The organism is Terrimonas ginsenosidimutans (genome assembly GCF_022012415.1).
GTDB classification, from domain to species: Bacteria; Bacteroidota; Bacteroidia; order Chitinophagales; family Chitinophagaceae; genus Terrimonas_A; species Terrimonas_A ginsenosidimutans.
On record NZ_JAKLTR010000014.1, the window covers coordinates 1 to 230686 of the forward strand.

Genomic DNA, 230686 nt, shown 5'->3' on the forward strand with positions numbered 1-230686 from the left:
TTCGCCGCGCACGTCGCGTATCGCCGCGTCCGCCGCGTTCCCCTACGCCATCAAGCTATCAAGAAATTATTCGGTGGCGGAGTGCCAAGTCTCCCCTGAAGGGGAGATTTGAGGGGGCTCCACGCTCAATTTATCTCAACAACTCCATCCTTAAACGTATAGCTCACCTCCATCCCACTCGACAGTCTGTTAAGAAAATCAGTAACAGACTTGTTCTTATCGATCATTCCCGTAAAACGTTTTTGCCTCACTCCTTTATCCTTTATCACAACCGTATAGCCATAACATCTTTCCAGGATCCTGCCTATTTCCGATACCTGAGCATTATAAAAATTATACTGCCCATCCATCCAGGAAAGCACTTCGGCCTTATCAAAAATACTTACTGCAGGTGAGCTTCCATTCGTCACCATCCCCTGCTGACCAGGTTTAAGATCTACTTTTCCCGCAACAGAACTAAGATTTACTTTTCCCTCCACCAATGCCACTTTCACCTGTCCGCTATCATAGCTGTTCAGATTGAATTGTGTTCCCAACACCTCTATGTCTGCACCCGGCATGCGAACGATGAAAGGATGGGCTGCATCGGCAGAAACCTTCAGGTAAGCTTCACCATTCAATTCTATTTCTCTTGTATCTCCTGAAAAATTCATGGGAAACCGCACTGTCGTGGCTGAATTGATCCAAAGCTCTGACTTATCAGATAATTGTATTTTATAGTCTTTGCCAGCAGGTACAGCGATCCGTGCCCATTTATTGCTGCCTGCATCATACCTAAGCGATTTGCCATCGGTGGTGAGCGTGGTTCCTCCCTCAGCGGCAATCGTCTGTTGCACTGAATCGCTCAGGCCAATAGGCTCACCGCCTTCTACCTGGAAAATTATCCTGGATTCTTCTTTGCCTGATTTACCGGCAAGATGTTGTCCCTGTCCGGTTGGTGATGACATGGGGCGAAGCAGCAACACGCCCGCTATGACCGACGCGGCAATGGCGGCGGGAAGAAGCAATCGCAAGACTTTTGCCTTTTTTGCAGGCTTGCCGATCCTTTCTTCAACAAGTTTCCATTCCGCTTTGGTATCGACGGATGATAAAAACTTTTTCGCCTCCTCTTTCTTATAGAACGAGTTCACTTCATTCCACAGCTCCTGTGCGGGTCCGGGTTTGCTGATCAGCGATTGCAGCACCTGATCATCATCCGGATGAATAGTGCTGCTTAATTTTTCAAAGATGAGGTTCTTTATATATTCCTGGCTATGGTCCATGGTTGTATTTAGACAGTGATTCGGCGAAACGGGTGACAGCTATTTCAATTTTGACCGTAAAACTTTTAATCCCCTTAGCAATACGGTCTTTACCGTGTTTACACTGATCCCCAATTCACCGGCGATCACACTTCGCTTCTTTTTTTCGAGATAATAAAGCCGGAAGATCTCTGCGGTTTTCTGCGGGAGATTATCAATAGCTATATGGATCTGATCGATCTTGTCATCCTGGTGAACCTCTATATTATTATAGGATGATTCATCAGCGGTCTCCCGCACGCTTGCAAGATATTTGTAAGCTTCCTGCCGCTTTTCAGCGGTTTTGGCGGACTGCAGATGATTAAGACACCGGTTCCGGACAGCTGTACCAAGATAAGCGCTCAGCGAGTGAATATTTTTCCAATGCTGTTTTTTCCAGAATTCAATGAAGATCTCCTGGACGATATCTTTTGCCTGCTGCTCATCCTGTAAAATGAAAAATGCCTCCATCAGTAAGCGTTGGTGGTAGTGGGAGAAGATCTCGCCAAATGCAGATTCATCTCCTTGCTGCATCCGGTGTAGAAGCGTTTGGTCGTCGGTTGGCATAGTAAGAACAGCGATCGTTAGATCCCAAACCTACAATTTTATTTAAAAAGTAACCCAAAAATGTCACCCGTTCTTGCATCTGCCTTGTCTAAAGACAAAACGAATCGACCAAACGATTGCTTATGTCTATTTCATTACAGAATTTCCTTCGGTCTTTCCTGTTGGTTTTTGCTTGCGCCGTCGTCCATTCGGCGACAGCACAGATGCCTACCGACAAGTATCCCGCACAATTTAAGCAGGCCCCGCTATCGGAAGTGTTCAGGTATATCCGCTCCAAAACAGGGTTCTCCTTTTTTTACAGTAACCAGCAGTTGAACGATCAGCAGAAAGTCACGCTTCAGTTCAGCAGCGCCACCACCGACCAGGTATTAAAAGTGGTGTTGGGTGATCAGTATAGCTGGACAGGAAAGGATAAGACGATTACGATCACGAAAAATCAGTCAGGGCTTTCATCTGCATCTGCTAAAGACACATTGCCCGCGCCAGCAAATGGCGTGTTGATCCATGGGCAGATCATTGGTGAAGATGCGGCACCGCTTGCCGGTGCTTCGATCAACATTAAAGGCACTTCTTCAACAGGAACTATCTCCGATGATAAAGGAAATTTCCAGATCATGGATGCCACAGGAGGAAAAGCCATCCTGGAGATAAGCTATGTTGGATATCAGAAAACGGAACTGCAATTACCACAGAAAATGCCGCTGAAGATCACCCTGAAGAATGGAGAAACAAGCATGGGTGATGTGGTGGTGATCGGCTATGGTTCGGTGAATCGCAAAGACCTGACCGGTTCAGTTGCCCAGGTAAATATGGAAGATGTGAGCAAGGCGCCGGTTGCATCTTTTACCGAAGCGCTGGCAGGTCGCATTGCCGGTGTGCAGGTGAGCTCGAATGATGGACAGCCCGGTGTAACGCAGGAGATCGTTATTCGTGGCGCGAATTCGCTGACACAATCAAACGCTCCCCTGTATGTGATCGATGGTTTTCCTGTAGAAGATCTGCAGGCTGCCGCGGTAAATAATGAAGACATCGAATCGATCAACATCCTGAAAGATGCTTCCGCAACGGCGATCTATGGAGCCCGCGCGGCAAATGGCGTTGTGGTGATCACCACCAAAAAAGGAAAAGCCGGGAAGATGACGATCAACTTCAGCACCTCTCAGGGTTTTCAGTCTATCCGGAAAAAGATGGATATGATGACGCCATATGACTTCGTTCAGTATAATCTTGAGCTGAAACCGCAGGTCACGCAGGATCGTTATCTGCAGGCCTATGGCAAAACACTTGATGATTATAGAGGGCAGGCGGGTGTTGACTGGCAGGATGCCATACTGTCGAACACACCTATTACCAGCATGTATAATCTGAGTCTCCGCGGTGGCAATGCGCAGACAAAATATAATATCTCCGGCTCTGTATTCGACCAGGATGGGATCCTGCGAAATTCAGGATTCAAACGTTACCAGGGAAGAATTGGTATCGATCAAACAGTCAGCACCAAATTAAAAGCTGGCGTCAGTATCAATTATAGCAGAACTGCTACCAATGGACAGCCTGTATCAAGTCCGGAATCAGAAACCAATCAATCCACCGCATTGTTATACCGGGTATGGGGTTATCGCCCTGTTGCTGCTTCCGCCATCAACCTGCTGGAAGAAGAATCAGACCCGGAGAACCTGACCAATAATGAGATCAGGCTGAATCCTGTCATTACAAACGATAACGAGTTCCGGCGGGGTAAGATCACGGATATCATCGCCAATGCTTACCTCGAATATAAGATAGCGCGGGATCTGACCTTCCGTGCAACCGGTGCGCTGAATAACCGCACGCAACGGAATGACGCGTTCTATAATTCAAAAACAACACAGGGTTCTCCGTTAAATCCGCTGAATACAAGAGGACAATGGGGTTCCGTGACTTATGCTGAACGCAATATCTGGATCAATGAGAACACGCTGAACTACAATAAGAGCCTTCCAAACAATCATAAGCTGAACCTGCTGGCAGGTTTTTCCATGCAGAATACTTCTGTCAGCACAAACGGATACGCCGCGACGCTGGTGCCCAATGAAGAACTCGGCATCGATGGTCTGGATGAAGGAACTCCTTACAGCATCAGGTCTTCCTCCAGCCGCTCAACACTGGTCTCCGTTTTCGGCAGAGCAAATTACAGTATCGACTCACGTTTTCTCTTTACCGCAACGCTCCGTGGTGATGGCTCTTCCAAGTTTGCGCCCGGCTACCGCTGGGGATACTTTCCTTCAGGCGCCTTTGCCTGGAATCTCGCCGAAGAAAAATTTCTGAAGAACAATCGTATCATATCAGCAGCAAAAATCCGTACAAGCTATGGTGTAACGGGAAATAACCGTGTTGCCGATTTTGCTTACCTGCCAAGCCTGATGATGCCGATCCGGTATTCTTATTCTTTCAATAATGGTACGCCGACCAATGGGGTGATCCCAAACGACCTTGGCAATGCTGAATTAAAATGGGAAAGCACCGCACAAATAGACGCAGGGTTTGATCTTGGTTTTTTGGATGACAAGATCAATCTTACGGTTGATGTATACCGCAAGAACACAAGCGATCTGCTCTTCTTCGCAGATGTACCTTTTACATCCGGTTATGAAAAAGCTTACCGGAATATCGGTAAGATCCGGAATGAAGGGATCGAGTTCAGCCTGAACACGGTCAACATCGATAAAAAGAATTTTCGCTGGGAATCTAACTTCAATATCAGTTTTAACCGGAATAAGATCCTGGCGCTCTCCGGCGACCAGCAGAACCTTTTCAATTTCGTGAGTGTATTCACGCAATACAATAACTCCCCTCTTTATCTATCTCAGGTTGGCCAGCCGGCAGGAATGTTCTATGGTTACATTTTCGACGGTGTGTATCAGTATGAAGATTTCAACAACAATAATAACACGTACACACTCAGGCAGGATGTGCCCACGAACGGAAACGAGCGCAGCACGATCCAGCCCGGTGATATCAAATACAGGGATCTGAACGGCGATGGCGTGGTGGATGCCTATGACCAGGCGATCATTGGAAATGGCATGCCGAAGCATATCGGCGGTTTCACCAATAATTTCCGCTACAAGAATTTCCAGCTGAATATTTTCTTTCAATGGTCTTATGGAAATAATATCTATAATGCCAACCGGCTGTTCTTCGAAGGAAATACCTTGCTCATTACCGACCTGAATCAATACAAATCCTATGTTGATCGCTGGTCGCCGGAGAACCAGACCAATGCAAATTTCAGAGCCGGTGGTCAGGGTCCTGCGGGACGTCATTCTTCCCGTGTCCTGGAAGATGGATCATACCTGCGGTTAAAAACATTTTCATTTGGTTATGATGTTCCGGCGAAATACCTGCGGCGCGTATTCATGAAATCACTGAACATAAACCTGTCTGCACAAAACCTGCTGACCTGGACGAACTACTCCGGTATGGATCCCGAAGTATCTGTCCGGAATAGTGTGCTCACGCCGGGATTTGACTATTCTGCTTACCCGCACGCTCGCACGATCGTATTCGGTGTACGCGCCGGTTTTTAATTAACGACTGACTTCACAACACAAGTTCATCAGACCACTATAAACAAATACACGATGAAACGCCTTGCCTGCATAATGCTGTTAACAACCGGAACATTGCTGACAGCATGCAATAAAGTTCTAGACACGAAGCCAACAGACTTCCTCTCCCCTGTCACCTATTACAAAACAGAAAAGCAATTGAATTTTGCACTCGCCGCGGTGTATGATGTAATGGGCGACGCTGGTTTTTACAAACAGATCTATACCGCGCGGCTGGGCAACGAAGCTGATGAGGGCTTCTATGCCCGCAATACGGTGATCGCCGGCGTGCAGGTATATAACTTCTCTCCGACCGATACCGATGTGCAGAACCTCTGGAAGTCGTTATACGATGGTATCAACCGCGCGAATGTACTATTAGCGAATATCCCACTGGCCACAGAAGTAGCGGACGATGTCAAAAACATCATTAAAGGCGAAGCACTGTTCCTGCGTGGCTATTATTACTTCTTACTGGTGCAGCATTGGGGTGGAGTTCCATTGATCACTCAACCTACTGCTTCCGCCAATGAAACAGCTGTGTCACGCGCGACCATTGCACAGGTGTATGCGCAGATTCTGCTTGATATGGAAGAATCAGAGACGCTGGTATTGCCGGCAAGCACGGCCGGCCACGGTGGCCGGATCAATCGATCAGCGGTGAGAGGATTGCTGGCAAGAGTCTGCCTGACAATGGCAGGCAAACCACTCGGTGATGTGAGCAAATACCAGGCAGCAAGAGACTGGGCAAAAAAGATCATTGATGATGCAGGCTCGGCTCATGCACTGAACCCTGACTATTCGCAGGTCTTTATCAACTACGCCCAGGATAAATATGATATCAAAGAAAGCATCTGGGAAGTGGAATTCTGGGGAAACAATACCAATGCCTATAATGAAACCGGGTGTGTTGGCGCCTGGAATGGTATTCAATCGACTGATCAGACAATTGGCGTGGCATATGGATTTATCAATGCAACATCCAAATTATACAACTCTTATGCACCTGGAGATCTTCGTCGCGACTGGGCCATTGCCCCCTTCTCCTATTCCGGTACAACGAAAGTGATGAAGGCAAGTACACCCGCCAGTGCTTTATGGACACGCAATATCGGCAAGTTCAGAAGAGAGTACGAGTTGCTTACACCTAAATCAAATAACGCAACTCCCCAAAACATGCCATTGCTGCGCTATTCGGATGTGTTGCTCATGTTTGCTGAAGCAGACAATGAAGTGAACCAGGGGCCAACACAGGACGCATACAATGCCATCAATCTTGTCAGGAAACGCGCCTTTGGGAAATTATTACCGAATGCTGTAAACCCTGATGAGTACAATCTCTCCGGAATGGATCATGAATCATTTTTCCAGGAGATCATTAAGGAACGTTCAAGAGAACTGTGTTTTGAATTACACCGCAAACATGACCTGATCCGTTGGGGAATATTTGTTCCAACCATGAAAGCGGTTGAGAACCTGATCGGGCTTGAAGCCTCCGGTCAGTATTACGCGCTTACGTTCAGAAACGTTTCAGACAAACACGTGATCTTCCCGATTCCAGCAAGGGAACTGGCACTAAACAAAAATCTGCAGCAAAATGATAAATGGTAAAACGATGGCGATGCAAAAAAATACTACCACAAATATATTGACCGGTATCAGCCTGATGATGCTGATATTCATCCAAACTTCCTGCACGAAAGACCTCGAGGTGAATGGCGGTGTGCCTGATCTGAAAGTAAGTTTACCGGCTGCAACATTCAAAGTTGGTGAACCTGTCTTGTTTCAATTTGAAGGCGATGCAGGATTGATCAGTTTCTTTTCCGGTGAAGTGTTTCATGACTATGAATACAGATCCGGGCGAACGCTGGAACAAGGTACATTGAACATGTCGTTCAACACGAATGTGCAGTATGGAACGCAGGCCAATCAATTCTCCGTGCAGGCTTCTTCAGACTTCAATGGCAACTACACTTCGTTTGACAACGTACGCCAGGCAACCTGGACGGATATCACTAACCGGTTTACGATCGCAACCGCAACAACCTATGTTCCTTCGGGCGCAAAAGATATCACCGACCTCATCCAGGAAGGAAAACCACTCTACCTCGCCTTCAAATACATTTACCGGCCTTCAGCACAAAACGGATTACGCCGTACATGGAGAGTGCAGAACTTCAATCTCAGCTCTACCACCGCATCACTCGGCACACAGGTGATCGGGAATATGACGACTTCAGGATTCACCACCGTTGATCAGAATCCGCAAACAGAACCAACAGCTACTACGATCTCTGCAACGACCATTTCACTTGTCGGAACAGCGGTTACACCGTCAACCCTGACCAGCGAAACCTGGGTGATCACAAAAGGATTCAGCACCGGCAAGGTTGATCTTGGCCCTGACAGACCTGTGGCGATCAAAGGTATTGCGGATGCGAAACTTACCGGCTATGCGCATGTTTATGAAAAGCCGGGAACGTATAAGGCTTATTTCATTTCGGCTAACGCCAATATTGATGCAAAGAAAGAAACGATCCAGAGTGTAGATGTAATCATACAACCATAATCATTCATGAGCTTATATAAAAAGATATCTCACGGATTTTGTAAGAAGGTGCTGATGATCGCATTAATGATCAGTCCCTGCATACTGATCGCGCAGGTTCAGTTGCCTTCGCTTTTCGCAGACAATATGATCCTGCAGCGAAAGTCGACACCGCCGATCTGGGGCAAGAGTGTCAGGAACGCGAAGATCAGTATAAAGACATCCTGGAATAATAAAACATATACGGCGACTGCTTCCGACAAAGGTACCTGGAAAGTAAATGTCGAAACAGCTGAAGCCGGTGGGCCGTATACGATCACTATCAAAAGCGGATCTGAAACACGAACGCTCTCGAATGTTCTACTGGGAGAAGTCTGGCTTTGTTCCGGGCAATCCAATATGGAAATGCCGGTAAGAGGCGCAATGAATCAGCCTGTGCTGAATGCAAATGAGATCTATCTGGAAGCTGACAACCCGCTGATCAGGATCTATAAAATGGAGCGCATTGCTGCGGGTACACCGCAGGATAGTTGCACAGGCGTGTGGCGTGAAAGTTCCGCTGAAGTGGTGAAATATTTCAGTACGATTGGTTATCTCTATGCACAACTGCTACAGAAAAAGCTGAACGTACCGGTTGGTATAATAGGTTCTTACTGGGGCGGTTCCGCCATACAGCCATGGATGACGCCGGAGAGCCTTGCAGATTTCGGTATTAAAGTTCCTGCTGACCTCAGTAAGATGACTGTGCCGAGAAGGGCTGCTGCTTCGCTTTACCATGGGATGATCGCGCCACTGGAAGGATATGGCATTCGTGGCTTTTTGTGGTACCAGGGCGAATCAAATGTGGAAGAACCGGCATTATACAAACGTCTCCTCCCCGCTTTGGTGAAATCATGGAGGTCCAAATGGAACAACCCTGAATTGCCGTTCTATTATGTGCAGATCGCTCCGTACGAATACAATGGCGCTGATTCTCTTCGTTCTGCATTTCTTCGCGAAGCGCAGTTGAAAGCGCTGGACTCAATTTCCAACAGCGGTATGGCCATTGCGTTGGATGCGGGTGAGAAGACATGTATTCATCCGGCAGATAAAGCCATTGTTGCACGGCGTCTTGCCTATATCGCACTGAACAAAACGTACAACTTTAAAGGCATCGCTTACAATGGCCCGGTGTATCAATCTCACACTGTTACGGATGGCAAAGTAAACATTCAGTTCAGGAATGCGGAGAATGGTATCACTGCGTATTATAAGCCGGTAACGTTGTTTGAAATCGCCGGCAGTGATAAAGTGTTTTATCCGGCGGAAGCCCTGATCACAAAAGAAAAAGGTATCACTGTATGGAGCGATAAAGTGAAAGTACCGGTAGCGATCCGCTATGCTTTCAGGAATTGGGTGAAAGGTGAAATTTATAATAACGAAGGCATTCCGATGTCCTCTTTCCGTACCGATGACTGGTAAAACAAATAGCATATACAGTCCCGCAGGCAATGGCCTGAAAGCGTTTCTCATGGCCTGCCTGCTCTTTGTGGCAATTGCGGGGCAGGCACAGCAACCGGACGCAGATACGATCATCAATCGGCTGGCCCGGCATCTTATCCAGCGCAGTTCATTGCCTGGAATCGAAAAATTCGCCTTCAACCTGAACAGTGCGAATCAGTGGGAAGATATTGACTACAGTGATCTGGCCAAATCCAAATGGAAAACGGCCATTCATCTTGACCGCGTAAAAGAGCTGGCGATAGCCTGGGCTACGCCATCTTCAAAATATTATAAAGACGCACGCGTTTGGAATACATTATCCAAAGCGCTGGATGTATGGTTAGGAAAGAAATTCCAGAATCCAAACTGGTGGCACAATGAGATCGGGATCCCGCAGATCATGCGAAGCATTCTTGCAGTTGCCGGCAACCAACTGACCGGAACACAGCGGCAGGGTGGGCTTCAGGTGCTGGCACAATATCGGGTCAGGGGAACAGGAGCAAACCTGATCTGGAGCGCTGATCTCGCAATGCATTACGGGGCTTTTATAAAGAATGATTCGATCATTAAAAACAGTCGCCGGTTGATCGTAGCGGAGATAAGAAATGATACAGCCGAAGGAATACAACCTGATTACAGTTTTTACCAGCATGGGGCAAGACTCCAATCTTTTCATTACGGAATAGATTACCTGAATGATCTCTTGCGCATCGGCTGGCAATTGCAGGGGACGGTTTGGGCCTATCCTGCTGACAAAGCCGCGCTGCTGACGAACTATGTGATGCATGGCTGGCAATGGATGAGCAGGAATAACTACACCACGCCGGCAACTGTTGATCGTGCAGTGAGTCGAAAAGGGCAGTTGAAAGGAATATCGATGCAGTACGTAGCAGGTTTTCTGTCAGGTCTGGATCCTTCCCGTGCAGCATCGATCGATCGCATGGAGCAAGAATACAGGCTGAACACACGCAAACCTGCTTTTCATGATTTCCCGTACAGCGACTTTGCAACCTACCATCAGCCAGGGTTTAGCGTATTCATCAAAACTATTTCAACCCGTACCCTTCCAACAGAATCTATCAATTCAGAAAACAAAAAAGGCCAGTTGCTGCATGCCGGTAATGTTTACCTCGTTAAAGACGGGAAAGAATATTTTGATGTGATGCCGTTGTGGGATTGGCAATACCTTCCGGGCATCACGAGTTTTGATCCCCAGGCAAAGATCGAAAGAATGGATTTTGCGGGGACCGTTACCGATGGAGAAAGCGGGCTTACCGCGATGCATTACGCGTTACGTAAAGACAGCAGTTTGCTGACGGCGCGTAAAGCATGGATCATGCGGGGTGATCAAATGATCGCACTGATCGCAGGTCTTACACGCAGAAACATCAGCACCCCTGTGTATACAGTACTAGATCAATCACGCTGGCGCGAACCGGTGCTGGCTGGAAACAGAAAGATCAGTAAACCGGGCGTTCATCCATTTTCAGCAAAAGAGCATCTATATCATAACGGATTCTCGTTCTCTCTTTTAACAACTGGTGACGGCAAACTAATCTTAAGAGACACAACCGGCAGCTGGAGATCCATCAACGAAGGAGAGCAACCCACCGAAGTAAAAGGAAAAATCTTTCAGCCCATGATTGAACACAAGAACGATGATGCGGCCGCATACCTGGTAAGCTTTTACTCCTCTCCCGGGGAAATCAAGGCCGCAGGTTCTCAACAATGGAATATCATCCGTAATGATACAGCTTGTCAGGCTATTCTTTTCGACGATGGAATGGTGATGGCTGTTTTTCATAAAGCAGGCAGTTTGAAGGTCACAGAAGAAACGACCATACAGGTTGACCGTCCCTGTCTGCTGCAGTATCATTCAAACAAATTAACCCTGAGCGATCCCTTACAACTTGGCGGAACACTTAAGCTGAGTATCGGAGCAAGGCAACTAAGTGCAGATCTGAAAAAAGACGGCTCCAGTTTAAGCATAAACCTCTAAACTTCTATACAATGAAACTTTGCCTGGGACTGCTGCTTTTTGTTGCGGTGCAAGCCTCCGCACAATCAAAAAAAACATCTACGGCTACTGGTGGAAACTGGCAGGATGTCACCACCTGGGTTGGCGGTGTGATACCTGCATCAAACGATACGGTTGAAGTGGTAAGCGGCGCCGTTGTAACAGTGAATAAAACAACGGGCAATACTTCAGCAGGGAGAATTGAATTATCCGGCACGATAGAGTTCTCTGCTTCAGCATATCCATTGGAGATAAATGGTCATCTGGTGATCAATAGTTCCGGTATCCTGAAAGCGGTGAAAGCGAATACAACTTTCAGCAAAGCAGTGATCATACATGGAAGCATTACCAATAACGGCATCCTCTATGCCCCTTATGCGATCGAAGGCACCACGCCTTCCACCACCGGCGGCATTACGATGGCGCAGGCTGGTGCTGTCACCGGCATCAGCGGCACCGGAACATTCAGTGTTTTCCGCCAGCTTACCATTGATAACTCTTATGGAGTAAATCTTAACGTGGTTCTCAGTGTGTCGTCTAAACTGATCCTGTTGAACGGCATCTTTAATAACCGGACTAATCTCACGATGGATAATACGGTTGTTGGTACCGGCCCTAACGGCAATGCAACCAGCTCCGGCAATTTGCGTACAGAACGTTCTCAGGCAGGCGTGCTCGAAGATCCGTTTACATTCGGCGGCAGTGCTTCCTTATTCCTTACCTATTTTACCAATACAGCAGCTGCCAACCCTTCAACAACGATCACCGAGGGATATGAAGTTCCATCTGGAAGATCGATACATGGATTAACAGTTGATCACGCAGGTGGCATCATTATAAAAAATGATCTGACCTTGCGGTCCGGTTCTGTACCACTGGTGCTTAACAATGGCATTGTTCATGTGAATAAAGGAAAAACCCTGATCTGTAATAGCGCTTCCTTTGGTGGTTCAGGTGGTTTGACCAATAGCTTTGTACAGGGTGGATTGGCGCTGGCAGTCGGGACGACGGCTGCATCACGGACTTTCCCTGTAGGATTTGCCGGCATCAGAAAGTATATCGTTCTCAGTGGTGTTAAAGCCGCCACAGGCACTGCGATGATTCGCTTCGAGATAACGGATACTACCGGAGGAACTGCTGGCGCAGGCATTACCATCGAGCCTTCGATAAAAAGAAGGGCAAGCGTGGTTAGTGGAACCTTACACAGCTTCACAGGGCTCAGCTTTATGCTTGGACGAGATGAAGAAAAGTATGCGATCGGAACAATAGCGTCTTCTTCTACCTGGAATGGCGTATATACAAATATTGGAACAAGTGTGCGCACGCTCACGAGTATCAGCCTTAACACAGGTACTTATACGAGCCTGCAAAGCTATGCACTGGCATTGCCTGTTACACCCTCCGCGGGCAACTTCGATTCGCTCCGGCATAAATGGGCCAGCTTCCTGACAGGTGGCAACTATTCACTGGCTGATCCGGAAGTCAGTTCACGTGTTCAGGCGATCAATAACAGCGGCAATTCTACCTGGCGGACAAATTTTATACAGGACACCACTTCAAGAACACAGCTTTGGACAGATCTTAATTATTCTACCTCTGATCAAATCACAACCAGCTATTCCCGGCTGAAAACAATGGCGCTTGCGTATCGCACACAGGGAGCTGCACTGTTTGGTAATGATACTTTGCGCAATGATATTATCAACGCACTTGACTGGCTGTATCGGAATCAATATAACGAAACCGTAACGGTGCCGGTATCAGGTTCCGGCAGCACAGGCAACTGGTGGGATTACCGTATCGGTTCGCCACTTCGTCTCAATGACATTGCGGTATTGATGTATGATGACCTTAGCAGTACCCAACGCCAGAACTACACCAATTCGGTTAGGCATTGCATGCCCAATACGGGAGAGTACACCGGAGCCAACCTTGTTTGGGCAAGTACGGTCATGGCTATCCGCAGTCTTGTGGCAGATGATTCAGTGTCCCTTTTCTACGCAAGAGACCAGTTGAGTCCGGTCTTCCAATATGTAAATACAGGCGACGGATTTTATGAAGACGGATCATTCATTCAGCATACAAAACATGCTTACAATGGTGCTTATGGTCTTGCGCTGTTCACGACCCTGACAGACATTCTTTATTTATTTTCAGATACCTCTTGCGACATTACCGATCCTGCAAAAGCCAATGTGGTGAAATGGGTGTACGACGCCTTCGAGCCGCTTATGTTCAAAGGAGGAATGATGAGTATGGTAAGAGGAAGGGAGATCGCGCGCAGAACTTCTTCTGAACATGGCCAGGGCAGATCACTGGTAGAAGCATTGCTACTGATAAAGGAAATGGCCGGTCCGGCAGACGCTGCCAGGATCAGTTCCATGGTAAAGCACTGGCTGATCAGTGACAGTACCTTCGCCACACCTTATACAGGTCTCAACTCGTTACTCTCCGTTACACTTGCAAAAGACCTGCTGGCAGATAATGCCATTCCTGCAAGATCTTCTTATCATACCTATCGCCAGTTTTCCGGAATGGACAGGGCCGTTCATCAAACACCGGGTTATGCATTCGGCATCAGCATGCATTCTTCCAGGATCTACAACTACGAACTGATCAATGGCGAGAATCTCAAAGGCTGGCATACTTCTGATGGCATGACCTATCTCAACAACAACGACCTGCTGCAATACGATAATTTCTTCTGGCCAACCGTGAATGCATACAGATTGCCCGGCACCACTGTTGAGGACAGCGTAACGGCTACGCAAAACCGCAACAGCAATAATGCATGGGTGGGCGGCAGTTCATTGCTGGGAAAATATGGAACAACAGGAATGTTCCTCACTCCTTATGGAACAACACTGAATGCAAAGAAATCATGGTTCCTGTTTGACGGAAAGATCGTCGCACTGGGCTCATCAATCTATAACAATGATAATAAAACAGTTTCTACCTATATCGACCAACGGAAGATCAGCAGTAATAATTCAAATACATTCCAGATAAATGGAGTAGCACAGGCGTCTGGCTTTGGCACCGAAAGCGCCCCAGCTACGTTTACGAATGTCAATTGGGCGCATTTGTCAGGCAATGTAACCGGTGCTGATATCGGCTATTATTTCCCGGGCTCTCCTACCCTACGTGGCTTGCGCAAAGCGCAATCCGGCCGCTGGAGCGATGTTACAACAGGCGAAAGCACCGTGCTGCGTACGCAACAATATATCACACTTTGGAAAGAACATGGCAATCATACGGCAGATAACGACAGCAACTACAATACTTATGCTTATGTGTTGCTGCCGGGGTTCACGGCTACGCAAACACAGGCTTATGCCACAAATCCCGGAATCAACATCCTGAGAAATGATCAGAACGTGCAGGCAGTGCATGACACTTTAAACGGTCTGCTGGGTGCCAATTTCTGGAATAGCGGGACTCACTATGTTCCATTCAATGGCGAGACGAATTATTTGTACAGCGATAAGAAATCATCGGTGATGCTGATGGTGAACGCAGACACCATTGCTTTTGGCGTGTCTGATCCGACAATGCTGAATACAGGAAACATCACCATACGACTGAAGAAGAGCGCATCGGATATTTTATATATCGACCCGGCCGTTACGGTCAATCGGCTGACACCTGATATTGAGTTTACAGTGAATGCTTCCGGTTTGAACGGTGGAACAAGCCAGCTTATACTGAGTGCGGCACCAGCGCAACGAGGAGCGTCAACCAGCCTTCCTGCTCTAATACACGAAATAGAAACTCCTGCGGAAGAATTTTCATTTATCGTCAATTCTTCATCCGATCCTTTATCGCTGGAATACACGATCCGTTCCGACAAAATGGGTAAGGGACAACTGGCCATCTATACGATGAATGGCAGTCTCGCTGGAAAATACGAGGTGTCTTATCATGCAGGCATCAATAAAAAAATATTACCGGTTGCACATCATGCAAAAGGGATCTACCTGGCTGTATTGACAACCGATGGAAAAGTATATACGCAGAAATATTATAAATAAGAAACTATGAAAAAGAATTTGAAGAAGCGCCTACGGATGAGTTTTATGCCGGCAATGGCTTCGATGTTGATGACCGGGGTGAGTGCACAGGATCAGGCGGTAGAGATAACGGCGGTAACGAGTAAGGTGGAATCGCATCTGGCTTCAATGGTCGCTAGTCATAAAGATGTATCTCGCTTTCCACGTTCGATAAAGGAAGATGGTTCATTGCATACAGTGAAGTCATCTGACTGGACGAGTGGATTCTTTCCTGGCACACTTTGGTATACGTATGAGTTAACAAAGGATAATAAATGGAAAGAGCTGGCCGCAGAGTGGTCAAAGACGCTGGAAAAGGAAAAGCTGAATAAGACTACGCATGATCTTGGTTTTATGTTGTATTGTCCGTTTGGGAATGGATACCGGCTGACGAATGATCCTGCTTACAAAGAGACCCTGTTACAGGGTGCGGCATCATTGAGCAGTCGTTATCATGCGAAAACAAAAACGATCCGTTCATGGGACAAACCCGGCTACCAGTTCCCGGTGATCATCGATAATATGATGAACCTGGAATTGCTGTTCTGGGCTACGCAGGTGTCGGGCGATTCTTCTTATTATAAAATTGCTGTGGCGCATGCTGATCAGACGATGAAGAATCATTTCCGCAAGGATAACAGCAGTTATCACGTGGTGGACTATGACACGATCACCGGGCAGCCGGTCAGGAAGATCACCCACCAGGGTTATAGCGATGAATCTGCCTGGGCAAGAGGTCAGGCCTGGGGATTGTACGGTTATACCGTCGCGTATCGCTTTACGCATGCAAAACGATACCTGCATATGGCAGAGAAGATCGCATCGTTCTATCTGAATCATCCGAAGTTACCAAAGGACAAAGTTCCTTACTGGGATTTCAATGCACCCGTTACAAGTAATACACCTCGCGATGCTTCTGCGGCGGCGATCGTATCTGCTGCATTGCTGGAGCTGGCTGATTATTCTGCAGCCAATAAAAAGCGATACCAGGAAGCGGCTGGAATGATGTTGAAGAGTTTGTCCTCCCCTGCTTATCTCGCTGAGCTGGGAACCAATCAGCATTTTATACTGAAACATTCTACGGGGCACTTGCCGCATAAGTCGGAGATAGATGTGCCGATCAATTATGCGGATTATTATTTTGTGGAAGCACTTTTACGATACAAGAATGCAAACGCTAATGAGCGCGAATTGCCGCGAATGAACGCGAATACAGCTATAAAGGATGGGAAGATGAATAAGGTTGAGGGAAGAGAGGCGGATGTGATTGTATACACGGCTAATCCGGGTGGGATCATGGCGGCGATTGGGGCTGCAAGAGAGGGTGCTTCGGTGTTGCTGATTGAGCCGACGGCACATGTTGGTGGGATTGTTGCGCAGGGAGGCCTGGTCGTGACGGATATTGGGAACCATACGACGATAGGTGGGCTTAGCAAGGAATTTATGAAGCGGGCTGCTGATTATTACAGGGAGAAGTATGGAGAGAATTCAGCGCAGTTTAAAGCGAGTATTATTGATGGATTGCCCGGCGCTTCATTTGAGCCGAAAGTGGCGGAAGAGATCTTTGAAAAGATGATCGCGGAATATCCTTCTATCAAAATTGTGCGCAATACGGAGTTGGTGAATGTAAATAAAAATGGAAAGGAGATCAAAAGCATTGTGTGCCGTGATATATCGGGTAATAGCAGGGTTTCGCTTGAAGGAAAAGTGTTTATTGATGCAAGCTATACAGGAGATCTTGTTGCAAAGGCAGGTGTTGATTTCCTATTGGGAACGGATGGAAAGAATGTATTCAATGAACCATCTGTGCCACAGAGATCATCAGCGGCGATACAAGCGTTCAACTATCGTGTTACGATGACGAATGATCCCGCTAACCGGGTGATGGTGGAAAAGCCCGTAGGATATGATCCGGCGGATTATTCGATTCGTTTGGCGGGATTGCTGAAAGACAGTACATCAAGAGTTTTCAAATCATACTGGAAGGTGCCGAATAAAAAGATCGATGCAAATATTGCGGACATGCCGGGTGTTAACTGGAGTTATCCTTCGGCGGATTATAGCGACCGGAAGAAAACGGAACAAATGCACCGGAAAAATTCATTAGGATATATTTATTTCCTGCAGAATGATCCGCAGGTGCCGCTTCGTATCCGGACGGAAGCAAATGAATGGGGCTTGGCGAAAGATGAGTTTACTGATAATGGAAACTTCCCGCGTCATATCTACATACGTGAAGGCAGAAGATTGAATGGTGCTTATGTGATGCGTCAGCAGGATCTGCAGGTGGATAGAAAAAAGGATGATGCGATTGCATTGGGCAGTTATTCGATGGACAGCCATGCCACAATGGTGACGAAAAAATCAGATGGCACAATGGCGTATACCGGCGGTGGATTGTGGGAGCCGGTGAAAGCGTATGAGATCCCGTATCGTGCGCTGGTGCCAAAGGCATCGCAAAGCGTAAACCTATTGGTACCGGTTTGTTTATCGGCCAGTCACCTGGCATGGACGTCGCTGCGGATGGAGCCGGTGTTCATGATGACGGGTGAAGCGGCGGGGATTGCTGCGGCAATGGCTTCTTCCAATAAAATTGCGGCGCAAAATGTACAGGCTTCTACCCTGCGCGAGAAATTGCAAAAGGCAGGTGCGATCATCAATCTCCTGCCGGAAACGGTGGCGGATTTCGACTGGTCGCCCAAACAGCCACGCGTGGGAGAAACAGTAACGTTCACCTTCAAACAAACGCCGGGTAATCAGAAAGCGGTGAAGTATTACTGGGATTTCGATGGTGATGGTGTGGTGGATGCAGGCAATGCAATAGAGAAGAGAGTGATGAAGATGGAGAAGGCGCATCTCGTGAGCCTAGTGGTGGAAGATTCAGCAGGAAAGAAATCACAGCCTATCGCGAAGACGATACCCGTGGGAACGGCTTTGGCAGGTGATATCCAGATCGATTCTGAAGATGATAAACACGTAACGGTGAAGCTGGTGAAGAAGTCGATTGCGCAGACGCCGTTCTGGGGAACCTATTTTCATACAGATGGGAATCTGATGAAGGGATCATCGTATGCGTCTTATGATGCGCCAATCAAAAAGAGCGGGAAGTATGCGGTGTATGTTTCGTCGATTCCTGGTAATGGAAGAAGCGCGAATACGCTGGTGGAAGTGAAGCATGCAAAGGGAACAGAGAAGATCTATATTGATCAGCGGAAAGCGGGGCCTTTGTTTGGATTGATACCTTTGGGAGTGTTTGAGTTTGAAGCAGGCGGTGTGGCGAATGTAACAATTTTTAATAATGATCCGGATAAGTACATACTGTATGATGTGGCGAGGTGGGTGTTGGAATAGAGGACGTGTTTCGGGGGGCGTTGCTGTTCATTGAGGTAAGCCCCCTCCAAATCTCCCCCTTCAGGCTAGCGTGTACCCATAAGTATTTGAATGGCGTAAAGGAACGCGGCGTCCGCCGCGTTCCTTTACGCCATCAAGCTATCAAGAAATTATTCGGTCATATAAAAGGAAAAATGTGGGTACACGGCAATCCTTCAGGGGAGATTTAGAGGGGACCCCTACTCCAACAATAAAGCGGATGGAATATAGCTTGCAAGTACATTGAGCGTGGAGAAATCTTACATAAACAGTGAATATACATCTCGTTAAGGTCAGGATAACATCAGGTTAACTTCAGGGGAACTTCAGGAAAATATCAGCGAAACATCAGGGAGACATCAGGGACAGATCATGAAAGCATTTTGTCAAAATATGACCTGGTTTTGATAACATTACTGTGTGTCCGATTCCGGATATGATTTTTGCAAATTGAATAAAAACTTATTCAAATTTACAAAATTCATCGTTGATGGCGAAGTCAAAATCTACTTTCCGATTAAGCGCAAAACCGGGAGACCTGATTCATTCGATTGGCAGCTCACAGATTATCGTTCGGGAAAGAAATGCGGTTTCCTGGACATTGACTTCACCGTATGAAAAGAAAATGCTAAGCCACAGACCAATTATACCGAGCTACAATCAGAATGAAGTTGCGAATCGTTAGAGGGTTGTGCGGATGTCTCCGACTACGCATAACGCTTGATAATTGTTGAGTTCATTACAGGTATCGAAGACTACGAACAAACGGGTATCGCAGAGCACGCAAAGTAATCGCCAAGATCGCTAAGATTTACTTTGCGCGCTTTGCGGTTACTTTGCGCGCTTTGCGATACTCCCGCGCCATTCTGACAACGATAGACAGGAGGAAACATCGATTCACACATCCCTCCGGCTTGATCAAAAAAGATATTCTGTTGCATTTTAATCTCCCTCTTAACATTCGCACACCTTTCTAACGTGGGCAACTACTAATGGCACACCAATTGTAACACTTCATCTCATCCTATTAATTATAGACCTTAAAACCCGTCCCGACATATGAAACTTGTTTTATCAGTAATCCTCATCTCCCTCACCCTGTGTTCCGCTTGCGATAAAAGCAAATCAAAAGGCAGCACAGATAGCTTCCCTTCCGATCTATCGGGAACGATCTATTACAAATGGGCGACCGAAGGAATCATCAAAGTCTCTTTCCCTTCAGCGACCGGAGGAACATTCATACAGGATGACACCAAACTCAACAGTTTCGATATTTCCAGGGATGGGCAATACCGGCTGACTGCAGTTAATGCCGCTACACTCGGGAATGACAATGTCAAGTTTACGCTGAGCAACAATTCCAGTGGAGCGATCATTAACGAGTTTGTTTATCAAAGCCGGGCGGGAAACCGCTATTGTAAGGGATATTTATCGCCTGATAATAAATTGATCATGGTAGAGTCGAATGACAGAGATGACGGCATCGTGATTCTAAAAGTTACGGGCGAAGAATTGCTGACCATTGATGGGCTGAGTGACGTTCCCTTCGATATTCACGATATGAAAATGTGGCTGCCAAACAATGAGATATTGCTTACTCATGCTAAAAAGATCATCCGGTTAGTACCTCCCTATAATTCCGCTTCATTGGTAAAGCAAATGGATTATGCTGATTGGGGACATTTGGTAGTAAATCAGCAAGGCTCTCAACTGGCCATGCATATTGCCAATCATATCTATACCATGGATATCGATGGAAATAATCTGAAACAGGTAACGATCAGCGAACATAAAGAAGCACGACCTGTATTTTCCCCGGACGGAAAACACCTGATGATCGGCAGCAACTATCGCCAGAGCTCGATCATGGGACATTCCTGGGATATGAAGATCATCCCTAACGATGGCAAGCAATATAATGTGGACCCATTCGCGGAGAATTCATCGGGTGTTATTTCGGTTGTACTGGATGGGAAAGACAAGATTGTCAGCGGCAGTGGCCAGGTGATATGGAAATAGCTTTTTCATTAAAGAGAAATATAGCTGAATGCCGGGCGTAGCCCACGCGTAGCCGGCGTCTACCCATAACAAGCGGGTTCGTTCTAAATTACGGCTTTGCACAGGGGAATTACAAACAGAGGCTCCTGCCTGCTTATACTCTTATCGAACTGTTACTAAATAACAAAAGGCCTATACAGGCCTTCGATAGAAACAATTACTTGATGGTATCACCATCACAATAAAATCGGCATTTCATAATTCACGGGATTATTGTTGATTTAATGATATGATTTGCTACATTCTGCTTAACACCCTCATGCCATGCTTCAGCCAAATTAGTAAAATTGATCCATATATCTTCATTATTCTTAGCAATCCTGAGACTATTTATGTAGAATAAATAATCGGTGTAATAAACTTTGAAAATACTCTTATAAAACTTTCGAATAAAGTCTATGTCTATTTGCCCGTTATATGTCCCGATAGCAACACACTCGAAATGATTTAGAATCCCTTTTAAGGACTCTTTGAACAAAAGGTTATCCGGATCATTAATAAATTCTTCGAAATCTGTTGCAGTTCTTATTTCTTTAGACTCAATAAATCTTTTTTCAAAACGTATACTTTCTTTTTGATAATCATTCAATGGGCTTTTATGCCACTCATTAGCCGTATTGAAAGTCGTTAATTCACGGATGGACTGATGATCCTGTTTTGATTTAGATGTAGCGAACTCATAATTTAGCATTGCAAAAAACAACGTCATTAACAATGAAAAACCGGTGCATACCTGGGCAGCATCCTTAAAACGCCACTGTTTATAAAAGCATAGAAAAACGCCAAAAAATAAAATAGCGGTCACGAAAAGAATACAAAGCAGATATCGAAAAGTAAATATAAAACGAACCAGTTGAGCAGGCCATTTATCCTGTTTATTCATATACTCTTCGCTTTTATTGTTAAGTAAATTCATCATCTCCCACAATTACAAGTCGAAAAGCTATCTTTTTGACTAAATATACCCAGGTTTTTTTTCACGGAATTTGATGTTTTTTCAACCGGCTGCCTCTTTCAACTCAACCACCCTTCTCACGAATAGAAGTGTAAACCGTCGTGAATTCACCGAATACAGTGAAAAAAAATCTATGAACGCGACCTCGCAATGACCTCAAACAAAAGAAAAGAACCTTCGTCTCATTCTCCTCAAATACTTTACTGTAGTGATTTTCAACAGAATTGATCAATCAGAATATATGCTTCCACTTCGCTCCTTTCTTTGGACGGTATGCCATTTGATCTACAGCTAGATCGTTTCACGTGTACATGTCATGCCGTCAAAGGCGATCATTTAAAAACTCACAATTATGAAAAGATTTATTCTCAGCATCACTCTACTTGCCATTTTTACATTCAATTCAAAAGCTCAACATCAAACGCATGCCGATGAGAACGTAACCACTTATCCGCCGAAAATCCTTTTCAACAAACAACTACCCGCCAGTCTTCAGAAAGATCAGGTTGAAGTGATATTTATCCGATATGCTCCGGGAGAAATATCCAAACCGCACAGGCATCCGATGGCCACTGTTGGATACGTACTGGACGGTGAGATCGAACATACCTTTGAAGGGGTAAAGACGATCTATAAGAAGGGAGACGTTTTCTGGGAAGAGCCAGCGGGACTTCATGATCAGACAAGAAATATCAGCAAGACCAAAGAAGCGACATTGGTGGTTTTCTTCGTGGGGGCTAAGGGAAGTCCGATCCTTGTTCCGGAAAAAGCTAAGAAGTAGGACTATTTTCCTGCCTGCGTAAGAGTATCGCAAAGCACGCAAAGTAATCGCCAGGAGCGCTAAGATTCACTTTGCGTCCTCTGCGATTACTTTGCGTTCTCTGCGATACTCCGACGCTAAACCCGAAAACCTCACTTGAACTTTCCCACCGCCCACTCTGCGAAATCAAAATACTTCATCAACTGATCTTCATACTTATCACTCCTGATCGTTTTGATCATCGGTTCCATCTTCGCCAGTAAAGATCTGTTCCTGGCACTCGTGTTATTATAAGGCTTCGCCTGGATCGTCTTCAACACCAATTTCTCACATTTCGTCAATGCACCCTGCTGTTTAAAATACCGCTGATACGAACGCATCTGGTATTGCAGGTATTCAAAATCCCTGATCTCATAATACAAGATCATGTTCAGCAGATTTGCCGCCTTGCCGATCATCTCCGACGCATTGCCCCTGTTATCAATAATGGCAGATTGAATGAACCGGTGTGCCTTCTTATACTGCTTCTTTCCAAAATGCGCCAGCGCACAATAAAAAAACAACTCCGTTTGTTTTTCGATATTCACGAGGTGATATGACTTCAACACGAGCGGATCGATCTTCTCCACATAATCGATCGCTGCTGTAAAATCGCCTTTTCCTGTCAATACAGACAACTCATAGATCGCAATGGTTTTCTGCACCAAATAACGAAAGTATTCAGGTGAAGAGCCCGTATTGATGCGTTGCAATTTGTCTATATAAAACGGTACCTGATCATACTTACGAACCATTCTTAACACATCCAGGATCCCATCCAATGCAGAATAATAATCCGTCGGCGGATGATCATGCAGATCCGGGTTTTGTTCAAACAACCGATTCAGTTCGTTGAAACTTTGCAATGCGGAACGATGATCTGCGATATCCGTAAAGTAAAATGACTGAAACAACAGGTGCAGCTTTCTCGATTCAAAACTGTTCTTCACTTTGCCCGTCACCAGACTGATCTCACTCAGCAAGAGATCATTCAGTTTTCTCTTGTCAGCGTCAGACACAACCTTCCCCATATGTATCAACCGATACTTCAGCAACTCATAAAGTGAATAGTGGCCTTCGATATTATGCACCATCCGCAGGATCTCCTTCGCCTTCATCTGCGTTTCCACCAGGTAATCATCCGTGATACCGGGAAAACGCTGATCTGAAAGCTGATTCAATTCAAGCCTGAAGGTGAGATACTGCATCAGGTGATGCTGCAGGGCAACAGATCGATCGCGCAGTTTCTTCAGCTCCTTATTCGCTGCTGCAGGCAATGAACGTTCCTGCAGGATCTTCACGCGCAGCAATCGGCGATAAAGATTGAACTCATTATCCTTTTCTGTTTTTGATTCGATCAAGCAATCCGTCACCACTTTGATCAGGTATTTCGACGTCGCTTCTATCGATGCATTGGGTTGCTTTTTCGCAAAAGCTGCCACCACCTGCTGCGTATCCGACTCACCGGAGTGGCTCTTTTCGATGATGTCGTACAGTGATAAATAGTCTTTGGAACCGGCCTGTTTCTGGGTGGTCATTCTGAAATGCCGTTTCTCAGACGGAGAAAGGGAATTCACCAGGCGGATGATCGTGGCACAATTGGTCATGGCAACCGGGAGTTAGGAAATTACGCAATCGTTCTGTTTATAAAAATCTGAACAACAAACATTTATCTACTCACATTTTCCACAACCACCCGTTCAGGATTCTATCTTTTTCTAAAAATAGGCTCTTTTCCGGTCAACACGGCCTTTATTTTTGGTTTGTCAGGGTAAGATTAGATGATCGGATAAGATTATCAATCGGCTGAGGTAAGGTTCCCGCAGATAACGCTGATCAAGGCATAGATACGCAGATCACCTCAAAATAGCAGACAGATATCTGCGGATCTGCGCATCCATCTGCGCAATCTGCGAGAACCTACGCCAATCAGAACCTGGCAGACACTAACGATTCGAAAACAAACTAACGCGCCAAAACGCTTGCATATGAAAACAAGGAAAATCATTGTCGTTGGCAGTACCAACATGGACATGGTTGTAAAGACCAGCCACATTCCCGCTCACGGAGAAACCGTTCTCGGCGGATCTTTCTTTATGAACCCCGGCGGTAAAGGCGCTAACCAGGCCGTTGCCGTGGCACGACTCGGCGGTGAAGTGATCTTTATTTCAAAAATGGGAAACGATGTTTTCGGTAAACAATCATTTCAATTGTTTGACGAAGAAGGCATCGATACACGTTACATTCTTTCTGATGATGAACTTCCTTCCGGTGTAGCGCTCATCACGGTCGACCAGGAAGGCGAGAACAGCATTGTGGTCGCACCCGGAGCAAACGCCTCCCTCCTGCCACCAGACATGGAAGCTGCATTGTCAGACATCAATTCATCCAGCATCATCCTGATGCAACTGGAGATTCCTTTGGAAACCGTTCTCTTCCTCGTTAAATACGCGAGTGAAAAAGACATCAAAGTCATCCTTAACCCTGCTCCCGCAACGGCATTACCAAGCGAACTGCTTACCCATGTAGACATCATCACGCCCAACCGTACGGAAGCATCCATGCTGTCCGGCATAGACGTAACAGATCTTGAGTCTGCCAAAGAAGCAGCGAGACTGATCCACGAAATGGGTGTAAAGAATGTGGTGATCACTATGGGCTCACTGGGCGCGGTGGTATTTGATGGGGAACAACATCACCTGATCCCCGCACACGCCGTGAAAACGGTAGACACCACCGCCGCAGGTGATTGCTTCAATGGAGCACTGGCTGTCTCTCTTTCCGAAGGAAAGGATCTGCTGGATGCAGTCCGATTTGCCTGCGAAGCTGCTGCTGTATGTGTAACACGTTTGGGGGCACAATCATCCATTCCGTATCGCAACGAATTGATCGCACGGAAACTGATCACTGAATAACGCTATCATCCTTCATCCAAAACCGCTTGCCATGTTTATCGTACAGGATTATTCATTAGCTATCGTCTGCTGCTTCATCACCATGTTATGCTGGGGCAGCTGGGCCAATACCCAAAAATTAGTGACGGGTAAATGGCGCTTCGAATTATTTTACTGGGATTATGTGATCGGCATTCTTGTTTTCTCCATCGTTGCCGCACTTACTTTAGGAAGCTGGGGAAGTTCAGGCCGTTCTTTCCTGGATGATCTTGCACAGGCAAGTTCATCTAACATTGGGAGCGCCTTCCTCGGCGGCATCATCTTCAATCTTGCAAACATCCTTCTTACCGCCGCTATTGCCATTGCAGGAATGTCGGTCGCATTCCCAGTTGGCATCGGTATTGCGCTGGTGCTTGGTGTGATCATCAATTACCTTGGTGTAGCGAAAGGTGATCCCGCATTATTGTTTGGCGGAGTGGGACTGGTTATGCTCGCCATTATACTTAATGCTGTTGCTTACAAGAAAGCAGCAGGCAGCACGTCAAAAGCAACGACCAAAGGAATTCTGTTATCGATCACTGCAGGTGTGCTGATGTCATTCTTCTATCGCTTTATCGCGGTCGCAATGGACCTGAACAACTTCGTCAACCCGGAGCCGCTTAAGATGACGCCCTATACTGCGTTCGTGGTGTTTGCAGTCGGCATCTTCGCCAGCAACTTCATCTTCAATACAGTGATGATGAAGAAACCGCTGGAAGGCTCACCCGTCTCCTATAAAGATTACTTCAGCGGAAAGTTTCCCCTTCACCTCGTCGGTATTCTTGGTGGCGCGATCTGGGGCACCGGCAACCTGCTTAATCTGCTTGCCGCAGGAAAAGCTGGTCCGGCAGTGTCATACGGTCTCGGCCAGGGTGCCACGCTGGTTGCCGCCATCTGGGGCGTTCTTGTCTGGAAAGAATTCCGTCACGCCAAAGGGAAAGTGACGGGCCTGCTTCTCGGCATGTTCGCCTGCTTTATTGTTGGCCTTATCCTCATCATCGTATCCGGTGCCTGATCGCATCGCGATGCCATTCATCCTGCATTAAATTCTTCATCATTTTAAAACGATTGCTTATGACCCCTCCAATGACAAGACTGCTCTCCGCGTTGCGGGTGACAGTTCTTTTCGCCAGCCTGCTGCTGATCATGCCATTGTTCAGCCATGCACAAACCGCTGGAACGGCTTCCGGCGTGGTCACCAATGAAAAAGGTGAACCACTGACCGATGTAACAGTGAAAAATAAAGAAACAGGTTTGGCTACGAGCACTGACGCGAAAGGCCATTACAAACTTGCCGCCAAAACCGGCGAGACGATCGTATTCACCGCTGTTGGCTTCGAAGCAAAAGAATCAGCTTTCACGGGGCAAGCCAGCCTTGATATCCAAATGATCCTTTCTTTCAGCAAGCTGGAAGAAGTAGTCGTGGTTGGTTATGGTACTGCCACGAAGAAAGAAGTAACAAGCGCCATCACCACATTAAAGCCTGCCGATTTCAACAAAGGAAATATCGGCAACCCTGTTGGTTTATTACAGGGACGTGTGGCAGGCCTGAACATCTCCCGCCCTGCCGGTGGTGATGTGAACGGCGGTTTTGATATACAACTCCGCGGTCTGACAACTTTATCCGGCGGACAGGGGCCACTGTTCGTGATCGATGGTATTCTTGGAGGAGACCTGAACAGTGTGAACGTGGATGAGATTGAATCGATCGATGTATTAAAAGACGGTTCTGCTGCTGCGATCTATGGAACACGCGGCACCAATGGCGTGATCATCATTACCACGAAAAGAGGTAAAGCGGGTCAGCATGGCATCGAATTCTCTTCTTATGTATCTGTACAAAAAGTAGCGAAGAAACTCCGCAACCTTAACGCTGAGGAATTCCGCGGAGCCATCGAGCAGGTTTATCCCGGCCGTTTAAGCGAGTTTGATTTCAAAGCAAATACGGATTGGTTTGAAGAGATCACGCAGACGCCGATCGATCATTATTATGATCTCGCGATGACCGGCGGCACAGAACATTTCAACTATCGAGCAGCAGTGAACTATCGCGGTGCACAAGGTATCGTGAAAGACAATGCCAACAAGCGCCTGCAGGGGAAAGTAACGATGACGCAGAAAGAATTCAACAACAAACTAACCATCAATTATAACCTGATGTATGCAGAAACTGATCGTGACTTTACCGACCAGGAGATCATGCAACAGGCATTCCGTCGTAATCCGACAGAACCGGTATACGATCCAACGAATACACTGGCGGGTGGATATTATCGGAACACAGGGCCATTCCAGTATTATAACCCGGTAGCGATGCTGGCGGAAGAAGTGGATCACGGTAAACAGAAAACATTTACCGGAAGCGCGAAACTCACGTATGCGCTGATCAAAGGATGGAATGTATCAGCATTCGGATCATTGATCAGGGATCAGTTCAAGAATACAAAATACCAATCGCGCTACTACCCGATCGGGATTGGTAATAATGGTACAGCGATCATCAACACCGGAGAAAACGATAACAAACTGCTTGAAATAAGCACCGATTACCGCAAACGTTTCGGCAAACATGATATCCAGGCGATCGCCGGTTATTCATACCAGCATGGCGAGAACGAAACCTTTGGCGCAACCAACAGCAACTACGACGTGGATCTTTACCAGTTCAACAATATCGGAGCCGGCGGCGCATTGCCACTGGGCCAGGCGTTGATGTCGAGCTATAAAGAATCCAACACACTGATCGCCTTCTTCGGAAGGGTTATTTACAACCTGAATGATAAATATCTTGCACAGGTTTCCCTGCGTCATGAAGGATCTTCCAGGTTTGGTGCAAATCACAAATGGGGTAATTTCCCTGCGGTGAGCCTTGGCTGGAGAATGAGCAATGAAGCATTCCTGCAAAATGTACCCTGGCTTTCGGATCTGAAACTGCGTGCGGGCTTTGGTGTAACGGGTAACCAGGATATCGGTAACTATCGCGCCCTGCAACTGCTTGCGGTTGGTGGACGTGTATTATACAATGGAAACTGGATCAATACCTACCCTCCTGCAAGCAACCCCAACCCTGACCTGCGTTGGGAAAAGAAAGAAGAGCTGAACCTGGGTACTGACTTCGGCTTGTTCAACGGAAGAGTCTCCGGTAGCATCGATTACTATATCCGAAATACAAAAGATCTGCTGTGGACATACGCCGTACCTGTTCCGCCAAATTTGTACAATTCCCTTTATACAAACGTAGGAACGATCCGCAACAGTGGTATCGAGGTTACGCTGAGCGCTACACCTATTAAAACAGCCAACCTGACCTGGAACTCCACGTTCCTGTTCAGCCGTAACAGGAACAAAGTTGTATCGTTCTCTAATAACGATGCAGGATTTAAACTCACTGATCTGAAACAGGGTTATATCGGTGCAGACGTGCAAACATGGACACACCAGGTACTCGAGGGACAACCTGTCGGCAACTTCACTACGCTGATCTTCGAAGGTATCGATGCAAACGGATTCCCGATCTATACTGACACAGATAAGAATGGTGTGATCAATGAAAACGATCGCCAGGTGGCCGGCAATGCTTACCCTAAATTCCAGCTTTCATTTGCCAACAATATTTTCTATAAGAAATTCGATCTCTCCTTTAACCTGAGAGGGTCTTTCGGAAATGATGTGCTGAATATCCACCGCCTTTACTATGAGAACTTCGGTTATCTCGGCGGCAAGAACATCTTGTTAAGTGCACTGGATTATCCGGGTTATAAAGGAAAAGCAGAATACTCTTCCCGCTTTATCGAAGATGGTTCTTATGTAAAACTCGATAATATCTCAATCGGATACACTACCTCGTTCAGCGAAGGTGTCGTGAAAAAACTGAGAGTGTACGCTACTGCTCAGCAGTTGTTCACCATCACCAAATACAAAGGTGTTGATCCTGAACTGAGCCTCGCCGGTCTGTCACCGGGTATCGATGCTTACAACTATTATCCAAGAACACGCACGTTCACACTAGGCCTGAATGTATCATTCTGAAACTAACAATGAAAAAGCTTCTATATGAAAAAAATAATTATCAAATTCAGCTTGCTTCTGGCATTTGCCGCCGGCACCGCATCCTGTACAAAGTTGGATGAAGAAGTATTCTCTTCAATTCCTGCTGATGGCTTCTTCCGCAACGAAGCGGAAGTAATGACAAACGTGGGAAGGATCTATGCACAATTGAGAAAGATCACTAACCGATTCGGAGCAGGTAGTCTTGACCTCGTGGGCACAGACGAATGCATCATCCCGTTCCGAGAAACAAATCTCTGGTATGATAATGGTCTCTGGATCGCTCTTCACAAGCATGAATACAATCCAAACCTCCAGGTGATGAATGGTGGTTACAGTTTCTGCTTTGATGGTATCTCCATGGCCAACCAGATCCTGTTCCAATTGGCGGAATCTCCTGTTGATTTCCCAAGCAAACCTAAGATCATTGCGGAAGTGAAGATCGCGAGGGCATTCTTTTATTACCGCGCGCTTGACTGGTTTGGGAATGTGCCTATCTCTACAGATTTCAAAGACGTCACTATTCCAAAACAAAGCACACGTACAGAAGTCTGGGATTTTGTGGTGAAAGAGATCACGGACAATATCCAATTCCTGGATGATGCTCCAACAACGGCGAATTATGGCCGTACCTGTACAAAGGCAATGGCCAACATGATGCTCGCTAAACTGTACCTGAATGCGCCGAAATGGAAAGGAACTACCAAACTGGATGAGGCGATCGCAGCAACAGACGCCGTGATCAATACAAATGGGTACTCTCTTTCTTCAGATTACTTTTCCAATTTCACCGCAAACAATGGCGGTTCGAAAGAAAACATCTTTGTGGTTCCGTATGACAAGACCAAAACCCCGGGCAATATCCTGCAGATCCATTGCTGGACATTGCACACGTTGAGCCAGCAAACATTCGGACTGATCGCCTTCACCTGGGATGGTTATGCGACGCTGGAAGATTTCTACAGATCCTATGACGCAAACGATAAACGTATCAAGACCTGGATGGAAGGTCCGCAGTACAGTGCGTCCGGCGCTCCATTGATGTTGTCTGCCACCCGCCAGCTTAATTATCGCCCGCAGATCAAAGCGCTCTATAATACAACCAATCCCGCTTTGCTGGATGACGGTGTCCGTTTCAAAAAGTATGAATACGAAGCAGGCTTAAGAGATAATGAAAGCATGAGCAATGACTGGGTGGTATTCCGTTATGCAGATGCATTGATGATGAAAGCAGAAGCGATCATGCGTAAGAATGGAAACGTAGCCAACCAGGCAGCAGTGGACCTGGTGAACCAGGTTCGTTTCCGTGCATTCGGTGATCATGCGCATGATTTCACCACTGCAACACTTACTATGGATGCATTGCTGGCAGAACGGGGAAGAGAGTTTGCCTGGGAGTATCATCGCCGCCAGGACCTGATCCGTTTCAATAAATGGAATGAAGCATGGTTTGAAAAACCAGCGGGAAATGTGAACCATGAATTGTATCCGCTGCCGACACAGGCACTGAACGTTAATCCAAATCTGAAACAAAATACAGGTTACTAAATTTCATTAATTGATATCCAGGGGAGGAACGCAGCGGACGCAGCGATACGCGGCGAGCGCAACGAAATAGAATGTATTCCGGGCTTTATCGCCGCGTCCGCTGCGTTCCTCTTACGCCATCTCATACATCGGGCTACTTCATTAATTCATAAATCAATATCATGATCAAACATATTCTTTCAGCAGCATGCATCAGTCTCGTTATATCCGCCTGCGCTCAAAAATCAGGATCAAATTCAGGGTCCGGCAATCTTCGCTTAAGCAAAGATGCCCTGCAGGATAAGATCCGCGGTGGCTGGGCCGGGCAAACCATCGGCGTGACATTCGGCGGGCCCTATGAATTCAGGTACAACGGCACGTTCATCCAGGAGAACCAGCCACTGGTCTGGTATGACGGATACCTGAAGAAAACAATGACGGACATTCCCGGCCTGTATGATGACATCTATATGGACCTGACATTTGTTGACATCCTGGAACGTGTAGGCTTCGACGCCCCTATTGATTCCTTTGCCAATTCATTCGCCCGCGCCGGGTACGATCTCTGGTTTGCCAACCAGGCTGCGCGGTACAACATCCTGCAAGGGATCAAAGCACCGGCATCCGGTGAACCCAAACATAACTTGCAGGCAGATGCGATCGATTACCAGATCGAAGCGGATTATTCCGGACTGATGAATCCCGGCATGCCCAACTCAGCGTCTACCATAAATGATAAGATCGGCCATATCATGAACTATGGCGACGGATGGTATGGTGGTGTCTACGTTGGAGCCATGTACAGCATTGCCTTCACCTCAAATGATGTTGCATTTGTAGTAAAGGAAGCATTGAAAACGATCCCTGCACAAAGTGAATTCCATCAGTGCATCAGCGATGTGATCAAATGGCATAAGCAATATCCCGACTGGCACTCTACTTGGTTTGAATTGCAGAAGAAATGGGCGAATGATATGATCACTCCGCAAGGTGTTTTCGTTCCGTTCAATATAGACGCAAAGATCAACGCTGCCTATGTTGTAATGGGTTTGCTGTACGGCAATGGTGATTTCTCCAAAACACTGGACATTTCTACAAGAGCAGGCCAGGACGCTGATTGCAACCCATCCACAGCAGGCGGTGTACTCGGAACCATTCTCGGATACAACAAGATCCCGGCATACTGGAAGCAGGGACTGAAAGAGATTGAAGACATCAATTTCAGTTATACGACGATCTCGCTCAATAAAGTGTATGAGCTAAGCTTCAAACATGCGTTGGAGATGATCAAACGAAACGGTGGAACGGTAGAAGAGAATTCAGTGGTGATCAAAACACAGGCACCGGCGGCGGTTCGTTATGAAAAGAGCTTCCCTGAGGTGTATCCTCAATCAAAAGTTTCCGTTCGCAATACAGAACTGAATGGCTTTTCATTTGAATTTGAAGGAACGGGGTTTGCATTGCTGGGCCGCGTCAGTAAAAAACAGAAAGACGGAAAGGACACGGAGTTCACAGGTGAACTTTATATAGATGGGCAGAAAGTGGAAACTGCGCAATTACCAACGGCTTTTCATTCGCGCAGGCATGAATTGTTCTGGAACCTTGGGCTGTCTTCTGGAAAGCATACGGTGAAAGTGGTGATCACGAATCCTGATGCGGCTTATGATCTTAAGGCAGATGAGTACGTGATCTACGGTAATAAACCGGCGGTTGTAAAACTACCATAAGAAATACATTTACCACGTCTGGCGTTGAAGTATCGCAAAGGGCGCAAAGGACCGCAACGGGCGCAAAGAAAACCTTAGCGTGCTTAGCGGCCCTCTGCGCCCTTTGCGATACTTACTTCCCTATTTAAAATCTCTCCCAATCATGAAAAAATCTCTCCTCCTGCTGATAGCCGCCCTACAGGTAAGCACTATCAGCTTTTCCCAAATGGGCCCACGCAAGCCCAACCCTCAGTTAGCCTCTCAACCCACTCAGGGCCAGCTAAGAGAACTCTTCGCCGGACCTGCAGGCAACCATCAATCATGGCTCGACAGCATGAAAAGCTGGCGTACGAAACTCCGTGACACACTTCAATTCAATACAAACGAGTACACAAGAAAAGAACTGGCCTGGACAAGAGATATCTACACCTATGCACAGGTAATGGCCCATGACCGTTATCTCTATGATCCTTCAACAAGAAAGTATACCGTTGATCGTTTTCTCAATGATGTCAACAAACGTTATGGCGGGTTGGATGCCGTATTGATCTGGCCCACCTATCCGAACATCGGGATCGATCACCGCAATCAGATGGACTATCTCGCCGATATGCCTGGCGGATACAAAGGCGTCAAACAATTGATCGATGCCTTTCACAAAAAGAATGTCCGTGTATTTTTCCCTATCATGATCTGGGATCATGGCACAAGAAAACTCGCCTACTCTATGGCAGTGGAACTCACCAAAGCCATGAAACAACTCGGTGCAGATGGTTTAAATGGTGACACCATGCCCGGTGTAACGGAAGATTACAAAACCGTATACGATAGTCTTGGTTACGCGCTCGCATTGCAACCGGAACTCAGCCTTCAAACATTGAAGATGGCCGAATGGAACACCATGAGCTGGGGTTATTTCTGGAACTACGAACAGAAGCCCGGCGTCAGTGTTTACAAATGGCTGGAACCAATGCACCAGGTCCATATCACCAACCGCTGGGCGACAGACAAAACAGATGATCTGCAATACGCGTTCTTCAATGGGGTTGGTTATAATGCCTGGGAAAACATCTGGGGTATCTGGAACCAGGTTTCACCAAGACATGGAGAAATGATCAGACGGATCAGAACGATCTATCAGCAATTCCCCGGACAATGGAGTAGCGCCGGCTGGACGCCTCATGTTCCCTTATCATATAAGCACGTGTATGCATCCCTGTTCCCCGGAGAAAAACAATCTGTGTACACTTTTGTAAACCGTGATACCGTCAATGATTTCAGCGGGGAGATCCTGAAGCTGCCTGTGGAAGCAAACACGGCTTATTACGATATCTGGAATGGGAAACAACTTTTACCAAAACACAAAGATGGCTCCGTGATCATAGAACTGTCGATCGAGCAGAGAGGATTTGGTGCAGTTGTCGTGATCAGATCCGGACAGGAAACGGCCTCTTTCAAAAAGTTTCTTCAAACCATGAAGAAACTTTCTGCCCAACCATTGAAAGCGTACTCCGCAGTATGGAAAGCAATTCCGCAACATCAGTTTACTCTTCAGCCCACAAAGCGGGCAAGCTCCACTCCTGCCGGCATGATCGAGATCCCTGCTATGAAAGATTATACATTTGAATCAATCGGTGTAATGATAGAAGGAAAAGAACTGCCCACCGGCTTGGGGATCCAGCATCCGTGGGAGCAGCATGCTTCACATACGCAAAAACATGTGATGAATATCCCTTCTTTCTATATAGATAAATATCCTGTTACCAATGAGGAGTTCAAACAATTCATCGATGTCACGAAATATCATCCTGCGGATGATCATAATTTTTTAAAGTACTGGCAGAATGGGACCTATGCACCGGGAACCGGCAAACAACCTGTCACCTGGGTTTCCATTGAAGATGCCCGTGCTTATGCAAAATGGGCGGGCAAACGTTTGCCACATGAATGGGAATGGCAATATGCAGCGCAGGGTACTGATGGAAGGTTATATCCATGGGGAGCAGCGGACAGTACCAAACGTCCGGCAGTAGATAGCAGCAGGGATATCCGTATGCCTACAGATGTCGACGCATTTCCTGTTGGTGCAAGTCCGTTCGGAGTAATGGATCTTACTGGAAATGTCTGGCAATGGACAGATGAGTATGCGGATGAACATACACGCGCTGCAGTATTAAAAGGGGGAAGTTATTACCAGGCGAAAACATCAAGGTGGTATTTTCCGCAGGCATATGAACTCAATAAGTATGGGAAATATTTATTGTTGTCGCCGGGAATCGACAGAGCTGCAACAATCGGGTTTAGATGTGTGGCCGATAAATGACCAACCTGAACAGCAATATTTAATAATACAGCAAACCTGTAAAACGCAATCATCGATCTGCTACGTTGAGATTTACAGGTTTGCTGCATTAATTAACTTTACGTATTGTACCCACCTTACTTTACTGTATCCTTCGGATACTTCTGCAATATCCCTTCCTCTTTCATTAGTTTCTCTATCCCTTCAATATCCATCGGAATATAATCTGTAATGATCTCAGCACCTTTCTCTGTGACGATGATCATATCTTCCAAACGGATGTAGATCTTTTCTTCGGGTACGCGCAGTGCAGGTTCGATGGTAAAAACCATTCCGGCAACCAGCGGGCCGCCATCATATCCACCCACATCATGGGTTGCCATGCCAACCCAATGTCCGAGCATGCCCCGCGCACTTTCAGAAGACCGGACATAACTCTGCACGAATGATCTTGCCGCATTCTCATAGATCGGTTTGGAAAATTTGCTGCGTTTCAATAGTTGCTCCATTTCCGCTGCTGCAAGTTTTTTGATCTGTTGTGCTGTCAAACCGGCTTTGATGTTATAAAGTATAGCCTTATAACATCCGAGGTAAAAACCATACAACTCTCTTTGCCAGCTGTTGAATTTTCCATTCACGGGCATCATCCGCGTAACGTCGCTCATATAATAGCCGTAATCCGGCGCGTAATCCATCAGCAGGAAATCTCCGTCTTTCATCACTCTTTTACCTTCATGGTAGTGCGGATAAAAAGCATTCTCCGCACTTGCTATCAAAGAATAGTAAGCATCTCCCTGTGCGCCATTGCGATGATAGATATATTTTGCCATGCCGTCCAGCTCATATTCTGAAATACCTGGCACTGTAGAGCGCATTGCTTCCATCAGAGCAAGCGAAGATAGGCGCGTAGCTTTTTTGATCAGGGTAATTTCATCAGGGCTTTTGATCAGCCGCATCTTATCGATCGTTGGGCTGAGGTTCTTTATGTGCAAGGCCGGGAAACGGCTTTTGATCAGTTGGATGAACCTGCTCTCCCTCGAAGCCGTCAGATCCCATTGATCCGCCAGTGCATCTGCCGTAACGCGGATACCAAGATCACGACTTACGGCCAACCCTTCCGCCGGAGCAAACAGTGTATATGCTGTATCCTGGCTGCCGTTGGAGAAACGACCCAGCTGTTCCGCCAAAAGATCCGATGCATATACATTATCGATTCCACTCAACTTTTTGACCAGGTCAGCATCTTCGGCCGACAACATCTTTCCTTCACCTCTCTCCCTTCCTTCATTACGATGAGGAAGGTAAACAGATGCCGTACGGCTCGCACCATTCAACACCAGGTAGGCATGCGGCACTTCAATCCCGCACAGGTAATAAAATTCATTGGTCTGGCGAAACTTAACGTAGCCGGTCGGACTTGGAGCTCCCTGTATAACCGCAAACGCATTTCTTCCGATGGCATCATAGATCTTTGAGCGCCGCGCAGCAAATTCTTCAGGCGTGAAGTCACTGGTAAAAAGAGGAACATCCTGGGCAAAGACCCGGGTGGCCAGTAGCAAAGATGTTAGCACAATTGAACAACGGAAAATTCTCATGTTAGTATTGATTTTAAAGCATGAAGCTGATAAACGGAAGATAAGGATTATCTTTTTTTCTAACGTACCAATTCATTGTGCCGGACATAACACCTCCATACAAACATGCTTACAATGGTATCCGGGTTTACCCGTATGTAAAATACATTCAAAGAAACTGTTGCCGCTATTTTTTTAAGTGATTGACAATTATCAAGAAAAACTTTCTCATCTGCTATTGGCTATATCATTCATCTGATCTATTCTTGCGCCGCCGCAAGGTCAGTGTCATTCGAATACGCTATGATGCATGACATATGCGTTTAATTCAATATAACTATGAGAACCGAATCTGCATTGCAGGCATACCGCCTGCCTCGCCTTCTGTGCAACCTGCTCACAGGGGTGATTTTATTTTCCACCAGTCATACCGCATTCGCTCAGCTTGCCGCCTACCGCAGTGTCTTTGCCGGGACAGGAGTAAGTGGGTATTATGCCGGGGATAACAATGATGCCGCAACGGCGCAATTTTCTCAACCGAAGGCTGCAGCATTTGATGCTTCAGGCAACCTTCTTATTACGGACATTGGCAACAACGTGATCCGTAAGATCTCACCTGACAGAAAAGTCAGCGTGATCGCCGGCATTCCGCGGACCGTTGGAAGCATGACCCCATGGCCCTCAGGCGTTGCTACGAACGTCGCCATACCCACTGCAGGCGCCCATATCACTGTGGCAGGCAATGGCGCGATCTATTTTATGTCCAATGGATTTATGGTCGGCACAATATTTAACGGAAATATCTCTTATTTCACACCCGAGCACATGAACGCTGGCGCCGGATATTCCCTGTCACGCCATAATTGTATGAAAGCCCGTGGCAACTTTTTATATATGGGTCACCAGGGAACGATCTCTGTTATCGATCTCACTACCCGGAAACAGGTCCGGACGATCTCTGTAACTCCCGGGATAGAAACCATGTCGCTTGCCCTCGATGCAAACGGCAATATCTTTTGCCTTAACGCATACGGACAATTATCGCGGATCGATGGAACTACATTTGCCCAAACCACTATAAAAGCACAGAATTCAGACTCTGAATTATGGACGACCACCGGGGCGGATATGGCCATTGATGGTCAGGGTAACCTCTACCTCGCCACTGATTTCAGTTACATCATCACCTACACTGCCGGAACCTATGTTAAAGGAAAGATCCAGGGAGATGGCAAATACGCAGGTGTGGCAATTGATGCTAACGGAACTGTGTACATGCCTGATCGTAGCCTGAACAAGATCACACGTGTACAGTATCTCGATGAGAATACCCGGCTGTCAGGACTTGGTATCAGCGCAGGAACGCTGTTTCCATCATTCAGTATTTACAGCACCAATTACACCGTATCGGTACCAAACAATGTTGATAAGATCAACATTACGCCAACCATTGAAGCCAGTACCACCACTGCGCAGGTCAGGGTCAACGGCGGTGCTTATACAGCTTTGGCCAGCGGCGCAACTTCTGCTGACATGAATCTGAACGTTGGCTCGAATACCATCAATATATTATTGCAACCGCAGCACCCTACCAATACCAGAACAATGACGATCACGGTTACCCGACTGGGGGTACCACCGTCAACGCCGGACAATTTCGTTGTTACTCCTGCTACAAACAGCGTGAGGCTTAGCTGGGATGCTGCACCCGGCGCCACCAGGTATAACGTGTATCGATCCACCAGCCCAACAGGCTTTTTCTCGCTACTGACCGGCACACCGATCACCACACTTACCTATAGCAATACTATCGCGGTAGGAACTCCTTTCTATTACTATGTTGTGGCGCTGGAATCCACCGGCGCGGAAAGCCCGAGAACAGCCGTTACGGAAGGAAGAGCAAACACCCCTCCTGTCGTTACCGGCCTGGCTACATCCGGCAATGCCTGGGAAGGTGCTACGCTTTCCGCAGACTATACATATACAGATGTTGATGGCGGCACGAACAGCAGTACTTATCTCTGGTACCGCTACCCACAGGCAACGGGCACCACCGGAAGAATCATTATCCCGGGAGCAACAGCCCGGACGTACACACTTGCCGCCGCGGACGTGGGGAAATATGTATCTGTCAGGATCGTACCCAATGATGGAATCACCACGAGCACAGCTATCGAAAGCGCAAGAGTTCTGGTGTCTGCCGGTACGCTTCCCGTCAAACTCGTATCCTTCCAGTCTAAAGTGGTGAACAAAGCCGTTCAGCTGGACTGGAAAACAGCGACTGAGATCAATAGCCACTACTTCGCTATTGAACGCAGCAACGATACCCGCAGCTGGGAAACCATCGGACGTGTCAATGCCGCCGGAGACAGCTACACACCACTTAGCTATTCTTTTACTGATAGAACGCCGTTGAACGGTCACAGTTTCTACCGGCTGAAAACAGTTGACCGTGATGCTACTTTTGAAACAAGCGCAACACTACAGGTAGATCTCTCCGCTTCTGTGTCTGCCATCAGCGTATATCCTATCCCTGCCATCAACACCATCACGGTGAAAGGCGGCGACCGCACACGTGAGCAGGCATTCAGTATCACAGACGCTGAAGGAAAAATAGTTCGCAGAGGATTGCTGACACAGTCTGTTCAGGATATCGATATCCAGGAATTAAAGAAGGGAATCTACTTTCTGAAAATAGAGCAGCAGAATGCAGTCAGGTTCATTAAACAATAAAAGTCCCCTTTATAAATAATATGGCAATGCGGATCCGGAAGGGTCCGCATTGTTGTTTGTGACCGGGTGAGGCAACGGATCAAATTCAAGACTCGATACCGTTCATCCGGGAGCCACCGGTTTGCCCGGCATCGTCTCCGGCAAAAAAAATCTGCCATCGCCGATGACCTTTTCCTTTTCCGACCGATAACAGTTCATACAAACAATCAACCAGTATGAAAAAGATACTTTTTCTCGCACTTCCCGCCGCTCTTTTATTCTCCTGCAGCAAAAGTGGTGGTGATGACGGACCAAATCCCCCGGAACCTAACCCAGGGAAACAGCAGGATATTGCCGCTGTCGATTCAAAACTGACAGGCTTTCTAACAACCCACAATGTTCCCGGAGCAACGCTGGCGATCAGCAAGAACGGCAAGCTCGTGTATGTACAGGGTTATGGTTTTGCAGACCAGGCGACAAATACAAAGGTCACCACACAATCCAGGTTCCGCATTGCCAGCGTGTCAAAAACCTATACGGCCGTGGCCGTGTTGAAACTGGCGCAGGAAGGAAAGTTTTCCCTGGATGATAAAGTTTTCGGAGAAGGGAAGTTACTGGGAACAACTTACGGCACCGCTCCTTACAATACCAACCTTGGCAATATCACCGTACGTCAACTATTGAATAATACCAGTGGAGCCTGGGGTGCCGCTACGGGCGGAGATGTTATTGATCAAAATCCCGCGTATACCAATACCCAGCTGTTCAACTGGATCCTGAACACAAGGCCCAATCCGCAGACTCCCGGAGCTTTGTATGACTATTCCAACATCAACTTCTGGATCGCGGGCCGTATCATTGAAAAGTTCTCCGGCAAATCCTATGTCAATTATATCAGGGAAGATCTGATGGCACCACTCGGCATTACACAAACAGATATGGCAGGCAAAACAGCCGCTGACCGGAAAACCAATGAGGTGACCTATTACGGACAGGGCAATGACGCCCCGTATGTTTATAATATTGCATTCCCGCGGAGAGATGCTGACGGTGGACTGATCACTACAGCAACAGATCTTTTGAAATTCATATTGGCGATCGATGGGTTTACTACCAGGCCGGATATGATCAACGCAACTTCTGTTACAGCTTTGAGCACCGGCTCTCCGGTCTATGCCTCCTACGGTTTAGGCCTTGGGCTATGGTCTGCTCAAAATCTTTGGTACAACTACGGTAGCCTCCCGGGTACGCGTGCCGGCTTTATGCGCCACAACAATGGGATGGCGATTGCGCTGATCTTTAACTCGCGCGCTAACCCATCTGCGGAAACAGCATTTGTTCAGGGAATGCAGAACCTGATGCTGGATCTCATAAAAAATACTGACTATTCATGGCAGGATATTGATCAATTTTGAATTCGAATTGATGGGCGAGGATCGATGGCCGATGACCGATGGCCGATAGCCGATGGGACCATCCACCATCGGCCATCGGTCATCGGCCATCTGCCTGGTGGACAGTGGGATCATGGCATGAAAAATGAGCTGTTTTCGATAAACCTGTAACAATGCGAAAACTGATCGCCGCCATGAATATGACCCTCGACGGGTTCTGTGATCACACTGCCGGAATCGCCGACAAGGCAATACATCAGCATTATGCCGACCTGATCCAAAGTGCGGACACGATCATCTATGGAAGGATCACTTACCTGTTAATGGAAAATTACTGGCCCGACATCGTGAACAATCCTACGGGCGATCAGTCGACCGACAACTTTGCCAACGCCATGGATAAGATCAATAAACTGGTATTCTCACACACCCTGAAAAAGCTGCGATGGGATAATGCAAGAATAGCCACAAGAAGTATCAAAGAAGAAATTGAAGACCTGAAAAGCCAAACAGGTGGAGATATCCTAGTCGGCAGCCCGGGATTAATTGTCGGTGCAATGAATCTGCACCTGGTTGACGAACTCCAGCTCTCCATACACCCAACGATCGAAGGAAAAGGATTATCGCTATTCAAGAAAATAAAAGAGCAGATCAGCCTGAAGTTGTTAAGGACAAAAACCTTTGACAGCGGCATTGTAACTTTTTATTATCGGCCGGAGTACCCTGGTGTGAAGTAATGAGGGACGATGGCGGAGGGACGATGGCTGAGGGACGATGGCTGAGGGACGATGGCCGATGATCGATGGCCGATGGCCGATGATGGCCGATGGCCGATGATGGCCGATGGCCGATGATCGATGGCTGATGGCTGATGATCGATGGCTGATGATCGATGGCCGAAAATACAACGACCTGTTAGCCGCAGTAAACTATACCTGGTAGCAGCAAGTGCTTCACTCCCATGCTCCATCGGCCATCGGCCATCGATCATCGGCCATCGGCTATCGGCCATCGATCAATTCGATCACCATCGCCGAAGCACCGCCACCGCCGTTGCAGATGCCGGCGGCTCCGAGTTTCGCGTTTTTTGTTTTCAATACATTGATCAATGTTACAATGATCCTTGCTCCACTTGCACCTAATGGATGTCCAATTGCAACGGCACCTCCATGCACATTCACTTTAGCAGGATCAAGTTTCATGCGTCTTGTATTTTCAATTCCCACAACACTGAATGCTTCATTCAATTCAAAATATTCTATCTGTTCCATTTTCAAACCCGCTTTTTCCACAGCTTTTGGTACAGCCAGTGAAGGCGTGGTGGTGAACCATTCCGGAGCCTGCTCTGCGTCTGCATAGGACAGCACACGGGCGATAGGTTTCAAACCAAGTTCTTTTGCCTTTTCCCCGCTCATCAGTACCAATGCAGCTGCGCCATCATTCATAGTGGAAGCATTCGCGGCGGTAACGGTTCCGTCTTTTATAAATGCCGGGCTTAATGTTGGGATCTTGTCAAACTTTACATTATAAGGCTCCTCGTCTTTTTCGAACACTACAGGATCTCCCTTACGCTGTGGAATTTCAACGGGGATCACTTCGTTGGCAAACCAGCCATTCTCCCAGGCCGCCTGGCTGCGTTTATAGCTTTCGACCGCAAACGCGTCCTGTTCTTCGCGGCTGACACCACAGGTTGACGCGCACAACTCTGCCGCATTGCCCATTGCTTTGCCATCGTATACATCGGTCAGGCCATCTTTTGCAAGACCATCAAGCATTGAAACGTCTCCATACTTATTTCCCCAACGCATGGCTGGTGCATAGAATGGGACATTGCTCATGCTTTCCATTCCGCCGGCAACAACGATCTCTGCATCACCCAGCAAAATGCTTTGGGCAGCCAGCGCGATCGATTTCATTCCGCTTGCACAAACTTTATTAACGGTTGTACAGTTGACCAGATCAGGAAGACCTGCAAACTTAGCGGCCTGTCGCGCAGGAGCCTGACCAAGATTGGCCTGTAAAACCGAACCCATCAGAACGTCCTGAACCTGATCAGCCTGGATACCTGCCTTTGCAATCGCACCTTTGATCGCCGCAGCACCCAGCTGGGTAGCAGATAAAGCTTTCAATGAGCCGCCGAAACTGCCGATTGGCGTACGGACAGCCGAAACAATAACAACTTCCTTCATATGGTTATTTTCAATTGAGGGAGTAAAGATAACGATTGTTAGTGGAAAGGGAGGGGTGGGAAGGCTTGGGAGGTTTCAGAAGTTCCAGAGGTTTCGGAGGAGTATCGCCATCCTGCGTTTATAAGTTAAAGAGGTTTAGTACGGAATGGTTTTCCCCCTGTCCTTACGAAACTTCCTTCATTTTAATAAATAGCTGAATACGGTTTTCATCATCAGTAAACCTATGGAACCTTTGCAACCTATGAAACCTATGGAACTTCCCAAACCTTCCAAACCTTCCACCGCTCCTCTCAATAACCAAACGCCTCAAATCCCTGATTCAGTTCCACTTTCTTCCTCACCGCAAACTCATCCACCGCTTTCACGAATGAAAAGTCTTTGATCATTCCTGCCACGCGGTTGATATCATCCGCGAAGATCCGGTCCTCCTCTGCAAAGCTCACGTTATTACGCACAAGATCGTGGGCATATTCCAGGAGCGAAGAGCTTTTCATCGGTCTTCTGAACTCGATCGCCTGGCAGGCACTGAGCAGTTCGATTGCGAGTATGAATTCAAGATTATCCAGTACTTTGTTGGCCTTGCGTCCGCTGATACTTCCCATGCTCACATGATCTTCCTGTCCGAGTGAGGTCGGGATGCTGTCAGCACTCGCGGGAAAACACAGTGTTTTGTTTTCTGTGACCAATGCGGCGGTAGTGTATTGAGGGATCATGAACCCGCTGTTCAAACCCACATTGTTCATCAGCAACATCGGCAGCCCCCATTTGCCTTCCAGCAGAAGGTAGCAACGGCGGTCTGAAATGTTTCCTATTTCCGCACCGGCTATACAGGCATAATCGAGTGGCAATGCCATCGGTTGTCCATGAAAATTACCGCCACTGATCGTATCGTCTGCACCAAGGATGATCGGGTTATCGGTAACAGCATTCAATTCGATCTCTGTTAATTCTTTCAGGTGCAGCCATGCATTGCGGCTGGCACCGTGAACCTGCGGCATGCAGCGAAGCGAATAGGGATCCTGTACACGTCCGCAATCGATATGGCTTTGCATGATCTCTGAACCGTCGAGTAGCACACGCAGGCGTTGGGCGACCAGTTTGTTTCCCTGGTAACTGCGCAGTTCATGCAGGCGTTCGTCAAATGGCGCTTTGGTACCGGTCAGCGCTTCAAGGCTCATCGCGCCAATGATATCAGCGGCCTCCAGGCAATTATGCAAACGTTGGACAGCTTTCACTGCGAATGCCAGGATGAATTGCGTGCCGTTGATCAGGGCAAGACCTTCTTTTGGGCCAAGTGTGATCGATGAAATATTTTCCTGCTTGAATACGTCTGCTGTGGCAACTTTTTTTCCTTTGTAGAAACATTCGCCCAAACCGATCAGCGGTAAGAACAAATGCGAAAGCGGGGCCAGATCTCCTGAGGCACCAACACTGCCTTTCTCGGGAACAACAGGGATCACGTCGTTGTCGATATGCCAGATGATCCGTTCAAGTGTAGACAGTTGCACGCCACTATATCCCTGCGACAGCGATTGCACTTTTGTGATCAGCATGATCTTCGCTACTTCAACCGGGATCGGGTCCCCTACCCCGACACTATGACTTTGCAGGATCTTATATTGAAGCGTCGCTGTATCTTCTTCTGAAATGGGTGTATTGGCAAGGATACCGAACCCGGTATTTACCCCATAAACGGTTTTATTCGCCGCTACGATCTGTTTTACATGATCGTGGCTGGTGTTGATCTTTTGAATAGCTGTTTCATTCAGCCGCCCCTGAAGCTGGCCATTGGCAATGGCAATCGTTTTGGATACAGTGAGTTGATCTGTTCCGTAATTAAAAACTGAGTTCATAGGTGCAAAGCTAAGTTAAACGGGAAATGTTACGGCAATTGATGTCTATTTATAGACCGGCCTGGGCTTCTTTAATTTGACGGGCGCAGCAGTAACGCAATGAACGCAAAGAACCGCGAAGGGCGCAACGGATCCATCCAAATGGATTGATGCCGTTGCGCTCTCCGCGGTTCTTTGCGTCCACTGCGTTGCGAATACGCCTGTCGGTTCAAGTGATTACTCCTCGTCCGGTGCAGCTGCCCCAGCTCTCTTCTCGCCGCCCAGTTCCAGTTCACGATCCATCTCTTCGATGTTCACTGAATTTGGAACAGCGCCAAGCAGATGCTGCGCGAAGAAATCACACTGGCGCCAGAAGAAGTATTCTGTCATAGTGCCGTATCCGTGACGCTGACCCGGCAATAATACCAGCTCAAAGCGTTTGTTCGCCTTGATCAGAGCATTCACCATACGGATAGAGTTGGCAGGGTGCACGTTGTTATCGATATCACCGTGACTAAGCATCAGGTGTCCTTTCAGGTTCTTAGCCAGTTCAGGATTTCTTTCCACCGCATAAACGAAAGACGTGTCGCCTTTGTCGCTTACCTGCTCTCTTACACCGTGGTGTTTCTCACTCCACCAGCGATTATAGATATTGTTCTCGTGGTTACCCGCGCTGCTCACGGCCACTTTAAAGAAGTCTGGATAAACCAGCATTGCCGCAGTGCTCATAAAACCACCACCGCTATGTCCCTGGATCCCTACTTTTTCAACATCGATATACTTGTAGCGATAGCTAAGCTGCTCAATTGCTGCTTTTTTATCAGCCAGGCCATAATCCCGGAGGTTACCATAGCCAAAGTTATGATACCATTTGCTGCGGCTTGGGTGGCCACCGCGGTTACCGACAGTGATCACGATAAAGCCCATTTGTGCGAGACGGTCGATACGATCCATGCCTTTACCAAATGCTTTGTTTACGGCTTCGGTTTGAGGGCCGGGGTACACATACTCGATGATCGGGTATTTCTTTGTGCTGTCGAAATCAAATGGCTTGTACATCACACCATACAGGTCGGTATAACCATCTGCTGCTTTTACTTTGAAAGGTTCAGGGAATTTGTAACCTGCTTCAAACAGACCGCTCATGTCGGTTGTTTCCAGGGTCATCATTACTTTTCCCGTTACATCCTGCAATACGGAAACAGGTGCGGTATTAACGCGGGAAGAAGTATTTACGAAATAACGGTTGTTATCATCCACGTTGCCGGTGTTATCAAAGTTACCCGGGTTCAGCAGTTTCAGACCGGTACCGTCAAAGTTCACCCTGTACAGGTGAAGGTAGTAAGGATCTTCATTAGGTTCCCGGCCGTTTGCGGTAAAATAAAGCACCCGGTTCTTCTCATCGATGCCTTCAATGTCTTCGCAGTGGAATGCACCGCTGGTGATCTGATTTTTCAGCTTTCCATTTTCATCATAAAGATAAAAGTGAGCCCATCCATCAGCCTCGCTCCATTGGATAAGTTCTTTTCCTCCGTTGATCAGACCCACACGACGGCTTTCAACATATGTATTCAGTCTTTCTGCTACAATTGCACGGGCGGAATCACTGTTGATATCCACCACACAGAGATCGATCCTTTTCAGATCGCGGCTTGTACGGCTCAGGTAAAATTTATCATTTGTTCCCTGCCAAAAAGATGCGCGTCTTTCATCATCTCTTTCTTTCTGCAATGGCGGCGCACTCCATACAGCCATTTCCTGGTCTTTAAATGCAGCGATCTTTATCTTCTTGTTTGTTTTGTTCTGAAAATCGAAAAGATATAACTCGCGTTGCGGCGCTTCCTTCTCACCAGGCATCTGGTACTTGTACGTTTCCAATGTTGGTCTTGGTTCAGCCACATTATTGATGACCCAGAGATCTTTCACCAGGCGGTTATCAGTTCTTGTCAACGTGAAATAACGGCCGTCTTTTGACCAGAGCAGACCCACATTTTTACGTTTGTCTTTATTCTTTTCCTTGTCAACGTTTGTTTCGTTGCCAAATCCACCACCACCATAGCTGTAATCTTCCACACCATCTTTTGTGAGCGGAAATTCAACGATCGTACTGTCATCTTCTTTGATCAGCGCTTTGCTATAGTTTGCGCTGTCCATATAATAAAGGTTATTCTTACGGGAGAAGAATACAAACTTCTTATCCGGGGAGAAAGAAGCCCAGGTTGCAGGCGTTTTTGGCTTTTCGTAATCTTTCATTTCGGTGAGCACACCTGTGTTCAGGTTGTATTCGAAGAAGAAAGTTTTCTTTGATTTGCCACCGGGTGCAGGAGCGCCCGGACGACCAGCAGCACCACCACGGCCACCGCGGCCTGCAGCCGCACCGGCCTGTGTTTTCGAAGTATCTTTTTTCTCTTCATCAAGTGTGCTCAGGATCTCGAAGCGGATGCTGTTCTCATCAGCTGTGAACTTCAGGTTAGTGATCGGGAGATGTTGCCCGTCAAACGGATCTCTTACAATACGGGTGATCTCCGCAGCAAGTTTTACCGGATCGAACAACTGACGTTTGGAATTTTTAGCAGCATCTACGATATACCAGTTCTTTCCGTCACGGTTCTCGTATACATACCAAAAGCGGTCGCTGAGTTTCAGCCAGTGTGGATCCACGCTGGTGCTGAACAGCATCTTATTCACTTTGGTGGGAGAAAACCGGGCAGCCAGCGCATAGTTTGCTGTAGGCGTCGACTGCGAAAAAGCGGTAAAAGACATAGACAGGAACAATGCGAAGCCTGAGAGGCGACGATAAATCATAAGCCTTAACTGTTTTGGTTTGGTTGATAATTTCAAATATAGATAAATAAGAAAACTGTTTGGAATTTCATGGATAAACGGACCTAAACGTTTCGAATATTGGAACAGCTTAGTCGTTGAGCTGCCCCTGTTTAGACGGCAGAACTGTCGCAGGCCTGTGGAAAGGTTGGCAGGAGTAAGTAAATGGTGGAAAAGATGTTGAAGAAACAGTTACGGCATGAAGACACCCAAGCCGTCCATCTCCTTGCCCCGGTCGGGTTCAAACCAATGACCTACTGCTCAGTAGGCAGTTGTGGTGTTTAACCAAGCCACAGGACAGGCGCTATTGCCATTCAGGGTCAGGCAAATTCCAAAGCGGGCGTTTAATTTTTCACGAAGGCTCTTACAGGTACTAACATACTGGCTGTAGCACAGGGACAGATGGTTCAAATTCCTGAAAATCTTCATTTTCTGAAAGATTGATACAACTTTTTTTGTAAAAAAAGGCATCCACCCTTATCTTTGCGCCCTGCTTTAAAACCGGCCCGGTAGCTCAGTTGAATAGAGCAACTGCCTTCTAAGCAGTAGGTCATTGGTTTGAATCCAATCCGGGTCACAGGCGAAGTCGAAAGGCTTCGCTTTTTTGTTTGCAGACGTGTTAATTTTGACGGCTGGTCTGTCTTCCCACATGGAATGATCCTCCCCACTGACACTTTCGATCTCAAAAAAAACTCGCCGGTCCGGTGCCAACAGTTGATTCCCTCCGGCTTTCTGCCATTGCCGCTTTGGAAAAATGACTAAATTAAAGTTGATCCTGTCAAATCCCGCATCACTCAAAAATATCCGAGGAACCAAAGCAGTCCGACAGGATGCAGCAAAAAAATCAAACCATACCCAAAATCATAATAAATGAATCGATACATTTCACCAATAAACGCTGTCATCATCTCCATTCTCCTGTTAAACGCCTCGTGCAAAAAAGATCGTGATTTCCCCAATGAAGAAAAGGTAGAGGCAACGTGGAAGGTCCATATGTACCATGGGCACGACATGCCCGGCTTTTATCTGGTGCCAGGAAATGAGACCTTTCATTTTCTACGGGGTACGATGGTACATAAACGAACAAACCCTTTCCCTTTTGATGAAATTCTCCGGTACAGGTTTACAGACAATAACCATATCGAGATCATAAGCACCGGTCCTTCCCGCGCAAGGTCAATTCTCAGGATAGACAGGATCGATGAAACTGAATTCTCCTTTCAAATCACGAATGAGAATAATGAAGTGGACCGGTATGTATGCAACAGGCAATATTGACGGTAAACTGGCTTTATTAAAGGGAAGATGGCCGATCACCGATGACTGATGACCGATGGTGTGTAGAAAATTTGAAAGGAACATCTTTGATTTTATTATCGCCGAAATAAATAAGCTGGAAACTGGTTAACGGGAGTACATTAAAGAGAAGCAGCCCGGTGATACAACCTATTATCATCATACGGCACTCCTCCGGTTTTTGTATCTTTCCGCGCTCAATCAATACCTCACATGGAAGTTAAAATAGAAGCATCATGGAAGCAGGTTCTGAAAGAAGAATTTGACAAGCCGTATTTCCAGAACATTGCCAAACATCTGAAAACAGAAATGACGCAGGGGAAAACGATCTATCCTCCCGGGAGCTATATGTTCAATGCATTCAATACAACGCCATTTGACCAGGTCAAAGTTGTAATACTTGGCCAGGATCCATACCATGGCCCGAAACAGGCGCATGGTCTCTGTTTTTCCGTTCAAAAGGGCGTACCTCCACCTCCATCGCTGATGAATATTTTTAAAGAGTTGCAGGAGGATACGGGTGTGAGAATCCCGCATCATGGTGATCTGACGCAATGGGCAAAGAATGGTGTCTTCCTCCTGAACGCCTCACTTACCGTCCGGGCAGGAGAACCCATGAGTCATGCGAAGATCGGTTGGGCAACCTTCACCGATACTGTCATCAAAAAAATATCCGAACACAAATCAAACGTGGTCTTTCTTCTTTGGGGGAAATTCGCTCAGGAAAAAAGAGTACTGATCGACGAAAACAAACACTGCATCCTGCGGTCAGTGCATCCCTCTCCGCTGTCGGCTTACGGTGGTTTCTTCGGCTGCAAACACTTTTCAAAAGCAAATGAATACCTGATGAGCAAAGGGATCGACCCGGTGAACTGGCAGCTGGAGGATTGACCGCTGGTCCGTGGTCTGTCGACTATCTCATCCGCAGCCCATTCCCTACCTTTGTCACTTCAAAATACACGAATGAAATTTTTCCGGGAAATTGCTGGTCGTATCTGGGCTGTCTGGGGTTTGATAAGTTTTGCTGCAACATTCTTGCTGATCTTCCTGCCATCGATGATCGCTTATCTGTTGCCGGAGCCAAAAGCGACCCATTACTTTATCCGTGTTGCGAAAGTATGGATGGATCTCTGGTTGCTGCTGGTAGGCTGCCCGGTTAAAGTAACCGGCAAAGAGAACTTTCAGAAAGGGAAAAGTTATGTGGTCACCTACAACCACAATTCATTTCTCGATGTTCCGCTTTCCTGCCCATACATACCAGGGGGTAATAAAACCATTGCAAAAAAGTCTTTTGTGAAAGTACCCTTATTCGGATGGTTCTACGCAAAAGGATCCGTACTCGTAGACCGTAATGATGAACGCAGCCGCCGTAAAAGTTATGATGAAATGAAAGCAGTGCTCGCCAAAGGGCTGCATATGTGCATCTACCCGGAAGGCACGCGGAACCGTACCGGTGAACCATTGAAAAAGTTCTATGACGGGGCATTCCGTCTTGCAAAAGATACAGGCCATTCAGTTGTTCCAGCACTGATCTTTAATACCAAAAAAGCATTGCCCGCAGATAAACCTTTCTTCTTCCTCCCCTACAGGCTAAAGATGCACTACCTCCCACCTGTTGACCCTGCGGGATTAACAGCAGAAGAACTAAAAGAGAAAGTGTTCCGGCAAATGAAGGAATATTACCTGGGGAATCAGTAGATGGGCGGGGGAAAAATTAAAAGTTTAATAGTTTAAATGTTTAATAGTTTAATAGTTGGATAGTTTATCTGTTTGGACACATTACCACCTTTCAGTATCTCTTAACTTTAAACTTTTAAACTATTAAACTTTTCACTTCCAACCCCTTCCCCTTAAAACCTTTAGTACGGCGTATAGAAGCTTCTCGTCCTGTTGATCTTGAGATCCTGCAGTAACCCTGATTTTGGACTTATGGTAAAGTTGAAGAAGCGGAACAGACCCACAGGCGTTACATTGATCGCTAACTGCCAGCAATGCATTTCCCGGGAAATAGACATTGTAAATGTCTGCAGCTTTTTTGTTCTGAAATCATAGTACCCGTTTGCACTCAGGTTCCATTTCGGCGTCAGGCTGAAACTTCCATTGAAGTTCGTGCTGGCGCTGGTAATTGTTTCAAAGCCGCTGTAATCCGGTTTTGCCTGTTCTGTGAAATAGAAGGAGAAGGATAAACTGAAGCTCCAGGGTATATTAAAATCGACGAACTCAGCAGGATTCTGCCGCATATAATCCAGCAAGCGCTGACGGTCTGCAGCAAATATGGGGTCATTCATTTGCTTGTCCATCTCCTCTTTTTTCTCTTTGTCTTTCGCAGGATCTTTCGGTTTGCTTTGGAAAGAGGTGGACAGGGAAATACTTCCGGCAGTAATACGCCCCAGGCTTTTGTTTGGTCCCTGCCATGCATAAAGTGTATCGTCTCCGCCGAGCCGGTTTCTCTTATAGGGACTGAAATTAGCGGTGGCGTTGAGGTTGATCTTATCGAACAGGTTATTCCGGAGGTAGAGGGAGATATTTGAAAGCTTATGTGTTTTGGCCAGCAGATTGTATGATCCGTTGAAACCAAATCCTTCGATCAGCCGGAGTTTTTTGTACTCGCCGGTTGAATCATTTTTCGGTTTGTAACGCATCTCCAGGTTATTGTCGAGGCCAAAAGTGATGCTTCCGCTCGTAATATTACCATAGCCGCCATACATCCCACCCTGAAGTTTTGAATATGTGAGCGAATCACCCGCAGCATTTACGCGGATCGTATCATAATATTTACGGGATAATGATGGTGCGTAGCTGAAGCCGATCGTTGGCCGGATGATATGCCTGATCGATTTGTCTTTCTTCAAACGGAATGTTCCGAACAAAGCTGTGTTCATCGATACGCCAAAAGACACCTGGTGATCGAGATAAAATCCTTTGTTGATGGCCGTATCAACTTTCTGTTCGGTATCATTCCAGGTAAGGGTGCGTTGCTGCGCCAGCCAGACCTGTGAGTAAGAGATCGACGGCGACAGGATGATCGCGCCACCCATTATAGGCGGCAGTGAAAGAGTGATCGGAATATTATGCTGTGCACCCCATTGTACAGTATCAAGGAACCTGTTCAGCGTAAACGCAGTATCATAGAACGAAGCCTGGTTTCTGAATGTACCGTTATAACCGATCCCCAATTGCTCGTACCAGCGTTTGCTTCCCGCAAACTCTTTCCGCTGGAATGGATAGAGCGTGGACACCGAGAAGCCTACATCCGGCAGGCTAAGGTTTACGATGCCCGTCTGGTTATTCTGGTTATGGTTGGCACTAACTGTCAGGTTATACGGTTTATCCACCCAGGTTTTGGAATACGTGATGGATGAACTCAGCTGGTTCTGGAAGTTCAGGTTTGCGTTGTTCGGAACGTTCCTGTTATACGTGGTGGAGCTGGCATTCACGTTTGCAGAGAACGAAGTACCCGGCCTGGCCCTTGCATCGGCAGAGTGGCTCCAGGTAAGCGTATAGCTGTTATTGGAATAGTAATCGGGATCTCCTTTGAAATTACGCTTTGTGCGTTGCAGGCCAAAGTTCAGTGAACCGCGGTAACGATAACGTTTTTGATACGTCGGGTTGAAGTTTGCCGACCAGCTACCATAAGAGTACACGTTGCCATAGAGTTTTGCATCCCAGTAATCATTCACTACGTGGTAATAACCGAGACCTTCCAAACCAAGCCCCATCTGATCGTTGGTTGCAAACTGTGGCGGCAATAACCCCGAGTGCCGGTTATTGGAAAGCGGGAAAAACCCGAAGGGGATGTATACGGGTAATGGCACCCCTTCAAATTCCGGGTGTGTTGGCCCCGATACAGCCACTTTATCATTGATCACTTTGATCTTGTTGGCGCGGAAACCAAAGTGAGGCTCATCAAGATTACAGGTGGTGAAGTACCCGCGTTTTACGTAAGTGACCGCGCTGTCTACTTTTTTGACCACTTCTCCGTGTACAAACATTTCCCCCGTTTGGGTAATGGTATTTTTGGTCAGCCCTTTCTGTGTCTTGAAGTTGAATTTGATAGTGTCACTGGTAAAGTTCTGGTCCTTGTCGGAGAACTTTGCATCCGACACAATATTACCTGCGCTATCTTTTGAATGCATTGCCGTAAGGATCTGCGTCTGCTGATCGATCTCGACAGTTGGCGCTTCTAATGTAACAGTTTGGTACTCTGTTTTAGTTTTACCGTGCAGGATAATCTTTTTAGTCTTAATTTTCACCACAGCAGAATCTTCCGCGTAATACTTTATCGGTTCGTCAAAGGAATCTTTAGAAAGTTTTACAGAAAAAGTGTCTGTTTTTTGCGTTACAGAATCGGCGCCGGGCAACAGAGTAGTGTCTGTTGTCGTTATTCCGGTACGTCGTGGTACAGTATCGATGCGCGGGATGGTATCTTTCGCAGGTATTGTGTCCGTGGAGAATGTTAAAGGAGTGTCAAAATACGATGATTCAATGCGTTGTGAGGCCGCTTTCCACGTTAAGGTGAATAAGATAGCAGCCAGGATTGGAACGGTTAAAAAGTATTTTGGACTAAATTTGCGCAGCTGATCCATACGGTTGGCAGCAAATGTAAACCTTTCATCCCTAAACTATTTGTGAAGATTCCAGTCATAAAACAATATTAAAGGAAATGTTATGCTAAAACGAGTTCTGTTAGTCGTTTTCCCGGTATCCCTGATGAGCCTCTTACTGTTTTCGTTTTCAGGAAAACAAAAATTGATAGAGCTTCCCGCTACTGTCCCTGGCCAGAAAGCAACGATCAAAACGCTGATCATTGATCCCGGACATGGAGGCTTTGACCCCGGTGCGCGCGGTCTGATCTCCAATGAAGCCGATGTAAGTCTGTCTGTAGGTCTGAAACTGGGCCGCACGCTTAAAGAAGAATTTCCCGATCTTAATATTATATATACCCGCTCAACTGATATTGGTGCTGGTAATAAGAAAACAAAACAGGACGACCTGTACTACAGGGCAAACCTGGCCAACGAGTCTAATGGAGACCTGTTCATCTCTATTCACTGCAACTCTTCCGGCAAAAAAGCCGGCGGCTGGTATGAAAAAGTGGTGACGGGTAAAACACCCGTTAAGAAAACCGTCGGTAAAGGCAAAAAGAAAAGGACCGTTACTTCTTATAAGTATACTTACGAAACAAGATACAGGGAGAACGAAGCACACGGCACAGAAACCTATATCTGGGCACTGAGCAAGAACGACGCGAAGGTCAACTCTCTCTCCAAGATCGAGTATTATGGTGAGATCGACTCGACCGGTGCGATGGATCTGCACCTCCCCGATCCTTCCGATCCGGCCGAAAAAGCAAGAATGCTCATCTATGCACAGCAATTCTTCCGTAAGAGCCTGAACCTCGCCGATCTTGTTGAAAAAGAATTCGCCGCTTCCGGCCGCGTAAGCCGTGGTGTGAAACAAAGAAACGATACCGGTATCTGGGTTCTGCAGGCCACCGGTATGCCAAGCATCCTTGTTGAGATCGGATTTATTACTAATAAGAACGAAGAAGAATATATCAATAGCGATAAAGGCCAGAAAGAAATTGTTGACAATGTTGTAAGTGCGTTCAGAACGTACAAGCAGAAGGTGGAGTCCAGGACGATCACGACTACGCCGTAGGATCGTTGTCCGTTGACCGTTGTCCGTTGACCGTTGTCCGTTGACCGATGGCCGATGGCCGAAATCAAACAACAAACAGGAATTTTTCAGTTTTTATAGAGCATCTCCCAAGGGAGATGTTTGTTTTTTCGGGAAACGTTGAACTGCGGAGCCTGGCCATCGGTCAACGGTCATCGGTCAACGGTCATCGGTCTCCGATTCCGTTTTTGGCACATTTATAGAAAGTATTACCCAACTGCATCGCTTACACCCCAGCCCCAAACGGTCTTTTAAATAATAAGTGGTAATTTGGCGGCCTGGAAACGTAAACCAACATCATGAAGATCAACAACGAAACTAAAGTCGGGATTTTAACGGTAGTGGCCCTGGGATTATTGATCGCGGGGTTCAATTTTTTGAAGGGAAAGGACATCTTTGACAACAAGACCAAGATCTACGCGATATTCGAACGGGTGGGCGACCTCGCCAAGGCCAATGAAGTGAAGATTAACGGCTTTACCGTCGGAACGGTTTATGACATGCACGAGTTGGATAAAAACCTTTCCGGCATCCGGGTGACGATCAGCCTGACCCGCGATGTGAATATTCCGTCCAACTCCGTAGCCTACATTAAATCATCTTTTGGCGGTCTTTCAGCGGCCACTATCGTGATAGAGAAAGGAAATGCCGCCACTTACCTGAAAGATGAAGACAGCCTTCATACACGCGAAGATGAGGGATTGCTCGGCGGGCTGACCGCTGAAGTATCCCCAACTCTTTCCAGAGTGAGGAATACACTGGACACATTGAATATCCTGCTGTCAAACGTGAACCGCCTGTTTGATACCGATGCAAAGAAAAATCTCCAGGGAACGATCGCCAATCTGAACCATGCCACCCATTCTCTTGACCGGATGCTTGATGCAGATAACGGCGCGCTTTCCAAAACGCTGGCCAACGTAAACTCGATCACCGGCAACCTCAAGAATAATAATGACAGCATCAATGAGATCATCAGCAATACAAAGCGGTTTACCCGCAACCTGTCCGGTATCCAGATCCAGCCGACTATGGACTCGCTGCAGGCCGCGATCACGCAGATGAAGAGTGCTATCAACAAGATCTCCAGCAATGAAGGAACGCTGGGTGCGCTGATCAATGACAAAACCCTTTACAACAAGCTGAATGACGCCGTTCTCAGCGCTGAGATCCTGATGGATGACCTGCGCGTTCACCCCAAACGCTACGTTAATATTTCCATCTTTGGCAAAAAAGACAAAGGCGGTGCCCTAACTTCGCCCGCTATAAAGGACACGGTACCCCGGTAGGCCGCTGACCGATGGTTGGCGACGTGATGGACGAGGGCTTATGCTGAGGCATCCCAATAATCGAACCTCAGGCATGGGCCGTCGAACGCTCTTCGGAGTAACCGTTAACTTAGTACACCCGACCGGCAAACCATGAACCATACGCGGATATTTTTATTCTTTATCTTACTGCTCGCCTGCTTCGGTTTCCAGGGCATGGCCCAGCAGAATGTGCATGTACCTGCCGGACCACCTGCTGCCGGAGATACAACCCAGAAGATCGAGATCCTTAACTACACCAAACGACTTACGTTCCAGACACTGAACGATTCTACCAGGCTGACCATCATCGCCGGCGACGTAAAACTCCGGCAGGGCACTACCCTGTTCTTTTGCGACAGCTGCGTGATGAACAATAACACCAACACATTTGAAGCCTGGGGAAAAGGAAAGCAAGTGCATATTGATGACGATACAACAGATATTTATTCCAATCACCTTCTTTACTACACACAGAAGAAACTCGCATATCTCGACGGTAACGTAAAACTGACAGACGGGAAAGGCACACTCACCACACCCAGTCTCGAATACGATATGGAAACCAATATCGGGATCTATAAGAACGGAGGCAAGGTCGTAAATGAAAAAACGGTACTGACCAGTAAAGAAGGCTGGTACTATGCCGATCTGAGAGATATCTATTTTAAGAAAGACGTAAAGCTGAAGGATCCCGCTTACGATATTACGACAGATTCATTGCTGTATAATACCGAAAGCAAAACGACCCGCTTTATTTCAACCACGGTCATTCACGATACTACTGGTAAAACGATCATCACAAAGGAAGGGTTCTATAATCAGGAAACAAAGCAGGCGGAATTTGGCAGAAGACCGGTCATCTATGATAAGAACATGACCGTCCGGGGAGACAGGATCACCCAGAATGACAGCATACTTACCGTTGAAGGGAATGCGATCGTGGTTGATACCGCACAGGGGCAGACCATCATCGGCGGGGTGATCTACCGCAATAGCAAAACACAGGCGATCCTCGCCACGCGAAAACCACTGATGATCATCAAACAGGAAAAAGATTCCGTGTTCATTGCCGCAGATACACTTTTCTCCGCACGTCTTACTGATAAATTTGGTATCGACTCCATTGTTGTCGATACGCTTAAAGGATTGAAAGCGGCTGCCATGGATCCGAAAGACAGTTCGAACCGTTATTTCGAAGCATATGGAAATGTGCGCATCTTTAATGACTCACTGCAGGCTGTGGGCGATAGCATGTTCTATTCATTCAAAGATTCCATCTTCAGGTTATATAAAGACCCCGTCGTCTGGGCGCAGGAAAACCAGGTAACGGGCGATACGATCTATCTCTATACCGAGAACAAAAAACCGAAGAAAGTAGAAGCGTTTGAGAATGGCTTCATGGTCAACCGGCTGGACAATGAAGTCTATAACCAGATCAAATCAACCCGTATCGATGGATGGTTCATCGACGGCAATATCGATTCTTTACGCGCGAAAGGATTTGCAGAATGTATCTATTATATAACAGATGATGATAGCGCTTACACCGGCATCAATGAATCCCATTCTGATGTGATTGATATCTATTTCGTACAAAAAGAACTGGATAAGGTTGTCTTCCGGAGTTCCGTCAATGGCACCGTTTGGCCGATCAAACAGAAAAGCCCGTCGGAAATGAAATTGAATAATTTCAGATGGCTGGAGAGTAGAAGACCGAAATCGAAGTTTGAAATGTATGAGTGAGAGAGAAGATCGTTGACCGTTGTCCGTTGACCGTTGACCGGATAAAGCGGCAGAAGCAGCACAAAAATTTACCGGGATAAATGGAAAGAGGTTGCCTTCATTTTAAAGGCAGCCTCTTTCCATTTTCCCCCTGTCCGCCTTCTCCGCCAATCAGCGGTGACCACCAACGGACAACGGTGAACGGTCAACGGTGAACGGACAACGGTGAACCGTCAACGGTCAACGGACAACGAATTCCGTTTTACCATTTCCTTAAAACTATTCCCGCCTTTCCCATCGTTATCCATCCGGACACGGATAAATAACCAACAAAAACATCATTCATGAAAAAGCTTATCTCTGCTACGGTAGTAGCGGCCGGACTTCTCTTTGCCCAAATTTCTTATGGCCAGTATAAAACCGCTCTTGGTGTTCGGCTCAGCAACAGCCAGGCGATGGTCAACAATTCGATTACGCTCAAACATTTTCTTACCGATGTCGCCGCAGTGGAAGCGCTCTTCTCCTTTGGAGATCCGCTTGCGATCGGTGCGGTATTACAGATCCATAAACCGCTGAGCGTGGAAGGCCTGCAATGGTTCTATGGCGGAGGCGGCTATCTCGGCTTTGAAAAGGTCTATGACCCCAACCGCAAAGCGAATGATACGGAAACGAATTTCGGCGCGATGGGTTCTCTGGGCCTCGACTACAAATTCGCCAATGCCCCGCTCAATCTTTCTCTCGACTGGAAACCCGAATTGAATCTCTTTAATGATATCACCTTCGAGCCGGCGGCGATCGGGTTGAGCGTGCGCTTCATATTTTAACGCGAATGAACACGAATAGCCGCGAATGAACACGAATGATCACGAATGGCCACGAATCTGCACGAATAGCTTTCGGAATCCGGGGCAGGTTGGAAACAGGAGTTTTTTTCTTCAAACTGCAAAAACGCAGATTTTCGATATTTGAAATGCAATTCGTGCACATTCGCGGCTATTCGTGCGCATTCGTGTAAGTTTTTTTAGGGTTTCTGCGTTTTTATGCGGCATTTCACCGTATATTTAACTTTCTTCAAACACTCTAACTGCTATGCTGAAGAAAGAACGACAGTCGTATATACTGCAGCAAGTAAACCTGCATAACAAGGTCCTTTCTTCGACTTTGAGCGTGGATATACACGTATCGGAGGATACGATCCGTCGGGATCTGCTTGAGCTGGCCGAGGAAGGCAAGCTGATCAAGGTCCATGGAGGTGCACTCTCCCGTTCTTTCAGTCAGGTGCATGTACCGGTTAACGGTGTTTATTCCCAACAGAACAAGATCAGGATCGCGCAGAAAGCGATTGGCCTGATCGAAAATGGCATGTTCGTTCTCACGGGCGGCGGCACCACTATTGTGGAAATGGCGCGCCTGCTCCCCTCCCATTTGAAAGCAACTTTTATTTCCGGTAGCATTGCGGCCATCCTGGAATACATGGATCATCCGAATATTGAGGTCATACTGATCGGAGACAAGATATCCAAGAGTTCCAAGATCACGGTTGGTTCAGAAGCGATCGCCAAGATCAGACAGATCAAGGCTGATATCTGCTTTGTTGGCACCAATGCGATCGACCTTCAACATGGCATTACCGATAACGACTGGGAAGTTGTGCAGCTGAAAAAGGCGATGATCGAAGCTTCCCGTAAAGTAGTGTGCCTGTCCATCGCTGAAAAGATCAATACATTTCAGCCGATCCAAATTTGTCCGCTGGATAAGATCGACATATTGATTACAGAAACGGATGCAGATGACCCGTTGCTGAAACCGTATGCAGATGCCGGCATCCAGATCCTGTGAGAGCTGCTTAGATTCGTTAACTGCTCATTTATTATACTAAAACAACAACACAGCTATGAGAAGAGTTCTCCGGTTGGCAGTGGCCCTTTTGCTGTTCCTGTTCCCGTCAGTATTGATGGCCCAGGAAAGAACGATCACGGGTACTGTCATTTCTGATGACAACAAGACTCCGCTAGCAGGAGTGACTATTTCGGTTAAAGGTACAGAGAGAAGGACTCAAACTGATCTCGCAGGAAATTTCAGCATTCGTGCTTCTGCAACTGAAACTTTGCAATTCAGTTATGTAGGTTATGAGGGATATGAAGTTCGGATTGGAGAATCCAGTACGTTATCTATCAATCTGAAACTTGCTGCCGGGAGCCTTGGTGAAGTGGTCGTAACTGCATATGGGATCCGCCGCGAGAAAAAATCACTGGGTTATTCCACGCAGGTGGTGGCCGGTGAAGATCTCGCAGAGACCCGTCGCGATAACTTCTTCAACTCACTGGCGGGTCGGGTAGCAGGTGCTACGATCACTCCAACTTCAGGGGTTCCGGGTGCGTCTTCGCAGATCGTACTCCGGGGTGCTACGTCAATAGGCGGTAATAACCAGCCGCTGATCGTGGTGGATGGGGTGCCTTTTGACAACCAGAGCTTTCGCCAGGAAGCGTTGATCGGTGGTCAGTCAGTCGCATTTACCAACCGCAACTCTGACTATGGTAACCGTGCAGCGGATATTAATCCTGAGGACATTGAGAACGTAACGATCCTGAAAGGGCCGGAGGCTACAGCATTGTATGGTTCCGACGGTGCATCAGGTGCCATTGTCATTACTACCCGTAAAGGCAAAGGCGGAAGAGCAACCCTTTCCTATGATAACTCTTTTCGTGTGGAAGAGCTTTACCGGTTCCCTGAAATACAGACACAGTATACGATCGGCTCAAACGGGGTGTATGACCCGACTTCCGTTGTAAATCCTTTTTCGATCCTGGGTACGGCCGCCGGTGCCGGGGTAAATGGCGCTTTCGGTCCGAAGATTCCTGAAGGTGCTCCGCGTTATAACAATATCAAGAATTTCTTTCGCAGCGGGTTTACTCAACAGCACAATGTAAATGTCGAATCTGGTAATGATATCACCACTTATCGTCTTTCTGCAGGCTATCTTGATCAAAAAGGTATCGTTCCCAATACAGGATTTGAAAAGCTGACAATGCGTATGACTGGTTCTACCAAGTTTGGTAAGGCGAGGCTCAGCACTTCATTGACGTACGTGAATACAAAAACGGATAAAGCAACAAAAGGTGCGGGCGGGTATGTGTTAACGCTCCTTGCATGGCCTGTTGAAAGTGACATTCGCCGGTTTGAAAATCCAGATGGGACAAAAATACCTATCCGGAATATCACCAACTATACCCTGGAATATGACAACCCGCTCTGGGATGTTAACAAAAACATATCACAGGATAAAGTTGATCGCCTTACAGGCAATGTGAATTTGACGGCTGATATTACAAAATGGCTCAACGTCGCGGCTATTGTTGGTGTGGATTACTATACTCAATCCGGTTACCTCGTAACAAACCCTCTTTCGAGGTTTGGGTTTGCTTCTAACGGATTCTATTCTCTTTATACACAAACAACGCGAAATATCAGCAATACCTACCGGGCAACTGCTACAAAGAATTTTGGTAAATTCTCCAACAGCCTGACTGCCGGTTTTTATTTTGAAGATAACAACACCAAAACAGAAGCACAGAAAGGTGAGCGTTTTTACGAAAGAGATTTTTATGGTATAAACAATACTGATCCACTGTCACGCGATGCCAAGACGACTGTTACGAAGATCCGTAAAGTACGTTTTTTCGGTAACTATGTATTAGGATTCAACAACTACCTGTACCTCTCTCTGGCGGGTAGCCGTGAAGGTGTATCTACCATTACTTCAAGGATCGTTGATAAGGATCCCTTCTTTAACTATGGATCAGGCTCTCTCAGCTTTGCATTCTCCGATGTGCCGGGCGTGAAGGACGCATTGCCATGGCTTAGCTTCGGTAAGGGACGGGTGTCTTATGCGACAACAGGTAAAGGCCCGATCTCCCCATACATCATCGATTACAGATTCACCAACCAGATCACAACAGGCGGAGGATATGCGTATGATGTAACGGGTAACAATTTTAATATCGTTCCTGAGAAAACGAAGAGCTTCGAATATGGAGTGGAACTGGCTGCTTTCAATAACCGGGTAAGACTTGATGTGGCGCGTTACTCGCTTAGAAGCCGTAACCAGATCCTTGCTGCCCGTGCTTCTTACGGAACAGGTTTTGTGATCAAATGGTTCAATGGCGGTGAAGTCGAAAACAAAGGTATCGAGGTGCAGTTAGGTGTAACACCGTTCAAGAACAGCAAGTTCACATGGGAAAGCAATTTCAACTTCGCTCATAACCAGGGAAAGATCGTTTCCATGCCTGTGGATCTCCCCACTTTCTATGATTCCGACACCTGGGTATTCGGAAACCTTCGCTCGCAATACTACAAGGGTGCGAATATCGGCAACATGGGAGCAAACACATTGCGCCGTAACAATGCCGGCCAGGTCCTTATCAGCCCAACCACCGGCATGCCTCTGCGTGATGAGAACTTCGTGACTGTGGGTGACCGGCAGCCTGATTTCACACTTGGCTGGATCAACCGTTTCACATACAAATCGTTCAATCTCTCTTTCAATATTGATTTCCGTAAAGGTGGGGATGTCTTCAACGGCACAGAATACTTCCTGTATCTGACCGGCTACAGCGTACGCACACTCGACAGGGATAATCCGAGAGTGATTGAAGGCGTTCTGGCAGACGGCCTGGAGAATACATCAAATCCAACAAAGAATACCATTGTGATCACTCCTTCTGCAAACTCTGGCTTCTATTCAAGTACGACCACAGCGGTGGAAGAAGATTTTGTGGAAAAGAATATCAAATGGGCCAGATTAAGGGATGTCACTCTTTCGTATGCTCTGCCCAAAAAATGGCTGAGCCGGGTGAAATTCGTGAGAGGCGCATCAGTCTTCTTTACAGGAACAGACCTCTTCATGATCACGAATTATAGCGGTGCTGATCCAAGTGTGAATGCGAATACAGCAGGCAACACCGGCTTTGGTGGCGCAGGCATCGATTTCGGTGCGTTAAGTATTCCACGTGGTTTCAACTTTGGATGTTCAATTCAATTCTAAAAAAAGAGTTATGAAAAAAATAATCTTACCATTTCTATTGGCCATCTCGATCCTTCCCGGCTGTAAGAAATATCTCGATATAAATTCCGACCCGGACACTCCGCAAGAGCCAGATGCTTCATCGGTTTTTCCGGCGATGCTTTCAGCGATTCCCCGCGGCACGCAATATGACGGCCGGTATGTTTCAAAATACATCCAGAATTTTGCGCAGTCCACTTCCGCAAACGCCTGGGATGTCCATAACTTCCAGGGCTACCCTACGGTGACCGATGTGGGGGGCGATATCTGGAGACAATGCTATTTCGGCCTGGGTGCGAACCTCAATTATATCATAGATCGCGGACTGGCAAAAGGTCAGTGGGATTACGTTGGTGCAGGGTATGCATTGAAGGCGCTTATTTTCCAAATGACTGCTGACGAGTATGGTGATATCATATATACAGAAGCATTTAAAGAAAACACTTCTGTATTTAAATATGATCCGCAGGATGTGACTTATCGTGGAGTAGATTCTCTTTGCCGCCTTGCCCTTGATTACCTCGGCCGTTCCGATCTGAGCACTGCAAACAGCCTCTTAAGCAAAGGTGATTTTGTTTATAATGGTGACAGGGATAAATGGATCAAATTAGTGAATGGAGTTCTTGCCATGAATTTTCACCGCCTCACTAACAAAGCGGAGTATACCAGCCGGTTTGCTGATTCTGTCATCAAATACGTTGACCGTTCTTTTATCAACTCCAACGAAGATTTCGTGATCCCGTTTGATGCGTCTAAAAATGATGACAGTAACTTCTATGGTCCCTATCGGGACAACCTGACCACATTCCGCCAAACGAAAATGATCGTTGGTTTGCTGGATGGTTCATTGATGGCAGGCGCCCAGACATTTGCCAACAGGGACCCAAGGATCAGGCATATGCTCTCCGCCTCGAATGATACAACAAACGGCAACGGTGGCTATCGCGGCCTTGAACCGGGGATCGGAGAACCAAACACAGGCAATACGCGGACAGCGGCGCCCTTCGGTGATTCCTTATACGCCAATCCAAGCGCTACACGTTTTGATCCGTCAAGAGGTAAATACCTTTTCCGCGACAAGGTGATCTCTCCTGTCATAACATATTCTCAGTTGCAGTTCACAAAAGCCGAAGCTGCATACCGTAAAAGTGCAACCGCTGACGCATACACAGCTTACATCAACGGGATCAATGGGCATTTTGATTTTATCAACCGCTCAACATTTCCGCGGAGCAATGTCCCCCTGTACAACGTTACCCCGATCTCCGCTGCACAGCGTAGTGCATATATGACGAGTGCGAATGTGGCGCAAAGTGCCGGCGTAGTTACCCTGACGGACATTATGCTGCAAAAATATATTGCTCTGTGGGGATGGAATTTCTTTGAGACCTGGGTTGACATGCGCAGATTTCATTACCTGGACAATGACCCGGTAACCAACACTCCGGTCTATCGTGGCTTTGTAGTACCTGCTGCCCTGCCCGTGATCAATGCAGGAAAGCTGGCCACCAGGATCAGACCGCGTTATAACTCGGAATATGTATGGAACCTGGAAGAGCTGACAAGGATCGGTGCTACAGCTCCCGACTATCATGTAAAAGACATGTGGTTCATGGTGCCTTAATCAATTATTCTATTTTAAAAAGAAGATTATGTCAATATACAGGTTTGGAAAACTAGTCATGGCAGTGGGAATATCCGCACTGCTTGCCGGCTGCGAAAAAAACGCACTCAGCTCCAGCGAGTTTCAATATATCACGCCGCAGGAAGCTCAGGTAAAAGTTATCTTTACATCCTCCTATCAGGCAAACCCGGGCTTTCATATCAAAATAAATGATGCAAGGGTCAGTGGTGTCCTCAACTTTACTTCGGGCAATCCCACACCATTTCCCGGTGGTGGTTTGCAGACAGGAGGAGGCAGTACTTCTGATTATCTTATAGTTCCGGCAAGGGAAAACAAGATCACCATAGCGAGACCCTTTGTGGGAACAGCCAACGATTCAGTGCTGCTGGCGACTTCCACCAATACATTTGAAGCTGGTAAAAAGTATTCTTTGTATTTTACAGATACTGCGGCAAAAACAACCTCTTTACTGGTGGTGGATTCTCTCACTGCGCCAGATTCTGGTTTTGTACGGTATAAGTTCATTAACCTGATGCCAGACCTTCCCGGAGTTGATCTTTATCTGGGTACGCTCAAAGTAGCGGAGAATATTCCTTTTAAAGGGGTAAGTCCTGCTTTTACCATCCCTACCAATAACGCCAGTACAACATGGGCTATACGCTCTGCCGGTAGCGCAACAAACCTTCATACATATGCAAGCGCCGCATCTGTCGCTACGTCCAATCAGCGTGTAATGACTGTCATTGCCCGTGGATACAGTACGATAAGCGCAGCAGCTGATACGAGGAAACGGGCGGTAAGTCTGATCTACAATCAGTAAACGTAGACAGAGAAAAACAAGGTTAGATAAAACAGATTACGTATCTTTTGGGTTCTCAAGCTGATTTACGCAAAACAATAGTCCTTGTCTGCTGCCCCCGACAAAATCGGGGGCAGTTTTTTTTGAGATAAGGTATCAGGAGTTTAGACTTTTGGTGAGCTGATTTAAGCAACTTATTGAACCTTCCCTGGTTCTAAACCGCTCCTCCAAAGAACAGATAACAAAGTATAATCGCCGTAATGATCCCCACCAGGTCTGCGAGCAGCATTGCACCGATAGAATATCGGGTGTTTTTGATGCCTACAGCACCGAAATAAACAGCGATCACATAAAAAGTCGTATCAGAAGAACCCTGCAGGATGGCAGACAAACGTCCCGCAAAGGAATCTGCACCATATGCATTCATGGTGTCGATCATCATTCCGCGGGCACCGCTTCCGCTCAAAGGCTTGATCAGTGCGGTAGGCAGGCCATCTACAAATCTTGTATCCGTTCCAAGTGCGGCAAATACGGTTTTGAGCCCATTGATCAGAACGTCAAAAGTCCCACTGTTGCGGAGAAGACTGATCGCCACAAGCATTCCTACGAGATATGGAATGATCCTTACAGCCACTTCAAATCCGCCTTTTGCTCCTTCTACGAATGCGTCGAAGATGTTGATCTTTTTATACAGGCCACCAAGCACAATGGCGATAAAGATGGTGAGGATAATGCCATTACTCAATGCGCCGGAAAAGAACTGCAGATCCCCGGAGCTGAGGGAAGTAAGATACAGTACCAGCAAAGCGATAACGGCCGAGATACCGAGCACCCACAGCATGATCGTGCGTTGGAAGATGTTGATCTTTTGTTTGAATGAAACGATGAACATAGCCGCCATGGTTGCCACAAATGTGGCGATCATACAGGGAACAAAGATATCGGTCGGGTTTGCAGCAGGGTTCTTCAAAGATGATCTCACCGCGATGATGCTCACCGGGATGAGCGTCAATCCGGAAGCATGCAGGCAAAGGAACATGATTTGCGCATTGGAAGCCCTCTCCTTTTGCGGATTCAGCTCCTGCAGGCTTTCCATGGCTTTGATCCCGAAAGGCGTCGCAGCATTATCCAGTCCGAGCAGGTTCGCGGAAAAATTCATCATCATATGGCCCATTGCCGGGTGGCCATTCGGTACGTCAGGAAATATCCTGGAGAAGAAGGGCCCGATGATCCTCGACATGAACCTGATCCCGCCGGCCTTTTCCGCGATACTCATAAAACCCATGAACAAAGCCATGATCCCTATCAACCCGATACAGATCTCCACCGCACCTTTACAGGTATCGATCACCCCATTTGAAGGCAATAACCGGAATATGCGGTACTGACCATCTGCTGTTCTGAATACTTTGTTGTTATCCCAGACAGCCGTTTTCTCCCGCTGGAGCTGCGTCAATACAGGAGCAGGCAATACTGCCGAGTCAAGCTGACGCACATACACCGTATCAGTGTTCTTACCCGTCACAAGTCTGCTGAAGATCTCCTTCTGCTCCGGCTGAAAAGAGAAGCGGAATGCTGCAACCAATATAGCTATGATAATGAACGCCGACCAGATCCTGCTTAAGGCCATGAAGAAGTGTTTTCGATGAGGACGGAAGGTAGGAAAAGGTTGGGGAAGTTTGGAAGGTTCTAAAGGTTCCATAAGTTTAGGTTCCATAGATCTCAACGGTTCCATAAGTTCATGCCCACGAGGACGCGCCTTAGCATAGCCATCACCTTAAGTATTGACTGGCGTAACGTTTGGTGAGACCAGGACGGGCACGAACCTCCCAAACTTCCCTCTCCCCTCCCCAAACTTCTCTCCCTCCCCATTTTGCCCTATCTTTGCGCCTCTTAAACAAGAACCCCGTATGGCTTTACAAGCAGGAATCGTCGGATTGCCGAATGTTGGAAAATCAACCCTATTTAACGCGGTGAGTAACAGCGCGAAAGCTCAGGCGAGCAACTATCGTTTTTGCACTATTGACCCGAATGTCGGACTCGTGGATGTGCCGGATCAGCGACTCAAAAAGCTGGCTGAGCTGGTGGTACCCGACAAGATCGTGCCTACACAGATCGAAATTGTGGATATCGCCGGGCTCGTTCGTGGCGCCAGCAAAGGTGAAGGACTGGGAAATAAATTCCTGGGAAATATCCGCGAAGTGGATGCGATCATTCACGTGATCCGCTGTTTTGAAGACGAGAATATCCTGCGTGACGAAGGTGCGATCAACCCCGTCGGAGATAAGGAGATCATTGACACTGAATTGCAGCTGAAAGACCTCGACAGCGTGGAAAAAAAGATCTCCAAATCAGAAAAACAAGCCCGTACAGACCCGAAGATCAAAGCTGAACTGGAAGTATTGCTGCGCTGCAAAGGTCATCTTGAGCAGGGAAAAAGCATTCGTGAACTGGATCTGAGCAAAGAAGATAAAGTGGCGATCGCTGACCTCTTCCTTCTCACCGATAAACCCGTGCTGTATGTTGCCAATGTAGATGAAGCATCTATGCACACTGGCAATAAGTATTCAGAAGCATTGAAAGAATCAGTGAAGCAGGAAAAAGCTGAAGTGATCATCATGAACAATAACATCGAAGCACAGATCGCGGAGATGGAAAATCCTGAAGACAAGGAACTCTTCATGGAAGAATACCAGATGAAAGAGCCTGCGCTTGACCGTCTGATCCACTCAGCCTACCGCTTGCTGAACCTGTACACTTATTTCACTGCAGGCGTACAGGAAGTTCGCGCGTGGACGATCCAGGAAGGCTGGAAAGCGCCACAGGCTGCCGGTGTGATCCACACCGATTTTGAAAAAGGTTTTATCAAAGCTGAAGTGATCGGCTATTCAGATTATATCCACTACGGCTCTGAAGCTTCCGCACGTGAAGCCGGCAAACTCCGCATTGAAGGGAAAGAGTATATCGTGAAAGATGGGGATGTGATGCATTTCAGGTTCAACGTTTAGCGGAAAAGACTCCGGTTAAGAAGTTTAAAAGTTTAAAGGTTTAAAAGTTTAAGAGTTAGTCGAAAATGATCAACTGTTAAACTATTAAACCTTTAACTTTTAAACTCCTTAAAACAACGCGGTCAGCGAGGCCTTCCCAGTATGGACCGTTCTGGATGCAGCGGGCCTGCGGCCATCGTACTGGAAATTCAGTTCGAGATTGTTCAATAATCTTTTGGTGAGCGTGAGCGACCAGAGAAAATTTTTGCCTGGCAATAAACCATCCAGCATGATATAACTGACGGTTGTTGCGGCGGTTCCCCCACTATAGCTGATATTATTGAACGTAAACTTTCCAGTAAGAGAACTATTCTGCAACACGTTGTACTTTGATTCAAGATTAAAGGAATGTGAATCCGCCGCTTCCCCACCGTAAACCGGTTTGTTCTTTTTATGTTCGAACTTATACCCCGTTGCTATACGCATGGAGGTTCCCCTGATCAAACTAAAGACCGGCTCCACACTCTGTATATCCAGCTCATAGTTCCTGTTGTCAAACTGAGAGTTCGGTGTGAACAATGAATTTGCGGCAAGCCTTCCGACGATATTAAGCGAAAGCGCGCGCGAGAAATTCCACCGGATCCGGGAGCTCCAGTCATTCAACTCCCTGCTTTCGTAGCCATAGGTTAATAATGACTTCCCGTTATTCCGCAAGTTACTGAAATCAACACCCCAGGTCGTATTGAAGCGGTTGAATGAGATCGTATTCGTCAGTACGGTATTGAGCGTAACAAGATTTGTATCTGTTACGCCATACTTAAAAGGGTTGAATTCAAAGCTGCCCTGCGCTATGGACTTCTTGTTGATCTGAAGCGATGTAATAAAATTGAATCGCGCCACAAAGCCCTTAAAGCCTTTTTGCCCGGGCTTGTTGAAGACTGCTTTCGGATTAAGGCTGATGCTGTAGTTGAACGTGATGTAATTCGACTTGATGAATTCATTTGTGGGAGTGAAGATGCGGATGAACTTTGCCTGATCCGCAAATACTGCCAGCTCAAATTCATTCAGTTGCTGAGTGCCATCTGAATTATAATCGATCCATGCATACTGACCTGTTCCTGCCGGCACTTCGACATAAGCGATATCACGTCTTTGTTCCTGCCCTGCGCCAACTTCATACAGCACATTACCTGTAAGAAGGCCTTTCCATTCATTCATTACATATTCTGCACGGCCAAGAATGGTCTCGTCTTCCGTTTGTTTCGAGATTGCCGCATTACGCACATTCAGCTTGCGGAAGGTCGTGTTCAGGTATAGCTGACGGTTGGGGTTCGACAATAGCTCTGCCTGCAGGTTAAGGTTATAACTTCTGTCTCCATCCAGGAAATCTTTTCCCACAAGGTATTTGTCTTCCCGGGTAAAGAATGTAGCATTATAGCGATTGCGCTTACCCGGATCGGAGCGGAGATAGATCGAATAGCTATCGAACCAAAAAGCATTGTACGTCAGAGTATCGGTTGCTTTATCCTTCACTGTGTTTTTTTCCAGTGCGTAACGGAAACCGAGTTTCCAGTTGTTGAATTGTTTGAACTGTTTGCTCAGGTCAAATGTTGGCCGCAGGAATAGGCCTTTCTCAATGGCGGCATTGAAGTTGGTTGCAACAAATTCGTTATTGAACTCCCAGCCTTTCCAGTTCGCTGTATGAACCAACGCATTCTGGTAGCCATTGTAATCGGTACCGCGGCGGTAATTGATGAACCTGTAAGTGAATGCATGATTACGGTTGTCTTTTAATCCGGCAGAGGCCCGGATGATATTTTCAGTTTGAGGGATGATCTGGATCGGCAGGCCCCAATCGCGGGAGAACTCAACGGTACGGAGACGTTCCAGGGGTCTGAACTTTGCCTGTACGTATTCATAATCCAGTGATGTTGCCAGTTGCAGTTTGGAAGAGGCTTTGAGCTGTTGCAGGTTATTCAGCTGCACTTTTGCCGCGTAACCCTGATCGTCTCCGTTATCTACGCTGGAAAACGTATTGGGATCATAACGGCTCATCGCTACTTCTGTTCTAACCAGTGTGTTCTCAGTAATGTTATAATCAACCCCAAGGTTAACGAGTTGCTGTTGCTTCGGTGTAACGAGCAGCGATGCGGCTTCATAACTTCCCTGTTTAACGCCATTTACCGGCTGCACGAAAGTGTATACCTTTCCATTTGCACCGTTGAATTCAGGTACATAGTTACCATTTCCCTGGCCAACAAGTGCGAAAGAGAGGTTGTAAAGCGTAACGGCAGTGTTTGTTGAATACTGGTAGAATGAATCGACGCCTGTTGGTCCGGTAAAGTAGATCTTCTCATACAGGATCTTACCCGCTGCGAATGTATCTATCACTGCTGAGGGATAATAGGCCCGTTGGATGCTGTCACCGATCGATCCGAGGAATTGTTTTTGTTCGGGGCTCAGCACCTGGTTGATCTGCGAATTCTTTGCATCGCTGTTAGTAAAAGCACCGATGCGAATTTTCAGCTTTCTGTTGATGTCAAGCTCCTGGGAAGCATAGAAGTTTGCGTTGAGATAGTTCCGGTCAGCATATTCAAATTCTACCTGTATCCTGCTGTCCTTGGTGATCATTCTTTTAGGAGTGAAAGTAAGTTCCGCCGTGTTGTAGTTGATCACATAATCCTGGTCTTCGCCGCGTTGCAGCAATTGCCCGTCTATAAAGACCCGCTCCGTATTGGCAAGGATAATGAAGAAGAATTCATTATTGGCTCCGGTCAACCGGTAAGGGCCCTGGTTGCCTTCGAGATTGGGCGTATTGGTATTATCAATGATATTCCTGGTAAACTTTCCCTTTGCGATCGAACCGCTCACGAGTGTTCTTGATTCAATCTTCTCTCCTATCTTATTGATCGTTTGAAACGAAACACCCTGCAATCGCTTATAGAAATTCAGGAAGTAGCTCTGATTCTGGCGAATATCAATATCGCCGAGATTAAGTTGCCAGTTCTTCTTTTTGAACTGAAGGAATACCTGGTCGAACTCATTCAGTTGCTGGGTAGTTCCATCCGGTTGAAGCGGGATATTATTATCGGTTATGGCTGCCTGTATTTCGATACTATCGCCCAGCATGCCGCTGAGTTGGAGGTTAAGTGTTGAATTGAGTACGGCGTCCTGTGCATTTCCGAATGCGATCTGCCGGCCGAAGCTACCTTCAGCTTTAAGTGATCCGAAATTAAAGATCCCTTTTTGTGCATCTGACAGTTCGCTGTTGAACTCATACGGCTCCAGTGCGATATTGTATTTGACGCTATCATATGGCATTCGCTGTGCCACCGGGTTGAGTTTGTAGTTGAATACGCGGTAAGAAACGAGGATACTGTCCGTTAATGGCCTTTTCTTCCAGATCAGCAATCCGTTGATAAAATCAAGGCGGTAATCGGCACTATCGATGCCGGGCGAATTAAATGTGTTGGGAATAATGCTGAGTGTATCCAGGCGAAGCGTGTCAGTAAGAACGGGAGTCTTTTTCACGCGCAGATTCGAACGGCTCTGAGCAGGGATCTGCGCCGTGGCAGCCATGCTCAGCAGCAGAACCGGAAAGAGCAGGTATATGCGGCGTAAAACGCTCAAAAGCAGGGAGTTTTTCCTCAAAATCGTAAAATTCGGTCTTTTATTGCATGAATTGGATCAGGGGTTGATTTTTAGACGGAATCAGGCGTTTTTAGTCATTCAGATTAGGAAAAAATGTATTGTCATTGCGGAACTGGTCAGTGAAGATGTCAGGAGTCAATGTCACTTCATCAGCGTTACCGTCCAGTTACTGCCCGCGCTTATTTTCTTCTCCTCTGCGAGACTACCCATGTTGATGGCAATCGAAAAGTTCATAAGGCTATTGAGATAGCCGAGCATCCTTCCTTCCGGCACTTCCCCGAAAGTATGGACGAAAGGAATTCTATCCTGATAAACGAGCGAGTCTTTGAAATGGATCTTTAACGCGACACTGTCCCCGGTCTTAATCCCGGCTCGTTTTATAAGCGAGTCCGGGATGTTCGTCCAGGCATTACCATACTGAATATCGAGAACGGGAATACTGCCTTTGATGATGCCATCGGAATAAGAGGCGCGCTGGTACGGAATTTTGGTCACATCGCGTTTGAGTTCAGGCCCTACTTCATCAAAGCGGATCTTACCGGCCGCGAGTTTTGCGGCGGTATACGCGTATACATCCCGGCCATGGAATGTGTAAGAGCCGGAAGAACCCGCACGGCGGTTGGCTGCTTCATCGATCTGCCGCAATGATTCGATCCCGATCTCATCTGCAAGAAGAGTGAGTGTGCCATTATCCGGTGTTACGATATAGTGGCCATTTTTCGTCCGTGCAACGACAGACTGGCGATCGGTTCCAACACCCGGATCAACCACAGATACAAAAACTGTTTCCGCCGGCCAGTAGGGAACAGTCTGGCTTAAACGATAAGCCGCTTCCCAGATATTGTACGCCGGAATTTCATGGGTAAGATCAAATAAGGGTAAGGCGGGGTCAACGCTGAATGCGACACCTTTCATGGCACTGACCGCACCGTCCTTCAAACCGAAATCAGTTTGCATAACGATCGGCTTTAACCTGGCAGTCTGCTCGTCTCCGCAGGAGTACATCATGACGATAAGGATCATCAGTGAGGACAAACAGGCGGCTTTTGTCCCGTGTAATACCTGGTGTGGTGTAATATGCTTCATCTTTTAGTTTTACATTTGACCAGATCAAATTTATCCATTCATCATGAAACTTCGCGAGCAGCTTCTCCGTGAACATTCCAGGGCTAATTGTCTGAAAGTGGTGGAATGGGTCGGCGATTCTCCCGTGCGGTTTGCGGAACTGATAGAGTTGTTCCTAAAGGATGAATACCGTGTAGTGCAACTGGCGGCCTGGCCGATCAGTTACGTCGTAGAATCCCATCCCGCGCTGATCAGAAAACATTTGCCGAAGATCATTAAGAACCTGGAAAGAAAGGATACGCATCCTGCGGTAAGAAGAAATACGATCCGGCTCTTCCAACATATTGACATACCGGAAAAGTACCAGGGTACCGTTATGAATCTTTGTTTTGAGTATGTCTGTGACCCAACAGAAAAAGCAGCGTTAAAAGCATTTTCACTGACAGTGCTGGAAAATCTTTCGAAACAATACCCCGAAATAAAACCGGAGCTTAAGACGATCATTGAAGAACGGTGGGACACGGAAACTCCGGCCTTTCGTTCCCGGGCAAAAAAGATAATGAAGAAACTCTAGAACATTCTTCCATAAAGTACGTTTTGCGTGATGATTATTGCTGCTGAACAAGCATCAAATAAATAACCAAACAAGCCGCCGATGAAACTCTCTGCTCTTCTGCAAGTTGCAGCATACAGCTGCGCGCTTATTTTTTTTGTATGCTCCTGCAGCACCGAAGCATCCGTTCAAAACGAATTCCTCAACACAAGGAACATTCCTGCACAATTTTTCAAAGTCGATGGACAAAAAGACACGGTATTAAAAACCTCTCATGCGTCTTTGGTCCGTATTAAAAAAGGAACTTTCGAAGGAATGGTGGATATCGAGATAAAAGAAGTATTTACACCGCAGGAGATCTTTCAATCCGGACTGGCCACTGTATCGGATGGAAGGCCGCTAAGAAGTGCTGGGATGATCTATTTCAATGCCACACAGGATGGCGAAAAGGTTGAGCCATCTATGCCGGTATCGATCGGCATTGCAACAAAAAGTGTTGATACCACGATGAAAGTTTTCAAAGGTGAATGGGAGAAAGACAGTACGATGAACTGGGTCGATCCGGAAAATCTGAATTTTCCTGATCTCGAACAAAATGACACAACCGAAATTAATGCAGCAGCTTTATTTCACGCGAAATGCTCCAACTGCCATCATGTTTTTAAAGACATGACAGGGCCCGGATTGAGGGGTTTTAACTCGCGTGGGCCATGGAAAAACCCATTGAATACGTTGGACTGGCTTCATAATCCCCCTGCTTTCATGGTGAAAGACAAGTATACACAAGACCTCAAAAATAAATTCGGATCAATAAAACCAGCATTTCCTGATCTTTCGCTGGAATTCATTATCGCACTCGCGAAATACGTGAACGAAGTAACGCCGCAACAATACGATTTAAATGAGTCAATGTACCGCCCAAAATTTATTGCGGACTCATCATCTGTGTCCAGCAGCGACTGTGGCGCCGACACATCATATTATTCAGCCATTGAAGAAGATTTTGCGGAATATGACACAACATTTCCTCCTGCTGTACTCTCCGACGCTACAATAAAGCTAATTGATCCCGGATGGGAGGGAAACTTTCTGGAATATCTTGAGGAGTTGGACAGGCAACGTTATGAGTTCAGGGTAGAGGCTAACGGCTGGTATAATATTGATGCGTTCTTGAAGCCCGGTAAGAGCATAAAAAATGTCCGCTTAAAAGTACAGGTCATTTCAACTGAAAAGATGGCGTTAAAAACACTGGTTCTCGTCCCTTCGAAACGCGCAATGTTGGAAAGTACGAACAGGGAGGGTCAGCTTTACAAATTCGTTTACAATGAAGATGGAACAACGCTGCCTTTGTCTGTTGGATACCGGGCGCTCGCGCTTACATTCGGTTCCGTAAAAGATAAGATCGTGTATGGGGTAAAGGAATTTGTGATCAGCAATGATCAGACAATCAAGATCGATCTGCAGGAAACGACAAAAGAAAAGCTGCAGAACTTGCTTCTGTCAAAGAATATTGATGGGGTCAGCCTGGAAGCGATTGAGAAGCAGCAAGTGATCATACCCAAACCCTGCGATCAATGAGCTTAGGCTGGCGTAAAGAGTATCGCAAAGAACACAGAGGACCGCAATGAGCGCCAAGAAATTCTTTGCGCTCATTGCGGTCCTCTGTGTTCTTTGCGTTGCTCCTACGCCAGGCTGAGCTATCAAACCTTTCGATCAGTACAAAGCTCTCACCTTGATCGTTTCCTTAATATCCTTCAGCAGTTGCACTGCTTTATTCGATAACTGCCTGTCAACATCCAGCACCACATACCCGATCTCTTCATTCGTTTTCAGGTACTGGCTAACGATATTGATATTATGTTTTGACAATTGCGTATTGATCTGCGATAATACACCCGGTACGTTCTGGTGAATGTGCAGAATCCTGTGTGAACGCTCCTGCGGAGGTAAAGCCAGGGCAGGAACGGTATGTGATCCGAACGTAATTCCTTTTTCGAGATAGTTGAACAGCTTCGCGCTCACGTCTTCACCGATATTTTCCTGGGCTTCTTCTGTTGAGCCTCCAATATGCGGAGTCAGGATCACGTTTGGCAGATCCTGCAACGGACTCTGGAAGCGGTCGCCATTCTTTTCCGGCTCCCATGGGAATACATCGATCGCGGCACCACTGAGTTGTCCATCCAGCAAAGCCTTGCGTAACGCATCAAGGTCCACCACTTCTCCCCTTGCATAGTTGATCAGGATCGCTCCCTTTTTGAAATACTTAAGGGTTGTTTTATTGATAATGTTTTTTGTCTGGCTTGTTTCAGGCACATGCATGGTCACCACATCCGCTTTACCCAGCACATCTTTCAATGTTTTGCCATCTGTGGCATTACCCAATGGCAGTTTGGTCTCCACGTCATAGAACAACACTTTCATACCGAGACCTTCCGCCAGCACACTTACCTGGCTTCCGATATTGCCGTAACCTATAATTCCAAGGGTTTTCCCTCTGAGCTCAAAGCTTCCTTTGGCATCTTTCATCCAGATCCCTTCATGAGCGGCTTTGTTCTTATCCGGGATCCGGCGAATAAGCATGATCGACAAACCAATCACCAGTTCCGCAACCGAACGTGTGTTCGAATAAGGGGCATTGAATACCACTACGCCATGTTTTGTTGCGGCGTCGAGGTTGACCTGGTTCACCCCGATACAAAAACAGCCGATCGCCTGCAGTTTTGTTGCAGCCTCCAGTACTTTTGGAGTGATCTGTGTTTTGGAACGGATCCCCAGGATATGAACGTCTTTGATCTCTTTGATCAGTTCATCTTCCGTCAGGGCTTTGGTGATCTTTTCAACCTTTGTATATCCCTGTACCTTGAACGTCTTTACCGCCTGGTCGCTGATATTCTCCAGGAAAAGGATCCGGATCTTCTCTTTTGGATAACTAGTTTTTTCGCTTGCCATAAATGCAAATATAACATGTAGAGGGGAAATTTGGAGGAGGGATTCGTTGACCGTTGACCGTTGTCCGTTGTCCGTTGTCCCTTGTCCGTTGTCCGTTGTCCGTTGTCCGTTGTCCGTTGTCCGTTGTCCGTTGTCCGTTGTCCGATACAACTTAAAAGTGAAGGGTTATCGTATAAAAACGATAACCCTTCACTTTTAAGTTGTACACGAAGATCCAATTTATTCCGCCCCACTTGAATTCCGGACAACGGACAACGGTCAACGGTCAACGAACACGAACATCTACGTTTTGTTCAAACACCTGTAAGCTTTACTTTTGTAAAAACACACACCTGTTGAAAAACATCTTATATGCGTTGGGCATGCTTGCCCTGTTGAATAGTTGCAATAACACCGCCCCTGCTGCTGAGAATACTGCTGATACTGCTTATAAGGCTCCTGCGCCCGGAGCTGTGCCGGAAAAAGAAATGAGGCATTATAAGGCTGTACTGTCATCGTATTTCGATAGTATGCTGCTTGGCCGCGGCTTCAGCGGAGGAATCCTGGTGGCAAAGAATGGAACCATACTGTATGAGAGCTATGCGGGCTTTGCCGATATCGCACGCAAAACACCTATTACCGATACCTCTTCCATTCATATAGCATCCACCAGCAAGACGTTCATGGGCGTGGCGATCCTGGGACTGGTGCAGGATAGCCTGCTGTCGCTTGAAGATTCCATACAGAAATTCTTTCCTGCACTGCCCTATCCGGGCGTGACGGTGAAAATGCTGCTGAACCATCGGAGCGGTATGCCCAACTACCTTTACTTTATGTCTGAAGGAAAATGGGATAAAAGCAAACAGGTCACGAATGCCGATGTGCTCAATGCGCTTTACACAGAAAAACCCAACCGGAGCTTCAGCCCCGGCCGAAGGTTCAGCTACAGCAACACCAATTTCGTATTGCTGGCGCTGATCATGGAGAAGATCACCGGTATTCCTTATCCGCAGTACATGAAGGTGAAATATTTCGACCCGCTCCGCATGGAACATACCTTCGTCTGCACGCTGAATGAACTGGATCGAATGATCCCCTCGTTCAATTACAACGGAACCATCTGGGATAATGATTTTCTCGAGGGAACTTATGGCGATAAGAATATCTATTCAACACCGCGTGATCTGCTGAAATGGGACCAGGCATTATACACGGAACAGCTTCTTAAGAAAGCATTCCTCGATTCTGCTTTTACGCCTTACAGCAATGACCGTCCCTCCGTTCACAATTATGGTCTTGGCTTCCGGATGTTGAACCTGAAGAATGGCAAGAAAGTGATCTATCATTTCGGACGCTGGCATGGTTGCAATGCGGTTTTCGCCAGATTAATGGATGAAAAAGCGACCATCATCATTCTCGGAAATAAGTATAACAGGAATATCTATCATACAGCTAATAAGTCGTACGATCTGTTCGGGAATTATCTGCAGGGCGGCGGAAATGAAGATGATGAAAATGCGCCGGTAGAATCGAAACCTGCGCCGGGAAAAAACGCAGCCAGAAAAGCTGCTCCTAAAAAGGAACCGGCCAGAAAAGCCGCACCTTCGAAAAAGCCGATCACAAAGAAAGCCGGAACAGTAAAAAAGGCAGACCCTAAGAAAAAAACAAAATAACCTAACCGTGAAGATCTTCAATGCAGCACAGATAAGAGAATGGGACCAATACACCATTTCACATGATCCCATCTCATCCATCGATCTGATGGAAAAAGCTGCAAAGGCTTGTGTCCGATGGATCAATCAGTATTTCCCTGAAGAGTCATTAACGATCTTCTGTGGAAAAGGGAATAACGGCGGCGATGGCCTGGCGATCGCGAGATTACTTTCGAAACGGGATATTACCGTTTATATACTCGACACTACACAAAAGGGTACTGATGATTTTCAGGAAAACCTTTCACGTCTTGAAAAATTACCACATGTTGAGATCCGTTTTATTCAGACGGAAGAAAATATCAGCGAAGTGAATTTCGATGGGGTCCTGATAGATGCACTGTTAGGTTCCGGACTGAACCGTCCGCTGCAAGGAATAACTGCGCGGCTTGTTGAGCGGATCAATCAATCCGGAAACATGGTCGTTTCAATTGACCTTCCCAGTGGAATGTTTGCAGATCAATCTTCTTTGAACAATCCACAGATCAAAGCTGATCATACGCTGAGCTTTCAATCGTATAAACGGGCTTTTCTTGCAGCGGAGAACAGCTTGCATTGCGGCGAAGTGCATATTCTGGAGATCGGACTTCATCCTGAATTTTATAATAATACTCCATCCAGAGATGAACAGACAGACGAAGACATCATTTATACTGTTTACAAACCAAGAAACAGTTTTGGCCATAAAGGAACTTTTGGCCATGCGCTATTGATCGCAGGCAGCTATGGCAAGATCGGGGCAGCGGTCCTTTCTGCAGAAGCCTGTTTGCGTAGCGGAGTTGGGCTTGTTACCTGTCATCTTCCCTCCTGTGGCTATACGATCATGCAGACCTCTCTTCCGGAAGTAATGGTAAGTACAGATGTTGATAAGGCCATCAGTACAACGATCGAAACAGACCTTTCTATGTATAAGGCGCTTGGTATCGGACCGGGATTGGGAACGGCGTCAGAAACAAGAGCCTTATTAAGAGAAGTACTGACGCAATATGATCGTTCGGTGGTGATGGATGCGGATGCATTGAACTGCGTAGCCAAAGAGCCGGAGCTTCTTGCCCTGATCCCTGCAGGATCAATACTAACACCTCATCCCAAAGAATTCCAGCGTTTGTTTGGAGATACATCCAATGAATTTGACCGTATTGATCTTGCTTCGCAAAAAGCGAAAGAGCTTGATCTGATCATTGTTCTCAAAGGGCATCATACACTGATCGCTTTACCTGATGGACGCAGGTTCTTTAATTCTACAGGTAATGCAGGTATGGCTACCGGTGGAAGCGGTGATGTATTAACGGGTATACTGACGGGCTTGCTGGCGCAGGGATATCCAGGCGATGATGCTGCGATACTTGGCGTATACCTTCATGGTCTGGCAGGAGATCTTGCAGCTGAAAAGCTTTCAATGGAAGCGATGATCGCTGGTGACATTATCAGGTTTTTAGGGCAAGCATATAAGAGCATTGCAGAAATGTAAAAGATTGATTTGCGTAGGAGTATCGCAATGAACGCAATGGCCCGCAAAGAACGCGAAGCTTTTACTATCGATGATCTCTTAGCGTCCATTGCGGACCTTTGCGTTCTCTGCGATACTATCATACTCAACACATGTAGAAATACTTCAAAAAATTCCAGCTATACTTCTACTCCTCCACTTCAACCTTTCTTTTTGACAGGAATCCCAATCCCAGAAACGCTATCCAACTTGGATACAGCAATGCAAAACCTGTATGCACAATGCTATTCTCAGCTACGTTGGCAAAACAAACATGCAAGGCGATGGTCAGGATGAGGCCGACTGCTCCTATCTTATAAAATGCGTTGAGGTTGCTCATACAATTCTGTTTTCGTAGGTAGGGAAATTTAATACGAAAACAAGATAGAGAACCCCGAAGGACTGGTATAATGGTTTTTACGGCTGAAATTCCCTGAATATCTCCTACCTCATTAAGGCAACTTAGTGAATATATCGCGTGTATCTCCGTTGACGATCAATCCGCGTCGTTTTCCCGCTTGTGTAAACTCCACGTCTACAGGCAGTTCCTCCTCAATGAAAAAGAGTTTTTCCGATACAGGTCTTAAGGTGACCGAATTATTACGATTGGTTTTTACCAATAACCTGCCCGCATCAGGGGTAATATAGAGCGTATCATTTTTATTCACATAAGTGCCGGCCAGCGTGGACAAGACCTCTGGTGCTACGGGTTTTTCCTTATAAGCAAATCTTTTCTTTGATAACATCCATTCATACAGACTGTCAGTGTTATAGGCAGCGGTCCAACTATCATGTTTTACTTCGGGATAAATGGTCAGTCGCGCTGTTGGATTGGTCTTTCTCACGGCGGCGACCATCTGCTCACTTTGTTGAGGCAAGACCACATCATCCTTCCCACCGTGAAATGCCCAAACGGGCACATTGCGCAAACGCCATGCAGTGGACGTATCACCACCGCCGCAAATGGGAATGACGGCGGCAAATTCCTGCGGGAACTGGGACGCCAGTTTCCAGGCACCATAGCCTCCCATGCTCAAACCTGTGACGTATACACGATCTTTATCAACCCTGTAGCGCTTCTTCAGATCGGTCAGCAGATCATACAGTTCGATCGGATCCCAACCAATACGGCCGTCGGCCTGTGGGGAGACCAGGATAAAAGGATATTTTTTCCCTTTTTCCACAAGCATCGGTGGGCCATTCACTTTAACCTTCTGTACATCTGTTCCGCTTTCTCCACTGCCATGAAGGAATAACATCAGGGGCCATTGCTTGCTTGTGTCGCTGTCATATCCTTCCGGCATATACAGTAGATAGCGCGTTTCGCGGGTAAAACTGCGCGCTGTTTGCTGGGAATGAGTTGTTATCGCTGAACAGATGAGCAGCAGTAAGGATAAGAGTATATGGCGCATCGGGATCTTATTAAAATGAAGGTTAAAATGAATTTACCTCATTTTTTGATGGGAAAACAGTTTTTGTCCCTGTTTGGTACAAAGACCGCCGTTCTGCCGTCTTAACAAAAAGAATCCACTCCTTCTGAATCAAATTTTATGAAAAGAAATCTCCTTCGGTTTGCTGTTGCCTGCTGTACCATAGCCATGGTCTTTTCCTGCAAGAAGTCAGGCGGAGACCCCGCGCCGGCCCCTCCTGCCCCACCGCATCCAAATCCGCCGGCAAACAATAATCCTCTCATTCCTCCAACCGTCTATTCCGGATATTCACTTCTCTGGAATGATGAGTTCGATGGATCACAGATCGATGTGAACAAATGGAATTTTGAAACAGGTACCGGCATCGACGGAAATTTCGGCACCGGTCAGCTGGATCGTGCGCGGCCGGACAATGCAACCATTGCTACAGGCATCACAGATGCAAGCGGAAACTGCCTCGCTATCGTCACCAAAAAAGAAAGCTATATCGACCGTAACTATACCAGCGCAAGACTGAATACGAAAGACAAAGGCTCCTGGGGACCAGGGCATCGGATAGAGGCAAGAGTGTGGGCGCGGGACGTACGTTATAAAGGTCAGGGATTTGCCTTCTGGATGATGCCGCAGGAAATTCCGGCCGGGCAGACATCGCTGATGTGGCCACAGGGCGGGGAGATCGATATTATGGAATATGTAGGCACAATTCCCAATCATAACCTCGGCAGTGTTCACTATGCATGGTCATGGGAAAACAACCAGTATCAAAGCTGGAATCATGGACATAAAGGTGGTTATTATTCCTATGCAGATAAACAGGTGCCCTCTGCCAATCCTCCATATGGCGGATGGCCTGCTCCGGCATCGGATCTTAATACCGGCAGCGGGGGCTTTCATACTTATCGGATCGACTGGTATGCAAACAGGATCGAGTTTGCTTTGGACGACCAGGTGTATCATATCAATTATTTTAAAGACGGTGATGCTTTTGATAATGGGGTTCCCAACGGGCAGGACCAGGATGCACGGGTAACGATCAACGGGAAGCGCGTATTTGTATCAGAATACTCGCATCACTTTGCGGAATGGGCGCCTTTCTCCCATAAGTTCTTCATACTGCTGACAGCTGGTGTAGGTGGAAATGATAACCAGACCTATGGCGGAGCAATTGTCCCGAATGCAGTGTTCCCCTGTACAACGTTTATTGACTGGATACGGGTGTATAAGAGGAATTAAGATCATTTTTATTTGACAGGCGTAGGAGTAACGCAGAGAACGCTAAGAAAATCGCAAAGAGCGCAAAGATTATGTCTTCGCTCCCTTTGCGATTTTCTTATATCATTGAGCGCCCTGAATTATAAAAAGCCCGGTTCCGCAACAAGGAACCGGGCTCATCATCGATTACATAAAGCCTGTCAATTTCAAAACCAATCTTTGTTTTTATTGCTGATAGATACTGTTGCCTTTGTTTTATATATGCGAGGGAGTAAAACCATCTTCTCCCGGCTCAAATTCTTCTGTCATTTGTTCATCGATCGATTTACCTTTTTTGTTCCTGTTCATCCGTGTTACGATCTTATCGAATACAGAATACATCACAGGTACCACTACAAGTGTCAGGAACAGTGAGCTGATCAACCCTCCGATGATCACCCATGCAAGACCGTTCTTCCATTCTGCACCGGCCCCTTTTGCAATAGCGATAGGCAGCATACCGATCACCATGGCAATGGTGGTCATCAGGATCGGACGCAAACGAGCATGGTTTGCATCGATGAGTGCCTGGTAAGTACTTACACCTTCTGCTTTCCGCTGATTGGTAAAATCGACCAGGATGATCGCATTCTTCGCCACCAGACCGATCAGCATGATCAATCCCAGAATGGTAAACAGGTTAAGCGAATTGTTCGTCAATGCCAGCGCAAGGAATGCCCCGATGATCGCCAGCGGAATCGAAAACAACACCACAAAGGGATATATGAAACTGTTGTACAATGCCACCATGATCAGGTATACCAGCACGATCGCGGCAAGCAAGGCAATACCCATCGAACCAAAACCTTCACTCTGATTTTCCATATCACCGCTCCATACATAGCTCACACCGGTTGGCCGCGGCAGCTTGTCGAACAATGCCTGCCATTCAGCTGCAACAGTACCCGAAGGCCTTCCAACACTTTGTGCTTCGATCGTTACAGATGTACTCTTATCGCGGCGCTCTAACTGACTCGGCCCACTTGCCTCTTTAACCGTTGCAAACTGGGACAGACGAACCTGTTGTCCCTGATCATTGATAAAAAGAAGATTGCTTACATCGCCGATATTCTGCCGGTTGAATTTTTCATAGCGGATATTGATATCATATTCATATTCTCCCTGGCGGAATTTACCATCTGTATTCCCACTGAAAGCAGTTTGCATCGTACTACCCACCGTAGATAATGACAACCCAAGAGAGGCCATCTTATCACGATCCACCTGTACGTTGATCTCCGGATTGCCCGCTTCAACAGACAAACGCATTTCGGTTGCACCCGGGATCTTCTTTAATTCTGCCATAGCTGAATTCGCAAAACGCATTACGCTATCCAATTCGGGGCCGGTTACCACTAACGCTAACGGTGCCTGTTCAGCCGTACCAAGAATACTCACCGGTACGGTTTTCACCTTTGCACCGACCAATACTTTTTGCAGTTCCCGTTTGATCTTCACCGCGTAAATATTCGACTCATCTTCCCTTTCTGTCTTGGGTACCATCTGCACGGTGATCTCGGATTTATAGGCGGTGCTTTGAGTACCGCCGGTACCACCATCGCTACTTTGACCGATGGTGGAGATCAGCTTTGTGATCTCTGGCTTATGCTTCAGGTATTCTTCTGCACGACGGGTCATTTGATTGGTTTGTTCTATCGAAGCGTCTTTAGGCAATTCGATCTGAACAAGGAACTCGCCACGATCCGTTTTGGCAAAGAACTCTGCACCGATAAAGCCGGCGCCAACAAGTGCGAAAGATCCGAAGAATAGCACCAGCATAGCAACAAGAGTTGTCTTCTTATGACCAAGACACCATTTCAAAATACCAGTGATCCAGTTGGTAAAATTATCAAGACCGCGTTCGAATGCAAGAATGATCCTTCCAAAAATATTTTTCCCGGTGATCTTCTCCAGCTTACCAAAACGCGATGAAAGCCATGGAACGATCGTAAAGGAACTTAATAATGAAAGAAGCGTTGCAATGGAAACCGTCACACAAAACTGTTTCAGGATATCTGCGGCAAGCCCTGTACTCAGCGCGATCGGGATAAATACTACCACGATCACTAATGTGATAGAGGTTACAGTAAACCCGATCTCCTTTGTTGCATCATACGCAGCACGAACACGGTTCTTTCCCATCTCCATGTGACGGTAAATATTTTCCAGTACAACGATCGCATCATCCACCAGGATACCTACCACGAGCGATAACGCAAGCAGCGACATCAGGTTGAGCGAGTAACCCAGCAACTGCATTCCAATGAACGTGGCGATCAGTGAAGCCGGAATGGCCACCATTACGATCAACGCATTCCGGATACTGTGCAGGAAGAACAACATTACAAAGGCAACGAGTACGATCGCAAGGATCAGGTCATGGATCACTGCATCAGCTGACTGAAGCGTATATACGGAACTGTCGCTGGCAATATCGATCTTCAGACCGGCGCTGGAATAATCTTTCTGCAGTTTCTCAATGCTGGCAGTGATCTGCTCGCTCACGGACACGGCATTCGCATCAGACTGTTTGATCACCTGCAAGGCGATCGAACTTTGCTGATTTACGCGTGCGAGTTTCTCGACATCTTTTTGCGTATCCTGAACGTCGGCTACATCTTTCAGCCGGACCTGTGAGCCATTCTTTGTAAGAATAACGAGGTTACGTAGTTCTTCGACATTTTTATACTTTCCTGCAAGACGGATCAGGATATCCTGCTCACGCGTTTGCACACTTCCCGTTGGGAAGTCCAGGTTCGATGTAAGAATGATATTCTGCAACTGACCCAGCGAAAGACCAAAGCCCTGTAATTTGACGGCATCGATATTCACCTGGATCTCCCTTTCCTGGCCACCGATCAGGTTTACCTGTGCAACGCCCTGTACACGGGATAATACCGGTGCAATGCGTTTGTCCATCAGGTCAAAGAAGGCCGCTTCATCCATTTTTCCCGAGGCTGATAAGGTCATGATGGGAAGATCATCCAGTGAGAACTTATTGAGCGATGGAGGATCCACATCATCCGGCAGATCGCCGAGGATGGCATTTACCTTACGCTGCGCATCATTCAGTGCATAGTCAACATCGGATCCGCTGTTAAGCGTGATCGTGATGATGGAGAGACTTTCGAATGATTTTGTCTCGAGTTTTTTGATATTCTCCATTGAAGACACCGCGTCTTCGATCTTTTTTGATACAGTGTTCTCTACTTCACTCGGTGAAGCGCCGGGGTATATCGTTGTAACCGATACAACGGAGGGAGAGAACTTGGGAAGCAACTCATAGTTCAGCGAAGTGTAACTAAGTATGCCGCCCAGTATCAGTATGGTGAACAGCACGATCACGAGTGTCGGCCGCTTTATCGATACTTCTGCTATTTTCATGAATCTCTTTTTTTGTAAATGGCCGTGTTATTTCACAATTGATACTTTCGTGCCGTCATTAAGATTGATCTGACCGCTGGTGATCACGGACTCTCCTTCAGAAAGTCCTTGCAATACTTCCACCTGATCTCCCATCACACGACCCGCTATGACCTTTTTAAGTGAAGCTGAACTATCTTTTCCAACAACGAAAAGCTGGTTACTGCTTACGCTTCCGACGAATGATGAACGCGGGATGGTGATCACAGGAGCCTGTGAAGGAAAGCTGAAGATGGCTGTTGCATACATACCTGCTTTTACAAGATTGCCGGGGTTGGCCGCCAGTTCAACTTCGATCGGAAAACTTAATGTAGCATCTGCCTTTGGAGCGATGAAGGTAACTTTACCGGTAAATTCTTTATCCGGGAATACGCTTACATGTATGTTTACTTTATCTCCTTCTTTTAACTGCGCCACCTGTCCTTCGTTTACAGTTGCCTGCAGTTTCAGTCGGGAAACATCTACCAGTTCGAACAACTCTGTCCCGGGAGCCACTACAGCTCCTGGCTCGATGAGACGCTTATTGACAATGCCATTGATGGATGAGCGAACATAAGTATCTCCCACTTTTATCTTTGCCTGGGCAAGTTTTGCTTCGGCATTGCTGAGGGCCAATATTGCCTGGTCCACCTGTTGCTGTGTTACACCGCCAGTTTTGAACGCATTTTCATAACGTTCCTTGTCTTTCTGTGCAACCTGGTAAGCAGCCTGCGCGCTTTCCACATCAACATTCAATTGATCTGCTTTGATGATAGCGAGGGTCTGTCCTTTACTTACACGGCTGCCTTCATCTACCAGCACTTGTGTAACCCGTCCTGAGTTCTCAGAAGAAAAGTTCAATTGTTGCGAAGGAATGAAATTGCCATTAGCGGTAAAGTCCTGCTGAAGAGGTTGCTTCTTCACCTCCACCACCCTCACGGCTACGCTACCATCAGCTTGTGCCACGATGGCTGTTTTCGCTTCATTTTCCTTTTTATTACTGACCAGTACCGACCCGATAGCGAAGCCGGCGGCTGCAATGATCACGATCGTTAAAACGATCCTTACCAATTTCTTTTTGTTCATAACATTTAAGTTGCAGTATAAACGGTTGTTGTTTGTTGTATCCTATTGGGCTGAGACCAGCAGGCTTTTTAACTGTCCCTGTGCTTTTAGTAACTGGATCTGTGCGATCCGGTAATCAAGCAATGCGGACGAATAGTTGTTTTGGGATTCTGTCATCTCATTTTCTGAATTGATCAGATCTGTCAGGCTGGCCAATCCCTGGTTATAGTTATTCATCACGTTGAAATAAACTTCTTTAGCAAGGGCGGCATTCTCTTCCTGTGTTTTCAGGATAAGCTGGTTATTGGTGATCTGCATTTTCGCATTTTCGAAATCTTTATTCAGCGATAAAGACATTTTCGAAAGATCTTCGTTCAGTTTGCGGATGCTGACGTCTGCTTTGCGCACACGTGCGCGTGTAGCAAATCCATTGAAGATGGGGATCTTTAATGTAAGCCCCATTGAAGCATAGTCGAACCAGTTCACTCCCTGACTCGTTCCTTTGAACAAAGGAAACCTGTTACCAAGTCCCTGGTAAGAATAGTTACCCGAAAGCGAAAGGCTTGGATAGTATTCAGCTTTGTACGCCTCTTTCTGGAACTCGAGCAATTTTGCCTGCTGGGTAAGTGTGCGGTATTCCAGCCGCGTGCCGATCTGAAAATCTGCGTCTGCCGCGGCACCGAGTGCGTCAGCAGATCTGTCTTTTGCAGGGATGACAATAGGCAGCTGGATCGGCATTCCCATTGCAAACTTCAATTCGTTCTCTGCAAGGATCACCTGGTTCAATAACTGCTGCCGTTGCGTGTGCAGGTTCGAAAGGTTCACTTTCGTACGATCTACGTCAATTCGTTTGGCGAGTCCATTTTCAAACTGACCGGTGATGATATCGCGGACGCGGGTGGTATTTTTGATATTACTGTCAACGACTGCGATCTTCTGTCGTTGGATCAGGATCTGATAGTAGAGAGATGCGACATTTTCGATCACCTGCTCTTCGGTCAGCTGTGCCTGCAGGCGGTAGTATTCCTGTGTTGACTTTGCGGCTTTCAACCCGGTGAACACGGATTTATCAAACAGTGCCTGTGATACGTTCACACCTGCATTCGCGTTCCATTTCTGGCCGAATGCTACAAGTAATGTAGTGCCGGGCTGACCAACGAAATCACCCGGAAGTGCGCTTTGCTGCAGGATCGGATTGTAGTTCAATGAGGCATTGCCACTTATCTGGGGAAGCGCCCCGGATCTTACTTCTTCAATTTCATAGCCGGCATTTTCCTGGTCGAGGCGCGCTTTGCGTGCATCCTGGTTTGCCTTCAATGCATATTGCAACGCTTTCTGCAGCGTGAGTTCTTCATCAGGCTGCTGTGCCTGCGCGCAGGTCGTGATGAATATACAGCACAACAGCAGCATAAGCCAGTTCTTTTGTGGCTTGGTAAATGGGATTGTTTGTTTCATATAATTGATCAGATCAGTTTTCGAGCGTAATTCCGGACAATTGGCGTTCAACCAGTGCGCGGCCTGATGGTCCGCAGAGCCCGAATAAGAAGTGTGTGATAAAATAGTTCTTCACGGAAAGCGGCGAAAGATGCTGATTACGTTTTCCAATAACGGCGCAGCAATTATCCATCATGAACAAGGCGTTTTCCACAAGTAGTTTGCTATCCCAGTTGTTGGTATAAAATTCTTCTTTCGCACCGCGGGAAAAGTTTTTTTGAAGAAAATCTTCCAGCACGTGTTGTTTGAATTTCATGCATTGCTCGTAAGCCGGGTAGCAATAGGCATGGAGATCCTGCAGGGAGGTCGATTGCCAGGTGATATTTGAATCGATGATATCATTGGTTACGCTGATAAATTCACTGATTGCATTGGCAGAAGATCGCTCTGCGTTTTTGATCGAGTCTTCCAGTACATCGAGGTTGGACTGAACCACTTCATAAAGCAGGCTGGCCTTGTCTGTAAAATGCGTATAGATCGTTTTCTTGGAGATCCCGAGCGATTTTGTAAGCTCATCCAGGCCTGTATTGCGGATACCCTGGCGGATCATCAGATCCCGGGCCGCTGTCAGTATCACGTTTCTTTCTATCATTTCAACATTTTATTTCAACAATTTATTTTGACATTTTTGTCAATTACCGGGCAAAAAAAACAGCTATTTAAATAGCATTTCCAAAATCAGCTCGCGTCTTTCCTTCAGCAGTTTTTTATACTGCTTATCATTCTGATCGAATGCCAGCTGGTACATACCCCGGAAGGTGATCGGATGGCCCATCAGTGAAGTCAGCGTAAGGAAGAAGTGTATTGCGCTGCTCGCCCGGATCGTTCCCTTTTTGCGCTCTTTTTCTACTTCCTTCAGAAAATGACTGATCTTCTCACGCATTTCCTTGTTGTGTGCCTGCTTCTCAGAACCTTCGGAAACATCTTTAATGCTTGTGATCGTATAGATATCCATAAATGGATAATCGAATACAGATTCCAGCAATTCATCGATCATCAGCCCGATCTTTTCCCTAAAGGGAAGATCCATTTCAAAAAGGCGTCCCATGCGTTCCTCTATCTGCTGGCGGGCATCTTTCAATACAAGCTCAAACAAATGATCCCTCGAACGGAAATAATAATTCACCAGCGTCCTGTTCACACCCGCAGCATCGGCAATCTCCTGGGTAGTTGCCCTGAATTTACCTTCCGAAAAGAATAACCTCTTTGCGGTTGCTTTGATCAATTCCTCTGTCTGGCTATCGCGGATCGGCATAGATGATTAACAAAATTGTCAAACAAAAATAATAAACAAAGCTGATCCTCCAAACGCAGGTTTTGGAAGAGCCGGGTTTACTCCAGCATATTTTAAATCTATTGCTGTAAAAAATATTATAAATCAATGATTAACGGGTTATGTCCGGTCACGAAAAAAATATTTCATAAAGTATATTTGTCCATGCAAAACCTGTTTCCCATTTCCTATTCGACCTTATCACCTGATGCACTTGCAGCATTTATCAGTCAGCAATATGACCTGCCCGCTGCAAGTTGCCGCTTCCTGGTCCGGGGCGTGGGGGATACTTACCTGATTGAAACCGGTAAGTCAACATTCATTTTCAGGGTATATCGCTCCTCTCATCGTGGCCATGGAGCGATAGAAGGAGAAACGACACTGTTGAAAGCGCTCCATGCAGCCGGTGTTTCCGTCTCCTATCCTGTTGCAGATAAAAACGGAAGCCTGATCCAGTCTTTCACCGCCGCTGAAGGAAACCGGTATGGCGCGCTGTTCAGTTTTGCTGCGGGGAAAGTGATCCCTGCTCCGAATGACGCCCAACTGCGGAGCCTGGGACATGAGATCGCGAAATTCCACAACGTTTCTTCCTCTATCACCCTCACTGGTGTTACAAGAAAATTTGATCTTCAAACAACATTGTTTGATCCGTTGGACAGAACACGCAGTTATTTTTTGAATGATCAGGAGGGATATGAGTGGCTGAACAATATGGCTGGAAGGATCAAGGCTGCACTGGATAAACTAGATACCTCCGCATTTTCTTCCGGGTATTGCCATTTTGATTTTCTACCGAAGAATTTCCATTTTGACGGTGATAAAGTGACGCTCTTCGATTTTGATTTCCTGGGCTATGGCTGGCTGGTAAACGATCTGATGATTTTCTGGACGCATCTTCAGATGGACCAGCAATTCAATCGCATCACGAAAGAAAGAGCAGAAGACAGTTTCCGGATCCTGATCGGAGCCTATCGTGAGATCCGTCCGGTAACTGATGATGAGCTAAAAGCCATTCCTTATCTGGCTTTGGGGTTCTGGTTATTCTATATGGAGTTTCATTCTACACATGATCAGTTCTATCAATTGATCGCGGAACCTGCAATGTTGAAAATGCGGATAGCATTCGTAAGGCAGTTGATCGAGAGAAACTGGCCGGAGGAATAGTCGGTCCGGTCGCCGGGGCGTAGAAGGAACGCGGCGAACGCAACGATACGCAACGGACGCAACGAAACAGCCATCTTTAATCTTGTATTTTGCCGCACTCACCGGGGCGTAGAAGGAACGCGGCGACGCAACGATACGCAACGGACGCAACGAAAACAGCCATCGTTAATATTGTATTTCGCCGCGCATCGTTGCGATCCGCCGCGTTACGCTTACGCCAGGAAAATATAAAGATCATCAAACCAGCCGGAGTATCTCAACCTAAACTTGCTTCCAGATCCAACCCATGCTCCTTCGCCGTCTCCTTCGCAATTTCATATCCTGCATCGGCGTGACGTATCACTCCCATTCCGGGATCGTTACGTAATACGCGTTGCAATCTTGCGGCAGCTTCCTTTGTTCCATCTGCAACGATCACCATGCCTGCGTGAATGCTGTATCCCATCCCAACACCTCCGCCATGATGTAAACTTACCCAGCTCGCACCACCTGCCGTATTTACCAGCGCGTTCAGCAAAGGCCAGTCGGCCACTGCATCACTACCATCCTTCATCGCCTCGGTCTCACGGTTAGGGCTTGCGACGGAACCGGTATCGAGATGATCTCTTCCTATAACGATGGGCGCTTTTACCTTACCAGAACTAACGAGTTCATTAAATGCCAGCCCTGCTTTTTCTCTTTCGCCCTGCCCTAACCAGCAGATCCTGGCGGGTAAGCCCTGGAATGCGATCTTCTCTTTGGCCAGGCGCAGCCAGCGTTGCAGCCCTGCATTCTCCGGAAACAGCTCTGCGATCACTTTGTCTGTAACAGCGATATCCGCCGGATCGCCGCTTAAAGCAGCCCATCGGAACGGTCCCTTGCCTTCGCAAAACAGTGGCCGGATATATGCGGGTACAAACCCCGGGAAATCAAAGGCATTCTCCACTCCTTTTTCCTTTGCACGTGCGCGGATATTATTGCCGTAGTCAAAAGTGATCGCTCCTTTCTGCTGCAGCTCCAGCATCAGTTGTACGTGCCGCACCATGGAATTGTATGCGTTGGCAATATATTCATCCGGGTTTTCAGTCCGCATTTGTTTCGCATGATCATGGCTAAGCTCATGTGGCCAGTATCCGATCAGCGGATCATGTGCCGATGTCTGATCAGTCAGCGTATCCGGAATAATATTTCGCTCCACCAATCTTTCCAGCAGATGAACTGCATTGCATAATACACCAATAGAAACCGTCACCCCGGCTGCTTTTGCCTCTACGGCGCGATCGATCGCCCGATCGATATCTGTGATCTTTTCATCAAGGTATTTTGTTTCAAGGCGCTTGTCTATTCTCCATTCTTCTACTTCTGCGATCAGCGCCACTCCTTCATTCATAGTGATCGCCAGCGGCTGCGCACCACCCATTCCTCCCAATCCGGCCGTAACATTCAATGTGCCTTTTAAGGTACCTCCAAAATGTTTTGCCGCAGCAGCTGCATAGGTTTCATAGGTGCCCTGAACGATACCCTGGCTGCCGATATAGATCCATGACCCCGCAGTCATCTGTCCATACATCATCAATCCCTTCTTTTCCAACTCATCAAAATGCTGCCAGTTTGCCCAGTTTGGAACCAGTTGTGAATTACTGATCAGCACCCTCGGCGCATCAGGATGCGTTTTCAGGATCCCTACAGGCTTACCGCTTTGCACAAGCAGGCTTTCATCATTTTCCAGGATCTTTAATCCCTGGATGATCTTGTCCAGTGCATCAAAATTACGGGCAGCCTTTCCCCTGCCTCCATAAACGATCAGGTCTTCCGGTCGCTCTGCCACATCAGGGTCCAGATTATTCAGCAACATGCGAAGTGCGGCTTCCTGCACCCAACCTTTGCAGTTTAAACGGGTTCCTGTGGGCGTTTTATATTTTATCGGATCGTAAGGCATGACAATTCGTTTATCGTGATTAAATTGTTGCCTGCAATGTAAGGCATTTTCTTTTTGGAGCAGGACAGTCGCCTCAGCCTTCCTGCGCATTAAATACTTTCATAAAACCATAAAAATCTATGAAGTTCTTTTCCCTGCTGATCTTTTTACTATTGGTAAAAACCGGTATATCCCAGAAACAAGCGTCTATTTCCTTTGAAAAATGGATCAGCCTGAGATCTGCGGGAAGTCCCCAGATCTCCCCCGATGGTAAAACGGCGATCTACTCTGTGAATAGCACTGACTGGGCAAATAATACCTACGACAGCGAGATCTGGATGGCAAAGGAAAATGAAGAACCCATTCAGCTGACACGTACCGCCAAGGGAAGCAGCTCGGGTGCAAGATTCACACCAGACAGCCGTTTTATCAGTTTTCTTGCGGACCGTGGTGATAAAACTCAACTTTATATCATCGCGGTAAAGGGAGGCGAAGCGTTGCAGGTGACAAAAGATGAGGACGGGATCAGCAGTTATGAATGGAGCCCGGATGGTAAACAAATTGCTTATCTCAAAACTGAACCTGAAAGTAAAGATGATAAATCGATCAAAGAACGGTACGGTGCATTTGGTATTGAAGGAGAAGAATTCAGGCAAAGTCATTTGTGGCTGCTGAACTTTCACTATGATTCCATATTGCTGGCCGGGCAGCTTCCCTGCTATACGTCCAAAGACACAGCAAAGACAGCGGCGGTCAGCAGCCAGCCTTGCTTTACTTTGCCTAAGGCAACCAGGCTGACAGAAGGTAAATTCACTGTTACCGGCTTCTCCTGGCATCCTGCCGGAAAGCAGATAGCCTTCAATCGCCAGAAAGATCCCCTGATCAATTCCAGCATCACTGCAGATATAGCATTGCTTGATGTAGCTGCTAAAACCGTTAAGACCGTGGTGAGTTCCCCTGTATCTGATTTCTTTGGCAGATGGAAGCCGGACGGCACCGCATTCGTATACAGCTCATCCAATTCGGATACCGCTTCCTTTTACTATCTGAACAACCGGGTACTGGTATATGATCTGGCCACCGGCAACAGCAAAGAGATCGCGAATGATATTGACGAAAATAAATCGATCGTCAGTTGGGGCAGCCAGGGTCTTGTGATCAACGTAACACAACAGGCAAAACAAAAACTGTACATCGCAGATCCTTCAGAAAATAAAGTAACGCCGATTGACATACCTCTCGACCTGGTGAATAGTGCAGACTTCTGCAAAACAAGTAATGCAATGGTGATCACCGGCCGCAATTATGCAGATCTGTCGGAAGTGTTCTGGCTGCAACCCGGTCAACCAATGAAAAAGATCACATCGGTAAATGATCAGATCAAGGGATGGAATGTGCCTGTAAACGAATTGGTACAGTGGAAAAGTAAGGATGGTACAAAGATCGAAGGTGTATTACTCAAGCCGGCGAATTTCGACAAGAACAGAAAATATCCTTTGCTGGTGGTGATCCACGGCGGACCGACGGGCATCGATCTTCCTGAGCCCACACCTACTTATGTTTATCCAATTATGCAATGGGTAGAGAAAGGTGCGGTAGTGTTGCGTGTGAACTATCGCGGCAGTGCAGGTTATGGCGAAAAATTCAGATCACTCAATGTCCGTAATCTCGGCGTTGGTGATATGTGGGACGTGATGAGCGGCGTTGATTTTATTCAGAAACAGGGTTTTGTTGACACATCCCGTATGGGTTGTATGGGATGGAGCCAGGGTGGCTATATTTCTGCATTTCTGACAACAAACACGACTGCATTTAAAGCCATCTCTGTAGGTGCCGGTATATCCAATTGGGTGACATACTATGTGAACACAGACATCACACCATTTACCCGTCAGTATCTCAAAGCCGATCCATGGAAGGATATGAACGTGTACCTGAAAACATCACCGATGACCAATATTACCAAAGCACGTACGCCAACATTGATACAGCACGGTGAGTTTGACAAACGCGTTCCCATTCCGAATGCATACGAGCTTTATCGCGGTTTGCAGGACAGAAATATCCCATCAAAACTGATCGTATACAAAGGATTTGGCCATGGCATTACCAAACCCAAAGAACGCCTCGCTGCTATCTGGCATAACTGGGAATGGTTTAACAGGTATGTGTTTGGAGAGGTGGAGGAGATGCCGAGGTGAGGTTTGGGGAGTGAGAGGTTTGGAACCTTCTAGACCTCTCACTCCCCCTCCTTCCTCTTCAACCACCTGATCAGCCATGGAAGCGTCAGCCCCTGTCCAACCAGCGTAAACAGCACAACAGCTACGGAGATAAAGATGATCGCATTTCGCATAGGAAAAGGAGTTCCATCCTGCAGATGTGTGGGCAGACCGATCGCGATCGCGAGCGATACGATACCACGCATACCGGACCATGAAATAATGAGGCTGTTCTTAAAATCATACAGGGCATTCACGGTAACACGCGAATGTCCTTTTTTATAGGCGCGTTCAAGGTTCACCTGTTGCATATACACTCTGAAAAAACGTAAAAGCAGCGCCGCGACGGTGATCGCTAATGCATACAAGGTATAAGGGAGAATGTGCTGAGGTTTGATGCTTCGCGCGATATAGGGGAACTCCAGTCCTATCAGAATAAAGATCAAACCATTCAGCAGGAAGATGATGATCTCCCATATACTTTTTGACTGCGTCTTCATTTGCTCTGGCAATATTTTCTTGCTGAAACGCGCAATGGAAAGTCCGAGTATCACTACAGCGATGACTCCGGACACATTCAATTCTTCAGCAAGCCGGTAAGTAACAAAAGGCATCAGCAGCATAAAACTGATGGCAACCGTATTGTTATGCTGCACACGTTTGATGATAAATGATAGAAGCTTACCGCAAACAAAGCCAACGAGGAATCCACCGGCCATAAGGACAAGAAAGTTGAGCGATGCTTTCCAGAATACAAATACAGATCCTGTAACAGCAGCAACGGCAAAACGGTATGCCACCAGAGCAGACGCATCATTGATCAGGCTCTCCCCTTCCAGGATCGTACTGGTTTTTTGAGAAAGTCCAAGCCCTCTGGTAATGCTGATCGCGGCCACCGCATCTGTTGCTGAAAGTATGGCGCCAAGTACAAAAGCGAGTGGCCAGGTCATTCCGGGTATAAGGTAATGTGCCACTACGGCAATTCCCGACGCGGTAAGAAAGACCAGAGAAACAGCCAGCGTACCGATCGTATTCCGATGGATTTTAAATTCCTGGAAAGAAATATTGAAAGCGGCATCATACAGCAACGGCGGCAGGAAGATCAGGAAGATCACTTCAGGATTTATTTCTATCTCGGGGATCGAAGGAATAAATCCGATCGCAATACCCGCACAGATCAGCAGGATCGGATAAGGGATCTTTACCCGGTCAGCCATTGCCGACAAACCGATCATCACCGCAAGAATAAAAATGACAATACTATAGTTCTCCATTTGAGCACCGAATATAGCTCATTTCGTTGTCCGTTGTCCGTTGTCCGTTGTCCGTTGTCCGTTGTCCGTTGTCCGTTGTCCGTTGTCCGTTGTCCGTTGTCCGTTGTCCGTTGTCCGACTCAAATCAAAAGAGAGGGATTATCGTTTTCCAAACGATAATCCCTCTCTTTTGATTTGTATATAAAGATGCAATTCTATTCCACCTCCTTTGAATTCCGGACAACGGACAACGGTCAACGGACAACGATCCTCATTTCCCGACGATCTTATAGGAGATCGTATTCTTCCCAACTACTTCCTCATAATAGATATCATCCGGAGATACAAAATATTTCTGACCATTTACAACAACCGTACGACAATCGGAAGGAAGTTTATCTACGATGTCACCGATCTGCGGGCCATTATCTTCAGGTTGATCATCGATAGATCCATCATCCGTGTTTACTTTTCCATCTTTTCCTACAACAGTATACCAGATCTCACTGTTGTCTCGGATATCTTCTTTATAATAAGTGCCGTCGAGCTCATACAGTTTCTGGCCATTGATCACGACCACTTTTGCATCTTCCGGAAGCTCTGGCACAGATGCCCCCATCGGTGCATCCACTACATCATACGTATCCTTTTTTGAACCCTGCCGGTAATAGGTGCCGCCATAGTAATAATAAGGCGCTCCACCCGCATAAATATTCCTGTACCCGCGTGGCAACACATTTATACTGATGCCTATCGGTGGTGCAACAACGCGGAGGTAACTTCCATAGGGACGGTAATAATAACCTCCGTAATAATGATAGTTGACACCCCTGTATGGGTATACTGTCCGCGGGCCGGCAAAAAAATTAAAGCTTACTCTTGCTCCGCGATGAGGTGCATAACCGTATCCGGAACGGGGATGATACACACGACCACGCTGTGCTGAAACATCCTGAAGCAGGATCATCGATAATGCTGCCAGGCAAAGAACACGTATTAAAGTTGGCTTCATTTGACGCTGTTTTATGTACATAAATGTAAAAAAGGGTTTGAGAAAAGTGAAAGTTTAATGGTTAATACTAAGCTAAACACGAATGGCCGCGAATGAGACGCGAATGGCCGCGAATAAACGCGAATGCGAACAGCCTACAGACGACGGGGCAGCCTTTGAAGTTGTATAGTTCAGTGGATTGATTAACTGTAAGTAATGTTTTAACAAATTTCAATAAGTCTGGCCCGGGAACCTCTTGAAAGGAAAACGGTTCGTCGTTTCAAAAGAGAGGTTTCAACACTGAAAGAGCCCTTTTAGTCATTTTAGTTTGCGGATGGCAGGATGCACCATTACCTTTAAAACATGAATAGCATAAAAATATTTACAACAGCTTTTATATTTCTTTGCGGCCTTACGGTAAAGGCTCAACAGCAGGCCTCTGCTGGAAAAGCCTCATATGTTCCGGATGACCGGACCCTATTTAATACGATCGTAAGAATGGACAGCATTTTCTTTGACGCCTATAATAAGTGCAATGTGGATCTGCAAACGGCTATCTATGCAGACTCACTGGAATTCTATCATGATAAGGGAGGTTACTCCACTTCAAAAGCAGATGTGCTTGCCGCAACAAAAAGAAATATCTGTGATAAAGTCACAAGAACGGTTGTTCCCGGTAGCATCGAAGTATATCCCATTGCTGGCTTTGGCGCGATCGAAATCGGCTTGCACCGTTTCTTTAATAAACAGGAACCCGATGCTCCTCAGCACGACAGTAAGTTCATTATTATCTGGAAACAAACCGGCAGCGACTGGAAGATAACACGTGTTATAAGCCTGCACTGATAGTACCGTGCTTTAAACTTTTTTGATGGTAAATAATGATTGATCCATCTTACTGTTATCTTGTTATAAGAACTGTTCCTTTTAACAATACACCACCTTCTTTCAGATCAAGAATATATACATACACTCCCATCGCCAAAGGCTGCCCTTTGAACTTGCCGTCCCAGTGCACATTCGATTTTTTCGCCTGGAACACCAGGTGCCCCCAGCGATCGTATACGGCCAGTTCAAAATTAGGATACGCACTCAGCGCAGGAATATACCAGGTATCATTCACTCCGTCTCCGTTGGGCGTAAATGTATTCGGAACAAACACGTCCTTGTATACAAATACTTTTACCGTATCCGTTGCTTCACCGCAGCCATCGTTTGAAGTCACTTTTAATACATAGGTCGTATCATGTGGCGGAGTGATGACAGGTTGCAGTACGGATGGATTGTTCATATACAACACCGGTGTCCAGCTGATGCTGAGATTTTCGCCTGTGGCAGTTCCTGTTAATTGCGCAGATGTTCCCTGTACGATCCATTTATCTTCACCCGCATTTGCGGTGGGCTTATGCGTGACCCGGACAATTGATTCGGCAGTATCGCGGCAGCCAAACTGATTTGCAACGATCACCTGGTAGGTGATGTTGTTGACCGGGCTGGCAAAAGGATTTGAAATGCTGGTGCTTGACAAACGTGTCGCCGGAGACCATTCATAAGTAGTCCCTCCCTGAGCTGACATCTGAACGCTTGTCCCTTCGCAGATAGTAGTGGTATCGAAACCTGTTGTCGCAAGCGGATTGGGATTTACAATGGCTTGTATCGAGCCACTGGAAGCGCAACCGGCGTCATTGGTAACAGTTACGTTGTATTGTCCGCTTTGCGCAGTTTGAGCCAGCGGGAATGAGAGAGAAGGATTGGTAGATTGAAAACCGGCAGGGCCTGTCCACGCATATTGAACGCCATCCGACGCATTCAGGGTCAGCTGGTCGTTTTCGCAAACCGGTGCATTTGTCTGAAGGTTGATCACCGGATAAGCAGCTACCCGCACACTCAATACACCAGATGCCACACGGCATTGCGGTGTTCCCATATTTCCCTGTTCAGCAGCTGTAAGACGAAAATTATAGTTACCCGTATTGGTATTGGCCGGGAAATTTCTGATCAGTGTTGTAGTTGTCTCACCCGGAATATCTGTCCAGCTCCCGCCATTGATCCGTTGCTGCCATTGAAAGCTCGGATTGTTGAACCCTGCCGAAACTGTGCAATTGAATTCAAACTGACCTGCCGAACCCTCGCAAAGATTTACGTTACTGTTTACATTGCCGGTGATCGTCGGCCGTAATTGCGGACCACAAGGCCGGAAGGTGATATCATCCAAAGCAATATCATTTCCGCAACCTCCCTGGGCATTATTGAAAATGCGGAGAACCACATCCTGAACGTTATTAGGCGTTGTAAAGAAAAAACCGAACTGCTTCCAGTCGGCAGTGGCCGGTTGCGGCAGATCATTGGTATTATACGTCTGAAGCACGGTGCCATCCGTTCTTTCTATGCTGAAGGTCAGATTGGGGAGGATCGGGTTCGGGCTGCAGGAACCGGGTGATTGCACATTCATCAGCCAGGCAGCAAATTCATAGGTCGTACCGCCACACAGGCCTTTCACCGTATCTATATAGAAGGCACTCGGCTGGTATGAGGCATTCACCAGCATAAAATACCCACCGGCATCACCGGTATGATCACGCGCCAGTGTATGCCAGCTATTCGTAAAGCAGGCAATGGTGTTGTTCCGGACGCTGTAAAAACCATCATTCGGGCAATCCGCTGCGGTATACTGATACGCTGTTGTCGCCGCCTTGAGAGGAGCACCGGGATTTGGCCCCGCGCCAAAAGTGATGTTGACGATCGGATCGCCAAGACTACCCTGGCAAAGCTGGGCGTTCAATGTGGCGCTGCAAAACAAGAACAGGCAAAAGATTCCGGCAAATTTCCTCATCAGCGAAAAATATTCCTTTAAGACACGGAAAATAGGTAGAAAGTACCAAAGAATAGAATCGATGATCGTCTTCGACCGGTAGGCTTAAGATAACGCTCTACCGGTCCAATCTTAAATAATGCCTGATTGTTGGGCCTGCACCACCCGTCCTTTATGGTACCAGCCTCTTTCCCAAGATCGCAAGTCCATATTCCTTTCCATCGAGAACAGCAATGTCCGGAAGTGTCCCCCAGTCGTCAAATCCCAAATTCCTGAACAATTTAAGGCTGGGGCCGTTATGGCTAAAAATAAATCCGAGAAGTGTTTTGATCTGGAATCTGGGTGCCGTGTTGATGCAATATTGAAGGATCTGCCGGCCAAGTCCTTTCCCCCTGTGTTTTGAATCGATATAGATGCTGATCTCAACCGTAGCATCATAAGCAGGTCTGCCATAGAACGACTGGAAGCTGACCCAGCCAAGAATATCTCCCTCTTTATTCTCCACCATCCATAGCGGCCTGTTCCCTGTGTGTTCGTCAAACCATTCTTCCCGGCTTTCAACAGACACCGGCTCCGTATCTGCAGTTACCATCCTGGAGGCTATTGTTGAATTGTATATTTCTACGATTTTAGAAAGATCATTTCTTGCCGCGTCTCTGTATTTAAGTTCGTTCATGTATTTGCTTGTGCGCGCAAATCTACTACAATGTATCGAAGCATTCTTCTGATCCCGTTTCGGTGCTGGCTAATACTTTAATGACGTAAGAGCTAACGCAAAGAGCGCGAAGTAAGCCGCAAACGACACAAAGAATTATTCATTTCATCTCTGCGTCGCTTGCGGCTTAATTCGCGCTCTTTGTGCGCTTATGCGGGTGAGCTTGTCGTAACCTTACTTCACCACATCTTCCAGTTCTACATCATCCTCTCCGCCTTCCATTAGCTGATCCTGTATGCGGATTGCGTCGGCCTGGCGGGCATCTACGTGCTTATCGCGGGCCTGTTTCAACATTTGGGTCAATATATCCACACATTCGCTGGCGGAGGTTTCAAAATGCTGACTGTGTTTCTTCACAAAATGGTCATTTCCCGGTACTTCAAGCCTGATCTCACAGTAATCACTTTCAGGACTTCCAGCAGCACCCTTATACAGCACTACGTTAGCCCTGACAATACGATCACTCTTCAGGTTATTCAGTTTTTCCCTGATAAATCCTTCCAGAGCATCACTTGCTTTGAATCCCAGTGATTGAATAATTATATCCATGATTTGATTGTTTTGCGTACGAAGTTCCATTATTATGCCAGAATAGTTACTCTCCGGGGGCATAAAATTCTTTGCTGTATGTAACTTTATTCATGGCATTATTCTTTTGGAGCAAAGACCTTCTTATGATGATGGCATTTCTATGACAAAAGACAAACGACTTATTCTGATAACCCTCATGCTTGGTACGTCAATGGCTGCGATCGATAGCAGTATTGTTAACGTATCATTACCGGTGATCAGAACTCATTTCAATGCAGACGTACAAAATGTTCAGTGGGTGGTGACTGCCTACATGATCTCCTTCTGCCTGTTCATTCCTCTAACGAGCTGGTTAAAGAACAGGGTCGGATATTTTTATCTCTATACCGGTTGCGTTACCATATTTACGATCGGGTCACTGTTGTGCAGCCTTTCCAGCAGTCTTGAAATGCTGATCATCGCGCGGGTCATACAGGCTATCGGAGGTGGTGCAATGTCCCCTACTTCGCTCGCCATATTAAGCGATACATTTCCTAAAGAAGAGAGAGGCTCCGCGATCGGCTGGTGGGGCATTGGGAATGTAATGGGGCCCGCGCTTGGCCCAACACTCGGCGGTGTACTCACCCATTATTTCGGATGGCCTTCCGTATTCTATATTAATATCCCTATAGGCTTGCTGGTATTGTGGATGAACTTCCGCTATCTTGGCTTTTTGAGAAACATTCCGATCTCCAAACCAAAGTTCGATGCTTCGGGCTTTGTATTCTTCTCATTGTTCATTGTTGCTGTTCAATACGCGACATCTACAACATCAAAGACGGGAATTGGTTCAATAGAATTTATCACCGGGCTTGCCGCCTGCCTTATCTCCTTTGCGTTATTCCTGCGCTCGTCCAAAAAGCCGGATGCATTACTTGACCTCAGCGTATTCAAATCGCCGACATTCAACCGTGCCGCCATCGTTGTGGTGATACGTTCTGTGGCACTCTTCGGCGGAATGTTCTTTATACCATTCCTCCTGCAGGGTCAGGTGGGATTCTCCGAAGTGCAGTCGGGACTGCTGATGTTACCAAATGCATTGATGATGCTTGTCACGAGACCCTTTGCCGGCAGAATGGCCGACAAGGGCCTTACCCGCAATATCTCCGTTGCAGGGATCATCATCGTAGCAACCTCCTTTGTCTTTTTTTCCCGGATAGACCCGGGCACCTCTATCGGATTTATCATTGTATCCATGATGATCCGCGGACTTGGCATGAGCTTACTTGTAGCCCCGGTATCCACCGCTCTGCTGAATTCTGTTGGGCCATTCCAGACAGCCACTGCCACATCAATGAACAGCTTGCTTCAACAACTGGGCGGCTCCATCGGCATCGCCCTTAGTACCGTTGCTCATAGTTATATATACGCCTATTACGAAAACAAACATTATACTCCCAATATGGCAGAGCACTTTGCTCTACAATGGGGTTTCCTGATCACTTCTTTTATCATCATCCTGGCATTGATACCAGCAAGTAAGCTTCCTGAAAAAGCGATCCTGTTCAGGGAAAGAAAGGAAATGCCGATGTAAACCGTTGTCCGTTGTCCGTTGTCCGTTGTCCGTTGTCCGTTGTCCGTTGTCCGTTGTCCGTTGTCCGTTGTCCGTTGTCCGTTGTCCGTTGTCCGTTGTCCGTTGTCCGTTGTCCGTTGTCCGTTGTCCGACACAAATTAAAAGAGAGGGGTTATCGTTTTCCAAACGATAACCCCTCTCTTTTAATTTGTATACGAAGATGCAATTCTATTCCACCTCCCTTGAACTCCGGACAACGGTCAACGGTCAACGGACAACGATCAACTACCAACGCTCTCTCACCATCCAATCCCATAATCTTCTCCATGATTACTGGATCCACCCCAGAAACCGCCATGTTTCCAGTCAAAGTATATGGCATTGATCGGACCACTTGTTCGTTCATCAAATTTTAATGTATAACCCAGCCTCTTCAGTTCTTCCCTGACTTTTTCCGGTGTTTTATCCTGCAGCAACAAGCTTCCCGGACGTGGCATACGGTCTTCTTTTTTAACACCACCAAGCGATAACCAGAGTTGATTCATATTGATGTTTCCTGCTTCCGCCGCCTGTTGCACATTCATACCAAATTCTACCATATTCAAAAAGAACTGCAAAAGATTCTGTTCCTGCGTGTCACCTCCCTGAACAGCAAACGAAATAAATGGTCTGCCATCTTTCATAGCCAATGTTGGAGTTAAGGTTACACGCGGACGTTTTCCCGGCGCAACAACATTGAATGGATTCAGTTCTTCATCAAGGACAAAGCTTTGCATACGCTGGCTCATACCCACACCCGTATTACCTGCGATGCAAGCCGGTAACCATCCTCCACTGGGCGTGATCGATACCACCCAGCCATCTTTATCAGCCGCTTCCACACTGGTTGTACCGCGCCACAAACGATCCATATAATCGGCATCAATCGGTTGATAGGCGGTGCCGTTCCGGGCATCGTGTGTGGGCACAAATTGTCCGGGTGATCTTTTACTTGTGTCAATATTAAATCCACGCTTCTTTAATAGTTCGGTATACGGATTTGTTCTTCCTTCAAATGCATATGGATCACCAGGAGCGGCCGCAGCATCGTTCTTATCGAACCCTATCTGGCCCGCACGCTGTTTTGCATATTCCTTACTCAATAATCCTTTGATCGGCTCAACAGGTGGAAAATATGGATCTCCATAATAGAAATCACGATCGGCAAAACTCAGGTTCATTGCCTGGTAAATTGTATGAATGTATTTGCTGCTGTTATACCCCATGCCTTTCAGGTCAAAGTTTTCCAGTATGTTCAGCGCCTGCAGCATAGATGCGCCCTGCGTCCAGGAGGTAAGTTTGTATACATCGATCCCTTTATAGTTGACCCGCAGCGGCTCTTCTTCCAGTGGTTTCCATTTCGCCAGATCATCGAGTGTGATCAAGCCACCCTGTTCCTGGCAGCCACGTACAAATTCTTTCGCGATATCACCTTTGTAAAAACGATCACAGGCTGCCATGATAGCCTGCTTGCGGGTCTTCCCCTGTTTCAATGCCTGTTGTTCTGCGTCAACCATCTTCGTAAGTGTGGCCAGCAGGTCTTTCTGTACGAAGATCTCTCCTGCTTCAGGCGCCTCCCGCTTTTCACCGGCATGGGTGAGAAATACTTTCTTGCTGTAAGGCCATTCTTTGATGCGATCCTTGCCCCGCTCAATACTATTGGCGGTTTGTGCCTCCATCGGATAACCCGCGGCCAGTTGCATCGCCGGTGCAAGTACCTGCTGGAGACTCATCGTTCCGTATTCTGCAAGCATATGGCATAATCCCCCGGGAGTGCCGGGCGTGGTTGCCGCCAGCGGACCATATTCGGGAGGGAACTGATAACCTTTGCCTTTGAAAAAATCGGCTGTTGCACCTGTTGGGGCCACGCCCATTGCATTGATCGCAATTACTTTTTTTGTCCTGGGATTATAGATCAATGCCTGCGTTTCACCACCCCAGCTTAATACGTCCCACATCGTGCAGGTGGCACCCAGCATTGCACAGGCTGCATCCACAGCATTTCCTCCCTGCTGAAAAACGATCGAACCAGCTGTGGCCGCGAGCGGCTTACCTGTGATCGCCATCCAGTTCTTACCATGTAAAACAGGTTTCTGCGTTGATTGGGCCTGTAACAGGAAAATAATACCGGCAAAGAATGCCGTGAGGAAAAAACGTCTCATACAAGTGTGTTTGCTTTAAAGATAAAGCATGCCAACGTACGCCGCACGACAAAAAAACAACTCTCCCGACTTTAAGACATCATTCATGGTCCTTCGCGGCCATTCATGCTGTATTCGCGTTCCGTTGGCACACTATTTTCAGCACTACCAGTAAAAATCGTTATGAAAAAGAAAGCAGATAATACATCGAAGGAGACAACCATCGATATGCCTGAAGTGAAAGACATACCCGGACAGGAGAATATCCGCCCGCCGCATATGCGTGAAATGTCAGACGTCACAGCGTCGTCACCAGGCGAAGAAGGTGAAGGGATCCTTGACAATCTCAATAAAGAGGACGATGACGATGATCTACTGGATGATCAGTCAAACGTTTCGCAGACAGAACGTGATCTTCTCCGCCAATCGGACAGACCTGTTACGGATGAGGACCAGGACCTGGAAAACATGAAACTCGATTCTACAGATGATGAGGATGAACTCAACGAAGGTTCCAACCCAATGGATATGGGTGAAGATCTCGATATCCCCGGCGCTGAGCTCGATGACGACGATGAAGATATGGGAGAAGAAGATGAAGAGAATAACGCGTACAGCGGGAGAGATTAGGGGAAGGTTAGGGAGATTTCATAGGTTCCATAGGTTTTAGAGGATTCTGACGTTTTCTAAGTTTTTCAATAAATCAAAAGAGTTTGAGCGGACAATCATTTGTTTGCTCAAACTTTTTTTACTCTAAGCCTTAATGGAGAACTTATGAAAATCTACGGAATCTCTGAAACCTATGGAACCTATGAAACCTTCCAAACATCCCCCCTCCTTTCTCCCACCTTTTCCCTATATTCGGCGATCCAAAAACATATTCTCACAATCTTTGATTAGTATGAAAAAAACAAGACTTCTGCTTCCTGCCGCCCTTCTGGCTGGCAGTGTGGCCTTTGGACAGGTTGCCGATTCGGTTATCGTAAAGAGCATTGTCAAAGAAGCCACAGAAAACTCTCAGTTGAAAAATCTTGCACATGAACTGCTTGACGGCATCGGACCGAGACTGGTTGGTACCCCGCAAATGAAACAGGCCAATGACTGGGCTGTGGCAAAGTATACATCATGGGGCATTGCAGCGCGTAATGAAAAATGGGGCGAGTGGAGAGGCTGGGAACGTGGTGTATCACACATCGATATGGTTTACCCACGCGTAAAAACGATCGAGGGAATGCAGCTTGCCTGGAGCCCAAGCACCAATGGTAAAACTGTTACAGGTGAAACGATCATCCTCGCTGACGTAGCCGATTCAACAGCCTTCCAGCAATGGTTGCCGAATGTAAAAGGAAAATTTGTGATGATCTCCATGAACCAGCCAACAGGCCGCCCGGATTATAACTGGGAAGAATTCGGCACAAAAGAATCCGTTGAAAAAATGAAGAAAGAAAGAGCAGCGGACCAACAGGCATGGGCCAGCCGCATGCGCAAAACCGGTCTGAATGCGAAAAACCTTGCACTGGCACTGGAAAAAGCCGGAGCAGCAGGCGTCGTAACCTCTAATTGGTCAAACGGATTTGGCGTAAACAAGATCTTCGGCGCTAATACGACAAAGATCCCGACAATTGATATCGCACTGGAAGATTATGGCATGCTATTCAGATTGACAGAGTCAAGTATCAAACCAAAGATCAGCGTACGTACAGATTCAAAAGAACTCGGTCTGGTACCCACTTTCAATACACTCGCTGAGATCAAGGGCACGGAAAAGCCAAATGAATATGTGATGCTCTCCGCACACTTTGATTCATGGGATGGCGGTACCGGCGCCACAGACAACGGTACTGGCACCCTCGTGATGATGGAAGCAATGAGGATCCTGAAAAAGATCTATCCGAATCCTAAACGCACGATCCTCGTTGGGCATTGGGGTAGTGAAGAGCAGGGACTGAATGGTTCACGTGCATTTGTGGAAGATCATCCGGAGATCGTTGCAAATCTTCAGGCATTGTTCAACCAGGACAATGGAACCGGCCGCGTGGTAAACCTCGGTGGCCAGGGTTTCCTGCATTCTTATGAATATCTGACACGCTGGTTGTCGAAAGTTCCTGCCGATATCCGCACACAGATCGAAACGCGTTTCCCTGGTTCTCCCGGCGCGGGCGGTTCAGATTTCGCATCATTTGTTGCTGCGGGAGCTCCCGGTTTTTCGATCAGCTCTACAAGTTGGTCTTATGGCAACTATACCTGGCATACCAACCGCGATACGTATGACAAGATCGTATTTGACGACGTAAGAAGTAATGCAATTCTTGCAGCGATCCTTGTGTATATGGCTTGCGAAGACCCTAAGAAAATATCCACCGAGAAAAGCGTGTTGCCTCCAAATCCACGCACCGGTGAACCAGGCAGATGGCCTGCTAAAACCTCTCCCACGAGGAAAGGCGGTGTAAACTAATATTGACCTGTATCATCATACTAAGAGTTTCTACCGAAAGCCGGCCCTGAATAAAGGCCGGCTTTTTTATACCCGCAAGAGATATGTGCGGTTAAAATAGCTGTCAGACGAAACAACAAAAAATCAGAATCGTTCTTTTCCGGGTAAAAACACCTGCCGTTTGAAATATTTTTAAAGGAATATCAGGGGTTTGTGATGCTATCCGATTAAGAAGTTGTGTATTTTTGTCAAAATATAAACTCAATGAAGATTTTCGTAGCCGGCCTGCCTTATGATCTTGATGATGCTGAACTCGAAGAAATATTTGAAAAGTTCGGTAAGATCATTTCAGCTAAAGTAGCAATGGACAGGGAGACAGGAAAGAGCAAAGGATTTGGCTTTGTAGAAATGCTGAATGATGACGAAGCAAAAGATGCAATAGAGAGCCTTAACGATATATCATTGGGTAAAAAACCGTTGGTGGTGAAGGCGGCTGATGAGCGTGGCGGAAGCGGCGGTGGCGGTGGATACCAGGGTGGCGGCTATCAGGGCGGCGGAGGCGGTAATCGTGGCGGTGGCGGCGGTTATGGCGGCGGCGGCAACCGTGGCGGCGGAGGCGGTTACGGCGGTGGTGGTGGAAACCGTGGCGGCGGAGGCGGTTATGGAGGCGGCGGCGGTGGAAACCGTGGCGGCGGAGGCGGTGGTTACCAGGGCGGTGGCGGAGGCTATCAGGGCGGTGGCGGCGGAGGAAGAAGATATTGATCGCTCTTCTCTGTCACACACATTGCTTTCGAAGTCTTATTACCGTCTACCGATGTAAACAGTTCCTTTTTGTTTCACATCAATGGCAGGTAGACTGAATAAAAAGGTTAAATTAAATACTTCCGTATAAAAGAAATAGCTGGCTTAGTGCCAGCTATTTCTTTTATACGGAAGTATCATTGCTATTATCCTCAACTATTGCATGTAAACTAATATCAACTCTGTATTCGTCTTCTAAGTTGATCGCGTATTACTTTCACTTATACTAAAGATACGTACAACGGTCAATGGACAAAAGTCAACGATCTTACGCTGTCGCGCTGTTTGCGTGTCCCTTAGCGCGTGAAAAAATATTCGTCAGATGATGCTTCGCTTTTCGTGAAAGATCTTTCACTTCTTCTGCACCTTTCCCACTACGATAACGTTTGTACAGGTATGCTGCTCCGGCAATTGCAAGTGCGCCACCAATGATCATATTCCTTTTCATAATTTACGGTTTTAGTTATTAATCAATTTCAGATAATGTAAAACAATCACTGTGCCAGTTGAGCGACCCCGACCTGTAAAATCAGCTGAAAATGTCTAAGACAATAAATATCAGCGATCGTCAGTGGAAAAATTTACACACTACGCAGTAATAAGACCAATACTACGCGAATGGGCAATGGCTTCATCACTCGAGTCAAACAAACAGGTATGAACATCTTTTTCCTGCGCCAATCGGGCCAGTAACAAACGGGTATCTTCCTTCTTATGAGCACTTGCATTCCTTATGTATATAGCATGTATCCGTTCAGGATATTTCATCGCAACCTGGGAATATATGGCGGGGTCCTGCTGCGTGTTATCACCAAGAAGTATAAACTTCTGATTAGGGAATGTTTCGAGTATACGCATCACGCGAAGAAGCTTACCATTGTGTTTTGTCTTTCCTGTCTTAAAGATCTCAAACCAACGCTTCACCTGGTTTAGCAAAAAAGCTCCTTCCGGCAATCCCTGGTGTCTGAAAAAATCAACAAGATAATCGTACAGGTTCCATTCGCTGCTGGATACATAAAAGAAAGGATTACGCATTTCATCCGCGGTATGGGCAATGGATAAAAGACGGTAATGCTCTGCCACTCCTTCAAATGCTTTCCGGGTACGTGGGTTGGTAGTGAATAATGTTCTTAACCGCCGCCAGACGGTTGAAGAATGTGAGATCAATACCGTATCATCAATATCAGAGATAAAACCAAACTGCGTGATATGCGGCACAAAAAGTCTCCCCCTTCCTGCTACTGCCGGATCTTCATCAAGCCTGACGTCCACGTCATGCCAGCCCGCCTCCAGATGCACAACGGACTCCCATTCGAATTTGATAAAACCATCAGACTCTGTCACGGCGCTTAAGACCTGATCACCCCAATGCAGCGTCACCCGGGCATTACTTACCGGTTTTACGGCAAATAACTTTAACAGGTAGACCATATTGGTCAGAATACTTTCGCTGTAAGGGTTGGCCGTCTGCGGTTTACCTGCAAAGACATGCCCGTACAGTAAAAGATCCTGGGAGTGACCATAACCGTGGTACAGTTTTATATAGTATTCGCTGCGCTGGGATGTGTTCTTGCTCATCCCTTCTAAAATAATAAATACAATGCCAGCATCGTCCATACACCAATCTGAAACGTATAAAAAAAATAATTGGCTGTTTATCGTCAACCCGGGTTCCGGGCGGAACAATACTGACTGGGAAACCGAGATCCGTCAGTTTTTCGAACCTCGCGGTGAAGAGTTCGAGATCTTCGAACTGCCGGATCCCTGCAACCCGGAAATTCTAAAAGATAAGATCTCCTCAAGCAAGGCCAACCGGGTGATCGCGGTTGGAGGAGATGGCACCGTTAAACTGGTTGCCGGCTTCCTGGTGAATACGGATAAGGAACTGGGCATTCTTCCTGCCGGCTCTGCAAATGGACTGGCGAAAGAACTCAACATTCCCTCCAAACCAAAAGAAGCTCTTGAATACTGTCTTTCCTCCAGGACACAGCGAATACATCTTGTTAAGATCAATGATGAGCTTTGCATCCACCTTGCTGATATCGGCTTTAATGCTTTCCTGGTAAAAACCTTCGAACAGCAGCAAGGCCGCGGAATGTGGGGATATCTCAAAGCTGCGCTAAAGATCATCTGGCGTCACCCCCATATGGATATCAAAATACAATCGGATGGAAAAGAAATCACACAACGTGCGGCAATGGTGGTAGTCGCCAACGCAACGCGGTATGGAAGCGGCGCCGTGATCAATCCGCTTGGGCGCCTGGATGATGATCTCTTCGAGATCGTTGTCGTAAAAAAGATCTCTTTTAAAGAAATATTCAAAATGATGGTGACCCACCGGCCTTATGATCATGATAAAACGGAAGTGTTTCAGACAGGCCGTATTGAGATCAAATCACGCCGTCGGGTCCATTTCCAGGTAGACGGTGAATACCTCGGCAAAACAGATCGGATCATGGCTTCCATCGTGAAAAACGCATTACAGGTGATAATGCCCGCTGAAAAATAAAGGTACCTTTCTCAGGCAATATCCCCCAGGGTTTAATCTGCGTGGATAAGAAGATCCGTTTTAATAATCCCTTAACTACATAGATAGAACGAGACCTCAACTACGGTTCAACAGACATCAATCACAATGCAGTGTTTGTTAAAATCATCTCCTTTCAAAAGTGTTATTTCCAGTCAGTTATTTCGTTCAATGTTTGAACGTTAACATTCCGGTTTTTCATGGCATTCTTTCTGTTTTAAGGTGGATGTAAAAGCAATTATTCATTTTAAAATCTGAGATTATGAAAAAGACATTTACACTTTTAAGTTTACTGGCGGTTACCGTTATCCTGTTAACCGCATGTTCCGGAAGAGCAGGCAACGAACAAGCTGTAAAGGGCGTATCGTATGAAGACACAGTCGGCTTTTCTCAATTCCAGCAATGGAAAGCACAGAACGAAAGAGTTGACCCGGTCAGCAACTATCAGGCGGGCGCAAAACAACAGGTTGTGTATGTAAATACGCCTCCAAAGGTGGTAACTAAAAAAGTCTACACTCCTGCTTCTCAACCTGTAGCCGCGAAGAAAAAAGGATGGAGTAAAGCCGCGAAGGGTACAGCCATCGGTGCTGGCTCAGGTGCAGTGCTTGGCGCAGTGATCAATAAAAAGAACCGTGCATTAGGTGGTGTGATCGGCGGTGTACTGGGCGGAGGTATTGGGTATGGTATAGGCCGGTCAATGGATAAGAAAGATGGCCGGGTTCAATAAGACGTCAGGATCGCCTGACGCAATACCCCAGCGATCTACGCAGTTATTAAGCGCGCAGAGCGCAGATAGCACTGATCTGACAGAAGATGCTATCTGCGTATCTGCGCGTTTTATTTGCGTCAATCAACGGGAACCCCCGCCAGACCGTTTATGATGAATTCCGTGCGAGGGACGAACCAGGATAAATCTGTTCTTTTAATACCCTTCTCAAATATTTTTCTACCTCATCCCGAAAGATGGCTCCCCCGATACTGTTCAGATGAAGACCATCAATTGTGAGCAATAATCCACGTTCTTCACTCAAGCTATCTGCCCGTTTGAACAGCGCACATTGCCATCTGTCAAGCCAGCTTACCCGGAAGAAATTCTCCAGGAAATAGTCCTTGGTTTCCTTATTCCCGAGATACTCATCCATTCTTTTACCTGCATCAGCCACCATGCATTGATCACGTCTGGCTATTTTCCGGATCACCTCGTTTACCTCTTCCCTTTTTTCATTAAGATGAAATGAAGGCATCTCGTTCATTCGTCCTACCGTCAGTATAATGATCCGTGCATTTGTATAACTGCGTATCAGATCCACGGTTTGTGAATACGCTTCTTCAAATTCTCTCATTGAGCGCCTTGGTGCATATCCTTGTTTTATGAGATGTTGATGAGCCGTTTTGAACAAAAAACCTTTAGATGGAAGATGAGGGATCAGCAGGTCGTTTGCACCACCATTAAAAACAATGTAGTCATAAGAACCGCCTTTTTGAAAGATGGCTTCCAGGCGCTGATTGATCTTTACAAGCGTATCCCCGTTCACACCCTGGTTTGTTATTTGCCATTCAGGGAAGGCATTGGCAAGATCGTTCACCCAATCCACTCCCACAGTTCCCCGGATAATACTATCCCCTATAAAAAGTATTCGCATGAGGTGTAAAACTAAAGGCAGAAGCCGGGCTGACCATGCTAAAATGAGTGAAACGACGATTGAAGAGGATGGATTGCAGGCAGCTGGACTTAGGAGGGTTTAATTGCCTGAAATTGCGGTTCGCGAATTGCACCAGCCGGGAGATTTACCTCCCTGACTCAGATCCGCAGTAACCTTCTACTCAAATCATCAGATCGGCATAATCTGCCCTGCAAATCATCATGATCCGCATAAACCTTAGCTGATCAACTAAAAAGATATCTCCACAAGCCTCGCCGCCTGCATGAAAAACAATATAAGCAACCACTAAACTCTTAAACTGTTAAACTGTTAAACTATTAAACTTTAAACTCTTAAACTTTACCTCCCTCCCCCCCCTTCACACCCCCACCGTTCTCACAATCTTCTTCACATCCTGCGACGTCTTGTAGACAAAATAGAACTGATCCGTGATGGACTTGAACGTGCTGAGGTATTTCTTTCCGGCAGACTCAAGCACACCTTCCCTCAATTCCTGTTGACGGGTTTGCATCAGCGCATTGATCTTCTGATCAAGTAATGCCAGTGGATTTGTTTCATTCTTTTTGGGAGGATCGGTATAAGGATTTTCAAGGTAACGACCCGCTGCTGATAACTCCGCCACACTCGCTTTGATCAGCGGATCATAATCGGGCATGATATACTCCGGCTGCAATGTGTCAGCATAATATGTAAGTGTAGCAAAGTGTGATACCAGCATGTGCGAGGAGACAACAAAACGATGGAATTCTTTATAGTCACGTCGCTTGCTTTTCGGCTCTGACAACATCCTGTTGAATGCATCCGTCACATTCGCCAGGGAAACCCAGGCAGCTTTTCTCTTCTCTTTGCTCACCTGCTGATCATAGGCGGCGCCGGTGAAAGCATATGCGACACTTTCAAAATACTGTATAATATCACTCACGAGATAACGCATTAACTCTCCTATCTGCTCACGCTCCCATATAGGAGGCAACAGGTAAGACGCTATAAACCCAACAATACAACCGATCAGCGTATCAACGATCCGTTCCTGCACTACTTCCCTGAAATCATCCGGCTCAAGTATATGGAACATGAACAGCAGGTACATCGTGATCATTACCACGCTCGCAAGATATTTCCATCGCATGAAGCTGTAACCACCGATCATGCTCAGTGCAAGCAACACAAGGATCGCTGTATTGTTCTTTACAAAAAACAATATGCCTCCGGCGATAGCCGCACCGATCACCGTACCAACAAGACGCTGGATATTGCGTTGCCTTGTCAGCGTGTAGCCTGGTTTAAGAATGACGATCACTGTCAGGAGGATCCAGTATCCACGGCCAAACGGCAGCAATTGTCCGATGATAAAAGCAGCGAACGCAGCGATCGTGATCCGGAGAGAATGCCGGAAAATATTTGAGTTCAGCGAAAAGTTGTCCCAGAACTGTTGCGGATCGATCGTTTGCCGCGTAACATATTTAGACGGATCAGGTGTATCATTCTTGATCCGCTTCAGATTTCTGTCGTACGAGGTGTACTGATGCAGCGTTCTGATCCGCGCCGCAATATCATCAATGCTGTCAAGGATATGACGCAGACTGATAAATCCTTCGAGGTTTGCGGGATTGAGCGATTTCACACGAAGTTGCTGCAGGTGCTCCCGTTCAGTCACCAGCTCTTTGTCTATACCGGTATCATAACCCGATCTTTTCCCACTGATCAGTGAAAGCCCGATCTCATCCATTTCATCGGCAAGTGAGCGGATGATGGCCCCATATTCGGGAAGGATGCCGGTATCATCAAAATAAGAGTGAAGCTTTCGATAGTCCTGATGAGAGGTCATGGCGCGTTCCAGCAGATCCGAAACGTCCAGGAATACCATCATCAGGATCCGGCTGGTATGGGTTGATTCTTTAACAATGCTTCTGGTCTTGAACAACAGCTCCGCAACGAGATCCTGTTTCTGCTGCACATCTATCTGCGCATGCATCAGTTCACTATAACTCTCATCAATATCGGCAGCGGCAGCATAAAACCCGGCTCTGGCTCTTAAATACGTAGCAGCGGACAATACATACTCTCCCATCGCCTGCTGGATCAGTTTATAGGGTCTGAGACTGTAAAGCACGAGACTTAATCCCGTATACCATAAACCGCCTCCCAGTATGTACAACGCAAAATAAACCACCTGCCAGCCGCTCATGGATTCATGCGTCATCATAACCATCACCAGCAACGCTGCGATGCCGATAGCGGTTGCGCGGGCTCCGTACACCCCGATCATGGAAAAGAAAAAACAAAGGACCGGAAGCAATACCATGAACAGCCATTTCACCGGCATCGCAAACCCGACCATCAGCGCTACTCCAAAGATCATCGCACTGCAGATCAGCAAACCATTCCTGCGGTGATGGATCGGCCCCGGATTATCCGTAATGCTGACGCAAAGCGCGCCCAGTGAAATGAAAATACCAAGCTGCAGATGACCATAGTAGCCCAGTATCAAAGAAGGCAGTAATACACCAGCGGTGATACGCACGCCGTCTGCGAGGTAGTGACTGTAAATAAAGCGGCGGTATTCTTTGATGTAGTCCATCTGGTTTGCAAATATAACACGCTTGAAATTAATCACTCTGTTGTGCGTCGCCTCCGGGCTACGCACAAGTTCACTAACTTCGCCCATGACCTATCACCAACTCGGCAGATCCACTCTGCACCCCTCCTCCATCGGATTCGGTTGCATGTCCCTCAAACCAGGTAACCCCGGAAACGGGAACATCCTGCTCCGCGCCGTTGATCTCGGTATAAACTTCTTCGACACCGCTGATCTTTACGACAAAGGAGAAAATGAAATCCTGCTCGGAAAAGCCGTTAAAGCAAAAAGAAAAGAGATCCTGCTTGCCACCAAAGTCGGCAATCAATGGCGTGCCGATGGCAGCGGCTGGGATTGGAATGCCCGTAAAGCCTACATCCTTTCCGCCGCAGAGAAAAGCCTGCAACGTTTACAGACCGATTACATCGATCTTTACCAGCTTCACGGTGGAATGATCACCGACAATATCCCCGAGACCATCGAGGCATTTGAAGAACTAAAACAAGCCGGAAAGATCCGGGCATATGGTATCTCTTCCATCCGCCCAAATGTGATCAGGGAGTACACCAAACATTCTTCCATCGATTCCGTAATGATGCAATACAGCTTACTCGACCGAAGACCGGAAGAAGAATGTATACCCCTTCTCCAACAAAACAATATCAGCGTATTGAGCCGTGGCGGCCTCGCACAGGGAATACTGGTTGACAAACCTGCTAAAGATTACCTGGGACTGTCTGCTGCTGAAGCACAAAACGCAGCGAACGCGATCAACCAACTTTCATCAGCTGAACGTACTGCTGCGCAAACGGCATTGCAATTCGTCCTGTCACAGATACCCATCGCCATTGCCGGTATCAGGACGATGGAGCAATTACAAGAGATCGCTGCAACAACAAACACCTCTCCACTTACTGAACAGGAAATTGAACGATTGAAAGCAAGTGTGCCCGGAATAAAATACTCTGATCACCGCTGAACAGATATGCTCTAAACGTCGAAAGGTTTAATAGTTTAAAAGTTCAACGGGACACTAACATGATAGTGGCACCGTTCAAACCTTAAAACTATTAAACCTTTAACTTTTAACTTACGCTCCGGCTGATTACGCGCGTTGTTGCGTAAACGACCTGCTTCCGGATTTCTTACCACCGCTACGGCGGCTGCCGTAAGAGGAAGAAGAACTACCGCCGGTAGAGGAACCTGCTGCTGGCTGTGATACGCCATGCATCAGCGGAACATCATACAGATGGTCTTTTACAACCGGGACTGCTTTACCGATCAGTTTCTGGATATCTTTGAGGTAGATCTTTTCTTCGTAATCACAGAAAGAGAACGCAATACCATTCGCGCCTGCACGACCTGTACGACCGATACGGTGTACATACGTTTCAGGAACGTTCGGAAGATCATAGTTGATCACGTGCGTCAGCTCGTCAATATCGATACCGCGTGCCGCGATATCAGTTGCCACGAGGATCCTTGTTCTGCGGGTCTTGAAATTATGTAAAGCCGCCTGACGGGCATTCTGGCTTTTATTCCCATGGATCGCTTCTGCACGGATGCCGGCTTTTGCCAGCTCGCGCGCGATCTTGTCAGCACCATGTTTTGTACGGGAAAATACAAGAGCCGTCTTGATCGACTCATCCTGGAGGATATGAGCCAGCAAAGGACGCTTGTTTTGTTTCTCCACATAGTACAGATGTTGCTGGATCGTTTCCGCGGTAGAAGACACGGGTGTTACTTCTACTTTGACAGGCTGCTGCAGCAGGATATTCGCCAGTTGCTGGATCTCCGGTGGCATGGTAGCCGAGAAGAACAGCGTTTGACGTTTTGCCGGAAGCTTCGAAATGATACGGCGTACATCATGTACGAATCCCATATCGAGCATACGGTCTGCTTCATCAAGGATGAAATAGCTGATATCCTGCAAGGAAATAAAACGCTGGTTCATCAGATCGAGCAAACGACCGGGAGTGGCAACAAGAATGTCGACCCCCTGGCGTAAAGCACCAACCTGGTGATATTGTGATACACCACCGAAAATTACGAGGTGTCGCAGATCAAGATGACGACCGTAAGCTTTCAGGCTTTGTTCGATCTGGATCGCAAGCTCACGTGTTGGCGTAAGGATCAGCGCACGGATACGGCGTTGAGCTCCGCGGCCGGAAGCACGCTCTGCTTTTTGCTCTTCATGCATCAATTGCAAAAGGGGTAATGAAAAGGCGGCAGTTTTGCCGGTACCTGTCTGGGCACAGCCGAGAAGGTCTTTCCTCGCAAGCACGGACGGGATCGCCTGCTGCTGGATAGGTGTGGGTGTTGTGTAACCCTCTTCGCTCAAAGCCGTTAAAATAGGCTCAATGAGCGATAAATCGTTGAATGACAATGTTCTAAAAATTTATTTGAATAATGTGGTAAGGCTATCACCAAGCGATGATACTTTACCTGCCTTACGTTACACCGTCACGGATTTGTGTGGGGATGAATCAAACAAATGAAGTGAGAGATAACATAGAGAAAAACAAAGATAGACTTTTTTTTGGAAAAGCAAGAAAGATGTGTTTACAGATATGTTGAAGCCTGCCTTCACTGCCACTCATCACTGATACAGGATCGTACAGGAAGTCGGCGCCATTCTCAACGATCTCTCCAGAGACTTTTCTTCCACAAATGCATTATTCTCCACAGCTACCTTCCATTTACCTATCAATGGAGCTGTCTTCGCTGATGTATTGCCATTCAGACACACTAATATCTTCTGCCAGCTATCCCCTACCGTGCGCGCACTGATCTCATAGATAATGATACCATAGCCCGCGGACACGAATCTGACATTTGCCGCGATCGCCGCCTTATCTTTTATCCGGAAAGCCGGATGCGCTTTTCTCAATTGTATCAAAGCCCTTACATAATCCGCAACATCCTTGTTCGCCGTCTTCTGATCCCAATCTATCTCATTGATGTTGTCCGGCGACTCGTATGAATTCTCAATTCCTTTCTTGCTGCGCAGAAATTCCGTCCCTGCATGCAGGAAAGGGATTCCCTGTGAGGTCAGCACAATAGACAGCGCCAGCTTATGCATCTCCTTACGCTGCGCATCTGTGGCATCTTTTGCAGAGATCGCCAGCTTATCCCAGAGTGTATGATTATCGTGACATTCCGTATAAGTAACCGTTTGTGAGGGCTGCGCAGCATAGGCCGCCTTAGAGTAATTAACTTTACTGTAATCGATCTGCGGATGCTGCAACGCCGCTACAATACCGAATTTGATACTCTCTTCCATACCAGGCTTGCCGCTTACAAAGCCACGGTCCTCGTGATCAAATACACTGCCTTTGATCCCATCCCTGATATCATCACTGAAAACAGCGATCTTTTCAAGCTTCGCGACATTCTTCTTTAATGCTCTTGCTGAATCCGGTAATGGAGAACTGCCTGCTGTCCACCCTTCTCCATAAAGAAGTATACCAGGCTTGATCTTATTCAACTCGCGCGATGCAAGATTCATCGTCGTAATATCATGCACTCCCATCAGGTCTACACGAAAACCATCAATATGATATTCATTTACCCAGTAAGCCATCGATTCAATGATGAACTTTCGCATCATCGCGCGTTCACTCGCCGTTTCATTTCCACAGGCCGTTGCATCAGACAATTTTCCGTCTGCCGTGTGCCTGTAATAATAACCGGGCACCAGCTGGTTGAAATTGGAATTATTTGTCAATCCCGTATGATTATATACCACATCCATCACCACCTTTAACCCATTTGCATGAAATACCTTCACCAATTCTTTAAACTCTTTTATCCTCCTGGCTCCATCGGCCGCATCTGTTGCATACGATCCCTCGGGTACGTTATAGTTCAGCGGATCATAGCCCCAGTTATACTTCTGATCGGGTTGTGTCTCGTCTACTGAATTATAATCGAAAAATGGTAACAGGTGAATATGTGTTACCCCCATTTCTTTAAAGTGATCAAGACCGGTTGAAAGACCTGCGGAGTTCGTTGTTCCTGTTTCTGTCAGCCCCAAAAATTTCCCCTTTGCCTTAATACCGGAGCTTGCAGCAATGCTGGCATCGCGTACATGCAGTTCGTATATCACCGCATCAACAGGACTGGTCAGTGCAGTACTTTTATCCTGCAACCATCCCGCGGGGTTGGTACGCGGCAGCTCGATGACCATTCCACGCTTGCCATTTATACCAGTGGCTTTTGCATAAGGATCCGGCACTTCATCCATCCATTTTCCATCGATCATCGCACTGAAGGTATAGTAACGCCCATGCTGATCGCCTTTGACCTCGATCAGCCAGGTGCCCTCTTTATCCTTCTTCATATCGTGGGTCGCAACAGCTTCACCACCCGCACCAGCCTTGTACAGGCGAAGCTTAAGAGCCGTTGCAGTGGGTGCCCATACTTTGAAAGATGACTGCGTTTTCGTATATGTCAGTCCCAGGTCCCTTCCTGTATACACCGGATAGGAATCATAATCTGTGACGGATTTAACCTGTGAATTAGCGGAGAAAAAAGGGATCAGAAAACTTGCGAGCATCAAGGCCTGTTTCATGAAAGAATGATTTGAGGATTATGGCAATGAGCTAAAATAGAGTTTTTTCCGGAAATGTGTGCAACCTACACGAACACTGCAAGGCGTAAGAGTAACATGGCGGAATATGACAATTTACCATAGTTGTATGTCCCGCATCTCCCCGTATCATTACTTCCGCTATGCTCCGGCTGCGCTGATTAAAATTTAGTAATCCTTTAACCTGGAAGACATGCCTGCGGAGCCTCCGATTGGGCTAAAATGAAAACTTTCCATTTTGAATTATTCCTGTAAATTGGTCACTGATTTTAGACCACTAACAACACAAGTATGGGAGATTTCCAGGTTAAGAAGCAGCCAAAGAAATATGACGCGGTAATTGTCGGCTCCGGAGCCGGCGGCGGTATGGCTGCATATATTTTAGCACATGCGGGCCTGAAAGTATGTATCGTTGAAGCCGGCCCTATGTATGATCCTCAAAAGAATGTCACGCAATTTAAAAACCCGTGGGACTCTCCCCGGAGAGGCGCTTCCACAAAAATGCGGCCCTTTGGCGATTTCGATGCCTGCTATGGCGGCTGGAGCTTGGAAGGTGAGCCTTTCACCAAAGCTCCCGGTACTGAATGGGATTGGTGGCGCGCACGTATGCTCGGCGGAAGAACCAATCACTGGGGAAGGATCTCGCTTCGCTTCGGGCCAAAAGATTTTAAAAGAAGAAGTATCGACGGCCTGGGTGACGATTGGCCGATCGGGTATGAAGACGTAAAACCATTCTACGACCGCGTAGACAAACTCATCGGCATATTCGGAACGAACGAAGGACTGGAAAATGATCCTGACGGGATTTTCATGAAACCGCCAAAGCCACGTCTGCATGAACTATTCCTGAAGAATGCAGCCACACAGGCAGGCGTTAAGGTGATCCCTTCCCGTCTTTCCATCCTCACACAAAAACTGAATGACGAGCGTGGTGAATGTGCATTCTGCGGACAATGCGGCCGTAATTGCAGTTACTATAAAGCAGACTTCTCCTCTCCTAACGTACTGATCTATCCGGCTATGAAAACCGGTAATATCGACGTGGTTTCTAATGCAATGGCAAGAGAAGTACTGACCAACCGGGAAGGCCTGGCTACCGGTGTCTCCTACGTATTGAAGGATGATATGCAGGAATACCAGGTGGAAGGCCGTGTGGTGATCCTGGCAGCCAGCGCCTGTGAATCATCACGGCTGCTGCTGAACTCAAAATCACAACGCCATGCAAACGGTCTTGCCAACAACAGCAATGTGGTGGGAAAATACCTGCATGATTCCACTGGTGCCGCACTTGGTGGCGTATTGCCGCAACTATTCGATCGCAAACGCTACAACGAAGATGGTGTTGGCGGTATGCACGTTTACTCACCATGGTGGCTTGATAACAAGAAGCTCGATTTCGCCCGCGGTTATCATATCGAATACTGGGGTGGTATGGGTCAGCCTGCTTATGGATTCAACTGGGGCATCGAAAACCTCAATGGAAAATACCTTGTAAAGGGAAAACAAAAAGAAGCCGGCGGTTATGGAGCTTCCTTAAAAGAAGATAACCGCTATTTCTACGGCGCTGGCGTTGGCATGGCTGGGCGCGGAGAAGCGATCCCGGTTGAAACAAACTACTGTGAGATCGATCCCAACGTGGTGGATAAATACGGCATCCCTGTACTCCGCTTCAACGTTAAATGGAGCGAGCACGAGATCAAACAAGCCAAACACATGAAGGAAACATTCAAGGAGATCATGCACAATATGGGTGCTGTGATCACCTGGGGTGGGGATGATGATGAAAAGAACAACTGGGGCATCTCCAAACCCGGCGAGATCATCCACGAAGCCGGCACTGTGAGAATGGGCAACGATCCGAAAAAATCAGCCCTCAACAAATGGAGCCAGGCACATGATTGCAAAAACCTGTTCTGTGTCGATGGCGGCCAGTTCGTATCACAAGCTGATAAGAATATCACATGGACAATCCTGGCGTTGTCTATGAGAGCAAGTGAGTATATTATTGATGAGCTGAAAAAAAATAACCTGTAAGGCGAATGCATCACTAATGGCCGCGAATGTCCGCGAATACATTCCTAACGGCCAGGATCATCTTTTGAACTGATGCAGATATAAAAAGGACATAAAATAAATTATATAAACAACTCACGAACTTAGGCCCCTATTCGCGAACATCCGCGGCCATTCGTGAACTATTCGTGTATTTATGGATCGGAGAAAATCCCTCAAACTCATTGCCACCAGCGCACTTGCCGGTGGAGCGATCGCCACCGGATGCAAGCCGGGCGAAGAGAAGAAGGCAGACACCCCGGCAACTGGCGAGCCGAAGTTCAATCTTGACCGGAATGCTGAAGAACTGAAGTATGAAAAAAGCTTGCTGGCACAGGAAAAGTTTTTCAGTGACCATGAGATGGCTACGCTGACAGTTTTAGGCGATATCATTATCCCTAAAGATGAGGTGAGTGGCAGTGCTTCCGATGCGAAGGTGCCTGACTTTATTGAATTTATTGTGAAAGATATGCCGGAGCACCAGATCCCGATGAAAGGAGGACTCCGCTGGCTCGATATGCAATGCTTTAAACGCTTTGAAAAAGCATTTAAAGATTGTTCTTCACAGCAGCAGATCGAAATAGTTGATGCGATCGCCTATCCCAATAAGGCGAAAGCAAATATGAAACAGGGTGTTACCTTCTTCTCACTGATGAGAAACCTCACTATGACCGGATTCTACACTTCTGCGATCGGTGTTAAAGACCTCGGCTATGCGGGAAATACCCCTAATAAATGGAATGGTATACCCGATGATGTATTAAAGCAATATAAACTCTCTTATACAGAGAAAGAGCTGAAAGAATGCGTCAGCTTTACCTGATGATCACTTCATAAAATAAAAGCCGCTCACGTAGCGGCTTTTATTTTATAATGCCTTTAGAGAATGTGGCAGGATTTTTTATATTTATGTAAACAGTAGCAGCCGGAACGCCAGAACGATCAACACCCGGCTTTATCAATATACTGCCTATGCAACCGTCCGAAGCCATTTCCATGCTTGAGCCAGCTGGCTGGATCAGTAATACTCCTCAAACCTGGGCCGACCTTGGCTGCGGCAAAGGAATATTTTCTCTTGCACTGGCCAGTCTGTTGCCGCCAAAAAGCAACATTTATTCGATAGACAGGGATGCCGACAGTCTGCAGTTTCTTCCACAGGAATATCATGGTGTAAAGATTGAAACTATACAACAAGACTTTACAACCCTTCCTCCCCTGCCCCCTCTCGACGGTATCATCATGGCTAATGCGCTCCATTACATCAGGAACCGTGATAGCTTTGCGCAAGTACTTACACCGGCACTGAAAGAAAACGCAAGACTCATCATTGTCGAATATGACACAGATACAGCCAACAGATGGGTTCCCTTCCCTGTCAACTTTAATGCGCTTGAAAAATGGGCCGGGCTGGCAGGATTCAGAAACGTGAGACGATTAAAGGAAAGAGCATCGATCTACCAACGTTCAAAGATGTACTCAGCCGTAATGGATGTCGGCTTTGTGAAGTAGAATATAAGTTTTATCATTTGATGTGGCGGAGCAGTATCGCAATGAACCCACAGAGCTCAACAAGATCAATTCCGGAAACGGCCACTTTGCGTTCTCTGCCATTCCCTGCTTTCATTGCAATACTTCTGCGCCATAGCCTGTCAGGCATACTCCTCCTTCGCCGTTGCGTTATAATCCGTAATCAACCGGCGCTGAAGATCACCCGGCACTGGCTCATAAGAAGCAAACCGCATGTTAAACTTCGCCTTTCCCTGTGTCAGCGACCGCAACGCCGATGAATATCCGTCCATTTCAGCAAGCGGAACCTTTGCCGTGATCTTCCTGAAATGACGTTCATTGTCCATTCCCTCAACAATAGCGCGCCTGCTTTGCAGATCACCCATCACAGCCCCCGTCAGTTCATCCGGGCACAATACCTCCACCACATATACGGGTTCAAGGATCTGGGGATCGGCTTGTTGAAATGCCTGCCTGAATGCCTGCAACCCCGCGATCTTGAATGAGATATCATTACTATCCACGGGGTGCATTTTGCCATCATGCACACATACACGGATATCTCTCGCATAAGCTCCTGTCAACGGACCATTATGCATCTTTTCCATCACACCTTTTAAAACAGATGGCAGGAACCTCGTATCAATGGCACCGCCAACAATACAGTTGTAAAAAACAAGCCGCCCGCCCCAATCGAGATCGTAGTTATCCCGCACCCGTACAGTCAGATCCTTCGGCTCAGGCATCCCCTCATACCACGGCTCTATGCGAAGCAATACTTCCGCAAACTGACCAGATCCTCCGCTTTGCTTCTTATGCCGGTAACTGCCTTCCGCAGATTTGCGGATCGTCTCACGGTAAGGAATACGGGGTTTGATGAACCTGACGTCCAGCTTGTGATTATGCCCGATCTTCCATTTGGCTACCGCCAGATGCATATCACCCTGGCAATGGATCAGGGTTTGTTTTAATTCCGATGACACTTCGACATGGATGGTAGGATCTTCTTCGCGCAACTGATGCAAGGCCTGCGAAAGCTTCTCCTCTTCTCCTTTCTTCAACGTTTCTATCGCAACAGTCATATTCGGCGAAGGAAACTCAATAGGAGGCAACTCATAGTTGCTGCCTTTTGCATGAAGCGTATTGTTGACATGCGTATTCTTCAACTTCAGGGTAGCGCCGATATCTCCCGCTACCAGTTCATTTACCGCCGTACGTTTATTTCCCTCTATTAAAAACAACTGACTGATCTTTTCAGATACACCGGTTGTTTCGTTTTCAAGATCCATTCCCGACTTCACCACCCCTGAATAGATCTTAAAAAAGGAAAGCTCCCCGACATGTGGCTCACTGACTGTTTTGTAAATGAATAAACAAGCCGGGCCATTCGCATCACAAGGTAACCGGTCACCTTTTTTTGTAACCTGTGCAGGCATTTCGTTGGCACTCGGACATACATTATCGATGAATCCCATCAATCGCCCGCTGCCCATATTGCGCTCCGCCGATAAGCAGAACAACGGGAAAAGATCATGACCGATCATCGCTCTCTTTAACCCATTCTTCATATCATCCTCATCCAGTTCTCCCTTATCGAAATATTTCTCCATAAGAGCTTCATCATTGCCCGCCACAGCTTCCACCAGTTCCTTATGCAGAAGATCAGCCTTTTCCTTTTCATCGTCAGGAATAGGAAGCTTGTCCGGCTTGCCCCCTGCATCATGAAACTTATACATTGTCATCCTCAACACATCAATGATCTCGTGGAAGCCCGCGCCCGTTTGCCGCGGATACTGTACCATTACGACTTTACTGCCGAAATTCGCCTTTGCCTCGCGTACCGTTTTATCGAAATCGGCGTTATCGTCATCCAGTTTATTAACCGCAAAGATCATGGGAGTTCGGAACTTTTCTGTATAATCCCAGATGATATCCGTGCTCACTTCCACTCCCATTACCGCATTCAACATCATTACACCTGTATCTGCCACCCGCAGTGCGGCGATCACTTCGCCGGAAAAATCGTCATAACCGGGCGTATCAATGATATTGATCTTATAACCGCGCCATTTTACATGCAACAGTTTGCTGAAAATGGAATTACCCCGTTCCCGTTCCAGTTCATGATAATCCCCCGTCGTATTTTTCTCTGAAATATTTCCTTTGCGGTTAATAATGCCTGCTTCGAACAGCATGCATTCCGCTAATGTTGTCTTACCAGAGCCGGCATGGCCAAGCAAGACAATATTTTTTACGTGTAAAGTATCAAACTCTGGCATAACAATACTTTTTATGGTAAGCAAAAAGGTGAGTATTGGAGCCCGTTGCATTAAACAACTGCCAGAAATAATGCCGTGAAGAACGTCTGCAGATCAGCTTGTATCTATCAATTTGAGAAAGGAATAGTGCCGCCAGGCATTGATGCCTGGATATGATCAGCAAAAAGCTCCTTGATGAAGGAGCTGTAATCAGGTTGTAACACTTAGAAAGCGGCTGAACTCGATCTGGAGTTCCTGCAGGGTTCCGTCCAGTGACTGTACCTGCTCGAAAAGGATCTCATGCAAGTGAATGGTTTCTTCCCGGATCTGACCATTGAATACATTCATTTCGTAGTCGATCATGCGGGCGTGTGATTTGATAGCGTGCCGGAGATCATGAATGTTGATGAGCTGGATATGAACCTGGTTGTTCAGTCGCTCTACATCCTGGCACTGATCTTTGGAGAGTTCGCGGGAACACATTTTTTGCAATTCATTCTTCTCATGTGTAAGTTCTTCGCGATGTTGGCGGAGTGCATCTCTCCAGTTGTTGCACTCTGCAATAAGCTGTGAAGTTTCTACCGTAACCATGGAAATCAATTTTAAGAGTAAATAAATGGGTTTAACTCTACGAACTAAATCCTGGGGTGTTGGATGGTATTCTAAGGTAGGACTGTTTTTTGGAAAATGCGTTGAGCTTTTTTGCACACTCTGGGAGACGAGGGACGAATGGTCGTTGACCGTTGACCGTTGTCCGTTGTCCGATGGCCGATGATCAAATGGACAATGACAACAATAATGCTACTCAAAGACAGCTATAACACGGTTAACTTAACTATTGACAATTAGATACATAGAATCTTTGGCATTTTTAGACTGTAATCGGCCATCGGACATCGGACAACGGACAACGGACATCGGTCAACGGACAACGGTCAACGGTCAACGACGAATACCTGTCTAACTCGACCAGCGTTTCCTATATTTGCAGACCCATGATCTCCCAGCAAACCATACAGCAGATTCTCGGACGCATTGATATTCTTGATATTGTGGGAGAATTTGTAAAATTGAAGAAAAGAGGTAGTAATTACCTTGGGCTCTGCCCTTTCCACAATGAAAAAACGCCCTCTTTCATTGTTTCCCCGGGAAAAGAGATTTACAAGTGCTTTGGCTGCGGTAAAAGTGGTAACAGCATCAGCTTCGTCATGGAGCATGAAAAGTACAGCTATGTCGATGCCCTGAAATGGCTCGCAAACAGGTACGGCGTCGAGATCGAAGAAACTTTTGTAAGCGATCAGCAACGGCAGCAATACCAGACAGCGGACAGCCTGTTCATCATTAACGGATTTGCGCAACAGTTCTTTGCCGACCAGCTTTTCAATACAGAGGAAGGCCAGGACATTGGCCTCGCCTATTTCAAAGAAAGAGGATTCCGCGAAGAGATCATTCGCAAATTTCAACTCGGCTATTCCCCTGAACGAAGAGATGCATTTACCAAAGAAGCATTATCGAAACAGTATACAGCAGAACTGCTGGTCAAGACAGGACTTGTTGCCAACCGCAACGACCAGTTAATGGATAACTATCGTGGCCGCGTTATATTTCCTATCCATAATCACAGCGGGAAAGTATTGGGCTTTGGGGCGAGGATACTAAAAAAGAATGACCGGGCACCTAAGTACATCAACTCTCCGGAAAATGAGATCTATCTCAAAAGCCGCATTCTCTACGGATCATATTTTGCACGCACAGCCATAGATAAGGCGGATGAGTGCCTGCTGGTAGAAGGTTATACAGACGTGATCTCCCTGCACCAGGCAGGTATTGAAAATGTGGTTGCATCGGGCGGTACCTCACTAACCCCTGATCAGTTGCGTCTCGTAAAAAAATATACCAACAACCTCACGATCGTTTACGATGGTGATAATGCCGGTATCAAAGCTGCTTTGCGCGGACTCGATCTTGCACTCGAAGAAGGATTGAACGTAAAGCTTGTACTGATCCCCGACGGAGAAGACCCTGACAGCTATGTTAACAAAGTGGGCGCCTCAAAATTCACCCAGTTTGTCAATGAGAATAAGAAAGACTTCATCCTCTTTCAACTTGAAGTAGCACTGAAAGACGCGGGCGGGGATTCAATTAAGAAAGCAGACGTGGTCAATAAAATGGCGGAGACCATTTCAAAGATCAATAAAGCGGAAGATTTCACCAAACAGCAGGACTACATCAAGCAAACAGCGGAGATCCTGAAGATCGAAGAAACAGGCCTTCACTCCCTTGTAAATAAATTTATCCGCGACCGTATTGCCACACAGGAGCGGAAGATGCCTTTTGAAGAAGCAAGAGCACATGAGGAAAACGCAAAACAGGCAGAGGCGACCAACTATGATGATGCAACGTTCAACCTCTTGTTCAAAGACGAATTGCAAGAACGTGAAGTAGCACGCATCCTGATCGAACATGGCGTCAAAAAATGGAATGATAAAAAACTGATCGCAGAATACATCCTTGAAGAAATTCCGGATGAATCACTGATCGATAATGCAGAGGTCATCCTGCTGATCGCGGCTTTTAAAGAACTGATGCAATCAACCCCCGAACTCGCCACAAAGAACTATTTCATTTATCACCCGGATACAAAACTGAGCACCCTGGCTGTTTCATTACTCAACTTCCCCCATGATCAGAGTGACAGATGGAAAAGCGAATTCAGCCAGAACAGCGGGTTTCAGCAAAGCCTGTTCCAGCAAAGCTATGAAGACTTTATGCGCGCTATGCGCAAAGACAATGAGGCGGAACTGAACAACTTTCTGAAGATCGACGAAGACCGCTCCGATGTAGAAGTGGATTCTGCCATTATGTACCTGAAACTGCGCAAGATCAAACGCATGTTGCTCGAAAACCAGGCCGATCTCGAAAAACCGCATACAACCGAAGAACTTTACATGCTTCACCAGACACATGAACATCTCAAAAAGATGGAGATCGAGCTGACGAGGAATATGGGGGCAGTGGTGATTAAGTAAAAATTCAAAAGTAAAAATTGAAAAATGCCGGCCTGTAGCGGTGGTTTGTAGTCATTGATTACTAAAAGGTAATTTAACTACTATGAATTGAATCTTCAGGATTGTAATCTTGAGGATCTAAGCGGTCCATTCTTTTTATTCTTCGTGATCATTACAATCCGGCATAACCACGTAAGAATTCTCTGGCTCTGTAATGTCCACTTTAATCAGAATGGTGTCACCTTTATTCAATAAATCAAAGAGACAATCATTCTGTTCTCTGTTCTCATAGTTTGTGCCATTGAATGAATACGAGAAATAAACGAGTCTTCCTTTGAAAGTTTTCCGACGTGTCACTACGGCTTTTAAAAATTCTCCATTCCGATCAATGCGTTGCTTGTATTTGTTGTTCAACCACCTTGTCATTGCAGGTCCGCCAAACAATATTGCAAGTATAAAAAGAATAAACCCAACTAATGATAGCCAATTTTTCAGTTTGATATTCATATTCTATTAAAAAAATTGCTGCCCATATTTTACTTATGAAGCAGCAAATCGCTGTATGAAACTTCAATCAGATCATCTTCCCTTACCCCGAGCTCTTGCATATAATGATCGCATTGATTTCTCAACTCCGCAGCAGATAAATCCACGCCGATATTTCCTGCTTCTATCTCCATAAAATGTCCCAATCCCGGTACCTCATCGATATGGAATTTCACATTTTTTATATAATAAATCTCCCGTTTTTTCTCCACCACAACCTTCACTCCATTTGACTTAGCCAGCACCTCTTTCAACTTCCCCGCGTCCGGCACTTTCACCAATTCGAAATCCGAATGCTTCGGACCCGCCTGATTTGTTCTTTCATAATAGATCAGGTTGTTTTCGATATTGCCTTCTCTCAGCTTCAGCCTCCCATTCGGCACATTAAAATACGTATCCGTCTGGTGATCCGTTCCTCTGAACGCTGCGCCCCTTCCGATCAAATATTCTCTTACAAACGCCGCATCAGCGCATTTCGCTTTGATTTCAACATTCAAATATCCCATGGTCTGTTCTTTTAAAATCTCTTTTTCCCCGTTCCTTCCTTCTTAGCCACAAAAAAGGTTCAGCATTTCTGCTGAACCTTCAATACATTTAATCAAGAACCTTACTCTGCTACTGCAGTCGCCTGCCTTTTGCGAACCGGGATCTCTACTTCCCTTGTTTCTTCGCCTCTAACAAAGCGCATCGCGCTCCAGACATGATCCAGCTCAACGCGCTCGATACTTTCGTATCCTTCGCAGGTCAACCTGTTCCAGCTGCAATCACGGTTAAGATCGGTAACGATCTTAGAAGTTTGCTTTGGGTAGGCCACCCAGAATTTCGAATCATCTTTTAAAGAGGGCATCACATCTTTCAAAATCCCGTTCAGCTGATTTTCATTCACGGCAAATACCAATGCAAAGTCAATCTTCCGGTTCTTCAGAAGCGGAGTCATGTTTTTGGCGAAAGAAAGTTTGCTGAATTGTTTTTCGATTGAGGAGGGCAAACCCTGGATTAATAGATTCTTCTCGTCTGCCAGTTGTAACTTTTCAAAAACTGTTGGTAACATACTTTGAATCGATTTTTAAGGGGTTTCTGGCAATGCACCCCCGTCTGTGGGAGATGCTAATTGTCAGCGTTCTCATTTGCAGGGATGGCAAAGATAAGCAAAAATGCCGGCAATGGAAGCGGAAGGCGAAGAAAAATGAAGACTGTGGCGGGTTTGAGGGACTTCGTTGTCCGTTGCCGGTTGTCCGTTGACCGGTTTTTCACCCACTTGGCGATGTACTTTTATCCAGGCTCCCGAAGCAAGTCACCGGTAATTGTGCATTATACAGGTGATAAATATTTCATATAAAAAAGGAACCGCTGCATAACAGCGGTTCCTTTTTTATATCGATTAAAACCTAATTAGAATGAAAAATTGTTACACCAATCTCGCTTCAGACAGTAGTCACATCCAATGCTAACCCTTACAATGGTCCACGGACAACGGTGAACGATACGCCGCCAACAACCGACAGCCAACCTTAATTACCAACCGGCTTATAGTACTTCAATGCCTCCGGCATTAGCTTTTCCAGCTGTGCGATACGGTTGCCTTCTGAAGGGTGGGTACTCAAAAACTCAGGAGGTTTTGATCCGCCACCCGCTTTTTCCATACGTTCCCACAAAGGAATAGCTTCCCTTGGGTTGTAGCCTGCCATAGCGGCGAATTTAAGGCCCCAATCGTCCGCTTCCAGCTCGTTTTTGCGCGAGAAGGGCAACATTACCCCAACCTGGGAACCGGCCCCAAATGCAGCCATAAACAGGCTCTGCGTCGCGGCAGGTTTCTGCGATAATGCAAGTGCCAGCCCCTGTCCGACAGCCTGTACGCCCATTTGCTGACTCATCCGCTGGTTACCATGCTGTAACAGCGCATGACATACTTCATGTCCCATTACTACCGCCAGTGCGGCTTCATTCTGGGTGATGGGCAACAGACCTGTATACACAACGATCTTTCCGCCAGGCATACACCAGGCGTTCACTGCAGCATCATTCACAAGATTGTATTCCCACTTATATCCAGTGAGCTTATCCGCCAGTCCTTTTTCCTGGTAATAGCTGTTTACGGCAGCAACGATCCGCTGCCCTACTCTTTTCACCATCTCAGCATCACGGTTGGCAGTCGGCGCCACCACTTTATTCGATGAAAGGAAGGTCGTGTATTCCTGAGTGGCCATCGCCTGCAACTCAGATTCCGGTAATAAGGTGAACTGGCTCTTACCCGTAAGGGCGTTCTGGCTGCAGGAAATAAAGATGGCAGCCGCCAAAAATGCAGAAAGAAGTATCCGCGTCATAGTTTTGAGTTTAAAATATCTAAAAGCCAAGCATTGTACCAAATTGTGGCAGATGTCAAAAGTAAAAAGTAAAAATTCAAAAGTAAAAATTAAAAAGCTTCATAACCGGGATGCAATCCCTGCTATAAAGCTTTTTAATTTTTACTTTTGAATTTTTACTTTCTCCTTACTCCCCCACACTCTGTCTACGCCGTTCACGCCGACGATCGCGATGTTTCAGGATCGGAACTTTGCTTTCGTTACCCTTTAAAAGGCGACCAATATTTTTCTGGTGTGTCAATACCACCATCAGGGCAACAGCAATCGCAAATACCCGGTAGATATTATTATCCACGTTGAACACAACAAGGATGAATATAGGAAATGCAACGCTGGCAAGAATGGAGCTTAATGATACAAAGCGCGTCAGGAATAGCACCAATAGGAATACACCTGAGCAGGAAAGAGCTGTCCACGGAGAGATGCCGACTACCAGTCCGAAAAGAGTAGCCACACCTTTACCACCACGGAAATCTGCCCAGATGGGGAATATATGCCCAACTACCGCAGCAAGCCCCAGTCCGATCTGGAGATTGGTGAAGCGGATATCACTGTCAGCATAATCCGGAAGTAATAAAGCAAGTTTAACAGCAAGCATTCCTTTCAGCATATCAGTCACCATCACGATGGTACCCCATTTAGGGCCCAGCACGCGGTAGGTATTGGTAGCTCCGGCATTGCCACTACCATATTCCCTGATGTCGATATTGAAGAAATAACGGCTGACCCATACGGAAGTGGGTATGGATCCAATGAGATAGGCGAGAACTATCATCAATAGTTCGTTCATAGAAAACTGGGTTGAAGTTGAAATTCGAAATTAAGGAAAAAAACGTCTGGTTGGTAACGTTAATTTAACACAAAATATTGTTTTTCTCAATATGAAGTACTTAGACACAACCAGTTGTGTTTTTCCTTGCGGGAAACGACGTTCAGACCGTATTTTCCGGCGGCAGCCCTGATATCCTCCTCATCCTGGATCAGCAACCCGCTCAGTAACAATATGCCCCCCGGCTCCAGCTGGTCTTTCAGCACAGCCATATTATCAAGGATCACATTTTTATTGATATTCGCGAGGATGATATCGAACTTCCCCTGATCTGCCGCGCTGTCCGCTTTAGCGAGTCGGATCGCGTCGGTTCCGTTGTTCTCCTTATTCTCCCGCGCATTTTCAATGCTCCAGTCGTCATTATCGATGGCAACAATCTCCGTTGCTCCCAGTTTGGCCGCCAGAATAGCCAGTACGCCCGTACCTGTTCCAAAATCAAAGACCTTCTTTCCATTGAAGCCGATCTCACGCATCTGCTGCATCATCATGAAAGTAGTGGCATGATGCCCCGTACCAAAGCTCATCTTCGGTGTGATCACGATCTCATACTCCACACCAGGGATCGGCTCATGGAATGACGCACGCACTGCTACAAAATCATCCACCACCACCGGATCGAAATTCGATTCCCATACCGCATTCCAGTTCGTTTCCTCGATCACTGACATGCCGAAGGTCATATCATTTGCCTCCGCAATGACGTTCAGCTCCTCCAGATCACATTCTTCTTCTTTGATGAAAGCTTTCAATGTTTCATCCTCTTCTTCGAATCCTTCAAAATTTGCGGCACTTAATGCAGCCATAAGAAGCTCTGCCTTCTCCGTATCTATCGGTCTAAATGTTATCTGGAGATATTTACTCATAAACGGGAATTGTTTCTTTTGTTAATTAACTTAAATTAAAAAGTCAAAAGTAAAAAGTAAAAAACGTCAGCAGTTTGTACCTGCTTTCGCGTTTTTTAATTTTTACTTTTGACTTTTAAATTTTTACTTATCGCTCTTACTCTCCCTGAGGAGGTGTTCTTTGCTGATCTTCTCTTGGCTTGAACTCAGGTTTTGGGATCAGTGCTTTACGGGAAAGCTTGAACTTACCTGACTTCGGATCTGTACCGATCAGTTTTACTTTGAAAGTGTCTCCTTCTCTTACCACACCTTCCAGTGTTTCGAGACGCTTCCAGCTGATCTCACTGATGTGAACCAATCCTTGTTTACCTGGCAGGAACTCTACAAAGGCTCCGAAAGGAACAACTGATTTCACCACTGAATCGTACACCTCTCCTACTTCAGGAACGGCAACGATACCTTTGATCCATGCCTGGGCTTTGTCAACACCTTCTTTCGCTACGCCGAAGATGCTTACTTCACCCATATTGTTCACTTCCTCGATATTGATCGTAGTACCTGTCTCACGCTGCATTTCCTGGATCACTTTACCACCTGGTCCGATCACCGCACCAATGAACTCACGCTCAATGTACAGTTTCACCATACGCGGAGAATGCGGTTTCACCTCGGCACGGGCCGCAGGAATGCACTCATACATTGCGTCCAGGATGTGAAGACGGCCACGTTTTGCCTGTTGAAGGGCTTGTGCCATTACTTCCATTTTCAGACCATCCACTTTAATGTCCATCTGCACACCGCAAATACCATTACGGGTACCGGTTACTTTAAAGTCCATATCACCCAGGTGATCTTCATCACCAAGGATATCAGTAAGGATCGCATATTTATCACCTTTGGTGATCAATCCCATGGCCACACCGGAAACGTGGTGAGGAATAGGTACACCAGCGTCCATCAGTGCAAGAGAACCCGCACAAACAGTTGCCATAGATGATGAACCGTTTGATTCAAGGATATCACTCACTACACGTACAGTGTAAGCGAAATCACCTGTCGGCATCATCTGTTTCAGTGAACGCATCGCAAGGGCGCCATGACCAACTTCACGACGGCTCTGACCGCGCATCATTTTCACCTCACCTGTTGAGAACGGAGGGAAGTTATAATGCAGGAAGAATTTAGAATCATAAGATTTAGCAGCGCTTTCCACCAGCAGCTCATCCAGGGCAGTACCCAGGGTAACTGTAGTGAGTGATTGGGTTTCACCTCTGGTGAACAAAGACGCTCCGTGCGGAGAAGGCAGTACATCTACTTCCATATCCAGTGCACGAACATCTTCCAGGCCACGGCCATCGAGACGTACTTTCTCATCAAGGATCATATCACGTACCACATAGTACTGGAGATCGCTGTAGTAAGTAGACGCGAGCTTCTTTGTCTGATCAGGCAATGATTCGCCTTCTGGTAATTCACTTTTCAGGAATTCGATCAGCTCTTCTTTGATCGCCGCGAATTTATCGCTGCGCTCATGTTTAGGCAAAGCGCCTTTTGCAACTTCGTAAACCTTTTGTTTTGCAAAAGCGGTTACTTTTTGCTCCAGGGCTTCATCGGTAACAGGTTTTGTGTAGTCACGTTTGCCAGCCACACCTTTCAGATCACGGAGCTCCTGTTGTGCTTTGATCTGGATGCGGATCGCTTCATGCGCCACTTCGAGCACCTTCACGAGGTCCTCTTCGCTGCATTCGTTTGCTTCACCTTCCACCATCATGAGGTTCTTCTCAGTGGCAGCTACGATGAATTCGAGATCAGACTCTTCGAGTTCATTGCGGGATGGGTTGATGATGTATTCACCATTCACACGTGCTACACGTACTTCGGAAATAACTTCTTTGATCGGAATATCAGACACTGCAAGTGCGGCTGATGCAGCGAGACAGGCCATTGCATCAGGCAGTACGTCCACATCACTGGAGATCAGTGATACGAGTACCTGTACTTCACAGAAATAATCATCGGGGAATAATGGGCGCAGTGCGCGATCGATCAGTCGGCTGGTGAGGATCTCATAATCGTTCAGACGTGCTTCTCGTTTGAAGAATGAACCGGGGATGCGGCCGGCAGAAGCGAACTTCTCCTGGTAATCCACGGTGAGCGGGAAAAAGCTTTGTCCTTCTTTTGCCTCTTTATTGGCAACCACTGTGGCGAGGATCATACAGTTACCCATGGAAACAGTAACGGCACCGTCAGCCTGGCGTGCAAGACGGCCAGTCTCGATCGTTACCATACGGCCACCACCTATATCGAAAGTTTTGCGTATTGGTTGTTGTAACATAAAATTTGGAAAAATTGGTAATGAAAATTGAAACAGACAGCGCGAAAAACGGCATTCCTAAAAACAGTTATTCCCAACATCTGTAAGAAGTTGGGAATAATCGTTATATAGAGAGTCCTGTCCTTGAATTTGATCAAAACTCCCAGGTTAAAGACTTACCCAACTCCACTTGCGGGAGTAACAGTAAGGTCTTATTTTCTGATTCCGAGTTTCTCGATCAATTGGCGGTAACCTGTCAGGTTATGCTTTTGCAGGTAGTTCAGCAAACGTTTACGTTTACCAACCAGTTGCATCAGACCGCGATGAGTAGAGAAGTCTTTTTTGTTCTGCTGAAGATGTCCGCTGATCTGGCTGATACGCTCAGTCAGTTGCGCGATTTGACCTTCGATAGATCCTGTATTAGCGGCTGATCCACCAAACTGTGTAAAAATAGCTGCTGTTTTTTCTTTTGTTAGAGGCATCTTTGATTTTTTTAAGGAGTCACCCTAGTTGTATCCTATTATAATTTTGTGGCGGCAAAAGTACGGCAATATGGGGAAATGTCCAAATTATTTGGAGTGGCTTTCAGTTTGTTTGATGGCCGATGACCAAGGGCCGTTGGCCGGCTACAGCTTAAATTTCGAACTCTTTTTATAATGGACGAAATTATAAGTATTTAATTTTCAGAAAGTAAGGGTGTCAGATCCTGGCTATCGCCCCCGGCCAACGGCCATATGCCATCAGCCCATCGTTTTTTTGGTTCGTCGAATGGTAGTAAAGATCCGCTGCTTAATTTCGCCTCATGGACCTATCTCAAGACACCAAAAACATCCTCGGGCTTCAACTTCCCACAGATCCGAGATGGATCAACCTCGCAGAAAGATCACTGGAAGATATATTGACAGACCATGCTTTTTGCGAGCAGAAAGCGGCAACAACCTGTATCACACTCATCACGCGGTATAGCGACAAAGAAAAACTGGTGAAAGAGCTGGCGCCGATCGTCACCGAAGAATGGGGCCACTTCAGGCTGGTGCTGGCAGAACTGCATAAGCGGAAGCTGAAGCTGGGAAAACAACGGAAAGACCTGTATGTGAATAAGCTGCTGGAATTTCAGCGGAAAGGTGGTAACTGGGAAGACAGGTTCCTTGACCAGCTCTTAACAATGGCCCTGATCGAAGCACGCAGCTGTGAGCGATTTAAACGCCTCAGCGAAGGACTGGAAGACGAATACCTGCGGAACTTCTACAGGCGCTTTATGGAAAGCGAAGCGGGTCACTACACCCTGTTCATTGACCTCGCGGAAACCTATATGGATAAAGAAATCGTGCGGAAAAGATGGAAAGAATGGCTCGATTTCGAAGCAGACGTGATGGAGACGATGGAAGTGCGGGGAGACAGGATACATTAAGTAAGAAGTCAAAATTAAAAAGTAAAAAGTAAAAATATCAGGTATCGGGATCGAGGGTTGTTTCGATACTCATGCCTGATATTTTTACTTTTTAATTTTGACTTTTTAATTTTCCTTAGATCGCTCTCGCCCCATCTCCTATTTCCGAAGCGAATACTCCGGGCTCGTATCCGATTCTTTCTTTGTAGTAAGGTTTGATCTTTTCAGCATAATCATTGAAGTACTCTTTCTTCACGAGCGCAATCGCGCAACCACCGAAGCCGGCTCCCGTCATCCGCGCACCAATGCAATGCGGATAGCTTTTGCTGAATTCAACAATGGTGTCCAGCTCAATACCGGATACTTCATACAGCTCTTTTAAGGAGGCATGGGACGCGTACATCAGCTGACCAAATTCTTCAAGACGGCCATTCAGCAATGCATCTTTTGACAAGCTTACACGCTCGTTTTCCGTCACCACGTGCAATGCACGTTTTTCAAGAACGGCATCGTTCAGTACATGCTTCGCTTTATGAAATTCTTCAGAAGAAATATCACAAAGATTTTCCGCTTTGACAACCTGCTTCAACAGCTTCAATGCCCTGCCGCATTCTGCAAAGCGTTCATTATATTTTGAATCAGTCAGCTTTCTTTCTTTATTGCTGTTGATCAGTACAAGTATATTATCACCTATCTCGAAATTGAGATACTCATACTCCAGCGTATCACAGTTCAGCAGGATGGCTTTATCCTTTCTTCCCATGGCAACGGCAAACTGATCCATAATACCGCAGTTCATGCCGATGAATTCATTCTCCACCTTCTTTCCCAATACAGCCATTTCTTCTCCAGGAATATTCAAACCAAAGATCTGGCTGATCGCCGTTCCGGTACATACCTCGATCGATGCAGAAGAGGATACCCCCGCGCCGATAGGCAGATCACCATAGAACAACATATTCAGACCAGATAACTCATAGCCGCGTTGCAACATTTCATCGATCACACCAAGCGGATAATTGAACCACTCCTTCCCTGTTTTTGTATAGGAAGACTGCAACTGCAGGTCCGCTGTTTCTGGAAAATTGATACACTGCAAACGGATCTTCTTCTCCGTGTTTCTGGAAACAACCAGGTATGTACCCAATGTGATCGCACAGGGCATCACTTTACCTCCGTTATAATCAATATGTTCACCAATTAAATTTACCCGGCCCGGTGTAAAAAAAATGTGTTCAGGCTCTTGCTGATAGCGGGTTTTGAATTCCTGGAGTAACGCGTCTTTTGTCATGACAGGCAAGCTGATTAAAGGGTTTTAATGTTTAAGGAACACGTAAATGTAGGTAATTTTATTTTAAGTGTCATTTCTACACTAATTTATCTAAACGAGCTGGAGATGACGGTCTGGAGGTGGGGCCCGGGTAAAGTTGAGTGGCGTGGGGGCTACGCAAAGGGCGCAGAGGGACCGCAAAGGCCGCGAAGGCTGGCCGCTAAGTTCTTCTTTGCGCTCTTAGCGGTCCCTTTGCGCCCTTTGCGATACTCCTACGCCAACCGACCCATTACAGCTTCCCGGAAAAGTAAGCCGCCTCCTCTCTAAAGTCAAGAAAAGGATACTTCTCCATCAACCCCTTCACTTTTTCATAGTGAGACGCAAGAAATTGCTGATGCGCGGGTATGGTAGGGTGAAAGGCTTTATGCCTGCGCGCGATACTAATCTTCTTTACCTCCTGCATCAGTTGCCTGGAGGGTGCATCTATACAGGTTTCAGCAAACTTCTCCAGCACAAAGCTGGTTGCCGCATAGTTTGGATGCACCATATCGATATCATAGAATCGATAATCGCGAAGCACATCGATCACCAGTTCGTATGCGGGGAAATAATGCTGTCCTTCAAATTTGTTGACCATATGATGAACTGCTTCTATCAGCCTGGCCTTGCTCCTGTTATTCTCCACTACCCCATCACGGATATGACGTACCGGGCTTACGGTAAAAATAATATTGAGGTCAGGATTGAACCGGCGAAGCTTATAATAGATCGTATCAAGAAGAGTGATCGTTTCGTCAATGGCAAGCATGTGCTTTCTGAACCACTGCCCCGGTGCACGATGACAATTGGCAACACCTTCACCGGTCTTGCCCTCTCCCGTTTCGGTAAGGCGGTAAGAAAAGGATGAGCCCAGCGTAACAATGATCCAGCTGGCGCTTTTCAGGAACTCATGCGCTTTCTGAGTGGCGTCATTCATCAGCGCGAGGCTCTTTGCCGCATCGGGATGAGAAAAGCGGGAATGATGCTCCCAGCTGTTCCATACATCATTCAGAAAGAAAAGATCCTCCTGCGTGTACTTTTTATTCTCGATATAGCGCAGCAGGCTTTTGCATACACTTGCCGGATCAAAGAGGATGCCATGGGGGTTCTGCATTACCGGGAATTTCAACTCAGCAAGTGTGTTACCGATATGTTCCGTAAAACATGACCCGATCAGCAGGATCCTGTCATGATAACTGATCTGCTTCGGCAAAGGCTTGATATCAAGGTTCAACATAAACTCCATAGTACACGAATGAACACGAATGGCCGCGACTGGCCGCGAATGAACGCGAACAGGTCGCTTTAAATTTTATTGTCACCAACAGAAGGTACAGTATGTCTTCTGCTAAATAAAGATCTCAGCGGCGAGGGCAAGGCTTTTTTCCAGGGCTTCTTCATCCAGGTTGAGCGTAAACCCTTCGGTTTCGAAGTGGTCGATCATCCATTCTGTATTCATATTGCCCACCAGTTCATCGTTTGCCATCGGGCAACCTCCAATGCCTTTCAGTGCTCCATCAAAACGTTTACAGCCTGCGGAAAGGGCTGCTTTGAGTTTTTCTTTCCAGTTGGCGGGTGTTGAATGAAGATGAACGCCCAGTTCAATCCCGGGAAAAGATTCAACCATATAGGCGGTAATATCTTTTACCTGTTCAGGCGAAGCAAGTCCGACAGTATCTGCCAGGGAGATGATCTGCACATCTATCCCCACCAGTTTATTTACCCACTCGAACACGATCTCTTCTGAATAAGGGTCACCGTAGGGGTTTCCAAATCCCATGGAGATATAAACCACCAGTTCCTTTCCGGTCTTAATGCAGATGTTCTGGATCTCTTCCACCCTTTCAAAGGAAGTGGCGATGGAAGAATTCGTATTACGATGCTGAAATGTTTCTGATATCGAGAAGGGAAATCCAAGAAAGGAGATCTGCTCATACACACTTGCTTCTTCAGCGCCACGGGGATTGGCAATGATCGCAAGTAATTTGCTGGCGGATCCATCAAGATCGAGCCCACCGATCACCTCTTTGGTATCCGCCATTTGAGGAATGGCTTTGGGAGAAACGAAGCTGCCGAAATCGATCGTGTCAAAGCCGACTTTTAGCAGCGAATTAATATACGCTATCTTTTGCGCGGTCGGGATCTGGCGCTTCCAGCCCTGCATGGCATCGCGGGGGCATTCGACGAGTTTGAGCATAAAAGTTTAAAAGTTTTACGGTTTAAAAGTTTAAAAGTTCTACGGTCTCACTGTTTAAAAGTTCGCGCGAAGCTTTTAAAACTTTTAAACTATTAAACCTTTAAACTTTTAAACTACTTCCCTACCTCCTTTGCCGCATCACTTCATACAGGATCATTCCGGTAGCAACGGAAACGTTGAGGCTTTCGAAGTCAGTGGCCATCGGGATCTTTACTTTCTCATCACACACTTTCAGCAGGGTCGGATGGATCCCGTTCTCTTCACCGCCCATGATGATGGCAGCGGGTTCACGGAGGTCGCAATCTGCAATATTTATAGCGGCAGTCATTTCGCTGCCATAGACTTTGATGCCATTGAGGTGCAATTCGTCAACAGCTTTAACGAGGCTGTTGACCCGGCAGACAGGAAGCTTTTCTAAAGCCCCTGCGGAGGTCAGGATCGCATCTTCGTTCAGCGCGCCTACGCCTTTCTCAGGAATAATGATCGCCTGTACACCGCAGCAATAGGCCGTACGCGCAATCCCGCCGATATTCCGGATATCCGTAATGCCATCGAGGATGAGGAAAAGCGGGGTTTCCCCTTTTTCTACGACCAGTGAGATCATCTGTTGAAGATCCTGGTACTGCACTCTGGCGATCTGCGCGATACAGCCGCCATGTTCACCTGCATTGAAGGTATTCAGCTTTGCTGCCGGAACATAGTTGATCGGCACACCTGACTGGGAGGCGAATTTCTTAATATCGTTCACTTCATTGCCCTGAGATCTTGTATCAAGGTAGATCCTGTCCAGCGCCTGTCCGGTCCGGAGCGCATTGATCACTGCCTGGAAACCTATCACCAGGGAGCTTTTTTTGGGTCGTTGGGGAGAGCGGAAATTTTTCACGGGGCAAAGGTAACGGGGATTTGTTGGATTGTTGGGATTTATGGGGTTAGGATCGCGAATGACGGATACCGGACCGCGGTCCTGCATTTACACCAATCCTGCCATCATCAGTTTTACCTGCTGGATCGCCGCCACTGACATGGAGTCAGTGATCTGTCCGGCCTGTTGCATTTTCCAGGCTTCTTCGAACGGAAGTTTCTTTATGACCAGTTGCTCTGTTTCCTCGGGCATCGGTTCAAATTGTTCCAGGCCTGTGGCAAGAAAGATCAATGCATACTCATCCGATACAGAATTGGACAGATGCATTTTCAGAATAAGCCTCCACTCCTTGGCTTTTAAGCCCGTTTCTTCGAGCAATTCCCGTTTTGCCGACTCAAGAGGATCGGTATCTATAGCCCCGCCACCTTCCGGTATTTCCCAGCTGTATTCATTTAACGGGAAACGGAACTGTCCCACCAGATATGTATTCTCCTGCTCGTCCAGCACGATCACGCCAATGGCCAGGTTCTTAAAATGCACCTTGCCATAGATCCCTTTGCCTCCACCCGGATTCAGTACATCATACTCTGTTACCTGTATCCAGTTATTGTCATACACCTGCTTTTCTCCCAGTATCTGCCATGGGCTAGTCTCGTTCATGTTGTCGGTTTTTAAGGAAGAGGGGAAAGAAGTTTAAAAGTTTAATAGTTTAAGGTAAGCACAGAACCTATCAACATTAAACTATTAAACTATTAAACTGTTAAACTATTAAACTATTAAACTTTTAAACTTCTCCCCCCTCCAACGGCAAAGGGTTCAAAAAGCCGGTCGCCCAAACTCTTTAAACCCTTTCACCACTTATTCTTCCTGATTATTTTAAGCCGAATGCTTTTTTAACTTTGGAAACATAGTCCAGTTTTTCCCAGGTAAACAACTCAACCTTTTTGGTTACTTTTTTACCGTCCGGGGAACTGAATGTTTTTTCTACAACTTCAGGCTTGCGGCCCATGTGTCCGTAAGCGGCAGTTTCGCTGTAGATCGGGTTGCGCAATTTCAGGCGCTGTTCGATGAAGTAAGGGCGCATGTCGAAGATGCCTTCCACGATCTTGCCGATCTCACCATCTGTCAGCTCAACATTTGCAGTACCGTATGTGTTCACGTTGATGCTGGTTGGTTTGGCTACGCCGATAGCGTAAGAAACCTGTACCAGGACTTCGCTGGCAACGCCTGCTGCAACGAGGTTTTTGGCAATGTGACGTGTTGCATAAGCAGCGGAACGGTCAACTTTGGAAGGATCTTTACCGCTGAATGCACCACCGCCGTGAGCACCTTTACCACCGTAAGTATCAACAATGATCTTACGTCCTGTCAGACCTGTATCACCGTGTGGTCCACCGATCACGAATTTACCGGTTGGATTGATGTGATACTTGATATTGTCATTGAACAGTTTTGCGTATTTCCTGTACTTCGATTTAACGCGTGGGATCAGGATCTTCACGATATCGTCTTTGATCTTGGCAAGCATCTTTGATTCAGTATCAAAGTCGTCATGCTGTGTGGAAACCACGATCGCATCGATCCTTACCGGTTGGTTATCGTCGTTATATTCAAGTGTAACCTGGCTTTTTGCGTCGGGGCGCAGGTATTTGATCGCTTTATTTTCGCGGCGCAGTGCGGCAAGTTCGATCAGGATCTTGTGAGCCAGATCGAGAGCCAGTGGCATATAATCTTCAGTCTCATTGCTTGCATAACCGAACATCATTCCCTGGTCGCCGGCACCCTGCTCTTCTTTCTTTTTACGGTCAACGCCCTGATTGATATCAGCGGATTGTTCGTGAATAGCTGAAAGGATACCGCAGGAATTTGCTTCGAACATGTATTCACTTTTGGTATAGCCGATCTTGCGGATCACACCACGTGCGATCTCCTGAACGTCCAGATATGCTTTTGATTTTACTTCACCTGCGAGGACCACCTGACCGGTAGTAACGAGGGTTTCGCAAGCTACTTTCGACTGAGCGTCAAAAGCAAGAAAGTTATCAATGAGCGCGTCAGAGATCTGGTCAGCTACTTTATCCGGGTGACCTTCGGAAACACTTTCAGACGTAAAAAGGTAAGGCATAAATGAACTTTGAGTTAATAGATTGAGATCCTCGTTAAATGAAAATCGGGGCAAATATAGCATCCGATCTCATTTAATTCAATAGTGGCCGATTTTTCGTTATAATTTGGAATAAACTATACGCAGACGCATCCTTTGCGGGCTGGTGGACGGAGCGGTTGTATTTCCGCCATATAATCTCACCCGTCCTTCGCCGGCCGTTGCGTTGACCGTTACACGCTGCAGAGAACTGACTGCGGCCTGCGTCGGTTTGTAATATCCGAAGATATAGTAAGGTGCATAGAGCCTCAGATCAAGTGCCTGTTCTCTTTGGTTCACCACATTCTGGATATAACGGCTGATGTTGAACTTCCATACTTTGATGTTCTCACCGGCCGGGTTCTTTTGATCCAGCGGGGCCACACCCAGTGCACCCAATGCAGGGTTACCCTGAACGTCAAAGGTGAAGTCGTATGGTATGAAGCGGTTATACTGGGTAGAGACAGCAGGATCATACGCATCCAGGAACAGGTATTTCGGCGGGAAGATCGAGTCATATACCGGCTGATGGATCTGCTCCATGATCAGTTCCGCGCGATGCACTACCCTGTTGCCAAGTGTCGCCAATCCGGGGATCTTGATCCGTGCATAAGAGCCAGGCGTATTCTGGATGAATACTTCATTATCCGGAGTAGTCCCACTCACCGCAGTCTGGTACGGTGTACCGGCAATATTGCGGGTCACAGCATTTGCACTGGCAGAGCCTGATGAGAAATAGGTATTGTAGTCTTTAAAGTTGAAGTAAGCTACCGCGGAATCAACATTGTTTGGCTCAGCAGCAGTCCGCTTATCGTACTGGTAATAGAAGGCCAGCTTGGTATTGGCACCGGTGAGATTGAACCGCATCAGGGCATTACCACCCGCTTCGGCCTGAATCGCAAATCCTCTGAATTTGGTACGGAAAGCCGAGTCGGTCGTGAACGGGTTATTGGCCGTTGTGGTATCATAATGCAGGAATCGATTTCCAAAAGAATCATCCAAACGGATCCTTAACTGATTTACCGTATTGGAATCTCCCCTTGCGCTCACTGAATCATTCAATGCCGCAGGAAGGAAGGTTTTGGAACCTAACTGGTGTGAGTAAGTGAAATTATTCTGACGAATGAGGTAAGAAGTATCGACCCTGAATTCGTTGGCGAGATCCATTTCATAAACGCGAACGGTCTGCGGCACCATGGTATCACCCCAGATCCCCGCGCTCTCCAAGATCAATACGACTGAGTCTAGGCGAAGACTGTCCGGTAAATTTGCAAAGGTGAACGGGTAATTCGTTGGCTTCAGTTCAAAGAACATCCGGGCATCCGTAGTACCAAACAGCGGGTCGTTTGAAATATAACCCAGCACCTGCGGAGAACCGTAGTTGCTGCGGGATGAGTCATCCTGTGCAGTGAACAGTTGGTTGTATGCCTCAACATCCATGGTTGTGTCAAATGTGTGGATGTTATCTACAGGCGGAATAAGACCTCCTCCCAGTTCTGTAGCCTCATTGATCTTTCTGCAGGAATTCAACAGTAAAAGCGCGCTGGTTATAATTGCTCCAAGCGTAATTACCAGGTGTTTATGCTTCACAAATAAAAATTATACCGGGTTAGGAAATGTTACTTACCTGCAAGATCGACATACAGTTGTAAATACTCTGTTAAATCAGATTCTTCGTTGAACGGGAGGGTTTTCTTTCCGCGGACCTTTGAGAATTCGTCTACCAGTTTCTTATCTACTTTTTCAGCTCCGAAAGTGATCGCGTCTGCGAACGTGGCGCCACCGCGGAACATGGCTGTATTGGTCGCATCCTTGAAAACTTCCAGATCTTTCTCTTTCAGGGAGGGATGGATCAGGGCTTTCTTCATAAAATCAGCTCCAAGCTTCTCTTTGAACGTGTTCTGTCCTACAGTGTAAACCACTTTGCTGTGCGCAAATACCGGCTCTTTTTTGTACACCGTTTTCAGGTAAGCAGGGATCAGTCCTGTCATCCAGCCGCTGCAATGGATGATGTCCGGAGGCCATCCGAATTTTTTCACCGTTTCGAGAGCGCCTTTAGCGAAAAAGACAGTTCTCAGGCCATTGTCGTCAAACCATTCGTCATTCTCGTCATGAAAAATATGTTTGCGTTTGAACAGCTCTTCATTTTCCAGGAAGTAGACCTGCAGCCTTGCGCTGGGCAGGGAAGCTACTTTGATCTGGAGAGGCATGTCATCATTGTCCACAGAGACATTGATACCGGAAAGCCGCACTACTTCATGAAGCCTGTGCCTGCGTTCGTTGATGGTACCAAAGCGGGGCATGATGCAGCGCACTTCGAAACCATTATCATTCGCCTTGATGGCCAGCTTATTTACTGTTTCTGAAAATTCTGTCAGCTCCAGATAGGGCGACATTTCATTGGCAATAAATAAGATTCTCTTTTTTGCTGACATGTTGTCCCGTTTAAGTGATCATTTTGAAAAAACGTGTGCAAAGGTACTGTTTTTTACAAGGAATAGCTAAGTTGCGTCGTTTTTTGATGTGAATAAGCCTGATTATGATCCTATTTAAGCGCGCCAAAGACCTCCGGGAGCACCTTAAGAGCCAGCAGACACAAGGCCGGAAAACCGGCTTTGCCCCCACCATGGGAGCCCTTCATGACGGGCATATTTCACTGGTGGAAGCTTCCAGAAAAGAGAACGATATCACAGTGGTAAGCATTTTTGTAAACCCGACACAGTTCAATGATCCCTCCGATTTTGAAAAATATCCTGTTACCATAGAAAAAGATATCCGCTTGCTCGAAAAAGCCGGGTGTGACGTCCTTTTTTTGCCATCTGTTGAAGAAATTTACCCGGACGGACAAATGTTGACAAATAAATATGAGTTAGGCTACCTGGAAAGCCTTTTGGAGGGAAAATTCCGGCCCGGACACTTCCAGGGAGTGTGCCAGGTGGTGCACAGATTACTGGAAATCGTAATGCCTGCCAATTTGTACATGGGTCAGAAAGACTACCAGCAATGCATGGTCATCAAAAAATTGCTGGAGATCACGGGCCTGGAAAGATCCATCAAACTTCAGATCTCCCCCACCCTTCGTGAGCCCGGCGGGCTGGCCATGAGCAGCCGCAATGTGCGGCTCAGCACGGAAGAACGGTCCGCGGCCATCGCCATTTTCCAGGCACTCGACCGGATCAGAACAGATCTGAAGCCGGGAGATACAACGGGCCTGAAAGAACAGGCATTTTCGGCACTCACGCAACAGGGCTTCAGGGTAGATTATGTAGAGATCGCTGACGCCAGCACATTAAAGCCCTGCGAAGAATGGAATGGGCAAGACAGACTGGTGGCGCTTGCCGCCGCCTTCCTGGGCGGTGTGAGGCTGATAGACAACCTGCTGCTGAACTAAGTGGCTGCTTTTTCGTTTTTAAATGAATTACTTTTGCGGGGCTGAGAGAAAAAGAGGAAAGAAGGAAAAAGAGTATTGGGCGTGGTGGAAACGATTCCCGCCTGAGACCTTAAACCTTTGAACCAACCAACTTTTTAACGCTTATTCCCTTTACTATTCTAATAATTTTATGCAGATCGAGTTACTGAAGTCAAAAATTCACAGAGCGGTTATCACGGAAGCAAATCTTAATTATGTTGGAAGCATTACGATAGATGAGGATCTGATCGAAGCGGCTAACCTGATCGAGAACGAAAAAGTGCAGGTGGTGAACGTTAATAACGGCGAAAGGCTGGAAACCTATGTCATCAAGGGCAAGCGCGGTTCAGGGATCTGTTGCCTGAACGGACCTGCAGCCAGAAGAGGCATGGTTGGCGATGTGGTCGTGATCATTTCCTATGCCACCATGGATTTTGAAAAGGCCAAAACCTTTACTCCATGGATCGTTTTTCCAAAAGAAGGTAATAAGCTTTAAGAATAAACCGTTATAGCCGAGCCCATGAACAAGAAGATCAAAACCCTGCTGCAATACCTTTTCTTTTTTGGCCTCGGCTTTCTTTTTATCTGGTTGTCTGTAAAAAATATCAACCAGGAAGACTGGAAGCGGATCAAAGATGCGCTGAATACGGCGAATTATTATCTTATCATTCCCGTCTTTATTATTCTCATTTCAGGGCATTACGTGCGTGCGCTGCGCTGGCGCCTGCTTATGGAACCGCTTGGTTACCGTCCCAAAAAATCAAACACCTTTTTTGCTGTAATGATCGGCTACCTCGCGAACCAGGGCGTACCCCGGCTTGGTGAGGTATTAAAATGTACCGTACTGGCGAAGTATGAAAAGATCCCTGCAGACAAACTCGTTGGAACGATCATTCTTGAACGCCTCATCGATGCCGTTTCACTGCTGATCGTATTCGGGATCACACTGGGAATACAACCCGGATTGTATACGCAGATCGTTGACAGTATCTTTAATACACCCGGACAGACTGAAGAGAAAAAAATTTCCGGTCTGGCCATTCTGCTCATCGGGGTCGCCGGCATTATCCTGATCATCGGCCTGTGGATGCTGATCAAAAAGAAAACCATCGGCGATGTAAAAACCATTCTGAAAAATATTGCCTCCCGGGTATGGCAGGGACTTGGCTCTATCCGTCACATGAAGAAACGCGGACAGTTCGTCATCCTGACCGTTATTCTCTGGGGCACCTATCTTGCCGGAGGCTATATCGGCTTTCAGGCTCTACAGCAAACACAGCATTACGGCATCAGGGAAGCGTTCACCATTTTATCCGCAGGCAGCATCGGGATGATCATTTCTCCCGGCGGCATCGGCGGCTATGCCCTTCTCATCGAAGGCACGATGACGCTGTATGGCCTCCAGCAAAGCATTGCAGCCGCATTTGGCTGGCTGCTGTGGATGTCCCAGACATTTGTGGTGCTGGTGGGAGGATTAGTGAGTTTCGGACTGCTGCCGTGGGTGAACAAGGGTAGTCAGAAGACTACTCATAACATACAAAAAACTTAACGCACAGAAAACGCTGTGTTGGTTAACTTTATGGAACAACTAACCAACGCATTTTCATGTCTCACGACCAACACAAGCCCAAAACCATTGTCCGTGACATAAGCTGGCTGTCCTTCAATGCCCGTGTACTGCAGGAAGCCGGCGACCAGACCGTGCCTCTTCGCGAACGGATCCGTTTCCTCGGAATATTCTCAAATAATATGGATGAGTTTTTCAGGGTGCGGGTAGCAACCCTGAGAAGAATGACAATGATCAGTGGAAAGGCCAACATGCATCTTGAAAAAGATCCACAGCAGATCCTGGACGATATCCAGATGACAGTATTGAATCAGCAGAGCGAGTTTGCAAGGATCTGGGATGATGTACAAAAGAAACTGAAAGGACAAAAGATCTTCCTGGTAAATGAGAACGAGCTGACAGAGGAACAGATGATCTTTGTGCGGGATTATTATGATGATGAAGTGAGCCCGAATGTCAATCCGCTCATGATCGAGAACATTCCCCGTTTTCCCAATCTGCGCGACAAATCGATCTATCTCGCCGTGGTAATGTGGAAGAAAGACAGCGCCCTGAAGAAAAAATATGCACTGATCGAAGTCCCGAGCCGGGCGCTGGGCAGATTCGTATTGCTGCCATCCAAACCCGGCGAACACCGGATCATCCTTCTTGAGGATGTGATCAGGTGTAACCTCCCTGAAATATTCTCTTACTTCGGATATGATCAGTATCATTCTCATATTTTCAAGGTTACCCGTGATGCAGAACTGGATATCGACAGTGATATCTCTACCAACATCATTCAGAAAATAGAAAAGGGATTGAAGAACCGGAGAAAGGGAAAGCCTGTACGGTTCGTTTATGACAGGGAAATGGATCCGGGTTTGCTTGAATATCTTACGAGAAGACTGAACCTTACAAAGAAAGATAACCTTATTCCCGGTGGAAGGATCCACAACTTCAGGCATTTTATGGACTTCCCGAATGTATTCAAACCGGGAAAACAACGGCAGAAGCCTTTTGATCATCCGCTTCTCACAGAGCGCCGTGTGTCAGATGTGGTGCTGGAAAAAGATATCATGCTTCATCTCCCCTATCATTCATTCACCCCACTGATCGATATCATCCGGGAGGCGGCGATAGATCCGCATGTTGGCACGATCAAGATCACCTGCTACCGGCTTGCTTCGCAATCAAAGATCATCAACGCGCTGATAAACGCCGTGCGTAATGGCAAGGAAGTTGTTGTAATGCTGGAACTCCGTGCACGGTTCGATGAGGAAGCAAACCTTGAATGGAAATCCCGGCTGGAAGAAGAGGGCGCAAAGGTGATACTCGGGATCCCCGATATGAAGATCCATGCAAAGCTTTGCATGATCCGCAAACGGGTAAAAGATAAAAATGTGATCTATGGGTTTGTGAGTACAGGGAACATGAACGAAAAAACATCAAGGGTTTATGGCGATCATTGCCTGCTGACCTCCAATCCGCGGGTGATGACCGATGTAAGCAGGATCTTCAACTATCTTGAACATTACCGGACAGGAGAAACCCATTCACTGAAGAATTGCCAGACGATCATCCCGAGCCCGCAGATCGTGAGACATGAACTGCACAAACTGATCGAAGAAGAGATCAAATCAGCACGGAAGAAAAAGAAGGCAGGCATTACCCTTAAGATGAACTCCCTGTCTGATGAAGATCTGATCATGAAACTGACGGATGCTGCAAAAGCCGGTGTAGAGGTTAGACTGATCGTGAGAGGGATCTTTTGCATGATCACAGAAAACAAAAAGTTCAGGGTTCCCGTTCAGGCGATCTCTATCGTGGATGAATACCTGGAACATGCACGGGTGTGGGTATTTCACAATAAGGGTAAACAGAAAGTTTATATATCTTCGGCCGACTGGATGCTCCGCAACCTGGATCACCGCGTAGAAGCCACCTGTCCGATACTGGATGAAGGCATAAAAAAAGAACTGATCGATATTCTCGAAATCCAGTTAAAGGATAACGTGAAGGCAAGGTGGCTCGATAATGAACTGTCAAATGAATACGTGAAACCAGGCAAAACGAAAGTGAGATCTCAGGTGGATATTTATCAGTATTTGTTTAACAAAACCAAGTAAAACATTGAGACTGGCAGCAATTGACATAGGTAGTAACGCAGCGAGATTACTGATCAGCGATGTATTGCATACTTCACCGGCGAAGCCGGAATTTATGAAGATGTCGCTTGTAAGGGTGCCGCTGCGGTTGGGATTTGATGTTTTTGACAAAGGAGAGATCACACAGGCCCGTGCGGAAAAAGTAGTAAAGACAATCAAATCCTATAAACTCCTGATGGACGTGTATGATGTGAAGCACGTAAAAGCATGCGCCACTTCCGCGATGCGTGACGCAGCGAATGGACCGCAGATCATGGAAAGGGTGAAAGCTGAAACCGGGATCGACATCACCATTATCAGCGGGCAGGAAGAAGCGTCTTTTATCTATGAAAATCATGTAGCGGAAAACATGACCTCCGATGAGTCATATCTTTATGTCGATGTTGGCGGAGGAAGTACTGAACTGACTTTTTTCAGCGATGGAAAACTGATCTTCAAAGAATCTTTCAATATCGGGACCATCCGCATCCTGAAGAACCAGGTTGCAGAACAGCAATGGGATGCGATGAAGGAGTTCATCAAAGCCCGCACAAAAGGTTATCACCACGTTACAGCGATCGGTTCCGGAGGGAATATCAACAAGATCTTTTCTATCTCAAAAAGAAAGGACGGCAAACCGCTGACCCTTGAATTACTGAGGGATTATTACAAAGAATTCAGCAGTCTTTCACTTGACCAGCGGATGTCACTTTACCGTCTTCGTGAAGACAGAGCCGATGTGATCGTTCCGGCATTACTTATCTATATCAATGTAATGCGATGGGCAGATGCCGACAATATCTTCGTACCGAAAATTGGTCTGGCGGATGGCCTGATCCAGTCACTTTACGAGGAAATAAGCGGGACGGGTGCGAAGGTTGAGTGAGGGAGGAGGGATGGTTTAAATAGTTTAAAAGTTTAATAGTTTAATAGTTTAAAGTTTAATGGTTTAAAGGGTTCTGCCCCCCAGGATCAACTGTTAAGTTAAATAAAACAGGCTTGGTAAGTCAGGTAGGCGCCTGCTTATTGGGCCTGTTTAACTTATGGGAGCCGGGATCTGAGAAACCTTTTAAACTTTTAAACCATTAAACTATTAAACTTTTAAACCTTTTAATCCTTCCAAACTAGTGAAGATCCAAAACTCTCTCCTTTTTGCCTACATTTACCCTCCAAAAAAAATCGCATGTCAATCAGCAAGGAAGCAAGGAAGGTAACGACCAACACTATTCAGAAGATGAAAGCCGCCGGTGAAAAGATCTCCATGATCACCGCGTATGATTATTCATTTGCTAAAATATTTGATGCAGCGGGGATAGATATCATTCTCGTAGGCGATAGTGCCAGCAATGTAATGGCTGGTCATACCACTACCCTGCCGATCACACTTGACCAGATGATCTATCATGCTCAAAGCGTGGTCAGAGGCAGGGAAAAAAGCCTGGTAGTCGTGGATATACCCTTCGGTTCCTATCAATCCAATTCAGAGATCGCGCTGGCTTCTGCCATCCGTATCATGAAAGAAAGCGGTGCTCACACCGTAAAACTTGAAGGCGGAGAAGAGATCATCGATTCTGTAAAAAAGATCGTCAGTGCGGGCATTCCTGTAATGGGCCATCTGGGTCTTACACCACAATCGATCAATAAATTCGGCACCTATGTTGTACGGGCCACCGAAGAATCCGAAGCAGCAAAACTTCGTCGCGATGCCTTGATGTTACAGGAAGCTGGCGCATTTGCTGTAGTACTTGAAAAGATCCCTGCCATACTTGCAAAAGAGGTTTCAGAAAGCCTTGCGATCCCAACCATTGGCATCGGTGCGGGAAAATATTGTGACGGGCAGGTACTTGTAATGCACGATATGCTCGGCATCAATACAGAATTCAAACCACGTTTTCTCCGTCAATACCTTAATCTGAACGAACAGATCACTGGTGCCATTCATCGGTACATCACTGATGTGAAGAGCAACGACTTTCCCAACGACCAGGAACAATACTAAAACGTTTGAACGTTTGATAGTTTAAACGTAAGAGTTCAACCTAATACATCTTTGACTCTTACGTTTAAACCGGCAAGCCTTTAAACTATTAAACTTTTAAATTTTCCTCCATGATTGCTGACACGTTGAAAACACTCCAGATAGAAAAAAAATCTCCCGGTGCGTCGACAGGTAAAGAATGGTTTGGCCATGGTGAAGAGATCTCGTCGTGGTCGCCGGTAGATGGTGCGCTGATCGGTGCGGTTAGTACATCTGCAAAAGAAGATTACGAAGCGGTGGTGAAGAAAGCGCAGTCAGCATTTGCCGAATGGCGTACATGGCCTGCCCCGAAAAGAGGTGAAGTCGTACGGCAGATCGGTGAAGCGTTACGTGCAAAGAAAGAAGCGCTTGGTAAGCTGGTTTCTTATGAAATGGGAAAGAGTTTACAGGAAGGGTATGGAGAAGTGCAGGAAATGATCGACATCTGCGATTTTGCAGTCGGCCTTTCGCGCCAGTTGCATGGCTTAACGATGCATAGTGAACGTCCGGGTCACCGGATGTATGAGCAATACCACCCATTGGGGATCGTCGGCATTATTTCAGCATTTAATTTTCCTGTTGCGGTATGGAGTTGGAACACGATGCTGGCCTGGGTTTGCGGAGATGTTTGCATCTGGAAGCCTTCTGAAAAAACACCGCTTTGTGCTGTTGCCTGCCAGCATATTGTTGCAGAAGTATTCGAAAAGAATCAGGTTCCCGAAGGCGTCAGCGGGCTGGTGATCGGCAACCGGGAAACCGGCGAATGGCTTAGCCAGGATATACGGATTCCCCTCGTGTCCGCTACCGGGTCTACCCGCATGGGAAAAGCGGTTGGAGCTGCCGTTGGCGCACGTCTGGGAAGAGCGCTGCTGGAGCTGGGAGGAAATAATGCCATCATTATCTCAAAGGATGCTGACCTGGATATTGCCGTACTCGGTTCTGTATTCGGGGCAGTTGGCACCGCGGGTCAGCGTTGTACCACTACCCGCCGGCTGATCATTCATGAAAGTATTTACGATCAAATAAAAGCGCGACTCACCTCGGCTTATGCACAACTTTCCATTGGTGATCCGCTGGATCAGAAGAACCATGTTGGTCCGCTGATCGACAGATCCGCGGTAGATGCATACCTGGCCGCCATTGAAAAATGCAAGGCGGAAGGCGGAAAGTTTGTCGTGGAAGGAGGAGTGCTGGAAGGCAAAGGCTATGAAAGCGGTTGCTATGTAAAACCATGTATCGCGGAAGCAAAACCCGGGTACAGCATTGTGCAGCACGAGACTTTTGCACCAATTCTTTACCTGTTGAAATATTCGACAGTAGACGAGGCCATTGCCATACAGAATGGGGTTCCGCAGGGACTTTCCTCATCTATCATGACCCTTAATCTGCGCGAAGCAGAGCAGTTCCTTTCTGCCTCCGGCAGTGACTGTGGCATCGCAAATGTCAACATCGGCACATCCGGTGCAGAGATCGGCGGTGCATTTGGCGGTGAAAAAGAAACCGGCGGTGGCCGCGAAAGTGGCAGCGATGCCTGGAAAGTATACATGCGCCGGCAAACCAATACGATCAATTACAGCACGCAACTACCATTGGCGCAGGGGATTAGGTTTGATTTGTAGGTTAGGGACAAGCGGAAGGTTGGGTAAGTTTGGAAGGCTCGACAGGTTCCATAGGTCTTAAAAGGTCGATGGGTTTCTTACAGAAGACCTGACAATATTGAAGTTTAGTGAAACCTCTGAAACCTTCCAAACTTACCAAACCTTCCAAACCTAATAAAAACTCGCCCCGAAATACTAAACCCCCGCCCCCACCGTTGTTAATACTTCGCATAACTCCTTTGTTTTCTGCGAAATATTTACAAATTTTACGGCCTTAACTAATATCCTGAACCCAACTGACTGTACATGAAACGCATCCTTCTCCTATTGACCATTCCCTTGCTTTGCAGCCAGCAGTCCCGTGCACAAATGCGGATAGGTGTTCTGGGAGGCTTTCAACAGTCAACTGTGATCGAAACCAATGACCTCCCTGACTGGAGTGAACTGAAAAGCCGCTACCAGAAAAGAGGTGGTGCCCAGATCGGGTTCCTGGCAGATCTCCCCTTCAGTAAAGATTCAAGACTGTTTTTTCAACCCGCGGTGATCTTTTCCCAGAAAGGCAGGAAATACTCATTTGCGAAAGATTCTACCGTTGTGATCGATGTGCCTTTGAGTCCGGTGGATTCGATCATCAATACGGTTTATTCTGAGACCCGCAAACAATATCAGAATTACATTGATATCCCGCTGAACCTTGTGTACAAATTCCGGCTTGGTAAAAAAACAAGTTTCCTCATCGGCGGCGGACCTTATGTTTCATTCTACTATAATGCTACTGACAAAACGGATAAATATGTGATCGGCGTAAGCTATAAAGCCGAAGAAGAGGAGATCATGGTAGGAAAAGGCGATAACAAATACCGATCTTTCGACTGGGGTGTGAATGGCACTGCGGGTTTTGAGTTCGGCAGAGTTTTCCTCACGGCTAATTACAGCCGCGGATTAAGCAACTTCTACAGCCCTGCGGCCTATACAGCCACAGACTATAAACACGAAGTAATGGGGATCCGTTTAGGCGTATTCCTGGGTCAACCTGTGCAGCTGGGTGAAAGAGACCGTGATGCCGATGGCATTCCTGATAAGGAAGACATGTGCCCTACCCTGCCCGGAACGCTTGCTACAAAAGGCTGCCCTGACCAGGATGGTGATGGCATCATTGATATACAGGATAGCTGCGCGCACGAATATGGACCTGTAGAGAATCATGGCTGTCCGTATATCGACCGCGATAAAGATGGTGTGCTTGACAAACTGGATAAATGTCCGGATGTACCGGGCCCGAGAGAGAATAATGGTTGCCCTTACACAGACCGGGATAAAGATGGCATTGCTGATAAGGATGATAAATGCCCGGATGTACCAGGCCTGGCCCGCTATGATGGTTGCCCTGCGCCTGACAGTGACGGGGACGGACTCACAGACGAAGAAGATAAATGTCCAAAGGAAAAAGGACCTGTGTCCAATAATGGCTGCCCGGTCAAAGAGGTAAAACAGGAAGTGATACAAAAAGTTACTTCTGCCGCGAAATCGATCGCGTTCAAAGTGAATAAAGCGGAATTAACACCGGCATCATTCCAGGTACTGGACCAGGTGGTATTATTATTAAAGGACGATGAATCCCTGCAACTGACCATAGAAGGCCATACCAGCGCGGAGGGTTCCCGCGAACTGAATATGCGTCTTTCAACAGAGCGTGCGGAAACGGTGAAGAAGTATCTTGAATCGAAAGGCGTGGAAACTACCCGTCTGAAGGCTATCGGTTTCGGTCCTGACAAACCGCTGACACAAGGCAGAACAAGTGAAGAAAAAGCTAAAAACAGGCGTGTCGAGCTGAAGCTAAGCAACTAGAAAAAAATGATCAACGTCAATAAGCCCTGCAGTGTGAACTGCGGGGCTTTTTTGTCTCCCTCCGCTCAAGCTAAGCAAAGGCGGATCGCGATATTAATGCCTGAAGGAAGATATCCATGGCCCAGAATTTGTTTTGCAATGTGTTCATTATTAGAATTCTCGGTTGCCCTTCTTTGCTGGCCAACATTTTCAGCGGGGTGAGCTATCAAGGGCAGGATCAACCGGCATTCACTGATGAAAAGCGGGTCGGGCGACGCCATGTCAGAAATTAATAATAACAAAATGTATGAGTGGTAAGTCGTAATTTTAACCCTTTTTAGATTTTTACAGATATTAAAAATTAGTAGTTAATGAATTGTTTTGCTAGTCGTACCCTCCTGATTGCAGCAGGTTCCCTGCTCAGTGTGTTGGCTTTCTCACAGAAGAAAGAAGTTCCCAAAGGTTGGCATCTGATGGATCTGAAGGACAGTGGATATTATGGTATCAGCATGGATAAAGCATACGCATTCGTTGAATCCAAAAAACTGAAAAGTAATCCGGTGATCGTAGCAGTGCTCGACTCTGGTGTTGATACAGCTCATGAAGATCTTCGTCCTATCCTTTGGCGTAATCCGGGAGAGATCCCTGGTAATGGAATCGATGATGACAAGAATGGTTATGTGGATGATGTGTTCGGATGGAATTTCCTCGGCGGCCGTGATGGTACCAATGTGGAAAAAGATTCGTATGAAGCAGCCCGGGTATATCATTTGCTGAAAAGCAAATGGGAAGACAAAACCGTGGATCCTAAAACACTCTCCGCAGCAGATGCAAAAGAATATGATATGTGGAGCCGTGCTAAAAAAGATGTAGTGGGCATTACAGCAGCAAGCCCTGCCGACCTTGACGAAATGAAGAAAGGCTTTGCACAACTTTCGTTTGTAGACTCTGTGCTGAAGATCGGTGACAGCGTCATTCGTAAAGACCTGAAGAAAGAGGAATACACCTGTAAAGATCTGACCGCCTACACTCCTACCGTTGATCTGGCTGGTCGTGTAAAAATGATCATGAACAGCATTTGCAAAGACAACAATAAGGATGATATAACGAACATAGACATCCTCGAAGATCTCGAAGCGCAGGTTGGTCAGCTGGAAAGTGAGATCGCAAAAAATGATGCTGCACACGCTGCACCGAAAGACTATCGCAACAGTGTGGTCAAAGATAATTACACCGATATCAACGATAAATTTTACGGAAACAGCAACGTCATGGTGAGCAATAAATCGGCTCTGCATGGCACACACGTGTCTGGTATCATCGGTGCAGTTCGTAATAATAATCTCGGAATGAACGGGGTTGCTGATAATGTTCGCATCATGACAGTCCGGGTTGTTCCTGACGGTGATGAGCATGATAAGGATATTGCACTTGGTATCCGCTATGCAGTAGATAATGGAGCGAAAGTGATCAATATGAGTTTTGGTAAAGGATTTTCGCCAGAAAAGAAATGGATCGATGACGCAGTCAAATATGCGCAGAGCAAAGGTGTATTACTTGTTCATGCAGCCGGAAACAGCGCACAGAACGTCGACACCAGCTGGAACTTCCCTACTTCTGTTTTCACAGATGGAGTTAAAGCTTCCAACTGGATCACAGTGGGTGCAAGTGGCGATCCAAAAGCAGGCGGTCTTGTGGCAGGTTTTTCCAACTACGGTAAAAAAGAAGTGGATGTATTCGCTCCGGGTGTTCAGATCTATGCAACTGTTCCAGGCGGCAATACCTACCAGAACCTCCAGGGTACTAGTATGGCATCACCGGTTGTAGCAGGTCTCGCAGCATTCATCATGGAATATTATCCAAAGTTATCTGTTGAACAGGTTAAATATGTGATTGAGAAAAGTGCTCAGAAACCTGGTGCAAAAGTACTGGATCCGGGTACAGGCGAAGAAGTCAGGATGAGCGATATCAGCAGCTCAGGCGGGTTGATCAATGCGTTCGAAGCGATCAAGCTGGCTTCCACACTGAAACCTGAAGGTAATAAAACAACCAAGCCTGGTTCAAAGGTGAATCAGAAAGTGAAAGGTTAAACGGATCCCCGGATCTGATAGTTATAAAGACTTTTGAAATCCCGGAACAATGTTCCGGGATTTTTGTGCCGGCCATCTTCCAGCTTAGGGAAATTCCGGATATTCGTTGCCTGTTAAGGCCTGTACTTTGAAGCCTTTGGCCTGAACATTAAACCTAAACCGAATCATATGTCCGTCGATCTTTCAAGAGTTGGAGACTGGTATCATAACTATATCAGGCAGATCCCCGACACCGATATTTCTTCAGCATTTAATAACAATGACTACAACCTTACCGGCTACTTCAGCGCCATCCCGGCGGAGAAGCACGACTACCGTTATGCCGAAGGTAAATGGACGATCAGAGAAGTATTACAGCATATCATCGATGCTGAAAGGATCTTTGTTTACCGGGCACTTCGCTTTGCCCGCAAAGACTCCATTCCTCTTCCCGGCTTTGATGAAAACATGTATGCTGATAACTCCAGGGCCCAGTCCCGCAAGTGGGATGACCTGGTCACAGAATTTGACCTCACCAGACGATCCTCAGCGCTGTTCTTCCTTTCACTGGATGAAGAACAACTGGATGCCAATGGGGTCTCTTCAGGCAGCCCTACCTACGTAAAGGCCTTAGGATATATTACACTTGGGCATGCCATGCATCATAAGCGCATCCTAGAGGAACGGTACACGAATTAACGCGAATAGGCGCGAATAGTTGAACTATAAAAGAAAAGTCTTCCTGTACTGTGCAGGAAGACTTTTCTTTTATAGTTCACTATTCGCGTTCATTGGCGGCAATTCGCGGCCATTCGCGTTTATTCGCGTTAAAAGGCTTTCTTAGGTTTTTCCTCCGCCTGTTTCCCCTTCGCCAGATTTTCCTGGTTAATCATATCTCCTACCACTTTTACGGCCTGATCAAGATAGATATCCTGGCGGAGCAGTTTGAGCCACTGGTTGAAACGATCCTGCTTGGATTTATCGTCTGCCCAACGGTTCACTTCAGATGGCAATGCGGCTACATTGATCTCTGTTTTCATTTTTCTTACAGAATCGATCTGAGCATAAGCATCACGGATCGCCTTTTGTTCTTTTCTGTATTTCTCCAGCTGAAGGGAGTATTCCTTATTATTCTCTTTGCTTAACCATTCTGTGTTCTTCTTAATGGTTTGAAATGCGGGGCTGCTCTGTACACGTTGATTGCTGAGTTGACGGATTGTTTTCAGATCGTAACCTGCATTCCAGCCGGTGTAGGGAGATTTAGTGATCTCATCCCATGGCAATGCATCAGGATCATCTTTTTCACGCAATTTCAGATACTCGAGCTGGTCGGGCAGTATGATGTCTGAGCTAACTCCTTTCAATTGCGTAGAGCCACCGTTGATACGATAGAATTTCTGCAGGGTCAGTTTCACGGTGCCAAGATCGGAGTTGGACATAGAGAATCCATTTTCGGGATCCAGGCCTATGTTACGCTGAACCGTTCCTTTTCCATATGTCGATGTACTGCCGATGATAATGCCCCGGCCATAATCCTGGATCGCAGCGGCAAAGATCTCAGAAGCGGAAGCACTGAACTCGTTCACCATTACTGCGAGCGGTCCGGAATAGAGCACACTCTTATCCTTATCTTTCAATACGCTTGGCCGATTGTCTTTATCTTTTACCTGAACGATCGGGCCGTCTTCAATGAACAGACCGGCCATCTGAACGACATCATACAATGATCCACCGCCGTTGTTACGCAGGTCGATCACGATACCATCAACATTCTGCTCTTTAAGTTTGATCACTTCTTTCGCAACATCAATATAGCTGCGTGCGCCATTCGGATTTTCGAAATCAGCGTAGAACTCAGGAAGGAAAATGTATCCGATCTTGGAATTGCCCTCATTGACAACAGCACTTCTTGCAAATGTCTCGTCCTGTACGATCTGATCGCGGATCAGGGAGATCACCTTTATGGTACCGTCCGTTTTTTTCAATGTCAGTTTTACTTCTGTTCCTTTTTTACCACGGATCAGTTTCACGGCATCCGTAACGGAGAAGCCTGTCAGATCGGTCGGCTCCTCATTACCCTGCGCAACTTTCTGGATCAGATCTCCTACCTGCGGCTCACCTGCTTTATAGGCGGGTCCGCCGGTAACGATGCTTGCCACTTTGATATTCCCCTCATCATACTGGAGCGAAGCTCCGATCCCGAAGAAGCGGCCGCTCATTTCTTCGTCGAAATAGCGCTTATCTACAGGAGGGAAAAATTCCGTATGAGGATCCATCGTTGTGGTGATGGCATTGACGTACACATTGAATTTATCATCGTCGTTGAACTTAAAACGGAAACGTTCGAACATACGATCGATCACCTTCTTGACTTTTTCACGCGCTTCTTTTTCCAGTTCGACATCAGACTTTACCACGAAGCTATCGCGGCCCTTATTTTTCTCGCGTGTGTCAACGAGATCTGCATAACGTTCGAGCGTCAGGTACTTAAGTTTCTTTCTCCAGCGCTCCTTTGCTTCTTCTTTCGTGTTCACATAGTCAAGTTTCTCCCCATCAAGCACTACTTTTTCATCCACTTTAAAGTCGAATGGCTTTGCCAGGAGTTCAGTGCAATAAGCGGCAGCTTCTTCCATCCGGGTGTTGAATACATCACCAGCCCCTTTGAAGAATGTTACGGGAGCACCTTTGATCTCATCATCGATCTTTGTCTCGTATTTGCTTTTGAGTGAAGCGATATCAGAAGCAAGGAACATGTTCTTTTCCGGATCGAGATCATTGACGTATTTCTTAAAAACTTTTTTTGAAAAATCATCATTGACCTGCTGCGGACTGTAGTGAGCTTCTGTCAGCATCTGCCCCACAAGTTTCAGGATCTTTTCATATTTATCGGGAGGATTCTTTGTATTTGTTCCAAGGGTTTGGAAAGCAAGAAAAAGCCCCGCTACTACCATCAGGATCACGATAGGAAGTCTCTTCATATTCAATAGGTATTTAACTGCATTGTGCATATTCCAAAAATAACGTAAAAAGGATGCATTTCATATAATAATAACCTTTTAACAAGGGATTTTGATGAATGGTTCATGACGGTTGACCGTTCACCGTTGACCGTTGTCCGGAGGTTGTTTTCTTTTGTACTCTTTTGCAATACGAGTTATCCGGTCAACGGATAACGGTCAACGAACAACGAACGAAAAAAGGTTGCCCTCAACTTTTGCAACAAATTCTTCACTTTTATTTTTTTAAACAACTTCATTTTGCTTATTTTTGCAGCCACAAAAAACGGTGGTTGTAGCTCAGTTGGTTAGAGCATCAGATTGTGGTTCTGAGGGTCGCCGGTTCGAACCCGGTCATCCACCCAGTAAAACCCCTTCCTGGATTACAGGACGGGGTTTATTTCTTATTGCAATTACCCTTCCATGAATTACTGGCTTTTACTGATCCCCGTTCTGTCAGCCTTTATCGGTTGGGTGACGATCCGCATTGCTATCTGGTTGCTTTTCCATCCTTTACAACCCAAAAAACTAGCTGGCATAACCCTTCACGGCGCCTGGCCATCAAGCCGGGAGAAAATTGCCGCAGAGATCGGGAGATACGCTGCTTCGATGATCTCGCCGGAAAAAATTACCCAACAGATCAGCTTCGACGAAATAAGACCCCTGATTGAGCAACATATGGACCATTTTCTGCGCCATAAATTACAGGAGCAAATGCCCATGATCGCCACTTTTATCGGCGATAAAACCATCCAGCAATTAAAAGTCATTTTTATACAGGAAATAGAACTGTTATTTCCGGAGATCATCAACAAAATGATGATCGCCGGTTCCGGACCCGGCAATATGGAATCCATCATCTCACAAAAGATCTCGACGATCCCGGCATTTACCATCGAAAAAATGTTTAACGAGAAAATGGCGCCCGCCGTCAAAAAAGCAGCATTGCTGGGTGGCTTGATCGGATTTTTCACCGGTCTGATCCAGTTGCTGATCGCGCTGCTGACCTGATCTATCCGCTGCTAAGCCAGATTTACCCTTCATCAAGTTGGCCTGATACGGCCAGCAGGTAAAGCAAAGATTTCACGTCTAATTACACACAAACACATATATGAGGAAAATTTTGATTACGTTGTTAGTTGGCCTTTTCGCGGTTAACGTTTGGGCTCAACCAGGAATGGGAAATCGTGGAGGCGGAGGCGCCCAGCCTGCCGGAAGATTATATGGAAAGATCGTAGAGACCACATCCGGTAAAGGGGTGGAATTTGCGTCTGTTCAACTGCTGGCGAACAGGATGGATACTGTTACTAAACAAAGAAAAGAGGTGGTGATCGGTGGCATGCTCACCAAAAGCAACGGAGAATTTTCGATAGAGAATGTACCCGTGTTCGGGCCATTAAAATTGAAAGTGTCTGCGATCGGCTTCAAAGAGACAACCACAGCAGTATCGTTTGACATCAAGCCAGGCGGGGATATGAGCAATATAATGAATGCGCTTGATAAGGATCTTGGTAACATCAAGATCGAAACGGAAGAGAAAGTGCTCGACAACGTTACTGTTACAGCATCAAAACCCGGTCTGCAGCTTGGCATCGACCGTAAGATCTTCAACGTTGATAAGAACATTGCTTCTGCGGGAGGAACAGCCGTAGATATCATGCGCAATATCCCTTCATTGAATGTTGATATTGATGGTAACGTAACCATGCGCAACAACTCTCCCCAATTGTTTGTTGACGGCAGACCAACAAACCTCACGCTGGATCAGATCCCCTCGGACGCTATCCAGAGCGTGGAAATGATCACCAACCCATCGGCAAAATTTGATGCATCCGGCGGTACTGCCGGTATCCTCAATGTTGTGTTGAAGAAAGAAAAGAAAGTTGGTTACAATGGTAACATCCGTGCAAACGTCGACTCCCGCGGCCGTGTAGGTGGCGGCGGCGATATCAATCTGCGCCAGCAGAAAGTGAACATGTTTGCAAGCGGCATGTACATGCAGCGCAAATCCATTGCAACCGGTCATACGGAAAGAGAAAACTTCTTCTCTACCCCACAGATAAATCAATACCAGACAGACCGGTCAACTTCGCTTGGCGGTTTTGGATTTGGCCGTGCGGGACTTGACTACTTTATCAGCAATAGAAATACTCTTTCTGCCAGTGTAAACTTCGCCCGTGGGCAGATGAAGCCGTTCAGCAACAGCGGCATTGAATATGACTCGCTTTATCCATCAGGAACAACAGAGTCATTCCAGGACAGATCGAGCAATTCAAAAAGTAATTTCCGGAACCTTGGCGCTACCCTCAGCTTCAAACATAACTTCCCGAAAGCCGGTCGTGAGTGGACAGCAGACGTAACCTATAACAAAGGAAAGAACAATAACACGAATATCATTGAAACAGACTTCTATAATGCGAGGGGCGGAACTCTTTTAAGTGAGTACAACCAGCAGCAGCTGATCGATGGTAAGAACAGTAACGTGGTGATCCAGACAGATTTTGTGAACCCGATCACTGACAAGTCAAAACTGGAAATGGGTCTGCGCGCGCAATTAAGAACCAATAGCAGCACGAACTCATTCTTCTTTGCAGATGCAGATGGGAAATGGATATTCCAACCCGCATCACAGGTCAATTATAAGAGCGATGACCAGGTGTATGCAGCGTATGCCTCCTACTCTAACCAGATCAAGAATTTTGGGTACCAGTTAGGTTTGAGAGCGGAAAGTTCTAATTACAATGGGCAACTGCTGACCACAGGTGAAATTTTCAAGATCGACTTCCCTATCAGCCTTTTCCCAAGCGTCTTCCTTTCACAGAAATTGGGGGAAACATCCAGCATCCAGGTGAATTATACCAGGCGGATCAACCGTCCAAACTTCTGGCAGCTGACTCCATTCACAGATTCATCAGACAGGATCAATCCAAGCAAGGGTAATCCCGGACTGAAGCCTGAGTTCACCAATTCATTTGAATTGTCTTACGAAAAAAGCTTCCGTAATAAAGGCAACTTCCTTGCTTCCATTTACTACAAGCAGACAACAGACCTGATCACCCGCTTCCAGGAGACCGCAACTGGCGCCGGGGGAGAAGAGTTGCTGATGAACACCTATATCAATGCGAATTCAAGCTATACAACAGGTTTGGAATTGACCACACGGCAAAACCTGACGAAATGGTGGGAGTTCACACCTAACTTCAACCTGTATATGTCTGATGTAGAGATCGATATTGCAGGACAGGCCGATCAGCCAAAGCTGACAAGCTACTTTGCAAAAGTGAACAACACCTTCAAATTGCCAAAGAACATCTCGATCCAGCTTTCCGGCGATTACCAGTCGAAAACCATCTTACCTCCGGGCGGAAGTGCTGGTGGCGGACGTGGTGGTTTTGGCGGCGGTGGTATGTTTGGCGGTGGCCCTTCAGGAGCTTCACAGGGTTATATCCGCCCAACTTATGGTGTTGACATTGCCGTCAAATACGAATTCCTGAAGAACCGCACAGCTTCGGTTTCTGTAAATATGAACGATATCTTCCGCACGCGTGTGTCAGACGTTCACTCAGAATCGGCCCTTTTTGTCCAGGATGCGTTCCGCCGTCGTGACCCGCAGGTATTGCGGATCAACTTCAACTGGCGTTTTGGTAAGTTCGATGCAAACCTGTTCAAACGTAAGAATATGAAGGGAGAAAGAGAAGGACAGAGCGGTGGAATGGATGGAATGCAGCAGTAAGAAAGTTTAAAAGTTTTATAGTTTGAGGGTTTAAAAGTTTCTGCTCCGGAGACTTTTAAACCCTCAGTTTTTTGCGGCAAGTAATGCAATAGATGACCTCTTCATTTCTAAGAGCTATACAGATGGTGTTTCGTCAGTCTGGTTATCCTATGCAATGCCCCGCTGCGGCTCAGTTTTTGCAGGATTCTGCGCCTGATGAACGCTGCTTTGTGTATTGTTGCAGCTTGAACACATTTGGTGAAATCAGATCTTTTGCGGAATAACTGCGCAGGCTGTTTCATAGAACATGAGCAGAATGATAGCCTGATATCTGACTGAATATTTCCTGATGTTCCCCTGATATTGCCCTGATGTTCTCCTGATGTTGACCTGATGTTTACGAGAAGTTAACGTGACATCTATCTATGCTAATTCCATCCTCGCTATATGGTCACTGTAATGTCAATATACCATTGTCCTGCCCGCATTACATGAATCATCTGATCGGGCCAGCCAATGCTTATGCGCACACTTTTTTGTCATCCCAAAACAGGTTGGGAAAGAATCTGTTCAGTTAACTGCAGAGAACTGTCCGGCCATGAATTGTGCAACTTCCCTGTCGAGTCTTTTATGCCCCGCTTTCTGTATCAGCGAACGTTGCTGATTAAGCAATGAATAAAGCCTGCCGGCAAGGTCAGAATTACTTTTCCAGTAAACTTCACTCACGTTCAGCAACGCACTCAAGAGATCCCCCGGATAGAAATCACCATCGGCGAGAATATCCTCTTCGAGGATCTGTATTGTTTTATCAAGAAGAAAGATGGTACCAATATCCTGGGATAAAAGAAGACGGACCTGTTCCTTGGAAAGATCTTTTATGGGAATCCGCATACATTGGAGACAGCGGGATGTTATACCAGCCGGTGCATCCGTACTAATGTGAATGGATTGAAGTTGGTCTATTGATTTGTTTTCGTCCATTGTGGTATTATTTCACCTGAAGGCTTCAGTGTAATAATTACAGCAGCAATAGTACGAAGAGCTACGTATATCGCCAAGAGATTTTTTCCCCCGGATGTTAAAGTTTTTGCAACACCTCCCTGTTTTGATCTGATACAGAACCCTTCCGGGGCAACACTTAAACATTCAAACTTTTAAACTTTTAAACTTTTTTCCCGCTAGCTTTGGCCGCAGCATGAAAAGAATTACCGTTTCTGTTATATCTGAACTCACCACAGACCAGCGTGTATTGCGTATCTGCACCACCCTGCACGAGATGGGTTTTGAGATCAAACTGATCGGTCGTGCATTTAGCAACAGCTTGCCACTTGGCAGTTATCCGTTCCATGCGGAAAGGCTAAAATGCTTTTTCAGCAAAGGCTTTCTCCAGTTTGCTGAATTCAATACCCGGCTTTTTTTTCGCCTGTTGTTCAGCAAAACGGACTACCTGCTGGCTAATGATCTGGATGCGCTGCTTCCTAATTACATCGTAAGCAGGTGGAGAAAGAAAAAATTGTTTTATGATACACACGAATATTACACCGGCGTATCTGCGCTGAGAAATTCACCATTTAAACGCAGGATCTGGAAGAAGCTGGAAGATTGGATCTTTCCTAAACTGCCGTTGGTATATACGGTGAATGAATCGGTGAAGAATAAGTATTATGAGGAATATGGCAATGAGATCTTCATTGTTAGAAATGTACCGGTCACCCGCCCTGTTGACCCGGTTCCCATGCCGGAAAACTGGCGTGGAAAAAAATTGCTGATCATGCAGGGAATGGGGATGCATCCCGGACGTGGTGGCTTGGAATTACTGGAGATCATGCGGTATCTGCCTGCCGATCATCATTTGGTTTATATCGGAGGCGGAAATGAATGGGATAAGATTGCGGAGATGAGGATGGAATGGGGCCTCGAAAGCCGGGTGGATATGATCAGCAAAATGCCTCCTGATGAGCTCAGAAGGTACACGCCCCTGGCCACGCTGGGGATCTCCCTGGATGGCTTCGAAGACCTGAATCACTGGTTTACACTGCCAAACAAGTTGTTTGACTATCTTCACGCCGGTCTTCCGGTGGCGGCAAGCGCCATTCCGGAAGTAAAAGCTATCATCGAACAATATCAATGCGGATTTTGTTTTATTTCCCGGAACCCGCAAAATATGGCGGAAGAGATAACGCAATTATTAAATGACCAGCAGCGATACTCAATACTAAAAAAGAACGCGCTGGAAGCGGCCAAAGAACTGTGCTGGGAAAACGAGCGGCAAAAACTCGTCGCTTTGTATGAGCCATATTTGTAATGAATAAACATCTTCACATAGTATGCCTGGATACGCCATGGCCGGCCGATTATGGCGGTGCCATCGATATGATGAACAGGATCATGAAACTTCATGAACTTGGGATCCGTATCCACCTGCATTACTTCAACTATAATGAACGCGGTACACCGAATGAACTTAACCAGTTCTGCGAATCGATCAATGTATACCCCCGCGAAACATTCAATAACAGCTTTTCTTTCAAAACACCTTTTATCGTCGCATCAAGGATGAATGACGACCTGGTACAAAGGCTTTCCGCAGATAACCACCCTATCCTGCTGGAAGGTATTCATTGCACTGGCATATTACGGGACATGGATATTTCATCCCGTAAAGTGCTCATCCGGATGCACAATGAAGAAAGCATCTATTATAAAGAGCTTGCAAGGGTGGAAAAATCATTTGTAAAAAAACTGTACTTCTTCAATGAAAGCCGGCTGCTGAAAAAATATGCGACTGAGCTTCCGGATGAATGTACTTATGCATGTGTGTCGGAAAATGATGTACGTGCGTTGAAGAATGTTTATCATCTCGACAATGTGCAGTTCCTCCCCACTTTTCCAACCTGGCAAAAAGTAACGGGAGAAGAAGGTCAGGGCAATTTCTGCCTCTATCACGGAAATTTATCTGTGCCGGAGAATGAAAAGGCTGCGCTCTGGTTGCTTTGCAATGTTGTTACAAAATCGAGGGCACCCTTCATTATTGCCGGCAAAAAGCCGTCTAAGCGGTTATCAAAAGTGGCGGAATTGTGCCAGCATACCTGCCTGGTTGCAGATCCGTCAGAAACAGAAATGAACGACCTGGTACGCAAAGCGCATATACATGTACTCCCCTGCTTCAATAAGGAAGTAACAGGCATCCGCCTTAAACTACTGCATGCTTTGTTTGAGGGCCGGCATTGTGTGGTAAATGAGCCAATGGTTGCGGGAACGGGCCTGGAAGATGCCTGCCATCTTGCGGGCAACGCGAATGCCTTTGCATCGATCATCATGCAATTGTATCATCAGCCCTATACAAGAGAAGAAAAGATCCTTCGTAAACAGCTACTCGGAAATACATACGACAACGAAAAGAATACGCGCGAGCTTATTCAATGGTTATGGTAGCATTATCGATCACACGTCCGCGTTCTGTCCGGATCATCCGCGCAGGAAATTTCTGCACAACGATATAATCATGTGTAGCCATCAGGATCGTGGTGTTGAAATCCCGGGAAATATGGAATAGCAGGTTCATGATCTCATCAGAAGTTTCAGGATCAAGGTTACCTGTAGGTTCATCTGCCAGAATCAGCTTTGGTGAATTCAGCAGGGCCCGTGCGATATCTACCCGCTGCTGCTCTCCACCACTAAGCTCAAACGGCATTTTAAAGCCTTTTGCTTTCAGGCCAACTTTTTCCAACACGTCCTGGATCTTTTCATCCATAAGACGCGCATCAGTCCAGCCAGTGGCTTTTAAAACGAATTTGAGGTTTTCGTTCACGTTACGGTCTGTCAGCAATTGGAAGTCCTGAAATACCACGCCAAGATTGCGGCGGAGAAAAGGTACTTTTCTCCAATCCATCTTTTTCAGCGTGAATCCTGCTACCGTGGATTCTCCTTCAGTAAGCGGAAGCTCGCCATACAGGGTTTTCAGTAAGCTCGACTTACCTGTTCCTGTTTTTCCGACCAGGTACACGAACTCCCCCTTATTAACGGTCAGGTTTACGTCCTGCAAAATGAGATTATTACCCTGATATATATTGGCGTGCTGTATTTCGATAATCGGCTCTGACATTAATCCGTTCGTTTTCTGCAAAATAAGGCAAACTACAGGTAAAAATCCCCTTTTTTTAATAAAACTAAAGAATTAGTTGTAAAACTAGTTTTTTAGTTATAGCTTCGGATTGTTTAAATTGCGTTGACGGTTTTTAACAGGCCGGATAAAAACTCTGAAATATGAAAGCACTTACCAAAGCGGAGGAACAGGTAATGCAGGTGTTGTGGAAGTTAGAAACAGCATTTCTGCGTGATGTAGTGGATGATATGCAAGACCCCAAGCCGCATCAGAATACTGTGGCGACGTTGTTGAAGATCCTGGTGGAAAAAGAATTTGTAGCGATCAATGTAATGGGCCGCCAGCATCAGTACTATCCTCTTGTGAGCAAAGATGATTATTCCAAACGCAGTATGAAGCAGCTGGTGAAAGGATACTTCGAAGGTTCATTCAGCAATGTTGTATCCTTCCTGGTGAAGGAAAATAATATTTCAGTGGAAGAACTGGAAACCCTGCTTCAACAAATTAAAAAACAACAAAACAACAAGAAATGAAAAGCTTGTTCTTTTACCTGGTCCAGGTAGTGGTTGTATCAGGCATCCTGTATGCTTATTATCATTTTGCGTTACGCAATAAAAAATTCCATCAGTACAATCGCTTTTACATCCTGGCTGCAACGCTGGCAAGCGTGCTCATTCCTTTTCTGAATATACCGGTGTACTTCACGGAGGAAGATAAATGGATGTATGCGCTGCAAAATCTGTCAGGCCCCGCAGTAGTGATCAATGTTGATCCGTCTGCTGAAGTGGAAAAGCCTTTTAACTGGCAGGGATTGTTGTATTGCTTTTATGCACTGGTTGCAGTAGCCGGTGTCGCTAAGGTCCTTGTTTCTGTCTATCGCCTTAAAAAGATCATGCGCCGGCATCCTGCGGAACACCTGAACGGGATCCGGTTCATCAATACATCTGAACCCGGTACCCCCTTTTCATTCTTTCGCTGGCTGTTCTGGAATGATCGCATTGAGTTGTCTTCTCAGAAAGGCGAGCAGATCTTCCGTCATGAAGTATACCACATCGAACAAAAACACAGTATTGATTCGGTGTTTATGGAGATAATAACGATTGTTTTCTGGATCAACCCTTTCTTTCACCTGATGAAAAAAGAATTGAAGGCGATCCATGAGTTTCTTGCCGACCGGTTTGCGTCACACGACACAGAGAAATGGGAATACGCGGAGATGTTACTTATGCAGGCATTGAATACTCAGCATTCACTTGTCCAACCTTTTTTTCACAATCAGATAAAAAGACGTATAGCCATGATTACAAATCCACAAAAAACAAGTCATCAATACCTGCGCAAACTGCTGGTATTGCCGCTGGGTGCATTACTCATTACATTGTTTGCATTCAGTTATCAGAAAAAATCTCCCGACCTGCTTGCCGAAGTGACCGTTACTGACATTCAGCCTGCTGTTATCGATTCACTCCCAGATGGGAAAACAGATATACGGGCTGATGTATTCACCGTAAAAGGTGATGGTTTCAATGCCCAGAACCAAAAAGTAAAACCTCAATTGATCATCTTCAACGGGAAACGTTTCAACAGTGATGAGTTTGCGGCATTTACCGGTAAAAAAGGAAAAAATGTCGTTATTGAAGCCATGTATGTGGTTTCCACTCCGCCCAATGACAAGAATGCTATTCTACAGTATGGCGAACAGGCAAGAGATGGTGTGCTGGAATTCAAAGCAGCCACGCTCGACACTGTTCCGGCTGTTAAGGCCAATTCAGTTCGCATTAGCGCCTCACCTGTCCCTGGAAAAGAGCCATTGATCGTTCTGGATGGAGTTGTAAAAGATAGGGATGATTACAAACTTACACTCCAGCAACTCGATCCGGATAAGATCCAGTCGATCTCTATTCTGAAAGACGCTTCTGCAACCGGTCTTTACGGAGACAAAGGTAAAAACGGTGTAATGCTGATCACCACAAAAAAAGATGTGGAAGTAAAAGAGCTTCGACTGGAAACGTTACCGGGAGTGGTCGTTACTGACTCTGGCCGCCTCATTGGCACAGGTGCGAAAACCCGTGTTACGAATCTGCAGATAAAGCCCATTGAGGAAGTAAAAGCCGGCACCCAGTCTAACAAGCTTGAAGAGGTAACAGTAGTCGGTTACGGAACAAAAAAAGCAACGGGCGACCAGGTGATCGAAGTGCGTCAGGTGCCGTCAAATTCGATAAAAGGCCAGATTGAGGAAGTGCCTGTAAAAGGCAAATTACAATCAGTAACGATAGAAAATGTTAGCCGCACTTTCACAAAAGTAGAAGTGGAGCCAGCGTTCCCAGGCGGAGCGTCTGCATGGTACAGTTTTTTAACCAAAAATCTCGATGCCGCATCTCCTGCAAAAAATAATGCTCCTGCCGGTGAATACACCGTACAGGTACGCATGAAAGTTTCGGATGACGGACGCCTGAGCGATTTCAAAGCGCTTACCAATCACGGTTTCGGCATGGAAGCAGCAGCCATCCGTGCTCTGGAGAACAGCCCTTACTGGAACCCTGCCTATCAGAATGGCAAAGCTGTAAATGCGATCAAAACGCAAGCATTCACTTTCGTTGTCAAAGGCGAAACACCTAAACTGCAAGAAGTAACCATCAGCGCAATTCCTTCGGTTTCCGTTTATCCTAACCCGGCGAACGACAGAGTCTTTGTACGTCTGGAAGGATCAGAAGAACGTGAAGTGACGGTTCGTATCGTTGATATGGGCGGCAAGGAGAAAATGCGTTCCTCGATCAAAAAAGTAAAAGGCAGTACCGTAAATGGTTTCAATATCGGATCACTTGCTCCGGGAACTTATATCCTGAATGTTGAAGGAAAAGGAATGACTTCTTCTTCGCATAAGTTCGTGAAAGAATAACCGGCCACCTGGCGTAGTTCTCATCGCAGAGGGCGCAAAGAACCGCAAAGAGCGCAACGTTGATCGTAAGATTTCGTTGCGCTCTTTGCGGTTCTTTGCGCCCTCTGCGATACTACTACGCCAGCCTTTCTTAAGCGTATTCCAGCATTCCGTTTGCAGTCTTAATCGTAAGTCTCTTTCCGGGCTTCTCCTCCTCTACCCTTCCGATCACCCGCGCCTGCACACCCATTTTCGCCGCTACTTTAATCAGTTTATCAGCATCTGCCTCGTTGGTATAGATCTCCAGTCTTGTACCCATGTTGAACACCTGGTACATTTCATGGTCATCAGCACCGCTTGCTTTCTGGATCAGATCAAAGATCACGGGTGGGGTGAAAAGTTCGTCTTTCAGAATATGTACGTCTTCAGGTACATACTTCAGGCATTTTGTTTGGCCGCCGCCACTGCAATGCACCAGGCCCTTGATACTGTCAAAATGATTTTCCAGCAGTTCCTTCAGCACCGGGGCAAACGTACGCGTAGGAGAAAGCAGCAGCTGTCCGATATTCAGTTCTTCCCCATCCACTTCGATCTTATCCGTCATACGATGTGGCCCGATATACACCACCGAATCATCCAGTGAGTTATCAAACGATTCAGGAAATTTTTGTCCGTATATTTTTTGCAGAACATCGTGTCTGGCGCTGGTCAGGCCATTGCTCGCCAGGCCGCTGTTATAGCTTTGTTCATAACCCGCTTTACCAAAACCGGCGAGACCGACGATCACCTGTCCCGGTGCGATCTTTTCGTTGGTAATGAGTTTTGATTTGGGCCAGCGTGCGGTCATGGTTCCATTTACGGCGATCGTTCTCACCACATCGCCCACATCCGCTGTTTCTCCGCCCATATAGGTAATATTGATACCGAAGTTTTTCATGGCATCAAAGAATTCCTGTGTTCCGTTGATCACCGCTTCCAGCACCTCTGCCGGGATGGCGTGCTTATTTCTATCGATGGTGGACGAGAAAAGAAGCTGGTCGTAGATGCCAACACACAGCAGGTCATCCAGGTTCATCACGATCGCGTCCTGGGCAATACCTTTCCAGACAGACAGATCTCCCGTTTCTTTCCAGTAGAGATAGGCCAGGATGCTTTTTGTTCCCGCCCCGTCCGCATGCATCAGGTTCACCCAATCCGCATCTCCACACAGCACATCCGGATAGATCTTACAAAACGCTTTGGGATAAAGGCCTTTATCCAGTTTTTTCGTCGCAGCGTGCACCTCTTCCTTTTGTGCCGAAACGCCTCTTTTATCGTATAAGCTCATGGGTAAAATTGAGGCGCGAAAATAAACAAAAATACTGTCCGTTGTCCTTTGCCTGCTAATCGTTGTCCGTTGTCCGTTGACCGTTGACCGGAAAACAGCAAAATCTTACATTACAAAATTTAATTCCTGGCTCTCCGGACAACGGTCAACGGACAACGAACAACGGTCATCGGCCATCGATTTCCTCCTATCTTTGCCCCTTTATGCAAATTCACAGAAACCTTGATCAGTTGCCCGAATTCAGGAATGCTGTGGTCACGATCGGTACTTTTGACGGCGTTCATGCCGGCCACCGGCAGATCATTGATGAGCTGATCCGCGAAGCCAGGTCTGTAAACGGTGAAACCGTGATCATTACTTTCCACCCGCATCCGCGTAAAGTGGTGACGTCTGCGATACTCGGTGTAAGGTTGATCAATACACCGGAAGAAAAACTGGAGCTGCTCGAGCAACTGGGGATCGATCACGTGGTGGTGGTTCCCTTCACTGATGCGTTTGCCAACCAGTCTGCCGAAGACTATGTCGAAAACTTCCTGGTAAAAAGATTTCATCCGCATACCGTCATCATCGGTTATGACCATCGTTTTGGCAAAGAGCGTAAAGGCGATTACAGGCTGCTGGAGCAACTGGCGCCGCGTTTCGGCTATCAGCTCAGGGAAATCCCAAAACACATCCTGGATGAGATCGCTATCAGTTCCACACGCATCCGCGAAGCCCTGCTCGAAGGCCGTGTCTCCATCGCTGATAAATTGCTGGGGTATGATTTCTTTTTCTCCGGCGTGGTGGTGCATGGCGATAAACTGGGCCGAGAACTTGGCTACCCCACGGCTAATATCCATGTACCTGATGAGGAAAAGATCATTCCGGGTAACGGGATCTATGCTGTCTATGCCGCCCTTACGCATGGTGAGCCTGCTTCCAGCCGGCTGAAAGGGATGATGAGTATCGGCTTCAGACCAACGGTCGACGGCAAAAGACGGGTGATTGAAGTGAACCTGTTTGATTTCAACCAGGATATCTATGGAAAAACGATCCGCATCTTTATAAAAAAATACCTGAGAGAAGAAATAAAGTTTGATTCACTGGAAGCACTCGTAAAACAGATCGACCAGGATAAGATCGATAGCCTTAACATCCTGTAAAAACAGCATATCATTCCCTGTTCAGGATCGCGCATGTAATATAAAAGCAAGTGAAAACACTTAAAGGCTAATAATAGAATTTCTTTGTTGATAAAAACTCCCGGAGGGCTATTGCGCATCCATAAAGCACGCTCTATCTTGCGTTGCAAATTCCCGTACTATGAAAAGAACCTGGCTGCTCCCGGCAGCATGTATGTGCCTGATAATCGCTTCCTGTAAGTCAGATCATGAAGACACCCCCAAACCAGAACCGGCTAATGCTGAAAAAACATTGATGTCGATTGAAAAAATATGGGAACCGTCTTCCGGAATGGTAACATTTTCTTCCGTTGTTCTTAAGGGAAACGTGTCGCAAAACACCCTTACGTTCTGGGCTGACTCAACAAAAGACAGCTATACCAGGTATTTTTATGACCAGGGCGGTCTTCTGCAAAAGATCCTTTACAATAAGGTTGACGCAAACTTCTCAAAAAAAGACTCGCTGGTAATCGACCGGAAAGGAAATGGTGTTATCGATCTGATAGCCTCAAACGCTGCAACCATACGCTGCACTGTCTTACTTCTGCCAGACGGTGGAAAAGAAATAAGCTATGCAAAGAATGCAGCTACTGTTAAAAAGATCGTGCTGGATAAAGACGGGTATCCTGTAACAGATATCGAAACCAATAGCAGTGCAAATAACTCAATCACCCTTCGCTATTTTTATGATGCCAACAAGAAGCTTACCAGCAGGCTTGACACAACAAGATCCGGCACAACTATCTTTACCACAAAACTGATCGTTACAGCGGAAAACTCTCCCAACACTCACATGGTCTCCCTGCTCAAAAAATTGTTTGGTGCTGATCTGGAGTGGATGATGCACGACCAGGCATTCGGCACAACGCCTTTTGATATGTTGAACACTTATTTTACCACTTCGTCCACCCTATTGAATGGCGGCATCAGATCATGGACGGCCTCTCCAACAATTTCGACTGATGGAGTAAATTTTGGTCCGGCTGCTGGTTCAGAACGGGTTTATGAGACCACTTATGACACAAAAGGTCGCCTTTCCAAACGAATTATGAGATATTCACCCTACACTCAGATCTTTAACTATAAGTATTTTGATTAAGATCCATCACATTCTAAAAACAGAAAACCCCGGTATCCCGGGGCTTTCTGTTTTTAAGAATGTATTGCTTTAGAATTCCACTTTGTATTCAAGCTTTGTCGCATCTTCAAAGAAATCACTCATATCATTTTCTACTGTCAGTGTTTTCTTATCTTCAGAAAGTTTTGCATTTGCACCTTCAACACTTTTCGCAGGTTTCGGCAAATGAATGATCACCTTGTTCAGGAACGGTAAACCCTGTGACATCGCTTCTTTCAGGCTCTGCATCCCCTGGTCGGCACCAACTGTTGCATATTTCTCTTTATCAAGACGTACTTCTATCAAACCTTTTGAATAGGTAGTTTTGAAATAGTCGTCAAAGCCAGCCTGGGGCAGGGGCAACGCATCATCAGGCATTCCTTCCTGGCCTTTACCGCTCATTTGTTTCTTCATTGATTCCTTCATGAGTTTCCCGGACAGTTGTTGCAGTTTGGTAATTTCTGTAACATCAGAGAAGGGGAAACTGATTTTCGCCAGGAATTTATCTTCTTCCATGTTCATCACCATTGCCATTGAGCCTTTTTTCAGCAATTCTTTGTCCGCAGGCGTAGCATCAGGAATACTGTCTGCCATGTTTGCAAAAGAAATGGTCGTGTCCAGTTTCTGATCGCCCATTTTATCTGCCTCTCCAGACATTTTTGCAATCCCTAGCAATTGGCTCATGTCCATGGTAGTCACCATCGTGCCTCCGCCATTATCATTGATGGAAATTTCCCGGGTAGTTTGACAGCTAGTCAGGAAAAAAAGTCCTGCTGCAAAAAAAAGACTAGAAAGTTTTTTCATTTTGGTGTTGTTTTTATCTGGTAACATACCCGCAAATTACGTGTCCGGGTTTAAAAAAAAATTTATATGATCAGGCCATGATCTTATAGACCATTTCCTTCATTAAAGAACCATCCTCAGTGGGCGCGGCATTGACACCAATGCTCTTCAGATTATACTGGTGCAATAACAGCAATACACGTTCTACTCCGGTATAATCATATACCCGCGATGCATGCAGGTAATCTTTGACAAAAAAAGGATTTACGCCAATCGCGGAAGCAATAGCTTTCTCATCCTGCGAACCTGCACCGAAAACCATAAACACTTTGCTGAAAAAACCATAGAGAGATGGCAATATCAACTGGATCGGTGCGGCTTTCGGGTTTGATTCAAAATACTGGATGATCCGTATGCTTTTGGCGAGATCTTTTTTTGCCAGTGCCGCCTGCAATTCAAATACGTTGAAATCTTTGCTCACCCCAACGAACTCCTCGATATCATCTTCCGTGATATTTTTCCTCGCGGCAAGATTAACAGAGATCTTTTCAATCTCGTTTTCTATCCGGCTGAGATCATTTCCTATATGATCGATCAGGAGAGCTAACCCTTTTGGAGAAATGGAGAGATCTTTTGAACGCAATAACTCCTGCGTCCAATCGGGCAGTTGGCTGTCATAGATCTTTTTAGTACTGATGAACACGCCTTTTTCCTTCAGGACCTTTGCAAATTTGGTGCGGCCATCTACTTTTTTGTCTTTATAGGAAACAACAAATACAGTTGACGACAACGGGTTTTCTACATATCCCTCCAGCTTTTCTATATCGCGCATTTGTTGTGCTTCTTTAAGTACAACCACCTGCCTTTCTGCAAACATTGGATAACGTCTGCAGGCGTTTACGATATCCGCCCAGTTCGAATCCCGTCCATAAAATATCGATAGATTGAATGAAGCTTCACTTTCAGGAAGAAGGTTATGTTCAGCGTAATTAATTACTTTATCGATGAAATACTCTTCCTCTCCTTCAAGCCAGTAAACCGGCTTGAATACCCCCTTTTTCCATTCTGCTATGATTTTTTCAACCGCCATAAGGCGCTAAGATACAGGCTTTAGCTATTTTTCTGCGGAAGGGATTGTGAAGTTTTCGCGATCCAAAAAAAAGTTTCTGGCACGGTTTTCGGAATTGACTGTGCGAATTAACGCAGATTACACGAATTGATACAATTATTTGAATTGTACAAGACATGGAATCAGTTAATTACCAAAGAAACCACTGTACAGTAGAAAAATCACTATTCACTAAACGAATCGAAAGAGAAACATTAAATTTAAAATTTAAAACACTTAAAACCCATCTATATGGCAAACACGAATTATCCATCCGCTACTCCGCAAAATCAGCCACCGGCTCCTCAAAACCGCGGTAGTCGTAATTTATTGATAGGAATTTTAGTTGCAGCACTGCTCGGTACCTGGGGTTATCTGCTCTATGATAAAAACAAGTCAGGAGAAGATATCAAGGTTGCACAAGTGCAGTCAGACTCCTACATGTCTCAGCGTGATTCACTCAAGCTGATGTATGACGAGGCTGAAATGCGTCTTGATTCGATCACTGGCGCAAACAACAACCTGCAAGGTGAAAAATCTTCCCTGCAAAAAGACATTGATTCTAAAAAAGCTGAGATCCGCAGCATCCTGAGCAAAAAGAATGCTTCTGATGCTGAACTGGCAAGAGCCCGTACACTGATCTCTGAATTGAATGATAAGATCGCTAACCTGGAGCAGGAAGTTTCAAGACTGACCGGCGAAAACCAGGAGCTGACAGCAAATAATACACAGCTGAGCTCAGAAAAACAAGTACTGGAGCAAAACCTTCAGACATCTTCTTCTGAAAAAGAAGCGCTGTCACAAACTGTTGACGTAGGTTCTACTTTCAGCGCATCAAACATTCAGATCACTCCGATCAATGAAAAGAAAAACGGTAAAGAGAAAGTGAGCACTACAGCAAAACGCGTTGATAAACTGGTTGTTTCTTTTGATGTAGAAAACCGTATCGCTAAATCTGGTCCTGCTGATATGTATATCATGGTAACTGCGCCTGATGGTAAAGTAGTTTCTGATGCAAATCTCGGATCTGGTACGTTGACTACACGTGCAGATGGTGACAAAGCGTTCACAACTAAAGTTCCGGTTGAATACGAACAAGGTACCCGTAAAGCTGTACAGTTCCCTATTCGCCAGGAAGATTTCCAAAGAGGTGATTACAAAATCGAGATCTATCATAACGGGTTCAAAATTGGTGAATCAACAAGAACCCTGAAAAAAGGTGGTCTCTTTAGCTAAGAGGTTGATAGAGGAGAAAGAGGATAAAAGCATTTCCTTTGAATCCCTTCCTTCTTCAGACCCTTAGTATAAAAATGGTGGTTTATTCGGTTAAAAGCAGTTGCAACTCCTGCAACACAACCGCTTCACTTTCAAGTGAGGCGGTTTTTTTATGTGAAGAGGTGAAGAAGAGAACAACCGATCTGTGCGGCCAGGCCTCCTATCGGATTAAGCGTAAAAGTTGTGGGATGGTTGTTTAAATGTTTAAGGGTTTAAAAGTTTAAAGGTTTTTGCTTTTGCTTTTGCTTCTGTCCCTCCCCTGATGTAATCAGGCTTGGCGGTATTCTGCAAACGGGTTATTATCACTTGTCCACTTACAGGTTTTTAAGCGATAGCTGTCTGATCGGGCACAAAAAACGTGAGCACGCCTTGAAGCGATATATGCTCTTTAGACACGACATTCTGGCACGGGAAGCCAGCTGATAAGTTGACTAATGATAATCATTCAGGCTCAAACTTCGCGTGTTTTTGAAATGCTTGTTGGTTGTCGTTAGTCCGTCTCTTGGTCGTCCTTTGGCCGTCCAAAGTTTGACGGGATTCAGGCAGTGAAAAATGGTGACAAGCTGACACGCTGAGGGTGATAAATCTTTTGAGCGACTGGCGTAGGTTCCCTCCTCCGCTTCGCTACGGTGGAAGGGCCGCCAGAAGTTTATGCGAGCGATGCTCATCCCGAACATTTCAACCCAAGCCATTTTGTAGACCATCCCCCAACTTTTCAACATGATCCCTCCTATCGTACTGATCCAGCAGATAACGAGTAGCCTTTCCTTTTTGCAGCACAGCCCCACAGATGATTTTCTACACAAATTATTTGATCTGCGTAATCTGCTGTCACCTGCCCAAGCGGAGCAAAAAAGATGTGTCCTTTGACCCGGACAAAAGGGAAAAGTTGCGCCTCTGACAGTCTTGAAATGATTTCAGACCTCAGGTGGCCCGGGAAGCCGTGTTCGTACTAAATCTCTGCTGACCACCTGAAGTATTTATTCCTCCTGAATAGAACACTTCGCTTCATGCCCAGCCTGGATTATCAGCAGAAAAGAAAGTTTTGAGGGATACGAAACACTATTCTACCTCACAAAAAAGCCGTTCCTCATCGGAACGGCTTCTTGTTTATCTTTTATTGGTATTTAGAAGATGTTGTATCCATAGCTCACATAATACAGGCCACCAACATATGGACTACCAAAACCTGTCCGGTAGTAACTATTGCCGATGTTAGTACCACCTACACGGAATACACTTTTTGATTTTGCCGGACGGTAGGTGATCTGTGCATCAACCCAGGTAAAATAAGGAAGCTCTCCGGAAACGAAAGTGCCTTCATAATAGCTGTTATCCTGCCATTTTGCGACTACGTTAAAGCCTACGTTCCTGAAGACATTTTCATTGCGCAGCCCGATGTTGAAGCGGTATTTCGGGGCGTTGAAAAATGATACGAATCCTGGAGCGAGATCTTTCAACTGATCATGGAATACGTTACCATAAAGGTTGAAGGCTTTTGGCAACTGGTACTCCAGGCCGACACCCCAACCAAGTGCTTTCACATCTTCATCCGCATTCTGCTTGTAAGAAACGTTGGTTGTGGTCAGGGAAGAAAGCAGTCCAACAGGCGAATTCGGGATGTTTGACTGACCAACACCGATCGTTGCCAGGAAGTTCTTGTATACACTGTAATATGCATAAGCGTCTACGAGGAGGCGTCCGCCGAGGATCCCCTTGTAACCTACTTCATAAGAATTTACTGTTTCAGGCTTTACTTCTCTGAACTGAGCCTGGACAAGTTTTGTCGCATCGCCGGTACCGCGGTATTCCATGATGCTTGCAGCCGTATAACCGGGGCGTGAAGTAGAGTTCAGGCCATAATAAGTCTGGAATTCAGGTAAACAGCCGATCAATGTCCCAGCTCCTGTGATGAGGCTGATATACTGGTCCTGGTTGGTCGGGAAACGATACGCGGTCTGATAAGAGAAGCGAATATTGTTGTCTTTGGCCACTTTCAGTACAGCGGTAAAGCGTGGAGTGAAACGACCGTCGAAGTTTGTTTGTTTATCATACCGGCCAGCTGCGGTAAGTGTGAGGAAATCATCAAACAGCGATTTACGCAACTGGATGTATCCGCCATACTCGTTGATCTTGATATTTCCTGCTGTATCGGCGAACAGAGTACCGCCTGAATTAAGCACATATTGTTTCCAGTTAGCACCAACGATCACTTCTACCTTATCACTGAAACCACCGGCTTCCGAAAGGTTCAGCTGGCCCTCTCCTGCCCAAAGATCAGTTTTATCAAGGAAGAGCGCACCTCCCTGAGAGATCGGAACAGAACGGCCTTCTTTCACAGCTGCCTCGTAAGCTGCAGTGCCCGGCATCAGGCGACCCTGATCAGCCGCAGCACGTGCATTGGTATGGATCTGCGCGTCAGAAAGATTTGCCATTGCCTGGCGGCGTGTTTCAGCGAATGTTCCGATATACTGGCCAAACCATGTTTGGTTGGATTTCCATTTGCTGTTGATGTATACACCAAGCGCGGTGGCGTTATAAGAACCACCGGCATTCTCCTGCGTTGTATAGCCGCGAAGGAACCAGTTCTTTGCCCTGATCTCGAGCTTATGCTGTGCCATTTTCAGGTTACGGAGAGAATAGCGGTCTGCACCGGTATACACGGTTGTACCCGTTCCGAAATTGGTGCTGAGCGAAGCTTCGATGCCCGGCGTGATCTTGTAATGCAGCGCAGCGGTGAAGCGCGCGTTGATCGTGTTATAATCAACCAGGTCTTTTTCATCATAACCGGTGCGGGAAACGTTTGAATTACCAAAATAGCCTTTGGTGGCACCGATATAAAAAGGCAGGAACTGTTGAACACTTGGCTGCTGTGCGGCCGGAAATGCAGAAATGAATGCACCGACCTGTGCATTCGTCGGATACGCGCCCAAAGGACCGAAATAGCCATTTGCAGCTTGTACCAGTGCAGCCGGTGCCTGTGCCATGACCAGTTGTGCGAACTGCATCATATTGGCGCTGGCCTCATCACCGTAGACATTCACACCGTTGTAATTCGGATCATTTCCACGGTTTCCTCCAACGACTTTGCTCAATACACCAAGCTGTTGCTTATTTCTGTCATCATTCGCAGCCCAGTCATTCGCGGTTACGAATGAGGCAGCGATCTTGAAAGCGAATTTATCTTTGAATGCTTTTGCCCAGCGGAATGACCAGTCGTAATAGGGAGAAGGTTTCTGACCGCTTTCGTCATTGATGTGCATGATACCCTGCTTCACGTTAAAACTGAAGCCCTGGTATTTGAAAGGATTTTTGCTGTTGATCAGGAGTGTTCCGTTCATACCGCCAGAGCCATAAAGCGCGGATGATGCACCTGCGAGCATTTCGACATTGTCCACATCAAGTTCATTGGGGCCGACAATACTTCCTACAGAAAAGTTCAGACCAGGCGCCTGGTTATCCATTCCGTCTACCAATTGGTTCAGCCGGATATTGCCGCTTCCCAGGAAGCCGCGGGTTGTAGGTGTTTTGAAAGTGAGGCTGGCCGTATGCATATCCACCCCTTTGAGGTTGGAGATGGCATCGTAAAAGTTTGGAGCTGCCACGTTGCGGATCGTGTTTGTACTCATCCGCTCGATGGTTACAGGAGATTCCAGGATCCGTGTAGGTGTGCGGTTCGCCGCAACAACCACTTCCTGGCCAAGAGAGATATTAGGCTTAAAGTCGACCTGAATTTTTGCAGAAGCATCCGTAACGGTCACCTCATAATTCTCATATCCAACTGAACTAAAAACAAGTGTAACGGGCAATTTGGTAACATTCAGACTGAAATCTCCATCGGAATTTGTAAACGTTCCCGTGCTCGTCCCTTTCACTACAACGGATACCGCAGGAACTACCTCCTGAGACGAATTATTGCGAACATTACCAGAGACTGAGACACTTTGCGCAAAAACCGTGGTCGTAAAAAGGCAGGACATCATCATGACCACTAAAAAGCGATAGCTTTTTCTCATAATTGGCAATTTAGGTTTGGAATATTAATGGAAAAATAAGGATTGTCCCCTTTTCGTAAAAATTTAATTTTTAAGGAGAAAGAATAAAATGTTGAAATCTTCGGGGCTCCCGGATTGGGTAGATTTTGCGGGTCGTGTTACTTTCGATTATGAATATTTTTTCTTTCCCCGGACAAACCGCTTTTTACAGCGGAAAAGTGCGCGATGTGTACACGATCGGTGACCGCCTCGTGATGGTTGCTTCTGACAGGATCTCCGCATTTGACGTGATATTGCCAAGACCGATCCCGTTCAAAGGACAAGTGCTTAACCAGATCGCAGCTTATATGCTGGAAGCAACACGTGATATCTGTCCGAACTGGCTTGAAACAGTGCCTGCTCCCAATGTTTCTGTTGGAAAAAAATGTGTACCCTTCAGGATCGAAATGGTGGTGAGAGGCAATCTTACGGGCCATGCCTGGAGAACATATTCTTCGGGTCAGCGCACGCTCTGCGGCGCAGCAATGCCTGAAGGAATGAAAGAAAATGATTACTTCCCCTCCCCGATCATCACTCCATCAACCAAAGCAGAACAGGGACACGATGAAGATATTTCTCCCGATGAGATCCTGAACAAAGGTCTGGCAACTGCCCAGGAATGGGCCATCCTCAGCGAATACGCATTGCAGTTGTTTGAAAAAGGAAAAGAGATCGCCGCAAAACAGGGACTTATACTTGTAGATACAAAGTATGAGTTCGGGAAGATCGGTGACACTGTTTACCTGATGGATGAGATCCATACGCCGGACAGCTCCCGCTATTTCTACGCAGAAGGCTTTGAAGATCGTCAGCAAAAAGGCGAGCGTCAGAAACAACTGAGTAAAGAATTTGTACGGGAATGGCTGATCGCTAACAACTTCATGGGCAAAGAAGGACAATCTGTTCCCGAAATGACCGATGAATGGGTAAATACGATCTCACAACGCTATATTGAGCTGTACGAAAAAGTGATCGGTGAAAAGTTTAAACCCGAATTGCTTTCAGAACAGGAAACATATGATAAAGTAGTTGCTGCTTTGCGATAATGAGTTATAATGTTTAAAGGTTTAATAGTTTGAAAGTTCACCGAAAAACTTTCAAACTATTAAACCTTTAAACATTTAAACCCTGAGTCCTTTTACTTACTTCTTCTTCAGCAATCCCTGCTTGATGGTTTTCTTTTCAGCAGTTCTGCTGTATCCGTAGCAAAGGTTGTCGATCAGGTACTGTGCTTCACCATAAGTAAGCCAGTAGTCAGTGATCTCACCCCGCATGATAGAATTATCTGTATAGTTGTACAGGTCACGGAAACCGAGGCGGCTAAGATCACCATACACTTCATCTCCTTCGTAAGGGCGGTAGCCGTTTGAGCGGACGACTGTGTAACCATCCTGTGTTTCGATCACAAAGTAAGGACAGTAGTTATCACTGTACACCACCACACCATATTCTTTTGAGAGCCAGTAGTCGTTCCCCTCTTCCTGGTAAGAACGTTTAGTACAACTTGCAAGCAATACCACTGATAAGATCAGCATGGAGGAAATTGTAAATATCTTTTTCATAGTAGTTCAATTTTGAGATTTACGATCTGGTTGTTTTCTTTAATACTATGACTGTTCACTATTCCTGAAAGTTTGATCACCGATTGTTAAAAATGAATCAAAAGCCGTATGATTTTTGTTAAAGAAATTATAGGGAATATTAAGGGCAGATGAGTAATTTAACACCCTGAAGAAAATTCATTTGATCACCTTATATCCCGTAGTGATGAAAAAACTTATTTTTTTGGTTATATTCTTATCTACTATGTCAGTTCTAAACAGTCAGGAGCCGTTTTTACTTGTTGGCACTTACACAGGCGGAGCAAGCAAAGGCATTTATGTTTACAGGTTCAACAGTGCTACAGGCGCCAGCGTTCTTATTGATAGTGCGGTAACGGAGAATCCCTCCTATCTCGCCGTATCACCCGATAAAAAGTATGTATACGCCGCTAATGAGAACGGGAATGATCAGGGAAACGGAGGCAGCATCACTTCATTCTCCTTCGATAAAAAAACAGGCAGGCTTACCAGGCTGAACAGTCAGTCTTCAGAAGGTAATCACCCTTGCTTTGTTGCCGTACACAAGAGTGGTAAATGGGTTGTTGCCGGCAATTACAGCTCAGGAACACTTGCACTCTATCCTGTACAGAAAGATGGATCGCTTGGCGCAGCTGCTCAGGTGATCAAACATGAAGGCAGAAGTGTAAACGCTGACCGTCAGGGTGGCCCGCATGTGCATAACACGGTCTTCTCACCCGATGGAAAATTTCTTTTTGTCGCGGATCTTGGCATCGATAAGGTGATGACTTACGCCTTTGACAGCAAAGCAGGTAAACTCACGCCGGCTGAAATGCCATTCACCGAAGTGGAAGCAGGTGACGGCCCGCGTCATCTTACCTTTGCGCCTTCCGGTAAATATGCTTATCTGGCGACTGAAATGCGGGGAGGTGTAGAAGCATTCAAATATCATAAGAATGGGCAGCTCGAACATCTTCAGCATTACTCAGCATTGCCTCCTGAATACAATGGCCCGGCGGATGGCGCTGACATACATGTGTCAACAGATGGCAGGTATCTCTATTCTTCCACACGCGGGCAATCAAATTCAATCGGCATTTTTGCCATCGACCCACGCACAGGGCTGATCACCTATGTAGCCCATCAGTCAACACTGGGTAAAACACCCCGTAACTTCAATCTGGATCCAACAGGTAAATTCCTGCTGGCCGCCAATCAAAACAGCGACGAGATCGTTGTGTTCAAAAGAGATAAATCTTCCGGCCTGCTGGAAGACAGCGGGCACAGAATAGAAGTGGGAAAACCGGTTTGTGTGGAGTGGGTGGATTAGGAGGGGTTGTGGAGGTTGGAAGGTTCCATAGGTTTCACAGGTTTTGTGTACCATCTTTAATAATATTGAAGAGGTTTAATAAGCAGTCAGCACAACTACTTATTAAACCTCTTCAATTTAAGAGCGTATTTACCCGAAAAAACTTATGGAACTATTGGAACCTATGAAACCTCCCAAACCTGCCAAACCTACTAGCCTCCCAACTTCCCCTCATCCCCCATTCAACTTCGGCTTGCGTTGTCTTGACTTATTGAAAACGTTCCTTCCTTTATCAGCTCCTTTGCGCAATTCCTTTTGCTGCTCGACGGGAAGATGGATCACTTCCTGGCAGGCAGTGCTGCAGCATTGATCATACTTTTCCCGGCATTCATCACACTGGATGAACAGCAGATGGCAGGCATCATTGACGCAGTTAACGTGTGTGTCTGCAGGCTTTCCACACTGGTGGCATTGAGCAATGATCTCTTCGGTGATACGTTCGCCCAACCGCTGATCAAACACAAAATTCTTTCCATGGAATTTATTGGCAAGCCCCTGCTCTTTTACCTGGTTGGTATAATTAATAATACCTCCTTCGAGATGAAATACATTTTTAAACCCTTTATGCAGCATAAAGGCGGAAGCTTTTTCGCAACGGATACCACCTGTGCAATACATGATGATGTTGGCTTCTTTGTTTGCTTCCATCATGTCCACCGCCATCGGCAACTGATCTCGGAATGTATCACTTGGAACCTCAATAGCATTTTCAAAATGCCCCACTTCAAATTCATAGTGATTGCGCATATCAATGATCACCGTATCAGGGTCATCAGATAGCTGATTGAATTGTTCTGCATTCACATAACGTCCCTTGTTGGCCATATCGAATGTTTCGTCTTCGATCCCATCGGCTACGATCTTATTGCGGACTTTTATATCCAGCACATAAAACGACTTACCGTCATCATCCACGGCAATGTTCAACCGGAGGCCATCCAGTTCCGGATAAGAATACAGGTACGAACGAAATGCATCCACATTTGCGGAAGGAACGCTGATCTGTGCATTGATCCCCTCCGCAGCCACATAGATACGTCCCATTACACCGAGCTCCGTCAGTGCCCGGTAAAGAGTGTTCCTGAATACCGCAGGATCTTCGATCCTGAAATAACAATAAAAGGAAATAGTGGTGCGCGGAGTCGGATCATTCAATATACGATCCTTCAACTCCTGCCGGGAGATGCGATTGTGTAAGGCCATCTTTTTTTCAATTTGATCCCGGAATGACCGGGAAATAAACATTATTGGACAGTTGCAGGCTGAACCAAATTGCAGCGCAAAGTTAGGCTAAGAGCAGGAAAGACGAAAAGGATGGAACCCGATTTTGCAGATTTGCATACTTATTTAAAAACCAGTTATTTGAATAAATATAAAGAGGGGAAACAGGACCAAAGATCCTCTTCCCCCTCTCTTTTCTTTTAGCTCCGGGTTATTTGAAGGAGACTTTGCCTCCGATCAGTCCGCCGAGACCAACACGAACACCGAACTTGTTGCCCAGGCCGGGTTGGATCGCGTTAACGAAGTCTACACGGAAGAGCTTAAAGATATTTTCAAGGCCGGCGAATACTTCCACGTAATAGTTATCGCTGTTCACGTAGAACGTATTGGCTCCGCCCACAAGATACCATTTCAGTTTGTTGAACAGGGGGATCTTGTTGGTAAGCAAGCCATTGAAATGATGTTCTGCATGTCCGAACGCATAGAACTTCTCCGCGTTGCTGTAACGGTAATAAGGTGCCAGCTGGAAGCTGTTCAGGTAATTGATATTGTAGAATGTCTGGTTCCCATTGAAGTGCTGAAGATCGGGGATAGCGACATTGTTGCTGTTCAGGAAACCTCCTACTCCGATCTTGTACTTGAATTCTCCTCCCATTTTAAAGTTCATCTTATCGGTAACGGAGAATTTCCATTTATCGAAGTCGGCATCACTACCGAATACCTTTTTAATACCTTTTGCATATTGCAATTCAAATTCCGGAGCATCGGAAGACAGCGGCATTTTACCCCATGGATATTCGATGTAGCGCTGACCCGGCTGCCAGATCACAGACGCACCGGCAACAACGGCCTGGTTGCGGTCAAATGGAAGACCGGCCAGCTCATAAGGATGATTCGGCAATAACACCGCATCTTTATTAAAGAAAGAATAGTCGGTTGTGTTCTGCAATGGCAGACGATCCTCATAAGTAAGATGAACATTTAAGCGCAGACCGCTTTCCAGTTTATTGTTGTACTCCACCCTTCCGAACCAGTTCTCATACAGCTTCATATAGTTCTTTTTATCAAGAAGCGTATAAGCGGCATTGGTCAGCGGGTTGATAGGATTGTCCTGGTTGAATTGTGAAAGACGTTTACCACCGGAAAGTTTCAGGTATCTGTTCCGGTAACCCATTGTCTTGGGCCTGATATAAAGGTCTGCATAGGAGTTCAGGTGTGTATTACTGAAACCATACCGCGTATTCCAGTTAAGCTGGTAATTATATTTCCCTTTGCGGTAATAGTTGAACGATTGCTCAACGTTTACAGAAACACCTTCCACTGTGTTATACTCTACCTGCGGGATCAGTGGATTCAGGTGCCAGCTGAGCGTTGATCTTTTGCCGTAAAAATTCCTGCCCTGCCCCGACCAGAATATTCCTTTTACGGTAACCGGCTTCTGATTTTTTCGCAGTGAATCTATATGACGCCTTGATCGCAGCGAATCACGCCAGATCTGGTTAACACTATCCTTGAACACGAAGTTCTGTTTCTCATCATTCTCCAGTGCAACCGGTCTTGTCATATTCCAGTAGACTGTATCTTTCTTATTAAAGGCCGTATCATATTTCATCAACACACGGCCAAAGTGTTTTTTATTAAAGCTGGGATTGATATCGTAATCACTGTAAACGTTCACAAAGTTACCGGTGATATGAAATCCGAATTGTTTGAATACGATATACGCTACCTGGTTCTTCGTTTTCCAGATATCTTTTTCTACAGGGGAATGCAATTGGGTTACCCTGATCGTATCAAGCATTTCGAGTGAGTAATCTTTGGTGGTAAAAAGATCGGTGCTGTAGATCCGCCAGTCGTCTTCAGAGATCTGAATGGTGCCAGTGAAGAGAGGTTCGTTCTTGCGTTTCGGCGTAACACGGATCGTATTGATCATTACCCCGTCTTCCACGAATGAGCCTTCATATTTGTACCTGTAGTAGTTCAATGCCCCGTCAGCAATAGGAGAAATAAATCCGCGAGGGTTCAGGTTGTTATCAAATACAGAAACGTTGTTCTGATAGAAATTGATGAAGAACGGAAAGCTCAGTCCGTAGCCACCGCCGCTTTCCCTTGAGGAGATCACTTCCAGTTTTAGTTTGCCCGGTTTTGCATAATCCACTTTGGTCAGTGATTCTGACAGAAAGAGGATGCCCTGTCCCGCAGAATCCAGCCCATCGCTATCATCCCTTTCCACTTTTTTTCCAAAAACCCTGTTGGGCATTCCCTTTGAGCGCATCAATCCTTTGATGTAAACGTTTACCGAGAAGGAATCAACCTGCTCATTATAGTAAGATCTTTTTTTGATCGCATTTCTGATGATCTCATAAGCAGGGTCTTCCCCCCTCTTTACCACCACCTCCTGTAAAGTAAGCTCCTGTATCGAAAGTTTGAAATCCAGTGTTTCATCACCAGCCCCCACCGTAATGGTCTTCTCTGATTTCCCATATCCTATATGCTGGCAGATCAGCGTATATTTTCCGGGGGAAAGATTGATCGAATAACGTCCTGCACTATTGGAGGTCGTGCCCTTTGTGGTTCCTTTGATACTTACGGATGCATAGGCTAAAGGATTACCCTGATCATCTGTAATAAGCCCGGAAACTTTTCCTGCGAAAGAAACGACCGTGATAAAGAGAGAAAAAAATACGAGTAATGTTTTTTGCATAGCAGTGATTGAGGTGTGGTATGGAACGAAAATACTTCTACAGATGTTACAAAAAACAAAAAATGGACAAAGCGGGGGATTGTAGGTACGTAATCGTTGACCGTTGACCGTTGACCGTTGACCGTTGACCGTTGACCGTTGACCGTTGACCGTTGACCGTTGACCGTTGACCGTTGACCGTTGACCGTTGACCGTTGACCGTTGACCGTTGACCGTTGACCGACACAAATTAAAAGCGAGGGGCTATCGTTTATCAACGATAGCCCCTCGCTTTTAATTTGTACACGAAGATCCAATTTTATTCCACCTCACTTGAATTCCGGTCAACGGTCAACGGACAACGGCCAACGGCCAACGATCATCACCGCTCCACCGCCTGCCCAATCATCTTCCTCAGCCATGGAATTGTAGAGCGACTGAGCCCGCTGGTATGGAACAATACTTTTCCTTCTTTGTCTATTACAGCGTGAGTAGGATAAACGGTGATCCCGTATTCGGCAGTGATATACCGGCCGTTGGTGATCATCTGGTAGTTGAACGGGATCTTTTCGACAAACCGTTTGACTTCTTTTTCTTCATCGAGTGCGACGGCGAGAAAGACTACATTACTGCTGTCTTTGTATTCCTCAACAAGTTTATTTAGCTCCGGGATCTCGGTACGGCACGGACCGCAATTCACAAACCAGAAATTGAGTATGACTACTTTCCCAATAAGGTCTTTTAATTTGTATTTATTCCCTTCCAGATCTTTGGCTACAAAGCTGGCAGGTTTTCGCCCTGTAATAAAAAAGCCGCTTTCGAAGGGCCTGGGCAGATTGTCCTGCCTGTGCCTGATCTCTTCCTCCGACAAAGCATAGATGATAAAAGCACTGGAAGAAGACGCAGGGTTCTCTGCACGTATCCCGTATTTACCGCTTGATAAAAACGATTTCCAGGCTGATGCAGGATATACCGTTCCCGCAGTATCTTTTACAATACTGGCATCGGTAAGCCTCGCCTTCTGCGCAAAAGCAATATTTGCCAAAAAGACGGTAATAAAAGCGACGATCAGTCTTTTCATAATGAGCCTGCATTACAAATTATCAGCGGAAGGAGGTCGTTCTTTTAGGTGAACGAAGATAACTGCCGGTCAGTGCAGCAAAACCAGCTACCAGCCCTCCTATCAGAGCGGTGACCAGGATCAGAAGGATGCTGCTGCTTCCCAGTCCCAGTAATTCCCCGATCCTGGCCGAAAGAAGCCCTTTATTTCTGACGTCGAGCCATAAAGCAACGCAGCCCCATAACAGGAAAAGCGCAAGGAACCCTGCCAGAAATGCCTTTCCGGGCCTCTGTGCGACTAATACCGCTACCAGGAAAGACATGAGTGCCAATGACCACCAGGGAGCGTATAACCCTCCCACAAATGATAATAAAGCCGTAAGAAGAAGTGCCGTTAAAAATTTCATACAAATCTTTTATTTAGCCAACAGAACTGCTGGTATCAGCGATGATTGAATTTAATGGTCCATTTAACCTTCGGATCAGTGGCTTCCTTATCCGTCATCACCCAAAGTGAATAATACTTTCCTTCGGCCCATGTATCCACAAAAGTATCATAGAACCAGCTTCCGGGATTTCCGCTTTGCCCGCCGGGATATACTCCATAAGCTTCGGTTTTCTCCGTAAGCTGCACGATCATCCTCCAGCTTGGACCAAAAGTCTTACGCGTGGCATTTACTATCTCAGAACCTCCGCCATTGGAAATACCCTGTCTTGCAAAAGGCATGGCGCCCGTTCTGAGCAAATGATAAATAGTAAGACTGTTTGCATGCCCCCAATAGAGTTTGCCATCCGCATCAAGCTTCAGCAAGGCAGGTGCAGCCGCCTTGAAGCTGTTGGTAACAACGTCCGTGTTTGTTTCTATCCCGGGAGTGTTGATATTATCTGCGTATCGGAATGCGGAATCGCGGCCAAGCCATTCGATCAGTGTCGACTGATGAGGATACAGAGGATCTTTCACCCTGGCAAACTCATCGCTCCATACTTCTTTCATCAGAGAGTCCATCCACGCATCAAAGATGGTGGGGCCCTTCTCTCCTACATTGTTGACCAGGTTCCATGAAGTGAAAATACCCAGCAGTTTCTTTTCCTGCTCATTGAGTTTTGATTGGTCAGTATACTTCAGCAAGGCAGATCGGAACATTGCCGCCTTCGTATTGTAGTTGTCATTCTGGAGCTTCATCATGTCTTCCGGGGTGATCTGCTGTAAAGTGTTAAGCTGATCATTGATGCGGATGCCACGATATACAGAGAAATCTCCCGGAACATAATAAGGATAAGAGCTATCAGCGCCCCGCTGGTTAGCACTGCTTACAAAACCACGCTCAGGATTGAAGGTATGGGGGTTTTGCTCCTGCGGGATATATCCCTGCCAGGAATAGCTGTCGTCTTCTCCCGGCATCAGGTACGCACCCTGGCGTTCCCAACGCAACGGCACTTTACCCTGTTGCCACAACGCGATATCACCTTTCTTGCTGGCGAATACAATGTTCTGAACAGGACATTCAAGGTATTTGATCGCAGCAGCGTAATCTTCATAACTTTTTGCACGATCAAGATGCCACCACATGAGGAGTTCGTTTGACTCATCATGCGCCTTCCAGCGGATGGCTACCGCTTCACCACCAGACGACACATTCGTAAAGCTTTTATCATACATCACCGGGCCAAAATGGGTGTAGGCAACCGTATCAAGCACCGTAGCTCCTCCCCGCACTTTCACTTCTTCCACTTTTATCTTCGTATCCTTCCACTGGCCTTCAAACCAGTACTGTTTTTTTGAATCGTCTTTAAAACGGATCTTATAGAAATCCATTATATCGATACCGCCATTCGTAAATCCAAATGCAATGCTGTCATTGAATCCGATCACCACACCGGGTATGCCGGGGAATGACACTCCATAGGCATTGAATGAAGGCGTGTGCATTTGCAATTCATACCAGATGGATGGAAAGTTCAGATCAAGATGCGGATCATTGCACAGGATCGGTGCACCCGACTTTGTTTTGCTCCCACTTACCGCCCAGTTATTACTACCGATCCCGTCATTTGGTTTATCGGTTTGAAGGATGGTTAGGGAATCCACTTTTTTCAGGTAGACCGAATCGGCACCTGCCGGCTTCAGCGCAAAGGAAGACGGCGTTTCGTAAAGCGTACCTTTGGGAATGATCGGGCTCAACGAATCCGATGCATAAGGAAAAAGCATTTTGATCTCATCGTCGGTAAAAACAGACATCAGACTGGTGTACTGAAAGTCGTTGCCATAACCATACCCGGCCAGGGTTTTTGTGAGTTGCTTTACAAAAAGAGCTGTTTTGAGATTACTCCATCTTTCAGGTTTATAGTCGAGCAACTTGTATTCAACCGGGAGATCACTTTCCGTCAGGTTATCGATCCAGGCATTGACACCAGCGGTATATGCGCCTACAGCTTCGCGGGTTTGTTGATTGGCTTCAATTCCTTTGACCATGTTCTCTGCGGCAAAAACAAGTCCCATTCTTCGTTGTTCCCGATCGTAATCAATGGCTCGGTCGCCAATGATCTCACTGATCCGGCCTGCCGTTGCCATGGTCTGAAACTCCATCTGCCACAGACGGAATTTTGCATGCAGGTATCCCTGGATGAAATATGCATCATTATCATTATCGGAGAAGAGATGCGGCACAAGGCGTTCATCGAAATATACATTCGCCCTGCCTTTCAGCTCGGGAAAACTCAGCTCTGCGGAAAAATCTTTGTCAATGGGCTCAGCATTTTGCCAGAAACCCTGTTGCGGACTGAGGAATTTACCAAACGGTGGCGCAGGCCCCCATTTCATGTTAAGGGCGATCACAAGCCCGATCGTAATAATAAAAGATATGGCAAAGGGAATGATTCTCATAGATGATGAATGTATGCGAAAGGTAAACAAAAGAAAACAGAAAAGAAAGCACACGGGATTTCGTGAAATCGGGGGCATTTCGCGCCATTTTCGTCAACGGCAGCTCAGTATGGCGTAGAAGTATCGCAAAGGACGCCAAGTTACCGCAACGGGCGCTAAGAAATCAGTCGTTCTCCGGAAACATCATTGCGTTCTCTGCGGTCCTCTGCGTTCATTGCGATACTGCTATGGCGTAGAAGTATCGCAAAGGACGCTAAGTTACCGCAACGGGCGCTAAGAAATCAGTCGTTCTCCGGAAACATCATTGCGTTCTCTGCGGTCCTCTGCGTTCATTGCGATACTGCTATGGCGTAGAAGTATCGCAAAGGCCGCCAAGTTACCGCAACGGGCGCTAAGTGATCAGTCATTCTCCGGAAACATCATTGCGTTCTCTGCGGTCCTCTGCGTTCATTGCGATACTCCTACGCCAGTCAAACCATAAGACACAGCACCAGAACCCGCAGATCATTGAATGATCTCAAACAGCAGGAACTGGCTCCTTTCATTCTTATTGAAATTATCGTCCACTACAAAGATCAGCGTGGAGTTCCCATTTGGCAGTTTTGGGCCAACGGTAACTCCCTCCACATTGTAGATCGGAATGCCGAGATCATCCATATTAACAAGCAATTTTTTACTGATGATCTTCGGATTGACCGCAGTACTGATCTTCTCCACCGAAGAAACATCCTGCGCATTGGTCAGATCAGCAAGATAAACGCGGATATTACAGAAAACTCTTCCGGTTGACCACGCTCTTTCGATCACGATCAGCTTATTGCCCCCGGCATAAAGGATATCCGAGATCCCATTGATCTTAAAAGCTCCCGGCGGGGTGGAAGGGTAAGGAACAGGGTCTACCTGATAAACATATTCTGCAATCTCCTGCCGTGTGTTCCTGTCAAATTTAAAGATGCGGACAAATGCGGTAGAGTCTCCATTACCAGCTTTGGGACCATCGTCATACAGTGCGTCTTCAAGGCTTACAAAAAGATGTTTGTAGTTTTCATCGAAGGCCAGTCCTTCCAGTACACTGTTATGCCTGGGTCCTTTTTCTTCTGCGCGGATCCTGAGCTTTGCAGGCAGAAAGAAACTGTCTTTATAACGGCCATTACGATCCATGATCACGATATCGGGATCCTGTAATAACATAGTATCTGGAGTGATCTGGCGCTGACCTTCACTGCTTCTCACCAATTCATCCCGCGAAGCATCATAACGCATGGCCTCGAGATCGGCGGAGTGGATCCTGTCTTTGCGGATATCGGGATAGGCCTGGCCATTAGGGTCAAGAATTGTTGTGACATTTGTTACAATGACTGAATCGATCCCTTTTTCACTGAGCGGGATCCGCATTGTGTAGAACCGGGTGGGATTGAGTGCTGAAGGGTCATCACAAACCATGTAATAGAGATCACGCTTCGGATCATAATCGATACCAGACAGTCCACCTACAGTTGTATGATCAAACACCAAAGCATTAGGAAGGATGAACTGGTTTACAAAACGGAGCTTTGTTACATCCGGATCTTTAATGATCCTGGCACCGGGCTTGCAACCGGAGACGAACCCGAGGCAGATCATTACGATCAGAAAGCCGTTATATCGCATACAGGTAATTTGTATGCAAATCTAGGGCTAAGAGAGGAAGAGGGAAAGCAGGAAAAAGAGGTTTTTTAGCAGGGTATGTTGGTGGAGTGCTTATGTTTGTTGAATTATAAAAGATGACGGGTGTAATGAAAGAAATTATTGGGTATATAAAGGGATTCGCAAGGGAGGTTGATAAAACCGTGTTGATATTTTCGTCAGTGTTCATTGCGTTGATGGTGGGGTTGAATTATGGGGCATCCCTGGAGAAAAGGTTGGTGAGCAGTGATGTGCTGCCTTATTCACAACTGACCGGCCGGGTGATCATGTTTGGGATCTGTTTCGGTGTGCCATATCTGATCCTGTCGTTCAGGAAAAAGATAAAGTTTCCGGCAGCGTTGCTTTGTTGTTTGGTTATCGCACCATGCTTATTTGCCCTGAAGGCGGGCATTGACCTTGAATGGAGCATCAGCCGCGATCATGAATGGAATATTTTCTGGAATGAAATTCTTTACTGGCCGGTGAGAACGGTGGGCATGAGCCTGCTTCTGTTTGCCTGCTGGAAGGTTTTTAACCGTCAACGGGACAACTATGGCCTCTCTGCAAAAGATCTGCACTGGAAGCCATACTGGATGATGTTGGTTTTCATGGTCCCATTGATCGCAATTGCGTCCACACAACCGGATTTTCTGCATACTTATCCCAAGCTGAAAAATATTCTGCCGCTTCCTGGGGATGCGTCACCGGGATGGTATTACAAGTTATTGTATGAGCTGGCTTATGGCAGTGATTTCTTTTCGATCGAACTCTTCTTTCGTGGCTTCCTGGTGATCGGTTTTGCGAAATGGGTGGGAAAAGATGCGATCATACCAATGGCATGCTTTTACTGCAGTATCCATTTCGGAAAGCCTTTAGGAGAGTGCATCAGCTCCTATTTCGGCGGATTGTTACTGGGAATTGTCTCCTATCATACCCGATCGATCTATGGCGGGCTGATGGTCCATTTGGGAATTGCGTGGCTGATGGAGGTTGGAGCGGTGATTGGTGGAGGGGGTTGAGAGGTTTGGAGGGTTTGGGGCGTTCCAGGGGTTTCAAACCATCCCGGCCTCCTTCTCTAAAAAAACTTGCTACCGGTCTGTAAGCCGGATTCTGTTTCCACCTTTCGGTGAATGGTTATCATTTATCTGTCCTGCCGGTTACCCGGCGGATCAATCTGCCTACCCTCCATCGGACCCCGGCCGAAAAGCCGGGGCTCAGGCGAGCCGCCTTCAGCCGATGGTATACGTGGCATTTCAGCATGCAAGGTTTACCCCCTATGCCTGTTGCCAGGCATAGTCGTGAGCTCTTACCTCACGTTTTCACCATCACCCCGGGCAAGACCCGGGGCTGTAATTTTCTGTGGCACTTTCTGTTATCGAATCCCGGGTTTTTGACCCGGAACCCGATACCCGGCTCTTCACCGGTGCATTGCCCTGCGCTGTCCAGACTTTCCTCCCCGCAAAACGGAGCGATAACCCAACCGGTAGCAATAAGTTTAAGCGGCAAATTTACAGGAAATAACGCAGGGTGGCGTAAGAGTATTAATATACGCCAAACGCCCATCAAGCACTACTTAAAGAAGATCTCCGTCGCTCCGTAACCGAATCTCGCATCATATTGATTGACGAACGATTTGACCTCCCTTTTCAAACGCAAAATATCATGCAGCTCATCTCTAAGCTTGCCTTTACCAACGCCATGGATCACGATCAGAGTAGGCTGATGATGCGCCAGTGCCAGTTCGTAATACTTTTCGAAAGTCTTCAACTGAATACTCAGGATCTCATAATTGCTGAGATGTTCCCAGTCGTCAGTCAGTTTTTCGATATGAAGATCCACGACGCTGCGTGCTGGTTCCAGGTGCTGACGCGCCTCTTTTGCATTGTAGATCTTAAACCCGGCGGCAGCCAGTTTCCCGAGCTCCAGCCGGTCGGGTTCCACTGCCCTGTCTGGATATTTCTCAAACAACCGGTAAGAGAAATGCGCCTGGTTCTTTTTCTTCAGTTCTTCGATCTTACCGAAGATCTGTTTTGCCCTGAGTTTGAGTGATGTTTCAAAATGCTCCGCCTTTCCTTTCTGTGGTTGCACCAGCGAAAAATCAAAATCAAATGCGGGGTTATCATTCATGTCCTCGAACGGCACATCATGGATATAGAAATCCTGGAAGGGCTGAACGGAATTTTTCAGTTCAAAGTCCGGTTCGCCAAAGTAATTCAGCTTGTATACAAATTCAAGGGCAACAGATGTTCTGTTGATCAGGTGGATCTTGAGTTCTTCCACCACTTCATCACCAAATTCATCGGTATCCATTACAGGGAGGAATGTGAGCCATACGCCATCTTCCGTACGGTCTTTGGCGGGCACTATTTTTTCTTTTTTTATTTCATCAACAAAACGCTTCTGTTTTGGTGCGGGGATCTTTCGTTGTTCAGTAAACCGTTTGAAATATGGAAAATCGATCTGGTCCATATACGCGGGAAAACGTACGCCGCGCACTTCTACCAGTACCATTTTGTCATTAATGATCTCCACTACCCTTCCTTCTTCATTTGAATGAAGAACCAGGATCTGATCGCCTACTTCGTATTTCATGGCGCAAAATTACGCAAAAACTCTGCGAGCGGCAAGCTACTTCTTCTCTGCCGTGGCCAGTTTACTTTTATTGATACCATACAGGAAATAGATCACGAGGCCCAGGGCCAACCAGCCGAGGAACCAGGCCCAGTTTGCCTTGGTCATCCCCGTAAGCAGGTACAAACAGGTGGTTACGCCCATCACCGGGATCAGTGAGTATTTTTTTATCATGGAGAGAATGCTCAGCAGGATACAGATGGCCCAGAACACGATCACGGAGATGTTTGGTGTTGCCAGGTCCATAAAGGAAACCTTTCCTTCATTGTAGTCTGCATTTCCGGAGAAATCAAAATTAAACGCATCAGAGAAATAGGTTCCGCCGTATTTCGCAAACAGGAAGATCGCCACGGCAATGATCAGCGGATAGGTAAATTGCGCATTGATATAAGGCATATTGAAACGACCCGGTTGCTTTTCTCTTCTGGGGATCAGCAATACACCGCCGCAGACCAGTACAAACGCAAACAGCGTGGCGATACTGGTAAAGTCGATCACGAACGACTTATCCGTGAATATGATGGGAAGTCCCACGACGATCCCCGTCACGATCGTTGCGAAAGAAGGCGTTTTATATTTTGGATGTATTTTCTGGAATACGGAAGGCAGCAGCCCATCGCGGCTCATACTCATCCAGATCCTTGGCTGCCCCATCTGGAATACGAGCAAAACGCTTGTCATCGCAACCACGGCACAGATAGAAACGAGCAATTGCATCCAGCCTACATTCAGATTCTGTTCTTCAAAGATAAACGCCAGCGGATCACCCACTCCAGCGAAGTTTTTGAAATGAACGGCACCGGTCAATACCAACGATAAAAGGATATAAACCGTTGTACAGATCACGAGGGAAAGGATCATTCCCCGGGGAAGATCCCGCTGCGGGTTCTTACTTTCTTCAGCAAGTACACTCACCGCATCAAAGCCGATATAGGCAAAGAACACACCGCTCACTGCGGCCATCACACCGCTGAAACCATTTGGCATGAACGATTTGACACCTGCATCATTGGCGGGAGTCCAGTTAAAGCTCAGGCCATTTGAAAACACCAGCGCACCACCAACAATGATCACCAGCGCTACGATCGCCAGTTTCAGGATCACCATAGCATTGCTGAAATTGCGGCTTTCTTTGATCCCCCGGAACACCAGGTACGTGATCAGGAGGTTGATCACCAGCGCCGGCAGATCGACAATGAAACGCAGGCTGCCCAGCATCGGCGCCGTATTCCAGGCCTTCACGAGATCACTTGACGGATCCGCGCCGGCTTCCACAGCCTTTTGTGCTTCCCTGTAGCTGGTACACAGATAGTCAGGAATATGAATATTTACTTTATGCAAAAAAGAAGTGAAGTAATCGCTCCAGCTAAAAGACACATAAACGTTGCCGATAGAATATTCCATGATCAACGCCCAGCCAATGATCCAGGCAAACAATTCCCCAAAGCTCGCATACGAATACGTATAGGCACTTCCCGCCACCGGGATCCTGCTGGCAAATTCAGAATAGCAAAAAGCGGTGAACGCACAAGCGATACCGGTAATGATGAACAATACCACCACGCCCGGCCCCCCCTTGAATACGGCATCACCAAGGCTGCTGAAGCTACCCGCTCCGATGATCGCCGCAATACCAAAAAAGGTAAGGTCCTTTACTGTCAGTACCCGTTTAAGGCTACCCCCGCCACCATGTGCATCATCTGCTCCTTCTGCTAAAATTGATTCAATCTTCTTCTTCCGGAACAATGAGTTTGCCATTCGCGAGTAGTTTTGTTTGAAGGGTTCAAAATAGGGAAAAAAACTGAAACAGAGGGGCAGATCGTTGTCCGTTGTCCGTTGACCGTTGACCGTTGTCCGTTGTCCGGAGAAACGATGGCCGATGTCCTTCGATCGAATAGTCACGAATAAGTAATGCCCTGTGCCATTCACCCGGAACCTTGCTTACTTTTATGCAGCCGGACAACGGTCAACGGACAACGGACAACGGTGAACGGACAACGATCCTCAATATTCCCGTTGCACCAGAAAATGCGCAAGTTCCTTCAACGGTTCTTTTCTTCGCGCGAGCACGGCGATGTCTTCGAGATGAGCAAAGGCTTCGTCGAGGAATTTATTTTTTAGTTGCAGCGCCCAGTCGTCCACTTTACAGTCGCGGAAGAGTTGAAGGACTTTTTCCACTTTACCGGGTTCATTGGTTTGGAGAAGGCGGTGAAGTTCGGTCAGTTGGGCCCCCTGGGCTGTTTCGAGGGCGTGAATGAGCAGGAAGGTTTTTTTATTGGCGAGAATATCCCCACCAACCTGTTTACCGAATTTGAGGGGATCACCGAAGGCATCGAGGTAATCATCCTGCACCTGGAAAGCGAGGCCGAGTTTTCTGCCAAACTCATAGATAAGCTGCTGGTTGCGTTCGCCGGCACCGCCGAGGATCGCCCCCATTTTTAAACTGGCCGCAATGAGAACGGATGTTTTTAGCTCGATCATGTGCAGGTAAGCATCGAGGGCTACGCTTTCCTGTGTTTCGAAATCCATATCAAGCTGTTGTCCTTCGCACACTTCGCGGGCCGTTGTATTGAACAGTTGTAAGATCTGAGGCAGAAATGCCGGCTGTATTTTATTGAGCTGCTCATAAGCGGCTACCAGCATTACGTCGCCGGAAAGAATGGCGGTGCTTTCGCCATATTTAGTATGTATGGTTTGAAATCCGCGTCTGAGCGGAGCTTTGTCCATGATATCGTCATGGATGAGCGTGAAATTATGGAACAGTTCGACGGCATTGGCTACGTTCCAGGCGTTGGGGCTGATATCTTCAAAGAGTTCATTGCCCATCAGGCAGAGAACAGGGCGCACGCGCTTCCCTCCCATCTGGAGAAAGTAGACATTGGGTTCGTAAAGTGTTGCCGGGGTTTCAGGGAAATGAGGCTGATTGAAATAGGTGGCAAACTGGCCGGATAACTGTTCAAAGGAATGCATGGCGCGAAGATACAGATATCCGGATTTGTTGGATGCGGTTTTGATCGACTGGCGCAGGAGTATCGCAGAGAACGCTGAGGACCGCTAAGAGAGCTAAGGCCCCGGAACTTCTGGAGTCTCTTTGCGTTCATTGCGGTCCTCAGCGTTCTCTGCGATACTCCTACGCCAGTCGGCTTAAATTACTCTTTCTTCTTCTTTCCCTTCGGCTTTTCAGCTTTCGGCCTGGCAGCTTTGGGTTTATCCGTTTTAGGTGTCTGCGCTGATTTAGCGGTTGACTTACCCGATGATTTTGTACCAGATTTGGGTGAAGGCGTACTCTCAGACCTAGCAGTATCCTCCACTATCACCCAATCATAATCCAACTGGCGTTTCAGCAAATTAGCTGCCACCACTTTGATCCGCACCTTATCTCCCATTCTGAATTTCTTCCCGCTCCGCATGCCTACCAGCGCATAATCATTTTCCACATGTCTGAACTCATCATATTCAAGCAATGTATTCACACTTACCAATCCTTCGCATTTTGTGTCAACGGTTTCAACCCAGAAGCCGAAGCTTGCCACACCACTGATCACCCCATCGAAGTCTTCGCCAACATGATTCTGCATGTACTGCACCTGCTTGTATTTGTTAGATGCCCGCTCTGCTTCCATCGCGGCACGCTCACGCTCGCTGCAATGTTTACAGCGATCTTCCATCTTCTTATCAACGATCACGTGATTGTCAAGCACTTCCTGTAATACGCGATGCACCATGATGTCCGGATAACGGCGGATCGGAGAAGTAAAGTGACAATAGAAGGCAAAGCCCAGTCCATAGTGACCGACATTCTCTATCGTATATTTTGCCTTTGCCATCGTGCGGATGCCTAATTGCTCCAGCACATGCTGCTCCGGCTTGCCATGTGCGTCTTTAAGTAACTGGTTGAATGAAACCGCGATCGCTTCAGGAGAAGATGCATCGAACTTATGACCGAACTTATTGGCAAATGCAATGAACGGCAACAACTTCTCCGTATCCGGAGTGTCGTGTATCCGGTAAGGAAAAGGAAGCGGTTTATTCTTTACTTTGATCTTGGAAATATGCTCCGCCACATAACGGTTTGCCAACAGCATGAACTCTTCGATCAGCTGATGCGATTCTTTGCTTTCCTTCACCACGATCCCGATGGGATCTCCTTTTTCATCCAGCTTGAAACGTACTTCCTGCGAAGAGAAATTGATCGCTCCTTTTGCAAAACGTTTCCTGCGCATCTTCTGAGCAAGATCATTCAGGGTAAGGATCACTTCAGCATTGTCACCGGCTTTTGTTTCGATGATATCCTGTGCTTCTTCGTAGGTATATCTCCTGTCTGAGTGGATAACGGTCCTCCCGAGCCAGTAATCCTTCACTTCTGCTTTCGCATTGATGGTGAAGATCGCTGAAAAGGTGAGTTTATCTTCATTCGGGCGAAGCGAACACAATACGTTGGAGATATGCTCCGGCAACATCGGGTTCACCCTGTCCGGCAGATAAACAGAAGTGGCTTTCTGATACGCAAATTTATCGAGTGCGTTATCCGGTTCCACATAATGACTCACGTCTGCAATGTGAACACCGATCTCAAACAATCCATTTTTCAATACGCGAAAAGAGATCGCATCATCAAAATCCTTTGCATCAACCGGGTCGATGGTCAAGGTGAGGATCTCACGAACGTCTTTTCTTTTTTTGATCTCGGTGGAAGGAATTTCGTCAGGGATGCGCGCAGCTACTTCAAGTGCGTCATCCGGGAAGCCGAGAGGGAAGCCTGCTTCCAGCAGGATCTCCTTCATGGCAATATCGTTGGGATTCTCTTCACTGAGAAGGCTCACCACTTCACCAACGGGGCGCTTATCTCCTTTTTCCCATTTCACCAAACGGGCAAGTACACGATCATTATTTTTCGCCTTGTTCAGGTTACCCAACGGGATAAAGAAATCAGGCATTGGTTTTTCAGATTCCGCAATGAAGAATGCAAAGGTTTCATTCATCTGGATCTGACCGATGAATTCTTTTCGTTTACGCTCCATTACTTCTGTCACTTCACCCTGCAGCCTGCGGCCGCCACCTGAAACGCGTACCAGCACGGTATCTCCGTGCATGGCTGTATTAAAATCGTTCGGCCTGATCAATATATCAGTTTCCATATCGGGGACTATCACAAATCCCATTCCTGAGCGCGTGATATCCAGTTTACCTTTGAATGTTTTTCCTTCTGATCCATTCGATTTATTATGCTTCTTCTTCGAGTTATTTTTTCTACCCATATTTTTAGTTTTTCGCGGATTTGTCAAAATCCTGTATATAATTTACGACGGACTGATCAAATCTTTCGCCTTCATTAAACAAAAAATGATGCCTGACCGGGATCACATAGATGGGCCAGCCCAAAATTTCCTGGTTGAATTTAACCAATCGGACGGCATCTTTCTCAGTGGTAAGAATAATTTTATTTTCAGCCTCCATGGCTTCGAATTTTTTCCGGATCTCTTTCAGGTCATCGATCGTGAAAATATGGTGATCAGAATACCTGATCACCTGGTACGACTGACTGTGATCTTCTAACCAGTTTTCCAACGGCATTGGGTTCGCGATTCCTGTTACCAGCAATACCTCCACATTAGCTTCGGGTTTATAACCCATATGATCAAGAATATGATACATTTCTCCATACTCGATCGCTGTAAAAAAGACCTGCTGCCCTGGCTGGGGATTTATTTCCCGGATGATCTTTTGCTTTTCTTCCAGAGTGATGGCTGGATCGCATTTGGTTACGACGATGATCTGTGCGCGTTTGTAGGAAGATTTCAGATCCCGGAGATCCCCCGTTGGCAGATAAAAGTCGCGTGTAAAAAGATTGCTGTGATCGGTCAGGATGATATTCAGCCCCGCTCTTACACTTCGGTGCTGAAATGCATCATCAAGGATGATCGCCTGAGTGTCCGGCTTATCATGTAATAATTGGGGGATGGCAACGATCCTCTCCTCTCCTACAGCTACCGGGACTTCAGGAAATTTCAGGTGAAATTGCATCGGCTCATCGCCGATTTCGAGCGCGGTAGTGGAAGGACCCGCCAGCGAATATCCTTTGGTCTTGCGCTTATAGCCGCGACTTAACGTAGCTACTTTATACCGGTCTTTTAATAATCTAACGAGGTATTCAACCATGGGAGACTTACCGGTGCCGCCCACTGAAAGATTGCCCACGCAGATCAGGGGAAGGGCAAATGCCGATGATCTCGAAATATTCTTATCAAATAACCAGTTGCGGATCACAATGGCAAGCCAGTAAATCAGCGCGAATGGCAGGAGTAATATGCGGAACGACTTTAAAAAGAAATCAGAAAACATATGTATTATCTGGTGAAACAACAATGTCTAAAGGTATGTCAAATTCGTGGAGGTCGTCCAGTTTATCCACCGGACCAAAATAGCAGAATCCGACCTTAATACAATCCGGCCTGACGGAGGCCAGATATTTATCGTAAAAACCTTTACCATAGCCAACCCTGTAGCCATTTGTATCAAATGCGAGGAGGGGCACAAATACAAGATCGATATGTTCCGGAAGCAGGATATCACGGCTGTCCGGCTCGTGGATATTCAATTCAGTTTTGAGAAAAGGGGTATCTATATCGGTCACCACAGCCTGCATGGTGAGTGAAGAGAAATCAGACACGGGATAACAGACTTTCAGTTCAGGGTTGCGGAATTTGAGGTATTCCGTAAACAGGTGTGTATCCGGTTCGTTGTTTTCTTCAATCGGCCAATAGGAAAGAATGGAATGAAGGAATGGCACGCCGGCTGATTGGAACTGGATCAGCATCAGATCGTCCATTTTACTCATTTGCTGAACGGACAGATCCAGTCTTTTCTGGCGGTAAAGTTTGCGGGCTTCTTTTTTTAGCATGGAATATCCTTTATAATAGATTGGCGCAGAAGTATCGCAAAGAGCGCAAAGAGTGCGCCAAGAACGCGAAGAAATCTTAGCGCCCTTGGCGCACTCTTTGCGCTCTTTGCGATACTTCTACGCCAGACCTGGATTATTCATTTACAAAAAAGGAGAAGATCGTCGTGCCATAGTTCTTTTCCATCTTATAAAGCGGAAAGGTCTTATAATCATTCCGGGGTGTATGTTCCAATACGAACCACCCTCCCGGTTTCAGCAATTGTTTTTCCACGATCTGTTTGGGGAGTTCATCGATCGTTGTCAATGCATACGGCGGCCCCGCGAAAATAAAATCGAATTTATCCGTGCATTGTTCAATGAATTTGAACACATCCATCTTCACCATCTTCATATTATCGATATGAAGGGACTCAGCGGTTTTCTTAATGAAGTCGAACATGGCATGATCCTTTTCCACGATCGTCAGCTGCTGTGCGCCGCGCGAAGCCAGTTCATAACTGATGCTGCCCGTTCCACCGAACAGGTCAAGAGTGACCAGTTCTTCCATATCCAGTTTGTGCTGGAGCGTATTGAAAAGCCCTTCCTTTGCAATGTCTGTTGTAGGCCGGGTATAGGGCATTTTTGCCGGTGGATTGATCTTTCTTCCACCATGTTCTCCTGCTATGATGCGCATCGTACGAGATCATTAAGCGATGTGAAAAAATGAGCGGGATATTGTTGCTCTCCCTGGATATTCCAGTCGGGCTCCCTGAACTGTATATTCAGAAAGTAGTTATACAACTCACGGTACAATGCAGATTCCTGCGTGATCAATCCGGATAACGCAAGCTGCACCGTTTCCTGTGTAAAAGAAAACTGCCGGCAGGTATTCAGTAAATAGTACAACACATCCGCGGGTGTTGCGTACGCATAAGTTTGAGCCAGCAACAGCTTATTTGAACGGGTTACGATCAATGAAAAATTATCGGGGCGGATATCAACAGCCAGCACATCCTCCGCGCCGCCAATACCTGTATTCTTCAAACCGATAGTGTATGTATGACAACGTTCGCTGTCCGCAAAATGCCGGCTGATCCATTCAGCGGTTTCCCTTGGAGCGGAATACACATTCTGGATCTGCCAGTCCTGCACATATTCGGTCATCAGCAGATCCCTGTTAAGCGTACCATACAATGATTTCAAAAGCGCAGGCGCTTCGTCCATGTTGTAATAAACCTGTGGCACCAGCACGCTTTGCGGATGATCAAAACATACAATGATTTTTGAGAACTGGCCACCGAGTTCCGGATGGCTTTGATAGATCTCCTGCAAAGCCTCCTCCTCCATGCTGGCATCTGTATACCATGCAAGCTTATAAAGTTCATTCCCCGAAGGAGAAGTAACGGCAAATCCGAAATGCTTCTCCCCCGTTCTTACAGCCAGTACCTGTTCACCGTCAGACGGAATCGATTCGGATGAGATATGAAAAACCTGTTTCACCTGTTCGTTTTAATTGGTGCAATGTTAGGAAAAATAAGCCAGTTTTGGGCTGGGATGGTGCGGGGAGGTTTTATGGGTTTTTAGAGGTCCCATAAGATTCAAAAGTTCCAGAGGTTTTTGCGTATTAGTCATTAAAGATCTATGAAACCTATGAATCTTATGGAACCTCTGAAACTCCTCACTACCACCTCTTTCCCTACCTTTGCTTCCCTCCGATGGCAAACATTGCTCCAAATACAGACCTGCGGGTTGAGATATCCACTAAACAAATCTTAAAAATCGCGCTGCCGATATCGCTGGCGCTGCTGGTACCGCAATTGAATTTTGTGGCGAATACCGTGTTCCTGGGTGGCCTTGGAGAAACGGAATTGGGCGCAGCGGGGATCACGGGCGTGTTTTACCTGGTATTTGCATTGGTGGGAAGCGGGCTGAACAGCGGCTTGCAGGCGCTGATCGCGAGGCGCGCGGGCGAGAACCGTCCTGAAGAGATCGGCAAAATGTTCGCCCAGGCGATCTGGATCGCGCTGGGGTTTGCCTTTGCCAATATCATCATCACCTATCTTTTAGGATCATTGTTCCTCTCAACCGTTCTTCATCATGAAACGATCAGGCAGGAAGCGTCTCTTTTTATCAGCATCCGGATCCTCGGATTACCTTTCCTGTACCTTTTCCAGATCGGGAATGCATTGCTGGTAGGCACCAATAACAGCCGCTACATGAAGTATGGCTTTATTGCGGAAGCTGTATTGAATATCTTCCTGGATTACGGATTGATCTATGGAAAGTTTGGCTTGCCGCAACTGGGGTTCAACGGTGCGGCGATCGCATCTGTATTTGCAGAAATCGCCGGCGCAGTGATCGTCTTTGCGATCATTGTGATAAAGAAATTACATCTGCGGTTTTCTCTGTTCAGGTACCTGGCATTTGACAAACAGTTGTCGGGATTGATCTTCCGGCAATCATCTCCCCTGATCCTGCAGTTCGTACTGAGCGTGGGTGCATGGCTGTTGTTTTATATCCTCATCGAAAATAGCGGAACGGGAGAACATGCAGAAAGACCACTCGCGATCAGTAATACCATGCGCACCGTGTTTGCTGTGTTTGGCGTATTCGTATGGGCGTTTGCCAATACCAGCAACGCGATGGTGAGCAATATCATCGGTCAGAAAAGACAGGATGAAGTGCTGATACTGGTAAAGAAAATTGCAAAGCTGAGCCTGTTGTTCACCGCATTCCTTTCTATCCTCATCAATATTGCTCCGCATCTTTTCCTGAGCATCTTTTCGAAAGACACCTATTTCATACAGGAGTCGATACCGGTACTAAGGATCGTATCGGTATCACTCCTGCTGATGTCTATCTCCGCTGTGTGTTTAAATGCAGTTACCGGAACGGCCAATACGAAGATCAATCTGGCAATCGAGATCGTTGCGATCATCGTTTATGGCATTTATGTTTATCTTGTTCTCCGTGTCTGGCATCTGCCATTGGTGGTGGCCTGGGCATCCGAGTTTGTATACTGGAGCGTGATCTTCTGCTTGTCATCATTATACCTGCGCAGCGGACGCTGGAAAAACAAAGTCATCTAGTTATAAAAGAAGAATGTATCTATGAAAAAAGAAGTAGTTCTGATCGCCCTGGGGTTTGCGTTCCTGATGGGTTGCAATGGGAACACCGATGAGCCGGTGCAGGAAACCACCCCTCCCATTCCCCTGATCAATTATTCCGTTAAAAGAACCTACCTGCATGATACCACTTCCTTCACAGAAGGCCTGCTGTTTCATGAAGGAGCGTTATATGAAAGCACAGGCGCTCAACCCGACCTGCTTAGTACGAGATCGCTCTTTGGAGAGTTGAGTCTTAAAACCGGAAGGATTGATGTAAAAGCAGAACTTGACCGTGACAAATATTTTGGAGAAGGCATTGTATTCTTTGGAGATAAAGTGTACCAGCTTACTTATACCACGCAGAAAGGTTTTATCTATGATGCAAGAACCTTTAAACCGATCCGTGAGTTCAGCTTTCCAAATAAAGAAGGTTGGGGTATGACAACAGACAGCACTTATCTGATCATGAGTGACGGCACTAACCAGCTTACTTATTATTATCCGGATTCATTTGTGATGAAACAGACAGTGCCCGTTTCTTATGCACAAAACCCGGTTGACAGGTTGAATGAACTTGAATACATCAATGGTTTTATCTATGCTAATGTGTACACGACCTCAACCATTGTAAAGATCGATCCTGCTACGGGTGTGATCGTTGGCCGGATCGATCTTTCTTCTCTCTTTAATGAGGTGAAGCAAATGTACCCTGGTGCTCTTGAAATGAACGGGATCGCATACAATCCTTCTTCCGGCACAGTGTTTATCACAGGGAAGATGTGGCCGGTGATATATGAGATCAGCTTTCCGATTTGAAGCAGTGCAGGAGCATCGCAAAGTGCGCAAAGAAATCGCGAAGAGCGCGGAGAAAATCTTTGCGCCCTTTGCGATGCTCCTGCGCCGGTTAAGTCAAACGCCCCGTCCTATCATTCGGTGTGACCGATAGTCCAATTCCGTAGCAATGTATTGAATTACAATGCCTTTTCGACAACCAGCCCTTTTTCATCTTTTCTTCATCTTCGGGGTCTAGGTTTGTTTTGTAAATCAAACACAGTATTAAAAACAGACTTTATGAAAACGAATCTTTTATTTGCAGCAATCCTTTTTTCTTCCGCAACATTTGCACAGGAAGCAAAAGTGAAAACAGCACAATCGGCCGGGGTTAGATCTTCAGTAAATGTAAATGACCGGGAGGCGATTAACGCGAATGGTTCCGTAAACTCATCGGCAACAATCCAGGGCGGCAGATCGACCGTAAATGCTACCAAAGAAGCGGCGGTGGAGACGGGTGTAAAAACAAAAGCCAGGATCAAACAGCAGCAGGCACAGGTTTCCGCACAGACAGAACAGACCTTGAATGCAACGGCACAGCGTTTGCCTAAAGCTGGTATATCGTCAGAAGGCGGAACTTCTGCAGGTATTTCATCCGGTCAGAACAATAAACTGAAAACAGATGCGTCTCTGAATAGTGCGACAAACTTATCTGCACGCCCGGTGAATACAAACACGGCGATCAGTAAAGATGTGACGGTTAGAACAAAACGGGTAGAAGTTACCACCAACACGGCTGTTAAAACAGCTACTGCGGTAAAGCCAAAACCGGTGGCCATTAAAACCCAAACCATGTCAGCCAACAGCACCCTATTGAAACTTAGATAAACAAACAGAGGCCTTCTTAACCGAATGGTCTTCATCGATGGATCGATTACAGAAGGCCTCTTTTTTAATATATGACCAACTATCTCTTTACACGGATCTTTTACCTGCTGTTGTTTGCATTGGCAGCATTACAAACGGAAGCGAGTGAAGGTAAACCCATCACAACCGTCACACTGGCTGTTTCGCCCTCTTATGTTGTGGCGGATACGATCCCTCCTGTAAAACAAACCGCGGAAGAAAAACCGGTTGAACAGAAACCGGTGACCATTCCGGCAACTACAACCGCACCTCTCATAAAAGTAGTGCCGAAAGCAAGAAAGCAGATCAAACCGGTCGCATTGCCAACCGTGCCGATAAAAACACCCAAGGTCATTAAGCCGATCATCAAGGTTGGATCACTACTACCGTAAACACAAGATCAACAACTACCAAATGAAAATTGCTATCACTATACTGACACTTTTTATAGCCTGCATTACGCATGGCCAACAAGACAGCACTGTGGCGATCGCCGACAGTACCGAACCTGCGAAATCCACTCTGACGATCGGCGTGAGCTACGCGAACAACGCCAGCTACTACGGTCAGAAAGCACTGGAGAAAACGCCTTATGTTGCCGCAGTGGCCAGCTATCGTCACAGATCAGGTTTATATGCAACGGCAATGGCCTATCGTCTGGTAAAGGATTCACAGACACTTGCATCTGCATCAAGCCTGGGAGCAGGCTTCGCGTTTAACCTGAGTAAACACCTCAGCGCGGATCTCAGTTACAGTCATACATTTTATCCATCCCTCTCTCCATTCCTGCAGGCAGCCAATGCAAATAATGCCAGTTTTGGTTTAACGCATACCGGTTGGCTTACAACATCGGTTGGCGTTGACTATGCCTTTGGCAAAACGAATGATGTATTTGTGACGGCAGGCATCGGGAAAATGATCTCGCTGGGAAGCCTGGGTGAAAAAGACCTGGTAACGCTCAATCCGTCTGCGGACGTTTCAGCCGGCACGCAGCGTTTCTTTGAAACCTATACGGAAGAAAAAAAACTTCGTGATAGTATACTGGGTGTAATCCCTATCCCGCCGATTTTTGGTCAGCCAGGGAATGGCGGAACAACTACCACCACTAAAACAACCACGAGCTTTGATCTTTTATCATACAACCTGAAAATACCCCTGGCCTATAACCGGGCTCACTATATGCTGGAACTTGCTTATCAATTATCTTTATTAAGCAACAAAGCGCAAACAGGTGCCGGAAAAACAAATTCCTTTTTAACAGCCAGTTTTTATTACCAGTTCTAACCATATGAAAGTACTGATAGTAGAAAACGAAAGATCAATGGCGCTGGAGATGGAAGCGTTCTTAAAAAAAACCTATCTCTGCGATCTTGCATTCACTGCGAAGCAGGGATTGCTATTGATGGAAGATAATCAATACGATTTTATATTGCTTGATCTTGGGCTGCCTGATAAAGATGGTTTACTGTTACTGGAAGAAGCAAAAAGAAATTGTCCGCAAGCATCGTATATCATCCTCACAGCCAGAGGAAAGATAGAAGATCGTATCAAAGGGCTTGATCTTGGGGCGGATGATTACCTGCCCAAGCCCTTCTCTCTTCTTGAATTGCAATCGCGCATGCATGCCATTGCAAGAAGAAAATCGGGGCTGAAAGACTCAATGGTTGATCTGGGTGATTTTACGATCGATCTCAACAGGAGAAGTGTTTCATTCAGTAATGAAGACATTGATCTTTCACGGAAGGAATTTGACCTGTTGAGCTATCTTCTTTTACACAAAAACCGGCCGATGAGCCGGATGCAGCTGAGCGAACATATCTGGGGAAGTATGAATACAGAAGATTACGATTCAAATTATATAGACGTTCACATAAAAAATATCCGGAAGAAACTATCCGCGCATGCCCCGGTAGAATGGCTTCAAACGATCCGGGGTATCGGTTATAAAATAAAGCTCTGAATTTGAAACTGCTTACCAAACTCACCTTGTTCGTAACACTATCAAAAGTAGTGATCGTCATTCTTTTCGTATTACTGCTTCCGGTACTGGTAAACAGGATCGCTTTTCAATACACCAACTATTATCTGCGTCAGCAAAAAGAAAAAGTGCTAAAGGTGATCAATGCAAATGGCATCGATTATTATTTCCAGGGAGATTCAACCTATGGAAGCTATACGATGCTGAAGGAAGAATATATCTCCCTAGAACCAGCAGTTCTCAACACTCCCGATACGATCCAGACAACCCAAAGGCTGATAGAAGGCGATACGCTTACTTATCGAGTATTGAATCATGAATTCAATTACCAGGGGAAGCAATACATGCTGGAAGTAGGAAAAACAACGGCTACGATCAGCCAGTATAATAAGCCGTTACAGCGTGTGGCCTTATATGTTCTGTCGGGACTGATCGCATTAACGATCATTACAGACCTGGTTTATACGCGTCTTGTATTGCGGCCGCTGGGCGTCATCATCCGGACGAAATTGCGGAATCAGCAATTTCCTTTTAAAGAACATCTTCAGGCGATCAAAACATCCACATCGGATTTCCGGTATCTTGATCAATCACTGATCGAACTGATGAATAAGATCAGGGAAGATTTTGAGCGGGAACGGGAATTCACTTCCAACGCATCACACGAACTGATGACGCCGATCACCATCCTGCAGAATAAAATGGAGAACCTGCTGATGGATGATCTCTCCGACGATGCACAGGATAAGCTGGTGGGTATGATGAAAACACTGAACAGGTTGAAGAGGATCGTGAATTCTTTATTACTGATCTCACGTATAGAAAACGAGCAATTTGCAAAAACAGAAACCGTGAACCTTGCAAGACTTATTAGTGAGATCTCGGAAGAATTGCAGGATCGGATGGAAGCCAGGAATATTCAATTCAGGAATGATCTTTCCGCTACTGTACAGGTTCATCATGCAAACAGGGATCTTATCTTCCAGCTGATCTATAACCTGGTCAATAATGCGATCCGGTACAACAAAGAAGACGGGGCCATTCGCATCAGCAGCGAAACGAAAGCGGATGGAGTTGTGGCATTGCATATAGAAGATACAGGTATTGGCATCAGAGCAGAAACGATTGCGGTGCTGTTCGACAGGTTCAAAAAATCGGGTGTTGCGGGAGAAGAGAGCTATGGGCTGGGATTGGCGATTGTGAAGTCAATCGCAGCATATCATGGAGCGGAGATTAAGGTGGAGTCTGAGGAAGGAAAAGGGAGCAGGTTTACGGTGGTATTTCCTGTCTGACAAGTGATCAATTTTAAATCAGGCTGGCGTGGTAGTAACGCAAAGGACGCGGAGGAGCCGCCAAGCGCGCTAAGATACCTTTGCGTTCTCTGCGGCTCCTCCGCGTCCTTTGCGTTACTCCTTACGCCAGTTCAATATCCAGGTCTCAGAAATTACAACTGAATTTCACTGCCGAGCTACCGCTAAAGTTATCAATCGGAGGATTTAATTTCTCGACAGAGACCGTTGCTGTTCTTATAGAAGGGAATTTCTTATGCGCAGCATAAGCAATGGTTTGTGTAAGCGTTTCCAGCAGATCTACCGGCTGCTGCATGGTTTCATTGATAATATTGAACAACGCTGCATAATCAATCGTCTTATCCAGATCCACAATGATCCCCTCTCCCGGCTCATAAGCCACTTCCATATTCACCACAAAATCATTTCCTTTCTGACGCTCTTCCGGATAAAGACCGTGATAGGCACGAAAGCGGACATTGTTGAGAGAGATGTGCATTAAACCGGGCATATACAGAAAGTTTAATAGTTTAAATGTTTGAAAGTTTAATAGTTTGAATGCGGGAGTAAAGTTTATAAAAAAAGGTTTCTTAAGCTTAACGTCATTGATTAACTATAAACTTAAGAAACCCCGGAAACTTTTAAACTATTAAACTTTTAAACTTCTTAGTGTAATCCTTTTGAGCTCAGGTACCGTTCTGCATCCAGTGCTGCCATACAACCGCTGCCGGCAGCGGTCACGGCCTGGCGATAGATCTTATCCTGCACATCACCGGCAGCGAATACGCCTTCCACATTTGTTTTGGAAGTACCGGGAGTGGTTTGGATATAACCTGCTTCATCCATATCGAGGAGGCCTTTGAAGATATCAGAGTTTGGCTGGTGGCCAATTGCCACGAAGAAGCCGTTGATCGCGATCTCCTGTGATTCGCCGGTCTGGTTGTTCCTGATGCGAACACCATTCACGGTTTTCTCGCCGAGGATCTCATCGGTTTCTGTATTCCAGTACACTTTGATATTTGGAGTGGCAAGCACGCGATCCTGCATCACTTTGCTGGCTTTCATCTGGTCTTTTCGGATGAACATGTGTACGTTCGTGCAAAGTTTGGAAAGGTAGAGTGCTTCTTCAGCCGCGGTATCACCGGCGCCGACGATGGCCACTTCTTTGTTACGAAAAAAGAATCCATCGCAAACAGCGCAGGCACTGACACCAAAACCATTGAGGCGTTCTTCGCTTGGCAATCCAAGCCATTTTGCGGAAGCACCTGTTGCAATGATGATCGAATCAGCCTCGATCCATTTTTCTTCGTCGATCTCTACTTTATAGGGGCGGACTGACAAATCAACTTTAGTTGCGAGGCCGAAACGGATGTCGGCACCCATTCTCTTAGCCTGTTTTTCAAAATCAACCATCATTTCCGGGCCCTGGACGCCTTCCGCGTAGCCGGGATAGTTCTCAACTTCCGTAGTGATCGTGAGCTGGCCACCGGGCTGGATACCCTGGTATAAAACAGGTTTCAGGTTCGCACGGGAGGCATAGATGGCGGCGGTATATCCTGCGGGTCCGCTACCGATAATCAGCAGGGACACTTTTTCTTGTTCGGTCGTCTTTTCCATTCTTACAGAGGAATTTAATCGTCAAAAATAAGCCTTATTGCGTTTTAAAAGACGCGTCATCAACGTATCTGAATAGCGTGTGTAAAACTGTAGAGATAACAGCGGAAGGAAGGGAAGAGTTTAAAGGGGGGAAAGTTTGGGAGGGTTTCAGAGGTTTGGGTGGTTTCCTGTGCACTGTGTATGGAAACGGATCCGCCGCATAATTATTCATTGCGCAGAATAAAAAAGAGGTTTAATAAGATGGAAGAATGCCTCCTAACTTATTAAACCTCTTTTATTTATGGACAAAACTTATGAAACCTTAGGAGCTTCTGGAATCTCCTAGACCTTCCAACCCTCTCACCTCCTACCCCAACCTCTCATCAATGATCTTCTTATCCACTTCCGCCTGTGTGCGGTTTTCTTCCTGGAGGCGTTTGAGTTTTTTGCCATAGGACATCTTAGTGATCAGGGCGAAGAGAACGGGTACCACGAAGATGGCGAGCGTGGTTGCCGCGATCATACCGCCGAATACGGTCCATCCGATTGTTTTGCGGCTCTCCGCTGCTGCACCGGTGGCAAAGGCGAGCGGAAGCACGCCCAGAATGAACGCAAGGGAGGTCATTACGATCGGGCGCAGGCGAAGTCTTACGGCCGACAGCGTCGCATGCACAATATCGATCCCCCGGTCCACCCTCTCTTTTGCAAACTCCACGATCAGGATCGCGTTCTTGGCGGCCAGACCGATCAGGGTGATCAGACCGATCTGCGCATAGATATTGTTATTCAGGTTTGGTAAAAGCGTCAGGGTGATGATCGATCCCAGTGCCCCGATCGGAACCGCGAACAGTACAGAGAACGGCACAGACCAGCTCTCATACAATGCGGCAAGGAACAGGAACACGAATACCAGCGAGATCGCGAAAATGACAGCCTGCTGACCACCCGCGGCAATTTCCTCACGGCTCATACCTGAGAATTCATAACCATAACCCGCAGGCAATTTGGCCGCTTCTTCTTTCAGCGCTTCAATTGCCTGTCCGCTACTGAAACCAGGTTTCGGAGAACCGTTGATCTCAATTGAGCGATAGATATTGTAATGCGAAAGCACGGCAGGGGCTTCGATCACTTTCGTCGTGATCAGCGAACCCAATGGCACCATATTGCCCTGGCTGTTCCTCACATAATAACGCCCGATATTATCGAGGTTACCCCGGAAGGAGCTATCAGCCTGGGACATTACACGGAAGTTCCGCCCATATAAGTTGAAATCATTTACATAACTGCTACCAAGGTAATTGGACAGGGTTGCATATACATCAGAGACCAATACACCCTGTTTCTTTGCCTGATCCTTATCCACGTCTACCTGGTAACTTGGAGTGCGTGCATTAAAGAAGGTATAGGCCATTGCGATCTCAGGGCGCTGGTTCACTCTTCCGAGGAATTCCATTGCCACACGTTCAAAGCCTTTGGCGTCATCGGTGCTACCGGTTTGCTGCAACTCAAACGTAAAACCGGAAGTGGCACCCAGTCCAGGGATCGCTGGAGGCGCTATCGGAATTACACGCGCTTCCTTGATATCCTTCACGGCAGCACTGATCTTCGCAATCACACTTTGAACGTGATGCTCCTTGCCTTTACGATCATCCCATGGCTTCAGGTTCACAAACATGGTACCCACGTTCGATTTATTGGAGAAGCTCACGATGTTCAGGCCGGCCAGACCACCCACTACATTGATCTCTTCCAGCTTTTGTACGCGACTCATGATCTCTTTCAGCATGGCAATGCTTCGCGTGGTTGAGGTTGCTTCCGGCATTTCGTATGTAACGAACAAACGGCCTTCATCTTCCGTTGGGATAAAGCCGGTCGGTTTGTTCTTGAACAGGAATACAAGACCAACAAACAACGCTGCCATCATTACCAGCACATAAGGTGTACGACGGATCCATCCGCCTACTCCACGCGTATAGCTGTTGGTCAGGCGACCGAAGTGTTTATTGAACCAGGCGAAGAATTTATCCAGCAGATTTTTCTTATCATTTTCACCTTTCGAAGGTTTGAGCATGATGGTACACAATGCAGGCGTCAATGAAAGCGCGACAAATGCCGAGATCAGTACGGATACCGCGATCGTAATGGCGAACTGCTGGTAAAGCCGCCCCACGATACCGGGAATAAATCCAACCGGAACGAATACCGCTGCGAGGATCAACGCGATCGCAATGACAGGTCCGGAGATCTCTTTCATGGCTTTGCGTGTTGCTTCTTTGGGCGACATCTTCTCGTGATCAATATTATGCTGTACGGCTTCCACCACAACGATCGCATCATCCACCACGATACCGATCGCGAGTACGAATGCGAAGAGTGTGAGTGTATTGATGGTGAAGCCGAGCGGACCGAAGAAAATAAATGTTCCGATCAGGGATACCGGGATCGCCAGTACGGGGATCAGTGTAGCCCTCCAGTTCTGCAGGAACAGGAATACCACCAGGATCACAAGGATCAGCGCTTCCACCAGCGTATGCATTACCTCGTTGATAGAAACTTCCACGACAGTAGCGGTTTCAAGAGGCACAAGGAAATCCACATCATCAGGAAACGTTTTTCTCATTTCTTCCAATGCATTCTGTATTCCTTTGTAAGTATCAAGTGCGTTGGCTCCCGGCGCCTGGTAAACCAACACGAATGCGGCAGGTTTACCATTCACGAAAGCGTTCGCGGTGTAATCGAATTTACCAAGCTCAACCCGTGCCACATCACTCAGCCGGACGATGCTTCCATCGGCTGGTCTTGTTCTTACAACTATATTCTCGAACTGTTCTTTTGTACTGATACGGCTGTTCGTGATGACACTGTATTCAAAAGTCTGAACACCTGGTTGCGGATTACCACCAACGGTACCAGCTGCCACCTGGAGGTTTTGCTCCTGAAGAGAGGCATTCACTTCCTGTGGTGTTATACCCAGCGCGGCCATCTTTTCAGGATTCAGCCAGATGCGCATACTGAAATCGTCTGCACGGGAAAATATATCACCCACGCCTTTTACACGAAGAAGGGCGTCCTTTACATAGAGGTTAACATAGTTACCGATGAAGGTTGCATCATGCTTTCCGTTGGGAGAGTAGAATGCAAGAGCCATCATGATACTCGGGTTACGTTTACGCACCGTCAGACCAAGCCTTTTCACCGCATCGGGTAATGTTGGCTCCGCAACGCTCACACGGTTTTGCACGTCGAGTGTTGCGATATCGATATTGGTCCCCACTTCAAAGTTTACGGTAATGCTGCTCTGACCGCTACTGGTACTGTTACTGCTCATGTAGGTCATACCGGGCGTTCCGTTCACCTGCGTTTCGATCGCGGTAGTAGTAGTTTGTTCTACTGTCTGCGCGTCTGCGCCGGTGAAGTTACCTGAGATAGACACGGTGGGCGGAGAGATCTCCGGGTACTGTGCCACAGGCAAATTGATCAGCGAAATGATCCCCACCAAAACCAGCACAATTGATATAACAATGGCGGTGACGGGTCTTTTTATAAAAGTATCTGCTATCATGTTTTATGAAAGATACTTGCAGGCTCAGGGTTTCTTTCACCTGCAACTGTCATTAAATATGTTCTGCTCTTCTCTTAATGATGATACTTCGACCGGAACTTGTTTCCGGCAAAGGGCATCATTATTTTTTAGGCGCTGCTGCTCCACCCTGGCCCTGAGGCGCGGGCTGAGTGGTAGTGACTACAGATCCCTGGCGTAAGTTCTGCATGCCCTCAACCACGATCTTCTCTCCTTCCTTCAGGCCATCTTTCACGAGAATGTTTGTACCGATCGGGTTGCCCAGCACAAGTTTACGCTGAGACACTTTGCTGCTGTCTCCCACAACGTATACAAAGAATTCGCCGAGTTGCTCGGTTACGGCTTTATACGGGATCACGATTGACTGGCCGCCGTCAGCATTCAAGATGCGTACGGTCGTATTCATACCAGCTTTCAGCATTTTCTCCTTATTGGGAAAGGATAAACGGATCTTGATGGTACCGGTTTGTGGATCCACGGCACGGTCGATCGTGTTCACAGAGCCGTAGAACGGATAAATATCTTTTCCAAATGCGATAGAGAAGGTTGAGTCATTGGCTTTTTTACCTGTTTCTTTTTTGGCGAACTGGTAGAAAGATTTCTGATCAACAGGAAAGTCAACCGCCATCGGGTCATCGGTAGAGATGGTGTTCAGGATCGTCTGACCAGCGATCACAGAGGTTCCGCTGCGTACTTGTGAGATGCCAATAGTTCCGCTGAACGGCGCAACGATCGTTGCGAATCCAACGTTTGCTTTTACAGCGTTCACATTTGCTTTTGCAGCGGCAACCTGCTTTTTAGCAGCTTCGAGGGCGGCATCAGCATAGTCAACCTGTTGTTTCGCGATCGCATCTTTTTTATCGAGTTCATGATAACGGTCTGCATCTTTCTGTGCCTTCAGCAGGTTTGTTTCCTGTACCTGTTGGTTTGCCACAGCCTGATCGAGGTTAGCGCTGTAAAGCTGCTGATCGATCGAATAAAGGCGCTGGCCTTTGCTCACCTTATCACCATCTTTGAAGTAAATAGCGGTCACATATCCTGTCACCTGCGCCCTGATCTCCGTCTGATTCAGCGCTACAACTGTTCCGGGATATTCATCATAATAAACGGCGTCAGTAGAGCGAACTTCGTCTACAGTTACGGGAGTTGCAGGTGGCGGACCAGCCTGCTGTGCCGTTTGTTTTCCGCCACAAGCTGCCAGTAATACTGCGCAACTGATTACAGACCATGTTTTGATTGATGTTAAGAACATACTTCTATATTAAATATTCGTACTAAAGGTTGTTAATTCAAAATTCAAAAGTAAAAATGCCCTGATGGATAATAGTGTATACATGTCAGGCAGATTTAATTTTTAGTATTGTATGGTACCGAGCGCGCGCTGTACGTCGATCTTGCTGCTTAATACTGTATACAATGCATTAAAATAATTGATCTGTGCGGTGCGCAGATCTGTTTCAGCCGTGATCACTTCCAGGTATGCTTTGATACCGCTACGGTATTGCAGATTGATCACATCATATACTTCCTGCGCGAGCTGCACATTCTCTTTCACGGCGAGATAGTTTGCCAGGTTGCTTTTGTAAGCAGCCATAGCCGAAGTATACTCGGCATTTACATTGTTCTGCAGGTTTACGATATCAAGGTCAACACGTTTCAGCTGGAATTCGGCAACCTTAATATTATATTTTCTTTTCCCGCCCTGGAAGATCGGTAAGCCTAAAGTAATGCCCACCCAGGAGGCAGGGTAAGAAGTGCTGTACAGTTTAGAGAACTGATCATTCAGGTAGTTGAAATTATAGGCGCCGTTTGCGGACAGTGTTGGAATGAAGCTCCATTTATTATACTTCAGGTTTGCTTCCTGGAGACGTTTTACTGTTTGCAATTGCTGATACTCGATCCTGCCGGCGAGATCAACCATGGCCAGTGTATCCTGCGGGATCGCATTTTCCAGCGTGGCACTGTCGTAGGCGATATTGAGTTGGCCTGTTGCCGGATAGTTCATCGACGCTTTCAGCAATTCAATATTTGCCTTCAGGTTTTCTTCCGTTGCTTTTTTGGTAGCGATCGCGTTGTTCAATGCGATCGTTGCTCTTTTGTAGTCTGTCTTATCCGCAACACCGGCATCATAAGCCGCGCGGGAATCCCGCAAGCTTCTTTCCAGCCGGGTGATGGTTTCCTGAACAACTTTGATCTGCTGCTGGGTGGCCAGTACTGCATAGAATGACTTGCTGACGTTCACAACAAGGTCGATCTTATTGCTGGTCGTCTGCTGTCTTGTCTGCAACTGGACATCATTACGGGAGCGGAGCGCAAGCAATACATCCCTGTTGAAGATGGTCTGCGTTGCACCAAACTGAAATGCTGAGGTATTATCCACGCCAAGCTTCACGGGGTTTCCACCGATGATATTGGTCTGCACCTCGAAGTTGTGCTGCAGCAGATAGTTGAAATTTACCTGAGGATACCAGTCAGCAAGCCGCGACTTTACCTGCAGCCTGGTGATCTCTTCATCCAGGAGAGATTGCTGAATTAAGGGCTGTCTTTTTAACGCATACTGGATCACATTGGGCAGGCTGGCATCCTGTAACAGGCTGTCAGCGGAGGATGTTTGGGCTGAGGACACAGAAGACACCAACATCGCAGGGATCAGCATACGATAGAACATATAAGATCGAGTCTTTCTCATAGTTTGATCGATAGATATATATAATTGTTATACACGATTTTATTCAGCCTGCGATAACGCATGGGCTGAGAAGCCATCTTCGCTAAAGCTCGGATAGCTGGCTAAGGCAAACATTCCGTTAGTAAAACGGGCAGTTCGTAAAACGGTCCGCCCTGTTCTAAAACTTCGGCAGACAGTTTTTTAATAAATGGGAGTCAATGGAGGATCGGCATGCAAATGTACGGGGAAAGAAGAATACAATTCACTACCGAAAGAGATGAAAACGCTTTTTTTTTGGATGAGCGGCATTAGAGAGTATTAGGAATCAACACTTAGCAAAAAGTGAGTTAAACAGTTGTATAAATTTCGGAGAGTTTGGAAAGGGCGATGGGGTGAGAAGTTTAAAAGTTTAATGGTTTAATAGTTTAAAGTTTTTGCCTATGCTTTTGCTCCGGTCCCTCGCCTGATGTAATCAGGCTTGCCGGTATCCTGCAAACGGGTTATTATCACTTGTCCACTTACAGGTTTTTAAGCGATAGCTGTCTGATCGGGCACAAAAAACGTGAGCACGCCCTGAAGCGATATATGCTCCTCAGATACGACATTCTGGCACGCGAAGCCAGCTGATGTGTTGACTGATGATAATCTTTCAAGGTCAGACTTCGCGTGTTTTTGAAATGCTTGTTAGTCGTCGTTAGTTCGTCTCTTGGTCGTCCTTTGGCCGTCCAAAGTTTGACGGGATTTCAGGCCGTGAAAAATGGTGACAAGCTGACACGCTGAGGGCGATAAATCTTTTGAGCGACTGGCCCAGGTTCCCTCCTCCGCTTCGCTACGGTGGAAGGGCCGCCAGAAGTATATGCGAGCGATGCTCATCCGGAACATTTCAACCCAAGCCATTTTGTAGACCACCCTCAACTTTTCAACATGATCCGGAATCCCCCCTGACTTTTAAACCTTAATCTATTAAACTATTAAACCTTAAACCTTGCCCTCTAACGAAAACAGCCCCGGCCATCAAATGACCGGAGCTGTTCTTTAATAACCCGTCTGGGTTTTCTTCGCGTTGCGAAGGTGTATTTTTATACCGCCGTTGCCGAGGCGATGGCGGGGAATTGATCTTTCTCTTGGTTAGTGGACTGAGTTTTTCTTAACCCAGGTAAGCTTTGAGCGCGCTGCTGTAGCGGGCTTTCTGCAAACGCTTGATGGCTCTTTCTTTGATCTGGCGGATACGTTCTTTGGTAAGATCGTATTTCTGACCGATCTGTTCGATGGTAACACCCTGCTCACCATCAAGGCCGAAATAAGCGTTTACGATCTCCGCTTCTCTTGGGCTGAGGGATTTGAGTACGCGACGGATTTCATTTCTCAGAGAGTCTTTCATCACGTCATCGTCAGTATCATCACCACCTTCCAGCAGGTCGCCCATAGCCACATCTTCTGCTTCGTGCACGGGTGCATCGAGAGAGGTGTGACGGGTGTTGCTTTGGAAAATGTTGTTGATCTCTGTTTCACTCATTTCCAGTAACTCGGCCAGCTCTTCTGTAGATGGTTCTCTTTCGTGCTCCTGCTCGAAAGCCATGTAAGCTTTGTTGGCTTTGTTATAAGTGCCAATTTTGTTTTGAGGCAGGCGGACTAATCTGCCCTGCTCTGCCAACGCCTGTAGGATGGACTGGCGAATCCACCAAACCGCGTAGGAGATAAATTTGAAACCTTTGGTTTCATCAAAGCGTTGTGCCGCTTTAATAAGGCCGAGGTTGCCCTCGTTGATCAGATCACTCAAAGAAAGCCCCTGGTGTTGATACTGCTTCGCAACGGATACCACGAAACGGAGGTTAGCCTGCACAAGTTTGTCTAGTGCTTTCTGATCTCCCATCTTGATACGTTGGGCCAGCGTGGTTTCCTCTTCCGGAGTGATCATCGAAATTTTCGAGATCTCCTGAAGGTACTTCTCAACCGCCTGAGAGTCCCTGTTGGTAATCTGGGTAGCAATTTTGAGTTGCCTCATAATGAATCTGTCTGTTTAAATAAAAACAATAATAGACAGTCTTTGTTTGCAGGATATGCAAAGTGTAGTGAAATAAAACCGTCCCGAACCGTCTGCAAAAATACATTGCATTCCCGGAATCTCATAGTCAATGTTGATAATTATTCTCTCAAAATTGACTGTAAGTAATTATATTCCGCCAATTCAATGCTCAAATCGTTGCTGGTGGCGAGTTTCGGGGCATTCCCAAAAAAATCCCAAACTGCATTAAAAGCCTGTCAGGATGTGGATTTCTCTGTTTTTGCCCTTCTATGCAACACTATCCAGATGATCAGACCTGCCAGGAAAAGAAGGGAAGAAATCACCTCCGCCTGGGTTGGCCTGAATCCGAAAAGGTTAAGGTGTGTGTTCACCCGGATCTTTTCGATCAGGAAGCGTTCAACTCCATTCACCATCAGATACAGCGCAAAAAGGGTGCCCGGTACTTTGAGTTTTTTGCGAACGGACCAGAGAAGCACAAAAAGAAGCAGTGCCATCACTATTTCGTACAGTGGGGTCGGGTAAACGGGAACAGGAAGTTCGTTGCAGTATTTTCCGATACAACCGGCGATCGGTTTGCCGGCTTCGTTTACGTTATTTGGGTAAGTGTAGGCCCAGGCCCAGTCGGGCAGCCAGCTAAAGGGCTTAGGATTAAGGTTTTCAATTCCCCAATCTCCATCACCTGCTACCTGGCAGCCAATACGGCCAATACCATAAGACAGCATCAACGCAGGGGCAGCGGCGTCATTCAGGTGCCAGAACCCGATATTATGTTTTTTAGCATAAACCCAGATCGCGATCGCAGCACAGATCAACCCTCCATAGAATGTTAAACCTGCCGGGGAAAAAATATAGGATGAAGGATGCTTCAGAAAATCATCCCAGTTTTCGAATATATCGAACAGTTTGGCGCCGAAAAGGCCGAATATCAGTGCGAGAATGGTGATCTCCCCTACTCTATCCTGTGGCCAGATCCGGATCGTACGTTTCTCAGGCTTCTGCAGTTTCTGCTTATTCTTCTCATACCATTTCATTCCGGCGAACAGGAGACCTAAAATAATACCCGCTGGCCAGCTTCCGATCCCTGAAAAAATGAACTGCTGCGGATCTTCGGTTGCAGAATCGTCCATTATAAATAAGGCAAGGATCTTATATCCGAGGAGGAAACCGAGAAGGAAGTTCAGGATCAGTTCAACCGGAGTAGCAGGCTGACCAACCACTACCTGCATATCAGTCGGGAACAGGAGATTTTCGCCGCTCTTGCGTTTCAGTTCAGCGGTCAGCGTAACAGCTGCCAGCACGAATGCAATGGCAACAAAAAAACCAAACGAATTGACAAACCGGAGAAAACTCCATTCTACACCGAAAAGATCTCTGAAGGCAAAATACAGGTTAGGATACATTTATCGCGTTGGTTTTAAGCAGGCGAATATACGGGCAAAAAGCGAGGATTTGTTTTTCGTTGTCCGTTGTCCGTTGACCGTTGACGGACAGTTCTTTATTTTAAAGCAAAAACCTCCCTGATCAGGGAGGTTTTTAAAAATATCAATCGTTCAACCGGTCAACGGTGAACGGAAAACGATCTTAATTACAATACTCATCAAACGCACCGATCAGATTATTCGCGATCAGCTGTGCGGGACGGCCTTCTATCTGGTGGCGCTCAATAAAATGAACGAGCTGGCCATTTTTGAACAGGGCGATCGCAGGAGATGACGGAGGATAAGGGAGCAGGTGCTCGCGGAGCTTTTGAACAGCTTCAACATCGAAACCAGCAAAAGTGGTGGTAAGGAAATCGGGCTTGTTCTTAGCGTTTACAACAGCCATCAGCACGCCTGGACGTGCGCTGCCTGCGGAACAACCACAAACAGAATTGATCATAACAAGGGTGGTACCTTCTTTAGAGATCTGGGCGTCTACTTCGCCTGCTGTCAGCAACTCGGAAAAACCGTTGTCTGTCAGCTCTTCTTTCATCGGGTTGACTATTTGTGCTGGATACATAGTTTATAGTTTAAAGCGCGAATTTATGTTAAGAACACGAATTGCACGAATTGGTTCAGATTACTCGAACAAAAATTATTAAGGTAGCTTGACTGCATAGCAAATGACACTATGGCGTATTTTAAAATACAAGGCAGACATATTGTCTTAAAATATTCTTCTTTTTCGCATGAATGGCAGGAAAATGGCTGATTTTGGGTGGTGGTACATCGTTTGAAATGTACTAGTCGTAATCAAAAAATAAAAAACTAAAAGAATAAGATTATGACACACGTAAAATTCGGACGCAGACCATTTGAAAGAAGCTTTAACAATTTGGTGGACGACCTTTTCTCAGAGTTGCCCGTCTTATATAAAAATGGAACAGATCAGGTGTTTAAAGGTTTTGTACCGGTAAATATCCTGGAATCTGACAAAGGATACAGCCTCGAGGTGGTTGCACCGGGTTTCGAAAAGAGTGATTTCAAGGTGAATGTTGATCAGGATGTATTGACGGTTTCTGCAGATAAAAAAGAAGATGTGAAGGAAAATGCAGAGAATGGAGAGAAGACGAATAAGCAGGTACGCCGTGAATACAGTTTCCGTTCATTCAAAAGATCTTTCACACTGGATGAAAAAATTGATGCCACAGGAATTGAGGCAAAATATAATAATGGTGTTCTGACATTAAACCTTCCGAAGAGAGAAGTAGTCAAAGCATCAGCACAACAAATAAATATTCAGTAAGAATCTTTCTCATAAGCAGTTGGTTTTGGTTTACACCCCGTCGTTTCCACGACGGGGTTTTCTTTTGGCTGACAACCATTCTGGCACACGCATTGTCTAAAATCTGTTACTTTTGCGTTCACATTTACCAACATTACTGAAGCTATGTTCAAGAAGATCATTTACTTCTTTGTTCTCTTTATACTATCCGTAACCGTCGTGAAAAGCCAGGATGTGATCCTCGACACTCTCCATCCCAAGCCGGTGGAGATGGAAGACAGCACTTTGCGTATTACCAATCTGAACCCGTACATTACACTCCATGTTGATTCAGTCCTCTCTTACCCCTTGTCTATCAATAGGGAAGCATCAAAATATTACTGGTATCTTAAAAACTCTCCTATTGGTTTAAAAATCAATAAAGACAATGGCACGCTGACTTTCAAAGCGGAAAAATCCTTTTTCCTTTCAGGGAAGCTCAAGTATGATGAGGAATACCCGGTAAAGCTCGGTGTACAAAACCTATCGAATCCCCGCGAAAGGGTTGATACAAGTTTTGTACTCGTATTTTATAACACAGATGTGATCTTACCCAAATTAAAACCTTCTGTAGGAAGTACGCTTATCGCCGACGAAGGAGAAACGATCAGCTTCAGCGTTCAATGCGAAGCCGGTAATTTCACCATTGACGACATCCTGTTCACCAGCAATATTTCCATTTCAAACTATAAAAGTGTGAGAAAATGCGGTGATGAATTCTCGTGGACCATTCCATTTGATTTCGTAAAAGAAACTGATACGATCAAGACGAAAATACTTAACCTCAGCTTCATCGGTTCCACGACCAAGTTCCAGGTGAGGGACACGGCTAACGTAAGGATTACTGTCAGGGATGCACTGAATTATCCCAGAGCCAAGCAGGAATATGATGTATTGTATTCGCAAGTGAGAAGACATTCAATGATATTGAAGGCGACTTTCATACAGATAGACAGGAAGATCAGAAAGAATAAGGGGGCCAGAACTTCATTCGACCTGACTTCTGCCACGTCAGCGTTGACAGGTACGATCCTGAGTACTTCCGGAGGCGCTTCAGCAGAGACTGCCGGTAAGATCTTACCCAGTGCGGGTGTCGCACTTGTACCGGTAAAAGAGGCTACAGCCCCGAATAAAGTAGTGGAACAAAACCAGGCGGCTGTTCTGCGTTCTTCCATTAAGCGTCTTGACTATATGCTCTTCGAATTTACTTTGGTGGGCGACAGGGATCCACTGATCGCATCAAAAACAGCCAAGCTTAAGGAAGAGCTGAAGCAAAGTCAGATGCAGGTCATTGACGTGCCGCTTGATGTTACGCTTGACGGTATGACAGAAGATGAGTTGAACAAATATTTCAATAACCCGAAAGTGAATAAGAAATACCGGGTCAGCAATAAAGGAAACTAAAAAAAGAGGGCTTCACTGGAAGCCCTCTTTTTTTGGATCTTATTTATGGCTTGCAACCAGCTTTTCTTCGTGTATCAATAATGTACTGGATCTTCCAGACTCCATCTATTCTTACCAGCTGAAATGAGTTCACTCCACAGTGACTAAATGCTCCGTTGTAGTAAAAATTGTAGGGTGTCCACACTGTGGCGAGCGGTCCGTCCACCAGTATTTTCTCAAAGGTGATCCGCTCATCGGCGGAGTCTTTTTTTACGCGCTTAAGACTTTCCGCAAATTCACTCACCTTCTCATCTTTTACGACGGTCTTACCTTCTTTATCGCGCGAGATCGTTTGCAATACAGCATTGCTTGAAAACACCGCCACCACTCCCGGCGGATCGGCATTACGCATGGCAGTAAAAAGATTATTGACGGTTGCTTTAACAGAATCCTCCACGGACTGAGCAGATGCCTTAACAGAAATGCAAGCAGTTGTTAACAATAATAAAAGGATGCGCATATTAACATTGTTTAAGTGAACCCAGGATAATTATTTCCGTCCTAAAATAAACTCATTCATTATGAAAACATCAGGAATTGTACAAACGGTTGCCCTGGCAGCGATAGTGGTGCTGATCACGAGTTGCGCTTCCAGGCGATATGAGCCCTACCCTCCTCCACCTCCACGGGTCTCTGCATCCCTGATCATTAATGCCGGCCCGGGCATGGTGATCAGCCGGTATAACGATGGCCGCTACTACTATCGTAACCCACAGGGCTGGATCTACTGGAGAGGACCAGGTAACAGGTATTATCTTGACCAAAGATATATGCAGCGTTCTTACAGAAGCTATCCGCAATACAGGGAATGGAACAGGCATTATGACCGGAGAAGGTGGAGGTAAAGCAAAGTAAAAATTCAAAAGTAAAAAAATGGCCGTTCAGGAAAGGAGTTATCTCCTTTGAACGACCATTTTTTTACTTTTTACTTTTGAATTTTTACTTTCTACTTCACGTAGCCAAGGATCTTCAGCATACTCTGCGCCGTTTGTTCGCGGGCATAGAGCCAATCCACCAGTTTGCCGTTCTTATCATGGCCCACGATCACGTGTTTGGGTGAAGGGATGAGGCAGTGTTTGATGCCGCCGTATCCGCTGATCTGATCCTGGTAAGCGCCTGTATGGAAGAAGCCGACATAGAGCGGTTCTCCGTTGTTGATCTTTGGAAGGAATACTTCATTGATGTGTTCTTCAGAATCGTAGTAGTCATGGCTGTCACACGTGATGCCACCGAGTACTACCCGTTGGTACTCCTGCTCCCATTTATTGATAGGCAGCATCAGGAATTTTTCACCAATACCCCATGTATCAGGCAGCGTGGTAATGAAAGACGAATCGATCATATACCAGTTCTCACGATCATTCTGAACTTTCTCCCCGATCACGCTGTAGATATGCGCCATACTTTCTCCAACAGTAAAGCTTCCGAACTCTGTAAAGATATTCGGCATTGGAACTTTTGCTTTTTTGCAGGCAGACTTAATGTTACCAACGATCTCATTGATCATGAACTGGTAATCATATTCAAACCCGAGAGAGTGCTTGATCGGGAATCCACCTCCGATATTGATGGAATCAAGCTCCGGGCAGATCTTCTTCAGCTGGCAATACAGGTTGATGATCTTATTCAGTTCGCTCCAGTAGTAGATATCATCCTTGATCCCTTTATTAAGGAAGATGTGGAGCATTTTCAACTGGAACTTGCTTTCATAGCCTTCGATGCGATCGACATAAAACTCCAGGATATCTTTAGCCCTGATGCCAAGTCTTGATGTATAAAAAGGAAAGTTAGGTTCTTCTTCAGCGGCAACGCGGATACCCAATTTGAAAGGGCCTTTTACGGACTTTGCGTATTCTTTCAGTTCATCTTTGTTATCGAGCACCGGGATCACGTTGGAGAAGCCGGCATTCAGCAGGGCTGCAATTCTGCGGGTATACGGTTTTTGCTTATAGCCGTTGCAGATGATATGGATATCCTTGTTGATCTTTTTCTTCTCGTACAATTTTTTGATGATCTCGATATCGTAAGCGTAGGATGTTTCGAGATGGATCTCATGTTTCAGCGCTTCTTCGACAACGAAGCTGAAGTGGGAGCTCTTAGTGCAATAACAGTAAAAGTATTTCCCTTCATATTTGTGTCTTTTAAATGCATTGGCAAACATGGTCTTTGCCTTTTTGATTTGCATCCCGATCTTCGGCAGGTAGGTCAGCTTCATGGGCGTACCGTACTTATCGATCAGAGCTTTGATATCTAGATTATTGTACTGAAGATATCCGTCTTTTACCTCAAAATCTTCCTGGGGAAAATTGAAGGTTTGATGAACGAGGTCGCTGTAAGAGTTATTCATTTACAAATACGAGGGTTAGGGTTGTCCCATTTTTTAATGGCACAAAATTATAGGATTCTGGGAGAAATCAGCGGGGAGTTTTGGGGGAGGGAGGAAGGGAACGGTTTGGGAGGTATGGTAGGTTCCATAAGTTCCAAAGGTTTCATAGGTTCCATAGGTTTGAGAGGTTCGATAGAACATCTGGGACTTGAACCAGGCTATCGGAGCATATTGGCAATATTGAACCTATGGAGCCTTTGGAACCTATCAAACCTTCTGATAAAGAGAAAGCCTCCGGAAAATTCCGGAGGCTTTCTCTTTATCGTTTAAGCGGGGATTACTTTACAGAATCCACGAGGTTCTTGAACGTTTCCGGGTTGTTCATTGCCAGATCAGCGAGAACTTTACGGTCGAGCTCAATGCCTTTTTTCTGGAGTTTGTTGATGAACTCAGAATAAGTAAGGCCTTCAGCACGTACTGCAGCGTTGATACGAGCGATCCAGAGAGAGCGGTATTCTCTTTTCTTGAGTTTGCGACCCACGAACATGTAGGTCATACCTTTCTCAACTACGTTTTTGGCTACTGTTAAAACGTTTTTACGTTTGCCATAATAGCCTTTGGCTTGTTTTAATATTTTTTTTCTGCGGGCCTTGGAGGCAACAGCATTTTTTGAACGAGGCATGTCTAATTAATTTAAGAGTTTTAAAGATAAAATCGGGTAAGCAGGGCTTACTTCAGACGCAACAGACGTTTTACAAAGTCCATGTTTGGTTTTGCAACCAGGCCATCGACGCGCATACCACGTTTACGTTTTGTTGATTTTTTCGTCAGGATGTGACGTTTGAAACTCTTCTGGTGAGTGATCTTACCTGTGCCAGTCACTTTAAAGCGCTTTTTGGCACTGGAGTTTGTTTTTACTTTAGGCATTTTAACCCAGTATTAGAAATGATTCCTTTGAGGCGTTCCCCACGGGGGGATGCTTGTGGAGCCTCTTCAGGAGGGCTGCAAAGGTAGGGAGAAAAGTGGAAGGACAGAAGTTTACGAGTTTAAAGTTTAAAAGTTTAAGGTTTAATAGTTTGACAGGTTGGACAGGTTATAAAGTCTATCATCTGCTAAATAAAAGAGGTTCAATAAATTAGATAATTTATTGAACCTCTTTTATTTAGCACGTTGTAAAAGTCTAAAACTTCCGGAACGTTTGAATCCTAACGTGTCAAACTATTAAACCTTAAACTTTTAAACTTCTTTCTCTCCCCTCCTACTCCTTCGGATCCAATGCCTTATCAATGCGGGAAGCTACGTCCTGCAGGTGATAGCGGGTCATGGGATCAGTTGTTACGCCGGCTGCCGCTTTTACTTCGGTACGAAGTGAAGCCAGGTGAGCTTTTACAGCACTTTTGATATCAGACTTGTCTGGATTAGAAGCAGAGCCGCTTCCACCAAGGATCACGAGGATCACGTCTGAGCTGCCGGAACGCGGGTTGCTGATCAGTCCTGCCAGTGTTGTGATGTATGATTTCTGAAGGTTTCTTCTGTATACGCTTATCTTGCTACGTGCGGGTAATTCACTCCAGATCCCTTTTTTCAGATCTGAGAAAAGGTCGAGGATGGAATATGCATTGATCCCCTGCGCCGCTTCTGCTTCGATCAGCTTGCCCAGTGTGCGGGTTGACAGGATACCATTCAATACGTTATCCTGCAAACGTCCTACTGTTGCAGTAGCACTTGTGCCGGTCTTATTGAAAATATTCTGGTCGATCAGCCAGGCTGGTGTAGTAAACAACTGAGCATTCAGAAACTCTACGGCTTCTTTCTGTTTTGCCTTGCTTACGATCTCGTAGATCGCTCCACCCTGCTCCTGGGTCTTAGGCGTTTCCATGATACCGCCGATGTATTTAGTGACATGGCTCATGTACATGGTGTACTGGCCTGTTACCTGGCGATACATTTCACCGAGAGAAGTATAGTCTTTATTCTGCTCTTTTGTCCATTCAACGAGGTTAGGAATAATGCGCTGGAGGTTTTTAATACCATAGAAAGCGCCTTTCATTCCATCATCACCTACCTGCTCACGTTGTGAGCGTGGGTCATCAGGATTTGTTTCGGTACCAAACCAGAGACG

General features: G+C 46.5%; 168 protein-coding genes, 3 tRNA genes and 1 other RNA gene (1 of these 172 cut by a window edge). 84 read left to right on the forward strand and 88 right to left on the reverse strand.

Annotation, left to right across the window (positions count from 1 at the left end):
- Nucleotides 1–125: 125 nt before the first annotated feature.
- Both LZZ85_RS19675 and LZZ85_RS19680 read right to left on the reverse strand, forming a co-directional pair.
- Nucleotides 126–1262, reverse strand: a complete 1137-nt coding sequence (locus tag LZZ85_RS19675; RefSeq protein ID WP_237875068.1) for a FecR family protein — start codon at nucleotides 1260–1262, stop codon at nucleotides 126–128.
- Nucleotides 1263–1301: 39 nt separating this feature from the next.
- The gene (locus tag LZZ85_RS19680; RefSeq protein ID WP_255724182.1) at nucleotides 1302–1847 is read right to left on the reverse strand and encodes an RNA polymerase sigma factor; all 546 of its coding nucleotides are present in this window, start codon (nucleotides 1845–1847) and stop codon (nucleotides 1302–1304) included.
- A gap of 122 nt (nucleotides 1848–1969) precedes the next feature.
- On the opposite strand from LZZ85_RS19680, the gene LZZ85_RS19685 reads away from it, so the two are divergent.
- The 8 genes from LZZ85_RS19685 to LZZ85_RS19720 all read left to right on the forward strand — a co-directional run bounded on the left by LZZ85_RS19685 (nucleotide 1970) and on the right by LZZ85_RS19720 (nucleotide 20921).
- A complete protein-coding gene (locus tag LZZ85_RS19685; RefSeq protein WP_237875070.1) occupies nucleotides 1970–5416 on the forward strand; it encodes a TonB-dependent receptor in 3447 nt (1148 codons plus the stop codon).
- 54 nt (nucleotides 5417–5470) lie between these two features.
- A complete protein-coding gene (locus LZZ85_RS19690; protein ID WP_237875071.1) occupies nucleotides 5471–7048 on the forward strand; it encodes a RagB/SusD family nutrient uptake outer membrane protein in 1578 nt (525 codons plus the stop codon).
- A gap of 10 nt (nucleotides 7049–7058) precedes the next feature.
- Complete coding sequence (locus tag LZZ85_RS19695; RefSeq protein WP_237875072.1) at nucleotides 7059–8006, forward strand: DUF5017 domain-containing protein; 948 nt, start codon at nucleotides 7059–7061, stop codon at nucleotides 8004–8006.
- Nucleotides 8007–8012: 6 nt separating this feature from the next.
- The gene (locus LZZ85_RS19700; protein WP_237875073.1) at nucleotides 8013–9446 is read left to right on the forward strand and encodes a sialate O-acetylesterase; all 1434 of its coding nucleotides are present in this window, start codon (nucleotides 8013–8015) and stop codon (nucleotides 9444–9446) included.
- Nucleotides 9436–11466, forward strand: coding sequence for a polysaccharide lyase family 8 super-sandwich domain-containing protein (locus tag LZZ85_RS19705; protein ID WP_237875074.1), 2031 nt, complete (start codon nucleotides 9436–9438; stop codon nucleotides 11464–11466). The genes LZZ85_RS19700 and LZZ85_RS19705 overlap by 11 nt, the downstream gene beginning before the upstream one ends.
- Nucleotides 11467–11477: 11 nt before the next feature.
- Nucleotides 11478–15515, forward strand: a complete 4038-nt coding sequence (locus tag LZZ85_RS19710) for a polysaccharide lyase family 8 super-sandwich domain-containing protein (protein WP_237875075.1) — start codon at nucleotides 11478–11480, stop codon at nucleotides 15513–15515.
- A gap of 6 nt (nucleotides 15516–15521) precedes the next feature.
- Nucleotides 15522–18884 (forward strand): FAD-dependent oxidoreductase, encoded by a 3363-nt coding sequence (locus LZZ85_RS19715; RefSeq protein ID WP_237875076.1) that lies wholly within the window; start codon nucleotides 15522–15524, stop codon nucleotides 18882–18884.
- Between the two features lie 1077 nt (nucleotides 18885–19961).
- Nucleotides 19962–20921 (forward strand): TolB family protein, encoded by a 960-nt coding sequence (locus LZZ85_RS19720; protein WP_237875077.1) that lies wholly within the window; start codon nucleotides 19962–19964, stop codon nucleotides 20919–20921.
- Between the two features lie 241 nt (nucleotides 20922–21162).
- Here LZZ85_RS19720 and LZZ85_RS19725 read toward each other — a convergent pair whose 3' ends face one another.
- Nucleotides 21163–21843, reverse strand: a complete 681-nt coding sequence (locus LZZ85_RS19725; RefSeq protein ID WP_237875078.1) for a DUF4760 domain-containing protein — start codon at nucleotides 21841–21843, stop codon at nucleotides 21163–21165.
- 424 nt (nucleotides 21844–22267) lie between these two features.
- On the opposite strand from LZZ85_RS19725, the gene LZZ85_RS19730 reads away from it, so the two are divergent.
- Nucleotides 22268–22696 carry a cupin domain-containing protein gene (locus tag LZZ85_RS19730; protein WP_237875079.1) on the forward strand — a complete coding sequence of 143 codons (429 nt, stop codon included), beginning with the start codon at nucleotides 22268–22270 and terminating at the stop codon, nucleotides 22694–22696.
- 131 nt (nucleotides 22697–22827) lie between these two features.
- On the opposite strand, the gene LZZ85_RS19735 is transcribed toward LZZ85_RS19730, so the two are convergent.
- Entirely contained in the window at nucleotides 22828–24321 is a 1494-nt protein-coding gene (locus LZZ85_RS19735) for a hypothetical protein (protein ID WP_237875080.1), read from the reverse strand.
- Nucleotides 24322–24702: 381 nt separating this feature from the next.
- Between LZZ85_RS19735 and rbsK the strand changes: the two genes are divergently transcribed.
- The 6 genes from rbsK (at nucleotide 24703) to LZZ85_RS19765 (ending at nucleotide 35250) form a co-directional block, all read left to right on the forward strand.
- Nucleotides 24703–25629 carry a ribokinase gene (gene rbsK / locus LZZ85_RS19740; protein ID WP_237875081.1) on the forward strand — a complete coding sequence of 309 codons (927 nt, stop codon included), beginning with the start codon at nucleotides 24703–24705 and terminating at the stop codon, nucleotides 25627–25629.
- A gap of 31 nt (nucleotides 25630–25660) precedes the next feature.
- Nucleotides 25661–26662, forward strand: a complete 1002-nt coding sequence (locus LZZ85_RS19745) for a GRP family sugar transporter (RefSeq protein ID WP_237875082.1) — start codon at nucleotides 25661–25663, stop codon at nucleotides 26660–26662.
- A 59-nt stretch (nucleotides 26663–26721) separates the two neighbouring features.
- On the forward strand, nucleotides 26722–29676 hold the full coding sequence (locus LZZ85_RS19750; protein WP_237875083.1) for a SusC/RagA family TonB-linked outer membrane protein: 2955 nt from the start codon (nucleotides 26722–26724) through the stop codon (nucleotides 29674–29676).
- Nucleotides 29677–29700: 24 nt separating this feature from the next.
- Nucleotides 29701–31242 carry a RagB/SusD family nutrient uptake outer membrane protein gene (locus LZZ85_RS19755; RefSeq protein ID WP_237875084.1) on the forward strand — a complete coding sequence of 514 codons (1542 nt, stop codon included), beginning with the start codon at nucleotides 29701–29703 and terminating at the stop codon, nucleotides 31240–31242.
- A gap of 161 nt (nucleotides 31243–31403) precedes the next feature.
- Nucleotides 31404–32948, forward strand: a complete 1545-nt coding sequence (locus LZZ85_RS19760; protein WP_237875085.1) for an ADP-ribosylglycohydrolase family protein — start codon at nucleotides 31404–31406, stop codon at nucleotides 32946–32948.
- Between the two features lie 142 nt (nucleotides 32949–33090).
- Nucleotides 33091–35250 (forward strand): formylglycine-generating enzyme family protein, encoded by a 2160-nt coding sequence (locus LZZ85_RS19765; RefSeq protein WP_237875086.1) that lies wholly within the window; start codon nucleotides 33091–33093, stop codon nucleotides 35248–35250.
- A gap of 116 nt (nucleotides 35251–35366) precedes the next feature.
- On the opposite strand, the gene LZZ85_RS19770 is transcribed toward LZZ85_RS19765, so the two are convergent.
- The gene (locus LZZ85_RS19770; protein WP_237875087.1) at nucleotides 35367–36824 is read right to left on the reverse strand and encodes an aminopeptidase P N-terminal domain-containing protein; all 1458 of its coding nucleotides are present in this window, start codon (nucleotides 36822–36824) and stop codon (nucleotides 35367–35369) included.
- 318 nt (nucleotides 36825–37142) lie between these two features.
- Here LZZ85_RS19770 and LZZ85_RS19775 point away from each other — a divergent pair, with 318 nt between their 5' ends.
- The 3 genes from LZZ85_RS19775 to LZZ85_RS19785 all read left to right on the forward strand — a co-directional run bounded on the left by LZZ85_RS19775 (nucleotide 37143) and on the right by LZZ85_RS19785 (nucleotide 41646).
- Nucleotides 37143–39536, forward strand: coding sequence for a T9SS type A sorting domain-containing protein (locus LZZ85_RS19775; RefSeq protein ID WP_237875088.1), 2394 nt, complete (start codon nucleotides 37143–37145; stop codon nucleotides 39534–39536).
- Between the two features lie 215 nt (nucleotides 39537–39751).
- Nucleotides 39752–40930 (forward strand): serine hydrolase domain-containing protein, encoded by a 1179-nt coding sequence (locus tag LZZ85_RS19780; protein WP_237875089.1) that lies wholly within the window; start codon nucleotides 39752–39754, stop codon nucleotides 40928–40930.
- A 152-nt stretch (nucleotides 40931–41082) separates the two neighbouring features.
- Nucleotides 41083–41646, forward strand: coding sequence for a dihydrofolate reductase family protein (locus LZZ85_RS19785; RefSeq protein WP_237875090.1), 564 nt, complete (start codon nucleotides 41083–41085; stop codon nucleotides 41644–41646).
- A gap of 264 nt (nucleotides 41647–41910) precedes the next feature.
- On the opposite strand, the gene LZZ85_RS19790 is transcribed toward LZZ85_RS19785, so the two are convergent.
- The 4 genes from LZZ85_RS19790 to LZZ85_RS19805 all read right to left on the reverse strand — a co-directional run bounded on the left by LZZ85_RS19790 (nucleotide 41911) and on the right by LZZ85_RS19805 (nucleotide 48053).
- On the reverse strand, nucleotides 41911–43098 hold the full coding sequence (locus LZZ85_RS19790; protein WP_237875091.1) for an acetyl-CoA C-acyltransferase: 1188 nt from the start codon (nucleotides 43096–43098) through the stop codon (nucleotides 41911–41913).
- Nucleotides 43099–43388: 290 nt separating this feature from the next.
- Nucleotides 43389–44951: a histidine ammonia-lyase gene (gene hutH, locus LZZ85_RS19795; protein ID WP_237875092.1), complete on the reverse strand. Its 1563-nt coding sequence runs from the start codon at nucleotides 44949–44951 to the stop codon at nucleotides 43389–43391.
- Between the two features lie 216 nt (nucleotides 44952–45167).
- Nucleotides 45168–47735 (reverse strand): S9 family peptidase, encoded by a 2568-nt coding sequence (locus LZZ85_RS19800; protein WP_237875093.1) that lies wholly within the window; start codon nucleotides 47733–47735, stop codon nucleotides 45168–45170.
- 244 nt (nucleotides 47736–47979) lie between these two features.
- Nucleotides 47980–48053 (reverse strand) — tRNA-Ser (locus LZZ85_RS19805).
- Nucleotides 48054–48256: 203 nt separating this feature from the next.
- Between LZZ85_RS19805 and LZZ85_RS19810 the strand changes: the two genes are divergently transcribed.
- From LZZ85_RS19810 to LZZ85_RS19825, 4 genes are all read left to right on the forward strand, one after another.
- Nucleotides 48257–48330 (forward strand) — tRNA-Arg (locus LZZ85_RS19810).
- Nucleotides 48331–48623: 293 nt separating this feature from the next.
- Nucleotides 48624–49031 (forward strand): hypothetical protein, encoded by a 408-nt coding sequence (locus LZZ85_RS19815; protein ID WP_237875094.1) that lies wholly within the window; start codon nucleotides 48624–48626, stop codon nucleotides 49029–49031.
- A 231-nt stretch (nucleotides 49032–49262) separates the two neighbouring features.
- Nucleotides 49263–49940: a uracil-DNA glycosylase gene (gene ung, locus LZZ85_RS19820; protein ID WP_237875095.1), complete on the forward strand. Its 678-nt coding sequence runs from the start codon at nucleotides 49263–49265 to the stop codon at nucleotides 49938–49940.
- Nucleotides 49941–50012: 72 nt separating this feature from the next.
- On the forward strand, nucleotides 50013–50747 hold the full coding sequence (locus LZZ85_RS19825; RefSeq protein ID WP_237875096.1) for a lysophospholipid acyltransferase family protein: 735 nt from the start codon (nucleotides 50013–50015) through the stop codon (nucleotides 50745–50747).
- 161 nt (nucleotides 50748–50908) lie between these two features.
- Here LZZ85_RS19825 and LZZ85_RS19830 read toward each other — a convergent pair whose 3' ends face one another.
- The gene (locus LZZ85_RS19830; protein ID WP_237875097.1) at nucleotides 50909–53302 is read right to left on the reverse strand and encodes a putative LPS assembly protein LptD; all 2394 of its coding nucleotides are present in this window, start codon (nucleotides 53300–53302) and stop codon (nucleotides 50909–50911) included.
- A 415-nt stretch (nucleotides 53303–53717) separates the two neighbouring features.
- Here LZZ85_RS19830 and LZZ85_RS19835 point away from each other — a divergent pair, with 415 nt between their 5' ends.
- The 8 genes from LZZ85_RS19835 (at nucleotide 53718) to LZZ85_RS19870 (ending at nucleotide 65266) form a co-directional block, all read left to right on the forward strand.
- Nucleotides 53718–54710 carry an N-acetylmuramoyl-L-alanine amidase family protein gene (locus tag LZZ85_RS19835; RefSeq protein ID WP_237875098.1) on the forward strand — a complete coding sequence of 331 codons (993 nt, stop codon included), beginning with the start codon at nucleotides 53718–53720 and terminating at the stop codon, nucleotides 54708–54710.
- Nucleotides 54711–55027: 317 nt separating this feature from the next.
- Entirely contained in the window at nucleotides 55028–56017 is a 990-nt protein-coding gene (locus LZZ85_RS19840) for an MlaD family protein (protein ID WP_237875099.1), read from the forward strand.
- A 132-nt stretch (nucleotides 56018–56149) separates the two neighbouring features.
- Entirely contained in the window at nucleotides 56150–57781 is a 1632-nt protein-coding gene (locus tag LZZ85_RS19845) for an OstA-like protein (RefSeq protein ID WP_237875100.1), read from the forward strand.
- Between the two features lie 323 nt (nucleotides 57782–58104).
- A complete protein-coding gene (locus LZZ85_RS19850) occupies nucleotides 58105–58584 on the forward strand; it encodes a hypothetical protein (RefSeq protein WP_237875101.1) in 480 nt (159 codons plus the stop codon).
- Nucleotides 58585–58849: 265 nt separating this feature from the next.
- Entirely contained in the window at nucleotides 58850–59599 is a 750-nt protein-coding gene (locus LZZ85_RS19855; RefSeq protein ID WP_237875102.1) for a DeoR/GlpR family DNA-binding transcription regulator, read from the forward strand.
- Between the two features lie 55 nt (nucleotides 59600–59654).
- Nucleotides 59655–62804, forward strand: a complete 3150-nt coding sequence (locus LZZ85_RS19860; protein ID WP_237875103.1) for a SusC/RagA family TonB-linked outer membrane protein — start codon at nucleotides 59655–59657, stop codon at nucleotides 62802–62804.
- Between the two features lie 10 nt (nucleotides 62805–62814).
- Nucleotides 62815–64446 carry a SusD/RagB family nutrient-binding outer membrane lipoprotein gene (locus LZZ85_RS19865; protein WP_237875104.1) on the forward strand — a complete coding sequence of 544 codons (1632 nt, stop codon included), beginning with the start codon at nucleotides 62815–62817 and terminating at the stop codon, nucleotides 64444–64446.
- Nucleotides 64447–64474: 28 nt separating this feature from the next.
- Nucleotides 64475–65266 carry a DUF4397 domain-containing protein gene (locus LZZ85_RS19870; RefSeq protein ID WP_237875105.1) on the forward strand — a complete coding sequence of 264 codons (792 nt, stop codon included), beginning with the start codon at nucleotides 64475–64477 and terminating at the stop codon, nucleotides 65264–65266.
- 193 nt (nucleotides 65267–65459) lie between these two features.
- Here the strand turns inward: LZZ85_RS19870 and LZZ85_RS19875 are convergent, their stop codons facing one another.
- Nucleotides 65460–66947, reverse strand: a complete 1488-nt coding sequence (locus LZZ85_RS19875; RefSeq protein ID WP_237875106.1) for a nucleoside recognition domain-containing protein — start codon at nucleotides 66945–66947, stop codon at nucleotides 65460–65462.
- 208 nt (nucleotides 66948–67155) lie between these two features.
- Between LZZ85_RS19875 and ychF the strand changes: the two genes are divergently transcribed.
- On the forward strand, nucleotides 67156–68253 hold the full coding sequence (gene ychF, locus LZZ85_RS19880; RefSeq protein ID WP_237875107.1) for a redox-regulated ATPase YchF: 1098 nt from the start codon (nucleotides 67156–67158) through the stop codon (nucleotides 68251–68253).
- Nucleotides 68254–68361: 108 nt separating this feature from the next.
- On the opposite strand, the gene LZZ85_RS19885 is transcribed toward ychF, so the two are convergent.
- Complete coding sequence (locus tag LZZ85_RS19885) at nucleotides 68362–71862, reverse strand: DUF8818 domain-containing protein (protein ID WP_237875108.1); 3501 nt, start codon at nucleotides 71860–71862, stop codon at nucleotides 68362–68364.
- Nucleotides 71863–72024: 162 nt separating this feature from the next.
- Nucleotides 72025–72969 carry an SAM hydrolase/SAM-dependent halogenase family protein gene (locus LZZ85_RS19890; protein ID WP_237875109.1) on the reverse strand — a complete coding sequence of 315 codons (945 nt, stop codon included), beginning with the start codon at nucleotides 72967–72969 and terminating at the stop codon, nucleotides 72025–72027.
- Nucleotides 72970–73012: 43 nt separating this feature from the next.
- On the opposite strand from LZZ85_RS19890, the gene LZZ85_RS19895 reads away from it, so the two are divergent.
- Together LZZ85_RS19895 and LZZ85_RS19900 are read left to right on the forward strand one after the other, a co-directional pair.
- A complete protein-coding gene (locus tag LZZ85_RS19895; protein WP_237875110.1) occupies nucleotides 73013–73522 on the forward strand; it encodes a HEAT-like fold family protein in 510 nt (169 codons plus the stop codon).
- Nucleotides 73523–73603: 81 nt separating this feature from the next.
- Nucleotides 73604–75079, forward strand: coding sequence for a hypothetical protein (locus tag LZZ85_RS19900; protein ID WP_237875111.1), 1476 nt, complete (start codon nucleotides 73604–73606; stop codon nucleotides 75077–75079).
- Between the two features lie 135 nt (nucleotides 75080–75214).
- Here LZZ85_RS19900 and serA read toward each other — a convergent pair whose 3' ends face one another.
- Nucleotides 75215–76450, reverse strand: coding sequence for a phosphoglycerate dehydrogenase (gene serA / locus LZZ85_RS19905; protein WP_237875112.1), 1236 nt, complete (start codon nucleotides 76448–76450; stop codon nucleotides 75215–75217).
- A gap of 335 nt (nucleotides 76451–76785) precedes the next feature.
- Here serA and LZZ85_RS19910 point away from each other — a divergent pair, with 335 nt between their 5' ends.
- Both LZZ85_RS19910 and LZZ85_RS28690 read left to right on the forward strand, forming a co-directional pair.
- A complete protein-coding gene (locus tag LZZ85_RS19910) occupies nucleotides 76786–78102 on the forward strand; it encodes a serine hydrolase domain-containing protein (RefSeq protein ID WP_237875113.1) in 1317 nt (438 codons plus the stop codon).
- 7 nt (nucleotides 78103–78109) lie between these two features.
- Nucleotides 78110–79612, forward strand: coding sequence for an NAD(P)H-hydrate dehydratase (locus LZZ85_RS28690; protein ID WP_237875114.1), 1503 nt, complete (start codon nucleotides 78110–78112; stop codon nucleotides 79610–79612).
- Between the two features lie 166 nt (nucleotides 79613–79778).
- On the opposite strand, the gene LZZ85_RS19920 is transcribed toward LZZ85_RS28690, so the two are convergent.
- Together LZZ85_RS19920 and LZZ85_RS19925 are read right to left on the reverse strand one after the other, a co-directional pair.
- A complete protein-coding gene (locus LZZ85_RS19920; protein ID WP_237875115.1) occupies nucleotides 79779–79970 on the reverse strand; it encodes a hypothetical protein in 192 nt (63 codons plus the stop codon).
- A 112-nt stretch (nucleotides 79971–80082) separates the two neighbouring features.
- Nucleotides 80083–81042: a carboxylesterase family protein gene (locus tag LZZ85_RS19925; protein ID WP_237875116.1), complete on the reverse strand. Its 960-nt coding sequence runs from the start codon at nucleotides 81040–81042 to the stop codon at nucleotides 80083–80085.
- Nucleotides 81043–81180: 138 nt separating this feature from the next.
- On the opposite strand from LZZ85_RS19925, the gene LZZ85_RS19930 reads away from it, so the two are divergent.
- Complete coding sequence (locus LZZ85_RS19930; protein ID WP_237875117.1) at nucleotides 81181–82293, forward strand: glycoside hydrolase family 16 protein; 1113 nt, start codon at nucleotides 81181–81183, stop codon at nucleotides 82291–82293.
- A gap of 234 nt (nucleotides 82294–82527) precedes the next feature.
- Here LZZ85_RS19930 and LZZ85_RS19935 read toward each other — a convergent pair whose 3' ends face one another.
- The 5 genes from LZZ85_RS19935 to LZZ85_RS19955 all read right to left on the reverse strand — a co-directional run bounded on the left by LZZ85_RS19935 (nucleotide 82528) and on the right by LZZ85_RS19955 (nucleotide 89527).
- Nucleotides 82528–85695: an efflux RND transporter permease subunit gene (locus LZZ85_RS19935; RefSeq protein WP_237875118.1), complete on the reverse strand. Its 3168-nt coding sequence runs from the start codon at nucleotides 85693–85695 to the stop codon at nucleotides 82528–82530.
- Between the two features lie 27 nt (nucleotides 85696–85722).
- Complete coding sequence (locus LZZ85_RS19940; protein ID WP_237875119.1) at nucleotides 85723–86799, reverse strand: efflux RND transporter periplasmic adaptor subunit; 1077 nt, start codon at nucleotides 86797–86799, stop codon at nucleotides 85723–85725.
- Between the two features lie 42 nt (nucleotides 86800–86841).
- Complete coding sequence (locus LZZ85_RS19945) at nucleotides 86842–88233, reverse strand: TolC family protein (RefSeq protein ID WP_237875120.1); 1392 nt, start codon at nucleotides 88231–88233, stop codon at nucleotides 86842–86844.
- Between the two features lie 13 nt (nucleotides 88234–88246).
- Nucleotides 88247–88864: a TetR/AcrR family transcriptional regulator gene (locus LZZ85_RS19950; RefSeq protein ID WP_237875121.1), complete on the reverse strand. Its 618-nt coding sequence runs from the start codon at nucleotides 88862–88864 to the stop codon at nucleotides 88247–88249.
- A gap of 63 nt (nucleotides 88865–88927) precedes the next feature.
- A complete protein-coding gene (locus LZZ85_RS19955) occupies nucleotides 88928–89527 on the reverse strand; it encodes a TetR/AcrR family transcriptional regulator (protein ID WP_237875122.1) in 600 nt (199 codons plus the stop codon).
- A gap of 183 nt (nucleotides 89528–89710) precedes the next feature.
- On the opposite strand from LZZ85_RS19955, the gene LZZ85_RS19960 reads away from it, so the two are divergent.
- The gene (locus LZZ85_RS19960) at nucleotides 89711–90709 is read left to right on the forward strand and encodes a phosphotransferase (RefSeq protein ID WP_237875123.1); all 999 of its coding nucleotides are present in this window, start codon (nucleotides 89711–89713) and stop codon (nucleotides 90707–90709) included.
- A gap of 256 nt (nucleotides 90710–90965) precedes the next feature.
- Here LZZ85_RS19960 and hutU read toward each other — a convergent pair whose 3' ends face one another.
- Nucleotides 90966–92627, reverse strand: coding sequence for a urocanate hydratase (gene hutU / locus LZZ85_RS19965; RefSeq protein WP_237875124.1), 1662 nt, complete (start codon nucleotides 92625–92627; stop codon nucleotides 90966–90968).
- A 119-nt stretch (nucleotides 92628–92746) separates the two neighbouring features.
- Between hutU and LZZ85_RS19970 the strand changes: the two genes are divergently transcribed.
- Entirely contained in the window at nucleotides 92747–94807 is a 2061-nt protein-coding gene (locus LZZ85_RS19970; protein WP_237875125.1) for a S9 family peptidase, read from the forward strand.
- Between the two features lie 38 nt (nucleotides 94808–94845).
- Here LZZ85_RS19970 and LZZ85_RS19975 read toward each other — a convergent pair whose 3' ends face one another.
- Nucleotides 94846–96099, reverse strand: coding sequence for a Na+/H+ antiporter (locus tag LZZ85_RS19975; protein WP_237875126.1), 1254 nt, complete (start codon nucleotides 96097–96099; stop codon nucleotides 94846–94848).
- Nucleotides 96100–96349: 250 nt separating this feature from the next.
- Entirely contained in the window at nucleotides 96350–97090 is a 741-nt protein-coding gene (locus LZZ85_RS19980; protein ID WP_237875127.1) for a DUF6515 family protein, read from the reverse strand.
- 342 nt (nucleotides 97091–97432) lie between these two features.
- Here LZZ85_RS19980 and LZZ85_RS19985 point away from each other — a divergent pair, with 342 nt between their 5' ends.
- Nucleotides 97433–97915: a nuclear transport factor 2 family protein gene (locus tag LZZ85_RS19985; protein WP_237875128.1), complete on the forward strand. Its 483-nt coding sequence runs from the start codon at nucleotides 97433–97435 to the stop codon at nucleotides 97913–97915.
- A gap of 55 nt (nucleotides 97916–97970) precedes the next feature.
- On the opposite strand, the gene LZZ85_RS19990 is transcribed toward LZZ85_RS19985, so the two are convergent.
- The 3 genes from LZZ85_RS19990 to LZZ85_RS20000 form a co-directional block, all read right to left on the reverse strand.
- On the reverse strand, nucleotides 97971–99902 hold the full coding sequence (locus LZZ85_RS19990; RefSeq protein ID WP_237875129.1) for a T9SS type B sorting domain-containing protein: 1932 nt from the start codon (nucleotides 99900–99902) through the stop codon (nucleotides 97971–97973).
- Nucleotides 99903–100053: 151 nt separating this feature from the next.
- Entirely contained in the window at nucleotides 100054–100557 is a 504-nt protein-coding gene (locus LZZ85_RS19995; RefSeq protein ID WP_237875130.1) for a GNAT family N-acetyltransferase, read from the reverse strand.
- 213 nt (nucleotides 100558–100770) lie between these two features.
- Complete coding sequence (locus LZZ85_RS20000; RefSeq protein WP_237875131.1) at nucleotides 100771–101145, reverse strand: HPF/RaiA family ribosome-associated protein; 375 nt, start codon at nucleotides 101143–101145, stop codon at nucleotides 100771–100773.
- A gap of 142 nt (nucleotides 101146–101287) precedes the next feature.
- Here LZZ85_RS20000 and LZZ85_RS20005 point away from each other — a divergent pair, with 142 nt between their 5' ends.
- Nucleotides 101288–102700, forward strand: a complete 1413-nt coding sequence (locus tag LZZ85_RS20005) for a DHA2 family efflux MFS transporter permease subunit (RefSeq protein ID WP_255724189.1) — start codon at nucleotides 101288–101290, stop codon at nucleotides 102698–102700.
- A 278-nt stretch (nucleotides 102701–102978) separates the two neighbouring features.
- Here LZZ85_RS20005 and LZZ85_RS20010 read toward each other — a convergent pair whose 3' ends face one another.
- Nucleotides 102979–104880, reverse strand: a complete 1902-nt coding sequence (locus LZZ85_RS20010) for a gamma-glutamyltransferase family protein (protein WP_237875133.1) — start codon at nucleotides 104878–104880, stop codon at nucleotides 102979–102981.
- Nucleotides 104881–105042: 162 nt separating this feature from the next.
- Here LZZ85_RS20010 and LZZ85_RS20015 point away from each other — a divergent pair, with 162 nt between their 5' ends.
- From LZZ85_RS20015 to LZZ85_RS20025, 3 genes are all read left to right on the forward strand, one after another.
- Nucleotides 105043–105489 carry a hypothetical protein gene (locus tag LZZ85_RS20015; protein WP_237875134.1) on the forward strand — a complete coding sequence of 149 codons (447 nt, stop codon included), beginning with the start codon at nucleotides 105043–105045 and terminating at the stop codon, nucleotides 105487–105489.
- A gap of 271 nt (nucleotides 105490–105760) precedes the next feature.
- Complete coding sequence (locus LZZ85_RS20020) at nucleotides 105761–107314, forward strand: M20/M25/M40 family metallo-hydrolase (protein WP_237875135.1); 1554 nt, start codon at nucleotides 105761–105763, stop codon at nucleotides 107312–107314.
- A 243-nt stretch (nucleotides 107315–107557) separates the two neighbouring features.
- Entirely contained in the window at nucleotides 107558–108055 is a 498-nt protein-coding gene (locus LZZ85_RS20025) for an RNA recognition motif domain-containing protein (protein WP_237875136.1), read from the forward strand.
- Between the two features lie 307 nt (nucleotides 108056–108362).
- Here the strand turns inward: LZZ85_RS20025 and LZZ85_RS20030 are convergent, their stop codons facing one another.
- Nucleotides 108363–108542 (reverse strand): hypothetical protein, encoded by a 180-nt coding sequence (locus tag LZZ85_RS20030; protein ID WP_237875137.1) that lies wholly within the window; start codon nucleotides 108540–108542, stop codon nucleotides 108363–108365.
- Nucleotides 108543–108682: 140 nt separating this feature from the next.
- A complete protein-coding gene (locus LZZ85_RS20035; RefSeq protein WP_237875138.1) occupies nucleotides 108683–109672 on the reverse strand; it encodes an App1 family protein phosphatidate phosphatase in 990 nt (329 codons plus the stop codon).
- Between the two features lie 22 nt (nucleotides 109673–109694).
- Between LZZ85_RS20035 and LZZ85_RS20040 the strand changes: the two genes are divergently transcribed.
- Together LZZ85_RS20040 and LZZ85_RS20045 are read left to right on the forward strand one after the other, a co-directional pair.
- Nucleotides 109695–110603 (forward strand): diacylglycerol/lipid kinase family protein, encoded by a 909-nt coding sequence (locus LZZ85_RS20040; protein WP_237875139.1) that lies wholly within the window; start codon nucleotides 109695–109697, stop codon nucleotides 110601–110603.
- 280 nt (nucleotides 110604–110883) lie between these two features.
- The gene (locus LZZ85_RS20045) at nucleotides 110884–111348 is read left to right on the forward strand and encodes a YMGG-like glycine zipper-containing protein (protein WP_237875140.1); all 465 of its coding nucleotides are present in this window, start codon (nucleotides 110884–110886) and stop codon (nucleotides 111346–111348) included.
- A gap of 148 nt (nucleotides 111349–111496) precedes the next feature.
- Here LZZ85_RS20045 and LZZ85_RS20050 read toward each other — a convergent pair whose 3' ends face one another.
- Nucleotides 111497–112264: an SGNH/GDSL hydrolase family protein gene (locus tag LZZ85_RS20050; protein WP_237875141.1), complete on the reverse strand. Its 768-nt coding sequence runs from the start codon at nucleotides 112262–112264 to the stop codon at nucleotides 111497–111499.
- A gap of 379 nt (nucleotides 112265–112643) precedes the next feature.
- Complete coding sequence (locus LZZ85_RS20055; RefSeq protein WP_237875142.1) at nucleotides 112644–114866, reverse strand: FUSC family protein; 2223 nt, start codon at nucleotides 114864–114866, stop codon at nucleotides 112644–112646.
- A gap of 85 nt (nucleotides 114867–114951) precedes the next feature.
- Between LZZ85_RS20055 and LZZ85_RS20060 the strand changes: the two genes are divergently transcribed.
- Entirely contained in the window at nucleotides 114952–115842 is an 891-nt protein-coding gene (locus LZZ85_RS20060) for an aldo/keto reductase (protein WP_237875143.1), read from the forward strand.
- Nucleotides 115843–115968: 126 nt separating this feature from the next.
- Here the strand turns inward: LZZ85_RS20060 and LZZ85_RS20065 are convergent, their stop codons facing one another.
- Together LZZ85_RS20065 and pulA are read right to left on the reverse strand one after the other, a co-directional pair.
- On the reverse strand, nucleotides 115969–117249 hold the full coding sequence (locus LZZ85_RS20065) for a DEAD/DEAH box helicase (RefSeq protein WP_237875144.1): 1281 nt from the start codon (nucleotides 117247–117249) through the stop codon (nucleotides 115969–115971).
- A gap of 213 nt (nucleotides 117250–117462) precedes the next feature.
- Nucleotides 117463–119436 (reverse strand): type I pullulanase, encoded by a 1974-nt coding sequence (pulA, locus tag LZZ85_RS20070; protein ID WP_237875145.1) that lies wholly within the window; start codon nucleotides 119434–119436, stop codon nucleotides 117463–117465.
- Between the two features lie 309 nt (nucleotides 119437–119745).
- On the opposite strand from pulA, the gene LZZ85_RS20075 reads away from it, so the two are divergent.
- The 3 genes from LZZ85_RS20075 (at nucleotide 119746) to LZZ85_RS20085 (ending at nucleotide 123015) form a co-directional block, all read left to right on the forward strand.
- Nucleotides 119746–121488 (forward strand): GMC oxidoreductase, encoded by a 1743-nt coding sequence (locus LZZ85_RS20075; RefSeq protein ID WP_237875146.1) that lies wholly within the window; start codon nucleotides 119746–119748, stop codon nucleotides 121486–121488.
- Nucleotides 121489–121663: 175 nt separating this feature from the next.
- A complete protein-coding gene (locus LZZ85_RS20080; RefSeq protein WP_237875147.1) occupies nucleotides 121664–122329 on the forward strand; it encodes a gluconate 2-dehydrogenase subunit 3 family protein in 666 nt (221 codons plus the stop codon).
- A gap of 149 nt (nucleotides 122330–122478) precedes the next feature.
- Complete coding sequence (locus LZZ85_RS20085) at nucleotides 122479–123015, forward strand: class I SAM-dependent methyltransferase (protein ID WP_237875148.1); 537 nt, start codon at nucleotides 122479–122481, stop codon at nucleotides 123013–123015.
- Between the two features lie 140 nt (nucleotides 123016–123155).
- On the opposite strand, the gene fusA2 is transcribed toward LZZ85_RS20085, so the two are convergent.
- Both fusA2 and LZZ85_RS20095 read right to left on the reverse strand, forming a co-directional pair.
- Entirely contained in the window at nucleotides 123156–125291 is a 2136-nt protein-coding gene (fusA2, locus tag LZZ85_RS20090) for an elongation factor G2 (protein ID WP_237875149.1), read from the reverse strand.
- A gap of 189 nt (nucleotides 125292–125480) precedes the next feature.
- Nucleotides 125481–125861, reverse strand: a complete 381-nt coding sequence (locus LZZ85_RS20095) for a hypothetical protein (protein WP_237875150.1) — start codon at nucleotides 125859–125861, stop codon at nucleotides 125481–125483.
- Nucleotides 125862–126265: 404 nt separating this feature from the next.
- Between LZZ85_RS20095 and dnaG the strand changes: the two genes are divergently transcribed.
- A complete protein-coding gene (dnaG, locus tag LZZ85_RS20100) occupies nucleotides 126266–128299 on the forward strand; it encodes a DNA primase (protein WP_237875151.1) in 2034 nt (677 codons plus the stop codon).
- A gap of 135 nt (nucleotides 128300–128434) precedes the next feature.
- On the opposite strand, the gene LZZ85_RS20105 is transcribed toward dnaG, so the two are convergent.
- The 8 genes from LZZ85_RS20105 to rpsO all read right to left on the reverse strand — a co-directional run bounded on the left by LZZ85_RS20105 (nucleotide 128435) and on the right by rpsO (nucleotide 135654).
- Nucleotides 128435–128785, reverse strand: a complete 351-nt coding sequence (locus tag LZZ85_RS20105; protein ID WP_237875152.1) for a hypothetical protein — start codon at nucleotides 128783–128785, stop codon at nucleotides 128435–128437.
- A gap of 29 nt (nucleotides 128786–128814) precedes the next feature.
- Nucleotides 128815–129330 (reverse strand): class IV adenylate cyclase, encoded by a 516-nt coding sequence (locus LZZ85_RS20110; protein WP_237875153.1) that lies wholly within the window; start codon nucleotides 129328–129330, stop codon nucleotides 128815–128817.
- A gap of 101 nt (nucleotides 129331–129431) precedes the next feature.
- On the reverse strand, nucleotides 129432–129875 hold the full coding sequence (locus LZZ85_RS20115) for a hypothetical protein (protein ID WP_237875154.1): 444 nt from the start codon (nucleotides 129873–129875) through the stop codon (nucleotides 129432–129434).
- Nucleotides 129876–130335: 460 nt separating this feature from the next.
- On the reverse strand, nucleotides 130336–131148 hold the full coding sequence (locus tag LZZ85_RS20120; RefSeq protein ID WP_237875155.1) for a M48 family metallopeptidase: 813 nt from the start codon (nucleotides 131146–131148) through the stop codon (nucleotides 130336–130338).
- Between the two features lie 166 nt (nucleotides 131149–131314).
- Nucleotides 131315–131977 carry a glycerol-3-phosphate 1-O-acyltransferase PlsY gene (gene plsY / locus LZZ85_RS20125; protein WP_237875156.1) on the reverse strand — a complete coding sequence of 221 codons (663 nt, stop codon included), beginning with the start codon at nucleotides 131975–131977 and terminating at the stop codon, nucleotides 131315–131317.
- Nucleotides 131978–132063: 86 nt separating this feature from the next.
- Entirely contained in the window at nucleotides 132064–132879 is an 816-nt protein-coding gene (gene prmA, locus LZZ85_RS20130) for a 50S ribosomal protein L11 methyltransferase (RefSeq protein WP_237875157.1), read from the reverse strand.
- A 136-nt stretch (nucleotides 132880–133015) separates the two neighbouring features.
- Nucleotides 133016–135193: a polyribonucleotide nucleotidyltransferase gene (gene pnp, locus LZZ85_RS20135; RefSeq protein WP_237875158.1), complete on the reverse strand. Its 2178-nt coding sequence runs from the start codon at nucleotides 135191–135193 to the stop codon at nucleotides 133016–133018.
- A 191-nt stretch (nucleotides 135194–135384) separates the two neighbouring features.
- Complete coding sequence (gene rpsO / locus LZZ85_RS20140; protein ID WP_237875159.1) at nucleotides 135385–135654, reverse strand: 30S ribosomal protein S15; 270 nt, start codon at nucleotides 135652–135654, stop codon at nucleotides 135385–135387.
- A gap of 320 nt (nucleotides 135655–135974) precedes the next feature.
- Between rpsO and LZZ85_RS20145 the strand changes: the two genes are divergently transcribed.
- Entirely contained in the window at nucleotides 135975–136583 is a 609-nt protein-coding gene (locus LZZ85_RS20145) for a MiaE family protein (protein WP_237875160.1), read from the forward strand.
- A 115-nt stretch (nucleotides 136584–136698) separates the two neighbouring features.
- Here the strand turns inward: LZZ85_RS20145 and LZZ85_RS20150 are convergent, their stop codons facing one another.
- From LZZ85_RS20150 to LZZ85_RS20185, 8 genes are all read right to left on the reverse strand, one after another.
- Nucleotides 136699–137853, reverse strand: a complete 1155-nt coding sequence (locus LZZ85_RS20150; protein ID WP_237875161.1) for a galactokinase — start codon at nucleotides 137851–137853, stop codon at nucleotides 136699–136701.
- Between the two features lie 268 nt (nucleotides 137854–138121).
- Nucleotides 138122–139117, reverse strand: a complete 996-nt coding sequence (locus tag LZZ85_RS20155; RefSeq protein WP_237875162.1) for a GSCFA domain-containing protein — start codon at nucleotides 139115–139117, stop codon at nucleotides 138122–138124.
- 102 nt (nucleotides 139118–139219) lie between these two features.
- Nucleotides 139220–140068: a hydroxymethylglutaryl-CoA lyase gene (locus tag LZZ85_RS20160; protein WP_237875163.1), complete on the reverse strand. Its 849-nt coding sequence runs from the start codon at nucleotides 140066–140068 to the stop codon at nucleotides 139220–139222.
- A 121-nt stretch (nucleotides 140069–140189) separates the two neighbouring features.
- Entirely contained in the window at nucleotides 140190–140951 is a 762-nt protein-coding gene (gene rlmB, locus LZZ85_RS20165) for a 23S rRNA (guanosine(2251)-2'-O)-methyltransferase RlmB (protein ID WP_237875164.1), read from the reverse strand.
- A gap of 87 nt (nucleotides 140952–141038) precedes the next feature.
- Nucleotides 141039–141590: an NUDIX domain-containing protein gene (locus LZZ85_RS20170; protein ID WP_237875165.1), complete on the reverse strand. Its 552-nt coding sequence runs from the start codon at nucleotides 141588–141590 to the stop codon at nucleotides 141039–141041.
- A 211-nt stretch (nucleotides 141591–141801) separates the two neighbouring features.
- Complete coding sequence (metK, locus tag LZZ85_RS20175) at nucleotides 141802–143055, reverse strand: methionine adenosyltransferase (RefSeq protein ID WP_237875166.1); 1254 nt, start codon at nucleotides 143053–143055, stop codon at nucleotides 141802–141804.
- 99 nt (nucleotides 143056–143154) lie between these two features.
- Nucleotides 143155–144663, reverse strand: a complete 1509-nt coding sequence (locus tag LZZ85_RS20180; protein ID WP_237875167.1) for a DUF4270 family protein — start codon at nucleotides 144661–144663, stop codon at nucleotides 143155–143157.
- Nucleotides 144664–144692: 29 nt separating this feature from the next.
- Nucleotides 144693–145508 (reverse strand): glycogen/starch synthase, encoded by an 816-nt coding sequence (locus LZZ85_RS20185; protein WP_237875168.1) that lies wholly within the window; start codon nucleotides 145506–145508, stop codon nucleotides 144693–144695.
- Nucleotides 145509–145612: 104 nt separating this feature from the next.
- On the opposite strand from LZZ85_RS20185, the gene panC reads away from it, so the two are divergent.
- The 10 genes from panC to LZZ85_RS20235 all read left to right on the forward strand — a co-directional run bounded on the left by panC (nucleotide 145613) and on the right by LZZ85_RS20235 (nucleotide 158385).
- Complete coding sequence (gene panC / locus LZZ85_RS20190; protein ID WP_237875169.1) at nucleotides 145613–146464, forward strand: pantoate--beta-alanine ligase; 852 nt, start codon at nucleotides 145613–145615, stop codon at nucleotides 146462–146464.
- 169 nt (nucleotides 146465–146633) lie between these two features.
- Nucleotides 146634–146978 carry an aspartate 1-decarboxylase gene (gene panD, locus LZZ85_RS20195; protein ID WP_237875170.1) on the forward strand — a complete coding sequence of 115 codons (345 nt, stop codon included), beginning with the start codon at nucleotides 146634–146636 and terminating at the stop codon, nucleotides 146976–146978.
- Nucleotides 146979–147002: 24 nt separating this feature from the next.
- Nucleotides 147003–148031, forward strand: a complete 1029-nt coding sequence (locus LZZ85_RS20200) for a lysylphosphatidylglycerol synthase transmembrane domain-containing protein (RefSeq protein WP_237875171.1) — start codon at nucleotides 147003–147005, stop codon at nucleotides 148029–148031.
- Between the two features lie 56 nt (nucleotides 148032–148087).
- Nucleotides 148088–150157, forward strand: a complete 2070-nt coding sequence (ppk1, locus tag LZZ85_RS20205; protein WP_237875172.1) for a polyphosphate kinase 1 — start codon at nucleotides 148088–148090, stop codon at nucleotides 150155–150157.
- A 4-nt stretch (nucleotides 150158–150161) separates the two neighbouring features.
- Nucleotides 150162–151061 (forward strand): Ppx/GppA phosphatase family protein, encoded by a 900-nt coding sequence (locus tag LZZ85_RS20210; protein ID WP_237875173.1) that lies wholly within the window; start codon nucleotides 150162–150164, stop codon nucleotides 151059–151061.
- A gap of 297 nt (nucleotides 151062–151358) precedes the next feature.
- The gene (panB, locus tag LZZ85_RS20215; RefSeq protein ID WP_237875174.1) at nucleotides 151359–152174 is read left to right on the forward strand and encodes a 3-methyl-2-oxobutanoate hydroxymethyltransferase; all 816 of its coding nucleotides are present in this window, start codon (nucleotides 151359–151361) and stop codon (nucleotides 152172–152174) included.
- Between the two features lie 110 nt (nucleotides 152175–152284).
- Nucleotides 152285–153811, forward strand: a complete 1527-nt coding sequence (gene amaB / locus LZZ85_RS20220; protein ID WP_237875175.1) for an L-piperidine-6-carboxylate dehydrogenase — start codon at nucleotides 152285–152287, stop codon at nucleotides 153809–153811.
- A gap of 285 nt (nucleotides 153812–154096) precedes the next feature.
- Nucleotides 154097–155638, forward strand: a complete 1542-nt coding sequence (locus LZZ85_RS20225) for an OmpA family protein (RefSeq protein WP_237875176.1) — start codon at nucleotides 154097–154099, stop codon at nucleotides 155636–155638.
- 350 nt (nucleotides 155639–155988) lie between these two features.
- Complete coding sequence (locus LZZ85_RS20230) at nucleotides 155989–157707, forward strand: S8 family serine peptidase (protein WP_237875177.1); 1719 nt, start codon at nucleotides 155989–155991, stop codon at nucleotides 157705–157707.
- 168 nt (nucleotides 157708–157875) lie between these two features.
- Entirely contained in the window at nucleotides 157876–158385 is a 510-nt protein-coding gene (locus LZZ85_RS20235; protein ID WP_237875178.1) for a DinB family protein, read from the forward strand.
- A gap of 128 nt (nucleotides 158386–158513) precedes the next feature.
- Here the strand turns inward: LZZ85_RS20235 and LZZ85_RS20240 are convergent, their stop codons facing one another.
- On the reverse strand, nucleotides 158514–160664 hold the full coding sequence (locus LZZ85_RS20240; RefSeq protein WP_237875179.1) for a carboxy terminal-processing peptidase: 2151 nt from the start codon (nucleotides 160662–160664) through the stop codon (nucleotides 158514–158516).
- A gap of 307 nt (nucleotides 160665–160971) precedes the next feature.
- On the opposite strand from LZZ85_RS20240, the gene LZZ85_RS20245 reads away from it, so the two are divergent.
- The 3 genes from LZZ85_RS20245 to LZZ85_RS20255 all read left to right on the forward strand — a co-directional run bounded on the left by LZZ85_RS20245 (nucleotide 160972) and on the right by LZZ85_RS20255 (nucleotide 164415).
- Nucleotides 160972–161045, forward strand: a tRNA-His gene (locus LZZ85_RS20245).
- 60 nt (nucleotides 161046–161105) lie between these two features.
- Nucleotides 161106–161693, forward strand: coding sequence for a DUF445 domain-containing protein (locus LZZ85_RS20250; protein WP_237875180.1), 588 nt, complete (start codon nucleotides 161106–161108; stop codon nucleotides 161691–161693).
- Nucleotides 161694–161793: 100 nt separating this feature from the next.
- A complete protein-coding gene (locus tag LZZ85_RS20255; protein WP_237875181.1) occupies nucleotides 161794–164415 on the forward strand; it encodes a TonB-dependent receptor in 2622 nt (873 codons plus the stop codon).
- A 549-nt stretch (nucleotides 164416–164964) separates the two neighbouring features.
- On the opposite strand, the gene LZZ85_RS20260 is transcribed toward LZZ85_RS20255, so the two are convergent.
- On the reverse strand, nucleotides 164965–165375 hold the full coding sequence (locus tag LZZ85_RS20260; RefSeq protein ID WP_255724187.1) for a contact-dependent growth inhibition system immunity protein: 411 nt from the start codon (nucleotides 165373–165375) through the stop codon (nucleotides 164965–164967).
- A gap of 214 nt (nucleotides 165376–165589) precedes the next feature.
- Here LZZ85_RS20260 and LZZ85_RS20265 point away from each other — a divergent pair, with 214 nt between their 5' ends.
- Nucleotides 165590–166699: a glycosyltransferase gene (locus LZZ85_RS20265; protein WP_237875183.1), complete on the forward strand. Its 1110-nt coding sequence runs from the start codon at nucleotides 165590–165592 to the stop codon at nucleotides 166697–166699.
- Entirely contained in the window at nucleotides 166699–167829 is a 1131-nt protein-coding gene (locus LZZ85_RS20270) for a glycosyltransferase (RefSeq protein WP_237875184.1), read from the forward strand. Before LZZ85_RS20265 ends, LZZ85_RS20270 begins: the two co-directional genes overlap by 1 nt.
- Here LZZ85_RS20270 and LZZ85_RS20275 read toward each other — a convergent pair.
- On the reverse strand, nucleotides 167810–168499 hold the full coding sequence (locus tag LZZ85_RS20275) for a cell division ATP-binding protein FtsE (protein ID WP_237875185.1): 690 nt from the start codon (nucleotides 168497–168499) through the stop codon (nucleotides 167810–167812). The two genes, LZZ85_RS20270 and LZZ85_RS20275, sit on opposite strands and share 20 nt — an antisense overlap.
- Before the next feature lie 161 nt (nucleotides 168500–168660).
- On the opposite strand from LZZ85_RS20275, the gene LZZ85_RS20280 reads away from it, so the two are divergent.
- Together LZZ85_RS20280 and LZZ85_RS20285 are read left to right on the forward strand one after the other, a co-directional pair.
- Complete coding sequence (locus LZZ85_RS20280; RefSeq protein WP_237875186.1) at nucleotides 168661–169032, forward strand: BlaI/MecI/CopY family transcriptional regulator; 372 nt, start codon at nucleotides 168661–168663, stop codon at nucleotides 169030–169032.
- On the forward strand, nucleotides 169029–171398 hold the full coding sequence (locus LZZ85_RS20285) for a T9SS type A sorting domain-containing protein (RefSeq protein WP_237875187.1): 2370 nt from the start codon (nucleotides 169029–169031) through the stop codon (nucleotides 171396–171398). Before LZZ85_RS20280 ends, LZZ85_RS20285 begins: the two co-directional genes overlap by 4 nt.
- Nucleotides 171399–171528: 130 nt before the next feature.
- Here LZZ85_RS20285 and LZZ85_RS20290 read toward each other — a convergent pair whose 3' ends face one another.
- Complete coding sequence (locus LZZ85_RS20290) at nucleotides 171529–172704, reverse strand: AIR synthase related protein (protein ID WP_237875188.1); 1176 nt, start codon at nucleotides 172702–172704, stop codon at nucleotides 171529–171531.
- A gap of 203 nt (nucleotides 172705–172907) precedes the next feature.
- On the opposite strand from LZZ85_RS20290, the gene LZZ85_RS20295 reads away from it, so the two are divergent.
- Both LZZ85_RS20295 and LZZ85_RS20300 read left to right on the forward strand, forming a co-directional pair.
- Nucleotides 172908–173846 carry a bifunctional riboflavin kinase/FAD synthetase gene (locus LZZ85_RS20295; RefSeq protein WP_237875189.1) on the forward strand — a complete coding sequence of 313 codons (939 nt, stop codon included), beginning with the start codon at nucleotides 172908–172910 and terminating at the stop codon, nucleotides 173844–173846.
- A 160-nt stretch (nucleotides 173847–174006) separates the two neighbouring features.
- Nucleotides 174007–174963 (forward strand): hypothetical protein, encoded by a 957-nt coding sequence (locus tag LZZ85_RS20300; protein WP_237875190.1) that lies wholly within the window; start codon nucleotides 174007–174009, stop codon nucleotides 174961–174963.
- Nucleotides 174964–175032: 69 nt separating this feature from the next.
- On the opposite strand, the gene LZZ85_RS20305 is transcribed toward LZZ85_RS20300, so the two are convergent.
- Both LZZ85_RS20305 and holA read right to left on the reverse strand, forming a co-directional pair.
- Nucleotides 175033–175785: a hypothetical protein gene (locus LZZ85_RS20305; RefSeq protein ID WP_237875191.1), complete on the reverse strand. Its 753-nt coding sequence runs from the start codon at nucleotides 175783–175785 to the stop codon at nucleotides 175033–175035.
- A gap of 70 nt (nucleotides 175786–175855) precedes the next feature.
- The gene (holA, locus tag LZZ85_RS20310; RefSeq protein WP_237875192.1) at nucleotides 175856–176854 is read right to left on the reverse strand and encodes a DNA polymerase III subunit delta; all 999 of its coding nucleotides are present in this window, start codon (nucleotides 176852–176854) and stop codon (nucleotides 175856–175858) included.
- A gap of 270 nt (nucleotides 176855–177124) precedes the next feature.
- Between holA and LZZ85_RS20315 the strand changes: the two genes are divergently transcribed.
- Nucleotides 177125–178108, forward strand: coding sequence for a DUF8428 domain-containing protein (locus LZZ85_RS20315; protein ID WP_237875193.1), 984 nt, complete (start codon nucleotides 177125–177127; stop codon nucleotides 178106–178108).
- Between the two features lie 1166 nt (nucleotides 178109–179274).
- On the opposite strand, the gene LZZ85_RS20320 is transcribed toward LZZ85_RS20315, so the two are convergent.
- Nucleotides 179275–182163, reverse strand: coding sequence for a TonB-dependent receptor (locus tag LZZ85_RS20320; RefSeq protein ID WP_237875194.1), 2889 nt, complete (start codon nucleotides 182161–182163; stop codon nucleotides 179275–179277).
- Between the two features lie 149 nt (nucleotides 182164–182312).
- Between LZZ85_RS20320 and LZZ85_RS20325 the strand changes: the two genes are divergently transcribed.
- On the forward strand, nucleotides 182313–183227 hold the full coding sequence (locus LZZ85_RS20325; RefSeq protein WP_237875195.1) for a phosphoribosylaminoimidazolesuccinocarboxamide synthase: 915 nt from the start codon (nucleotides 182313–182315) through the stop codon (nucleotides 183225–183227).
- Nucleotides 183228–183323: 96 nt separating this feature from the next.
- On the opposite strand, the gene LZZ85_RS20330 is transcribed toward LZZ85_RS20325, so the two are convergent.
- Entirely contained in the window at nucleotides 183324–183743 is a 420-nt protein-coding gene (locus tag LZZ85_RS20330; protein ID WP_237875196.1) for a hypothetical protein, read from the reverse strand.
- Between the two features lie 244 nt (nucleotides 183744–183987).
- Between LZZ85_RS20330 and LZZ85_RS20335 the strand changes: the two genes are divergently transcribed.
- Entirely contained in the window at nucleotides 183988–185070 is a 1083-nt protein-coding gene (locus LZZ85_RS20335) for a lactonase family protein (protein WP_237875197.1), read from the forward strand.
- Between the two features lie 210 nt (nucleotides 185071–185280).
- Here the strand turns inward: LZZ85_RS20335 and trhO are convergent, their stop codons facing one another.
- The 6 genes from trhO to LZZ85_RS20365 form a co-directional block, all read right to left on the reverse strand.
- Nucleotides 185281–186312 (reverse strand): oxygen-dependent tRNA uridine(34) hydroxylase TrhO, encoded by a 1032-nt coding sequence (gene trhO, locus LZZ85_RS20340; RefSeq protein WP_237875198.1) that lies wholly within the window; start codon nucleotides 186310–186312, stop codon nucleotides 185281–185283.
- A gap of 229 nt (nucleotides 186313–186541) precedes the next feature.
- Nucleotides 186542–189034 carry a DUF5686 and carboxypeptidase regulatory-like domain-containing protein gene (locus LZZ85_RS20345; RefSeq protein ID WP_237875199.1) on the reverse strand — a complete coding sequence of 831 codons (2493 nt, stop codon included), beginning with the start codon at nucleotides 189032–189034 and terminating at the stop codon, nucleotides 186542–186544.
- Nucleotides 189035–189395: 361 nt separating this feature from the next.
- Nucleotides 189396–190094: a TlpA family protein disulfide reductase gene (locus LZZ85_RS20350; RefSeq protein ID WP_237875200.1), complete on the reverse strand. Its 699-nt coding sequence runs from the start codon at nucleotides 190092–190094 to the stop codon at nucleotides 189396–189398.
- Nucleotides 190095–190116: 22 nt separating this feature from the next.
- Entirely contained in the window at nucleotides 190117–190479 is a 363-nt protein-coding gene (locus LZZ85_RS20355) for a hypothetical protein (protein WP_237875201.1), read from the reverse strand.
- 35 nt (nucleotides 190480–190514) lie between these two features.
- Complete coding sequence (locus LZZ85_RS20360) at nucleotides 190515–192956, reverse strand: penicillin acylase family protein (RefSeq protein ID WP_237875202.1); 2442 nt, start codon at nucleotides 192954–192956, stop codon at nucleotides 190515–190517.
- Between the two features lie 504 nt (nucleotides 192957–193460).
- Complete coding sequence (locus LZZ85_RS20365; RefSeq protein ID WP_237875203.1) at nucleotides 193461–194606, reverse strand: esterase-like activity of phytase family protein; 1146 nt, start codon at nucleotides 194604–194606, stop codon at nucleotides 193461–193463.
- Nucleotides 194607–194731: 125 nt separating this feature from the next.
- On the opposite strand from LZZ85_RS20365, the gene LZZ85_RS20370 reads away from it, so the two are divergent.
- Nucleotides 194732–195640, forward strand: a complete 909-nt coding sequence (locus LZZ85_RS20370) for a CPBP family intramembrane glutamic endopeptidase (protein WP_237875204.1) — start codon at nucleotides 194732–194734, stop codon at nucleotides 195638–195640.
- Between the two features lie 64 nt (nucleotides 195641–195704).
- On the opposite strand, the gene rnpB is transcribed toward LZZ85_RS20370, so the two are convergent.
- The 9 genes from rnpB to LZZ85_RS20415 form a co-directional block, all read right to left on the reverse strand.
- Nucleotides 195705–196109, reverse strand: an RNA gene (rnpB, locus tag LZZ85_RS20375) — RNase P RNA component class A.
- A gap of 81 nt (nucleotides 196110–196190) precedes the next feature.
- Nucleotides 196191–197213: a Smr/MutS family protein gene (locus LZZ85_RS20380; protein ID WP_237875205.1), complete on the reverse strand. Its 1023-nt coding sequence runs from the start codon at nucleotides 197211–197213 to the stop codon at nucleotides 196191–196193.
- A 36-nt stretch (nucleotides 197214–197249) separates the two neighbouring features.
- Complete coding sequence (locus tag LZZ85_RS20385; RefSeq protein ID WP_237875206.1) at nucleotides 197250–199010, reverse strand: amino acid permease; 1761 nt, start codon at nucleotides 199008–199010, stop codon at nucleotides 197250–197252.
- Nucleotides 199011–199256: 246 nt separating this feature from the next.
- A complete protein-coding gene (locus LZZ85_RS20390) occupies nucleotides 199257–200222 on the reverse strand; it encodes a polyprenyl synthetase family protein (protein WP_237875207.1) in 966 nt (321 codons plus the stop codon).
- 179 nt (nucleotides 200223–200401) lie between these two features.
- Nucleotides 200402–202510, reverse strand: coding sequence for a ribonuclease R (rnr, locus tag LZZ85_RS20395; protein ID WP_237875208.1), 2109 nt, complete (start codon nucleotides 202508–202510; stop codon nucleotides 200402–200404).
- Between the two features lie 4 nt (nucleotides 202511–202514).
- Nucleotides 202515–203594 carry a tetraacyldisaccharide 4'-kinase gene (lpxK, locus tag LZZ85_RS20400; RefSeq protein ID WP_237875209.1) on the reverse strand — a complete coding sequence of 360 codons (1080 nt, stop codon included), beginning with the start codon at nucleotides 203592–203594 and terminating at the stop codon, nucleotides 202515–202517.
- Nucleotides 203584–204153 (reverse strand): 5-formyltetrahydrofolate cyclo-ligase, encoded by a 570-nt coding sequence (locus LZZ85_RS20405; protein ID WP_237875210.1) that lies wholly within the window; start codon nucleotides 204151–204153, stop codon nucleotides 203584–203586. Before LZZ85_RS20405 ends, lpxK begins: the two co-directional genes overlap by 11 nt.
- 133 nt (nucleotides 204154–204286) lie before the next feature.
- Complete coding sequence (locus LZZ85_RS20410) at nucleotides 204287–204826, reverse strand: RsmD family RNA methyltransferase (RefSeq protein ID WP_237875211.1); 540 nt, start codon at nucleotides 204824–204826, stop codon at nucleotides 204287–204289.
- Nucleotides 204814–205632: a DUF3822 family protein gene (locus tag LZZ85_RS20415; RefSeq protein WP_237875212.1), complete on the reverse strand. Its 819-nt coding sequence runs from the start codon at nucleotides 205630–205632 to the stop codon at nucleotides 204814–204816. Before LZZ85_RS20415 ends, LZZ85_RS20410 begins: the two co-directional genes overlap by 13 nt.
- 215 nt (nucleotides 205633–205847) lie before the next feature.
- On the opposite strand from LZZ85_RS20415, the gene LZZ85_RS20420 reads away from it, so the two are divergent.
- The 7 genes from LZZ85_RS20420 (at nucleotide 205848) to LZZ85_RS20450 (ending at nucleotide 212186) form a co-directional block, all read left to right on the forward strand.
- Entirely contained in the window at nucleotides 205848–207221 is a 1374-nt protein-coding gene (locus LZZ85_RS20420; protein WP_237875213.1) for an MATE family efflux transporter, read from the forward strand.
- 21 nt (nucleotides 207222–207242) lie between these two features.
- Nucleotides 207243–208055 (forward strand): glutaminyl-peptide cyclotransferase, encoded by an 813-nt coding sequence (locus LZZ85_RS20425; RefSeq protein WP_237875214.1) that lies wholly within the window; start codon nucleotides 207243–207245, stop codon nucleotides 208053–208055.
- Between the two features lie 255 nt (nucleotides 208056–208310).
- Entirely contained in the window at nucleotides 208311–208898 is a 588-nt protein-coding gene (locus tag LZZ85_RS20430) for a hypothetical protein (protein ID WP_237875215.1), read from the forward strand.
- 71 nt (nucleotides 208899–208969) lie between these two features.
- Complete coding sequence (locus LZZ85_RS20435) at nucleotides 208970–209308, forward strand: hypothetical protein (RefSeq protein WP_237875216.1); 339 nt, start codon at nucleotides 208970–208972, stop codon at nucleotides 209306–209308.
- Between the two features lie 22 nt (nucleotides 209309–209330).
- Nucleotides 209331–210200, forward strand: a complete 870-nt coding sequence (locus LZZ85_RS20440) for a hypothetical protein (protein ID WP_237875217.1) — start codon at nucleotides 209331–209333, stop codon at nucleotides 210198–210200.
- 4 nt (nucleotides 210201–210204) lie between these two features.
- Nucleotides 210205–210876, forward strand: coding sequence for a response regulator transcription factor (locus tag LZZ85_RS20445; protein WP_237875218.1), 672 nt, complete (start codon nucleotides 210205–210207; stop codon nucleotides 210874–210876).
- Nucleotides 210877–210878: 2 nt separating this feature from the next.
- A complete protein-coding gene (locus LZZ85_RS20450; protein ID WP_237875219.1) occupies nucleotides 210879–212186 on the forward strand; it encodes a sensor histidine kinase in 1308 nt (435 codons plus the stop codon).
- A gap of 145 nt (nucleotides 212187–212331) precedes the next feature.
- On the opposite strand, the gene folB is transcribed toward LZZ85_RS20450, so the two are convergent.
- The 8 genes from folB to LZZ85_RS20490 all read right to left on the reverse strand — a co-directional run bounded on the left by folB (nucleotide 212332) and on the right by LZZ85_RS20490 (nucleotide 224051).
- A complete protein-coding gene (gene folB, locus LZZ85_RS20455; protein ID WP_237875220.1) occupies nucleotides 212332–212694 on the reverse strand; it encodes a dihydroneopterin aldolase in 363 nt (120 codons plus the stop codon).
- Between the two features lie 155 nt (nucleotides 212695–212849).
- A complete protein-coding gene (trxB, locus tag LZZ85_RS20460) occupies nucleotides 212850–213800 on the reverse strand; it encodes a thioredoxin-disulfide reductase (RefSeq protein WP_237875221.1) in 951 nt (316 codons plus the stop codon).
- Between the two features lie 346 nt (nucleotides 213801–214146).
- Nucleotides 214147–217341 (reverse strand): efflux RND transporter permease subunit, encoded by a 3195-nt coding sequence (locus LZZ85_RS20465; RefSeq protein WP_237875222.1) that lies wholly within the window; start codon nucleotides 217339–217341, stop codon nucleotides 214147–214149.
- Between the two features lie 121 nt (nucleotides 217342–217462).
- Nucleotides 217463–218611: an efflux RND transporter periplasmic adaptor subunit gene (locus LZZ85_RS20470; RefSeq protein ID WP_237875223.1), complete on the reverse strand. Its 1149-nt coding sequence runs from the start codon at nucleotides 218609–218611 to the stop codon at nucleotides 217463–217465.
- Nucleotides 218612–218713: 102 nt separating this feature from the next.
- Nucleotides 218714–220048 (reverse strand): TolC family protein, encoded by a 1335-nt coding sequence (locus tag LZZ85_RS20475; protein ID WP_237875224.1) that lies wholly within the window; start codon nucleotides 220046–220048, stop codon nucleotides 218714–218716.
- Nucleotides 220049–221174: 1126 nt separating this feature from the next.
- Nucleotides 221175–222032 carry a sigma-70 family RNA polymerase sigma factor gene (locus tag LZZ85_RS20480; protein ID WP_038107151.1) on the reverse strand — a complete coding sequence of 286 codons (858 nt, stop codon included), beginning with the start codon at nucleotides 222030–222032 and terminating at the stop codon, nucleotides 221175–221177.
- Nucleotides 222033–222289: 257 nt separating this feature from the next.
- The gene (locus LZZ85_RS20485) at nucleotides 222290–223453 is read right to left on the reverse strand and encodes a prolipoprotein diacylglyceryl transferase (RefSeq protein ID WP_237875225.1); all 1164 of its coding nucleotides are present in this window, start codon (nucleotides 223451–223453) and stop codon (nucleotides 222290–222292) included.
- A 181-nt stretch (nucleotides 223454–223634) separates the two neighbouring features.
- The gene (locus tag LZZ85_RS20490; RefSeq protein ID WP_237875226.1) at nucleotides 223635–224051 is read right to left on the reverse strand and encodes a BrxA/BrxB family bacilliredoxin; all 417 of its coding nucleotides are present in this window, start codon (nucleotides 224049–224051) and stop codon (nucleotides 223635–223637) included.
- 264 nt (nucleotides 224052–224315) lie between these two features.
- On the opposite strand from LZZ85_RS20490, the gene LZZ85_RS20495 reads away from it, so the two are divergent.
- Together LZZ85_RS20495 and LZZ85_RS20500 are read left to right on the forward strand one after the other, a co-directional pair.
- Nucleotides 224316–224777, forward strand: coding sequence for an Hsp20/alpha crystallin family protein (locus LZZ85_RS20495; protein ID WP_237875227.1), 462 nt, complete (start codon nucleotides 224316–224318; stop codon nucleotides 224775–224777).
- A gap of 144 nt (nucleotides 224778–224921) precedes the next feature.
- Nucleotides 224922–226199: a hypothetical protein gene (locus tag LZZ85_RS20500; protein ID WP_237875228.1), complete on the forward strand. Its 1278-nt coding sequence runs from the start codon at nucleotides 224922–224924 to the stop codon at nucleotides 226197–226199.
- 43 nt (nucleotides 226200–226242) lie between these two features.
- Here the strand turns inward: LZZ85_RS20500 and LZZ85_RS20505 are convergent, their stop codons facing one another.
- The gene (locus LZZ85_RS20505; protein ID WP_237875229.1) at nucleotides 226243–226698 is read right to left on the reverse strand and encodes a nuclear transport factor 2 family protein; all 456 of its coding nucleotides are present in this window, start codon (nucleotides 226696–226698) and stop codon (nucleotides 226243–226245) included.
- Nucleotides 226699–226759: 61 nt separating this feature from the next.
- Between LZZ85_RS20505 and LZZ85_RS20510 the strand changes: the two genes are divergently transcribed.
- Entirely contained in the window at nucleotides 226760–227083 is a 324-nt protein-coding gene (locus LZZ85_RS20510; RefSeq protein WP_237875230.1) for a hypothetical protein, read from the forward strand.
- A 101-nt stretch (nucleotides 227084–227184) separates the two neighbouring features.
- Here the strand turns inward: LZZ85_RS20510 and LZZ85_RS20515 are convergent, their stop codons facing one another.
- The 4 genes from LZZ85_RS20515 to LZZ85_RS20530 all read right to left on the reverse strand — a co-directional run.
- Nucleotides 227185–228585 (reverse strand): type III PLP-dependent enzyme domain-containing protein, encoded by a 1401-nt coding sequence (locus tag LZZ85_RS20515; RefSeq protein WP_237875231.1) that lies wholly within the window; start codon nucleotides 228583–228585, stop codon nucleotides 227185–227187.
- 316 nt (nucleotides 228586–228901) lie between these two features.
- Entirely contained in the window at nucleotides 228902–229246 is a 345-nt protein-coding gene (rplT, locus tag LZZ85_RS20520) for a 50S ribosomal protein L20 (protein WP_237875232.1), read from the reverse strand.
- Between the two features lie 47 nt (nucleotides 229247–229293).
- On the reverse strand, nucleotides 229294–229491 hold the full coding sequence (gene rpmI, locus LZZ85_RS20525; RefSeq protein ID WP_237875233.1) for a 50S ribosomal protein L35: 198 nt from the start codon (nucleotides 229489–229491) through the stop codon (nucleotides 229294–229296).
- Nucleotides 229492–229822: 331 nt separating this feature from the next.
- Nucleotides 229823–230686 carry the final stretch of a zinc-dependent metalloprotease gene (locus LZZ85_RS20530; protein WP_237875234.1) on the reverse strand. The gene runs 1689 nt beyond the window's last position, so the window shows 864 of its 2553 coding nt (coding positions 1690–2553); its start codon lies beyond the right edge, outside the window; the stop codon is at nucleotides 229823–229825.

Excerpts from the sequence above, each read along its gene's own strand:
- LZZ85_RS19870 (WP_237875105.1), top strand. The coding sequence starts at position 64,475 with ATGTCAATATACAGGTTTGGAAAACTAGTCATGGCAGTGGGAATATCC.
- LZZ85_RS20005 (WP_255724189.1), top strand. The coding sequence starts at position 101,288 with ATGACAAAAGACAAACGACTTATTCTGATAACCCTCATGCTTGGTACG.
- LZZ85_RS20510 (WP_237875230.1), top strand. The coding sequence starts at position 226,760 with ATGAAAACATCAGGAATTGTACAAACGGTTGCCCTGGCAGCGATAGTG.
- LZZ85_RS20305 (WP_237875191.1), bottom strand. The coding sequence starts at position 175,785 with ATGAAAAAACTTTCTAGTCTTTTTTTTGCAGCAGGACTTTTTTTCCTG.
- LZZ85_RS20440 (WP_237875217.1), top strand. The coding sequence starts at position 209,331 with ATGAAAATTGCTATCACTATACTGACACTTTTTATAGCCTGCATTACG.
- LZZ85_RS20060 (WP_237875143.1), top strand. The coding sequence starts at position 114,952 with ATGACCTATCACCAACTCGGCAGATCCACTCTGCACCCCTCCTCCATC.
- panD (WP_237875170.1), top strand. The coding sequence starts at position 146,634 with ATGCAGATCGAGTTACTGAAGTCAAAAATTCACAGAGCGGTTATCACG.
- LZZ85_RS19735 (WP_237875080.1), bottom strand. The coding sequence starts at position 24,321 with ATGACCAATTGTGCCACGATCATCCGCCTGGTGAATTCCCTTTCTCCG.
- amaB (WP_237875175.1), top strand. The coding sequence starts at position 152,285 with ATGATTGCTGACACGTTGAAAACACTCCAGATAGAAAAAAAATCTCCC.
- LZZ85_RS19960 (WP_237875123.1), top strand. The coding sequence starts at position 89,711 with ATGCAAAACCTGTTTCCCATTTCCTATTCGACCTTATCACCTGATGCA.
- LZZ85_RS19765 (WP_237875086.1), top strand. The coding sequence starts at position 33,091 with ATGAAAAAATCTCTCCTCCTGCTGATAGCCGCCCTACAGGTAAGCACT.
- LZZ85_RS20240 (WP_237875179.1), bottom strand. The coding sequence starts at position 160,664 with ATGAAGAGACTTCCTATCGTGATCCTGATGGTAGTAGCGGGGCTTTTT.
- LZZ85_RS20055 (WP_237875142.1), bottom strand. The coding sequence starts at position 114,866 with ATGGACTACATCAAAGAATACCGCCGCTTTATTTACAGTCACTACCTC.
- LZZ85_RS19980 (WP_237875127.1), bottom strand. The coding sequence starts at position 97,090 with ATGAAGCCAACTTTAATACGTGTTCTTTGCCTGGCAGCATTATCGATG.
- LZZ85_RS20355 (WP_237875201.1), bottom strand. The coding sequence starts at position 190,479 with ATGAAATTTTTAACGGCACTTCTTCTTACGGCTTTATTATCATTTGTG.
- LZZ85_RS19695 (WP_237875072.1), top strand. The coding sequence starts at position 7,059 with ATGCAAAAAAATACTACCACAAATATATTGACCGGTATCAGCCTGATG.
- dnaG (WP_237875151.1), top strand. The coding sequence starts at position 126,266 with ATGATCTCCCAGCAAACCATACAGCAGATTCTCGGACGCATTGATATT.
- LZZ85_RS19755 (WP_237875084.1), top strand. The coding sequence starts at position 29,701 with ATGAAAAAAATAATTATCAAATTCAGCTTGCTTCTGGCATTTGCCGCC.
- LZZ85_RS19825 (WP_237875096.1), top strand. The coding sequence starts at position 50,013 with ATGAAATTTTTCCGGGAAATTGCTGGTCGTATCTGGGCTGTCTGGGGT.
- LZZ85_RS20145 (WP_237875160.1), top strand. The coding sequence starts at position 135,975 with ATGGACCTATCTCAAGACACCAAAAACATCCTCGGGCTTCAACTTCCC.
- trhO (WP_237875198.1), bottom strand. The coding sequence starts at position 186,312 with ATGGCCTTACACAATCGCATCTCCCGGCAGGAGTTGAAGGATCGTATA.
- LZZ85_RS19920 (WP_237875115.1), bottom strand. The coding sequence starts at position 79,970 with ATGAGCAACCTCAACGCATTTTATAAGATAGGAGCAGTCGGCCTCATC.
- rpmI (WP_237875233.1), bottom strand. The coding sequence starts at position 229,491 with ATGCCTAAAGTAAAAACAAACTCCAGTGCCAAAAAGCGCTTTAAAGTG.
- LZZ85_RS19990 (WP_237875129.1), bottom strand. The coding sequence starts at position 99,902 with ATGAGGAAATTTGCCGGAATCTTTTGCCTGTTCTTGTTTTGCAGCGCC.
- LZZ85_RS19790 (WP_237875091.1), bottom strand. The coding sequence starts at position 43,098 with ATGAAGGAAGTTGTTATTGTTTCGGCTGTCCGTACGCCAATCGGCAGT.
- lpxK (WP_237875209.1), bottom strand. The coding sequence starts at position 203,594 with ATGTTTTCTGATTTCTTTTTAAAGTCGTTCCGCATATTACTCCTGCCA.
- LZZ85_RS20115 (WP_237875154.1), bottom strand. The coding sequence starts at position 129,875 with ATGTTACCAACAGTTTTTGAAAAGTTACAACTGGCAGACGAGAAGAAT.
- LZZ85_RS20235 (WP_237875178.1), top strand. The coding sequence starts at position 157,876 with ATGTCCGTCGATCTTTCAAGAGTTGGAGACTGGTATCATAACTATATC.
- LZZ85_RS20410 (WP_237875211.1), bottom strand. The coding sequence starts at position 204,826 with ATGCGCATCATAGCAGGAGAACATGGTGGAAGAAAGATCAATCCACCG.
- LZZ85_RS20335 (WP_237875197.1), top strand. The coding sequence starts at position 183,988 with ATGTCAGTTCTAAACAGTCAGGAGCCGTTTTTACTTGTTGGCACTTAC.
- LZZ85_RS20230 (WP_237875177.1), top strand. The coding sequence starts at position 155,989 with ATGAATTGTTTTGCTAGTCGTACCCTCCTGATTGCAGCAGGTTCCCTG.
- LZZ85_RS19935 (WP_237875118.1), bottom strand. The coding sequence starts at position 85,695 with ATGAAAATAGCAGAAGTATCGATAAAGCGGCCGACACTCGTGATCGTG.
- LZZ85_RS20515 (WP_237875231.1), bottom strand. The coding sequence starts at position 228,585 with ATGAATAACTCTTACAGCGACCTCGTTCATCAAACCTTCAATTTTCCC.
- LZZ85_RS19955 (WP_237875122.1), bottom strand. The coding sequence starts at position 89,527 with ATGCCGATCCGCGATAGCCAGACAGAGGAATTGATCAAAGCAACCGCA.
- LZZ85_RS20275 (WP_237875185.1), bottom strand. The coding sequence starts at position 168,499 with ATGTCAGAGCCGATTATCGAAATACAGCACGCCAATATATATCAGGGT.
- LZZ85_RS20480 (WP_038107151.1), bottom strand. The coding sequence starts at position 222,032 with ATGAGGCAACTCAAAATTGCTACCCAGATTACCAACAGGGACTCTCAG.
- LZZ85_RS19860 (WP_237875103.1), top strand. The coding sequence starts at position 59,655 with ATGAGAAGAGTTCTCCGGTTGGCAGTGGCCCTTTTGCTGTTCCTGTTC.
- rplT (WP_237875232.1), bottom strand. The coding sequence starts at position 229,246 with ATGCCTCGTTCAAAAAATGCTGTTGCCTCCAAGGCCCGCAGAAAAAAA.
- LZZ85_RS20030 (WP_237875137.1), bottom strand. The coding sequence starts at position 108,542 with ATGAAAAGGAATATGATCATTGGTGGCGCACTTGCAATTGCCGGAGCA.
- LZZ85_RS20170 (WP_237875165.1), bottom strand. The coding sequence starts at position 141,590 with ATGAACGAGACTAGCCCATGGCAGATACTGGGAGAAAAGCAGGTGTAT.
- LZZ85_RS20040 (WP_237875139.1), top strand. The coding sequence starts at position 109,695 with ATGCCAGCATCGTCCATACACCAATCTGAAACGTATAAAAAAAATAAT.
- LZZ85_RS20285 (WP_237875187.1), top strand. The coding sequence starts at position 169,029 with ATGAAAAGCTTGTTCTTTTACCTGGTCCAGGTAGTGGTTGTATCAGGC.
- holA (WP_237875192.1), bottom strand. The coding sequence starts at position 176,854 with ATGGCGGTTGAAAAAATCATAGCAGAATGGAAAAAGGGGGTATTCAAG.
- LZZ85_RS19705 (WP_237875074.1), top strand. The coding sequence starts at position 9,436 with ATGACTGGTAAAACAAATAGCATATACAGTCCCGCAGGCAATGGCCTG.
- LZZ85_RS19700 (WP_237875073.1), top strand. The coding sequence starts at position 8,013 with ATGAGCTTATATAAAAAGATATCTCACGGATTTTGTAAGAAGGTGCTG.
- serA (WP_237875112.1), bottom strand. The coding sequence starts at position 76,450 with ATGGCAAGCGAAAAAACTAGTTATCCAAAAGAGAAGATCCGGATCCTT.
- fusA2 (WP_237875149.1), bottom strand. The coding sequence starts at position 125,291 with ATGCCAGAGTTTGATACTTTACACGTAAAAAATATTGTCTTGCTTGGC.
- LZZ85_RS20380 (WP_237875205.1), bottom strand. The coding sequence starts at position 197,213 with ATGAAATACGAAGTAGGCGATCAGATCCTGGTTCTTCATTCAAATGAA.
- rnr (WP_237875208.1), bottom strand. The coding sequence starts at position 202,510 with ATGGGTAGAAAAAATAACTCGAAGAAGAAGCATAATAAATCGAATGGA.
- LZZ85_RS19845 (WP_237875100.1), top strand. The coding sequence starts at position 56,150 with ATGAACCATACGCGGATATTTTTATTCTTTATCTTACTGCTCGCCTGC.
- LZZ85_RS19720 (WP_237875077.1), top strand. The coding sequence starts at position 19,962 with ATGAAACTTGTTTTATCAGTAATCCTCATCTCCCTCACCCTGTGTTCC.
- LZZ85_RS19780 (WP_237875089.1), top strand. The coding sequence starts at position 39,752 with ATGAAAAAGATACTTTTTCTCGCACTTCCCGCCGCTCTTTTATTCTCC.
- LZZ85_RS20425 (WP_237875214.1), top strand. The coding sequence starts at position 207,243 with ATGAAAAAAGAAGTAGTTCTGATCGCCCTGGGGTTTGCGTTCCTGATG.
- LZZ85_RS20225 (WP_237875176.1), top strand. The coding sequence starts at position 154,097 with ATGAAACGCATCCTTCTCCTATTGACCATTCCCTTGCTTTGCAGCCAG.
- LZZ85_RS19770 (WP_237875087.1), bottom strand. The coding sequence starts at position 36,824 with ATGAGAATTTTCCGTTGTTCAATTGTGCTAACATCTTTGCTACTGGCC.
- LZZ85_RS19985 (WP_237875128.1), top strand. The coding sequence starts at position 97,433 with ATGAATAGCATAAAAATATTTACAACAGCTTTTATATTTCTTTGCGGC.
- LZZ85_RS20365 (WP_237875203.1), bottom strand. The coding sequence starts at position 194,606 with ATGCGATATAACGGCTTTCTGATCGTAATGATCTGCCTCGGGTTCGTC.
- LZZ85_RS20495 (WP_237875227.1), top strand. The coding sequence starts at position 224,316 with ATGACACACGTAAAATTCGGACGCAGACCATTTGAAAGAAGCTTTAAC.
- LZZ85_RS19900 (WP_237875111.1), top strand. The coding sequence starts at position 73,604 with ATGAAACTCTCTGCTCTTCTGCAAGTTGCAGCATACAGCTGCGCGCTT.
- LZZ85_RS20350 (WP_237875200.1), bottom strand. The coding sequence starts at position 190,094 with ATGAAAAGACTGATCGTCGCTTTTATTACCGTCTTTTTGGCAAATATT.
- LZZ85_RS20155 (WP_237875162.1), bottom strand. The coding sequence starts at position 139,117 with ATGGAGTTTATGTTGAACCTTGATATCAAGCCTTTGCCGAAGCAGATC.
- LZZ85_RS20290 (WP_237875188.1), bottom strand. The coding sequence starts at position 172,704 with ATGAGCTTATACGATAAAAGAGGCGTTTCGGCACAAAAGGAAGAGGTG.
- LZZ85_RS19945 (WP_237875120.1), bottom strand. The coding sequence starts at position 88,233 with ATGAAACAAACAATCCCATTTACCAAGCCACAAAAGAACTGGCTTATG.
- LZZ85_RS19785 (WP_237875090.1), top strand. The coding sequence starts at position 41,083 with ATGCGAAAACTGATCGCCGCCATGAATATGACCCTCGACGGGTTCTGT.
- LZZ85_RS19680 (WP_255724182.1), bottom strand. The coding sequence starts at position 1,847 with ATGCCAACCGACGACCAAACGCTTCTACACCGGATGCAGCAAGGAGAT.
- LZZ85_RS19750 (WP_237875083.1), top strand. The coding sequence starts at position 26,722 with ATGACCCCTCCAATGACAAGACTGCTCTCCGCGTTGCGGGTGACAGTT.
- LZZ85_RS20465 (WP_237875222.1), bottom strand. The coding sequence starts at position 217,341 with ATGATAGCAGATACTTTTATAAAAAGACCCGTCACCGCCATTGTTATA.
- LZZ85_RS19835 (WP_237875098.1), top strand. The coding sequence starts at position 53,718 with ATGCTAAAACGAGTTCTGTTAGTCGTTTTCCCGGTATCCCTGATGAGC.
- prmA (WP_237875157.1), bottom strand. The coding sequence starts at position 132,879 with ATGAGTAAATATCTCCAGATAACATTTAGACCGATAGATACGGAGAAG.
- LZZ85_RS19775 (WP_237875088.1), top strand. The coding sequence starts at position 37,143 with ATGAGAACCGAATCTGCATTGCAGGCATACCGCCTGCCTCGCCTTCTG.
- LZZ85_RS19715 (WP_237875076.1), top strand. The coding sequence starts at position 15,522 with ATGAAAAAGAATTTGAAGAAGCGCCTACGGATGAGTTTTATGCCGGCA.
- LZZ85_RS19675 (WP_237875068.1), bottom strand. The coding sequence starts at position 1,262 with ATGGACCATAGCCAGGAATATATAAAGAACCTCATCTTTGAAAAATTA.
- LZZ85_RS20260 (WP_255724187.1), bottom strand. The coding sequence starts at position 165,375 with ATGGACGAAAACAAATCAATAGACCAACTTCAATCCATTCACATTAGT.
- LZZ85_RS20485 (WP_237875225.1), bottom strand. The coding sequence starts at position 223,453 with ATGTATCCTAACCTGTATTTTGCCTTCAGAGATCTTTTCGGTGTAGAA.
- LZZ85_RS20490 (WP_237875226.1), bottom strand. The coding sequence starts at position 224,051 with ATGTATCCAGCACAAATAGTCAACCCGATGAAAGAAGAGCTGACAGAC.
- LZZ85_RS20385 (WP_237875206.1), bottom strand. The coding sequence starts at position 199,010 with ATGGCAAACTCATTGTTCCGGAAGAAGAAGATTGAATCAATTTTAGCA.
- LZZ85_RS20315 (WP_237875193.1), top strand. The coding sequence starts at position 177,125 with ATGGCAAACACGAATTATCCATCCGCTACTCCGCAAAATCAGCCACCG.
- LZZ85_RS20160 (WP_237875163.1), bottom strand. The coding sequence starts at position 140,068 with ATGCTCAAACTCGTCGAATGCCCCCGCGATGCCATGCAGGGCTGGAAG.
- LZZ85_RS19690 (WP_237875071.1), top strand. The coding sequence starts at position 5,471 with ATGAAACGCCTTGCCTGCATAATGCTGTTAACAACCGGAACATTGCTG.
- LZZ85_RS20255 (WP_237875181.1), top strand. The coding sequence starts at position 161,794 with ATGAGGAAAATTTTGATTACGTTGTTAGTTGGCCTTTTCGCGGTTAAC.
- LZZ85_RS20430 (WP_237875215.1), top strand. The coding sequence starts at position 208,311 with ATGAAAACGAATCTTTTATTTGCAGCAATCCTTTTTTCTTCCGCAACA.
- rbsK (WP_237875081.1), top strand. The coding sequence starts at position 24,703 with ATGAAAACAAGGAAAATCATTGTCGTTGGCAGTACCAACATGGACATG.
- LZZ85_RS20325 (WP_237875195.1), top strand. The coding sequence starts at position 182,313 with ATGAATATTTTTTCTTTCCCCGGACAAACCGCTTTTTACAGCGGAAAA.
- LZZ85_RS20360 (WP_237875202.1), bottom strand. The coding sequence starts at position 192,956 with ATGAGAATCATTCCCTTTGCCATATCTTTTATTATTACGATCGGGCTT.
- LZZ85_RS19840 (WP_237875099.1), top strand. The coding sequence starts at position 55,028 with ATGAAGATCAACAACGAAACTAAAGTCGGGATTTTAACGGTAGTGGCC.
- LZZ85_RS20015 (WP_237875134.1), top strand. The coding sequence starts at position 105,043 with ATGAAAAAGAAAGCAGATAATACATCGAAGGAGACAACCATCGATATG.
- LZZ85_RS20390 (WP_237875207.1), bottom strand. The coding sequence starts at position 200,222 with ATGCATTCCTTTGAACAGTTATCCGGCCAGTTTGCCACCTATTTCAAT.
- LZZ85_RS20295 (WP_237875189.1), top strand. The coding sequence starts at position 172,908 with ATGCAAATTCACAGAAACCTTGATCAGTTGCCCGAATTCAGGAATGCT.
- LZZ85_RS19800 (WP_237875093.1), bottom strand. The coding sequence starts at position 47,735 with ATGATTTATCGTCGCCTCTCAGGCTTCGCATTGTTCCTGTCTATGTCT.
- LZZ85_RS19930 (WP_237875117.1), top strand. The coding sequence starts at position 81,181 with ATGAAAAGAAATCTCCTTCGGTTTGCTGTTGCCTGCTGTACCATAGCC.
- LZZ85_RS20075 (WP_237875146.1), top strand. The coding sequence starts at position 119,746 with ATGGGAGATTTCCAGGTTAAGAAGCAGCCAAAGAAATATGACGCGGTA.
- ung (WP_237875095.1), top strand. The coding sequence starts at position 49,263 with ATGGAAGTTAAAATAGAAGCATCATGGAAGCAGGTTCTGAAAGAAGAA.
- LZZ85_RS20470 (WP_237875223.1), bottom strand. The coding sequence starts at position 218,611 with ATGTTCTTAACATCAATCAAAACATGGTCTGTAATCAGTTGCGCAGTA.
- LZZ85_RS20020 (WP_237875135.1), top strand. The coding sequence starts at position 105,761 with ATGAAAAAAACAAGACTTCTGCTTCCTGCCGCCCTTCTGGCTGGCAGT.
- LZZ85_RS19745 (WP_237875082.1), top strand. The coding sequence starts at position 25,661 with ATGTTTATCGTACAGGATTATTCATTAGCTATCGTCTGCTGCTTCATC.
- plsY (WP_237875156.1), bottom strand. The coding sequence starts at position 131,977 with ATGAACGAACTATTGATGATAGTTCTCGCCTATCTCATTGGATCCATA.
- pulA (WP_237875145.1), bottom strand. The coding sequence starts at position 119,436 with ATGAAACAGGCCTTGATGCTCGCAAGTTTTCTGATCCCTTTTTTCTCC.
- LZZ85_RS19855 (WP_237875102.1), top strand. The coding sequence starts at position 58,850 with ATGCTGAAGAAAGAACGACAGTCGTATATACTGCAGCAAGTAAACCTG.
- folB (WP_237875220.1), bottom strand. The coding sequence starts at position 212,694 with ATGCCCGGTTTAATGCACATCTCTCTCAACAATGTCCGCTTTCGTGCC.
- LZZ85_RS19875 (WP_237875106.1), bottom strand. The coding sequence starts at position 66,947 with ATGGAACCTTTAGAACCTTCCAAACTTCCCCAACCTTTTCCTACCTTC.
- LZZ85_RS20120 (WP_237875155.1), bottom strand. The coding sequence starts at position 131,148 with ATGACGCGGATACTTCTTTCTGCATTTTTGGCGGCTGCCATCTTTATT.
- rpsO (WP_237875159.1), bottom strand. The coding sequence starts at position 135,654 with ATGCCTCTAACAAAAGAAAAAACAGCAGCTATTTTTACACAGTTTGGT.
- LZZ85_RS20330 (WP_237875196.1), bottom strand. The coding sequence starts at position 183,743 with ATGAAAAAGATATTTACAATTTCCTCCATGCTGATCTTATCAGTGGTA.
- LZZ85_RS20270 (WP_237875184.1), top strand. The coding sequence starts at position 166,699 with ATGAATAAACATCTTCACATAGTATGCCTGGATACGCCATGGCCGGCC.
- LZZ85_RS20370 (WP_237875204.1), top strand. The coding sequence starts at position 194,732 with ATGAAAGAAATTATTGGGTATATAAAGGGATTCGCAAGGGAGGTTGAT.
- LZZ85_RS19725 (WP_237875078.1), bottom strand. The coding sequence starts at position 21,843 with ATGAATAAACAGGATAAATGGCCTGCTCAACTGGTTCGTTTTATATTT.
- LZZ85_RS20035 (WP_237875138.1), bottom strand. The coding sequence starts at position 109,672 with ATGAGCAAGAACACATCCCAGCGCAGCGAATACTATATAAAACTGTAC.
- ychF (WP_237875107.1), top strand. The coding sequence starts at position 67,156 with ATGGCTTTACAAGCAGGAATCGTCGGATTGCCGAATGTTGGAAAATCA.
- LZZ85_RS19995 (WP_237875130.1), bottom strand. The coding sequence starts at position 100,557 with ATGAACGAACTTAAATACAGAGACGCGGCAAGAAATGATCTTTCTAAA.
- LZZ85_RS20185 (WP_237875168.1), bottom strand. The coding sequence starts at position 145,508 with ATGTCAGCAAAAAAGAGAATCTTATTTATTGCCAATGAAATGTCGCCC.
- LZZ85_RS19950 (WP_237875121.1), bottom strand. The coding sequence starts at position 88,864 with ATGATAGAAAGAAACGTGATACTGACAGCGGCCCGGGATCTGATGATC.
- hutH (WP_237875092.1), bottom strand. The coding sequence starts at position 44,951 with ATGAACTCAGTTTTTAATTACGGAACAGATCAACTCACTGTATCCAAA.
- LZZ85_RS19895 (WP_237875110.1), top strand. The coding sequence starts at position 73,013 with ATGAAACTTCGCGAGCAGCTTCTCCGTGAACATTCCAGGGCTAATTGT.
- LZZ85_RS20500 (WP_237875228.1), top strand. The coding sequence starts at position 224,922 with ATGTTCAAGAAGATCATTTACTTCTTTGTTCTCTTTATACTATCCGTA.
- panB (WP_237875174.1), top strand. The coding sequence starts at position 151,359 with ATGTCAATCAGCAAGGAAGCAAGGAAGGTAACGACCAACACTATTCAG.
- LZZ85_RS20085 (WP_237875148.1), top strand. The coding sequence starts at position 122,479 with ATGCAACCGTCCGAAGCCATTTCCATGCTTGAGCCAGCTGGCTGGATC.
- LZZ85_RS19685 (WP_237875070.1), top strand. The coding sequence starts at position 1,970 with ATGTCTATTTCATTACAGAATTTCCTTCGGTCTTTCCTGTTGGTTTTT.
- LZZ85_RS19730 (WP_237875079.1), top strand. The coding sequence starts at position 22,268 with ATGAAAAGATTTATTCTCAGCATCACTCTACTTGCCATTTTTACATTC.
- ppk1 (WP_237875172.1), top strand. The coding sequence starts at position 148,088 with ATGTCTCACGACCAACACAAGCCCAAAACCATTGTCCGTGACATAAGC.
- metK (WP_237875166.1), bottom strand. The coding sequence starts at position 143,055 with ATGCCTTACCTTTTTACGTCTGAAAGTGTTTCCGAAGGTCACCCGGAT.
- LZZ85_RS20475 (WP_237875224.1), bottom strand. The coding sequence starts at position 220,048 with ATGAGAAAGACTCGATCTTATATGTTCTATCGTATGCTGATCCCTGCG.
- LZZ85_RS20045 (WP_237875140.1), top strand. The coding sequence starts at position 110,884 with ATGAAAAAGACATTTACACTTTTAAGTTTACTGGCGGTTACCGTTATC.
- LZZ85_RS20505 (WP_237875229.1), bottom strand. The coding sequence starts at position 226,698 with ATGCGCATCCTTTTATTATTGTTAACAACTGCTTGCATTTCTGTTAAG.
- LZZ85_RS20000 (WP_237875131.1), bottom strand. The coding sequence starts at position 101,145 with ATGGATATAATTATTCAATCACTGGGATTCAAAGCAAGTGATGCTCTG.
- LZZ85_RS20110 (WP_237875153.1), bottom strand. The coding sequence starts at position 129,330 with ATGGGATATTTGAATGTTGAAATCAAAGCGAAATGCGCTGATGCGGCG.
- LZZ85_RS20050 (WP_237875141.1), bottom strand. The coding sequence starts at position 112,264 with ATGCGAATACTTTTTATAGGGGATAGTATTATCCGGGGAACTGTGGGA.
- LZZ85_RS19760 (WP_237875085.1), top strand. The coding sequence starts at position 31,404 with ATGATCAAACATATTCTTTCAGCAGCATGCATCAGTCTCGTTATATCC.
- LZZ85_RS20320 (WP_237875194.1), bottom strand. The coding sequence starts at position 182,163 with ATGAGAAAAAGCTATCGCTTTTTAGTGGTCATGATGATGTCCTGCCTT.
- LZZ85_RS19970 (WP_237875125.1), top strand. The coding sequence starts at position 92,747 with ATGAAGTTCTTTTCCCTGCTGATCTTTTTACTATTGGTAAAAACCGGT.
- hutU (WP_237875124.1), bottom strand. The coding sequence starts at position 92,627 with ATGCCTTACGATCCGATAAAATATAAAACGCCCACAGGAACCCGTTTA.
- pnp (WP_237875158.1), bottom strand. The coding sequence starts at position 135,193 with ATGTTACAACAACCAATACGCAAAACTTTCGATATAGGTGGTGGCCGT.
- LZZ85_RS19815 (WP_237875094.1), top strand. The coding sequence starts at position 48,624 with ATGAATCGATACATTTCACCAATAAACGCTGTCATCATCTCCATTCTC.
- LZZ85_RS19865 (WP_237875104.1), top strand. The coding sequence starts at position 62,815 with ATGAAAAAAATAATCTTACCATTTCTATTGGCCATCTCGATCCTTCCC.
- trxB (WP_237875221.1), bottom strand. The coding sequence starts at position 213,800 with ATGGAAAAGACGACCGAACAAGAAAAAGTGTCCCTGCTGATTATCGGT.
- LZZ85_RS20420 (WP_237875213.1), top strand. The coding sequence starts at position 205,848 with ATGGCAAACATTGCTCCAAATACAGACCTGCGGGTTGAGATATCCACT.
- LZZ85_RS20445 (WP_237875218.1), top strand. The coding sequence starts at position 210,205 with ATGAAAGTACTGATAGTAGAAAACGAAAGATCAATGGCGCTGGAGATG.
- LZZ85_RS19890 (WP_237875109.1), bottom strand. The coding sequence starts at position 72,969 with ATGAAGCATATTACACCACACCAGGTATTACACGGGACAAAAGCCGCC.
- LZZ85_RS20095 (WP_237875150.1), bottom strand. The coding sequence starts at position 125,861 with ATGGTTACGGTAGAAACTTCACAGCTTATTGCAGAGTGCAACAACTGG.
- LZZ85_RS20405 (WP_237875210.1), bottom strand. The coding sequence starts at position 204,153 with ATGCTAAAAAAAGAAGCCCGCAAACTTTACCGCCAGAAAAGACTGGAT.
- LZZ85_RS20300 (WP_237875190.1), top strand. The coding sequence starts at position 174,007 with ATGAAAAGAACCTGGCTGCTCCCGGCAGCATGTATGTGCCTGATAATC.
- LZZ85_RS19940 (WP_237875119.1), bottom strand. The coding sequence starts at position 86,799 with ATGAACAAAAAGAAATTGGTAAGGATCGTTTTAACGATCGTGATCATT.
- LZZ85_RS19850 (WP_237875101.1), top strand. The coding sequence starts at position 58,105 with ATGAAAAAGCTTATCTCTGCTACGGTAGTAGCGGCCGGACTTCTCTTT.
- panC (WP_237875169.1), top strand. The coding sequence starts at position 145,613 with ATGATCCTATTTAAGCGCGCCAAAGACCTCCGGGAGCACCTTAAGAGC.
- LZZ85_RS20010 (WP_237875133.1), bottom strand. The coding sequence starts at position 104,880 with ATGAGACGTTTTTTCCTCACGGCATTCTTTGCCGGTATTATTTTCCTG.
- LZZ85_RS20025 (WP_237875136.1), top strand. The coding sequence starts at position 107,558 with ATGAAGATTTTCGTAGCCGGCCTGCCTTATGATCTTGATGATGCTGAA.
- LZZ85_RS19925 (WP_237875116.1), bottom strand. The coding sequence starts at position 81,042 with ATGCGCCATATACTCTTATCCTTACTGCTGCTCATCTGTTCAGCGATA.
- LZZ85_RS20265 (WP_237875183.1), top strand. The coding sequence starts at position 165,590 with ATGAAAAGAATTACCGTTTCTGTTATATCTGAACTCACCACAGACCAG.
- LZZ85_RS20345 (WP_237875199.1), bottom strand. The coding sequence starts at position 189,034 with ATGCAAAAAACATTACTCGTATTTTTTTCTCTCTTTATCACGGTCGTT.
- LZZ85_RS19975 (WP_237875126.1), bottom strand. The coding sequence starts at position 96,099 with ATGGAGAACTATAGTATTGTCATTTTTATTCTTGCGGTGATGATCGGT.
- LZZ85_RS20150 (WP_237875161.1), bottom strand. The coding sequence starts at position 137,853 with ATGACAAAAGACGCGTTACTCCAGGAATTCAAAACCCGCTATCAGCAA.
- LZZ85_RS20105 (WP_237875152.1), bottom strand. The coding sequence starts at position 128,785 with ATGAATATCAAACTGAAAAATTGGCTATCATTAGTTGGGTTTATTCTT.
- LZZ85_RS20080 (WP_237875147.1), top strand. The coding sequence starts at position 121,664 with ATGGATCGGAGAAAATCCCTCAAACTCATTGCCACCAGCGCACTTGCC.
- LZZ85_RS20200 (WP_237875171.1), top strand. The coding sequence starts at position 147,003 with ATGAACAAGAAGATCAAAACCCTGCTGCAATACCTTTTCTTTTTTGGC.
- LZZ85_RS20280 (WP_237875186.1), top strand. The coding sequence starts at position 168,661 with ATGAAAGCACTTACCAAAGCGGAGGAACAGGTAATGCAGGTGTTGTGG.
- LZZ85_RS19710 (WP_237875075.1), top strand. The coding sequence starts at position 11,478 with ATGAAACTTTGCCTGGGACTGCTGCTTTTTGTTGCGGTGCAAGCCTCC.
- LZZ85_RS20435 (WP_237875216.1), top strand. The coding sequence starts at position 208,970 with ATGACCAACTATCTCTTTACACGGATCTTTTACCTGCTGTTGTTTGCA.
- LZZ85_RS20250 (WP_237875180.1), top strand. The coding sequence starts at position 161,106 with ATGAATTACTGGCTTTTACTGATCCCCGTTCTGTCAGCCTTTATCGGT.